This window comes from Paenibacillus sp. GSMTC-2017 (assembly GCF_016019935.1).
Lineage (GTDB): Bacteria > Bacillota > Bacilli > Paenibacillales > Paenibacillaceae > Pristimantibacillus.
Genome location: NZ_JAECMT010000001.1, coordinates 1,095,757 through 1,326,442, shown reverse-complemented (window position 1 = coordinate 1,326,442; position 230,686 = coordinate 1,095,757). Strand labels below are relative to the sequence as shown.

The 230,686-nt window shown below is 40.3% G+C and carries 199 protein-coding genes, 5 pseudogenes, 2 riboswitches and 1 other annotated feature (2 of these 207 running past the window's edge); of the genes and pseudogenes, 154 read left to right on the top strand and 50 right to left on the bottom strand.

Features of this window, described 5'->3' with window-relative positions:
* Positions 1-196: the 5' portion of a LytTR family transcriptional regulator DNA-binding domain-containing protein gene (locus tag I6N90_RS06165; RefSeq protein ID WP_197934580.1), read on the bottom strand. Its footprint begins 167 nt before the window's first position; only the first 196 of its 363 coding nucleotides appear in the window; it begins with the start codon at positions 194-196; the stop codon falls past the left edge of the window.
* Between the two features lie 162 nt (positions 197-358).
* Between I6N90_RS06165 and I6N90_RS06160 the strand changes: the two genes are divergently transcribed.
* The 10 genes and pseudogenes from I6N90_RS06160 to I6N90_RS06115 all read left to right on the top strand — a co-directional run bounded on the left by I6N90_RS06160 (position 359) and on the right by I6N90_RS06115 (position 12,286).
* Positions 359-1,462: a lactonase family protein gene (locus I6N90_RS06160; protein WP_197934579.1), complete on the top strand. Its 1,104-nt coding sequence runs from the start codon at positions 359-361 to the stop codon at positions 1,460-1,462.
* 50 nt (positions 1,463-1,512) lie between these two features.
* Positions 1,513-2,737, top strand: a pseudogene (locus tag I6N90_RS06155) (MFS transporter).
* Positions 2,738-2,908: 171 nt separating this feature from the next.
* Entirely contained in the window at positions 2,909-4,204 is a 1,296-nt protein-coding gene (locus I6N90_RS06150; protein ID WP_197934578.1) for a DUF2087 domain-containing protein, read from the top strand.
* 73 nt (positions 4,205-4,277) lie between these two features.
* A complete protein-coding gene (locus I6N90_RS06145) occupies positions 4,278-5,552 on the top strand; it encodes an MFS transporter (protein WP_197934577.1) in 1,275 nt (424 codons plus the stop codon).
* Between the two features lie 670 nt (positions 5,553-6,222).
* The gene (locus I6N90_RS06140; protein WP_197934576.1) at positions 6,223-6,444 is read left to right on the top strand and encodes a DUF1450 domain-containing protein; all 222 of its coding nucleotides are present in this window, start codon (positions 6,223-6,225) and stop codon (positions 6,442-6,444) included.
* Positions 6,445-6,538: 94 nt separating this feature from the next.
* The gene (locus I6N90_RS06135) at positions 6,539-7,042 is read left to right on the top strand and encodes a ferritin (protein ID WP_197934575.1); all 504 of its coding nucleotides are present in this window, start codon (positions 6,539-6,541) and stop codon (positions 7,040-7,042) included.
* A 144-nt stretch (positions 7,043-7,186) separates the two neighbouring features.
* Positions 7,187-7,741 carry a GNAT family N-acetyltransferase gene (locus tag I6N90_RS06130; protein ID WP_197934574.1) on the top strand — a complete coding sequence of 185 codons (555 nt, stop codon included), beginning with the start codon at positions 7,187-7,189 and terminating at the stop codon, positions 7,739-7,741.
* Positions 7,742-7,968: 227 nt separating this feature from the next.
* The gene (locus tag I6N90_RS06125; protein ID WP_197934573.1) at positions 7,969-9,510 is read left to right on the top strand and encodes a trypsin-like peptidase domain-containing protein; all 1,542 of its coding nucleotides are present in this window, start codon (positions 7,969-7,971) and stop codon (positions 9,508-9,510) included.
* 157 nt (positions 9,511-9,667) lie between these two features.
* Positions 9,668-11,467, top strand: coding sequence for a B12-binding domain-containing radical SAM protein (locus I6N90_RS06120; protein WP_197934572.1), 1,800 nt, complete (start codon positions 9,668-9,670; stop codon positions 11,465-11,467).
* Between the two features lie 204 nt (positions 11,468-11,671).
* Entirely contained in the window at positions 11,672-12,286 is a 615-nt protein-coding gene (locus tag I6N90_RS06115; protein ID WP_197934571.1) for a hypothetical protein, read from the top strand.
* A 290-nt stretch (positions 12,287-12,576) separates the two neighbouring features.
* On the opposite strand, the gene I6N90_RS06110 is transcribed toward I6N90_RS06115, so the two are convergent.
* Genes I6N90_RS06110 through I6N90_RS06100 form a run of 3 tightly spaced genes read right to left on the bottom strand, consistent with a single transcriptional unit; the run spans position 12,577 to position 14,551 of the window.
* Positions 12,577-12,972: a VOC family protein gene (locus I6N90_RS06110; protein WP_197934570.1), complete on the bottom strand. Its 396-nt coding sequence runs from the start codon at positions 12,970-12,972 to the stop codon at positions 12,577-12,579.
* A gap of 29 nt (positions 12,973-13,001) precedes the next feature.
* The gene (locus I6N90_RS06105; RefSeq protein ID WP_197934569.1) at positions 13,002-13,583 is read right to left on the bottom strand and encodes a class I SAM-dependent methyltransferase; all 582 of its coding nucleotides are present in this window, start codon (positions 13,581-13,583) and stop codon (positions 13,002-13,004) included.
* A gap of 5 nt (positions 13,584-13,588) precedes the next feature.
* Positions 13,589-14,551: a TIGR01212 family radical SAM protein gene (locus I6N90_RS06100; RefSeq protein WP_197934568.1), complete on the bottom strand. Its 963-nt coding sequence runs from the start codon at positions 14,549-14,551 to the stop codon at positions 13,589-13,591.
* 281 nt (positions 14,552-14,832) lie between these two features.
* On the opposite strand from I6N90_RS06100, the gene I6N90_RS06095 reads away from it, so the two are divergent.
* The 7 genes from I6N90_RS06095 (at position 14,833) to I6N90_RS06065 (ending at position 19,648) form a co-directional block, all read left to right on the top strand.
* Positions 14,833-15,039 carry a hypothetical protein gene (locus tag I6N90_RS06095; RefSeq protein ID WP_197934567.1) on the top strand — a complete coding sequence of 69 codons (207 nt, stop codon included), beginning with the start codon at positions 14,833-14,835 and terminating at the stop codon, positions 15,037-15,039.
* 163 nt (positions 15,040-15,202) lie between these two features.
* A complete protein-coding gene (trmB, locus tag I6N90_RS06090) occupies positions 15,203-15,964 on the top strand; it encodes a tRNA (guanosine(46)-N7)-methyltransferase TrmB (RefSeq protein WP_197934566.1) in 762 nt (253 codons plus the stop codon).
* A 569-nt stretch (positions 15,965-16,533) separates the two neighbouring features.
* Positions 16,534-17,766 (top strand): glycosyltransferase family 2 protein, encoded by a 1,233-nt coding sequence (locus I6N90_RS06085; protein WP_197934833.1) that lies wholly within the window; start codon positions 16,534-16,536, stop codon positions 17,764-17,766.
* Positions 17,767-17,981: 215 nt separating this feature from the next.
* A complete protein-coding gene (infC, locus tag I6N90_RS06080) occupies positions 17,982-18,539 on the top strand; it encodes a translation initiation factor IF-3 (RefSeq protein WP_197934565.1) in 558 nt (185 codons plus the stop codon).
* 34 nt (positions 18,540-18,573) lie between these two features.
* Positions 18,574-18,771, top strand: coding sequence for a 50S ribosomal protein L35 (rpmI, locus tag I6N90_RS06075; protein WP_197934564.1), 198 nt, complete (start codon positions 18,574-18,576; stop codon positions 18,769-18,771).
* A gap of 40 nt (positions 18,772-18,811) precedes the next feature.
* Complete coding sequence (rplT, locus tag I6N90_RS06070) at positions 18,812-19,171, top strand: 50S ribosomal protein L20 (protein WP_197934563.1); 360 nt, start codon at positions 18,812-18,814, stop codon at positions 19,169-19,171.
* A 138-nt stretch (positions 19,172-19,309) separates the two neighbouring features.
* Positions 19,310-19,648, top strand: coding sequence for a hypothetical protein (locus I6N90_RS06065; protein ID WP_197934562.1), 339 nt, complete (start codon positions 19,310-19,312; stop codon positions 19,646-19,648).
* Between the two features lie 150 nt (positions 19,649-19,798).
* Here I6N90_RS06065 and I6N90_RS25410 read toward each other — a convergent pair.
* Positions 19,799-20,053 (bottom strand): annotated as a pseudogene (locus I6N90_RS25410) (GNAT family N-acetyltransferase); the annotation flags it as partial.
* A 596-nt stretch (positions 20,054-20,649) separates the two neighbouring features.
* Between I6N90_RS25410 and ilvB the strand changes: the two are divergent.
* The 15 genes from ilvB (at position 20,650) to I6N90_RS05990 (ending at position 41,248) form a co-directional block, all read left to right on the top strand.
* On the top strand, positions 20,650-22,395 hold the full coding sequence (gene ilvB, locus I6N90_RS06060; RefSeq protein ID WP_197934561.1) for a biosynthetic-type acetolactate synthase large subunit: 1,746 nt from the start codon (positions 20,650-20,652) through the stop codon (positions 22,393-22,395).
* A complete protein-coding gene (gene ilvN / locus I6N90_RS06055; RefSeq protein WP_197934560.1) occupies positions 22,392-22,880 on the top strand; it encodes an acetolactate synthase small subunit in 489 nt (162 codons plus the stop codon). The genes ilvB and ilvN overlap by 4 nt, the downstream gene beginning before the upstream one ends.
* A gap of 152 nt (positions 22,881-23,032) precedes the next feature.
* Positions 23,033-24,025, top strand: coding sequence for a ketol-acid reductoisomerase (gene ilvC, locus I6N90_RS06050; protein ID WP_197934559.1), 993 nt, complete (start codon positions 23,033-23,035; stop codon positions 24,023-24,025).
* A gap of 142 nt (positions 24,026-24,167) precedes the next feature.
* A complete protein-coding gene (locus I6N90_RS06045) occupies positions 24,168-25,712 on the top strand; it encodes a 2-isopropylmalate synthase (RefSeq protein ID WP_197934558.1) in 1,545 nt (514 codons plus the stop codon).
* A gap of 187 nt (positions 25,713-25,899) precedes the next feature.
* Complete coding sequence (gene leuB, locus I6N90_RS06040) at positions 25,900-26,979, top strand: 3-isopropylmalate dehydrogenase (protein WP_197934557.1); 1,080 nt, start codon at positions 25,900-25,902, stop codon at positions 26,977-26,979.
* A gap of 177 nt (positions 26,980-27,156) precedes the next feature.
* The gene (locus I6N90_RS06035) at positions 27,157-27,705 is read left to right on the top strand and encodes a peroxiredoxin (RefSeq protein WP_197934556.1); all 549 of its coding nucleotides are present in this window, start codon (positions 27,157-27,159) and stop codon (positions 27,703-27,705) included.
* Between the two features lie 243 nt (positions 27,706-27,948).
* Positions 27,949-28,365: a hypothetical protein gene (locus I6N90_RS06030; RefSeq protein ID WP_197934555.1), complete on the top strand. Its 417-nt coding sequence runs from the start codon at positions 27,949-27,951 to the stop codon at positions 28,363-28,365.
* A 47-nt stretch (positions 28,366-28,412) separates the two neighbouring features.
* Positions 28,413-29,318 carry an RNA polymerase sigma factor SigI gene (gene sigI, locus I6N90_RS06025; RefSeq protein WP_232242553.1) on the top strand — a complete coding sequence of 302 codons (906 nt, stop codon included), beginning with the start codon at positions 28,413-28,415 and terminating at the stop codon, positions 29,316-29,318.
* A complete protein-coding gene (locus I6N90_RS06020) occupies positions 29,315-30,826 on the top strand; it encodes an anti-sigma-I factor RsgI family protein (RefSeq protein ID WP_197934554.1) in 1,512 nt (503 codons plus the stop codon). The genes sigI and I6N90_RS06020 overlap by 4 nt, the downstream gene beginning before the upstream one ends.
* 221 nt (positions 30,827-31,047) lie before the next feature.
* Positions 31,048-32,442: an ATP-binding protein gene (locus I6N90_RS06015; RefSeq protein ID WP_197934553.1), complete on the top strand. Its 1,395-nt coding sequence runs from the start codon at positions 31,048-31,050 to the stop codon at positions 32,440-32,442.
* A 68-nt stretch (positions 32,443-32,510) separates the two neighbouring features.
* A complete protein-coding gene (locus I6N90_RS06010) occupies positions 32,511-34,037 on the top strand; it encodes a leucyl aminopeptidase (protein ID WP_197934552.1) in 1,527 nt (508 codons plus the stop codon).
* 35 nt (positions 34,038-34,072) lie between these two features.
* The gene (locus I6N90_RS06005) at positions 34,073-34,780 is read left to right on the top strand and encodes a DNA alkylation repair protein (protein ID WP_197934551.1); all 708 of its coding nucleotides are present in this window, start codon (positions 34,073-34,075) and stop codon (positions 34,778-34,780) included.
* A 246-nt stretch (positions 34,781-35,026) separates the two neighbouring features.
* Positions 35,027-37,942, top strand: a complete 2,916-nt coding sequence (locus I6N90_RS06000; RefSeq protein ID WP_197934550.1) for a 2-oxoglutarate dehydrogenase E1 component — start codon at positions 35,027-35,029, stop codon at positions 37,940-37,942.
* A gap of 5 nt (positions 37,943-37,947) precedes the next feature.
* Complete coding sequence (gene odhB, locus I6N90_RS05995) at positions 37,948-39,216, top strand: 2-oxoglutarate dehydrogenase complex dihydrolipoyllysine-residue succinyltransferase (protein ID WP_197934549.1); 1,269 nt, start codon at positions 37,948-37,950, stop codon at positions 39,214-39,216.
* A 208-nt stretch (positions 39,217-39,424) separates the two neighbouring features.
* Complete coding sequence (locus I6N90_RS05990; RefSeq protein WP_197934548.1) at positions 39,425-41,248, top strand: PAS domain S-box protein; 1,824 nt, start codon at positions 39,425-39,427, stop codon at positions 41,246-41,248.
* Here the strand turns inward: I6N90_RS05990 and I6N90_RS05985 are convergent.
* The 7 genes from I6N90_RS05985 to I6N90_RS05955 all read right to left on the bottom strand — a co-directional run bounded on the left by I6N90_RS05985 (position 41,200) and on the right by I6N90_RS05955 (position 48,785).
* Positions 41,200-42,030: a hypothetical protein gene (locus tag I6N90_RS05985; RefSeq protein WP_197934547.1), complete on the bottom strand. Its 831-nt coding sequence runs from the start codon at positions 42,028-42,030 to the stop codon at positions 41,200-41,202. The genes I6N90_RS05990 and I6N90_RS05985 overlap by 49 nt on opposite strands.
* Before the next feature lie 175 nt (positions 42,031-42,205).
* Entirely contained in the window at positions 42,206-42,421 is a 216-nt protein-coding gene (locus tag I6N90_RS05980; protein WP_197934546.1) for a hypothetical protein, read from the bottom strand.
* Between the two features lie 57 nt (positions 42,422-42,478).
* Positions 42,479-43,720, bottom strand: a complete 1,242-nt coding sequence (locus I6N90_RS05975; protein ID WP_197934545.1) for an aspartate aminotransferase family protein — start codon at positions 43,718-43,720, stop codon at positions 42,479-42,481.
* A gap of 172 nt (positions 43,721-43,892) precedes the next feature.
* Positions 43,893-45,386: an S-layer homology domain-containing protein gene (locus I6N90_RS05970; protein WP_197934544.1), complete on the bottom strand. Its 1,494-nt coding sequence runs from the start codon at positions 45,384-45,386 to the stop codon at positions 43,893-43,895.
* Between the two features lie 133 nt (positions 45,387-45,519).
* Positions 45,520-46,209 (bottom strand): response regulator transcription factor, encoded by a 690-nt coding sequence (locus tag I6N90_RS05965; RefSeq protein ID WP_197934543.1) that lies wholly within the window; start codon positions 46,207-46,209, stop codon positions 45,520-45,522.
* Positions 46,210-46,216: 7 nt separating this feature from the next.
* Complete coding sequence (locus tag I6N90_RS05960) at positions 46,217-47,689, bottom strand: sensor histidine kinase (protein WP_197934542.1); 1,473 nt, start codon at positions 47,687-47,689, stop codon at positions 46,217-46,219.
* Positions 47,690-47,987: 298 nt separating this feature from the next.
* Positions 47,988-48,785, bottom strand: coding sequence for a DUF2935 domain-containing protein (locus tag I6N90_RS05955; RefSeq protein WP_197934541.1), 798 nt, complete (start codon positions 48,783-48,785; stop codon positions 47,988-47,990).
* 263 nt (positions 48,786-49,048) lie between these two features.
* On the opposite strand from I6N90_RS05955, the gene I6N90_RS05950 reads away from it, so the two are divergent.
* The 5 genes from I6N90_RS05950 (at position 49,049) to I6N90_RS05930 (ending at position 53,510) form a co-directional block, all read left to right on the top strand.
* Positions 49,049-50,206, top strand: coding sequence for a hypothetical protein (locus I6N90_RS05950; RefSeq protein ID WP_197934540.1), 1,158 nt, complete (start codon positions 49,049-49,051; stop codon positions 50,204-50,206).
* A 181-nt stretch (positions 50,207-50,387) separates the two neighbouring features.
* A complete protein-coding gene (locus I6N90_RS05945; RefSeq protein ID WP_232242552.1) occupies positions 50,388-50,753 on the top strand; it encodes a hypothetical protein in 366 nt (121 codons plus the stop codon).
* Between the two features lie 172 nt (positions 50,754-50,925).
* Positions 50,926-51,921 (top strand): ABC transporter ATP-binding protein, encoded by a 996-nt coding sequence (locus I6N90_RS05940; protein WP_197934538.1) that lies wholly within the window; start codon positions 50,926-50,928, stop codon positions 51,919-51,921.
* Positions 51,918-52,721, top strand: coding sequence for an ABC transporter permease (locus I6N90_RS05935; RefSeq protein WP_197934537.1), 804 nt, complete (start codon positions 51,918-51,920; stop codon positions 52,719-52,721). The genes I6N90_RS05940 and I6N90_RS05935 overlap by 4 nt, the downstream gene beginning before the upstream one ends.
* Before the next feature lie 6 nt (positions 52,722-52,727).
* Positions 52,728-53,510: an ABC transporter permease gene (locus I6N90_RS05930; protein ID WP_197934536.1), complete on the top strand. Its 783-nt coding sequence runs from the start codon at positions 52,728-52,730 to the stop codon at positions 53,508-53,510.
* A 106-nt stretch (positions 53,511-53,616) separates the two neighbouring features.
* Here I6N90_RS05930 and I6N90_RS05925 read toward each other — a convergent pair whose 3' ends face one another.
* The gene (locus I6N90_RS05925; RefSeq protein ID WP_197934535.1) at positions 53,617-54,063 is read right to left on the bottom strand and encodes a hypothetical protein; all 447 of its coding nucleotides are present in this window, start codon (positions 54,061-54,063) and stop codon (positions 53,617-53,619) included.
* A gap of 4 nt (positions 54,064-54,067) precedes the next feature.
* A riboswitch (cyclic di-AMP (ydaO/yuaA leader) is annotated at positions 54,068-54,246 on the bottom strand.
* 167 nt (positions 54,247-54,413) lie between these two features.
* Here I6N90_RS05925 and I6N90_RS05920 point away from each other — a divergent pair.
* Positions 54,414-55,370: an aldolase catalytic domain-containing protein gene (locus I6N90_RS05920; protein WP_197934534.1), complete on the top strand. Its 957-nt coding sequence runs from the start codon at positions 54,414-54,416 to the stop codon at positions 55,368-55,370.
* Positions 55,371-55,635: 265 nt separating this feature from the next.
* Here the strand turns inward: I6N90_RS05920 and I6N90_RS05915 are convergent, their stop codons facing one another.
* Positions 55,636-55,950: a hypothetical protein gene (locus I6N90_RS05915; RefSeq protein ID WP_232242551.1), complete on the bottom strand. Its 315-nt coding sequence runs from the start codon at positions 55,948-55,950 to the stop codon at positions 55,636-55,638.
* A gap of 67 nt (positions 55,951-56,017) precedes the next feature.
* Complete coding sequence (locus I6N90_RS05910; RefSeq protein WP_197934533.1) at positions 56,018-57,397, bottom strand: Glu/Leu/Phe/Val family dehydrogenase; 1,380 nt, start codon at positions 57,395-57,397, stop codon at positions 56,018-56,020.
* 207 nt (positions 57,398-57,604) lie between these two features.
* On the opposite strand from I6N90_RS05910, the gene I6N90_RS25235 reads away from it, so the two are divergent.
* From I6N90_RS25235 to I6N90_RS05880, 6 genes are all read left to right on the top strand, one after another.
* Positions 57,605-58,915, top strand: coding sequence for a copper resistance D family protein (locus I6N90_RS25235; protein WP_332262402.1), 1,311 nt, complete (start codon positions 57,605-57,607; stop codon positions 58,913-58,915).
* Between the two features lie 32 nt (positions 58,916-58,947).
* Positions 58,948-59,793 (top strand): sensor histidine kinase, encoded by an 846-nt coding sequence (locus tag I6N90_RS05900; RefSeq protein WP_197934531.1) that lies wholly within the window; start codon positions 58,948-58,950, stop codon positions 59,791-59,793.
* Between the two features lie 8 nt (positions 59,794-59,801).
* Positions 59,802-60,515 (top strand): response regulator, encoded by a 714-nt coding sequence (locus I6N90_RS05895; RefSeq protein ID WP_197934830.1) that lies wholly within the window; start codon positions 59,802-59,804, stop codon positions 60,513-60,515.
* 83 nt (positions 60,516-60,598) lie between these two features.
* Positions 60,599-60,851, top strand: a binding site (T-box leader).
* Positions 60,852-60,923: 72 nt separating this feature from the next.
* Positions 60,924-61,958: a phenylalanine--tRNA ligase subunit alpha gene (gene pheS, locus I6N90_RS05890; protein WP_197934530.1), complete on the top strand. Its 1,035-nt coding sequence runs from the start codon at positions 60,924-60,926 to the stop codon at positions 61,956-61,958.
* Between the two features lie 24 nt (positions 61,959-61,982).
* Entirely contained in the window at positions 61,983-64,424 is a 2,442-nt protein-coding gene (pheT, locus tag I6N90_RS05885; RefSeq protein ID WP_197934529.1) for a phenylalanine--tRNA ligase subunit beta, read from the top strand.
* Positions 64,425-64,570: 146 nt separating this feature from the next.
* On the top strand, positions 64,571-67,918 hold the full coding sequence (locus I6N90_RS05880) for a cell division protein ZapA (RefSeq protein ID WP_197934528.1): 3,348 nt from the start codon (positions 64,571-64,573) through the stop codon (positions 67,916-67,918).
* Between the two features lie 149 nt (positions 67,919-68,067).
* Here I6N90_RS05880 and I6N90_RS05875 read toward each other — a convergent pair whose 3' ends face one another.
* The 4 genes from I6N90_RS05875 to I6N90_RS05860 all read right to left on the bottom strand — a co-directional run bounded on the left by I6N90_RS05875 (position 68,068) and on the right by I6N90_RS05860 (position 71,181).
* Positions 68,068-68,748 (bottom strand): SDR family NAD(P)-dependent oxidoreductase, encoded by a 681-nt coding sequence (locus tag I6N90_RS05875; protein ID WP_197934527.1) that lies wholly within the window; start codon positions 68,746-68,748, stop codon positions 68,068-68,070.
* Between the two features lie 444 nt (positions 68,749-69,192).
* Entirely contained in the window at positions 69,193-69,591 is a 399-nt protein-coding gene (locus tag I6N90_RS05870) for a cupredoxin domain-containing protein (protein ID WP_197934526.1), read from the bottom strand.
* 377 nt (positions 69,592-69,968) lie between these two features.
* Positions 69,969-70,367, bottom strand: a complete 399-nt coding sequence (locus I6N90_RS05865; protein ID WP_197934525.1) for a hypothetical protein — start codon at positions 70,365-70,367, stop codon at positions 69,969-69,971.
* Positions 70,368-70,821: 454 nt separating this feature from the next.
* On the bottom strand, positions 70,822-71,181 hold the full coding sequence (locus I6N90_RS05860) for a phage holin family protein (protein ID WP_197934524.1): 360 nt from the start codon (positions 71,179-71,181) through the stop codon (positions 70,822-70,824).
* Between the two features lie 191 nt (positions 71,182-71,372).
* Between I6N90_RS05860 and I6N90_RS05855 the strand changes: the two genes are divergently transcribed.
* From I6N90_RS05855 to I6N90_RS05675, 37 genes are all read left to right on the top strand, one after another.
* The gene (locus I6N90_RS05855; protein WP_197934523.1) at positions 71,373-73,739 is read left to right on the top strand and encodes an endonuclease MutS2; all 2,367 of its coding nucleotides are present in this window, start codon (positions 71,373-71,375) and stop codon (positions 73,737-73,739) included.
* A 61-nt stretch (positions 73,740-73,800) separates the two neighbouring features.
* The gene (locus tag I6N90_RS05850; protein ID WP_197934522.1) at positions 73,801-74,223 is read left to right on the top strand and encodes a DUF350 domain-containing protein; all 423 of its coding nucleotides are present in this window, start codon (positions 73,801-73,803) and stop codon (positions 74,221-74,223) included.
* 112 nt (positions 74,224-74,335) lie between these two features.
* Positions 74,336-74,881, top strand: coding sequence for a hypothetical protein (locus I6N90_RS05845; RefSeq protein ID WP_197934521.1), 546 nt, complete (start codon positions 74,336-74,338; stop codon positions 74,879-74,881).
* A 100-nt stretch (positions 74,882-74,981) separates the two neighbouring features.
* Positions 74,982-76,199, top strand: coding sequence for an MFS transporter (locus I6N90_RS05840; protein ID WP_232242549.1), 1,218 nt, complete (start codon positions 74,982-74,984; stop codon positions 76,197-76,199).
* Between the two features lie 27 nt (positions 76,200-76,226).
* Complete coding sequence (gene cysK / locus I6N90_RS05835; protein WP_197934519.1) at positions 76,227-77,144, top strand: cysteine synthase A; 918 nt, start codon at positions 76,227-76,229, stop codon at positions 77,142-77,144.
* Positions 77,145-77,247: 103 nt separating this feature from the next.
* Complete coding sequence (locus I6N90_RS05830; protein WP_197934518.1) at positions 77,248-78,333, top strand: endospore germination permease; 1,086 nt, start codon at positions 77,248-77,250, stop codon at positions 78,331-78,333.
* Between the two features lie 4 nt (positions 78,334-78,337).
* A complete protein-coding gene (locus I6N90_RS05825; RefSeq protein WP_197934517.1) occupies positions 78,338-79,813 on the top strand; it encodes a spore germination protein in 1,476 nt (491 codons plus the stop codon).
* On the top strand, positions 79,810-80,982 hold the full coding sequence (locus I6N90_RS05820; RefSeq protein ID WP_197934516.1) for a Ger(x)C family spore germination protein: 1,173 nt from the start codon (positions 79,810-79,812) through the stop codon (positions 80,980-80,982). Before I6N90_RS05825 ends, I6N90_RS05820 begins: the two co-directional genes overlap by 4 nt.
* Before the next feature lie 62 nt (positions 80,983-81,044).
* A complete protein-coding gene (locus I6N90_RS05815) occupies positions 81,045-81,269 on the top strand; it encodes a hypothetical protein (protein WP_197934515.1) in 225 nt (74 codons plus the stop codon).
* A gap of 45 nt (positions 81,270-81,314) precedes the next feature.
* On the top strand, positions 81,315-81,707 hold the full coding sequence (locus tag I6N90_RS05810; protein WP_197934514.1) for a spore coat protein: 393 nt from the start codon (positions 81,315-81,317) through the stop codon (positions 81,705-81,707).
* Between the two features lie 162 nt (positions 81,708-81,869).
* Positions 81,870-82,361 (top strand): Lrp/AsnC family transcriptional regulator, encoded by a 492-nt coding sequence (locus I6N90_RS05805; RefSeq protein ID WP_197934513.1) that lies wholly within the window; start codon positions 81,870-81,872, stop codon positions 82,359-82,361.
* Positions 82,362-82,378: 17 nt separating this feature from the next.
* A complete protein-coding gene (locus I6N90_RS05800) occupies positions 82,379-83,593 on the top strand; it encodes an aminotransferase class I/II-fold pyridoxal phosphate-dependent enzyme (protein ID WP_197934512.1) in 1,215 nt (404 codons plus the stop codon).
* A gap of 96 nt (positions 83,594-83,689) precedes the next feature.
* On the top strand, positions 83,690-84,262 hold the full coding sequence (locus tag I6N90_RS05795; RefSeq protein ID WP_197934511.1) for a cob(I)yrinic acid a,c-diamide adenosyltransferase: 573 nt from the start codon (positions 83,690-83,692) through the stop codon (positions 84,260-84,262).
* Between the two features lie 21 nt (positions 84,263-84,283).
* Complete coding sequence (locus I6N90_RS05790; RefSeq protein WP_197934510.1) at positions 84,284-85,267, top strand: RluA family pseudouridine synthase; 984 nt, start codon at positions 84,284-84,286, stop codon at positions 85,265-85,267.
* A gap of 326 nt (positions 85,268-85,593) precedes the next feature.
* A complete protein-coding gene (locus I6N90_RS05785; protein WP_197934509.1) occupies positions 85,594-85,971 on the top strand; it encodes an arsenate reductase family protein in 378 nt (125 codons plus the stop codon).
* The gene (locus I6N90_RS05780) at positions 85,964-87,196 is read left to right on the top strand and encodes an aminotransferase class I/II-fold pyridoxal phosphate-dependent enzyme (RefSeq protein WP_197934508.1); all 1,233 of its coding nucleotides are present in this window, start codon (positions 85,964-85,966) and stop codon (positions 87,194-87,196) included. Before I6N90_RS05785 ends, I6N90_RS05780 begins: the two co-directional genes overlap by 8 nt.
* Before the next feature lie 30 nt (positions 87,197-87,226).
* Positions 87,227-88,093 carry a 5'-3' exonuclease gene (locus tag I6N90_RS05775; protein ID WP_197934507.1) on the top strand — a complete coding sequence of 289 codons (867 nt, stop codon included), beginning with the start codon at positions 87,227-87,229 and terminating at the stop codon, positions 88,091-88,093.
* 189 nt (positions 88,094-88,282) lie between these two features.
* Positions 88,283-89,035, top strand: coding sequence for an ABC transporter ATP-binding protein (locus I6N90_RS05770; protein ID WP_197934506.1), 753 nt, complete (start codon positions 88,283-88,285; stop codon positions 89,033-89,035).
* Positions 89,032-89,793 carry an ABC transporter permease gene (locus tag I6N90_RS05765; RefSeq protein WP_197934505.1) on the top strand — a complete coding sequence of 254 codons (762 nt, stop codon included), beginning with the start codon at positions 89,032-89,034 and terminating at the stop codon, positions 89,791-89,793. Before I6N90_RS05770 ends, I6N90_RS05765 begins: the two co-directional genes overlap by 4 nt.
* Positions 89,794-89,847: 54 nt before the next feature.
* Complete coding sequence (locus tag I6N90_RS05760; protein ID WP_197934829.1) at positions 89,848-90,033, top strand: RHS repeat-associated core domain-containing protein; 186 nt, start codon at positions 89,848-89,850, stop codon at positions 90,031-90,033.
* Positions 90,034-90,853: 820 nt separating this feature from the next.
* Positions 90,854-91,129, top strand: a complete 276-nt coding sequence (locus I6N90_RS05755; RefSeq protein ID WP_197934504.1) for a hypothetical protein — start codon at positions 90,854-90,856, stop codon at positions 91,127-91,129.
* A 239-nt stretch (positions 91,130-91,368) separates the two neighbouring features.
* The gene (locus tag I6N90_RS05750) at positions 91,369-91,854 is read left to right on the top strand and encodes a hypothetical protein (RefSeq protein ID WP_197934503.1); all 486 of its coding nucleotides are present in this window, start codon (positions 91,369-91,371) and stop codon (positions 91,852-91,854) included.
* Between the two features lie 152 nt (positions 91,855-92,006).
* Entirely contained in the window at positions 92,007-92,450 is a 444-nt protein-coding gene (locus I6N90_RS05745) for a DUF4304 domain-containing protein (RefSeq protein ID WP_197934502.1), read from the top strand.
* Positions 92,451-93,030: 580 nt separating this feature from the next.
* On the top strand, positions 93,031-93,426 hold the full coding sequence (locus I6N90_RS05740; protein ID WP_197934501.1) for a histidine kinase: 396 nt from the start codon (positions 93,031-93,033) through the stop codon (positions 93,424-93,426).
* A gap of 285 nt (positions 93,427-93,711) precedes the next feature.
* Positions 93,712-94,161 carry a DUF4304 domain-containing protein gene (locus tag I6N90_RS05735; protein ID WP_197934500.1) on the top strand — a complete coding sequence of 150 codons (450 nt, stop codon included), beginning with the start codon at positions 93,712-93,714 and terminating at the stop codon, positions 94,159-94,161.
* 603 nt (positions 94,162-94,764) lie between these two features.
* Positions 94,765-95,178: a helix-turn-helix transcriptional regulator gene (locus I6N90_RS05730; RefSeq protein WP_197934499.1), complete on the top strand. Its 414-nt coding sequence runs from the start codon at positions 94,765-94,767 to the stop codon at positions 95,176-95,178.
* Positions 95,179-95,281: 103 nt separating this feature from the next.
* Positions 95,282-96,013, top strand: a complete 732-nt coding sequence (locus I6N90_RS05725; RefSeq protein WP_197934498.1) for a YveK family protein — start codon at positions 95,282-95,284, stop codon at positions 96,011-96,013.
* On the top strand, positions 96,003-96,668 hold the full coding sequence (locus tag I6N90_RS05720) for a CpsD/CapB family tyrosine-protein kinase (RefSeq protein WP_197934497.1): 666 nt from the start codon (positions 96,003-96,005) through the stop codon (positions 96,666-96,668). Before I6N90_RS05725 ends, I6N90_RS05720 begins: the two co-directional genes overlap by 11 nt.
* 100 nt (positions 96,669-96,768) lie before the next feature.
* Positions 96,769-98,598 (top strand): polysaccharide biosynthesis protein, encoded by a 1,830-nt coding sequence (locus tag I6N90_RS05715; protein ID WP_197934496.1) that lies wholly within the window; start codon positions 96,769-96,771, stop codon positions 98,596-98,598.
* Positions 98,599-98,623: 25 nt separating this feature from the next.
* Positions 98,624-99,511, top strand: a complete 888-nt coding sequence (gene galU, locus I6N90_RS05710) for a UTP--glucose-1-phosphate uridylyltransferase GalU (RefSeq protein ID WP_197934495.1) — start codon at positions 98,624-98,626, stop codon at positions 99,509-99,511.
* The gene (locus I6N90_RS05705) at positions 99,501-100,667 is read left to right on the top strand and encodes a glycosyltransferase family 4 protein (protein ID WP_197934494.1); all 1,167 of its coding nucleotides are present in this window, start codon (positions 99,501-99,503) and stop codon (positions 100,665-100,667) included. Before galU ends, I6N90_RS05705 begins: the two co-directional genes overlap by 11 nt.
* Positions 100,652-101,797: a glycosyltransferase family 1 protein gene (locus tag I6N90_RS05700; protein ID WP_197934493.1), complete on the top strand. Its 1,146-nt coding sequence runs from the start codon at positions 100,652-100,654 to the stop codon at positions 101,795-101,797. The genes I6N90_RS05705 and I6N90_RS05700 overlap by 16 nt, the downstream gene beginning before the upstream one ends.
* Positions 101,763-102,662, top strand: coding sequence for a glycosyltransferase family 2 protein (locus tag I6N90_RS05695; protein WP_197934492.1), 900 nt, complete (start codon positions 101,763-101,765; stop codon positions 102,660-102,662). The genes I6N90_RS05700 and I6N90_RS05695 overlap by 35 nt, the downstream gene beginning before the upstream one ends.
* A gap of 4 nt (positions 102,663-102,666) precedes the next feature.
* Positions 102,667-103,740: an EpsG family protein gene (locus tag I6N90_RS05690; RefSeq protein WP_197934491.1), complete on the top strand. Its 1,074-nt coding sequence runs from the start codon at positions 102,667-102,669 to the stop codon at positions 103,738-103,740.
* 15 nt (positions 103,741-103,755) lie between these two features.
* On the top strand, positions 103,756-104,496 hold the full coding sequence (locus tag I6N90_RS05685; protein ID WP_197934490.1) for a glycosyltransferase family 32 protein: 741 nt from the start codon (positions 103,756-103,758) through the stop codon (positions 104,494-104,496).
* Between the two features lie 39 nt (positions 104,497-104,535).
* Entirely contained in the window at positions 104,536-105,141 is a 606-nt protein-coding gene (locus tag I6N90_RS05680; protein WP_332262420.1) for a sugar transferase, read from the top strand.
* Positions 105,142-105,194: 53 nt separating this feature from the next.
* Positions 105,195-106,334 carry an aminotransferase class I/II-fold pyridoxal phosphate-dependent enzyme gene (locus tag I6N90_RS05675; RefSeq protein WP_197934488.1) on the top strand — a complete coding sequence of 380 codons (1,140 nt, stop codon included), beginning with the start codon at positions 105,195-105,197 and terminating at the stop codon, positions 106,332-106,334.
* On the opposite strand, the gene I6N90_RS05670 is transcribed toward I6N90_RS05675, so the two are convergent.
* Positions 106,325-107,032 carry an acetyltransferase gene (locus I6N90_RS05670; RefSeq protein ID WP_232242546.1) on the bottom strand — a complete coding sequence of 236 codons (708 nt, stop codon included), beginning with the start codon at positions 107,030-107,032 and terminating at the stop codon, positions 106,325-106,327. The two genes, I6N90_RS05675 and I6N90_RS05670, sit on opposite strands and share 10 nt — an antisense overlap.
* Positions 107,033-107,184: 152 nt before the next feature.
* Between I6N90_RS05670 and I6N90_RS05665 the strand changes: the two genes are divergently transcribed.
* The 12 genes from I6N90_RS05665 (at position 107,185) to I6N90_RS05610 (ending at position 122,147) form a co-directional block, all read left to right on the top strand.
* Positions 107,185-108,369, top strand: a complete 1,185-nt coding sequence (locus tag I6N90_RS05665; protein WP_197934487.1) for a nucleotidyltransferase domain-containing protein — start codon at positions 107,185-107,187, stop codon at positions 108,367-108,369.
* 27 nt (positions 108,370-108,396) lie between these two features.
* Positions 108,397-109,620 carry a glycosyltransferase gene (locus tag I6N90_RS05660; protein WP_197934486.1) on the top strand — a complete coding sequence of 408 codons (1,224 nt, stop codon included), beginning with the start codon at positions 108,397-108,399 and terminating at the stop codon, positions 109,618-109,620.
* Complete coding sequence (locus tag I6N90_RS05655; RefSeq protein ID WP_197934485.1) at positions 109,617-110,660, top strand: glycosyltransferase family 2 protein; 1,044 nt, start codon at positions 109,617-109,619, stop codon at positions 110,658-110,660. Before I6N90_RS05660 ends, I6N90_RS05655 begins: the two co-directional genes overlap by 4 nt.
* 3 nt (positions 110,661-110,663) lie before the next feature.
* On the top strand, positions 110,664-111,821 hold the full coding sequence (locus I6N90_RS05650; RefSeq protein WP_197934484.1) for a polysaccharide pyruvyl transferase family protein: 1,158 nt from the start codon (positions 110,664-110,666) through the stop codon (positions 111,819-111,821).
* Positions 111,822-111,827: 6 nt separating this feature from the next.
* Positions 111,828-113,021 (top strand): glycosyltransferase, encoded by a 1,194-nt coding sequence (locus I6N90_RS05645; protein WP_197934483.1) that lies wholly within the window; start codon positions 111,828-111,830, stop codon positions 113,019-113,021.
* Positions 113,022-113,033: 12 nt separating this feature from the next.
* Positions 113,034-114,215, top strand: a complete 1,182-nt coding sequence (locus I6N90_RS05640) for a glycosyltransferase (protein ID WP_197934482.1) — start codon at positions 113,034-113,036, stop codon at positions 114,213-114,215.
* A gap of 37 nt (positions 114,216-114,252) precedes the next feature.
* A complete protein-coding gene (locus I6N90_RS05635; protein WP_197934481.1) occupies positions 114,253-115,488 on the top strand; it encodes a glycoside hydrolase family 88 protein in 1,236 nt (411 codons plus the stop codon).
* Positions 115,485-117,047, top strand: a complete 1,563-nt coding sequence (locus I6N90_RS05630) for a lipopolysaccharide biosynthesis protein (RefSeq protein WP_197934480.1) — start codon at positions 115,485-115,487, stop codon at positions 117,045-117,047. The genes I6N90_RS05635 and I6N90_RS05630 overlap by 4 nt, the downstream gene beginning before the upstream one ends.
* A gap of 98 nt (positions 117,048-117,145) precedes the next feature.
* On the top strand, positions 117,146-119,461 hold the full coding sequence (locus I6N90_RS05625) for a right-handed parallel beta-helix repeat-containing protein (RefSeq protein ID WP_197934479.1): 2,316 nt from the start codon (positions 117,146-117,148) through the stop codon (positions 119,459-119,461).
* Between the two features lie 160 nt (positions 119,462-119,621).
* Complete coding sequence (gene galE / locus I6N90_RS05620; RefSeq protein WP_197934478.1) at positions 119,622-120,659, top strand: UDP-glucose 4-epimerase GalE; 1,038 nt, start codon at positions 119,622-119,624, stop codon at positions 120,657-120,659.
* Positions 120,660-120,728: 69 nt separating this feature from the next.
* The gene (locus tag I6N90_RS05615) at positions 120,729-121,790 is read left to right on the top strand and encodes a glycosyltransferase family 2 protein (protein WP_197934477.1); all 1,062 of its coding nucleotides are present in this window, start codon (positions 120,729-120,731) and stop codon (positions 121,788-121,790) included.
* Positions 121,791-121,887: 97 nt separating this feature from the next.
* Positions 121,888-121,971: riboswitch (cyclic di-GMP riboswitch) on the top strand.
* A 14-nt stretch (positions 121,972-121,985) separates the two neighbouring features.
* Positions 121,986-122,147 carry an anti-repressor SinI family protein gene (locus tag I6N90_RS05610; RefSeq protein WP_197934476.1) on the top strand — a complete coding sequence of 54 codons (162 nt, stop codon included), beginning with the start codon at positions 121,986-121,988 and terminating at the stop codon, positions 122,145-122,147.
* Positions 122,148-122,158: 11 nt separating this feature from the next.
* Here I6N90_RS05610 and I6N90_RS05605 read toward each other — a convergent pair whose 3' ends face one another.
* The 7 genes from I6N90_RS05605 to I6N90_RS05575 form a co-directional block, all read right to left on the bottom strand.
* Positions 122,159-122,488, bottom strand: a complete 330-nt coding sequence (locus tag I6N90_RS05605) for a helix-turn-helix domain-containing protein (protein ID WP_197934475.1) — start codon at positions 122,486-122,488, stop codon at positions 122,159-122,161.
* Between the two features lie 97 nt (positions 122,489-122,585).
* Positions 122,586-124,394 carry an ABC transporter ATP-binding protein gene (locus tag I6N90_RS05600; RefSeq protein WP_197934474.1) on the bottom strand — a complete coding sequence of 603 codons (1,809 nt, stop codon included), beginning with the start codon at positions 124,392-124,394 and terminating at the stop codon, positions 122,586-122,588.
* 35 nt (positions 124,395-124,429) lie between these two features.
* Complete coding sequence (locus I6N90_RS05595) at positions 124,430-124,888, bottom strand: lasso peptide biosynthesis B2 protein (RefSeq protein ID WP_197934473.1); 459 nt, start codon at positions 124,886-124,888, stop codon at positions 124,430-124,432.
* Entirely contained in the window at positions 124,857-125,171 is a 315-nt protein-coding gene (locus I6N90_RS05590) for a lasso peptide biosynthesis PqqD family chaperone (RefSeq protein ID WP_197934472.1), read from the bottom strand. Before I6N90_RS05590 ends, I6N90_RS05595 begins: the two co-directional genes overlap by 32 nt.
* On the bottom strand, positions 125,149-126,027 hold the full coding sequence (locus tag I6N90_RS05585) for an aldolase (protein WP_232242544.1): 879 nt from the start codon (positions 126,025-126,027) through the stop codon (positions 125,149-125,151). The genes I6N90_RS05590 and I6N90_RS05585 overlap by 23 nt, the downstream gene beginning before the upstream one ends.
* 184 nt (positions 126,028-126,211) lie before the next feature.
* Entirely contained in the window at positions 126,212-126,337 is a 126-nt protein-coding gene (locus I6N90_RS05580) for a paeninodin family lasso peptide (RefSeq protein WP_197934470.1), read from the bottom strand.
* A gap of 14 nt (positions 126,338-126,351) precedes the next feature.
* A complete protein-coding gene (locus I6N90_RS05575) occupies positions 126,352-128,295 on the bottom strand; it encodes an asparagine synthase (RefSeq protein ID WP_197934469.1) in 1,944 nt (647 codons plus the stop codon).
* 507 nt (positions 128,296-128,802) lie between these two features.
* Between I6N90_RS05575 and I6N90_RS05570 the strand changes: the two genes are divergently transcribed.
* From I6N90_RS05570 to I6N90_RS05560, 3 genes are all read left to right on the top strand, one after another.
* Entirely contained in the window at positions 128,803-129,129 is a 327-nt protein-coding gene (locus tag I6N90_RS05570) for a lasso peptide biosynthesis PqqD family chaperone (protein ID WP_197934468.1), read from the top strand.
* A gap of 97 nt (positions 129,130-129,226) precedes the next feature.
* A complete protein-coding gene (locus I6N90_RS05565) occupies positions 129,227-130,003 on the top strand; it encodes a metallophosphoesterase (protein ID WP_197934467.1) in 777 nt (258 codons plus the stop codon).
* A gap of 265 nt (positions 130,004-130,268) precedes the next feature.
* Positions 130,269-131,624 (top strand): dicarboxylate/amino acid:cation symporter, encoded by a 1,356-nt coding sequence (locus I6N90_RS05560; protein ID WP_197934466.1) that lies wholly within the window; start codon positions 130,269-130,271, stop codon positions 131,622-131,624.
* 82 nt (positions 131,625-131,706) lie between these two features.
* Here the strand turns inward: I6N90_RS05560 and I6N90_RS05555 are convergent, their stop codons facing one another.
* Positions 131,707-131,985, bottom strand: coding sequence for a hypothetical protein (locus tag I6N90_RS05555; protein ID WP_197934465.1), 279 nt, complete (start codon positions 131,983-131,985; stop codon positions 131,707-131,709).
* Positions 131,986-132,037: 52 nt separating this feature from the next.
* On the bottom strand, positions 132,038-132,334 hold the full coding sequence (locus I6N90_RS05550; protein WP_197934827.1) for a DUF3055 domain-containing protein: 297 nt from the start codon (positions 132,332-132,334) through the stop codon (positions 132,038-132,040).
* A gap of 238 nt (positions 132,335-132,572) precedes the next feature.
* Here I6N90_RS05550 and I6N90_RS05545 point away from each other — a divergent pair, with 238 nt between their 5' ends.
* The 6 genes from I6N90_RS05545 (at position 132,573) to I6N90_RS05520 (ending at position 140,194) form a co-directional block, all read left to right on the top strand.
* Complete coding sequence (locus I6N90_RS05545) at positions 132,573-133,580, top strand: HRDC domain-containing protein (RefSeq protein ID WP_197934464.1); 1,008 nt, start codon at positions 132,573-132,575, stop codon at positions 133,578-133,580.
* Between the two features lie 142 nt (positions 133,581-133,722).
* Positions 133,723-134,184, top strand: a complete 462-nt coding sequence (locus tag I6N90_RS05540) for a chemotaxis protein CheX (protein ID WP_197934463.1) — start codon at positions 133,723-133,725, stop codon at positions 134,182-134,184.
* 78 nt (positions 134,185-134,262) lie between these two features.
* Positions 134,263-135,036 (top strand): SDR family NAD(P)-dependent oxidoreductase, encoded by a 774-nt coding sequence (locus tag I6N90_RS05535; protein ID WP_197934462.1) that lies wholly within the window; start codon positions 134,263-134,265, stop codon positions 135,034-135,036.
* A gap of 27 nt (positions 135,037-135,063) precedes the next feature.
* Positions 135,064-136,623, top strand: coding sequence for a DEAD/DEAH box helicase (locus tag I6N90_RS05530; RefSeq protein ID WP_197934461.1), 1,560 nt, complete (start codon positions 135,064-135,066; stop codon positions 136,621-136,623).
* Between the two features lie 111 nt (positions 136,624-136,734).
* The gene (locus tag I6N90_RS05525) at positions 136,735-137,946 is read left to right on the top strand and encodes an S-layer homology domain-containing protein (protein WP_197934460.1); all 1,212 of its coding nucleotides are present in this window, start codon (positions 136,735-136,737) and stop codon (positions 137,944-137,946) included.
* Between the two features lie 187 nt (positions 137,947-138,133).
* Entirely contained in the window at positions 138,134-140,194 is a 2,061-nt protein-coding gene (locus I6N90_RS05520; protein WP_232242543.1) for a methyl-accepting chemotaxis protein, read from the top strand.
* A gap of 160 nt (positions 140,195-140,354) precedes the next feature.
* On the opposite strand, the gene I6N90_RS05515 is transcribed toward I6N90_RS05520, so the two are convergent.
* Positions 140,355-141,962: a response regulator transcription factor gene (locus I6N90_RS05515; RefSeq protein WP_197934459.1), complete on the bottom strand. Its 1,608-nt coding sequence runs from the start codon at positions 141,960-141,962 to the stop codon at positions 140,355-140,357.
* A complete protein-coding gene (locus tag I6N90_RS05510) occupies positions 141,959-143,677 on the bottom strand; it encodes a cache domain-containing sensor histidine kinase (protein ID WP_332262419.1) in 1,719 nt (572 codons plus the stop codon). Before I6N90_RS05510 ends, I6N90_RS05515 begins: the two co-directional genes overlap by 4 nt.
* A 215-nt stretch (positions 143,678-143,892) precedes the next feature.
* On the opposite strand from I6N90_RS05510, the gene I6N90_RS05505 reads away from it, so the two are divergent.
* From I6N90_RS05505 to I6N90_RS05475, 7 genes are all read left to right on the top strand, one after another.
* Positions 143,893-144,774, top strand: coding sequence for a carbohydrate ABC transporter permease (locus tag I6N90_RS05505; protein WP_197934457.1), 882 nt, complete (start codon positions 143,893-143,895; stop codon positions 144,772-144,774).
* Positions 144,774-145,610 carry a carbohydrate ABC transporter permease gene (locus I6N90_RS05500; protein WP_197934456.1) on the top strand — a complete coding sequence of 279 codons (837 nt, stop codon included), beginning with the start codon at positions 144,774-144,776 and terminating at the stop codon, positions 145,608-145,610. Before I6N90_RS05505 ends, I6N90_RS05500 begins: the two co-directional genes overlap by 1 nt.
* A 125-nt stretch (positions 145,611-145,735) precedes the next feature.
* Positions 145,736-147,022: an ABC transporter substrate-binding protein gene (locus I6N90_RS05495; RefSeq protein ID WP_197934455.1), complete on the top strand. Its 1,287-nt coding sequence runs from the start codon at positions 145,736-145,738 to the stop codon at positions 147,020-147,022.
* A gap of 99 nt (positions 147,023-147,121) precedes the next feature.
* On the top strand, positions 147,122-149,560 hold the full coding sequence (locus tag I6N90_RS05490) for a glycoside hydrolase family 31 protein (protein WP_197934454.1): 2,439 nt from the start codon (positions 147,122-147,124) through the stop codon (positions 149,558-149,560).
* 161 nt (positions 149,561-149,721) lie between these two features.
* Positions 149,722-150,471 carry an ABC transporter ATP-binding protein gene (locus tag I6N90_RS05485; RefSeq protein ID WP_197934453.1) on the top strand — a complete coding sequence of 250 codons (750 nt, stop codon included), beginning with the start codon at positions 149,722-149,724 and terminating at the stop codon, positions 150,469-150,471.
* On the top strand, positions 150,471-151,718 hold the full coding sequence (locus I6N90_RS05480; RefSeq protein WP_197934452.1) for an ABC transporter permease: 1,248 nt from the start codon (positions 150,471-150,473) through the stop codon (positions 151,716-151,718). Before I6N90_RS05485 ends, I6N90_RS05480 begins: the two co-directional genes overlap by 1 nt.
* A 35-nt stretch (positions 151,719-151,753) precedes the next feature.
* Entirely contained in the window at positions 151,754-152,299 is a 546-nt protein-coding gene (locus tag I6N90_RS05475; RefSeq protein ID WP_197934451.1) for a GNAT family N-acetyltransferase, read from the top strand.
* Positions 152,300-152,380: 81 nt separating this feature from the next.
* On the opposite strand, the gene I6N90_RS05470 is transcribed toward I6N90_RS05475, so the two are convergent.
* Positions 152,381-153,679, bottom strand: a complete 1,299-nt coding sequence (locus tag I6N90_RS05470; RefSeq protein ID WP_197934825.1) for an aminotransferase class I/II-fold pyridoxal phosphate-dependent enzyme — start codon at positions 153,677-153,679, stop codon at positions 152,381-152,383.
* A 242-nt stretch (positions 153,680-153,921) separates the two neighbouring features.
* Here I6N90_RS05470 and I6N90_RS05465 point away from each other — a divergent pair, with 242 nt between their 5' ends.
* A complete protein-coding gene (locus I6N90_RS05465; RefSeq protein ID WP_197934450.1) occupies positions 153,922-154,707 on the top strand; it encodes a helix-turn-helix domain-containing protein in 786 nt (261 codons plus the stop codon).
* Between the two features lie 127 nt (positions 154,708-154,834).
* Positions 154,835-155,326 (top strand): annotated as a pseudogene (locus I6N90_RS05460) (TatD family hydrolase); the annotation flags it as partial.
* A gap of 116 nt (positions 155,327-155,442) precedes the next feature.
* Here I6N90_RS05460 and asd read toward each other — a convergent pair.
* The gene (asd, locus tag I6N90_RS05455; protein WP_197934449.1) at positions 155,443-156,237 is read right to left on the bottom strand and encodes an archaetidylserine decarboxylase; all 795 of its coding nucleotides are present in this window, start codon (positions 156,235-156,237) and stop codon (positions 155,443-155,445) included.
* A gap of 214 nt (positions 156,238-156,451) precedes the next feature.
* Between asd and I6N90_RS05450 the strand changes: the two genes are divergently transcribed.
* The 3 genes from I6N90_RS05450 (at position 156,452) to I6N90_RS05440 (ending at position 159,085) form a co-directional block, all read left to right on the top strand.
* Complete coding sequence (locus tag I6N90_RS05450) at positions 156,452-156,742, top strand: transposase (protein ID WP_197934448.1); 291 nt, start codon at positions 156,452-156,454, stop codon at positions 156,740-156,742.
* Between the two features lie 49 nt (positions 156,743-156,791).
* Positions 156,792-157,502 (top strand): HAD family hydrolase, encoded by a 711-nt coding sequence (locus I6N90_RS05445; RefSeq protein WP_232242541.1) that lies wholly within the window; start codon positions 156,792-156,794, stop codon positions 157,500-157,502.
* A gap of 332 nt (positions 157,503-157,834) precedes the next feature.
* Positions 157,835-159,085 (top strand): chitinase, encoded by a 1,251-nt coding sequence (locus I6N90_RS05440; protein WP_197934446.1) that lies wholly within the window; start codon positions 157,835-157,837, stop codon positions 159,083-159,085.
* A gap of 152 nt (positions 159,086-159,237) precedes the next feature.
* Here I6N90_RS05440 and I6N90_RS05435 read toward each other — a convergent pair whose 3' ends face one another.
* The 6 genes from I6N90_RS05435 to I6N90_RS05410 all read right to left on the bottom strand — a co-directional run bounded on the left by I6N90_RS05435 (position 159,238) and on the right by I6N90_RS05410 (position 166,000).
* Positions 159,238-160,386, bottom strand: coding sequence for a YheC/YheD family endospore coat-associated protein (locus I6N90_RS05435; RefSeq protein ID WP_197934445.1), 1,149 nt, complete (start codon positions 160,384-160,386; stop codon positions 159,238-159,240).
* On the bottom strand, positions 160,343-160,840 hold the full coding sequence (locus I6N90_RS05430; RefSeq protein ID WP_197934444.1) for a GNAT family N-acetyltransferase: 498 nt from the start codon (positions 160,838-160,840) through the stop codon (positions 160,343-160,345). Before I6N90_RS05430 ends, I6N90_RS05435 begins: the two co-directional genes overlap by 44 nt.
* Before the next feature lies 1 nt (position 160,841).
* Positions 160,842-161,999: a YheC/YheD family endospore coat-associated protein gene (locus tag I6N90_RS05425; protein ID WP_197934443.1), complete on the bottom strand. Its 1,158-nt coding sequence runs from the start codon at positions 161,997-161,999 to the stop codon at positions 160,842-160,844.
* Positions 161,996-163,372 carry a YheC/YheD family endospore coat-associated protein gene (locus tag I6N90_RS05420; RefSeq protein ID WP_197934442.1) on the bottom strand — a complete coding sequence of 459 codons (1,377 nt, stop codon included), beginning with the start codon at positions 163,370-163,372 and terminating at the stop codon, positions 161,996-161,998. The genes I6N90_RS05425 and I6N90_RS05420 overlap by 4 nt, the downstream gene beginning before the upstream one ends.
* Before the next feature lie 72 nt (positions 163,373-163,444).
* Positions 163,445-164,605: a YheC/YheD family endospore coat-associated protein gene (locus I6N90_RS05415; RefSeq protein WP_197934441.1), complete on the bottom strand. Its 1,161-nt coding sequence runs from the start codon at positions 164,603-164,605 to the stop codon at positions 163,445-163,447.
* A 12-nt stretch (positions 164,606-164,617) separates the two neighbouring features.
* Entirely contained in the window at positions 164,618-166,000 is a 1,383-nt protein-coding gene (locus I6N90_RS05410) for a YheC/YheD family endospore coat-associated protein (protein WP_197934440.1), read from the bottom strand.
* A 220-nt stretch (positions 166,001-166,220) separates the two neighbouring features.
* On the opposite strand from I6N90_RS05410, the gene I6N90_RS05405 reads away from it, so the two are divergent.
* Positions 166,221-166,541 carry a hypothetical protein gene (locus I6N90_RS05405; protein WP_197934439.1) on the top strand — a complete coding sequence of 107 codons (321 nt, stop codon included), beginning with the start codon at positions 166,221-166,223 and terminating at the stop codon, positions 166,539-166,541.
* Positions 166,542-166,617: 76 nt separating this feature from the next.
* Here the strand turns inward: I6N90_RS05405 and I6N90_RS05400 are convergent, their stop codons facing one another.
* On the bottom strand, positions 166,618-166,965 hold the full coding sequence (locus I6N90_RS05400) for a helix-turn-helix domain-containing protein (protein WP_197934438.1): 348 nt from the start codon (positions 166,963-166,965) through the stop codon (positions 166,618-166,620).
* Positions 166,966-167,124: 159 nt separating this feature from the next.
* Here I6N90_RS05400 and I6N90_RS05395 point away from each other — a divergent pair, with 159 nt between their 5' ends.
* Both I6N90_RS05395 and I6N90_RS05390 read left to right on the top strand, forming a co-directional pair.
* Positions 167,125-167,616, top strand: coding sequence for a hypothetical protein (locus I6N90_RS05395; protein WP_197934437.1), 492 nt, complete (start codon positions 167,125-167,127; stop codon positions 167,614-167,616).
* Positions 167,617-167,671: 55 nt separating this feature from the next.
* Entirely contained in the window at positions 167,672-169,027 is a 1,356-nt protein-coding gene (locus tag I6N90_RS05390; protein ID WP_197934436.1) for a DRTGG domain-containing protein, read from the top strand.
* A 15-nt stretch (positions 169,028-169,042) separates the two neighbouring features.
* Here I6N90_RS05390 and I6N90_RS05385 read toward each other — a convergent pair whose 3' ends face one another.
* The 3 genes from I6N90_RS05385 to I6N90_RS05375 all read right to left on the bottom strand — a co-directional run bounded on the left by I6N90_RS05385 (position 169,043) and on the right by I6N90_RS05375 (position 170,281).
* Positions 169,043-169,357: a YtpI family protein gene (locus tag I6N90_RS05385; RefSeq protein ID WP_197934435.1), complete on the bottom strand. Its 315-nt coding sequence runs from the start codon at positions 169,355-169,357 to the stop codon at positions 169,043-169,045.
* A 75-nt stretch (positions 169,358-169,432) separates the two neighbouring features.
* Entirely contained in the window at positions 169,433-169,951 is a 519-nt protein-coding gene (locus I6N90_RS05380; RefSeq protein WP_197934434.1) for a hypothetical protein, read from the bottom strand.
* Between the two features lie 3 nt (positions 169,952-169,954).
* The gene (locus I6N90_RS05375; protein ID WP_197934433.1) at positions 169,955-170,281 is read right to left on the bottom strand and encodes a YtrH family sporulation protein; all 327 of its coding nucleotides are present in this window, start codon (positions 170,279-170,281) and stop codon (positions 169,955-169,957) included.
* 112 nt (positions 170,282-170,393) lie between these two features.
* Here I6N90_RS05375 and I6N90_RS05370 point away from each other — a divergent pair, with 112 nt between their 5' ends.
* From I6N90_RS05370 to I6N90_RS05330, 9 genes are all read left to right on the top strand, one after another.
* Complete coding sequence (locus I6N90_RS05370) at positions 170,394-174,047, top strand: DNA polymerase III subunit alpha (RefSeq protein WP_232242540.1); 3,654 nt, start codon at positions 170,394-170,396, stop codon at positions 174,045-174,047.
* Positions 174,048-174,129: 82 nt separating this feature from the next.
* Positions 174,130-174,630: a phosphatidylglycerophosphatase A family protein gene (locus tag I6N90_RS05365; protein WP_197934432.1), complete on the top strand. Its 501-nt coding sequence runs from the start codon at positions 174,130-174,132 to the stop codon at positions 174,628-174,630.
* Between the two features lie 97 nt (positions 174,631-174,727).
* Positions 174,728-174,916 (top strand): glutamate decarboxylase, encoded by a 189-nt coding sequence (locus I6N90_RS05360; RefSeq protein WP_197934431.1) that lies wholly within the window; start codon positions 174,728-174,730, stop codon positions 174,914-174,916.
* Positions 174,917-174,958: 42 nt separating this feature from the next.
* Entirely contained in the window at positions 174,959-175,828 is an 870-nt protein-coding gene (gene accD / locus I6N90_RS05355) for an acetyl-CoA carboxylase, carboxyltransferase subunit beta (RefSeq protein ID WP_197934430.1), read from the top strand.
* Positions 175,818-176,897 carry an acetyl-CoA carboxylase carboxyltransferase subunit alpha gene (locus I6N90_RS05350; RefSeq protein ID WP_197934429.1) on the top strand — a complete coding sequence of 360 codons (1,080 nt, stop codon included), beginning with the start codon at positions 175,818-175,820 and terminating at the stop codon, positions 176,895-176,897. Before accD ends, I6N90_RS05350 begins: the two co-directional genes overlap by 11 nt.
* Before the next feature lie 101 nt (positions 176,898-176,998).
* Positions 176,999-178,753, top strand: a complete 1,755-nt coding sequence (pyk, locus tag I6N90_RS05345) for a pyruvate kinase (RefSeq protein WP_197934428.1) — start codon at positions 176,999-177,001, stop codon at positions 178,751-178,753.
* 123 nt (positions 178,754-178,876) lie between these two features.
* A complete protein-coding gene (locus I6N90_RS05340) occupies positions 178,877-179,341 on the top strand; it encodes an acyl-CoA thioesterase (protein WP_197934427.1) in 465 nt (154 codons plus the stop codon).
* A 47-nt stretch (positions 179,342-179,388) separates the two neighbouring features.
* Positions 179,389-179,781, top strand: a complete 393-nt coding sequence (locus I6N90_RS05335; RefSeq protein ID WP_197934426.1) for an FxsA family protein — start codon at positions 179,389-179,391, stop codon at positions 179,779-179,781.
* A 202-nt stretch (positions 179,782-179,983) separates the two neighbouring features.
* Positions 179,984-182,050, top strand: coding sequence for an RNA degradosome polyphosphate kinase (locus tag I6N90_RS05330; protein WP_197934425.1), 2,067 nt, complete (start codon positions 179,984-179,986; stop codon positions 182,048-182,050).
* Here I6N90_RS05330 and I6N90_RS05325 read toward each other — a convergent pair.
* Positions 182,047-183,579, bottom strand: coding sequence for a Ppx/GppA phosphatase family protein (locus tag I6N90_RS05325; protein WP_197934424.1), 1,533 nt, complete (start codon positions 183,577-183,579; stop codon positions 182,047-182,049). The two genes, I6N90_RS05330 and I6N90_RS05325, sit on opposite strands and share 4 nt — an antisense overlap.
* 311 nt (positions 183,580-183,890) lie before the next feature.
* On the opposite strand from I6N90_RS05325, the gene citZ reads away from it, so the two are divergent.
* The 7 genes from citZ (at position 183,891) to I6N90_RS05290 (ending at position 192,481) form a co-directional block, all read left to right on the top strand.
* Positions 183,891-185,003: a citrate synthase gene (gene citZ / locus I6N90_RS05320; RefSeq protein WP_197934423.1), complete on the top strand. Its 1,113-nt coding sequence runs from the start codon at positions 183,891-183,893 to the stop codon at positions 185,001-185,003.
* A gap of 229 nt (positions 185,004-185,232) precedes the next feature.
* Positions 185,233-186,528 carry an NADP-dependent isocitrate dehydrogenase gene (gene icd / locus I6N90_RS05315; protein ID WP_197934422.1) on the top strand — a complete coding sequence of 432 codons (1,296 nt, stop codon included), beginning with the start codon at positions 185,233-185,235 and terminating at the stop codon, positions 186,526-186,528.
* Between the two features lie 351 nt (positions 186,529-186,879).
* Entirely contained in the window at positions 186,880-187,824 is a 945-nt protein-coding gene (gene mdh / locus I6N90_RS05310; RefSeq protein ID WP_197934421.1) for a malate dehydrogenase, read from the top strand.
* Between the two features lie 144 nt (positions 187,825-187,968).
* The gene (gene recQ / locus I6N90_RS05305; protein ID WP_197934420.1) at positions 187,969-190,125 is read left to right on the top strand and encodes a DNA helicase RecQ; all 2,157 of its coding nucleotides are present in this window, start codon (positions 187,969-187,971) and stop codon (positions 190,123-190,125) included.
* A gap of 113 nt (positions 190,126-190,238) precedes the next feature.
* A complete protein-coding gene (locus I6N90_RS05300; protein ID WP_197934419.1) occupies positions 190,239-190,658 on the top strand; it encodes a hypothetical protein in 420 nt (139 codons plus the stop codon).
* A gap of 81 nt (positions 190,659-190,739) precedes the next feature.
* The gene (locus tag I6N90_RS05295; protein WP_197934418.1) at positions 190,740-191,696 is read left to right on the top strand and encodes a sugar kinase; all 957 of its coding nucleotides are present in this window, start codon (positions 190,740-190,742) and stop codon (positions 191,694-191,696) included.
* A complete protein-coding gene (locus I6N90_RS05290; RefSeq protein WP_442950932.1) occupies positions 191,681-192,481 on the top strand; it encodes a DeoR/GlpR family DNA-binding transcription regulator in 801 nt (266 codons plus the stop codon). The genes I6N90_RS05295 and I6N90_RS05290 overlap by 16 nt, the downstream gene beginning before the upstream one ends.
* 538 nt (positions 192,482-193,019) lie before the next feature.
* On the opposite strand, the gene nagA is transcribed toward I6N90_RS05290, so the two are convergent.
* Positions 193,020-194,201, bottom strand: a complete 1,182-nt coding sequence (gene nagA / locus I6N90_RS05285) for an N-acetylglucosamine-6-phosphate deacetylase (protein WP_197934416.1) — start codon at positions 194,199-194,201, stop codon at positions 193,020-193,022.
* Positions 194,202-194,927 (bottom strand): glucosamine-6-phosphate deaminase, encoded by a 726-nt coding sequence (gene nagB / locus I6N90_RS05280; protein WP_197934415.1) that lies wholly within the window; start codon positions 194,925-194,927, stop codon positions 194,202-194,204.
* 302 nt (positions 194,928-195,229) lie between these two features.
* On the opposite strand from nagB, the gene fni reads away from it, so the two are divergent.
* The gene (gene fni, locus I6N90_RS05275) at positions 195,230-196,291 is read left to right on the top strand and encodes a type 2 isopentenyl-diphosphate Delta-isomerase (protein WP_197934414.1); all 1,062 of its coding nucleotides are present in this window, start codon (positions 195,230-195,232) and stop codon (positions 196,289-196,291) included.
* Positions 196,292-196,351: 60 nt separating this feature from the next.
* On the opposite strand, the gene I6N90_RS05270 is transcribed toward fni, so the two are convergent.
* From I6N90_RS05270 to I6N90_RS05260, 3 genes are read right to left on the bottom strand one after another with little or no spacing between them, the layout of a single operon-like run.
* Positions 196,352-197,443, bottom strand: coding sequence for a Ger(x)C family spore germination protein (locus tag I6N90_RS05270; RefSeq protein ID WP_197934413.1), 1,092 nt, complete (start codon positions 197,441-197,443; stop codon positions 196,352-196,354).
* Positions 197,443-198,540 carry a hypothetical protein gene (locus I6N90_RS05265; protein ID WP_197934412.1) on the bottom strand — a complete coding sequence of 366 codons (1,098 nt, stop codon included), beginning with the start codon at positions 198,538-198,540 and terminating at the stop codon, positions 197,443-197,445. Before I6N90_RS05265 ends, I6N90_RS05270 begins: the two co-directional genes overlap by 1 nt.
* Positions 198,537-199,868, bottom strand: a complete 1,332-nt coding sequence (locus tag I6N90_RS05260) for a spore germination protein (protein WP_197934411.1) — start codon at positions 199,866-199,868, stop codon at positions 198,537-198,539. The genes I6N90_RS05265 and I6N90_RS05260 overlap by 4 nt, the downstream gene beginning before the upstream one ends.
* A gap of 150 nt (positions 199,869-200,018) precedes the next feature.
* On the opposite strand from I6N90_RS05260, the gene I6N90_RS05255 reads away from it, so the two are divergent.
* From I6N90_RS05255 to I6N90_RS05240, 4 genes are all read left to right on the top strand, one after another.
* Positions 200,019-200,765 carry a class I SAM-dependent methyltransferase gene (locus I6N90_RS05255; protein ID WP_197934410.1) on the top strand — a complete coding sequence of 249 codons (747 nt, stop codon included), beginning with the start codon at positions 200,019-200,021 and terminating at the stop codon, positions 200,763-200,765.
* Positions 200,762-201,745 (top strand): MBL fold metallo-hydrolase, encoded by a 984-nt coding sequence (locus tag I6N90_RS05250; RefSeq protein WP_197934409.1) that lies wholly within the window; start codon positions 200,762-200,764, stop codon positions 201,743-201,745. The genes I6N90_RS05255 and I6N90_RS05250 overlap by 4 nt, the downstream gene beginning before the upstream one ends.
* 29 nt (positions 201,746-201,774) lie before the next feature.
* The gene (locus tag I6N90_RS05245; protein ID WP_197934408.1) at positions 201,775-202,038 is read left to right on the top strand and encodes a hypothetical protein; all 264 of its coding nucleotides are present in this window, start codon (positions 201,775-201,777) and stop codon (positions 202,036-202,038) included.
* A 750-nt stretch (positions 202,039-202,788) separates the two neighbouring features.
* On the top strand, positions 202,789-203,277 hold the full coding sequence (locus I6N90_RS05240; RefSeq protein WP_197934407.1) for a hypothetical protein: 489 nt from the start codon (positions 202,789-202,791) through the stop codon (positions 203,275-203,277).
* Between the two features lie 438 nt (positions 203,278-203,715).
* On the opposite strand, the gene I6N90_RS05235 is transcribed toward I6N90_RS05240, so the two are convergent.
* On the bottom strand, positions 203,716-203,895 hold the full coding sequence (locus I6N90_RS05235) for a hypothetical protein (RefSeq protein ID WP_197934406.1): 180 nt from the start codon (positions 203,893-203,895) through the stop codon (positions 203,716-203,718).
* 97 nt (positions 203,896-203,992) lie between these two features.
* Between I6N90_RS05235 and I6N90_RS05230 the strand changes: the two genes are divergently transcribed.
* The 16 genes and pseudogenes from I6N90_RS05230 to glpX all read left to right on the top strand — a co-directional run.
* On the top strand, positions 203,993-207,580 hold the full coding sequence (locus tag I6N90_RS05230) for a polymorphic toxin type 17 domain-containing protein (protein WP_197934405.1): 3,588 nt from the start codon (positions 203,993-203,995) through the stop codon (positions 207,578-207,580).
* A gap of 15 nt (positions 207,581-207,595) precedes the next feature.
* A complete protein-coding gene (locus I6N90_RS05225; protein ID WP_232242539.1) occupies positions 207,596-207,937 on the top strand; it encodes a hypothetical protein in 342 nt (113 codons plus the stop codon).
* 325 nt (positions 207,938-208,262) lie between these two features.
* Positions 208,263-208,391 (top strand): hypothetical protein, encoded by a 129-nt coding sequence (locus tag I6N90_RS25040; protein ID WP_269669425.1) that lies wholly within the window; start codon positions 208,263-208,265, stop codon positions 208,389-208,391.
* Between the two features lie 32 nt (positions 208,392-208,423).
* Positions 208,424-208,591 (top strand): annotated as a pseudogene (locus I6N90_RS25405) (hypothetical protein); the annotation flags it as partial.
* Between the two features lie 179 nt (positions 208,592-208,770).
* A pseudogene (locus I6N90_RS25400) lies at positions 208,771-209,019 on the top strand (RHS repeat-associated core domain-containing protein); the annotation flags it as partial.
* A gap of 593 nt (positions 209,020-209,612) precedes the next feature.
* Positions 209,613-209,987, top strand: a complete 375-nt coding sequence (locus I6N90_RS05215) for a hypothetical protein (RefSeq protein WP_197934403.1) — start codon at positions 209,613-209,615, stop codon at positions 209,985-209,987.
* Positions 209,988-210,227: 240 nt separating this feature from the next.
* Positions 210,228-210,506 (top strand): hypothetical protein, encoded by a 279-nt coding sequence (locus I6N90_RS05210; RefSeq protein WP_232242538.1) that lies wholly within the window; start codon positions 210,228-210,230, stop codon positions 210,504-210,506.
* Positions 210,507-210,667: 161 nt separating this feature from the next.
* Positions 210,668-210,916, top strand: a complete 249-nt coding sequence (locus I6N90_RS05205; RefSeq protein WP_197934401.1) for a DUF1871 family protein — start codon at positions 210,668-210,670, stop codon at positions 210,914-210,916.
* A gap of 1,352 nt (positions 210,917-212,268) precedes the next feature.
* Entirely contained in the window at positions 212,269-213,888 is a 1,620-nt protein-coding gene (locus I6N90_RS05200; protein ID WP_197934400.1) for a hypothetical protein, read from the top strand.
* Between the two features lie 76 nt (positions 213,889-213,964).
* Positions 213,965-219,202, top strand: coding sequence for an RHS repeat domain-containing protein (locus tag I6N90_RS05195; protein ID WP_197934399.1), 5,238 nt, complete (start codon positions 213,965-213,967; stop codon positions 219,200-219,202).
* Positions 219,203-219,224: 22 nt separating this feature from the next.
* Positions 219,225-219,629: a hypothetical protein gene (locus I6N90_RS05190; protein ID WP_197934398.1), complete on the top strand. Its 405-nt coding sequence runs from the start codon at positions 219,225-219,227 to the stop codon at positions 219,627-219,629.
* Between the two features lie 956 nt (positions 219,630-220,585).
* On the top strand, positions 220,586-223,588 hold the full coding sequence (locus I6N90_RS05185; protein WP_232242537.1) for a hypothetical protein: 3,003 nt from the start codon (positions 220,586-220,588) through the stop codon (positions 223,586-223,588).
* Positions 223,589-223,619: 31 nt separating this feature from the next.
* On the top strand, positions 223,620-225,302 hold the full coding sequence (locus I6N90_RS05180; protein ID WP_197934396.1) for a family 16 glycoside hydrolase: 1,683 nt from the start codon (positions 223,620-223,622) through the stop codon (positions 225,300-225,302).
* Positions 225,303-225,334: 32 nt separating this feature from the next.
* Positions 225,335-229,048 carry a hypothetical protein gene (locus I6N90_RS05175; RefSeq protein ID WP_197934395.1) on the top strand — a complete coding sequence of 1,238 codons (3,714 nt, stop codon included), beginning with the start codon at positions 225,335-225,337 and terminating at the stop codon, positions 229,046-229,048.
* Positions 229,049-229,148: 100 nt separating this feature from the next.
* On the top strand, positions 229,149-229,565 hold the full coding sequence (locus I6N90_RS05170) for a hypothetical protein (RefSeq protein WP_197934394.1): 417 nt from the start codon (positions 229,149-229,151) through the stop codon (positions 229,563-229,565).
* A 259-nt stretch (positions 229,566-229,824) separates the two neighbouring features.
* Positions 229,825-230,686 carry the 5' portion of a class II fructose-bisphosphatase gene (glpX, locus tag I6N90_RS05165; protein ID WP_197934393.1) on the top strand. 110 nt of this gene lie beyond the right edge of the window, so the window shows 862 of its 972 coding nt (coding positions 1-862); it begins with the start codon at positions 229,825-229,827; its stop codon lies off the right edge, out of view.

The following is a 230,686-nucleotide window of genomic DNA, read 5'->3' as shown; positions in this document are numbered from 1 at the left end:
AGTTCGAGCTAATCTGAAAGTATGTATTCTTCTTCTTAAGTTGCTGAATTTCACCAGCACTTAACTTCTTCTTCCGATTATAATTTCTACCATGAAAGCTGACGAGCCCTTGTCCCCCGATTCGGAAATACAATACGTCTGACTCCAAATCAAAGTTAGTATAAACATCTCTTTCGTGTTGTGCTACATTCATCATCCCGTGTCCTCCTCAGAAAAGTGAAAATCTGAATTGTTAGCGCTTACATTGTATCACATTAGGTTTCCAGTGTGAAGTCTTTTATTAAAAATTCGTTGTATGACTTGCAGGCTTATGCTATGTTCAATTTACTAATAGTACTAGTAGAAAGGTTGGGATTATTTGAGCGGAATAGCAAATGGCTGGGACGACGGGATTTTTTACATAGGTTCTTATGGAGAGAAGCAAGAGGCAACTATTCATACATGTAGGATGAACAAAACAACAGGAGAGCTACATATTATTCAACGTTTCTCTGGTGCGGAGAATGCATCTTTCCTTGCCCTACATCCGAAAGGTACACATCTGTATGCTGCAAAAGAAATAGGGGAGTCAGGCGGTGAGCCAGGGGGAGAAATTGCTGCTTTATCAATCGATGGTGAAACGGGTCTCCTGAAGGAGATTACAAATGTCGTTACAACTATTGGGCAACATCCTTGCTACGTTAGCGTGAATGAAGCCGGAACTGCCGTTTATGCTGCGAACTATACAGGTGGAAATATTACGTTACTTCCATTAACGGATGACGGAGAGCTTAAACAAGCTGCATCATTGATGCAACATGAAAGCGAACCTGGGCCAGTTGCTGACAGGCAGGGATCTCCGCATGCGCATTGTGTTGTACCGATACCTGGAACACCATTTATATCTGCTGTGGATCTTGGCATGGATGCCGTTGTTACTTATCGTCATGATACGGAAGCTGGTATTCTGGTCAACCACCACATAACGAAACTACAAGGTGGAACAGGGCCAAGGCATATTGCTTTCCATGGCACTATTCCTGTTGCTTATGTGACAAATGAATTAGCATCTAGTGTGACTTTGCTTCATCTAGATAGAGATGCGGGCCTACTAACTGAAGGGGCTACATATTCTACAATACCTTCTAAATATACCGGTTACAATGACTCTGCTGATATCCATATTTCAGCGGATGGTAGATTCCTTTATAGCTCAAACCGAGGGCATAACAGCATTGCCGTATTTGCGATAGATGAGCAAACTGGTGAGTTGACATCGATTCAGCACATCGAATGTGGTGGAGAGCAACCTCGCAATTTTGGACTTACTCCTGACGGTAACTATTTACTTGTTGCTAATCAGAAGACAGGTAACGTCGTTGTATTTAACCGGGATATAGAGCTCGGAACGATTACACAAACAAGCTTCAAGCTGGAACTTAACGCTCCAGTGACCATCTGCTTCGCAAGTAATAGCAACTAATTGAATTGATTATGACTAGCTGTTAGTAGAAGAAAGGCAGGTCCTGATACGTGTCATCAAAAGCTTCTGAGATCAGTCAACCAAATAACGCACTAAGAACGGCGACGGTTTATACTATTTTATTTGCTGTAAGCTTTGTGCATCTTCTTAATGATTCCATGCAGTCGGTCGTAGCAGCGTTATTGCCGGTGTTTCATGATTCCCTTAATCTTACCTATGCGCAAGTAGGATGGATCACTTTTACTTTATATATGACCTCATCTGTTATCCAGCCAGTAATAGGAATGTTCTCGGATAAACGTCCTACACCGTGGATGCTTCCTATCGGAATGCTGTGCAGTATGGTCGGAATGGCAGGACTTGCATTTGCACCAAATTATATATTTCTTTTAATAGCTGTTATGTTTGTAGGATTTGGTTCCGCGGTTTTTCATCCGGAAGGTTCACGTGTCGTTTATATGGCAGCAGGGAATCGGCGTGGTTTTGCACAATCTATTTATCAAGTTGGTGGGAATTTCGGGCAGGCACTGGCACCACTAATGACGATTTTTATTTTCATCCCGTTAGGTCAAAGGGGTGCAGTGTGGGGAATGTTACTTGCTGCACTTGCAATAGCAGTATTGTTCAAAGTAGTTCCATGGTATTCCTCGCAGTTAGTTGCACGAGGGGAAATTGCTGCTATCAAGAAAAAATCAGGAGTGGTTGCAAACGTTGCAAATCCACTGGGGCGAAAGGTTATAGCGCTAGCATTAACTATTTTGTTACTTGTTGTATTTGCACGTTCTTGGTACGGTGCAGCTATTTCAAGTTTTTATCAGTTAATCGTATCACCTTAGTATGGAGCAAGCGCAAGTTCCTTTGTTCTTGTTCATGTTCGCAGGAGTACTTGGCATATTTACAGGCGGCATATTAGCGGATCGTATCGGTAGGAAAAATATGATGTTAATTTCTTTACTTGGTGCGGCCCCTTTTGCATTTATATTGCCTCATCTTCCTTTAGGCTGGATTTATCCAGTGATTGCTGTAATGGGATTCATTTTGCAATCAGGCTTTTCGGTCAGCGTCGTTTATGCGCAGGAGTTAATGCCAGGCAAAGTTGGAACGGCTTCAGGACTCATTACAGGATTGTCATTTGGAATGGGTGCACTGGGCGCAGTAGTATTCGGTAATATTGCAGATGCCGAAGGGATGAGTTATGTAATGACTCTTGCGAGTTACTTACCTTTGATTAGCATTCTCGCAGTATTTTTACCTAAGGATCGAAGAGAGAAGTAGACGATAAGCGTAGGGCCAAATGGTCTTGCGCTTATTTTTATGTATTATTTGACAAATTAACAAACTAAATTATATAATGTCTATAAATTAAGCAAACAAAAATGAATTACGTTTATTTTTTATAAGATGATCTATGATAGCTATTCGTTTGGTGAAAGAGGAGTGGATGTTATGGGAAATGGATTGGATGAACGTTTCTGGAGTGCTGCTTTAACGGAGATGAAGCAAGGATATGTATATGACGTTAAGGATGATCATTATTACTGTCTCATTTGTGGAGAACCATTCGAAAACGGTGAAATATTTAGGTCGACAGAATCAGGACGTTTCTTCGAAGCTAAAAAGTATGTGCACCATCACATCATAGAGAAACATGGTTCTGTTCTTGATTATTTGCTAGGACTAGATAAAAAGGCTACCGGCCTTACTGAGTTGCAAAAAGAAATGATTCGTGATTTTGCCGCAGGCTTTTCCGATAACGAAATTGTAAAACGCACAGGTAGTGGTAGTGCATCTACGATTCGTAATCATCGTTTCGTACTTAAGGAGAAGGGAAAACAGGCAAAGCTACTTTTAGCGATTATGGAGTTGATGGAGCAAGGTGTTACTGATGCACCTCAATTTGTAACGATACACAGGACAGCGGTACAGGTAGATGAACGTTTCGCAATAACGACAGATGAGTATGGAGAAATGATCAAAAAATATTTTCCCGATGGCCCGAAAGGCCCGTTAGTGTCATTCCCTCGTAAAGAGAAAAAGAAAATAGCCATTCTCCGTCATATTGCAACTTTTTTTCATGCCGATACGATTTATCGCGAAGCTGAAGTGAACGAGATTTTGATAAGTTTTTCGAATAAAGAATACGTAACGTTAAGGCGCTATTTAATCGAATATGGATACTTGGATCGCAAAGAAGACGGATCGGAATATTGGGTTCGGATGAAAGGAAAGGAAGAGGGAATTATGGTAGGAAAAGAGCAGAAGCAAGATTCTAAAAAAGAACAGAAAAAAGAATCTCAAGGAGAACAGACGGCTACTGTAACAAAATCTACTAAAGGACCTGACAAAGCGAAACGTAAGCAATTGACCGCAGATTATCAGGATCGTGAGCGTAAGATGGGCGTATATCAAATCACCAATAATACAAACGGTCGAATGTTTATTGGAGGATCAACTAATCTCGACGGTCTTTGGAATAAAGAAAAGTTTATGTTGGATCTAGGGTCACATAGTAACAAGGAAATGCAGAAAGAATGGAAGCAGTTTGGGGGAGAAAATTTCACTTTCGAAATACTGGAAACAGTTAACACGGATGGATTAATTCGTTATAATTATAAGGATGTGTTCGACGAAGAAGGGAAAGAGCTTGGCGATGTTGCTAAGCGTTATAGACGTGATGTTGAAAGTATGAGGGAACAGTGGATCAAGAAGCTACAACCTAACGGGGACAGTGGTTACAATTAACGACTTAATAGATAGATCCAGCAATTAGAGGCTGAGAGGGTTTGATAAATAATAGAGATCGGAGTGAGAGGAAATGTCGACGCAAGCCGTCTCCGCAACGCCTCGCGGAAGTTTATTTAGTAACAAATTTATGCAAACGATTCTGCTTTCTAATGTTCTATTGCAGATCGGGATATGGGTGAGAAACTTTGCTATCTTGATGTATGTAACAGAGCAAACAAATAATAATTCTTTCGCCGTTAGTTTAATTGTTTTTGTAGAGTTTTTACCTATTTTCGTATTTTCATTTATAGGTGGAACATTCGCGGATCGATGGAAGCCAAGGCTGACGATGATATGGTGTGATATTTTGTCAGCAATATCGGTCGTTGTTGTTCTCTTTACGTTACTTTATGGATCATGGTATATGATTTATATGGCTACATTTATTTCTGCGATCCTTTCTCAGTTTTCTCAACCTTCATCGATGAAATTGTTCAAACAACATGTACCTCCAGAACAATTGCAAGCAGCAATGGGCTTGTTCCAATCATTGGTTGCAATATTTATGGTAGCTGGTCCTGCATTAGGTGTTTATTGCTATCAAAGATTTGGAATCGAATTTTCTATCGGTATTATGGGCGTGGCATTTCTATTGTCTGCTATCGTATTGTTCCGTATTCCTAAGGATAAAGAAGTGGAGCAAACGGGCGATGCTGAAAGCAAAGATTTTAAGGCTGAACTTCGAGCAGGTTTGCAGTATGTATGGAGGAGTCCTGTATTGAAGGCACTTGGAGGTACTTTTGCACTAGCAGGAGTATCAGTTGGAGTGGCTCATACACTGGGGATATTTATCGTTATTGAGCGCCTTGGGCAAGAAAAGGAATTTTTACAGTATATGTTGATGATTAATGGTGCTGCTATGTTAATCGGTGGTGGATTGGCAATGGCAATCACGAAAAAGTTGTCGCCGCAGAAGATGCTGGCTATTGGAATGTGTGTAAGCTCATTAGCAATGGTAGGGATTGCATGGTCAACAAGTGTTCCGTTAACACTTGGGCTACAGTTTTTCAGCGGACTCGGATTCCCATTAATTCAAATTGGTATAAGTACGTTGATTCTGCAATGGACTGATGAGAAGTTTATCGGACGTGTGAATGGTGTTCTTACTCCATTGTTTACAGGAATGATGGTTATAATGACGCTTGTTGCAGGTCGACTAAAACTCGACTTCTCGTTAGTTGCTATCTATAGCGCTGCCGGAGTTGCTATGTTCCTAGGGATGTTATTAATGATCCCTATATTTAAGTACAAAGCTCCAACACATGCTTCGGCAGTGGATGGAGAGGTTCAGAAGGCGACAGTTTGATATGTTATAGAAGGCAGTTGTGCTGTGCATTTTTCCTCACACTGTGGATGAGTGTAGTTGGTATATTGTAATGGCTTTGTGGAAGAAGAGTGCTAGAGAATGATTATGTTGGAGCTTTAGATGAAGAGTGTGAATGATAGAGTATGTAAGACACTCAGAGGAAGAGCATGAGAGCATGTCTATGCAACTCTACACAAAGTGAATCTAGAAGATAGAGCATATTGGCTCTACAATAGTTGTATTTGTATTTTTAAAAATAGAGAAACAAATCTAAAAAAGATAAAATGTTTAAAGTGGAGCACACTTTCACCCTATCTAACTAGGGGCGGAGTGTGCTTTTTGTTATTTTAACGCCTTTTTGGCTAGGTTAGATTGAATTAGCTAATTATTTTTAATCAAACTGAAATGGAGGAAAGAGTATGGTATTCGAAACGGAATTTCAGCTGTTTCTTCAATCACAACAGAAAGAAGCAAAAGGGATGCGTTACGAAATGCTGCAACGAGAATTGGTTGGCGAGAAAAAATGTTTCAAGAAGTACTTTATTCTGCTGCTCTTTAAGACTCACGTCCAAAGGACGACCACAAAAAGTTTCATCTTGACAAAAGGAATGATAATGAATATCATCTTAATGAGATTGATTATCAGATTCATACGGCGCGGGGTGGCACAATGAAAAAAATTAAGTATTGCAAGCGTAACTTAAAGAACGGTTCTAAGCCACTCTACAAGGCGATGAAGGAAAAATTCCCTGAAATTAAACGTAAAAAAAGTGACTGTCTAGGCAGCTGCAAAATGTGTAAATCGGAATGTTTCGTAGTCGTCAAGTCGAAAGTTATTAGTGCGTCATCCCCTGAATTACTATATAAACGTTTGAAAAAAATGATTGGTTAATGATCATATTGGGAAATATAGGAGGGGCGGCTATTTGCCGCTTCTTATTTTTATGTTAGAATAACTATAAATAAGAGGAGTGAGGTGCACGTTTATGAATGATGCATTGGCCAAAGCGTTAAACGATCAAATGAATTTCGAGTTTTATTCCGCACATGTGTATCTTGCGATGGCTGCTTATTGCTCAGATGACAGCTTAGACGGTTTTGCAAACTTCTTTATTGTACAAGCTGAAGAAGAACGTTTCCATGCAATGAAAATTTATAAATTTTTGAATGATCGTGGACGTCGTGCTACACTTGCTGCGTTAGGCGAACCTAATAATGATTATAGCTCGGTGTTACATGCTTTCGAACAAGGCTACAAACACGAAATGCAAAATACGGAACGCTTCTATCATTTATCTGACTTAGCTATGAATGATCGTGAACATGCGACGATTAACTTTTTGAAATGGTTTATTGACGAGCAAGTGGAAGAAGAAGCTCTCTTCGATAGCGTAATTAATAAACTTAAACGTATCGACAAGGACAGTAATGCATTCTACATGTTGGATACAGAATTTGCAGGACGTTCATTTACTCCTCCGGCTGAATAGTCAGTCGAAGAAATAAAATAGGTATAGAGCTTTTTTGGCTGCATAAACTGCGTGCTAAGAAGGCTCTATTTTTCTAATGTCGGAGAAGGAGAATACAACACAGTAATAACGATGCCATATAACAACTTAGAATGAGGTGCTTGGATGATTGAAATGGCGAGAAAAGATGATGTTAATGAAGTTATGCCATTAATTTTATCGGCTATTGGGGATATTGCTTATTCCTTGTCGGGAACGAATGATGACGATGAAACATGGCAGGTGCTTTCAGAGTATTACAATCAAGAAATTAATCGTATCAGCTATCGAAATGTGATCGTCGACCGAAGGGACGGCCAAATTGCAGGGATGCTAATTAGCTATTTAGGTGATAAGGCCGAGGAGCTCGATAATCCAATCAAAAATAGATTAATGCAATTACACGGTGAAGACGCTGCAAACGAAGTCGTTATGGAATGTCTTCAAGGAGATTATTATCTTGATTCGGTTGCAGTGGACGAAAGATTTCGTGGACAAGGGATTGCAAGCGAACTAATTACTGCGTTTGAGCAGAGAGGCAGATCCTTAGGTTGCACGCAGCTATCGCTAATTGTTGAAGGTGATAATAATCGGGCCTTTTCACTTTATGAGCGGCTAGGGTATAAAGAAGATGGTACTATAATGGTTAGTGGTAGTGAGTACACACGTATGGTTAAGTGATTGCAGCAGTCTAACTTTTAATTATGCAGAAACGAAAACTAATCAATATTGAATTTAGAAATAACAGCCCCTGAAGCTTTAGCTCAGGGGTTTCTTGTGCAATTCTAGCTATATTTAAAAAAGTTCTATTATTATGCTCGATTTAATAGACATGGTAGAGTAGGAATGATAGGATAATTTGGTACGGCCTTCTTTGGAGAATGTGGTAGAATATGGAGGATTTGATTATGAAACGTAGATGGTACAAAGTTGTGGTCGTTCCAATGCTTGCTGTAGGGTTACTGCTTTCTCCCCTATCAAGTTTGGGTAGTGTTAGCGTATTTGCAGCTTCAGGTGCAGTAGCAAAACAGTCAGATACGATTAATTTGTTGGTCGACGGTCAAAAGGTTAAACTATCAGCACCGATTTACAAAGTAAATGGTGTGGCATTGGCACCAATGAAAGATTTGCTAGATGGGCTAGATGTATCATCCGTTTTCGAGAAGAAAACAGGGACGATAATAATTAGAGATAGCGATATTACGATTACAATGGCAGTAGGTAAACAAGAAGCAATCGTTAACGGCAAAACTATAAAATTAGATACTGCCGCTGCATTAAAAAATGATATTCCATTTGTACCTATTAGATACATAGTCGAAAAACTAGAAGGAACGGTAGAATGGAATAAAGCTAGCAATTCAATCGTAGTAAAAAGTTGGTACTATACGGAGTATGAAGAAGAACGTGAATCAGAAGAAGAAGTGATAAATTTAGAAAAGCTTTCATCAACGGATATTGTAGATCTTTACGATGAAAGTGTTGTTATGATTATGACGAATCGTGCATCTGGAAGTGGTGTCGTTATAGGAGAAGATTTAATCTTAACGAATCATCACGTCATCGAAGATGGCACTTCTGCAACAATTAGTTCCATCTATGGTGACGAGATTAAAGTCAAAGGTGTAGTTGTAACAGATGAAGAAGCTGATCTTGCAATTATTCGTACTGAGGAAGTACTAGATTTGTTGCCAGTTGAAGTTGGATATAAATATGAAGCGCGTAAAGGCGATCGCGTTTATGCAATTGGAAGTCCGCTAGGGCTACAAAATACAGTTTCTACGGGCCTAATTAGTAATTTAACGTATGAAGCAGGTGTTAGTTACATTCAAACGAATGCTCAAATCGATCATGGTAGTTCTGGTGGAGCTTTGTTTAATGAGTATGGTCAGTTAGTTGGAATTACAACAGCTGGTTATGATAACTCAATAGCAGATTTAAACTTTGCAGTTTCTGCTGGTCATGCAGCAGATCTAATTGAAAGTATGACTGAAGAGCAATTAAAAGATCCTAAGTTCCTAACGCCAAGTTTGCCGGCTACTCTTGTAGGAGTACCTCACGAAGATGTTCAGAAGCTTATGACAGAAGAATTTTCTTCTATTCCTACAACCGAGGGCGAAGCTACTTTAACAGATTGGGAAGTTAAACGTGATTCGGAGGGTTGGCTCGTTTTCACTGCTAACATTGATCCCGTTTTCTACTTGTATTACGGTTCATCATCCGCAGCTGAGATGAGACTTTGGTCTGTTAATTTAAGCCATGAACTTCACGCAATGTTGCCTGATGATAAAGTTCAAGTTGTCATTTCATTCCAAAGAGATTATGATTTCCAACCTCGTAATTTGAAGCAAGAAGAGGTTAAAGCTATTGGAAACAACAAATGGCGTGTTCGCTACGATGTTATCAATTTACAGTTTAAGGATCAGTTATATATCCAAACTAGAGTATAAGGCTCAAGTGAGGTGTTGCCAGTTGCATCATGCAGCTGGCAACACCTCTTCTTTTTTACTTCGAATTTCTGTACAATAGAAGGCAACTTGTCGTAACTGCGACATTGAATCGAAATCGATTTGGCTAATCGCCAAAGTTAGAGAGGTATTCTGAACCATGAAAGTCGTGTTATCTACCTTAAACGCCAAATATATTCATACCTCACTTGCACTTCGCTGCCTAAAGGCATACAGCGGAGAGCATTTTGACATTGATATAGCGGAATATACGATCAAAGACCCGGCAATGAACATTGTGTCAGATATTTTTTCGCGCAAACCTGATGTTGTAGGTTTTTCGTGTTATATCTGGAACATAGAGGAAACGATTACTGTCATCAACATGCTTCGTAAAATAATGCCGGAAGTACGCATCATTCTAGGTGGTCCTGAAGTCAGCTATGATACGAACTACTGGATGGAACGTGTTCAAGAAGTTGACTTCATCGTTATTGGAGAAGGTGAAGAAACGTTCCATCATCTACTCAATGAAATTGAAGGCGACGGCAAATACCATATGGTATTTGGAATTTCGTATCGGAAAGTACGTGAGGATAATGTTGAAGTTCTCGTTAACCCGCCACGCCCGAAACTTAATTTAAACGAGCTTCCAAGTCCTTATCGATTCAAAGAGGATATCCCTCAACTTGCAAGTAGGGTTGTTTATTTTGAGACGAGCAGAGGATGTCCATTCAGTTGCCAATTCTGTTTATCTAGCATCGAAGTTGGTGTACGATACTTTGATATTCAAAGAACGAAATCGGACATTTTATATTTGATTGATAATGGTGCTAAGTTGATTAAGTTTGTAGATCGGACATTTAATATTAAAAGGGATTATGCACTAGATATGTTTCAGTTTCTCATTGAAAATCATCAGGGTTGTGTGTTCCAATTTGAAATTACGGCGGATATTATGCGACCGGAAGTGCTAGATTATTTGGCCGAGCATGCTCCACCAGGCGTATTCCGCTTTGAAATTGGCGTGCAATCGACTAATGATGTGACTAACCTTGCCGTGCAGCGACGTCAAAACTGGTCTAAGCTAGTTCGTACTGTAACGAAAGTTAGGGATTCGAAAAAAATCGACCAGCATCTTGACCTTATTGCAGGATTACCACTTGAAAATTACGATACTTTTAGAGGTACGTTTAACGATGTATTCGAATTGCGTCCGGAGGAGTTACAGCTTGGTTTCCTTAAAATGCTACGTGGAACCGGTCTTAGATTAGATGCAGAGAAGTGGGGCTACATCTATATGGATCGAGCACCGTATGAGATGCTCGGCAACGATTTGATGCCTTTTGCCGATATCGTACGCATTAAGCGAGTAGAGGACGTACTTGAGAAATATTGGAACGATCATCGTATGGACCATACACTGCTTTATTTGGTTGATCGAGTATTCACATCACCTTTTGATTTCTTCCAACTGTTCGGTGATTATTGGGAAGGACGAGGCTGGCAGAAGATCGGTCATCAATTAGAGGATTTGTTTTCAAGATTATGGTCATATTTGGAGACGCTCCAGCCTGGCGAGCAACAGCTTGATCATGATATAGCGTTAGGATTAATGAAATACGATTATTATCTTAACCATAACTACAAGCCACGGAAAACATGGTGGGAATATACGATGGATAAAGCGGAGTGGAATGATTGGTATCGAGAGCTCGCTGCTAATCCTGCTTCCGTTTCAGACGAGTTTGTAGCGCTAGCGCTTGGAGAGCGGGAGCTTCATAAACATGCTGTTCTCGAAAAGATACCTTTTGATCTTGCACACTATTTAGCGACTGGTGAAATGAATAAGGACAAGCATACGATGCTTATTATGTTATATGCTCTTGATCCAACGAACAACAAACCTAAACCGCGACCATTTATGCGAGTATTAGATCCAGTTGGTGCGAAGGTATAGATTGAATCCTTTTGTAAAATAAAGCAGCAGCACGTCCGCTATTAGGATAGTGCTGCTTTTTTTAACCAAAAAGCAAATTCTCAACAACATGATTGGTTGTTCCTGCATTAAAATTTCATTACAGTTAGAAAGTTTGTTATTTTCTTGCAACCCATCCTTTTGTTGTACGTATTTCATCCAATAAAGATGGGAGGAATATACAAAATGTGGTCACCGATTGATACGAAGTTTCTTGCACCAAAGTTGCCAGTAGCAATTGCTGCAGTCGCAGATAGCTCGGAAGCTGGATTTATGAGAAATTTACTAGAACAGCTAAATATGTCGGTCCTGTTGCATAAAGTAGGTACGCCAGACGATTTTCTTAAAGTAATTGGACAGACAGAAACTGCTCCTCCTTTCCTTATTATTAGTGCTCATGGAGATGAAGGCGGAATTATATTTGGCGAATATATGGAAGGAATTGATGTATCAAGCTTAGAAGACGGCGTAATGATGCCTTTAACAATCGCTAATGCAATTGCACTACCGGGTACAGTTATTTTTAGTGCAGCATGTTCGAGTGGAGTAGAGGAAGCAGGACAGGCTTTCCTAAAAGGTGGAGCACTTGCCTACATTGCTGCAGACGACGACGTTTCAGGCGAAGCGATCACATTGTTTATGATGCACTTTTTTTACAAACTTACGAAGGAAGAGCCAGATACATTAGAGGAAGCATGGGAACATGCAGCTTCTTATGATGAGGAAAGCAGATTGTTCCGCTTATATAAACAAGATGGTACATTTAAGATCGACAATAACGGAATTAAAGTTAAACTCTAACAATTAGGGGAAATTGAAATACAACAATATCATCAAAAAGCAACCTTAGACTAACAGAACCAGTGTCCAACATCTAGATGATGTCAACTCTTCTAAATGTAAATATTCGCTTATATTCAATGAGTAGAATGATAATGTAAAGTTTTAAGCGCATAAATACAGTTATTTTTCATTATTGGCCATAAGTTAGCATTAATAAATGTAAAAGTGCGCTTAATTGTCTGAAGCATATCAAAAGTAGAAGGTGCCTCTGAAAAGTGAGAGACACCTTCTATTTGATTTATACTATTTTAAGCAGATTTCTCAGGTTGAAACAGCTCAAGATGCTCACCATCTGGTCCATGGAAAAAGAAATAACGGGAACCATTAGGCAAAGTAGTTATTTCGGTATCGTGAAGTGAAACCTGCAATTCTCTAATTCGGGTCAATTCACTTTCAATATCATCGACAGTGAAAGCGAGATGATGAACTTTGCCCTCAGCAGGCAAATTGTCATTGTACCCTTGAATTAATTCAATCTCTGTTTCCTCATGACCTGGGAACGATAAAAAAGCAAGTTTAATGATGCCATTTGTATGTACGGTTGTTGTCTTATGCGTGAGCCCTAGTACAGATGTGTAAAATGTGATTGAAGCCTCGATATCTTTAACCATGATGCCAATATGTTCGATCTTTCGAATTGCCATTTGAAATCATTCTCCCCTCAACCTATTAACTATCGTTTTCGTTCAATAGCAATTACGTAAGGAGCAGCGGTTCGTTGCAGTTGGCGATAAATAACTGCTTGACCAACTGATTGAGGAAGGCTAGCAGCCCAATCTTCAACAGCCGCCGCTTCTTGTTCCCCTCCTGGATGACCAGGGTAGAGGACACAAGTTACGATGCCACCAGCACGAAGTAGCGTTAAACTTGCTTGTAGTGCCTCGATAGTCGTTTCGGGTTGCGTAATGACGCTTTGATCGCCTCCGGGCAAATAACCCAAATTAAACATTATTGCTGCGACCTTTCCTACATCATCCGGGTCCACAGCATCAACCATTCCAGCATGATCTTGCAACAGCAGACGAAGATCAGGCATTCGGCCGCTTTCGGATAACGGAACTAGTCGCTCGCGTGTTCGTTCTAGTGCTGACGGCTGAATATCAAAGGCGTATACGCGCCCCTTTGGTCCAACGAGTTCGGCAAGCGCGAGTGTATCGACTCCTCCACCTGCAGTTGCGTCAATAACAGTATCACCAGAAAGTGCGCGTTCCGCAATCCACTTATGAGCCATACTAAGTACAGATAAAAACCCCATTTTGTCTATCCCTCCGACTGCCAGAGCCTACCTTGCCAAGTATTGCGGCGACGGAGCTCCTCATCAATAGCGTTTAGTACTACCCATTTCTTTGCGCTCCACATTGGACCGATAAGCAAATCACGTGGGGCATCGCCCGTTAGTCGGTGAACGATCATCTCAGGCGGCAAAAATTCAAGTGAATCTGCAATAAGCTTAATATATTCATCCTGTTCTAGAAATTGTAGCAGTCCAGCTTCATATTGCTTCACCATTGGTGTCTTGCGCATGAGATGGAGTAAGTGAATCTTAATGCCTTGTACGTCCATGCGGGCGACAGCACGACCAGTATCAAGCATCATTTCATGTGTTTCTTGCGGTAAGCCATAAATAATATGAGCACATACTCGAATATTTCGTTCGCGTAATCTGCGTACAGCGTCGAGATAACATGTAGTATCATGCGCACGATTAATAAGTTCTGAGGTTGATTCGTGGACGGTTTGTAGCCCCATCTCGACCCACAAGTAAGTACGCTCGTTTAGCTCAGCTAAATAGTCAATAACATCGTCAGGTAAACAGTCAGGGCGGGTTGCGATCGATAGACCGACAACGCCTGGCTGCTTTAATATTTCCTCGTAGTATTCACGTAGCTCCTCGACAGGTGCATACGTATTCGTATAAGCCTGGAAGTATCCGATGTAACTAGCATCGGGCCACTTTTGATGTTGACGGTCTCGAATCGTATTGAACTGAGTGACGAGATCATCACGCCGACTTCCTGCAAAGTCGCCTGAACCTCTTGCGCTGCAAAAAGTGCAGCCTCCCTTAGCGATAGAACCGTCACGATTTGGGCAAGTGAAACCTGCATCCAATGTAACTTTAAACACTTTACAACCGAATTGCTCTCGCATTTCGTAATTCCATGTATGAAATCTTTTATCTCCCCAAAGCATTGGCTCAGATGGCGACGAGTGTAATTGAATCATGTTATTTCCCTTCTTTCAAAACATTCAACCTTCATTTTAGCGAAAAGAAGAGCGAAAAGCCATCGTTTATCTTATTGCTACAGCATCATATTCGGATATTTACATAATTGGAAATGTACAAGTGTCCAGAAGGATTTAGGCTTGCAAAACCTAACATGATATGTTAAATTAAAAGTGCGACAAATCAACAAAAAAACCTTACATGTATAAAATGAAAACGCACACATGAAAAGTCGATTAAATGGAAATAATGAGAAAATAAATCGATGGGGTGATGTGAAATGAATATGACAAAAATTCCAAATGGTGATGAGAAAGTAACTGTTGAATTAACCGTCAAGGAGCTTATGGCACTTGCAGGTGTTCAATTTATTGCAAACCATGAAGTGAAAATATCTGCCCGAAAAAAACTGAACGAAGTGCTCTCGGATACTTGGGAGAAGGAAATGCGAGATAACGCGCCTATTCCGTATCAATTGCTAAGTTAATCTATCGGATATACATCTCAATACAGTCGTAAGCCGCGTGCCAAGAGGCAGTGGCTTTTCTTTTGCGCGAAAAACGCTTTACAATCCTGTCAATGTTGGGCACAATAAGGACTGATTCATTAACTCGCTAGCTTACTAGTTCACATTGAAGGAGATATATCATATGCGTTTAAGAGGAAGAAAAGGGATTAGGGAAAGTTTGGAGAGCCAGCCAGAATTGGTCATTCTAGATGCTACTCCTCATAAGGGGAAATGGCGTGAGTTCTTTGGGAACGACAACCCAATTTATGTAGAGCTAGGTATGGGAAAAGGCAGATTTATTAGTCAAATGAGCGTTCGTAACCCACATATTAACTTCGTAGGGGTGGACATGTACGATGAGCTACTTCGTCGTGGTAGTGAAAAAGCTCGTATTGCTTGGGAAGAAAAAGGAGTAGATAATCCTCCAAATTTAGCGCTATTGCGCGCAAATATTGAAGGAATTGAGACAATGTTTGCACCTGGTGAACTTGAACGAGTTTATTTGAATTTCAGTGATCCTTGGCCAAAGGGTAAGCATGCACGTCGTAGACTGACACACGAGCGATTCGTGTCGAAATATATTGAAATATTGAACGAACGTGGAGAAATTCATTTTAAGACTGACTCGCAATCGTTGTTCGAGTTCTCACTCAACAGCTTTGCTGATATGGAACTTATTATGAGAAACATTTCACTTCACCTGCACAAAGACGGGCCTCGCGAAGACTTAGTATTTACGGAATATGAGATGAAGTTTATGCAGAAGGGTCAGCCTATTCATCGCGTAGAAGTTGTAATCGGTGAAGAAGCACTTCGGAATCATCGTGCTCGCAAACTTGAAACAGCGCGTTTGGAATCAGCCCAAGCGGAACAAGATTCAGGTTCAGAGGAAGAAGAAGCTTAACAAACAGATTTTGTGGTAAGGCGGTGTCTAACATGATCGTTAGGCCGCCTTATTTTATTATTTCGTTCTAAACATTTCCCTAAGGTGATTATTCCAAATTACCCAACATCGTTGCATTTGTCACTTCATTTCCAAGGCTCAGATGACATCTAAATGAATTTTTCCATTAACTGTTCGATTTCTCGTGTTACAAATTGCAAAGGATGGAAAAGCTGATAACGAGCATATAAACAATATGAAACGACAAATTTCGACACAAACATTAATAAATATTAATAGTTGTGAAACAAATGAGGACATTCGTGCTAAAAATGAAGGAAATGGTTGAGAATAAGACGGAAGCGAAGCAAACAGAGGGGAAGTGAACTTTGTGTATGGATGCAAGCGTTTTTCTGGCTGAATTAAGCCTAATTACGCCGTATTCTCATTTTGACAAAGTGATCATTTCAGAGGAAAATCAGTAAATCAAACATCGTAACTTAGGTCTGTAAAAGAAAGCTTGGTCAAACAAACATAGAGAATAGACGCAAGCTACAAAAAAAGGGGTTTCAAGGGGGCAGTACCGTATGATCTTAAGTGTTGTATTTATTGTGCTTCAAGTAATGCTCGCTTCTGTCGCAGTGTATCAATTTACACTCTCGCTATTCGGTTTTATGAAAAACAAAAGCAGAAAAAGGCATGCGCCTAGAAAATCGTTTGCAGTGCTCGTAGCTGCACACAATGAGGAGCAAGTCGTCGGTGCTCTTTTAGAAAACTTAAAAAAATTAGATTATCCAAAAGAATTATATGACGTATTTGTAATTTGCGATAATTGTACAGACAAAACTGCTGATATTGCTCGCAGCATGGACGTTACTGCTTGTGAGCGCTCGAATCAAAATCTTCGAGGTAAAGGCTATGCGATTGAGTGGATGCTCAAGAAACTATGGGGTATGCCTCGCCAATACGACGCTGTCGTAATGTTCGATGCTGATAACCTGGTTAACCCTGATTTCTTGCAACTTATGAACGATGACCTTTGTGAAGGACATCAAGTTATTCAAGGCTACTTAGATACAAAAAATCCAGATGATTCATGGATTACGGCAGCATATGCAATTACTTATTGGTATTGTAACCGACTATGGCAGTTATCCAGAACGAATTTGAAGATGAGTAACTTCCTAGGTGGAACAGGTATGTGCTTTGAGTCCAACTTGCTTAAAGACATGGGCTGGGGTGCGACAAGTCTGGTTGAGGATTTGGAGTTTTCGATGCGTTGTGTTCAAAGAGGCGTATATCCAATTCTAAACTATGATGCAAAAGTATTCGATGAGAAGCCGGTATCATTCCGGGCATCTGCAAAACAACGTTTGCGCTGGATGCAAGGTCACTTCAATGTAGCGCGTAACTATTTCTTCCCGTTGTTATGGGCTAGTATTAAAGAACGTAACATGGTCAAATTTGATGCAGCAATTTATACGGTTTCGGTTTATAACACACTGCTTGGATTTGTTTTGACAGTGGGGCTGTGGATCGACGTGGCATTGCCATCAAAAGATGTGATTCATTCCATCTATAGCTATTTGCCTTGGTGGTTAATGCTAGTTGCTATTCTTGCTACAGTGTTGCAATTCCCTGCAGCTCTTATGCTGGAGAAAGTTAAATCGCGCAAGATGTACGCACACTTGCTTACACTTCCGTTTTTCCTTATCTCCTGGTGGCCAATTACTTTCTATGCATTCTTCACTCAGAATAACAAAACGTGGAGCCATACACAGCATACACGTGTCGTTCGAATTGAAGAAGTTCAAGGGAAATAGGCTGTTGACACTTATAAAACTTTTATGATATAGTGTATCAGTATTGCAATTGAAAATGTTCGCACAAGAAGAGGCACCCGCTTCTCACCTTTCGGCTTGGCTGACTGGTTTGCGATAATCGAATGAGTATGCTGTCAATTCCATATTGAATTGACTTTAGCAGAATCAATGAACGGTTATGAGATGCGGGTTCGAGCGAACCCGCATTTTTTTGTATGAAATTAAACATTAGCATTCCACTATGGAGGTGGCACGTTATTAGCAGAGAACATCAAATCAACGATGAGATCCGGGCCAGAGAAGTGCGCTTGGTTGGCGCGGACGGAGAGCAAATCGGCATTAAATCGATTCGCGACGCGATCCAACTTGCAACTGAACTTAATTTGGACTTGGTGAACGTCGCACCGACGGCTAAGCCGCCGGTATGCCGCATCATGGATTATGGCAAGTTCCGTTATGAGCAACAAAAGAAAGAAAAAGAAGCTCGCAAAAACCAGAAGATCGTTGATCTTAAGGAAGTATGGTTCCGCGCTAACATCGAGGAAAATGACTACCAGACGAAATTCCGTAATGTTGTGAAGTTTCTTAACGAAGGCGACAAAGTTAAAGCTTCTGTTCGCTTCCGTGGACGTGAAATCACGCATGCTTCGATCGGACAACGGATTCTTGATCGTTTATCCAAAGAGGTTGCCGAAATATGCAATGTCGAGCGCGCTCCTAAGCTGGAAGGCCGGAGCATGATTATGATTTTGGCACCAAAAAACAACAGCTAACCACTGATCAACAACCTTAAGGAGGATAACTGACATGCCTAAGATGAAAACTCACAGCAGCTTGAAAGACCGTTTCAAAATTACCGGTACTGGTAAAGTGAAACGTTACAAAGCATACAAAAACCATTTGCTTTCCCACAAATCGGGACGTCAAAAACGCGTTCTTGCAACTCAACCGCTTATGGCAGCAGGCGACGTTCGTCGTTTGAAGCAAGGTCTATCTAACATCTAATTTAAACTAAATAAATACAACCTACAGGAGGTTTCCACCCATGGCAAGAGTCAAAGGCGGTTTTGTCCGCACTCGTCGTCGTAAACGAATTCTAAAGCTAGCTAAAGGTTATTTCGGTTCGAAACATCGTCTGTTTAAAACAGCGAAGGAGCAAGTTGGTAAGTCCCTAATGTACGCTTACCGCGACCGTCGCAACAAAAAACGTGACATCCGCAGATTGTGGATCGTTCGTATCAACGCGGCAGCTCGTATTAACGGCTTGTCCTACAGCAAGTTCATGCACGGCTTGAAACTTGCTGGCGTTGAAGTTAACCGTAAGATGCTTGCTGATCTTGCAGTTAACGATATCAGCTCGTTCAACTCACTTGCTGGTGTAGCTAAGCAAAAAATCAACGCGTAGTCGTTGTTTTCTATAAGGGCCCTGCCTTTGGTCATTTGTGACCAGAGGCAGGGTCTTTTTTGTTTGGCGTGGACAAACAAACAGGCAGTAGCTTCCTTCCCCGAATACAGTAAAGAATAACGGGAAAGGAGGGATTGCATGCGTAACGTAACAAGAGCACAGGCGAAGAAGCTGGTCGGCAAATCGATCTTCGCAATGCGCAAAGACGGCACCGTTGTAAAAGGCAAACTTCTTCGAATTCAAGGGAATAAATTAATAATGGCTCCTATCCGAGGTGCAAAAGGTAAAAAAGTGCATACAAAATGGTTTTTGATACCACTTTTATTATTTGATTTGTTGGCTATCGGCACATTAGGATTCTGGGGTGGCGGCTTTGGCGGCGGTTTTAATGGTGGCTTTGGCGGAGGATTCAATGGAGGTTGTGGCTGCGGCTGCGGCGGGAATGGCTTTGGACATGGAAATGGCGGATTCTTTTAATAACAACTGAGAATAGTTAGACGCTAATGACGGGGTCAACGGTTTTTGCAACTCATAACATTGAAGCTCCGGGAAGAAGCGAACGATTAAATATCCGAGCTTATGGTAGAAATGCTGAGCTCTGGTATTGATTCGATCGATGAACAATCGGACAACATGGCAATGATGAGCTCTACCGTAGACCTCGGCATGAGCCATTAAGGTTGTACCGAAGTGGTAACCCCGATACTCTGGATGAGTAACGAGCATATTTATAATAAGATCGGTTTCCATTACCTCGAAGTTAACAAAAGCAACCGGTGGCCCGAGTTTGGTTCTAGTTGCTACATAAGTGACTCCACGGCGGAAACGATTAGGGATTTCTCTTATTGTGTGAGCGTCATGAGGGCGAGTTGTATAGGACATTGGAATAAGTTCAGTTCTGATGAGGCGGACGAGCTCAGCGTCGTCAGTTCTCGATTTCCGAGCACGAATCATAGTATCATTCCAATCTTGAGCGATGTTCATTGAACGACGCTGCATGATATTGCCTTCTTAGGCTACACTAGTATATGTGCTGGGAGTAAGATATGCGACGAGAAGTTGTTGGGAAGAATCGGTTTTTATGGTTCTTGACGAATAAACTGAATACGCATATAATAATGAAAAGTCATATAAATCGGCATTGATGAGGACGAAGTGTTAAGGGCCCTTTTGCTCAGAGAGCGTACGGATTAGCTGCAACCGACGCCAAAATCCCTTTTCTACGAGCTCACCTCGGAGCTATCCTCCTGAAAAGCAACTTGTTGCGTATTAGGGAGCATCGCAGGGCAAGCGTTACAGTGCCAACGGTAGAACGTCGATATGTGCACAGCGTTCTTACCTATGGAGGTTATATATCGGGAGATATATAACGAAATTGGGTGGTACCACGGAAGCTAAACCTTTCGTCCCTTTCAGCTTATTCATTTAAGCTGAGGGATTGAAAGGTTTTTTTGTTTTTCTTGAGAGGAGGACGACTGATGGCAACGCAAGGTGCAACACTTAAGTCGAAAGAGGAATTATTCGAGAGGCTCTCGAAGCCAGAGGTAATCTCGGGATCAGAAATTTTGCTACGTAGTTTGTTGCTTGAAGGTGTCGATTGCGTATTTGGATATCCGGGCGGAGCAGTATTGTATATCTATGATGCAATGCATGGCAACCCTGATTTCAACCACTTATTGACAAGACATGAGCAAGGGGCAATTCATGCAGCTGATGGCTACGCTCGTGCAAGTGGTAAAGTAGGAGTTTGTATCGCTACTTCGGGACCTGGAGCAACTAATCTTGTAACTGGTATAGCGACAGCGTTTATGGATTCGGTACCGCTCGTTGTCATTACTGGAAATGTAATGTCGACGCTAATTGGTACAGATGCTTTCCAAGAAGCCGATATTACAGGTATTACAATGCCGATTACGAAGCATAGCTACTTGGTTCGCGACGTTAACGATCTATCTCGTGTCATCCATGAAGCGTTCCATATTGCGAATACAGGTCGTAAAGGTCCAGTTTTGATCGATATTCCAAAAGATATATCAGCGGCGAAGACACTCTTTAAGCCAGTAACAGAAGTGAGTATCCGTGGATACAATCCAACGATTAACCCGAACAAGTTGCAACTGGATAAAATGGTTAAAGCGATTTCTGAAGCGAAAAAACCGATTATTCTGGCAGGTGGCGGTGTTGTCTACTCCGGTGCACATGAACAATTGTTGGAATTCGTAACGAAGACGCAAATTCCGGTAACGACAACGCTTCTCGGGCTTGGTGGATTCCCAAGCGGTAACGATCTTTGGCTTGGTATGCCGGGTATGCACGGGACGTTCACTGCGAACACTTCCTTGCAAACAGCTGATCTCCTTATCAACATCGGAGCACGCTTTGATGACCGGGTAACTGGTAAGCTCTCAGGTTTCGCTCCAATGGCGAAGATCGTACACATCGATATCGACCCGGCTGAAATCGGCAAAAACGTTCCGACAGATATTCCAATCGTAGGCGATGTAAAAACGGTACTTGAACTTGCGAATAAAATCGCGGTTCGTGCAGATAACGCGGACGAGTGGAGAGCACATATTCAAGAATCTAAAGCAAAATATCCATTCCGCTATATTGATTCCGAAGTTGAGCTAAAACCTCAATGGGTTGTGGAGATGATCCATGAAACAACTAACGGTGATGCAATCGTAACGACTGACGTTGGCCAACATCAGATGTGGGCTGCGCAATACTATAAATTTAATAAACCTCGTTCATGGGTAACATCAGGTGGTCTTGGTACGATGGGCTTTGGATTCCCATCAGCGATTGGCGCTCAGATGGCTAATCCAGATCGAGTAGTAGTATCAATAAATGGTGATGGCGGCATGCAAATGTGCGCACAAGAACTTGCTATTTGTGCCATTAACAACATTCCGGTAAAAGTTGTTATATTGAACAACCAAGTACTTGGTATGGTTAGACAATGGCAGGAGCTCATTCATGAGAACAGATTCAGCCATATTGATCTAGCAGGCAGCCCAGATTTCGTGAAGTTGTCAGAAGCCTACGGGGTAAAAGGCTTCCGTGCATCGAACAAAGAAGAAGCACGTGCGGCATGGGAAGAAGCGCTTAACCATCCTGGTCCGGCTGTTGTAGAATTCGTCGTTCGTAGGGACGAAAACGTTTATCCGATGGTCGCACAAGGTAGCACAATCGATCAAATGATCATGGGGGATGCAGAATGAAGAAGCACACGATCGCAGTTATTGTAAACGATCAGCCCGGCGTTCTGCAGCGTGTATCCGGATTGTTCGGACGCCGTGGCTTCAATATTGAAAGTATCACTGTAGGTACGAGTGAAGAGCAAGGTTTGTCACGTATGGTCATCGTCACTGCTGGCGATGATCATACATTAGAGCAAATTACAAAGCAACTTTATAAACTTATCGATGTCATTAAAGTCATCAATCTGAGTGCGAATGCTATTGTTGCACGTGAACTAGCGCTCATCAAGGTACATGCAGAGCCGACGTCAAGGCCTGAGATTCTTGGTGTCGTTGAGACATTCAGAGCTGCTGTAGTCGACATTGGCACTCATTCTCTTATGGTTCAGGTTGTAGGCGATACAGAGAAAATTGACGCAATGGTAGAGCTACTTAAGCCTTATGGCATCCGTGAACTTTCACGCACTGGCGTAACTGCGCTTAACCGTGGTAACGTAAAGCAATAAAGAGATGTGTAAAAGTCTATTTAAATCGTAAAGTTAATCATTATCGTCCACCCCGCTTTGAGCGGGAGTTTAAGAGGGGAACTTTAGTAGATTCCGTTTCTCCACTTAAACACCCGCTCAAAAGGGTTAAATCAAAGGAGGCAATTATTATTATGGCAGTTACAATGTACTATGAAAAAGACGCAGATCAAGGCGTACTTCAAGGTAAAACGATCGCAGTAATCGGTTACGGCAGCCAAGGCCACGCACAAGCGCAAAATCTTCGCGACAGTGGTCTGAAAGTAGTTATTGGTCTTCGCCCTGGTAAATCAGCAGATGTTGCTAAAAAAGACGGCTTCGAAGTATTGACAGTTGCAGAAGCAACTAAAGTGGCTGACGTTGTACAAATCTTGCTTCCTGATGAGACGCAAGCGAAAGTATACAATGAAGAAATCGAACCTAACCTTAAGCAAGGTGCAGCTTTGATGTTCTCTCACGGCTTCAACATTCACTACGGCCAAATCGTTCCTAGCGCAGACAAAGATGTATTCCTAGTTGCTCCTAAATCACCTGGCCACATGGTTCGTCGTACATACCAAGAAGGCTTCGGCGTTCCTGGCTTGATCGCAATTCACCAAGATGCTACTGGCAATGCAAAGGCTATCGGCCTTGCTTATGCTAAAGGTATTGGCTGTACACGTGCAGGCGTAATCGAAACTTCATTCAAAGAAGAAACAGAAACAGATCTATTCGGAGAGCAAGCTGTACTTTGTGGCGGAGCTACTGCACTAGTTAAAGCAGGTTTCGAAACACTTGTTGAAGCTGGTTACGCTCCAGAAATGGCATACTTCGAATGTCTACATGAGCTTAAGCTTATCGTTGACCTTATGTATGAAGGCGGAATGGCGAAAATGCGTGATTCCATCTCCAACACAGCTGAATACGGCGACTATGTAACTGGTCCTCGTATCGTTACTGAAGAAACGAAAAAAGAAATGAAACGTGTATTGGAAGATATCCAATCCGGTCGTTTCGCACGTGACTTTATTCTTGAGAACCAATCCGGCCGTGCTATGCTTACAGCAACTCGTCGTAACGAAGCTGCTCATCCAATCGAGCAAACGGGAGCACAACTTCGCGAGCTAATGCACTGGATTAAGAAATAATAACGATTATTCGCATATAATAGTTTTCAGAAGATCAACTAAGTCCCGGTCCAACGGAGCGTATGTCGATGTTTTCTAACATCGGCACACGCGAGCTCCGCGTGTATCGGGATCATTCTGTTCACGGAGGTGCAGTGCTGACATGCGGAAAATTTATATTTTCGATACAACGCTTCGTGATGGTGAGCAATCGCCAGGAGTAAACTTGAACACGAAGGAAAAGGTTGAAATTGCACTTCAATTGGAGAAATTGGGTGTTGATCGTATTGAGGCGGGTTTTCCTGCCGCATCACCAGGCGATCTTGCCGCAGTTAATGCAGTAGCACGTGCAGTGAAGAACGCATCGGTTATCGGTTTGTCTCGTTCACGTGAGGGAGACATTGATGCTGTGCGAGAGGCACTGAAGGGTGCACAAGATCCATGCATTCATCTATTTCTAGCGACTAGTCCGATTCATCGTAAACATAAGCTTCGTATGGAGAAGGAACAAGTATTAGAAGCTGCTGAACGTGCGATTCGTTATGCAAAGCAGTATTTTGACAAAATTGAATTTTCTCCAGAAGATGCAGGACGTACCGAACTTGATTTTCTTTGCCAAGTAACAGATATGGCAATTCGCGCTGGTGCAACAGTAGTCAACATTCCTGATACTGTTGGTTATATGAACCCGCAAGAGTTCGGCAACATTTTCAAAACGTTAAAAGAAAACGTACCTAATATCGAGAAAATCCAGCTAAGCGCACACTGTCATGACGATCTTGGTATGGCAACGGCCAATGCACTAGCAGCTATCTTGAATGGTGCTGATCAAGTAGAGGGAACGATTAATGGAATTGGGGAGCGTGCGGGCAATACAGCAATTGAAGAAATTGCTATGGCATTAGCTACTCGTCCAGATTATTTCGGTGCTCAAACTACGTTGAACTTGAAAGAAATTGCGAAAACAAGTCGTCTAGTAAGCAAACTAACAGGTATGGTAATTCCGGGGAATAAAGCAATTGTTGGCGCAAACGCTTTTGCACATGAATCGGGTATACATCAGGATGGTATGCTGAAAGAGAAGACGACTTACGAAATTATTTCTCCCGATACGATCGGTTTGAAAGAATCGAAACTAGTATTAGGCAAACATTCTGGCCGTCATGCGTTTAGAGAGAAGCTAATTGATCTCGGCTACGAACTTGATGATGAGGCAGTTAATACAGCATTTGCAAAGTTTAAAGACTTAGCTGATCGTAAAAAGTCGGTTGTTGATAGTGATATTCGCGCAATGCTCGAAGAAAAGCTTATCGACACTCCTGAAATATTTACGCTTGAGACGATTCAAGTGAGCTATGGCAATCAATCAACTCCAAGCGCGTCGGTTCGTATTCGTACAGTTGATGGCGAGATTCGTGAGGAAACGGCTGAAGGAAATGGTTCAGTCGATGCAATCTATAACGCGATTGATCAAGCGACGAAAGAAACGGTTGAGCTTGAAGACTATTCGATTAAGTCGGTATCCCAAGGTAAAGATGCACTCGGTGAAGTTCATGTCATTTTGAAACAAGATGATATTTCTGCACAGGGACGCGGACTAAGTACAGATATTTTGGAAGCAAGTGCACGAGCTTATCTTGATGCGGTTAATCGATTAATCGATAAAAGTAAAACGCCTAGTAAACGGGATAAAATGAGCCTAATCTAGTATATAGGCAAAAGAGTGACGTAAGGAAGACAGCAGGGTAGGACTAAGTCCAATGCCATGCTGTTTTTTTATAAGCTTTATAGGTGTTGTCTATAAAGTAAATAGAATTTATATCTTGGTGTTAGGATAGCTTTTATGGTACAAATGATAATAGACTGAGAATGATATAGAGGAGTGTTAAAATAATATGACAGACGTAAAAAAAATCGCCGTTCTTGGCGGCGACGGAATCGGACCTGAGGTTGTCGGAGAAGCACTAAAAGTATTAAAAAGAACGGAAGAATTGTTCGGATATCAATTCGAAACGGCAGATGGACTGTTCGGCGGTATCGCAATTGACGAGAAAGGAACGCCACTTCCGCAAGAAACACTTGAGCTTTGTCAAGGTGCTGATGCTGTATTGTTAGGAGCTGTTGGTGGACCGAAATGGGACAACAACTCCAAAGAGCTTCGCCCTGAAACAGGTCTATTAGGCATTCGGAAGGCACTTGGCTTGTTCTCAAATATTCGTCCTGCAACGGTGTTCGATTGCTTGAAAGAAGCGTCAACGCTTAAGCCTGAAGTACTCGAAGGAACGGATCTTATCGTAGTGCGCGAGCTTACTGGCGGCATTTACTTCGGGGAGAAATTCCGTCGCGAAGGTGCAAATGGCGAAGAAGCAGTTGATACATGTGTTTACAATGTAAATGAAGTTGAGCGTATTGCACGTCAAGCATTTGATATTGCAATGACACGTGATAAACGTCTAGCATCCGTTGACAAAGCAAACGTACTTGAAACTTCTCGTCTATGGCGCGAAGTAGTAAATCGGATTGCTGTGGAATATCCAGAAGTAGAGCTAGAGCATATTTTGGTAGACAACTGTGCGATGCAATTGCTTCGTCGTCCATCTAGCTTTGATGTTATCGTCACAGAAAACATGTTTGGTGACATCCTAAGTGACGAAGCGGCAATGTTAACAGGTTCCATTGGTATGTTGTCTTCAGCATCGCTTGGTGAAGGAAGTTTCGGATTGTACGAGCCGGTACATGGTTCCGCTCCAGACATCGCTGGCCAAGGTATCTCGAATCCAATCGCTACAATCTTGTCAGTCGCACTTATGTTCCGTCTAACTTTCGGATACCATGATGCGGCAAAATCGATTGAAGATGCGGTTAAAGAAACGCTTGATGCAGGTCACCGTACAGGCGATATCGCAGTCGATAAGAGTAAGGCGATTGGAACAACTGCAATGGGCGATCTCATCGTAGCTGCAATGAAAAAATAGTAGTAATCTGTAAAAAAGAAGATCACTATCTACCATTTTAATTGAAATCATTATAATTTGATAAAAGCTACAACATTGACTTTATTTTACAGGAATGATAATATTCTTTAGTAGAGTCGCACCTATGATTTGAATTTCACTATACATTTTTTGGATAGAAAAAGGAGGATTTTGAACATGGCAGAACGTTTAGTAGGTCGTCCGGCACCAGATTTTACTATGGAAACAGCAACGGGAAATGGACAAGATTTTGGATCAGCTTCTCTTGCAGATTACAAAGGGAAATGGTTGGTATTGTTTTTCTACCCACTAGATTTCACATTTGTTTGCCCAACTGAAATAACAGCACTTAGTGCAGCTGCAGAAGAGTTCAAAGGCCTCAATACTGAAATTCTAGGTGTAAGTGTTGACAGTAAACATAGTCATCGTGCTTGGATCAATACTCCAGTTAACGATAATGGACTTGGTCAGTTGAACTTCCCACTTGCTGCTGATCTCACGAAGAGTGTTGCTCGTGACTACGGCGTTTTAATCGAAGAAGAAGGTATCGCGCTTCGCGGCCTATTCATCATCGATCCAGAAGGCGAAGTGAAATACCAAGTAGTTAACCATAACAATGTTGGCCGCAGTGTTGAAGAAACACATCGTGTATTGCAAGCATTGCAATCCGGTGGACTTTGCCCAATTAACTGGAAGCCAGGTCAAGGTCACTTAGTTGCAAAATAATTAACGACAAACTAACATAATTTTCAATAATAAAGAGGGACATGCTAGTCATTTTCGAATGACAGAGCACGTCCTTTTTTGCATTTTCACCAAAAAACGACAATTAATAAATCTTAATAAATGGAAGTGATGCAGGAATTTCCTGTTATAATAGCGAATACATAATAAATTAAGACTATACTTACGGATCGTTTGTTTCGAGCAAACTTAAGCGAATGCTTATAAAGTAAGGAGAGTGTCTACATGAGCTTTTGTTGTGGAGCCAGTATGATTGGAACAAGAGGGACGCTAAAACATTTCCGCACACATATTCATAATGTGCCTATCCTGTTTTGTCCGGTCTGTCATCGTGTAGATGTTCATTATTTGGCTCAACATGAGTATGATATTTTAGCTGAATATGCTCATGGAGACGGTGCGGCTGAAGTGGATTTTGTAGATTATGTGGAGCAAGAAGAGCAGGTGCTTCTAGAGAACTGCGTTAATCATGAAAATGAAGAGCCTATTGAAGTCGTGCGAAGTCAGATTGATATGGGGCTTGACCTATTGGGTTTTGCTAAACAAATTGACGATAAGGATTGGCAACTTGTTCTTAAAAAGCGGCTAGGTATTCTCAATAGTAGGCGAAACAAGCTTATGCGTGGTCGTTCTTCAGTATAACAATATGGGAATTTATTTTGCCTCCCTCGTGGAGGCTTTTCTGTTTTTTGTTTGAAAATAATTATGAACATATTTTAATATATACCCCCGGAAATGGGGATGTAGTATACGAAATTATTAGTAGCGAGGTGGAGCAGTTGTTGCTTATGCTATTTAAGCGGTTTCTGAAGAGATCGGTTCCGAGTGGGACTGAGTCTTCCGAGCTTAAGTTAGAGCCAGAGCAGTATATTCTTAAGATTAGGCAAGGCGAAGAGCATTTGCGTGAGCAATTTATCGCTGAGTATTATCCATACATTGCAAAAGTTACAAGCGGATTTAGTAAGAGGTATATCGAGCCAGGACGTGACGATGAGTTTAGTATAGCTTTGCTTGCTTTTAATGAAGCCATTAATCACTTTGACAGTGATGCAGGAAAGTCATTCCTTGGATTTGCGAAAACCGTCATACAACGTCGGCTTATTGACTATGTCCGAAAAGAAGAAAGGCATTTGAAGGCTGTCCCTTACAGTATGTTTGATTCAGAGGCTGAGGATCAGTCTATTTACAATGAGCTTGATACTAAACAAGCGATGGCTATACATGAAACAAACCAAACGGATAACGACAGAAGGCTGGAAATTGGTGAACTTAGTCAGGAGCTCGAGCAATATGGAATAACTTTTGCTGAGCTAGTTGAACTTTCTCCCAAACATTCTGATTCCCGCATTATGCTCATTGGGATTGCTAAGAAGTTAGCAGATGATGTTGAACTTATGGAAGTACTTAGACAATCGAACAGAATGCCAATAAAGGAGCTTATTCTTGCGTGTGCAGTTTCTAGAAAAACGATTGAACGTAATCGGAAATATATTATTGCAATTGCTATTATTTTGTCGGGTACATATCCCTTTATGAACGACTATTTACGAATTAGAAGTGATGAAACGATAAGCAGCAGGGAGGTGAGCAAATGAAGCGTGGAGTTATAGTCAGTATCGATACTAAACATGCAGTTGTAATGACGCAAGACGGTCAATTTGTTCGTGCTCCCCTTCAAGGCTCACCTCAAATCGGCGAAGAAATTACCTTTGAAGAAGAACATCTTAGACCAAGGCGTATAAATCGTACGATTTACCGTTACGCTGGAGCTGCAGCTATGTTCTGCCTTTTGCTTTTTGCTGGACTCGCTTATTCTCTACAAGGTACAAATCCTGTCGTTGCTTATCTCACTATGGATATTAATCCAAGCATAGAAATTGGTGTGGACAAAAGGGAAAAGGTTCGGGAACTTCGTGCTTTAAATAAAGACGGTGAAAAAATTATTGAAGGCCTCTCTTACAAGGGAAAGAAAGTAGATAAGGTCGCTGCGTCTATTTTAGAGGAGGCCAGTAAAGCCCATTATTTAGATTCCTCTCATAAAGATATTTTTATAACGAGCATGTTGTTAGATGGGCAAAAGAAGCTGGACTTAGATTTTGAGTCTGTGATGACAAAGAAACTAGATCGTAAACTTCAAAATTGGCTGACAGAACATGCCTCAACAACAAAAAATGTATCGATTACGACATTGTCCATTCCTGCGGAAATGCGAGCAGAAGCGGACGCTAATGGAATATCAGCAGGCAAATTGGCCGCTTATTTAGTTGCGAAAAGTGAAGGATATGATCTAACGCTGGATAAAGTAAAAGATCAATCTATTGATTCCATTATGAAGCCCGTTGGTGGCGTTGAAAAAATTGTCGAAAGCAAAGATGGTTCTTCAACTAAGCAAAAGTTACAGCAATTACTTGCAAAAGAGATGGAAGAGAGAGGGGAAGAAAAGCCGAAGCCAACGAGTTCAGTTGGGGATGGGAGTACAGAGCAACCGACTAAAAATCCAACCTTACCTCCAACTATGAATCCGACTTTGAAGCCAAAACCGACTCAGAAGCCAACATCAAAACCGAGCAAACATCAAGGTAAAGATGATCGAAACGACGACGATGACGACGAGAATGACAATGATGATAACGACGATGATGATCGAGATGACAATGATGATAACGACGAAGATGATCATAACAACGATAGAGATAGGGATTGGCACAAAGAAATAGATGGAGGCAAAGGCAAGGACAGAGATAAAGATAAGGAGAAACAAAATAAGCCGGTTATGCCTACTGCGAAACCGAAAGATTGGTCGAAAGAGACTAAAGATGACGATGACCGAGATGAAGATCGAGACAATGAACGTGACGATGACCGAGATGATGATCATGATGACGATGATCGTGAAAATGAAACAAAAAATGATAATGATCGCGGTGGTAATCGTGGCGATAGTGAACGTAATGATGATCAAGACGATGATGATAATCATGAACGCGATGAAGAACACAAGGATCGAGAATCTGATGGCGATGATGAACGAGAACATAGCCGAAACGACGAACGAGAACATGATCAAAAAGGTAACGATAACGAGGATGATGACGATAATTAACGTGAGCGAGATTAAGATTAACATCTTGAGACAGTCTCTAAGTCCTATAAAATGACGACAATTAGCGTCAAAATATGTTCTTAAAAACGAATCTTTTCGACTATGAAGATCGTATATTTCGACAGGATTTCCGATTGACAGCCTTTGTAAACTAAACCTATGATTAGTGAAGAGTGAAATTTATTTCATTATCTATAGTGTTTGCCGGGGAGGAATAGTAGATGCAAGCCATTCGAAAGCGTTATTTCCCGGCGCTTGCCGAATATATACGGGGCGGTAAGGAAGCATCGCTTATTCATGCAAATGAACTGGGGAAACAACTATACGGGCTTAATTACGAAGAGATTATCGCCATTCATGAAGAATGCATACAAGCATTAGCTGCCAATGTTGAAACAAAAGATGCCATTCAACTATACCATCGCTCATTTGTATTTTTGATGGAGTTGATGGTCGCTACTCGTTTCAAGTTAGAAGTTGATTCTGCTGGAGATATTGTAGAGTTACCGGTTGATCAGAAGATCTCGGAAATTCGTGAGAAGTTAGTACGTTCCAATCGGTCTTTTGAAGAAGAAAAAAATAAATATGAAAATGTATTACAACATTTGGATAGTGGAATTGCATTATTTGATAGTGACGGAATTTTAGTATTTATTAATTTGCAAATGGCTAAGTTTTTTGATATTCCAAGAAAGACACTTGCAGGGCGCAATATTAGACAAATCTTGCGTCATAGTAAGTTGAATATTCAGACGAGGCGTACGATCTTAAGACTGTATCGCGAAATTTTTATGAAGAGAAACCGTTACTATGAGTTTCAGCATAAAGACGGGAAACATCTATTAGCAACGGTCACCTATGGAGATCAGTTAAATGGTGATTTTCTGTTCAGCATAAAAGATGTTTCAGAGTATAAGCAAATCGAACAAAGTGCGATGCAAAATGATAAACTCGCTATGCTTGGGAAGATCGCGGCAGCGATCGCTCATGAAATTCGTAATCCGCTCACTAGCATTCGAGGTTTTATTCAATTATTACAGCCTTATTTGCTCGAAGTTGGCAAAGAAGAATATGCACGTATTATTTTGACGGAAATAGATAGGGCTAACGACATTATTTATGAGTTTCTTAATTCGTCGAAACCATCTGCTCCAATGAAACAATCCACATCAATTGAGCTTCTTATTCGGGAAGTTGTTATGCTGACAGAAAGTGAGGCACTACTACGGAATTGCGAGATTTCAATGGAATCGTATCATTCCGAAGCTACTGTCTCTATCGATATTAAACAAGTGAAGCAAGTTATTCTTAACATAGTAAAAAACTCTCTGGATGCGGTCGAAGAGGTTCAGACTGAGCGTAGAGGTCGAATTGATATTATTTTGACGATCAATGGACAATATGCTGAAATAACCATTGCAGATAATGGCAAAGGTATGGACAAAACGACAAAAGGTAAACTGTTTGATCCTTTTTTTACAACAAAGCAAGAAGGTACTGGACTTGGATTGTCAGTTAGTTACCGTATTATTCGAAATCATGGTGGGACGATTAGTGTGAACAGTGATGTAGGAAGCGGTACTAAATTTATCATCTATTTGCCATTAGCAGAATAAAGGTTTAGAATCGAATCGGGGTCTATTTCCCCGATTTTTTTTCATATGCAGAAAGCGAGGGATGAAGGATGGCAACATCATTTACATACGGGGCGAGAAGTGGCGGGCAACTACCAGAAGCGCTTGTGAGATTCATTACGGAGGAACAATTAAAGGGATTTGGCGATCCAGCAAACGTCATTATACATCCTGAAATTGATGCAAGACTTAAAAAAGGGTATGACAAAGAAGTGTTTCAAGCAAAACCGAAGCAAACAGAAATAGTGTCTACGCTGGGACTATTTGAACTTCCATACATTGTGTTTGTTGGTTATGAAGATGGTTCGGGATTAGATGGGATTAGAAGGGCGGCTGCAGCTGCAGCTAAAGCTCTAAAAAGCATTCGTGTAAAACATGCAGAAGTACTTCTGCAATCTACGATCCTAAATGTTGCTATTACAGAAAAAGGTGCAGATGCAGTAGCACAAGCGTTGACAGAAGGGTTAGTACTTGCACTTCATGATAGAAAACCTCTTAAGAAGGATCAAACGGATCGTTTTGCGCTTGAGGAAATCACTTTCAAACCAGAAGCAGGATTCGACGAGAAGCACGGTAATAAACAAGTTTGGGAACTGGGAATTAATCGTGGCAAGATCATAACAGATGGAGTAGGATATGCACGTGATTTGACGAACTTACCGGGTAATGATCTTACGCCAGAGCGTCTAGCTTTTCATGCAGAAGAACTTGCAAATTCACTTGATTTGGAAATAGAAGTTATTGATGAGTGGACTGCAACTGAGCAAAGAATGGGTGGTTTACTTAGTGTCGGTCAAGGTAGTATTAATCCACCAAGAATGATTGTTATCCATTATAAAGGTGCTTCTGATTCGTCAGAAACGTTAGGTTTAATCGGTAAAGGAATTACGTTTGATACAGGTGGTATTTCGCTTAAAAAAGCTCCAGGAATGGAAGAAATGATATCCGATATGGGTGGTGCTGCTGCAGTACTTGGTGCTGTAAAAGCACTTGCTGAGCTTAAAGCAGAGGTTAATATTGTTGCGGTTATACCTACTGCGGAAAACATGCCTTCTGATCGAGCATTTAAGCCGGGTGATGTTATTCGTACGATGAGCGGCTATACGGTAGAAATCGTTAATACAGATGCTGAGGGCAGACTTGTTCTGGCTGACGGGTTAACTACTGCTATTCGCAGAGGTGCAACGAAGTTAATCGATGTAGCTACATTGACTGGTGCAGTAATGGTGGCGCTTGGTTATGAGGCGACTGGTGCAGTTACAAATAATGATTCGCTTATGGAAGAAGTGAAACGTGCTTCTGAGCAAACAGGGGAGCGCGTGTGGCAGTTGCCAGCGTATGCAGAATTTAAAAATAATCTTAAAAGTGATGCTGCTGATTTGAAAAATAGCGGCAGTAGATACGGCGGAGCAAGTGCAGGGGGCTTATTTATCGGCCATTTCGCAGAGGGTCTGCCTTGGGTACATTTAGATATTGGCGGTACTGCATGGCTCGAAGCTTCGCGAGGCTGGGAGCCAAAAGGTGCAACGGGTGTTATGGTAAGAACGTTGGTTGAACTAGCTAGTACAAAAAAGTAAGAAATATAACCAGTTTGGCTAGTGGAGGAATTGTTGTGACATACGATGAAATCATGCATGAGCTAGAGCGACTGGGTACGGAGCAGACGAAAGGTACTTTTTTGAGGCACGGTGCAATGGAGCCTTTATTTGGAGTCAAAATTGGGGATCTTAAAAAACTAGTGAAATACGTAAAAAAGGATCAGGAACTTGCAGAACGTCTCTATGCCTCTGGTAACTCTGATGCGATGTATTTAGCTGGTATTAGTATTAATCCAAAGTTGACTTCAAAAGAACTTCTACAGCAATGGGTAGAGGAGGCCTATTGGTATTCACTCGCTGAATACACAGTGTCAGGCGTAGCTGCTGAAAGTCCATTTGCTAGGGAGCTGGCACTTGAATGGATCGATTGTCCAAAAGAGATGGTTGCTACTTGTGGATGGAGTACTTACACGGGTTATATATCTATTACAGCAGATGATAGGCTGGAGATGGCAGAAATCCGGAGCTTACTTGAGCGCATCAAAAGAGATATTCATCGCGAGCAGAATCGTGTTAGATACACGATGAATAGTTTTGTTATGACAGTTGGCATCTATGTTTTAGAACTGCAAGAGGAAGCAAAAGCAGTTGCAGAGCATATTGGCAAAGTGAACGTTGATGTCGGAAACACAGCATGCAAAGTACCGCTAGCACTGGATTATATTAATAAAGCAGAAGCTATGGGGAAAACGGGTACAAAGAAAAAAACATGTATCTGTTAACACTTTTCATAACAACTATATCATTTTTGCTATTGATGCTATAAATCGATGAAACCGATGCCAATATGATTATGGTTGGCAAGCGGTTAATGTAATAAAATATGAAGAAGCTACGCAACTGCATTAATCGTAGTTGATGAGCTTCTTCTTTTTCTACGGAAAGAGAAGGCTAGGCGGATATGTATGGAAATAGCCGCCATAGAAAATAATAGGATGGTTATGAATAGAGAGGGTGGAATTTCTGCAATGAGCATCCATGATGAGCGCAACTCTTCGCCTTGGAAAAGCTACTATGGTCCCAATCTTGGTTATGTCCAGGAGCAATACGAACTGTTCCTGAATGATCCGAATGCTGTTGAAGCTTCGGTTCGCGAAATGTTTGTCCAATGGGGGGCACCACCTTCCACGGCTGTTCAAGCAACAGTGGCAACTGCGCCGGTAACAAATGCCGGAACTGTACAATCGGGTACTGCAGCTACTAATGGTCCAATTGACAGCAATATGTTGAAGAAGGTCGTTGCCGCACATCAGCTCATGCTGAATATCCGCAGGTACGGCCATTTAGGTGCGGATATTAATCCGCTTGGAATTAGTCAGGTTGCGGATACGAAGTTGCTTGAACCAGAAACCTTCGGACTTACGAAGGAGGATCTTGCATCGATTCCAGCTTCTTTGATCTGGGATAACGCTCCTGAGACGCTTGCGAATGGATGGGAAGCAATTGTGCGACTCAGAGAAATTTATACCCGTTCGGCAGCATACGAATTTACACATATACATGATGAAAATGAACGTAATTGGCTTAATAAGCAAGCTGAATCGGGATCATTCCCGGCTCCATTATCCGCAAGAGAAAGAGAAGCTTTACTTGAGCGCTTAATGCAAGTTGAGCAATTCGAAAATTTCATTCACAAAACATTTGTTGGTCAGAAACGATTCTCCATTGAAGGCGTTGACATGTTGGTACCGGTACTGGACGAGATCGTTCGCGCGGTAGCGCATGACGGAGCTCATCACATTTTGATGGGTATGGCGCATCGTGGACGATTGAATGTACTTACTCACGTACTTGGGAAACCATACGAGAAAATTTTCTCTGAATTCCACCATTCCCCTAACAAGGAACTTATTCCTTCTGAAGGATCGATGGGAATTAACTATGGTTGGACAGGTGACGTAAAGTACCACTTAGGTGCTGATCGCGCAGTAATTGAAGGGGAAACAGTTCGTGCAAAATTGACTTTAGCGAACAACCCAAGCCATCTAGAATTTGTTAATCCAGTAGTTGAAGGCTTCACTCGTGCAGCACAAGAAGATCGCAGCAAACCAGGCTTCCCTGTACAGGATCAGCATGGTGCAGTAACGATCTGTGTTCATGGTGATGCAGCATTTATTGGTGAAGGCATTGTTGCAGAAACATTAAACTTTAACAACTTACAGGGCTACCGTAACGGTGGAACTATTCATATTATTGCAAACAACCGTCTTGGTTTCACAACAAACAGCGTTGACTCTCGTTCGACTCACTATGCCAGCGACTTGGCAAAAGGATTCGATATTCCGATTGTTCACGTTAATGCAGATGAACCAGAAGCTTGTCTTGCAGCAGTACGTTTGGCGTGCGAGTATCGTCTGCGTTTCAACAAAGGTTTCGTTATCGATCTAATTGGCTACCGTCGTTACGGTCACAACGAAATGGATGATCCAGAAGTAACTCAACCGCTAATCTACTCAAAAGTACGTAATCATCCTACAGTAAGCGTGCTTTATAGCAATCATTTAAAAGCTGAGCAAGCAGTAACGGAAGCGCAAGTTGAAGAGCTTCGTGCTAAGACTGCGGCAACACTACAAGCTGCTTATGACTCTATGAAAGCTAATGAAGGAAAACCGAAAGCAAAAGTAGTACAAGAGACAGGTGTAATCGTACCTGAAGATGTGCGCACTGCGGTTCCTTTAGAAGAACTGAAAGAGATCAATCTTGAGTTACTTAATCGTCCTGAAAGTTTCACAGAATATACGAAGCTACAACGTATTCTTCAACGTCGTGCTACAGGATTAAACGATGGAGAAAAACTTGATTGGGCACATGCTGAGGCATTGGCATTCGCAACGATACTTGCTGACGGAACGCCGATTCGTTTGAGTGGTCAAGACTCTGAGCGTGGAACGTTCGCTCACCGTCATATTATGCTTAACGATAACGCTTCTGCGGAGAAGTTCTCTCCATTGCATATGCTTCCACAAGCGAAGGCATCATTTGCGGTTCATAACAGCCCGTTGTCAGAAACAGCTGTTTTAGGATTCGAATATGGTTACAACGTATTTGCACCTGAAACGTTTGTTATCTGGGAAGCACAGTATGGCGATTTCGCAAACGTAGCTCAAGTTATTTTTGACCAATTTATTTCCGCAGGCCGTGCAAAATGGTCTCAGAAATCTGGTATCGCAATCTTGCTTCCGCATGGTTACGAAGGTCAAGGTCCAGAGCATTCCAGCGCTCGTCTAGAACGTTTCTTGCAACTTTCTGCTGATAACAACTGGACAGTTGCTAACTTAACGACATCTGCACAATACTTCCACTTGCTTCGTAAGCAAGCGGCAATGCTTGGTGCTGAAAATGTTCGTCCACTCGTATTGATGGCACCTAAAAGTTTGATTCGTAACCCTCGTGTTGCGTCGCACGGCGTTGAGCTTAGCGAAGGTTCCTTCAAGCCAGTACTTCCTCAGTTTAATTTGTCGGAAGCAAAAGCGGCTAAAGATAAGGTGAAACGCCTTGTTCTTGGTACTGGTAAAGTGATGGTTGATTTGGAAGAAGCAATGTCTTCCGCAAGTGTTGATGAATATGCATGGTTACGCGTTGCTCGTGTAGAGCAGCTTTACCCGTTGCCACAAGCTGAGCTTGAGCGCATTATAAGCCAATTCAATAAGCTAGAAGAAATAGTTTGGGTACAAGAAGAACCGAAAAACATGGGCTCCTGGTCTTATATGGAACCGCGCCTTCGCGCTCTAGCGCCAGGTAAAGTACAAGTTCGCTACATCGGCCGTCAAGATCGTTCCAGCACGGCAAGCGGACATCAGGAAGTTCACGCAGCAGAACAACAATCTATTATTTCTTCCGCTTTGAATGGTCAACCATTCGAATCGAGTTTGGTAAGGGGGTAACTACAATGGCAGAAATTATTGTACCAGAACTGGGAGAATCTATATCCGAGGGAACAATTACAAAGTGGTTCGTAAAGGAAGGCGACACTGTTAATCAAGGTGATGTACTTCTTGAACTTGAAACGGATAAAGTAAATATCGAGATTAGTGCTGATAACAGCGGTGTTGTTTCCAGCATTGCTAAAAAAGACGGTGAGGTAGTACTAGTTGGCGAGGCGATCGGTTCGATCGGCGCGTCAACTGGTGCCCCTGCCGCTCCAGTAGCTCCAGTAGCTGCACCAGTAGTAGCTGAGCAACCAAAAGCAGCTACAGCTCCTGTTACAGCGGTAACAGCACCTACAGGAGTGGCAGTTTCTACAGCAGCTTCTGTGAATGCAACGCCTGCTGCTCGTAAGCTAGCTCGCGAGCAAGGCATTGACCTAACACAAGTACAAGGCAAAGATGGAATCGGCCGTATTTATCCGGATGATATTCGTTCGCATGGACAAGCTCCAGTTACTTCTGCAGCACCTGCGCCAACTGCACCGGCAGTATCAGCTGCACCAGCTGTTGCAAGTGCTGGTGGCAACGTTAAACCGACAGAGCGTAAACGTATGTCTCGCCGCCGGGTAACGATTGCTAATCGCCTTGTTGAAGCGCAACGTACTGCTGCTATGTTGACTACATTTAATGAAGTTGATATGACTGCAATTCTTGACCTTCGCAAACGTCGCAAACAAGCTTTCTTCGATAAAAACGAAGTGAACTTGGGCTTCATGTCCTTCTTCACAAAAGCTGTTGTAGGCGCATTGAAAGCATATCCGCTTCTGAATGCAGAAATTGACGGAGAAGACATCGTCGTTAAGAAATTCTACGATATCGGTATCGCTGTATCTGCTAAAGAAGGTCTAGTTGTACCAGTTGTTCGCGATGCAGATCGTCTAAGCTTCGGTGAGATCGAAAAAAATATTGGTGAATTGGCTAAAAAAGCTCGTAACAATACACTTGCACTAAGTGATCTACAAGGCGGAAGCTTCACGATCACAAATGGCGGCGTATTCGGATCCTTGTTGTCCACTCCAATACTTAACACACCACAGGTCGGCATACTGGGCATGCACAAAATTCAAATTCGCCCTGTTGCAATCGATGATGTGAATATGGAAAACCGTCCGATGATGTACATTGCATTGTCATACGACCACCGTATCGTTGATGGTAGTGAAGCTGTACGTTTCCTTGTAACAGTGAAGGAACTTTTGGAAGATCCAGAGCAACTACTACTACAAGGTTAATTTTATATGTTTTAGAATATGGCTATCATCGCAGATAAAACGATGATAGCTTCTTCTTTTTAAGCTACTGATTATTACTAGTTAATAATCAGTAGCTTTTTTTGGCATTTTTTTAAAAATTGTGCAGGAAGGGGGGTTACATCTGTGGAAAATTAATGAATATAAACGGCTCTATATGGAGACATAACGAAAGTGGTGGTTGCGACTTATGGATACTAATAAAGTATGGGAAGAGAACTATAGTAGACAAGAAAGTCCTGTTCAGTTTTTTCCAGATGCAGTACTTGTCCTATCTGAAAATAAGATCGTATTCGCCAATAGAGCAGCAATGAAAATGGTAGAGTCTGAAGACATAGGAGAGATTGTAGGGCAACCTATATCTCGTTTATTTCACTTCGATGTCATGCAGCAGTTTTCAGAAATGATTGATGTTTTCCTCGAAGATGAGAAGTTTTCAGATTATCTTTGTTGTAAGCTTCCCAAAAAAGATGGTCATGTGATCGATGTTGAAGTTCGTATTATTCGGATTTTATATCGAGGTAATCCGACGATTCAACTCGTAATACGTGAGATTTCTAATTGGAGCCGAATGAGAGATACGATAAACGAAAAAGATAGTTTATACAAAACATTAGTTGAAAGTGTCGTCGCTGGTGTTTTTGTGGAACAAGAAAAATATATTATTTATGCCAATCCTTTTTTGGAAAATATGTTTGGTTATCTACCTAATGAAATGATAGGACTTCATTTATACGACCTAGTAGACAAGGAAATGATTGAAGAAATAGAGAAGAATAATAATTTCTCAAGTGATGCTGTAGGGGGACAATATCCGTTTCAAATTAGGGGTTGGAAAAAGGATGGAAGTACAATTTATCTCGAAGGTAATAGTTCCTTAATTATTTTTAATGGTGCGTCTGCACTTCTTGGCACTGTGCAAAATGTTACGTTCAAATATGAACAGGAGCAGTTGCTCCGTAGCAATGCAAAACTATATCAGCGTATGATCATGTGTATACCAGAACCTATTATTATTAGTCATCATGAGGAAATCTTGTATCTGAATCAATATGCAATGGACATGTTCGAAGTAACGGATGCCAACTGTTTGATTGGAAAACCTTTTTTTGAATGTATCGTGGAGAGTGATCGTGAAATTATTGCAGCAGATATGTATCGAACGATTAGTGAAGATGAGCCATCGGCATTTCGCGAAGCGAACATAAATCTGCATTGTGGGAAACGGATTTCTGTAGAGATTTCGAATATTCGAATTGACAATTACATGGGGAAAAGTGTTGTTCTTAGTGTTATCAGAGATCTAACTGAAAGGAAACGTACGGAAGAGAGAGTTATCCGTTCCGAGAAGTTGTCTGTTATTGGGCAATTGGCCGCTGGTGTTGCACATGAAATTAGAAATCCGTTAACTTCGTTAAAAGGATTTACACAGCTCCTTAGGTCTAAGTATAGCGACCACATACACTATTTTAATATTATGGAAACTGAACTTGATCGCATTAACTTAATCGTAAATGAATTTATGACATTAGCGAAGCCGCATCTGGCGCCCTTCCAAGAAGGAAGTTTGGAGTCCATTTTGCAAAGTGTAATTTCGATATTAGATACGCAAGCGATTTTGTTGAATGTGGAAATTGAATATGAACAAGATGAGCTATTGCCTCCGATTTATTGCAACGAAAACCAATTGAAGCAGGTGTTTTTAAATATCATCAAAAATGCACTTGAAGCAATGCCGGATGGTGGGAAAGTTACAATCACAACAAGGCTACAAAAAACGAATCATGGCAATGTCATTCATATCAACATACAGGATCAAGGTCAAGGTATTCCAGAGGAGCTAATACATCGGATAGGTGAGCCGTTCGTTACGACGAAAGAAAAGGGAACTGGATTAGGTTTAATGATCAGTAACCAGATTATAGAGGCACACAACGGCTCCTTATATATTGATAGCAAAAGAAATCAAGGGACTTCTGTCGAAATATCACTTCCACTAATCGCTTTATATTGAGCTGTCATCACAGCATCTTTTATGACAAAGGAGTAGAACAATAACTCTAAGGTACGATATTCTGCATCGTAATGATTTCGATATGCGTTCATTTTAGATTCATATATAGCATGTAAATAATGATCTTGCTCTATAAGCATCTTCATTCTAGTCGCGGAGAACAAAATAAATAGCTCGAGTTGACCTATGTAATGGTATTTATCTGCGTTTTTTATATCTTGTCTTAATATAGATCCGATTTCACAAATCTTTACGATAAAATGATTTTTTGATGATTCTGAACAACGGAAATAATAATAGTTGTGATCTAGATCAATAAAGCGAACTTCTATATGTTCAAAAAAGACCTTAAGTAACCTAGTAGCGTAACGAATATGAGGTATCGTACCTTCAATATGGCAAACTAAACGGTAATGGATACTTTCTTTCATTATTGACCAGGGCTGTAAGTTTTGAGTGCCTAAAATGGCTGTGGAGAGGGAACATTTTTCTTGTTTTCCTTTTATCCAGTAGCTTTCTTTAAGCAGGCCGTTATTCATTTCATAAAAGAGACCATATTCAAATGCAAACTGACTATTAACGAATAAGGTGCATTTCCAGCTTGTATTCAATTGTTGTATATATTCCGTTAATGTAAGAGAGATATTTGGCAAAGTACTCGTTTCAAAATGAATATCTGTATATCCGAGGTTATCTAATACATCTAATACGAATGGCATCATAACATCTTGAATATGAGTAGATAGCGCTACTTGAAGCGAAGCGCTTGATAAAGGGGACATGGTTGATCCTCCTAAAATAGTGTAAGAAGTGAGTGTGTTTACTTCGACTCAATGTATGTAATGTTTAAAAGAGCTACTTTGTTGCACATGTGCTTGCTGTTCAAAGAAAATAGAGAACAAAAAAACGATCTTCCAAGTGGTTGTTATGATCTTGGAAGATCGTTTTTTTTGATTATTAAGTACGGAAAGCGCTGAACGTATATTTCAGCATTTGTGGACCTGCTATATTAGCAGCAATACAAAACCATTCAGAATGAATAATGATTTTACTAATGAGTAAAAAGGCAGTCCCACCAATCAACTCGAAAGCAATAAATTGTTTCCATTTCCAAGCGGGAATAACATAGACAGTGAAGCTTTCGCCTCCGCTATTCGATTGTAGTCGTTTCAACCTTAAGCCCTCCTGCCACATACACTTTACAATTGTAACTAGCGTATGCAGAGTGGCTTATCCAACATTCATAGTTAATTGCTGAAGTGATTCCTTTAATAGGTTAAGCATTTGATGAATATGAGACTGCTCTACGATAAGGGGTGGCATTAAACGAATGGTTGAAGAGCTGGATGCATTAATGAGTAGTCCCTTGCTCATACATAGAGCAGCAAGTGAAGGAGCCATCGCTTCTGGAAGATCAAAGGCGATAAGAAGTCCTTTACCGCGCACTTTTGTTATTGGAAACGTATGTGATAACTCATTAAGTGTCTCGATCAAGTAACTACCTTGACGATCAGCGTTAGCTGCAAGATCACGCTCAACTAATTCCTGCACGACAGCAAGGCCAGCTGCCATTGCAAGCGGTTGCCCCGTATATGTTCCGCCTTGGTCACCTGGTTGAAATAAGTCGTATTTGTTCGTTGTTAGCATCGCGGACAGCGGGAAGCCGCCGCCAATTCCTTTGCCAAGTGTCATAATATCAGGTTTTATTCCGTAATGCTGGTAGGCGAATAGTTTGCCGGTTCTGCCAAGTCCAGTTTGAACTTCGTCAATAATAAGAACAATGCCGTACATATCACATATTTTGCGAATGCCATAAAGATAAGCTTCACTCACTTCATGTACTCCGCCTTCACCTTGTACGAGCTCTAGCATAATGGCGCAAGTATTGTTCGTAACAGCAGCGAAACAAGCGTCGATATCGTTAATAGGAACATGGATAAAGCCATCTACTTTAGGAGCAAATAATTCCTTCCAATGTGGCTTTCCCGTTGCTGACATCATCGCTAAGCTGCGACCGTGGAAGCTGTTCGTAAGTGTAATAATTTCGTAGGCTCCATTCAGATGAAGAGCTCCATGTTTTCTAGCGAGCTTAATCGCACTTTCGTTCGCTTCAGCTCCAGTACTAGTAAAAAATACTTTATCCATATCACTGATCGAAGTCAGCAGTTCTGAAAATTCAATTTGTGGTTTGTTGTAAAAACCCGGACTAGCATGAACTAGTGTAGCTGCTTGCTTAGCAAGAGCTTGCTGAAGAACGGCTGGAGAATGACCAAGTGCAGTAACTGCCCATCCACCGATAAAGTCCAAATAGGTTTTACCTTCTGTATCGTGAAGCCACATACCTTCGCCGCTAGCCATTACAACATCCGGACGATTCGCAGTAAAAAGGACATGTTTTTCGGCTGCTTTTAGCAAGTGGGTAGTTTGGGTTTTTGTATTTAAATCGTGTTCCAACGAAGAGATGTTCAACATAGGTTAACCTCCGATCAATTTCTTACTACTGAATAAATATACAACAATAAGAATAAATATTCAATGTGCGTCTGTATTATTTTTTGCTTCTCATCAATATCGTGTTTCCATGGTGATAGAAATAAAAGAAGCGATGCAGTAATTCTGCATCGCTTCTGAACGTAGTTGATTATTATTTTGTTGTTAAACTAACTTTGTCTGCTACCGCCCAAGTGCCAACTGGTGTGATCTCATAAGTGACACCAGGTACTAGTTTTCCACTATTTTGTACTTCGAAGACGCCAACTGCACCTTTACGTGTTTGAACTTTGTATTGAGCAGTTAAGCTGGAACCATCGGAACCCTTTAATTGAATCGAACGATAAGCAAACAGTTCATCTCCAGGATCTTGGCTAAGTGTAACGTTTAGCGTTGTTTCGTTAACTGCGTCAGTAGAAGCAATCGTAAGTGGTGCGATTGTCTCAGCAATGAAGCTAGCTTCTTTTACATTGAACCAAGGTGAGGAGACCGTATACTTCTTACCGGCTTGCAAAGTAGTTCCTTGCGGTAAGCGGAACTTCGGCTCTTGTTTGCCATCAGTTGATTGAGTGAAACCGACATAGGACACAGTAATAGGTTCGCCGCCCTCTGGTATCAATGTCGCTTGGCGAGAAGCAAGGGAAGGGATAACTTGCATAGCCTTTCCATCAAGCTTATTGTTTTCGTCCAATACGGCAGCGTTAGCTCCACGACCACCTGCATATGCAGAGATTAAGTAACCATAATCGATTACACCATCTGAACGAAGTGAATCGATCTCGAACGTATCGGCAGTGACTTGACGAATCGCATTTAATTGAATAATTTCATTGCTTGCTGCCACTGTAATCGGTTGTTTGCTTTTGTATTTAAGCGTATAAGTCGTATTTTCTTTCATTGTTTGCACAGGTACGATATAAGTAGCAATGGAGCCTGTTTTCAATCTCGGTTGATTAACAAGCTTCAAATCTCCGTCAAATACGAAGTTGGCTGACGCTGTAGCCATAGCTTCATCAGCTTGTGTTAGCGGAGCGTTAAATGTTACTTCGAATGCAAGTTTATTAAGTGCTTTAATTGAAGTGATTTCAGCGTTTTCGGAACGAATAGCTTTCTCCGATTGAACAAGTAACATTGCTGTTTCACCACGTGTGATAGACTCCGTTCCAATCGATAAACCGTTCATCCAATGTTGAACCGATTTTACATCGCGCTGAAGTGCTTTCGCAATCAAAGATGCCATATCTGATCCAACTGTAGTGCTACTAGGTGAAAGTGTATCTACATTCTCGATAAGGCCTTTTGTAGCGGCGGAGTTTAGATATGCATCGTACCATTTTGCACCTGTTGCAACTGCCTTAGAATCGATCTCATCGACTTCTAGAGCCAGTAGAACCATTTTAATAAACTCCGCGTTTGTAATAATCCGCTCTGATCGCATTTTACCATCGGAATAACCTTGCAATACACCTTTATCAATTAGATGCTGGATAGCTTTATCTTGCTCAGCTTGGAAATTAGTTAACGCTGCCTTCTGTATTTGTGCAACTGGTGCTAGGGATGCCGCATAAGTCTGAAATGGAAGAAGTGCTCCACCGCCGATTAATGCTGATAATGCAACAATTGCAGCTTTTTGATTGAACTTTTTCATATGTGATTCCTCCTAATAGTGTGCTTGTCATCTGTTATATCTGTATGATAGACGACAACTCTAAAGGGGGAGATAAGAGAATATAAACTTTTTATAAACAGATTGATAAAGAAGTTCAAAGTAAGGTATGGGATTACACTGTGAACCGATAACCAGCACCCCAAACGGTCTCAATAAATTGTGGATTAGAAGGATCAGCTTCGATTTTTTCCCTTATGCGAGATATGTGTACAGTAACAGTTGCGATCTCACCATTAGAATCAAGTCCCCAGATTCTCTCGAACAGCGCATCTTTATTGAACACCCGGTTCGGATTTTCTGCCAAAAAGACAAGAACTTCAAATTCTTTTGCAGTTAGCAAAACTTCTTTACCGTGCAGGAAGACACGTCTAGCTGATTTTTGAATAGAAAGTTCTCTTATGTTGATTGTATCCGTATCTACCAGTTTAACGCCCTTGTAACGTTCGTAACGTGCCAAATGTGCTTTCGCTCTTGCTACAAGTTCGTTTGGACTAAAAGGTTTTGTGACGAAATCATCTGCTCCTAACCCAAATCCACGTATTTTATCGATTTCTTCCTTTTTGGCTGAGACGATTAGAATAGGTAAATCCATCTTCTCACGAATTTGTTTGCAAATCTCAAACCCGTCCATGCCAGGTAACTGAAGATCGACAATAACGAGATCGTAATCCCCGCTCAGTGCTTCCCTAAGTCCTTCTTGCCCCTCATGGCATAGCTTCACTTGGTAGTCATGTAATAGAAAATAATCTCGTTCGAGCTCTGCAATATAGTGGTCATCTTCAATAATTAATAGTTGCTTCATAGGAACCTCACCGATGATCTACAAATTTTTTGAGTACAAAAAAGATTGTTGTTCCATGTCCATGTGAACTTTCAGCCCATATTTGTCCGCCATGGCCTTCGATAATATGTTTGGCAATCGCAAGCCCAAGTCCACTTCCACCAGCATCTCTGCTACGTGATGGCTCCTCACGGTAAAAACGTTCGAATATATGCGGCAAAGAGTCTGGGTGAATGCCAGGACCGTTATCCGTAATCCAGACTAGGCAATCTTCTGATCGGCTACTAAATCCGATTTCGATTTTTTTAGGTTGCCCAGTCATGTACTTCAGACAATTATCTACGAGATTGACGATTACTCGTTTAAGCTTTTCCGTATCGGCCATAACGTAAGCAAGTTCATCGGTTTCATTTCTCCAAGTTACTTGAATTTTATTCTGATCTAGCTCGATAGACATTTCCTTTAAGCTGTATCTCAGAAACGCATGTAGTTCAATCTCCTGGAAGGAATAAGGCTCTTTATTCATATCCAACTTGGAGTAATAAAGCAGTTCATCAACTAACCGTTCTAAATCAGTAGATCTAACATGAATGGCGTTAACATATCTGTCTAGTTTTTCTTTTGTGTTTGTAACTCCGTCTCTAATCCCTTCAGCATACCCTTTAATCGTCGTAATCGGAGTTCTCAGGTCATGCGAAATATTAGACAATAATTGCTTGCGATTATCCTCGTAATGTAGCTGGAGCTGAACGGATTCGAGTAGCTTCTGCCGCATATTCTCGAAGCTCATAACGAGCTGTCCAACTTCATCTTTTGATTTGGATTGGAGCTGAAAGGTCAGATCGCCATCTTTAATATGTTCAGCCGATCTTCGCAGCTCATCAAGTGGCTTTACAATTTTCCGAGTGACATAACGGTACAGCAACAGACTAGTTAAAAGTAGAATGGCAAGAAATACACCGATAAGACTAGGAAGTAGTTTACGAACGATTTCAGCAAATGGGCTTCTTTCTTTCGTAACATAGATGCTACCTTTGTCCGTTGTATATTCTGAATAGTAGAAGTCGAACTTCGCATAAGAATAAAAACGGCTACCAAGATTCATTGTGTTACGAATAGATATATTGTTCATATCATATTTCGGAAGAAGTTTTGAAAGATCGGTTTGCAGTAATGAAGGTGATGCATATATGATTTCGTTCTCCTCGCGGACGATGAGATTAGCTTGTACCATTTTTAATTGGTTGTCGTATTTTTCGAGCAGTGAGACATCCTTTAACTTAGCAGGGTCATGTTTGGCCAAATATTTCAGATCAAGAAAGATACTTTCTTCCTCTTCAGAAAGGGGATTTAAAGAATAATGAATACGGTAGAAGCTACTAATGCTACGGAAATCTCCAGTAACAGCAACAGACAATAAATAAGCCGTTGCCATAAAGAGGATTACAGAAACGATAACAACAGATGTGAAAGATAATAATAGTCTGAAACGGATGGACATCGATGTTGCTCTCCCTTCCTTACCTAGTCGAAGTTGATGAGTAGTTTACACGTTTCCTCTATATTACATGTGTTGAATGAAAAAGGACGTATTAATTCGACATTTTAGTATAGGAAGGGGGATAAGGCAAGTAAAGGAAATGGAAGATGACTAAATGACAACTAATTAACAAACCGATTATGTACAATGATCATAATGTCTACTATACAATAGCTACGCTCAATCTCCATTACAGCAGGGGGAGAGAAGCATCTAACATGATAGAATGCCCCTCCTAAGAAAAGTGCTCTCCCCACATTCAGACAGGTCTAGTAGTCAGACTGCTTTCAAACATATCGATGATAACTAAAAAATGTTCTGCTTCACGAAAAACGTGATCAGCTAATAATGGGTGAATAATGCTCTTAATACGACATGCTTCAATTAAATCTCGTGCTGTTTTCTTGAAATCACGAAGTGATTTAACGGATACTTTATTCTGATCTAGAAATTGATCAAGGAGCGGAACGGTTTGTGATTGGGGACGCATAGACTCCAAGTCTTTCGCTTGAAATAGCAATTGGTCGAATTCTTGACTGAAGTTATTCGCCTGCTCTACAAGCTTTCGCTCTGATGGATCAAGCAAGTGACTAATAAATTTGGCGTGATCAGCCATAATTTTTAGGAAAAATACGTTTTCGTCAATTATGGCATCAGGCAATGGCTCTAATTTTCCTTGATTTAATTCTGATAATCGATTTCTAAAATAATTAGCTTCCCTGCTCACATGATCAACTAAAAGTGGAAAGTTATTAGCACCAGGAAGCTGGCATGTGAGTATTAAGCCTAATATTCTTCTTTTGAAAGCCCATATATAAGAAACAGCAGTGTGTACTTCTTCATTGAATCTCCTAATGACGGAGGGATCTGTCCCTGTTGTGAACGTATTTGCTTTATTTTCGATTGCATGAAAAATAGAATAGAAATGGTTGGCTTCATTAATCAATTGAGTGTCTTCACACCGGAATCCAAGTTTCAAAAATAGGGAATGTTCTTTCATTATCCTCGACCAAAATCTTACCTCTTCCAATGAACGCACTACAAACGGATCCGACATTAGCATGACCTCCCCTGAAATATCATACTTCAAGTACAGTATGTGAGGAGTCCTTGTCAATATTCCTCTGGTAAGAGAGTACCATAAATGTAATTACAAGTATTAACAAATAATATATATTAATCACTGTGAGCGTAAGAGTTAATATTTGATTATTATTTATTTTTTATGAGATGGGAGTCAAAATGAGAATTATTTATTGTAGGTTTACCTGACCACGCAGATTTGAATAGCTTATATAGTATAGGAGTTGCGAAAGAGTATTGAACAAACTAACAGATGAAGCACGTATTCAACATTATAGAGCTAGAATAGCTCCTTTCTATCAGCGTGATTATTTAACAGCATTTCCAGTCGTGATGCTTATTTTAAATCTGCTCGTAGTAGGAATATGTACAGCTGTAGTCTTTTACAATGAAGATGATTTAGAGCCGCTTACTATTAATATGTATTATATATCAGCTTTTAATTTGTTTTTTCATATCCTATTTTCAGTGTTGTTTCTCATACCAAGTTTTATGATGAAGTTCAGAAAATTTCAATATCTTTTTGTTTGCGCGGTTACATTTATAACTGCAAATATTTTTTACTTATTTATTTTAACTGTAATCGACGGTAATGATGATCCTGTTTATTTAAAGCAAGCATGCATTAGTTTATTTATTGGCGGTATTGTAAGCTGTATTTTTTATACGATTCGAGCATTAAAGAGTATCGACAAAGGGCTAGATTCAAGAGAACAACTACGAGTGTATAACTTTCCCAAAAGCGCTCTCAGCCTAATCATTCCAATTTTTTTTATAGTCGCTGTTTATTATTTAACCTATTTAAATGCAGAACCAATGTATAGCTTTGAGACTAAAAAATTTGTTTTTACTTCCATACACGGCATACTAATTGTTATTTTTATTCTCCAATATATCATTTCCATTGTTTTTGCAGAATTTACAGTCTACACCCGTTTGTTATTGAAATATCCAAAGATAACAGTAGAATCGGACAAACATGGCGAGAAGGAAGCAAAAAAGCTAGTAAAGTCGATGCCTACATTTTTTTGGGTTTTATTCATCAAAATTATTCAATATGTTCTATTGTTTTTTGTTACATTGGCATTCCCTTTCGCTATTACTGAGTTTGTCATTGTTGGAACGATTATTAATTTTGTGCTTCTGTATTTAATGTTGAAGTGGATAAGTATCTATAATGTAAGCAATGCAGGAAAGGGTTACATTAATTTCTTTCTGTCCTTAATGTCGAGTGCCCTCGTTGGGGTTTATATAGCAGCAGCGAAGAGGCAACATATTGACTCATTAGGTTTGGACTGGGAATTGTTTGTGTCTTTCGTTTTATCAATGGTTTTATGGAATAGAATCGATATTATAAATATCGTTAGAGGAAAAGCGAAGCAGAAACAAGTGTAAGAAGTTGGTTAATAAATAAACAACAATTAAGTAGATTCGTATATTAATAGTATTTTTGCATATATCGTATCAACAAAATGAGTAGCTTAATACCACAATAATTTCATCCAAATTTTAGAAACAAATGATATAATTAAATAGGCATCGCTTAAGTCACCCCGTTATAGAAGGGAGGTGAATAATGATGAAAAAGATGTTATTCCTTTTGTTGATTATGTTGTTTTCTTTTTCTGCAAGTGCTTCTGCAAATCCCCCGATCTCATCTGAAACGTGGTATGTAGCTTCTAGCACGGCTGGTCAACGTCATTTAACGGTAGATGTTTATAATGTTGGCACCAGTAACATCTCTATAACGTTGTACAAAGAAGGTCCTTCAGGTCAATGGACGGAGGTCTTTAAAGATTACGAGAATTTGTGGAGTTCGCAATTGTATACACTAAATTATAGCTTAGGCTACTTAGCTTCAGGGAGCTATAAAGTTGTACTAGATGTTTATAGCCAAAGTGTCTCAATAGGCCATCGTCTTGATTATGTTAACTTTTATTAGATTTAATATGTAACAGAGTAAATGCCCTTTTCTTAGCCTTTTGGCTTGGTGAAGGGCTTTTTTATACAACGGAAAGGATTTGGAAAATAAAACTATACTTTATTTGGAATATAAGGTATATTATTTTCCCTGCTATTTTTGCAGTGGAAATTCAATAGGAGGATTAACTAGTATGGATCGGAACAAGGATTTGATTCAGCTTATGGGCATTGGAAAAAGCTTTAAGGTTGCGCAAAGAACAGCGGGGCTGAAGCAAGCGACCAAAGCCTTGTTTGTGCGGAAGCACACGGTCGTGGAGGCGCTTAAAGATATTTCTTTCTCGATAGGGAAAGGAGAAATTGTCGGATATATCGGGCCAAATGGAGCCGGGAAATCGACGACGATTAAAGTGATGAGTGGCATCTTGGTACCAGATGAAGGTCAATGTACTGTTATGGGTTATATTCCATGGAAGGACAGAACCGAATATGTGAAGCATATTGGCGTTGTGTTCGGACAACGATCGCAGCTTTGGTGGGATGTACCTGTTATTGACTCGTTTGAGCTATTAAGAGATATTTACAAGATTCCAGATACAATGTATAAGGAAAATCTAGAAATGCTCACTGAAATGTTAGATCTGGAATCTATCGTGCAGACACCGGTTAGACAGCTTAGTTTGGGCCAGAGGATGCGGTGTGAAATTGCAGCTTCGCTACTGCATAGCCCAAAGTTATTATTTCTTGATGAACCAACAATCGGCTTAGATGCAGTGAGCAAGCTGGCAGTAAGGAATTTTATTAAAAGGTTGAATCAAGAAAAAGGCGTAACCGTCATTTTAACAACTCATGATATGAGTGATATTGAAGCATTAGCAGATCGTATCTTAATGATCGGAAAAGGGACGTTGCTTTATGATGGGTCACTAACAGAGCTGCGAACAAGGTTTGGTACAGGAAGAACACTTACTGTAGATTACAGAGAACACTCCGAACCAATAGATATTCCTAATGCAGCTAGGCTTGAGTGGACGCAAGTCCGAGCCGTGTATAGCTTTGATACAGAACGTGTTGTACTCGCTGAACTTATCTCTCATCTCTCACAGTTTGTTGAAATTGTTGATGTTACTGTTGAGGCAAAAGCGATTGATGAAATTATCGTTCAACTATACGAGGAGCATCAAATATGAAAGCGTACACTTCAATCTGGCGTCTTCGCTTCATAAATGGGATGCAATATCGTGCAGCAGCTTTAGCCGGAATGGCAACCCAATTATTTTTTGGCTTCGTGTTTATTATGATCTTCGCAGCATTCTACAGTAATAGTTCAGTGGCTATGCCTATTACATTAGACAAACTAATTACATATGTATGGCTCCAACAAATTTTCTTATCCTTCATTATGCTTTGGTTTAGAGACAATGAAATATTTGCAATGATAACAAGCGGAAATATTGCTTATGAGCTTTGTAGACCTATGGAGCTTTACCCCTTATGGTATGCTAAGTTGCTTGCTCAAAGAGCAGCAAGTGCAACCCTTCGAAGTTTTCCCTTATTAATTATTGTATTTCTACTACCCGAACCGTATCGGATGAGTCTACCACCTTCATTTACGGCTTTTACTTTATTCATCTTTGCGTTGTTGCTAGGCTTAATGCTCGTTATAGCGATATCGATGTTTATTTACATTTCCGTATTTTGGACGATGTCACCTGTCGGCTCTACCTTGATGATAGCGGTCGTAGGTGAATTTCTAGCAGGAATGATAGTTCCTATTCCACTTATGCCATCATGGCTCCAGATTGTAACGTATTTCCTTCCATTTCGCTGGACGACGGACTTTCCATTTCGAGTGTATTCAGGACATATTCCTCAAGAAGAAGCGCTGTGGGGAATAGGTATTCAGCTTTTATGGCTTGTCATTTTAGTTTTAGTAGGCCGCCTGCTTATGAAGAGAGCGCTTAGGGCTGTCGTCGTACAAGGGGGTTGATCAAAAATGCGCCTTTATTTCAAATATTTAAACATTCAGCTTAAGTCGCAATTACAGTATCGAGCATCATTTATACTACTAAGTGTTGGTCAATTTTTTATTCCTTTTACAGTATTTAGTGGACTGTATTTTATGTTTGAACGATTTGGTGATCTTAAAGGGTGGAGTTTTTTTGAGGTTGCGCTCTGCTTCTCCGTTATCCATTTAGCTTTTTCAATTAGTGAATGTTTTGGGCGAGGTTTTGATGATTTTTCAGGTTTGGTAGCTTCAGGTGACTTCGATCGGCTGCTAGTCAGACCAAGAAGTACGATCATTCAAGTGTTTGGTTCAAAGTTTGAATTTTCGAGAGTTGGACGATTAGTTCAAGGTATGATCGTGTTAGTGTGGTCAGTATCAAACTTGCCCGTTTTATGGAGTCTGCCCAAACTCGTGATCCTATTTTTAATGATTCTAAATGGTGTGTTCATATTCACAGGAGTCTTTATATTAGCAGCAACTTTTTGTTTTTGGACTATTCAAGCTATCGAGGTAGCAAATGTTTTTACAGACGGTGGGCGTGAGATGGCACAATATCCTCTTAATATTTATGAGAAGTGGGTAACGAGATTTTTTACGTTTATTATCCCATTTGGCTGTGTAACTTACTTACCGCTCCTTTATATTCTTGATAAAAAAGATGGGAACTTATTAACCTATTTGTTAGTACCGTTTGGTGGACTAGTCTTTTTATTACCTTGTTTGCTAGTATGGCAAATTGGTGTGAGACATTATCGTTCAACGGGATCGTAACGCAAAATAGAGTAAGCCTGTATCTACGCTGCAGAAGAATACAGGCTTACTGTTTAAATGAAAATAAGTAAGTCATGATGCGCCTAACACGATTACACGATAAAGGTTAATCTAATGACAAATAAAACACAGCACGTTGTTGGAGAACGGATTCCTCTGCAGAATTTGAATCACTTGTCACTGTTGTCGATTGACCAATTTGTTGCAAAAGCCCATGAACAGCAACTGAGAATAAATTATATGCACGATGTTCGGGATTGACCGTTGCGGCGATTCGTTCGGCGAGGCGCTCGATAAGCGAGCTGAGTGAGAAGCTTCCTATAAAGGTGCGAAGCAATTGGTTCCAGCGATTGAGATGAAAGCTGGTATCACTTTCGTACACGAATTGCTCACTCCAGCCGTAACCAAGGTTACTTGTGAGTCGCAAGCATACACGATATCCAGCTGAGTCAACAGCTAGAGCTGGTATGACAAATACTTCGATACGGGTGATGTTTAGCTGTTTCGATTGATCACCAGGGTACGAGGAATCATTAACAGAGAATGATAGCACATGACAACTCTCCTTTGACCGCTTACGAGGTTAGCTGTCGGATTCGGGCTAGAGAGTAGACCCTACCGGGGGCACAAATCCCCGGATTCACCCCTTGTGAACATCACATTCAGTTCCATAGAATGATTGTTCGCGTTGGTTCCCCCGCTTTCTCAAAATTGAAAAATTCAGCGTTATTGTTTACATAATATTTTACCGCTAAACTTTTTATTTGTAAATCTATTATTAGATGTACAAGTTTAAGGGTAATTTATCCAAAATGCGACAAGATTACTTTGCGTTCCTGCTTCTTTTCAAGTATGATGGTATTTAAAAAATGAACTCTTGTTCAATTCAAAGGAGCATCAATCATGCAATCGAAAACAAGCCATTGTAAAATTGTCGACTGTACAATCCGTGACGGCGGTCTAGTAAATAACTGGGACTTCAGCACCGAGTTTGTTCAGCACCTATATAATAGCTTAAACGAGGCTGGCGTCGATTATATGGAAATCGGCTACAAAAACTCTCCTAAGCTACTAAAAGGCGCAGAGAGCGCGGGCCCTTGGCGTTTTCTGAACGATGACTTCCTAAAGCAAGTAATTCCTAATAAAGGTAGAACAAAACTTTCTGCTCTTGTAGATATTGGTCGTGTCGATGAAAATGATATTTTGCCACGCAATGAAAGCTTGCTGGATCTTATTCGTGTCGCTTGCTACATTCAAGATGTGGACAAAGCGCTTGAGCTTGTTCAAGTATTCCATGATCGTGGATATGAAACGACGATTAACATTATGGCTCTTTCGAACGTAATGGAAAACCAGCTGATTGAAGCTTTCAAACTTATTAATGACAGTGTTGTTGACTTTGTATATATCGTTGACTCCTACGGCAGCCTGAAGCCGGATGATGTTAGCTATCTTGTAGACAAGTTCCAACAACATTTGCCGAACAAGCGTCTTGGCGTACATGCGCATAACAATATGCAACTTGCATTTGCTAACACATTAATTGCTGCTGGCAAAGGCGTTGAACTTCTTGATGCTTCTGTATACGGTATGGGTCGTGCGGCAGGTAACTGTAACACTGAACTTCTTGTATGTGAATTACAAAATACGAAATACAACGTACGTCCAGTTTTAGACATGATCGAAAAGTATATGATTCCGCTTCGTGAAAAAGAAGAGTGGGGCTACATTATCCCTTACATGATTACTGGTATTTTGGATGAGCATCCACGTTCAGCTATGGCTCTTCGCGCTTCGGAAGATAAAGATAAAGCTGTTGATTTCTACGATCGTCTAACGACTCCAGAAATTTCGAAATAATACATTTTGGCAACCAGTTCGCTGGTTGCCTTTTCTTTTTTTGGTGGAAGGCAGACGGACCTCTATCAAAAAAGTAGTCACTTCTTTAAGCAAAAGCAGTAGTTCTAGCCCGACAAAATCGGGTTAGAACTCAAGAAAAGAAACAGCAACAGCTCTAACCCGAAAAAGTCGGGTTGCGTGCACCTAAAAATAAACACAGCCCGTAAATAGAGAAATCTATTTACGGGCTGTGTTAATATAAAGCCATCCAAATAACAGTTAATCATTAAAGCTTAAAAAGCTCTCCTGCACCACGAATAGCTGCCGCAAGATTAGGTTCATTAGGGTGGAAATAACCTGATCCCCTCCAAATGTCTCCATCAGTTGACGTTGCCTGAATCTCAACGCCGATATCTTCGCTCTGACCAAACCAAGCTAACAAGTGAATATCACTTACTCCTTCAATGTCGATATACCATAACCTATCGCCATATTGTGTGACGAAAACGAGTTCCGCCTTTTGAAAGACTACGGGTTGCGACACTTTCTCTTGATAACTAATCTGTATATCCCTCAAAATAATCGTTTCCATATCCAACATGACTCTCCACCTCCCAATGGCAACAGATCGGTATTGACCGCTGCTTACGTTCAGCGGAATTAGTTAATTAATATAGTTTCCCTTGTCGGTACAATACGGTAGATAGTTTCGTTACAGCATGGACAAAACAATTTTGCCGAAGTGGGAGAGGATCTCCGAAGTAAGCGGGCAGTATGCTGTTCATCGTTTTTTGCATTTTGGCATAGAGCTGCTTGTAAACTTCTTCTTCGGTATAAAACTGTGTTTCTCGTCCTTGTAGCCATTCAAAATAGGATACGATTACACCGCCTGCATTGGCTAGTATATCCGGAATAATAATCGTTCCAGAAGCCGCAAGCGCTTCATCTGCTTCACCTGTAATAGGAGCATTCGCACCTTCAACGATAATGCGGGCTTGAATTTTCCCTACATTATCGCCTCTAATTTGATCTTCGAGTGCTGCTAGGAACAGAACATCAGTGTTCAAGTAGAGCACATCTTCACGTTCCAACACATTTGCAGTTATACCAGATGTATTCAATTCTTCATTACTCGTTGGCAGATCACCACGATGAGCGGCTGCATACTCCACTAATGCAGGGACATCTAAACCGTCCTCATTGTACAACGTCACATTGCGATCACTGACTGCAACAACTCTATTACGAAGTGCAGTACAGTTATAGGCTTCCATCGCTGTTACAGAACCGACGTTGCCGAATCCTTGAATCGCTATGGAGAAAGGCTTGTCCTTATAAGCTAGTGCTGTTTGGGCGAAAATGTTTGTACTGCCTGACAACCACTCACTATTTTTTTGCAGAAAGTCATGCAGCATATAACGGAATGTAAAATAGACACCTTTGCCGGTTGCTTCTCTACGGCCAAGTGAGCCACCGTTTATGATACTTTTTCCCGTAAAGCTGCCTAGATAAGGTGAACCTGGGTTGATGCTCTTATATTCAGCCATCATCCAGTCCATCTCGCGTTCACCCGTACCCATATCGGGTGCAGGAATGTCTTTATCTGGTCCAAGTACGTCACTAAAGTATTGGACATATTTTTTGCAAATGGAATAAAGCTCTTTCTCGGAGAAGTTACGTGGATTAATGGCAACGCCACCTTTCCCACCACCGAATGGTACTTCATGTAGTGCCGTTTTTAACGTCATTAGAGCAGCTAAATTAGTTACTTCTTCTTCATTAACGGACTCATGGAACCGAATGCCGCCTTTGTACGGGCCTAAAGCGTCGTTGTGTTGAATACGGAAGGCAGGAATTCGTTCGACGTTTCCGTTATCTAATGCAATTCGAAGGAACGCTTTGTGCACTTTATTAGGGGTAGAAAGTATTGCTGCCAGCGATTGGAATGCTTGTTCTCTGCGCTGATCCTGGATTAAAGGTAGGAATGAAGAATCTCCCATTAACGCATTCAGGGATTGTTGTACGATGGCTCCGGTTTGACTTGCCATGTGATGACGACCTCCTAGTTGGTAAAATGTTGATGATTCTTGCTTCATTTGATTGTATCATAGTTTGCTTCCCTGAAAAAAATATAGGAAATACAGCGTTCCCTTCAATTGTTCTTTTGAACTTGGTCTAGTAAACTGAAGCAGAATAGGAAAGAAGGAAGTGGCATCTTGAACATGCGATTAATACTAGTAGCTATGACAACCCTGGTGCTAATAGGGGTGATTGGCATAGTAGTTGTGCCTACCGAAATAAGCGCATCCGGGTCATTGCTCTCGTCCCATAATCATGATAGCGGCTGGGTTCAGGATGGAGATAGTTTCAGCTTTAAAAATGTATTTTCCAGCATTCTATTTTACGCCTTAAGAGGGGCGTATTACATCATGTTACTACTGACGTCAGGTATGATGTTGTTAAGGTTATCCATACCAACTTCCAGTCAAGGTGATCATCAAAGGGAATTGTTGAATCGTTGGAGTTCGGTAGCGGTAAAAGGGTTGCTTGTGGTCGTACTTATTTTCGTATTTACTAACTCCAATAGAATGATTAGTGAGCTTGATGGAGGTGGTACGGATTGGTTACAACTATTCACTGAAACGTCGTCTGGCCAGTTATGGATGTTACTGTTAATTCTATCTCTGCTAGCATTCGTAGTTATTAAGCTAAAAGATATTTATAAAGCGATATGGGCACTTCTTTTGTTAGCTGTAGAAAGCTTTAACGGACATGCCGCATCCTCCGAGTACGAAATGGTAGCCATATTATCTGACTTTATCCATCTTGCGTGTTCTGCTTTATGGGCGGGTGGCGTTATGTTGTTACTGTTGTTTTGGCATTATGAAAGGAAAGAAGCGGGCAGATTTATAGAACGGTTTGTCTCTATAGCTTGGGTAACGATTGTCGCACTAGCAATTAGTGGTGCTATGATGACGGCGGTACTTCTGCCTTCGTGGCTCTACTTGATTTATACGAGCTGGGGTAATTGGTTATTAGCAAAAATAGTGTTTGTTCTACTTGTGATCGTACTTGGTGCTGCACTTCGAAAGAGAGCTAAACGTAGAGAGATGCCGAATGGTGTTCTTCTGAAGCTGGATGGCCTGCTAATGACTGCAATTATCATAATCGTGAGCATCTTTACAGCGATTAGTCCCCTGCCGGATAGTGAGCCTTTGAAGATGCATGAGATGGGAGAAAGGCTACATTTTACGATAGAGATAAGTCCTAATGCACCTGGTCCTAATGAGGCGTCGCTTATCGTCTGGTTACCAGAGGAAAGTGGTGCTCCAAAAGAAGTGCGATTGCAACTTCGCAGTGGAGATCCTTCCAAGCAGAGGACAATTGATGTCCCACTAACAACGGTAGACTCTAGTGCTGGTATCGCATTCCCTGGATTTACTGAATTTAAGTTTGTAGGAGAAGGCGTAAAGCTTCCCTATTCGGGAAAATGGAGTGCAGAAATAAGCATTACCGATGGAGCGGGTATCGGTATCACCAAAACAGTTCCTTTTCGTAATGATTAATGGTTGTTTGGATGCTAAGGGGGGCGATAACATTGTCTTACAAATGGCTGAAATGGTTAATTTTGTGGATACCTACGATCGTAATTGGGTTATGGGAGTATGCTAGGCATGCCTTTCTTCTTCCGTATGTATCTATGGAATTAGGAAATTTATTAGCACCTATTTTTGTTTTTTTAATTACGTTAACGCTCGTTCGATCCTTGTTTGCTAAGCTTGAAGTGATGCAGGAATCTTTGAAACGTCAACAGGTCGTAAAGGCAGCGTTTGAGGAGAGGGAGCAGCTTGCAAGAGAATTGCATGATGGGATCTCGCAATCTCTTTTTATGTTGTCAGTTAAGCTTGATAAGCTCGATCGATCTGAGCTGGACGAAGATGCTAGCCGTACAATGGAAGGGATTAGGCATACAGTAAGACATGTATATGACGATGTACGTCAGTCACTGGCTAATTTGCAAAGCTCGCCTCTGCCTTCAGATTCAACATGGCTGCAAAGTATTCATAAATTTATTTCAGACATGGAGCAAGGTAGCGACATTCAGGCAACGGTCGATTCAAGACTGCATGAAGGATTATTGACTCATAAACAGAAAATAGAGCTGTTAGCAATTATTCGTGAAGCATTGATGAATGTACAGAAACATGCGGATGCGAGTCGTGTCCTTATTCATGCTGAGCATGTTGGAAGCTTAAATGTTCCTTCACCCTCTTTTGTCTGTACAATCGTGGACGATGGCAAAGGAATTGAATTAGAAAAGCTACAAGCGCAAGGTAAATACGGTGTAAAAATGATGAGTGAACGTGCGAAAGCTATGGGTTGGCATTTGTTGCTGTTACCTGGTGATCAGGGCGGGGTTAAAGTCGAAATCAAAGGAGGGTGATTGGAATGATGAACCGAGGTGAACAGCCTGTTCGAGTTATGATTGTTGATGATCATCCCCATGGCAGAGAAGGTATTCGTGAGATTTTGGCGGGTGATGCATTATTTCAAGTAGTTGGAGAAGCAGCAAGTGGAGAAGAGGCAATTGCCAAAGCTGCGGAACTGCGACCAGAACTTGTTCTAATGGATATTAGGATGCCGGGAATGGGCGGACTGGAAGCGACATATCGGTTAAAGCTACTTCTTCCTTCACTCAAGATTATTATGGTAACTGTCTCCGATGATATTACTCATTTATTCGAAGCAATTAAACGTGGTGCTCAAGGCTATTTGCTTAAAAATTTAGACCCCTCAGCATGGTTACAGTATTTAAGAGAAGTCGTTGTAGACGAAGCGCCGATGTCAAAGGAAATGGCTTTTAGGCTTCTACAAGAGTTCTCCAGTGGCTCTGAAAAAGGGAATGAGAAAGCTATAGCTTCTCAGAAACAAAAAGCTCATACAGAATCTTTTCCAGCGTCACCGTTGACAGAGCGCGAGAAAGAAGTGTTGCAACGAGTGGCAACGGGTGCATCTAATCGTGAAATCGCTGGACTATTAAACTTATCTGAACATACAGTAAAAAATCATTTGAAAAATATACTGCAAAAACTCCACTTAGATAACCGTGTTCAGTTAACTAGATATGCAATGGAGAAAGGGCTTGTGAAGCGGGAATTTAACTGAGATTAATAAACGACTAGTAGCTTTTACTGGTTGCATCAAATCCTTCAATTGCATATAATAAAGATTAATATTTATTTATAACAGTAATTGCAATGATGGAGAAAAGTAAGCAGTGCCTTCGCACAGGGAGAGGACGCCGAAGATTGAGAGCGTTCTTGTGAAATCAGACTGCCCAAGTTCACTCCGGAGCATGCTCCTGAACAGTGATGACGTCATGTCATGACATAAGTAGGACAGCACGGTTCCCGCCGTTAACGGGGTTTGAGGAATTGTCAGTTGCTTTTTTGGTAGCTGCAATTCAAATTAGGGTGGTACCACGGTTCTTCCGTCCCTTAGGGGAGGAGGGGCCTTTTTATTTTGTCCGGATACCCATAAGGGCTGGGGTTAATACAATTGGAGGCGATGAGGATGAAGGCAAGGCTGGAGCAGCTTCGAATTGAAGCACTAGCGGAACTGCAAGGAGTAGAATCGCAAGGAACGCTTAACGACCTGCGGGTAAAATATTTAGGCAAAAAGGGAGCACTCACGGAAATTTTGCGTGGTATGGGTTCACTTAGCGCTGAGGAACGTCCAGTTATCGGACAAGTGGGCAACGATGTTCGTGCCGCTATTGAGTCCGTTATTGAAGAGAAACAAGCTGCTTTCCAACAAGCAGAAACGAATAATCGTTTGCTTGCAGAGACGATTGATGTAACATTGCCTGGCAAGAAGTTGCCTACAGGTGCGGTACATCCGCTTAATAAAGTAGCTCAGGAGATCGAAGATATTTTCATCGGGCTTGGTTATTCCATTGCCGAAGGTCCTGAAGTAGAGACGGATTATTACAATTTCGAGGCACTTAATTTGCCCAAAAATCACCCAGCTCGCGACATGCAGGATTCGTTCTACATTACGGATGATATATTGATGCGTACACAAACATCTCCGGTACAAGTTAGAACGATGCAAGCGAGCAATGGCGAGACGCCAATTCGAGTTATTTGTCCGGGTAAAGTGTATCGCCGCGATGACGATGATGCAACACATTCATTCCAGTTCAATCAGATCGAAGGTCTAGTTATTGGCAAAGGTATTCGTATGAGTGACTTGAAAGGAACTCTTCTGCAGTTCGCACAACAAATGTTCGGATCGCAGACGCAAATTCGTCTTCGCCCAAGCTTCTTCCCATTCACAGAGCCAAGTGCAGAGGTAGATGTTAGCTGTGCACAATGCGGCGGCAACGGTTGCCGTATGTGTAAACATACAGGTTGGCTTGAAATTTTGGGTTGCGGCATGATCCATCCGAAAGTACTTGAGATGGGCGGATTTAACCCAGAAGAAGTGACTGGATTTGCATTTGGTATGGGCGTTGAACGTATCGCGCTTCTGAAATACGGCATTGACGACATTCGTCATTTCTATACGAATGATCTAAGGTTCTTGAGCCAATTCGCTAGAATGTGACGAAGAGAGAAGGGGAGATGAACAATGAAAGTATCCTATAAATGGTTAAATGAATATATCGATTTGGACGGATTGTCCGCAGAAGAGCTTGCTGAAAAAATGACTCGCGGCGGAATCGAGATTGACGTCGTTGAGAAACTAAACAAAGGCGTAACAGGCGTAGTAGTCGGTTATGTAAAATCGAAAGAAAAACATCCCGATGCAGACAAACTAAATGTGTGTAAAGTGGATGTTGGTACTGACGAGGAGCTTCAAATCGTATGCGGTGCCAAAAACGTAGATGCAGGTCAACTAGTACCTGTTGCCGTAATTGGAGCTGTGTTGCCAGGTGACTTTAAGATCAAACGTGCAAAATTACGCGGTGTAGAATCTCAAGGCATGATCTGTTCCGCTAAGGAACTTGGCATAAATGACAAGTTGCTTCCGAAGGAGCAACAAGAAGGTATTCTAGTATTGCCTGCATCAACGCTAATCGGTGCATCAATCGGTGATGTGCTTGGTATCGACGATGAAGTATTGGAACTTGACTTGACGCCGAACCGTTCCGATTGCCTTAGCATGGTTGGTGTAGCTTATGAAGTGGCCGCTTTGACTGGCCGTGAAGTGAAGCTACCAAGCAACAATGTACATGATGCAGTTGAGAAGACGGAAGGACTTGTTTCTGTCGATGTGATCGCCACAGAGCAATGTTCACATTATTCTGCTCGTTATATTAAAAATGTAAAAGTTGGTGGGTCACCGCAATGGTTGCAAAATAGACTTATTGCTGCTGGTATTCGTCCGATCAACAATGTCGTTGACGTAACCAATTTTGTTATGCTTGAATACGGCCAGCCGCTTCATGCTTTTGATGCTGATCGTGTACCGGCTGGACGCATCGTCGTTCGTATGGCGAAAGAAGGCGAAAAGTTAGTTACGTTAGACGATCAAGAACGTTCACTTGAGCCACATATGCTCGTTATTACAGATGGCAATGAGCCAATTGCTTTAGCTGGTGTAATGGGTGGAGCAAGTACTGAGGTGACTGGTGAAACGATTAACATTTTGCTAGAATCAGCAAGATTTGATGGTGGAACTGTTCGCAAGACGTCCCGTCAGTTAGGACTTCGTTCTGAGTCCAGTATCCGTTTCGAGAAGGAAGTTGACCCTTCGAATGTTATTCCTGCACTTGATCGTGCTGCGTCATTAATTGCTGATCTTGCTAATGGACTCGTGACGGATGGAATCGCCCAGGTTAAAGGTCGTTCTTCTGAGACTAAAATCGTTTCCCTTGCACTCTCCAAAATAAATGGATACCTAGGCACAGAGCTTTCCGCGCTACAAGTTCGCTCTATCTTTGGTCGCCTTCATTTCCAATATGAGTTGTCAGGCGAAGATGTCTTTAAGGTAGAAGTACCAGCACGCCGTGGTGATATTACTCGCGATGTTGATTTGATCGAAGAAGTAGCTCGTTTGTACGGCTACGATAACATCCCGACGACATTGATCCATGGTGATGTCATTCAAGGTGCATTAACTAAACCGCAATCGATTCGTCGTGAGCTTCGCAAACGTCTATCGGATTCTGGCATGCATGAGGTGATCAGCTATTCCTTCACGAGCCCTGCAAGAACTGTTTTGTTCCCAGCGTTAGCGGAGGATGTAAAAGCCGTTCGTCTTGCAATGCCGATGAGTGAAGAGCGCAGCGTTCTAAGAACGACGCTTATTGCACAATTGATTGAGACGGCTGTTTACAACCGTAATCGTAGAAATGAATCTGCTGCATTGTTCGAAATCGGCAGCGTATTCCATACGGATGAAGAACAGCTTACACGTTTGCCGCAAGAAAAACATCGTTTTGCAGCATTGCTTACTGGCAACAAAGGGGAAGCGCAATGGAACAGCAAAGCAATTGGCTTTGACTTCTATGATGCAAAAGGAATTGTGGAAACTGTCGTTGACGTATTAGGACTATCATCAAAAGTATCCTATGTACCAGCTCAGCCAGAACATTTCCACCCAGGAAGAACGGCAGCTGTTGTTGTTGAAACGCCAGCAGGTCCAGCAGTGATCGGTTACGTTGGTCAATTGCATCCAGCTCTTCAAGTAGAGTGGGATATGGCAGATACGTATTTGATTGAAATCGGTCTAGAAGCACTTTACGAGCAATCGAGCTCAGAGATCGAATATAAAGTGTTGCCTAAGTATCCAGCAATCGAGCGAGACATCGCTGTTTTGGTCGATACTGAGGTAGCTGCAGGCAGTTTGACAGAAACAGCTTGGAGCACAGCAGGTGAGCTACTTGAGTCTGTTCGTGTATTTGATGTTTATACGGGCGAGCGACTAGGAGCAGGTAAGAAGAGCATTGCATTGTCTCTTGTTTACCGTCACGGGGACCGGACATTGACCGATGAAGAAGTTACAGCTCTACATGCACAGGTTGTTCAAAAATTAGAACATTCTTTTGGAGCAGAATTACGTAAGTAGGCAGGAAACATCGCAAGCCGCATCGAATTAGTTCCTAGTGAACGCCGATGCGGCTTTTTTTGATGGCATTTTACCATTTGAAGAGGCTTCTCGAGTTAATAACTACAATTAAAATGTGTCATGGAATGATAGGGGGATACGACTACATGGATGTGGATCAAACCGTAGTAACCGTTGATATATATGGAATTCAATATAAAGTAAAAGGTCATACCAATATCGAGTATATGAAAAAGGTCGCAGCCTCCATCGATGAGAATATGAAGAAGCTCGCCAAAACGAACCCAAGATTAGATAATCAAAGACTAGCCGTTCTTTGTGCGATGCAAACGACAGAGGACGTATTCCGTCTTAGACGTGATAATACGAGGTTGCTTGAGGAAGAAGCAAAATCGCTTGAAATTCGTCAATTGCTGGAATCTGAAAAAGTTAGAAACTCGGAATTGCTCACAAGTATTGAGGAAGCTAAAGAAATTGCGGAATCGCAATTGCTTGAAGTACAGGCTGAAGCAGAGAAGCAATTAGCAGATTTTCTAGTACTTGTAGAAGAACAGAAGCGGGCAGAGCAAGTGGCAGCAGATGAAGCCATTAAAGCTGGCGAGGAGCGTATTGCCGGGTTACAGCGCGAACATGAAGAAATGATTACACGAATTCGTGAAGAGTTATCGCAAGAAAAGAAGTTGGAACTCATTCAACTCAAGAGTAGGTTGGAAACGGAGTTAGCTAAGCTTGAATCGGAGAAAGATAAGAAGATAGCTGAACTAATCAGTGATAGAGATACGAAAATTTCGGAACTTACGAATGATAGTATACAGAAATTAGAAGCGATAAGTAGCGAAAGCGCACAGCGAATTGCAGAGCTTGAAACTGAGCGTGATAGGCTTATTGCTGAATTAACAAGCGAAAATAGTAAGCGAATCGAGGAACTCACTAGTGAACGGGAGGTTGCTTTTACTGCACTAATCGAGGAAAAAGAAGCGGCTTTATTAGCTCTTTCGGATCAGAAGGATCAGGAACGTAATGCTCTTCTTACTGACTGGGAATCTCGGTGGGAGACACGTGAGCAACAATGGTCGACATCCAAAGTAGCCGAGGCGGCAGAACGTGATCGTGTAGCGCTGGACCGTGAGGCACACTGGAAGAGTGAGTTTGCGAAAATTGAAACAGCTAATCGTGCTGATCTCGAGCGTAGGCGGAACGGCTGGTTAGAAGAACGAACGAAACTTCTTGCGCAAATAACGGAACTTCAAAAAACGATGACTTCCGAGAAAGAAGCTCTGGAAGGTCGCATATCAATTGCCGATGAACAGCTACTAAAAGCATTGGAACAAGAAGAAGCACTTAAGTCTTCTATTTCCTTGCTACAAATAGAACATCAATCAAGTTTAGAGCAAATTAGCGAAGCAGAGTCACTTGTGGCAGCGTTTGCGGATGAGCGTAAGCAATGGATTGCAGACCAAGAGGAACAGCGTCTTCAGCTCGTACATGAACACAAGAAACGGATAGATGAATTGCATGCACAAATAAAAGGACTTCAAGAGCGGATATCAGCAGCAGATAAAGCAGAACAAAGTTATGCTGGCCAACTTGAGCTACTTGCATTCAAGGAGCTAGAGCTTGGAGAGCAATTGGAACAAGCACAGAAGATCGAGAGTGAGCTTAAGGAGCAGTTGGAGCGAGCACAGAAGATTGAAAGCGAACTCAAGGATCAGTTGGAGCGTCAATTGAATGTCGAGCGTAGTCTCAAAGAGAAGCTGGAGCAACAGCAAGCTGGAGAGCTAGCTTTGAATGTGAAGTTGGATCAGCAAATGACAGCAGAAAAAGAGTTGCATGAGTTATTAGAGCAACAGCAAGCTGAAGAGAAAGCTTTGAGAGAGCAATTGGATCAGCAACTAGTTGCAGAAAAAGAGTTGCATGAGTTATTAGAGCAACAGCAAGCTGAAGAGAAAGCTTTGAAAGCACAATTGGAGCAGAAGCAAGCTGTAGAAAAAGAGTTGAATGAGTTGCTAGAGCAACAGCAAGCTGAAGAAAAAGCGTTGAAAGCACAATTGGAGCAGAAGCAAGCTGTAGAAAAAGAGTTGAATGAGTTGCTAGAGCAACAACAAGCTGAAGAGAAAGCACTTAAAGCGCAATTGGAGCAAAAGCAGGTTGCAGAAAAAGAGTTGCATGAATTATTAGAGCAACAACAAGCTGAAGAAAAAGCTTTGAAGGAGCAGCTAGAGCAGAAGCAAGCTGTTGAACTAGAACTAAAGGAACAATTAATGATTCAAAAAGCAGGTGAAAGAGATCTACACGAGCTATTGGATCTACAACAATTAGAAGATAAAGAGCTTCGTGAACAATTGTTGCGAAAGCAAGCATCAGAACTAGCCCTTAAAGAACAGTTAGAAGAGCAACAATCTATCGAACGTGAACTTAAAGAGCAGTTAGAACAACAAAAAGCTAATGAGCATGCTCTTAAAGAAAAAATAGAGCAACAGCAAGCGCTAGAAAATGATCTTCAAAAATTGTTAGAGCTACAACATGAAGAAGAATTAGTGTTGCAAACTCAGCTTGAACGTCGACTTGAAACAGAGCGTAGTCTTAAGGAACAACTTGAAAGTCAATTAGCGGTGGAGCGTGAGCTTCAGGAACAACTAGATCGTCAACAAGAAGCTGAGCAAAGTCTCATGAAACAATTAGAGCAACAAAAAGCAGTAGAAAAAGAACTTCAACAACTATTAGAGATTCAACAAGAAGAAGATAAAGAAGTTCAAGAGCGATTGGAACGTGAACTGAAGGAGCAGTCAGAGCGCCGATTAGTTGCAGAAAACGAACTTAAGATGCAGTTGGAGCGCCAACTAGCAGTGGAACGTGAGCTTAAAGAGCAGTTGGAGCGCCAACTAGCAGTGGAACATGAGCTTAAAGAGCAGATGGAGTATCAACTAGCAGTTGAGCTTGAGCTTCAAGAGCAATTGAACAATCGACATCATTCTAATGATGAGCTGTTGGAACAGTTTGAATCGCAGCAAGAAGTTGAGAAAAACCTTAGGGATCAACTTGAGCAACAGAAACTGAAGGAACAGACGCTAATGGAACAACTTGAATTTACTTCTGCTCGTGAGCGGATTGCAACAGGACAATTAGAGGCCGCTACAGAACGTGGAGAAGAGCTTAGCCGACAATTGGAAGCGCGGGAGCAAGTGATCGCTGAGTTGGAGCAAGAAACAAAACGTTTGGAAAAAATGAAGGAAACTCTTGCTGCAGAAGAAGCGAGCTTACGTGAGCGTATGGAGTTTGTGTTGCAGGAAGCAGCTGCCTCATCAGAGGATCAAGGACAATGGTCTGAACAAATTACTGAGCTGCAGCATGAGAAGGAAGAGGCAATTAGACATTCTGCACGGCTTTCTGAAGAACATTCGGAGTTACTCGTTCAACATAATAAGTTGAAGACGGAGTATACGAAGCTACAAACAGAATATAACGAATGGATTGAATTGATCGAGCAAAGCTAACTGCTTTAAATAAGTGAAATAAAATAGTAAAGAACCAGCTAAGAAATTGAGCGATAACGAATAAGATTTCACTTTAACATAAGTGTCTATCTAACTTGTTATTGTTCATAATCGACTTAGTCTGGTTCTTTTTTTGTTAACCATATGTGTTATCCATAAGAATGAATTGTCCCCGTAGGTCCTCCAAAAGAAAGACTTGCAAGACGAACAAGATCAGGTGTTACGATCGCAGGATCTTTACCAGTCGAATGCATTTCTGTACGCAGCGTACCAGGGTTGTAAAGATTAACGAGAATACCGTACTCATGCTCCTCGTCAGCAACAGCACGTGTCAATGACTCAAGTCCAGCTTTGGCTGCGCTATAGGCAGCAAAGCCACCTGCACCATTTTGAGAAAGGCTTGATGTTATATTAATGATTCTACCGTACCTTTTTGACCTCATTGAAGGCAAGACAGCTTTAGTCAAAAGAAAGGGTCCAGTCAGATTTGTGGAAATTTGATTTTGCCAATCCACCGATGAAAGTTCGAGTACAGTGCCTTGCTCCAGCACAGCTGCATTGTTTAACAATACGTCAATTCGTCCCCAGTGGCTTAATACCGCTTCAACCGAATCTTTAACTTGTTTTTCGTCAGTTACGTCTGCTTGCAGAATGAGAGCATTTCTACCCGTTTTACTTAGAACTGTGGCTGCAGTTTGCTCAAGCTTATCTAGTCTTCTTCCTAGTAAAACGACATCAGCACCTTCATCAGCGAAAGCAATTGCAGTGGCGCGTCCTAATCCGCTTCCAGCTCCGCTGATCACAGCAACCCGATTTTTCAATGCTTCCATTCGAATTCCTCCATTCACGAGGTGTAGTGATCATATCTTATCAAAGGTAGCTTGGCATTGGAAGGGATTTGATTATCAGACTTTTTTGTACATAGGGTAAGAAGGACTAATAATGTAACTGGCTGGAAAACAAATTTATCAAATCCAGAAAGGAGATATGGGGTATTGATATTGAGGATTAATGAGAACGAGAGAGAACAATGATTGTTAAAGTAATGGATAAAAAGAATAAAGAATAGGAACTTTCGCAGTGCGCATTTGAGTGATATAGGAAGCTGTAATAGTAAAAATTACTCTTGGAGCATGCGAATGAGCGACTTTTGAGGCTGAAAGGAATCTTTAATGAGCATAAAAAATCAAAATGAAAAAGATAGGGCAACAGAAAATGCTGTTAACCCTATCCGTTTTTTTTTTTTTTGACAATTCATCTTATTATCTACTGAACTATTCAACAATAAGCTTCGCTTTCATCAAACGATGACCAGCGCCGCATGGAATGCTGCAAATCATATCGTAAGTACCTGGTTCATCGAATTTAACTGATATCGTTTTATTATTTTTGATCGAATAGTCACTTTTTAGAATGGAAACGCCGTGTATGCTGCCAACAGACTTCAAGGTTAAGTCAACATTTTCGCCAGCTTTGATTTTGTACTCCTGTTGGTCAAATTCCCAATCGGACGCAGTGATAACGACTTCCGATGTACTTTCTGATCCCGTTTCAACAGCCTCTTTGTTTCCAGCGCCGTTTCCTGCTGTATTGCTCTCCTTACCATTCGCTCCACATGCAGCAATGACAAGTGCTAGTCCAAGAATGGATGCAAATGCTAGCCATTTTTTCACAAATAATTCCCCTTCCAATGTTAACAATGAATAACAATATTCTCTTATTATTTTAACCTAAAAATGGATAAGTTAAATCACACATCGTGACAACACTTTGACAAACTGATGAAGAAGTGATGAAGAAGTGATGAACTTAAAGATCTAAATCGACTCAGTAATGATGTTAATACTGTGGCTTTATAATAAAGTTTGATAGACAAGAACGTATAGCCTTTCCCTATGACTGATGATGACAAATCAAAAAACCCCGGAATGATTGGATTCCGGGGTTTACATTTCAAAGTTTTACATATTGATTGACATATTACTTCAGTTGGTTGCTCATGCATGATCATACTCACTCGTAATACGATTTCATCATATCTACTTACTCTTTAATCCAAGAAAGCTATGCTTCGTGCAGAAGCAGTTCTCGTAGTAACATAAAATTCTGCTTTCCTATTGTCACCATCTACAAACCTACCTATGTCTCTAAATGTATAGCACTCTCTCGGTTCAAGAGTTACTCTACCTACATGATCATCATTATCTTCACCAGGGTCGTTCTCCCACAAAACATATTCTTTAGCAGAACTTGCACCAGATGGACAAATCCTAAAATCACCTCCACCAGAATAAGCGACTGAAGTTGACCATTTCCATACTTGAGCATCTGGTTTGTAATGCATCGGATAATGCCCTATATAATCCAAACCAGGTGCCGCTAAAGCAGTTGAATAAAGAACACTAATTGAAACTAAGAATACACTCAGAACTGCAGTAACTTTTTTCATAATAAACCCTCCTTAGATTAATTTTACCGAAATGAAATCATCATCTAATCATTCAAGTCGCGTTCATACCTCCTTTGTTTATCATCTATTTTTCGAGCACTTTTCACCAGAGAAGAGCTTGTTGCTCCCTTATTCCATAACACTTCATATTTTGCCATAAAAAGATAAATTTGCATATCCCTTAACATATGTATTTATTATAATTCAGTATGTTATCTCATACGTACAACATTTCATTACTGCTGATAAGCAACTCCGTGATAGCTAGTTCCTCTGCCTTACCTACAGTTGATTCGTCTGTATTATCTGTTTCTAATACTGCAACTGGATTTGTAGAATTATCAATCTTTAATATAAATTAACTTTGTTTTAAATCTACAAATACAACGAAAATACCCCTTACTTGTCATTGAAGACAAGAAGGGGCTTAAAAATCATTTGCTTGGTAATAACTTTAATCGGCATTACGTCTGCCAGCTTCATAAGGTGTGCTGACTGGTATAAACAAGTCGATGATCCCGATCGCTAATGCTGCCAGAATTGCACCGAACATCGTTACAGTTACACCACCAACAATGAACTGAGCTATCCATATAACCGCTGCGCTTGCGATGAAACCTACAATACCTCGGCCAAAGGGGGATACCCGTTTGCCAAAGATACCTTCAATAACCCAACCAAGTGCGGCAATAACGAGTGCCAGAAATAGTGCACTCCAGAAACCACCAACGCTGAATTGGGGAACGATAAACCCAACAATCATAAGGACAAACGCAGCAACGATAAAACGTACAACATGTCCTAAAAAGCTCATATCGAAATCCTCCTTCTAAACGTAATGGAACCATCTTTTGCTGGAAACGATGAAATGGAGTTGCTGATTCACCAATAGTGTTACCAAGGTTGTATGATTTATGTGCGGTACGAAATTGATTAAACTAACTTCGACAGATGCATGAAGCGCGAGGTTCGGCTATAATATAAGGGCGAGAGGAGTGTTAATCGTTGGACAACAAAATATTGACAACACTTGAATATCCAAAAATTATACATAAATTAACGAAACACGCGAGTACTTCCTTAGGTAAGTCACTAACGGAACTGCTTAATCCGGTCACTGACTTGGATGATGTTAAGCTTCTTTTGCAAGCAACGGATGAAGCTTATGGTGCTGATCGACTCAAAGGCAGCGCTCCATTTGGAGGAATCGTTGACATTGCAGCACCACTTCACAGATCAAGAATTGGGGGAACGTTAAACCCTGCTGAACTTCTTGATATTGCGTCTTCATCAAGAGGCGGTCGCCGTGTCAAAAAGCATATCGAAGCTATTCATGATGGTTACCCAATTCCAATGCTGCAATCATTGGCTGAAGGCATCAGTGAGCATAGATCGCTAGAAGAAGCAATATTCGCCTGTATTGATGACCAAGCTGAAGTGCTCGACAGTGCTAGTCCGGAACTTGCATCTATTCGTCGTGAACTGAGAACGGGTGAATCACGCATTCGCGAGAAGCTGGAGGCAATGATTCGTTCGTCATCCGTTCAAAAGATGTTGCAGGATGCTATTATTACAATACGTAACGATCGCTACGTTATACCTGTAAAGCAAGAATATCGCTCTAGCTTTGGCGGTCTCGTACACGATCAGTCTGGATCAGGAGCAACGTTGTTTATCGAACCGGAAGCTATCGTTACAATGAACAATAGATTGAAGGAATTAAAGGCCGGAGAGCTACGTGAAATTGAGAAGATTTTGCAAAAGCTTACCGCACTTGCTTCCGATTATGTAGAAGATCTGCTCTTGAATCAGGATTTGCTTGGTCAAATTGATTTTGCATTTGCAAAAGCAAGACTAGCACATGAGATGAAGGCAATCCAACCTAAGATGAACGATAGAGGTTTCCTCAAGTTAAAACGTGGCAGACACCCGTTAATTGATCGGAATAAAGTTGTACCTCTTGATATTGAGCTGGGCAACAACTATTCGGCCATTATTGTGACTGGGCCTAATACAGGGGGCAAGACAGTCTCACTGAAAACAATTGGACTGCTGAGTCTGATGGCAATGTCAGGGTTATTTGTCCCTGCCGAAGAAGGAAGTCAATTATGTGTATTTGATGCTATCTATGCAGATATTGGTGATGAGCAAAGTATTGAGCAAAGTCTTAGTACGTTCTCAAGCCATTTAACGAATATCATTCGTATTCTTAATGTGATGACATCAAAAAGTTTAGTTCTTCTGGACGAGCTAGGTGCAGGGACTGACCCCGCGGAAGGTTCGGCGCTCGCAATTGCTATCTTGGAACATATTCATGCTAAGGGAAGCCGCATTATTGGAACAACTCATTATAGCGAGCTAAAGGCTTATGCATATAATCGTAAAGGTGTCATTAATGCGAGTATGGAGTTTGATGTTGCTACGTTAAGCCCAACATACCGATTACTTGTTGGAGTTCCTGGACGCAGTAATGCCTTTGCTATTGCAGAACGATTGGGGTTACAACGTTCCATTATCGATCATGCACGCGGGGAAGTAAGTGAAGAGGACCTCCGCGTTGAAAACATGATTGCTTCATTAGAGGAAAATCGTTTGAGCGCTGAGAATGACCGACAATCAGCGGAAGCGCTCCGTTTGCAGATGGAGAAGCTTAAGGAGAAACATGAAGCGGAAAGAGAGCGTTTCGAGGAGCAGAAGGAGAAGCTTCTCAAGAAGGCTCAAGAAGAAGCGCGTGAAGCAGTTGCGAAAGCGAAACGAGAAGCAGAACAAATTATATCCGATCTGCGAAAGCTTGCCCTTGAGGAAGGTGTCTCTGTTAAAGAGCATAAGCTCATAGAAGCGCGTCGCAAGCTAGAGGATGCTTCACCGGAACCTCAGAAGCAAAAGCGCAGTAAGACAGGGCCTGACGGTAAACCTCAAAAGATCGAAGCTGGTGATGAGGTTGTTGTTTATAGTCTGAATCAAAAAGGTTTAGTTGTAGAAATACATGGATCTGATGCAACGGTTCAGCTTGGTATCATGAAGATGAAAGTTGCTCTTGGAGATATGGAGTTAGTAAAAGCTAAAACCACTGAAAAGGTGCAACAGCCAAAGCAGGCGGCGAGCTTAAAGCGGACAAGAGATGAGAATGTCCGTATGGAACTGGATCTACGTGGAGAAAGTTTGGAAGAAGCGATAATGGAAGTTGATCGTTTCTTAGATGAATCGTTCCTTTCTGGCTTTGGTCAAGTCTATATTATCCATGGCAAAGGCACTGGTGTACTTCGAACAGGAATCCAACAATATTTGCGTAGACATTCGCATGTGAAAAGCTATCGCAATGGTAACTATGGAGAAGGCGGCATTGGGGTAACTGTAGCTGAGCTGAATTAACGTTATGCTGCGTTGGAATAGCTGTTCCATCGCAGCTTCGGATAAGATGGGGGATACAACTATGGAAACGGAAATCGATAGAATATTGAGCAATCCATATGCCTCTTCGTTAGTGTTCGTATCTGTAACGGTTTTATCGCTTATCGTATTCCTTTCATGTTTTGAGCTTGTAGCTAGATATAAATGTTGGGATGAGATTAAGCGAGGCAATATGGCGGTTGCTATGGCGACGGGTGGCAAAATATTTGGGATATGCAATATATTCAGATTTTCTATTGAGGCAAATGACTCTATCTATCAAAGTTTGATATGGGGAGCGTTCGGTTTTATTATTCTGCTGATAGCCTATTTCTTATTTGAATTTCTTACACCTGTGTTCCGTATCGATGAGGAAATCGCTAATGATAACCGTGCGGTAGGATTTATCGCTATGACGATTTCTGTATCTTTATCCTATGTAATTGGAGCTACCGTCATTATTTAGCACTGGGGGCTTTTTGATGAAATATTTATGGATAACATTATTGATCGTCGCTATTTTATTTTTTATTGTCGGTATTATTTATGTTATGAACACTTAAAGGGGATGTTGAGCAATGGAAGAACGTCAAGTTTGTCAATGGTGTGTTACGGAAATTATTTGGGATGAAGAGATCGGTCCAGAATCGCATTGTCCACATTGCGAAAACGAGCTTGGTGGTTATCGATCATTAAACGTTGGATTAGAAAACGACAATGATAATGATGATGTAGATGTTCCTGATACCACTGCAGATAATGAAGAGTGGTCTGAAGAAGAGGAAGAACGTAAAAATGATGCAGGCTGGATGAAGGACAACGAAGGGTTCCGCAGTTCGACTATAAACACATTAGCAACTGAAGGTGTAGTTCAACGCATTATAAATGAGCAATTAGAACTTCCAGAATGCCCGTCTTGCAGAGAGTATATGCTTGAAGCAGGTGTTCAAACGATTGGTGGAGATAATTTTAAACCAACGATCGCGCCAGCAATCGGTCATTCTGTTGTTCCAAATCCATTTAATGTTGTTATGTATGTTTGTCCATCTTGTTATCTTACAACTTCAATTCTAAGCCCAGCAGACCGTGAAGCTATGGTCGAGAGACTTTCACAAGGGGATTAAATTAGAATTAGCCGCTGTAGAAGGGCATTGGATCTATAAATAAAGGGTATGTTACAAAACGATATTCTACGCGTGTTTCTAATTGGCGGGAGGAATCGTTTTGGCAAAGGCATTAGGGAAACAAGCTGTCTTACTCTTAATTGTACAAACCTTGTATGGAGTAGGACATGCTTTATCTGGTCTGTTCGTACCTGTTTATTTATGGAAATCAAGTCAATCTTATATGATTATTGGATGGTTTACTTTTGCTCAGTATGCACTAGGAGGTTTGACCTTTTGGCTCGCAGGTAAATGGGTGAAGGAACATAACAAAATGAACAGTTTGCGATTAGGGATCGCTTTATCTGGTCTATTTTATTGTGTTGTGTTGCTCCTTGGAGAAAATGCAATCCGTTATTCCATACTGTTAGGGATGCTCAGCGGCATTGCGATGGGATTTTTCTGGATTGCGTTTAATGTTGTTTACTTTGAAGTAACCGATCCAGATACAAGGGATCGCTTCAACGGCACTGCGGGTTTGCTTGGCTCAGCAGCAGGGATGTTTGCACCATGGATATCAGGCATGCTCATTACGTCTATGCAGGGTGAAAAGGGGTATCGGCTCATTTTCACCTTATCACTCATTATATTTTCTTTAAGTGTCGTTCTTAGTTTTTGGCTGAAGAAACGGCACGGTGAAGGAAAATATAACTGGATGCATGGTGTACAACAGTTGCTTCAGAAGGGGAGTCCATGGCGCCGAATGTTTCCTGCGATTGTTGCGCAAGGTGTTCGAGAAGGTGTCTTTATGTTTTTGGTCGGATTAACGGTTTATACAGCAACAAAGGATGAAAGCAAGCTTGGTATGTTTTCACTCATTACCTCGCTTATTGCTCTCATTAGTTTCTGGATTGCTGGAAAGTGGATAAAAAAAGATCAAAGTAAATGGGCGATGCTGGTAGGCGTAATCATGATCGCTATCGTTATCCTCCCGCTATTTTGGAAAGTATCATTTGTTACTTTGCTGTGTCTTGGAATAGGCACGTCACTGTTTATACCGCTTTACAATATACCTATGACTTCAAGAGTATTTGATCTTATTGGTCAATCCGAACAAAGCGCGAGGGAACGAGAAGAGTTTATTGTGCTTCGTGAAGCAGGTTTAACGACTGGCCGGTTGCTCGGAATGGCTTCTTATTTGATATTGTTACCGCTGAATGATTCTCCCCTTGCTATCACTTGGCTGCTCTTTGCGGTCGGTATTGTACCCATTGCAGGTTGGTGGTTCATGAAGCCGTTTCTAAGTGTGCAAGTAGATAGACATAAAGGAAAGAGCTGACTAGACAATAAGGGAGTTCGAATAATAATGGCTAGAGTTGTGTCAGATATTACGAAGCTAATCGGTAATACTCCAGTAATAAGTTTACAGCGTATTGCTGAGGAAGGAAGCGCAGAAGTTTGTATTAAGCTGGAGCGCTTTAATCCTAGCGGTAGCGTTAAAGATCGGGCGGCTTTCGCTCTAATTGAAGCTGCTGAGCAGGCTGGGCTTATAAAGCTAGGCGATACAATCATTGAACCTACCAGTGGTAACACGGGCATAGGTTTAGCAATGAGTGCAGCAGCTAAAGGATATAAGCTTATTCTAATTATGCCAGACAATATGTCCCCTGAACGTATTATGCTACTGAAAGCCTATGGTGCAGAAGTTGTATTAACGCCTGCATCGGAACGTATGCCAGGAGCTATTCGTAAAGCCGAAGAGATTCAAGCAAGTTTACCGGGTAGCTTCATTCCGAACCAATTTGAAAATGCTGCAAATCCAGATATCCATCGCAAAACAACTGCACTAGAAATAATGGATCAGACGGATGGTCGCTTGGATGCATTCGTTGCTTCAGCGGGGACAGGTGGAACGATAACTGGTACAGGAGAGAAGCTTAAGGAATTGCTACCTAACTTATATGTTGCCGTTGTAGAACCACAAGGTTCACCCGTACTATCGGGGGGGCAACCGGGTCCTCACAAGCTAGTTGGAACTAGCCCTGGATTCATTCCTGCTATTCTTAATGTTTCTGTCTATGATGAGATCATTCAAGTATCAGATGATAATGCTCTTAATACGATGAGAGCTTTAGCACGGCAAGAGGGGCTTCTACTAGGACCATCCTCTGGTGCTACAGTGTGGGCTGCTATGCAAGTAGCTAAGCGATTAGGAAGCGGGAAAAGGGTGCTCTGCATTGCACCAGACACAGGCGAACGCTACTTAAGTATGGGTATTTTCTAAAAATTAGCTACGTATTTCCTCTGTTAATCTTCTGCACTTATTTTCCTCTATAGTATGAATGTTGGCATTCTCTTTTGGGCAACCTTTGGTTGTGAGGAAGTGAATGCCAATTATGAAAGTAAAACCATTCGGTATAACAGCCACTTTTGCAATCATTATATTATCAGTTGGACTCGTTAACCATGTTCTCATTGTGCCGCTCCTATTAGGGGAAGCAGGTCGTGATGCATGGATGTCAGTTTTACTATCACTAACGGTTATTTTACCGTGGAGTCTAATTCCGTTGTGCGCCATTTTGAAAAAAATGAATAAAACAAGAATTGATATATGGCTAAAAGAAAGATTGCATCCCTTAATCGCAGGGGCATTAATTACATATTTTTTGATTCTTATTATGATCACGGGACTTGAAACACTTATTGTTACCTCTTCATGGACAGGTACGTCCTACCTTCCTAGAACACCATTTCTGGCTATTATCATTATCCTTTTGTGTCTTTGCCATTATGCGGCGAGTATGGGCCTCAGAACGATTGCTTATATAAGTTGTCTCCTAATTCCGATAGTCGTTTTTTTTGGTGATTTTGTTATGTCTGCAAATATGCCAAATAAAGATTATCGTTATGTCCTTCCAATGCTTGAACACGGAGCAATCCCAGTTATAACTGCATCAATGAATTGTTTAACAGCTTTTAGCGAGCTGTTTTCGTTGTTATTTATTCAACATCACATGAGCAAAAGGATGAGTCGATGGCATATGATCATCCTCGTTTTATTTTTGGCTTTATTAGCGATTGGTCCGATTTTAGGCGCAATTTCTGAATTTGGTCCTGTAGAAGCCACGAAATTAAAGTACCCCGCATATTCACAATGGAGATTGGTAACGGTTGGCAAATACTTTGAACATGTTGATTTTTTGGCGATATTTCAATGGCTGGCAGGTGCATTAGTAAGGATTTCATTGGCTATCTACATACTAATCGAATTTAGTCCAATCAACCGGATGAAGAGGAAGTGGGCAGGTTATTTGATTATATCTGTAGTGTTCGTTATTTTTGCTACCTATTGGACGAATCATATGAGTTTATATCAAGAGATCATTAAATGGCGCTTTAAAAATATTGGATTGATTACGTTAATGGTAGTGCTGTTCATTTATGCAATTAGTTTTATGAAGAAGAGGCGGTAATCAAATGGCAGACAAAATGGATTATGGATATCAGATGAAAGGCAATGATGAAGCGGGTATCACAATAGAACAATTTAGCACAAAGTTAAAAAATTGCGCAGATGTATTGATTCATCATGTTGAACTGCCTGATTACATCGATTTGACGGCCACACTTTATTATTGCGAAGGAATGGTTGATGCCGGAATGTTTCATTTAGGGCTTCTTCCGATCCTTCAAAAAACGGAAAACAGTAGGGAAACGATACCGTCCAGTCAAACTACAGAAGAAGTAGAACGTCATTCGCCTAATAAAAAGTTTATGAAGGTTGACTCCGCAGATGTAAATCATCTATTTTGCAGATTATTTTCCGGTAGCGTAATTATTACGTTCTCAGATGATTCATCTTTTTATGAATATAATATATCTAATCAGCCTTCGAGAAGCCCAGAGGAATCAGCGATGGAACTTTCACTCAAAGGGCCACGAGATGGCTTTATTGAGCAGTTATCGATCAATATAGCTTTAGTGCGGAAACGATTGCTTACACCCAAATTGCATGTTGAATATTTCAAGATAGGCTCCGAAACACAAACAGGGGTTGCGTTGATGCATATGTCTGATGAAGCTCCTTCTGAAGTGGTTGAGGAGGCGAAAAGAAGGCTGAAAGCCATTCATATTACATCTTTGAATGGAGCAGGGGAACTGGAGGAGTTGTTATCTGATCAACCGTATGCCCTCTTCCCCTTGCTTGAGTATATAGGCAGACCTGATTATGTCGTTCAATCTTTGATGAAGGGGCGTTTCGCAGTTCTTGTAGATGGATCACCTGCTGCTTTAATAGGCCCAGGAAATCTTCTTCTGCTCATTAAATCGCCGGAGGATGCACATCTTCCGTTTTATTATGTATCGTTAGAACGCTTGCTTCGTCTACTTGGTTTATTATTAGCCTTGTTTCTCCCAGGTTTCTGGATAGCGCTTTCGTCATTTAACCAGGATCAAATTCCATATTCTTTGTTAGCGACAGTATCTATCTCTCGTATTGGCTTGCCTTTGTCTGCAACGATGGAAATGTTTCTGATGCTCACATTATTTGAAGTATTTCGAGAGGCTGGTGTTAGGTTACCAAGACCTGTAGGACAGACCGTGTCTGTTGTAGGCGGATTAATTATCGGTGATGCAGCGATTCGAGCAGGACTAACATCTCCTACAATGCTAGTAGTAGCCGCAGTAGCTGCAGTATCTACTTTCACTTTAGTTAATCAATCATTAGCGGGATCTGTAAGTATATTTCGCTTTGCTATTTTACTTTGTGCTTCATTTTTTGGTATGTATGGTTTTATAATCGGGATGTTTGCATTAATGATATATCTATGTTCGTTGGAGTCATTTGGGCAATCTTATATGCAGCCGTTAGCTCCGCTACATTTCAAGGATCTAGCAAATGCTCTACTCCAGAAGCCGTGGAAGCTTGAAGCTAACCGCAGGAAAAAGCAATGAACAACTTACTTGGAGTTAAAAAGGTTGGAGGAATTAGAAGAGGAGTTGCTGTAAGTGTAGTAATTATGATGTGCTTTTTACTTTCGGGCTGTTGGGATGAAGTAGATCTTCAAGATAATAGCTACATGACTGCATTAGGTATTGATTTTATAGAAGGAAAATATGTGGTTTACGGTCAAATGATCAGTTTTGTTGCAATAGCGAAAACAGAAGGTCCCAAATCAGAGCCCAAGCAAGTATGGATTGGTAAAAGTACTGGTGATTCTGTGTTGCTCGCATTGTTTCATTTAAGCCGAACTGCTCAAAATATTCTCAATTTGGAACATTTAGAAACGATTGTTCTTCATGAACGAGCTATGAACAAGGTAGACGAAGTACTTGATGGGCTAAATAGGCAGCGAGCTTCACGCTATACTTCAATGATCTTTGGTACCAATATGCCATTGGATGAGCTTTTTACAACCGATGCATTTTTTAATGAATCTGCCCTCAGTACCATTCTTTACAATCCAAAGCTACAAGACCAACAATTTACGTTTGTTCATCCATTTAATATGCAGACTGCCGTACAAAAACTAAAGGAACCTGCAATGACGACGTTAATACCAGCACTCAACTTTACAGAAAAGTATTGGAAGTTTAAGGATCAGCCGCTGAAGACTCAAATGATTAATGGTTTGTTTGTATTCAAAAACTTCAAATGCCAAGGATATTTTAAAAGCGATAGTGTGATCGGAATACGGTGGTTGAATGAACATTTTAGTCGGGTTCTATTAAAGGTTTCTGATCAAAGTGGTGATGCTTCGACTGCAATTACGAATTCAAAAATAAAGTTCAAAACTACACTTGAAAACGGAGAAAGCAGCTTTGATTTAGATTTGAAGTTAGTGGGGCATATTCTGGAACATAATGGAGGTATGGATGAAAAGAAGATAGCTAAACTTGTTGAAAATAAGGTGAAGGAAGAGATCGAGGCTGTTTATAAACTGGGAATTGCAAACCAAATGGATCTGCTTGGTTTAGAGCATCGATTATATCGTCACCATAACAGTTATTGGAAAGAGCATGCAGCAAAAAAAGGCTGGATGCCGCGAATAGACCAACTGAAGCTGAATGTGAAATTTTTAATAACGGACACAGGGAAATTTGATCTAGTTGATGACACATAAATATAGCGAAATAGCCCATAATACGGAAGTCATCACATTTCAAACGTAAAAGGAGGGGTAAAATGGTTCAGCCTATGACAGCTAAGGAACTGGAGTATATAGCGGACTCAATGTCGAATGAGGATCTGCTTATTAAACAAGCAGCAGCAACCCTTGCCGTATCAACAACACCAGCAATCCGAAATTACTTTTCCCAAGTAATCCAGACACATCAACAACATTATGATTCACTTTTGCACGCCATTTCGCATCATCAACAAATAGCTCCAACACAGCCGCAGCAATAAGTGGCTATGGTAGGGTTAATATCGATTTAAAATGGAGGTACATCGATGTATAATCAGCAATCGCAATCAATCCTCACTGAGGAGGATTTGGCTTCAACTGTATTGTCTGACCTCAAACGGGTTGTGCGTGAATACGCGACGGGTGCGACGGAGTCTACTTGTCCAGATATTCGCCAACTCTTTACTAAATTGCTGGACAGTACGCTCAGCTTACAAGGACAGTTGTTTCAAGCGATGCAACAGGCTAACATGTATAATACGTCCTCACCTGCACTGCGCCAAGAGCTCGACAAACAAGCTCAGCAGTATAAACAGACTGCACAGAAGACAAAACAAATGCTTCAGCAGAAGCTGAACAATGTAGGGCAACAATCGATATACACGCCTGTAGGCGGTCAGCAATATGGAAGCCAATCACAACAGTCGTATTTCAACTAAAGACCCTTAGGGGTCTTTTTTGCTTGTATATGTCATTTGTTTGAATAATCTGTTTGTGATAGAACTTCATAATTCATGTATTATCAATTTTTCTTTGCAGGAAGCCGGAATTCGTTGTAAAATATTCTTTATTATCGCAGGCGCGCTGGAAGGAGTTTATAAATGAACGAGTTACAGTTAAAGGTGTTGGAATTACTAAAAGAAGACGCCCGCAGAGACGCGGAATTAATCGCGACTATGCTTGATGTTCCGGTGACGGATGTCAAAGAAGCAATCGCTGCGATGGAGCAAGACCATATCATCGTTAAATATGCGACAGTTGTCAATTGGAGTAAAGTGGATGACGAGAAGGTAACCGCCTTAATCGAAGTTCAAATCACTCCAGAGCGCGGTCGTGGTTTCGAAGGTATCGCGGAAAGAATTTATTTGTACCCAGAAGTGAAATCGGTTTATTTGATGTCGGGCGCCTATGATTTACTTGTCGAGGTTGAAGGGAAAAACTTGAAAGAAGTGGCCTCCTTCGTATCAAACAAGCTGTCCCCTATTGATGCGGTACTTTCTACAAAAACATTTTTTATATTGAAAAAATACAAACAAGACGGCATTATCTTCGAAGAAAATGAAGATGACCATCGTTTGATGGTTTCGCCGTAATATAAAGGGTGATGGTGATGATAAAAGAGGAATCGGAACAAACAGCCATCCCTATGACGCGTCAATCGATGGCTGGTTACTTGTCTCCCCTCGCAAGAGACATGAAACCGTCGGGCATCCGCCGGTTTTTTGATTTAGTTAGTTCTCGCAAAGATATTATAACGCTTGGTGTTGGGGAACCAGACTTTACAACGCCTTGGCATGTAAGGGAAGCAGCAGTGTATGCTTTAGAAACGGGCAAGACACAATATACTTCTAATGCTGGTATGCCCGAACTAAGGGAAGCAATTGGACAATACTTAAATGATTCCTTTTCAGTGGAATATAATCCAGCGAATGAGATTATCGTAACAGTCGGTGGTAGTGAAGCTATCGATTTAGCTCTTCGTGCATTAATTGTACCTGGCGATGAGATATTAATTCCTGAACCTTGTTATATCTCTTATTCACCTATTACCGCACTCAGTGGTGGTGTTGCAGTCGGAATCGAAACGTTCGCAGAAGATAACTTCAAACTGCGGGAAGAAGCGCTTCGTGCCGTAATAACACCGAAATCTAAAGTACTTATATTATGTTATCCAAGCAACCCAACTGGCGGTATTATGACGTATGAGGATTGGCTTCCAATAGCTAAAGTAGTGGAGGAAGAGGATCTAATCGTTATTTCTGATGAGATCTATGCTGAACTCACATATGGTTCTAAACATGTTAGCTTCGCGGCTATGCCGGGCATGAAGGATCGCACTATTTTGGTCAGTGGCTTTTCGAAAGCTTTCGCAATGACAGGCTGGCGTATGGGCTATGCTTGTGCTCATTCGGATATTTTGTCAGCGATGCTTAAAATTCATCAATATACGGTTATGTGTGCCCCTGTTATGGGACAATATGCAGCACTTGAAGCGCTTAGACATGGACAGGAAGAAATGAGTCGCATGATTGAGTCGTACAATCAACGACGCCGGCTTGTTGTAAAAGGCTTCCGTGATATCGGTCTGGAATGCCATGAGCCTCAAGGTGCGTTCTATGCTTTCCCATCAGTTGCATCTACTGGTCTAAGTAGTGAGCAATTCGCTCAGCGGCTTTTAGAGGAAGCGGGAGTGGCAGCAGTGCCGGGCGATGTATTTGGTCTTGGAGGGGAAGGTCACCTTCGGTGTTCCTATGCTACATCCGTTTCTCAACTAACAGAAGCGTTAGATCGAATTGGACAATTTGTATATAAGCTTAAACAATAATTAGTGTACAGCAGGTCAGGAGTTTCTCCGGCCTGCTGTTTGCTGTCGATCTGTTTTTTTTAGGCCATAAAAATGTATGGAGAGGAAGTGTCATATATGCGTTTATACACGAAAACAGGGGATATGGGTGAAACGTCTTTAATCGGCGGCAGAGTGCGCAAAGATGATGCGCGCGTGGAAGCTTATGGAACGATTGATGAATTGAATAGTTTTGTTGGTGTTGCTGTGGCAGAGACGGGGAAACATGCGTGTCTTCATGAACTTACGGACATATTGATTGATATTCAACAAGAGTTGTTTGATTGTGGATCTGACTTGGCTTATGCACAGGAAGGTGCTCCGCTTAAAGTAAATGCAGAGCCATCTGAACGATTGGAGGCTTTGATCGATCAATATATTGTGGAAGCTCCAGAGCTAACAAGGTTTATTTTGCCGGGAGGAAGTAGCGCATCTTCTATGTTGCATGTTTGTCGTACTGTTTGTCGTAGAGCAGAGCGCCGAGTGGTTACGTTGTCTGGAGAGCATGCTATTAATGGGGACGTTCTTGTTTACTTAAACAGACTATCAGATTTCTTCTTTGCTGCTGCACGAGTAGCAAATGCGAAGTTAGCTGTTCCTGATACTGAATATGTGAGAAGTGCCAACGTATTTGGTAAACGTAAGAAATGATTGGACGTGACGTTGACTACCATGAATAAGGATAACCTTGAAGATTTGGTTGCCCGTTACTATAGACCACTCGAAGTTGTAGTAAGTCAAGAAGATGATGGGAAAGTTGTAAGAAACATTTTGGACCGACGACTCGGTGTATCACGCAAATTGCTGTCACAAGTAAAGCTGACTGAACATGGTTTGACTGTTAATGAAGAACGAGTGTATACGACTGCAAAAGTGTCAGCCGGAGACGTCATTCGAGTGCGTATGGAGAGAGAAGAATCGGAAGACATATTGCCGCAGCCAATTCCAATCGAAATTGTATTTGAAGATGATGATTTGCTCATCGTGCATAAACCTGCTGGCATGATCGTTCATCCGACACATGGTCATTATACAGGTACTTTAGCAAACGGTGTTGTTTATCATTGGCGTGAGCGTGGGGAACGTGTTCGATTCCGTCCTATTCATAGACTAGATGAGGAAACTTCGGGATTAGTCGCTATCGCTAAAACGAGCTATGTTCACCAACAAATATCTGAGCAATTACAAGCAGGAACAGTTACAAAGCTTTATCGCGCTTATGTGTATGGCGTACCTGAGCCGATAACTGGAACGATTGATGAACCGATTGATCGTGACATAGAACGCCCACATATACGGGTTGTTACGCCTACGGGCTACCCGTCAGTGACTCATTATGAGATTATTAAAAGCTTTAGTGGAAGTAATGTGGGGACAGGGGCAGCTTCCGTTAAGCTAAAGCTTGAGACAGGAAGAACGCACCAAATCCGTGTGCATATGCGATTTATCGGTTGCCCGCTTATCGGTGATAAGATGTATGGTTCGGAAGAACTTGTTCGGGCGGATTGGGAAGAGATCGTTGGACGGCAAGCTCTCCATGCTGAGACACTTGGATTCGTTCATCCGATTACAAAAGAGCAAATGGTATGGCATGCACCACTTCCTGCTGAAATGCAGAGGCTGGAGCAATTACTTGCTCAGAATAAAGAGAAGTAAGGAAGTGCCTAACGAACTGTACGATGCTTATTCTACAAAAAAAACTATTTTTTCTAACGAATCTAAATAGCGTTATTACTGTGAATTTCGCAGAAATAGGGCTTCTTTTGTCGGAATAACGATCTTGTAGTTCGTTAAAGCTCAAAATCGCTACTTATTGTTAATATAAGGTGTATTCGGTTCGTTAGCTTTAAGATGCTAAGGCAGGTTCGAATGAAAACTCCGACAAAGGATGTAATCATAGTCGATTTATCAAAATAGTTGCGAGCGAACATCAGACGAGAAAATTCTAATCTTCTATCATCAATCGAAAGGAGGTAGTCATTGTGACTACTGGAAATCAATTAACGATTTTTGAATATCCGAAATGCAGTACATGTAAAGCGGCAATTAAGTCTCTAAAGGCAAAAGGGAATGATGTTGTATCGCGACATATCGTTGAGCAGACGCCTACCGCTGAAGAGCTGAAACAATTATTAAACATAAGCGGCATGGATATTAAAAAGCTGTTTAATACTTCTGGCGACGTATATCGCGAGCTTGGTCTGAAGGACAAGCTGGCATCTATGTCAGAAGAGGAGAAGCTAAACCTTCTTGCATCTAATGGAATGTTGATTAAACGTCCAATTGTAACGAATGGTAAAGAAGTAACGGTTGGTTATAAGGAAGACTCCTACGAGCAAACATGGGGCAACCATGAATAGCGCAACTGGCAGTGCAAAAAGCTGGAGATCCGAAAGGTTATCAAAGCTTGGTTCTTCCATATTTGTAGAAGTGACAGATTGGAAAAGAGCCGCTATTGCAAGCGGGATGGACATCATCGATCTTGGAATCGGAAGTCCAGATCAGCCGCCAACTGAGAATGTACGTCAAGCTTTAAGCGACGCGGCTCTTCGTACAGATATGTATGCATATCCGGCTATAAAGGGTGGTTTGCCATATAAGGAACAAGCGGCTGCTTGGATGCTTCATCGCTTTGGCGTCACAGTTGATCCAGCAAGCGAAGTCGTAACTTTGCTTGGTTCACAAGATGGTCTGGCAAACCTTGCGATGGCTACTTGTAATCCGGGAGATGTGGTCTTGCTTCCGAATCCAGGGTATCCGATCTATATGGCATCATTAGTGCTCGCTGGTGTTCAAGCAGAATTAATGCCACTTCGTCCTGAAAATAATTACTTGCCAGACTTAGAAGCAATAAGTGAAGAAGTGTGGCAGAAGGCGAAATTTATATTGCTTAACTATCCCAACAATCCGTTATCAGCTGTTGCTGACCTTTCATTTTTTGAGAAACTACTCGATAAAGCAAAAAAATATGGTGTCTTAGTCGTTCACGACATAGCTTATTCAGAAATGGGTTATGATGGTTATAAGCCTCCAAGCATTCTCCAAGTTGCAGGTGCTTCCAAACAAGCGGTTGAGTTTCATTCCATGTCAAAAAGTTTTAATATGGCGGGCTGCCGTATCGGATTTATGGTAGGCAATCGTGAGGCGGTTAGCGCACTACGCGAATTGAAAGCTAATGTTGATTACGGCGTATTCGAACCCGTTCAAGAAGCAAGTATTGTTGCCTTAAGAGAAGCAATTAATGAGCCTGACAAACATAATGTTGGTGAGCTGTACGAGCGAAGACGAGATGCTTTTATAACAGCGTTACATAAGGAAGGCTGGTATGTGGAATCGCCGAAAGCGACAATGTTCGTATGGGCGAAGCTGCCGGATATGACTTGGAGCAAAGGGAGCGACTGGTCCTCAAGAACCATTTCCCAGGAAATGTTGAAAGCTACCGGGGTTGTCGTTATTCCGGGTGAAGCTTTCGGCTCAGAAGGTGAAGGATATGTTCGTATTGCACTTGTCGAGGAAGAAAATAGATTGTTGGAAGCTGCGGAACGAATTGGACGATTCATTCGTGGCGAGCATGTGATAGAATAATATTAATAAAAATACTAGGAGCTGTTGTTAATGAGTAAGCAAAGATTGCTTCTTGTAGATGGAATGGCCATTTTATTCCGCGCCTATTTTGCAACCTCGTTTACCGGAAGTATTCGCCGGACAAGCACAGGGGTTCCAGTAAACGCGGTACATGGTTTCGTTCGTTACTTTATGGATGCAGTAAATAAATTTGATCCAACACATGTCATCTGCTGCTGGGATATGGGTGGCAAGACGTTCAGAATGGATCAATATGACGGTTATAAATCGAATCGCCCAAGTGCACCAGATGATTTGGTTCCGCAATTTGATTTGGTAAAAGAGGTTGTGGCCAGCTTCAATGTGCCGAATATCGGCATAGAAGGATACGAAGCAGATGATTGCATCGGGACACTTGCGTCTATGTATAAAGATCAAGCGGACATTTTTATCGTAACAGGAGATCATGATCTGCTCCAATTGGTAGATGATACTGTTTCGGTTGCGATTATGAAAAAGGGTATCGGCAATTATATGGTTTACACGCCGCAGCTTTTACTTGAGGAGCGTCAATTGACGCCTGTGCAGGTCATTGACATTAAAGGTCTGATGGGTGACACAAGCGATAACTATCCTGGAGTAAAAGGTATCGGTGAGAAAACAGCTCATAAGCTCATTCAAGAATACGGATCTATTGATGCATTGTTAGCGAATTTAGACGGAGTATCAAAGACGGTTCGTACGAAGATTGAAGCGGATATGGACATGCTCCATCTTTCAAGACAACTGGCGACTATATGCTGTGACGCACCACTTGATACAGATATTAATGTATGTGGTTGGAGTTATGACCGTGAGATCGTGCTCAACAAGTTTGATGAGTTGGAGTTTAAGAGCTTAGTAGCTCTAATTAGTTAATCGATTTAGTGAAGTACACCTTTTAGAATTGTCATTGGAAAAACCACTCGGTTTTCGATGAAATTTTAAGAGGTGTATTTTTTATGTCGACGACAAGACCAAAAGGAACGAGATGAACAGAGTTGAATGACTTTGAAGTAGGTTATAAACTATTATAGAAGTAATAGATTTGAAAGGAGCTGCCTAATCTTGGCTGCTATTTTAGACATCGCGCAACTAGCGAAAAAGAGTTGGAAGAAAGATAATAAACAATCGCCGTATTTGTTTGATGAGGTGACTGCCGTAATCAAGCAACCGGAATTTATATCTGTTATTGGTTCTTCAGGGCAAGGAAAAAGTACATTACTTCGAACTTTAGCGATGCTCGAAACGCCTGACAAAGGCGATATGTTGTTTAAAGGAACATCATACCGAATGAAGGATGCTAGAGCTTGGAGGAAACAAATATGTTACGTTCCTCAACAAGCGGTTATGTTGAATGGCAGTGTAGAGGATAATCTGCGAACCGCAAGTCGTCTCCACGGTAATACATATGACGATCAACTTGCTTCCCATTTACTTGCGGAAGCAATGCTGGATGGACTGGATCGAAATAAAAAGGCTAGTGAACTGTCTGGTGGAGAAAAGCAACGTGTTGCGCTTATTCGTTCTCTTTTATTACGTCCTTCTATATTGTTGTTAGACGAGATTACAGCATCGCTCGACAGCATCAGTGGTAGAGCAGTGGAGCAACTTTTGCAACGTTGGCATGTTAGTGAAGGTGTAACGATCATTTGGGTCACTCATGATTTGGAGCAGGTAAGGCGCACAAGCAGCAGAACTTGGTTTATGTCCGAAGGCACTTTATTAGAGGATAGAGGGACGCTTGATTTCTTCCGTCAGCCAGCAACAGAATCAGGAAATCACTTTCTCCGTTATTTAGTTAGCGAGGTGACAACATGACGTTACTTGCGCTTAGCTTTACTTTGTTGTTTGTATTAGCAACTATGTTTATTTCAGTGTGGCAGAAGCTAGGATTAGAAAAAGATATAGCTATCGGCACAATACGATCAGCGATACAATTGCTCGTTATTGGATATGTGCTACATTATATTTTCCAAACGGAAAAAGCGATATTTTTGCTAATGATAGTATCATTGATGATTATAGTAGCGTCATGGAATGCAGCTAAGCGCGGACCGGGTATGAAGGGTATCATATGGCGGATTGCTTTATCGATTCTGACGACTGAGCTTCTAATGATGGGAATATTGCTAGGTCTTAACATTATAGAACCTACTCCACAGTACATTATACCCCTCAGTGGAATGACAATAGGGAATGCGATGGTTGTTGCTGGACTTTTTGTTAACCAGTTAAGAAGAGAAGTTCAAGCTTCAAAAGGCGAGATTGAAGTGTTGCTAACACTTGGAGCTACGGCGGCTCAAGCACTTCAAGACGTTAGGAAAAGAGTCGTTAAGTTCAGTATGATCCCGACGATTGATAGTATGAAGACGGTTGGTCTCGTTCAACTGCCGGGAATGATGACGGGCATGATTATAGCCGGGGCAGATCCAATAGAAGCTGTACGCTATCAAATATTAATCGTTTTTGCCTTTACAGGTTCTGCAGCAATTACGAGTATGCTCCTGAGCGTATTGAGCTATAGACTGCTGTTTACGAAAGAGTTGCAGCTTAAGCCGATTCAAGATAGTAAATGAGGCAGGATGTAGGCAACTGTCCTCCTCTTTAATCTCTCATTTAGGAACTCCTAGATAAGCCAATATTATTTAAATGCACGTTATTATGATCCGCAGATCGGACGGTTTTTGTCGAAGGATCGTATTGGATTTATCTTAAATGAACCAGTTGGTCTCAATCCGTTTACTTATTTGATGGATAATCCCGTTATGACGGCTGATCCATCGGGCGAATTAGCTGGACCTATAATACATGGTTAGACTCAGTGGTGCACAAATGATAAAGTTCGGATTAAAGTGAGGAGCAATTATGCATATAGGTCATGGAGAGTATTTAATAATTAGTTCTTGTATTAAAAGTCCTTATGATGCCAATAAAATTAAAATGTAAATTGAAAAATTTATAGCTATTGATGCATCTTTTGGAGATATGAGTATGTTTAAAATAACTCCGAATAAGGTGGATTTTAATTTAGTTTGGGAAGGAATTGAGGAATTTTCTACAACTCTCTCAATGGAAACGATAAATCAATTTGCTCTATCTACTCTTGAATTAAGTTTTAGTAATGGTTCTCCAGCTAGATTACAGGTTATGTTTTTTCACACAATGGGAAGACATGTTTTCATATAAAGTAGAAAATTATAAGGAAAATGAGGTCAAAGTAGAAGAACCAACGATTGATGAAATTATGGAAAAGAGATGGGAGTCACTTATTACTCAAGATGGTTAATTGTTTATAAACAACTATAGATGTTTCGTATAGGTAACTAAAAAATAAGATGGCTATTGGTTTAGTAGTCATCTTATTTTTTAGTTTAAATGCAAGAGGTAAAAGAGGCATTTTATTGTTTGCAATCCGATCATTTAGTTTTTTGGGTCTTTATTAATAGTATTTAAAAGAGATACTAAAGTATATGTGCAACCAATTAGACCTAAGTACTCTAATGCTGTAGATCATTACAATGTAGAAATTCAGACTAAAACATTTGCTGGCACATGGAAATCTAGAGAGTCGTATCCTATTGTGATGGATAAGAAGGGGAATATAATCGATTGATTTTAGGAAGGAGTAAGAATGTTGTGAAATATGTAATTGATATAGCAAATGAAGAATGTGACGATTTTGAAAAACAAGCAAATAATGTGGGCGTATTACAAGTATTCGATAATAATGGAGATGAAATAACAAGATCTTCATACGTATCATTATTTTTGAGTAAAAATGCTCTTTTAGGTTTAGGAACAGAGTTGATAAGATTGGCACATAATTATAAGGAGGGCAAACATTATCATATAGAACCAGTTAATAATGAAATGATGACTCAAACTTTTAGGGATATTTTTGACACCAGATAGTAGTAGATTAATTGTGGGGTGTAGTGATGAAGATGCTATTGATGAATATTTTAAAGAAAGCAATATTTAAAAAATATTCTATATCAATGTAATTCGTCTTAGTGAGGCAAGTCAACGGGTTTGTCCGAAAAGTCCAATTGCACATACCCCATATAAAAAGTGAGGTATAGGGTTAGCCTCACCGTCGGATTATCCAATCTTCCAGCAATGAACTAAATAAACAACCAGAAGGTGAAGATGTGGAATTTCTTGAAGTAGTATTTAACTTAAGAACTGTATATTTAGATAAACTGCTTTTTGATGAGTTTAAACTTACAGCTGATAACATTAAGTCCTCTCACTTCTATGACAACGATGAGGAAAGGGATAAGGAGTTTCATGAAATAGCTAGCTTTTCTGATTTTTTCACAAAACCTGCTACGGGTACAATTACCGTAAAGGAACTACAGTTGGGTACGGTGTTGGAAGAGTTTTTGATCGTATTTTCATTTAATGAAGAGTTCTGTACGATTGACATTAACTTTTCTGAGTCAGATTGGATTGTGGACAATATTCTAGACAAAAAAAAGTGCTTGGAACTAATGGAATATTTCTTATCATTAATGGAGCGTTATCATATTGAATCTGTAAGATTTGGTTATGAGCCTGCGACTGATGATGATACTTGCTTAATCGAACTTAAAGCAGGTGTAACTCAAATGAAAGACATTGTTAATCGGTTGTAATATTTCTTTTACCCCAAGGAAATTTATCTTTGGGGTATCTTTTTTGCTTGAGTTTTCCGGCTCCGAATAAATACATTATTTAATTAACAGCACGCTTTTAGTTAAAGATAAGACTCAGAGTAAACTAGACGCGTACAGAGGTGGGGAATATTTTGGATAATAAGGAATTTAGACAGACTATAGATAAATGTTTACTACAAAATGAATTTAAAAAATCGGGTAAGTACTATTATAAAGGAACTGATGAGGTTATTTGCTCACTGGGGCTTCAAAGGTCAAGTTATTCGGATTGTTATTATATTAATGTGGGGTTAATAATAAGAGCGTTAAATCCTGACCTAGGTTATCCACGGGATGTTGATGGAGATATAAGGGGTAGATTTAGTATTGAAGCTAATGGTAAAAAGGTTGATTGTTTTGTTGTAGATGAAATTCATGATACAGAAGTGTTAATTAACTCAATAGAGAAAAATATTTCATATTGGACAAGTTCAACTTTAACTATTAAGGCACTTAAAAAATTATTGGATGATGAACCCATTAGGTTATTTCAAACAAGACTTTTAGCTAAAAAATATTTAGGAATTGAAGAATGATTGTATTGCACATTGGCAGTTTTTCTAAAGTGAAAACTTAAATGAAGAACAGTTAAGAGATTTATTTTAATAAATATGGAATCTCAGAGAGATATAGATGTATGGATAGGTTTTCGTGGAGAAATGCTTTCAAGTGAGAGCGATCCAATGAAGAAGCTAAATTAAAAGAAAAATGGAAAAGAATATGTAGACAAAAAATTCAGGAAGTTTGTGACGAGTATATGAAACAAGTACTTTAGTTCGTATTTATTAGTAGGGGGAACCGTTTTGGAACAGTGGGCACGCTGGTAACCTTTCAATGGATTCCCATAAAAGATAATAAATGAGATATTTATCGATAGTAACGCTGGAGTGATTTTAGAATTTTATGATGAAAGTAATAAAAACAAAATTATTTTTAAGTTTGAAGAGGGAGTATTGTCTTATAGAAATACGGATGAAGGCTCATTATTTTTACAGCGAATGGTCATTGTTTACTGTTAAGAACTCGGAATATCTATTACCGAACCGAACCTTGAATATATAAACGTATAAAAAACAAAGTACGAAGTGAATAGGTACAAATCTGGAGGTAATGAGATTGGATAAACATACATTACTTTTTCAAAATCTTAAATGGATTAAAGATTATTGGGCACGAGAAGCGACTGATAGTCTTAAACCTACATCTGATCTCATTTGGTCCGAATATGCGGATAGCTACAAGTTATTACAACAGAAATTAATTACACGTGAAGATCAAGAAGCCTTTCAGCGAATACAAAATGAAATTATTAAAGGTGTAGTACACTCCTTTCTTGTGATGATTGATGGTGGCGATCAATTGGCAGATGATATGCGGATTGACCTGATAGATGTGGAAACTAAGCAGTCACTAAAGGAACACGGTGCTTTATACGAAGGGTTTTATGCCTATCTTTTTGATGTTGAAGGGATAAATAATCGTTTTGATCATAGGAGAAAAAATGATAACTAACATAAATGTAATAACTAAATACGATCTTCATTGTAGTTGGGCGACAATATTAGAGGGTCTTAGGATGAAGATTTTTAGTATAAGTGAAGCTCAAATATATGCTATGGAAAGATTCTTAGAAAATCAAGCACATGAATTGGATTTGATGGCTATGACCCAACATTATATTCTAAGGAGAAAAATATTCAGCGATTAATCTCTAATGCGGAGAAGTTTATGAATGGTGAAAAGCTATATTTAGATCAATGTAAGTTGAAATAAATTCAGTTATGAAGGAGGGGAAATGTGAATAAAACGGAGTTTGTTGAATTTTTAAATAGTCTATTTACCCCATATTTATTCACTAGAAAAGGGCATAGATGGAGATATACTAACAATGGATTAACTAAAACTATTAAGCTTACAAAATCATATTACAGTAATAGCTACTATGTTAATTATGGGTATATTATTCAGAAGCTAGAGCTTGGTGGTTTTGAGATGCATATTTTCAATGGACTTAGTTCAATGGAAAATGAAGAAAATGCAACAATTATGGAGATATTAGATTTAGATACTCCTATTGCGGACATTGTAAGAAAAGAGAAGTTGGCGCGTTTTATTAACAAAGAAATCCTAGATGAGTTCAACAACATTAACAATGAAAATGATTTGCTAGTAAGCTTGATGGAACGACCCAACTTGAATGATGTTCCATTGTGCGTGAAACAATATTTTCAAATACCTATAGAATGAAATGGTATCTAAAAAAAATTGAATTATTCGAGCTAATAAGAACAGAGTATACGCTCAGCTTTGGTTGAATAACCTCCAAGTATTAATAAGTTGGACGCTTAGACGATACAAGTACTAATTCACAATAAGGCTTACATAGCCCCTGTGCAGACATACGCTTTAATAATTCTATCGTATCGATTTTATTGGGAATATTAAGTTGGACAGCATCAGTTACTGTCAAAACATTCATATAAATGCTCTCTCTTCTTCATTTATTTAATCGTATCAATAAAGGTTACATTACAAGCATTCGGACAGGCAACTACTATTAAGATTGATTTTGAAAATGTACCAAAGTATTAACGTTAGAAATAGTGATTTACAGAAGTAAAGGACTAGGCCACTGCAGTAACGGGTCTAGCTTTTTTTGTATTTACGAATAAATGAGTTCTTTATAAAGAACAAGCTAACATGAGCAATGGATAGAAATAAGAGAGGTCCAGCTATTGACCTGTTCTCTTTAAAGAACTAAAATATAGTTATTGTCCGTTATAAAGACTCCCGATACACGTTTGCGCTTGTAGTAATAGTACGGATCTAATCTGACTGAAGGAGAATATTATGATTGGGGAACGGATTAAATCGCTTAGAGAAAAAAAGGGTTATTCCATCACGAAGCTTGCCGATTTAGCAGGTGTTTCGAAATCTTATTTAAGTTATATCGAACGAAATGTTCAGAACAACCCTTCACTACAAGTATTGGCCAAAATTGCATTCCACCTCGATACTAACATTGAATTTTTGCTTGGTGAAGATCTTTCACCAAAAGTATGGGTCGATGAGGTGCTCGATGAAGAATGGCATTCAATCATTAGAGATGCAGTGGATGAAGGAATGAGTAAAGGGGATTTCCGTGCATTAAAAGATCTCGTTCGATCGAACAAGTGGAAAGAAGAACAAGGAAAGAGCAGGGAATACGCTGGCATTGATTCTAGAAAGAAGTCGAACATTATCATACTCCACATCGATCATTAAATGAATGGGGTAGAAGAGGGCATATTAATGTTGACTTGTTCTATATAAAGAACTATAATTGCGTTAGTGTTCTTTATAACTAACAATATAAGCGGGTGTATACATGGAAACGAAACGAGTCAGTGATAGAAATAATGTACCGGTAGAAAAAGAGATCGATTTACGGAAATTATTTAATACAATAAAACGAAGACTTTGGCTCATTATTTTGATAACAGGATTACTTACGACATTTGGATTTCTGTACAACTCTCAATCTGAACCTAATATTTATAATTCTTCTTCAAGGCTTATCATCGCTGCATCCAACGACATGATGACAACAGTTAGGGCATTAGTTCGTGAGCCAATTGTGTTAAATGAAGTTATAAAACAATTAGAACTCGATAGATCCGTTAGCGAATTACGAAGTCAAATTCGTGTGAACAGTGTAGATTCTTCACTGATCACTGTAATATCGGTAGTAGATTCGAATCCTGAAAGAGCAGCGGATATTGCTAATTCGGTTGTGGAACATTTTAAAGTTGTTGCAGCGGATACACTGGATGTTCGCAGCATTCAACTTTTGACAGCGGCTGAGGTAGAGCCATTTCCGATTAATGAAAAAAGTAACACGATCGTTTATATTGCCTTTATCGTCGGCCTTATTCTAAGTGTTAGCTTAGCTTTCCTACTGGAATCGCTTGATGATTCAATCCGTACAGAACAAGATGTTGAAAGTTTATTAGGAATTACAGTACTTGGTCAAGTATCAAAGATTAGAAGGAGACATACTTCTTCTGTAGATAAGAAACAAAAACCTGCAATGGTTAGGAGTGAGACAATTGGTTCGTGAACGATCAAAGATCGCCAAAAGAGTAGCTAATCGAAGTTTGGTGGCGTATCTGAATCCCACACATAAAATTTCTGAACAATATAGAACAATTCGTAACAATATTCAATATGCTTCTGATGGTCGTTCTATCCGATCGATTCTTGTTACGTCCCCATCAGATGGAGATGGAAAATCAACAGCAGCGATTAATTTAGCAATAAGTATGGCACAAAGAGGGGACCAAGTGCTCCTAATCGATGCAAATTTTCGTAATCCTGTGCTTCATAAAATTTTTAACGCACAAATTTCACCAGGATTGTCCAATGTACTAACGCAACAGTTAACTTTCGCAGAGGCAACACATGCTACTGAGGTTGAAGGTCTCGAGTTGTTAACAAGTGGACTTAGCTATACGAATTCTGCGGATATGTTAGATTCTCAATCGATGAAAGAAATTATTGAGATGGCTACCAAACGATATGATCGAATCGTCATTGATTGTCCTCCGGTTCTTAATGTCCCTGACACAAATGCGCTAGTGAACAAATGTGATGGAGTTGTACTGCTATTGAACTGTGGTAAGACTACACACAGTAAAGCGCTAGAGGCAAAACAATCTTTAACTTTTGCTGGAGCGCACATCATTGGTGCTATATTGAATAAAAAGAACGTTTGAGGATCATATGTCGGATAACGTATTTTTTTTGGAGGTGTTGTTCTTTATTAAGCACAATAGCGGAAAAGTTGTGTGTTAGAAAAGAAAGGATGAACATGAAATGACGTATCGAAGTAGACGGTCACTTTTACTTTTGCTCGACTCATTAATTGTTATATTGGCACTTTACATTAGTAGCTGGCTTTTAGACTTTGCTCAAACAAGCAGCAATACATTTTACATTCAAGCAGGGGCACTCCTCTTATTTCATCATTGCTTTTTTCTTTATTTCAAGCTGTATAAGAAAGCATGGGAATATGCCAGTGTAGGAGAACTTGTCATTATCGTTAAGGCGATAGGATTAACTTTTTTGTCTACGGGGCTCGTTCAACTGCTCGTTATGGGAGATCTTCAATTAAAACTGCTTTCAGTGACATGGATGATTCATGTTCTGTTAATTGGTGGCTCTAGATTAGTTTGGCGAGTTGTGAGAGGGAACTTGAATAGGAGCAACGGTAAACAGAAGCGAACACTTATCGTTGGGGCAGGTGCCGCTGGTACGATGCTAGCGAGGCAACTAATGAACAATTCAGATACTGAGTTGTTCCCCGTATCGTTTATTGATGATGATGCTCACAAGAAAATGCTCGATATTATGGGATTACCCGTCTGTGGTGGAGTTTCGGACATTGTCGCCAGAACGAAGGAATTGAACATCGACAATATTGTTATCGCCATTCCGTCATTAAGCAAAAAACAGCTTTACGACATTTATACAGAATGTGCGAAGACGAGTGCAAAGACGCAGATCATCCCCATGCTTGAAGATTTAGCTACAGGACGAATATCGGTTACAGAATTTCGTGATGTGCAAGTGGAAGATTTGCTTGGTCGTGAGCCCGTCGAGTTAGATATTGAGAGTATCTCAGGATACGTTACGCAAAAGGTTGTACTCGTCACAGGGGCGGGCGGATCAATTGGTTCGGAAGTATGTAGACAAATTGCACGTTTTCTACCAGAAAAGCTTATTTTATTAGGTCATGGAGAAAACAGCATTTACGCGATTGAGCATGAATTGAAGGAAACATACAAGGATTCGAACATCAAGTTTTATACGGAAATCGCCGATCTACAAGATGCAGATAAGATGATGTCGGTAATGATGGCACTTCGTCCTCATGTCGTCTATCATGCAGCAGCTCATAAACATGTTCCACTTATGGAACGTAATCCAGAAGAAGCTTTCAAAAATAATGTGTTAGGTACGCTTAATGCTGCAAGAGCCGCAAACAAGAGCAAAGTTGAAACTTTTGTTATGATTTCAACGGACAAAGCTGTAAATCCGACTAGCGTTATGGGAGCAACGAAGCGGATTGCAGAAATGATTATTCAACATAAAGGAAGAGTTAGTCAGACGAAGTTCGTGGCTGTTCGCTTTGGCAATGTGCTTGGAAGTAGAGGAAGTGTTATACCTTTGTTTAAAAAGCAGATTGCAAATGGAGGTCCAGTTACTGTAACACATCCTGACATGGTTCGTTATTTTATGACGATCCCCGAGGCATCAAGACTAGTTATTCAAGCTGGGGCTTTAGCAAGGGGCGGAGAAGTTTTTGTTCTGGACATGGGAGATCCAGTAAAAATTACGGAGCTCGCACAAAATGTTATACGAATGTCTGGTTATTCGGTTGATGAGATTGGCATTGAATATACAGGTATTAGACCGGGTGAGAAGTTATTCGAAGAGATGCTGAAAGATGATGAGGTTATGGATAAGCAAGTGTATCCGAAAATTTATATCGGAAAAGCATCCGACATCTATTTTGATGAAATAGAAGCATTGATTGAGGAATTTCCAAAGATGAATCAAGCAGAACTTAGAGTTCGTCTACTTGATTTGGCTAATCATGTATTGCCGGAATCAAGACAAAAGCTTGCAACAGTAACTGGATAATGAAAAAAAGGAGTTGACCATCGAGATGAAAGTTAGGAAAGCGATTATTCCTGCGGCGGGTTTAGGTACACGGTTTTTGCCTGCTACCAAAGCGATGCCTAAGGAAATGTTGCCGATTGTAGATAAACCAACTATCCAATATATCGTGGAGGAAGCGATTGAATCAGGGATCGAAGACATTATTATAGTGACTGGTAAAGGTAAGCGGGCAATTGAGGATCACTTTGATAATTCAATGGAACTTGAGCATATGTTGGCTGCGAAAAGCAAATTCGAGCTGTTGCAAGAGGTTCGAAAGTCTTCAGATATGGTCGATATTCACTACATACGCCAGAAGGAAGCAAAAGGACTAGGACATGCGATATGGTGTGCTAGAAAGTTTATTGGAGATGAGCCGTTTGCTGTTCTTCTTGGAGATGATATCATCTCAGCCAAGAAGCCTTGCCTTAGACAGATGATCGAAAAGTATGAACAATACGGTTCTTCGGTTATTGGTGTTCAAAGGGTGCATGAAGATGCTGTATCACGTTATGGCATTGTAGACGGCATGGAGATGGAGTCTAACTTCCACCGTATTAATCACCTGGTGGAGAAACCATCCAAAGAAGCAGCACCTTCCAACATGGCCATAATGGGACGATATATTTTGACACCTGAGATCTTCGATATATTAGGAAATCAGGAGCCTGGTTCAGGTGGGGAAATTCAACTTACAGATGCGATAGCTGAGTTAAATAAATGTAAAGCTGTGTTCGCGTATGAGTTTGAAGGTAAACGATATGATGTAGGCGAAAAAATGGGCTTCATCCAGACGACCATTGAATTTGCTCTTCAAAGAGAAGATCTACGTTATGAGTTGCTTGATTATTTAACTCGAACAATGGAGAGGGAAGCTGCACGCCATGAAGCCTAAAGTATTGTTTTGTGCAACTGTGGATTATCACTTTAAGGCATTTCATCTTCCTGTAATGGAATGGTTTCAGAAGCAGGGGTGGGAGGTTCATGTTGTTGCTCAGGGTGATTTAGTGCTACCGCACGTTGATCACAAATACAATATTCCAATCCAGCGATCGCCGTTCAAAGTGGTGAATGTAAAAGCTTATCGACAATTAAAATCCATTATAGATAAAGAGGACTATAGCATTATTCATTGCCATACGCCAATGGGTGGCGCGCTGGCTCGAATGGCGGCGAGGGGCGCCAGAAAAAGGGGCACGAAAGTCATTTATACTGCTCATGGCTTTCATTTTTATAAAGGTGCACCTCAGATGAATTGGCTCTTTTATTATCCAATCGAAAAAATGCTTGCTTCTGTTACGGATTGTCTCATCACCATTAATGGTGAGGATTTCCGTAGAGCGCTAGCAAGTCGATTTCGAGCGCGCGAAATTCATCATGTACATGGAGTTGGTGTACATACAAATATGTACTCACCGATTACGGAAGAGAGAAAAAGAGAGCTCCGTAGTAGTCTTGGCTATAGTTCGGATCACTTCTTAATGATTTATGGAGCTGAATTTAACACGAACAAAAATCACGAGTTGCTCATTCATGCACTTGCAAAACTGAAAGAGAAGGTGCCAGAAGCAAGACTACTTTTGGCAGGCGAGGGATCAACGCAAGAGAGTTGCCGTGAATTAACCCAGCAACTTGGTGTATCTCATATGGTTAACTTCTTAGGATTTAGGAATGATATGCGCAAGCTTATTCCAATGTGTGATGTTGCTGTTGCCTCAAGCCTAAGGGAAGGGCTCCCTCTTAATATTATGGAAGCTATGGCAAGCGGATTGCCAATAGTGGCTACGAATAATAGAGGGCATATAGAACTCGTGGAGGAAGGGCAAAACGGTTTTCTAATTGATCCTAGTGATGTCGATGCATTTGCTAGTCGCTTGCAACTCCTCTATACCTTTCATGAGTCAAGGCTAGAGATGGGGAGAAGAAGTTTGGAACGTGTAAAAGTTTATTCGTTAGATTCTGTTAAGGATGAACTGAAAGGGATATATAACACGTTTATGACGGAGCAAGAGAGAGACGGAAAGGAGAGGTTGGAGTGGAACGTCCAATAAGAGTTCTCCATGCCATAGTTAATATGAACAGAGGCGGCGCCGAAACATTATTGATGAATTTGTACCGGCATATTGATCGAAGCAAATTACAATTTGACTTTCTTACGAGTAAAGAAGGCGTATTTGATGAAGAAATTATTTCACTTGGCGGACAAATCCATAGAGTTCCTTACATCGATAAAGTAGGTCACTTCGGATATCAAAGAGTACTTCGAGAGTTTTTTGATTCCAATAATAAGTACGATGTCATACATGTACATATGGATCGAATGAGCGGATTAATGTTACGAGCTTCAAAAAATGCTGGTGTGCCCGTTCGTATCGCTCATAGTCACAATACAAGAAGTGAAGGCGGATGGATGGCTAGACTGTACAAACGTTACGCTAGTTTGTACATTGATCATTCTGCAACACATCGATTTGCTTGCTCCGAAGATGCTGGTAAATGGCTGTTTAAGGGACGTAACAAGAGAGTAGAACTATTAAAAAATGGTGTAGATCCTATTCGGTTTACTTATTCAGACTTTGCGCGGAATGCTATTAGATCAGAGTTATCGATTAAAGATGATACTCTTGTCGTCGGGCATGTTGGCCGTTTCAATCACCAGAAAAATCATACACAATTGCTTGATATATTTAGTCGCTTGTTACAAGTTCATAACAATAGTTTGTTGATTCTAATAGGTGATGGACCTCTCCGAATTGAGATGGAAAAAAAAGCTATTGAATTAAACATAGCGGATAAAGTCAAGTTTCTAGGTGTGAGAGCAGATGTAGACCGCTTATTACTGGCATTTGATAAGTTTGTATTTCCATCACATCATGAAGGGCTACCAGTAACGCTTATAGAGGCACAAGCGATGGGTATTCCTTGTATCGTTTCTGATGCTATATCTAAAGAAGCTGATTTGGGCTTAAGTCTTATGAAATTTGTCTCCAATCGCTCAATAGAAGGATATGTAATTGCCATTACGTCTGAGCAGCAGAAGAACAAGCGAATGATAACTAGCTCACAGTTAGAGAGTGTAGGTTATGACATAAGGGCTACTGCCCGTTGGATTCAGGAATACTATTTTCAATTACTAGAGGTGGACAATGAAAACCGTAACCGTCTTTACGCCAACGTATAATCGAGCATATTGCCTAGGTCGTTTGTATGAGAGTATGAAACGTCAAACATGCGACGACTTTGAATGGTTAATTATCGATGATGGGTCAACTGACAATACGGAGTCTCTCGTGCAGGTATGGCAGTTAGAAGACGCTGTAAGTATCCGATATGTTAAACAGGAGAATCAAGGTATGCATGGTGCGCATAACACCGCTTATGAGCAGATCACGACTGAACTTAATGTATGTATAGATTCAGATGATTATTTATCTGATCGGGCAATTGAAATGATTACTAGCTTTTGGGATAAGAATGGTAGCAATGAAGTTAGTGGGTTTGTAGCATTAGACGCTTATAGTGATGATACCATCATCGGAACGAAACTTCCGACTGAACTTAGCCGTTCAAACCTATTTGATCTTTACAATAAACATGGTGTACGTGGAGATAAAAAACTAGTTTATCGTTCTATTTTAACGACGCAATTTCCATATCCCATCTTTCCAGATGAACGATATGTTGGGCTTGCCTATAAATATTACAAACTAGATGAGCAATACCCTCTGCTTCTGCTCAATGAAGTATTATGCATTGTGGAATATATGGAGGATGGTTCATCTCGAAATATGTTAAAACAATATGTTCGTAATCCTAAAGGGTTTACCTTTTATCGGAAAGCGTTGATGGAATCTCCACTATGTGGTCTGTCATATAAGTTTCGTCAAGCGATCCATTATGTCTCCAGCAGTATCCTTTCTAGAAACAAGCAATGGTTAAAAGATTCACCGATGAAGTGGATGACTCTACTAGCAGTGCCACCGGGGGTTCTCTTATACTGTTTTATTGCTTTCAAAACGAGAAAGGAAGAAACATTATGGGGATAAATAAATGGCTATAATGTGGGCTAGTTTAGTAATCGTATTTTTTTTCGCTTTGATGTCTAGATATTTCTCTACTTCAGGAGGAATGGGCCCTACTACCATTCAACCCAATAAAGTGTTAGCTGGCGTCGTTGCATTATCACTTGTTGTAGTCTCAGGTCTACGTAACTCAATTGGTGATACCTATCTCTACATGCACGGCTATGAAGTAAATGACTTTAGTTTGGAAGCAGTTTTGAAAGGGAAAGATATTGGTTTTAATCTTTTACAAATGGTACTGAAACAAATAACAGATGACCCGCAACTTTTATTGTTTATAACAGCGTTTGTTACTAACGTTTTAATAGTCGCTGTGCTTTACAAATATGCACGTCTCTTCGAAATTAGTATGTTCGTCTATATTACTTCAGGAGCATTTATCGTTTCTATGAATGGCTTGAGGCAATATATGGCAGCCGCTATTATATTTGCAGCAACTAAGTATTTGTTAGAGGGACGCTGGAAGGCATACTTGATAGTCGTATTGTTTGCATCGGTATTCCATCAAAGTGCATTAATTATGATTCCGATCTATTTTATTGTAAGGCGAAAAGCTTGGACGAGTACTACGATCGGACTTCTGTTAGGCGCAGTACTATTTGTTATGGGTTATAACTTTTTATGGGATGTGCTCTTCGATGTAATAGCCGATACGCAATATGGATATTACGAAGACTTTCAAGAAGGGGGAGCAAACGTTATTCGTTTACTCGTAACGATCGCTCCGATATTTATCGCATTTATGGGGAGAGAGAAGTTGCGTGCCATATTCCCAGGTGGAGATATAGTCGTTAATTTATCTCTAATAGGTGCGGTATTGATGATTATTGCTACACAGAACTGGATTTTTGCGCGATTAGCGATCTATTTCAATGTATATCAACTGCTATTAATCGGATGGATTATTAAACTTTTTAGAGAAAAGGATCAAAAGTTTGTCTACATCGTTATGATTTCACTTTATTTGTTCTATTACTTCTATGAAAATGTCATCATCTTGGATCTTAAGTATGACAGTGACTATATTAGTTGGCCATTCTAGTAAGGAGGAGCTTATATGGAAAATAATGAGCGTATTCCCCGAATCATTCATTACTGTTGGTTTGGGCGTGGGGAAAAGTCGAAGAAGATTATGAAGTGTATGAAGAGCTGGACAAAAAATCTAAACGGATATCAATTGATGGAGTGGAATGAAGACAACTTTGATATCGAATCAAGTCCATATGTTAAGGAGGCTTATGCTGCTCGAAAGTTTGCTTTTGTAAGTGACTATGTAAGGTTATATGCGTTGCACAAATACGGCGGTATTTACTTAGATACTGATGTAGAAGTTATTAAGTCGCTTGATCCGCTGCTAAAGCATGAAGCATTCACCGGATTTGAGGATGAGCATTATTTACAATCTGGAACGATGGGTGCTGTTAGTGGTCACCCATGGATCGAAGAGTTACTTGAAGATTACAAGCAAAGAACTTTTTTGCTACCAGATGGTAGTTACGACATGATGACAAATACAGCAGTTATATCAAAACTATGCAAAAAAGATGGATTGCTTCTAAATGGTCAGTATCAAACGTTCAAAAATGGTGTGGTCTGTTATCCTCGAACTTATTTCAGTCCATACGATTACATCAACGGTGGAAACTATATTACAGATGAAAGTTATTCCATTCATCACTTTGCACAGTCGTGGCTTCCTGCTCATGTTCGATTAAGAAGCAATGTAAAACGAATTGTTAGCCGAGTAGTAGGACCTAAAGTGATCTCCAGAATGAGACAACTGTTTGTTTCTCGTTAATTGGAGCATTAAATAGATTATCAGGAGAAATTTAATATGATCAAACGAGTATTCGATTTCATTACTGCTAGTGCATTACTTCTTGTATTATCTCCATTCATTGCTATTATTGCGATACTAGTTAGAACTAAGCTCGGAACTCCGATTTTATTCAAGCAGCAAAGACCAGGCTTACATGGCAAACCATTTTATGTGTATAAGTTTAGGACAATGACAGACGAAAGAGGAGCAGAGGGAGAACTTCTTTCAGATTTTTTGAGGCTTACTGACTTTGGTAAATGGCTTAGAAAGTTTAGTTTGGATGAACTTCCGCAACTGATCAATATTATTAAAGGTGACATAAGTTTAGTAGGTCCTAGACCGCTTCTCATGGAATATTTGCCGCTATATACGGATGAGCAAGCTAAGCGTCACCTTGTAAGGCCAGGTTTAACGGGCTGGGCACAGGTGAACGGAAGAAACAACGTATCATGGGAAGATCGTTTCTCTTACGATGTTTGGTACGTAGAACATCACAATTTATGGATCGATCTAAAAATAGTGATGATGACTATAAAAAAAGTCGTACATTCTGAAGGAATTAGTAATGGAAAACATGTTACGATGCCGCTTTTCGAAGGCAAAGCAACTAATAAGGAAGGATGAGATAACTGTTGTTAGCGAAGGAGAAGTCTAAAATTTATTTGTCCCCCCCACATATGAGTGGGAATGAACGAAAGTATATTGATGAGGCGTTCGAAAGTAACTGGATTGCTCCTCTTGGCCCTAATATTGATGCATTCGAGAGTGAACTTGCGAGTTATGTAAGTATTAAAGGAGCAGCAGCTGTTAGTTCCGGGACAGCGGCTATTCATTTAGCGTTGGAACTTCTTGGCGTTGGAAAAGGCGATCTCGTATGTTGCCCAAGTTTTACTTTCATCGCTAGTGCTAACCCAATAAGTTATCTTGGTGCAGAGCCAATCTTTATTGATTCTGAGCCAGATACATGGAATATGTCACCAGAAGCATTAGAACAAGCAATGATGGAATGTGCTGCCGAAGGGAAATTGCCTAAGGCAGTTATTGTCGTTCATTTATACGGTTGTATTGCCAAAATGACTGAGATTATGTCTGTATGTAATCGCTATGATGTACCTGTTATCGAGGATGCCGCTGAATCGTTAGGTTCAACTTACAATGGCATACAAAGTGGTACATTTGGGCATTTTGGTATCTTTTCGTTTAATGGGAACAAAATTATTACAACTTCTGGCGGAGGCATGTTAGTATCTAATGATTTAGAAGCCATTAATAAAGCACGATTCCTCGCCACACAAGCAAGAGATGCTGCCCAACATTATCAACATAGTGTTATGGGGTACAACTATAGGCTCAGTAATATACTTGCTGGGATAGGTAGAGCTCAATTAGAGGTATTGGATGAAAGAGTTGAAGCAAGAAGAAATGTGTTTTTGCGGTATGTAAATGCGTTTCGTCATTATGACAATGTACAGTTTATGCCGGAACAAATAGGCTCACGTTCTAATCGATGGTTGACCACATTTACGATCACTGAGGAAGACTCCGCTTGGAAAATACAGGAGCTTTTAAATGAGTTGTCAGCGAATAATATTGAGGCGCGCCCGCTCTGGAAACCATTACATCAACAACCTTTGTTTGAAGGAACACGATTTTACCCTCATCCAACGTTAGAAGCGGCATCAATTTGTGAAAAGTTATTCCAATCGGGTATATGTCTTCCTTCGGGCTCAAATTTGGGAATAGAAGATCAAATGAGAGTGATTGAAGTTGTTGAAAGGGTAATTGCTGAAACTGTGCAAGTTACTATTCAAAGATAACGTTCTCCGATCCCTCTAGGTCGTATGACTCGAGCTGGAGTACCATAGGCAATCGTGTGCGACGGAATATTAGTTAAGACAGTTGCACCAGCACCAATAACACTATGTTCGCCAATGGTTATCCCGTGAGCAATCGTAGCACCTATCGCGATTGCAGTATAATCGTTGATAGAAACATTACCACCAGTAACTGATTGTGGAGCAAAGCTAACAAAACTTCCAACTCTACTATCATGATCAATTGAAGTGTGAGGGTATAAAATACAGTGTTCATCAACAGTAGCATCACTATTAATCACTGCTCCAGCCATTACGACTGATCCAACACCTACACGGCTTCCTCTTGCTAGCTCTGCAGATGGATGAATTGCAGTAATGAACGAAAGTGTTGGTACAAATGCCTTTAGTTTGGAAACGATGCAGCTACGTGTCCAGTTGTCTCCAATGGCAACAATTGCTCCGTCAATGGCATCAGAATGAAGCGAAAGCCAGCTTTCATCACCTAATATGTTGTAGTCATAAACGACATCATGAGCAGACCTATTGGAGTCTAGTAGTCCAATGATACGATATAGCCCTTGTTTTTCTATAACATCAATGACCGTTTTTGCATGACCACCTGCTCCAAATACGACAATAGATTGCAACACTAACAACTCCTTCTTTGCGAGAAATACTAAACATTTCCATTCTAGCATAATGGATAGAATTTGTAGATGGAAATGGGAAAAGAACAGTAAAGCAATTGACAGATCAAAAATAGGATGATATTCTGAGCATGTGTTCGTTTTATAGAACAAAAATTATTCAGTTTGTTCGTTATTAGCTAATTGTTGTGAGGGAGATTGTGATGAATAACGAAGTTGGATATGCTACGGACCTTTTTTCTCAAGAATTGAGATTATTGCTAGCTTTACTTGAAGTGGATGATCAATCAGAGCCGACCTTTGAGCAATGGGAGCTATTGCAAGAAGTGGATTGGTCTCTTTTTATTGAACTAGCGAGGCATCATCGTGTATTTCCTTCTATCAACCTTAAGCTGAAAGAATTAAAATCAGCGCACATTCCTTCTTTTGTCCTCCAATTATTCCATAGGGATTATTATCGAAATACGTTGCAAATGCTAAATTTATGCGGAGAGATGGAGCAACTTGCTACGTTGTTTTCCGGCAGTGACATCCAGGTTTTGTTTTTGAAGGGGCCAGTTATTGCAGCAGACCTATATGGTGATGTATCTCTAAGGACCTCATGTGATCTGGATTTTCTCGTACCTATGAACAAACTGGAGCAAGTGGAACGAATGTTATTGTTGCAAGGTTACGAAAAAAATGATTATATCACTTCCGTTCTCAACGATTGGAAATGGAGACATCATCATATAACGTTTAACCATCCAACTAAGGGTATCAAGGTTGAAGTACATTGGAGACTTAATCCGTCACCTTCCATAGAACCAAGTTTCGAAGAATTATGGGATCGAAAGCGTCAAAGCTCCTTAATTAGCAGGCCTATCTATTATTTAGGTAGAGAAGACCTCTTTTTATTTTTAGTCTCACATGGAGCGCGACATGGTTGGTCGCGATTACGTTGGCTTTTGGATATTAAGCAGTTAATGAAACAAAAAATAGACTGGACGAAGCTTGCAGTGTTGCTACGTAAGCATCATCTTCTACATATTGGCGGCCAGGCTATTTCTTTGGCAGCTAAGTTACTCGCGGTACCACTAAAAGAGGAAGTTCGGCCGATTTTGACTACTCGTAAAGCAGAGTGGCTGGCGGAGGACACCATGTTTTATGTAAAAAGAATGGTGAATTTGCATAGTCCACCGGTGCCAAAAGATGTCGAACGGTATCACAAACGGTATTTACTTGCATTAATGACAAGTCGTCAAAAGATCGTATTTTTCGCCAGTATGTTACATCCTTTTTCAGAAGATGCTGAGACTCTTCCATTGCCGAAAAATCTACACTTTTTATATTTTCCTTTGCGGCCGCTCTTATGGGTTTGGCGAAAGACGAGAAAAATAGCTACGTAGATAATAACCTATACTATCGGAGGAAATATGAAAAATATTTTAATAGCTTCCTACGATATGGAAGTAGGAGGAGTAGAAAGAAGTTTAGCGAGCATGTTGCAAGAATATGACTATTCCGGGCAACAAGTTGACCTCATGTTATTTAGGCATAGTGGGGACTTTATGCATCTACTATCAGACAAGGCAACGCTGCTAGAAGAGATTCCGACATATGCAAGTTTCCGTTACTCTATTTTAGAAACAATCAAGAAAGGGCTTTTTTTTCTTGGTGTGACGAGAATTTTGTCAAAATTGCAGGCAAGTTATGTAGGTAGCAAAAAGGGGTTTTCGGAAAATGGGTACTATCAACTACAGCTGATGTGGAAATATGCTTTACCTTTTCTTCCACGCAGAGATCGACATTACGATGTAGCTATCAGCTATTTATGGCCACATTATTATGTAGCGAATAAAGTGAATGCTACCCAAAAAATAGGATGGATTCATACGGATTATTCAACGTTAGAAGTTGATGTCGAGTTGGACTTGCGAATGTGGCGGCAATTTAATTATATTATTGCCGTTTCTGAAGCTTGCAAAGAATCATTTTTAACTAGATATGGTGAGCTTCGAGATCGTGTATTTGTGATAGAAAATGTAATGTCACCAGAGTCCATTCGATTACTTTCCAGAGATAAGTCGCATTCTCTTATGATGAAGGAAGACAATCGATTTAAGCTGCTTACAGTTGCTAGATTGTCACATGCAAAAGGAATTGACCAAGCTGTAAAAGCACTAAAGCTGTTGGAGCAACGTGGAATAAAGGACATAACGTGGTACGTAGTTGGTTATGGCGGTGATGAGCCTCACATTAAGGAACTCATCAAACAATATGGATTAGAAGACCGATTTATTCTGCTTGGCAAACAAATTAATCCATATCCATTCATGGCAGAATGTGATATGTACGTGCAGCCATCACGTTATGAAGGAAAAGCGATTACGGTGACGGAAGCACAAATTATTGGGAAACCTGTTATGATCACTCGTTATCCGACTGCATCAAGCCAAGTCACTCATAATGTAGATGGTTATATAGCAGAACTAACTGAAGAGGGTATCGCTGATGGTATTGCGTATCTGTATTCACATCCAGAAGTGCGGGAACGATTGTCTAATCACTGCTTAGAGAGAGACTTCACCAATAAAGATGAGCTCGCGAAACTGTATCAGTTAATGGGTACTGAATCTAGCAGGAGGGGGTATTCTTGAACGTTAAAGTAAGTGTCATTATCCCGGTTTATAATGCTGAAACTTATTTGCCTGCATGTGTGGAATCTCTTCTGGCACAGACACTTCAAGAATGTGAGTTCCTTTTTGTTAACGACGGCTCCATAGACAGTAGCGCTGCTATTCTTAAAGGCTATCAGAGCAGAGACGATAGAATTATCCTCATCAATCAAATGAATGCAGGCGTTAGTACGGCACGCAACGAGGGCATTAGAAGAGCAAGAGGTGAATATATCGGTTTTGTTGATGCAGACGATTGGGTTGAACCTGATATGTATGAAAGGATGTATCAAGCTGCTAGCCGGAATGAATGCGATGTTGTCATATCCAATTTCGAAAGTCAGATGAACGGGAAAACCGTTCTAACTCGTTATGATTTTCCATCGGATACTAGCTTGAACAAATCGTATATTCAAAAAAATATACTTCCCATTTTCATGAGGACCGCAGCCTTAAACGCTGTTTGGAACAAAATTTTTCGTAAAGATTTGATTGAGCAGCATGTAGTGGCATTTAAGCATGGGATGGCTTTAGGTGAAGACAAGGACTTTAATATGAACATTTTTAGTTATGCGAACACAATTGTCTATTTGGATTATAGAGGTTATCACTACCGAGAAGTAGAGGGTAGTGCTACACATAACATAGCGAAGATGGACTACTTCGGAAATGCAATAGAAGTGTTTAGAAAGGATTATCCTATCGTATACGCTAGTCAGTTTGACCCATCCGAAATTAAGGTTCTGAAATCAATCGAGTTAATGAAAGCGATCATTTCATATATTCATATTTATTTTAATGCGACTAAAGAGCTTGGTTTCTGGAGACGATACAGTGCCGTAAACAGAGCTCTAGAACAGAAGGAAGTAAGGGAAGCCTTTCACATTTATGTGGAGCATAGAAAGGATGCAAGTAGATACGAAAAGTGTATGACTTTTTTTATTAAAATCAAATCAACATTAGGGCTATATTGCCTAACAGCTTACAGCAGGTATAGAAATGAAATGAGTAATGGAGGGTAAACGATGAAAATTATGATGTTTGCACATGGTGGAAGTTTAAATAGAGGTTGCGAAGCTATCGTCCGTTCTTCAACAAATTTAATCAAGGATCAAATAAACGGATCAGAAGTATATTTGGCATCGCATAAACCAGAAACGGACAAATTGTTAACACGATTAGATGGCATTTATGACGGGTCGGCAGTAGGGATTCGAAAGTTTTCTAAGGAGTGGCTAGTAGCTACGATTCAGAATAAGCTGTTCCGATCAGAAAGATATGCACTTGGTGTTATTGAGAAAAACACGATTCGTCATATTAAGGACATGGATATCGTTATGTCTATCGGTGGAGATAACTATTGTTACGGAGAGCAACCGAACTGGTATGAAATTGATCGCAGAGTAAAGCAACAAGGAAAAAAACTCGTATTATGGGGCTGTTCTATTGGAGAAGAAGATATGTCTGATGAGAAATTAGAGGATCTAAAACGCTTTGATCTGATCATCGCACGTGAAACATTAACTTACAACATGTTGATTTCTAAAGGTTTAAAGAAAGTTAAACTTTCGGCTGACCCCGCCTTCACAATGGAACAGGAAGAGCTTTCACTGCCAGAAGGCTGGCAGGAGGGCAACACGGTTGGCATTAACTTTAGCCCGTTAGTGTCTAAGTTGAACGAAAAGTCTCGCGAAGCAGTTAATCAATTAATTAAACACATTTTGAAGGAAACGACGATGACGATTGCTTTAACACCACACGTCATTTACGAAGGCAATAATGATTATGTTGTACTACAGCAAATTTACGAGCAGTTTAAATCTACGAATCGGGTTATTTTGTTGCCGGATCATTTATCAGCTATTCAATATAAAGGTTACATTGCGAGAATGAGATTTTTTATTGGCGCAAGAACACACGCAACGATCGCTGCCTACTCCAATTATGTACCAACGATGGTGTTAGGATATAGCGTGAAGTCCAAAGGAATTGCCAAAGATATATTCGGAGAAGAGAAGCTGGTACTTGATCTGAAGCAATTATCGCATGCTAATATTCTTAAAGATTCGTTTGATGAAATGGTGCGAGAAGAGGAAGTCATCAAAGCTAAGTTAAAAGAGTCTATGCCAAAGATCAAAAAAATGTCTCACAAAGCTGTAGATTACTTGAAAGAGCTGGCTTGATAGCATATGAAAAAGAATCTATTGTTTGTCATTCCGAGTTTGGCAGCAGGTGGTGGCGAGCGAAGTCTAGTAAATTTACTTACACAGATTGATTATGACCGCTTTAATGTGGATTTATTTCTTTTACATCCCGAAGGAATGTTTATGGAACTAGTCCCTAAGCAAGTTCGGATATTGCCATTGCCGACGAATTATCAATCATTTGTATTGCCACTAGGAACATCTATTAAACAGTTTCTTGCAAAAGGAAACGTCCGCCTAGCCTATATTAGATTATTATATGCACTGTTTAATCGTACCTCCCATTCCATCGGGAAAAGAGAACAAGATACATGGAAGTATTTGTCCGCAAGTATCAATGAAGTGGGTAAGACGTATGATACTGCGATAGGATTTCTAGAGAAGACGTCCATATACTTTTGTGTAGACCAAGTACAAGCAGGGTCCAAAATTGGATGGGTACATAACGATTATTTCAAACTAGAAATAGATCCAAACTTTGACCAGCCGTATTTCCACAAGTTGGATCATATCGTTACCGTATCGGATGAATGTGCAGTCTCGCTTAAAGAGGCTTTTCAAGAGCAAGAGAATAAAGTTAGTGTTATCCAAAATATTGTATCGCCAACCGTTATCGCTAAACTAGCCAATCAAACCTCTTCTGATGTCTTTAGTCGGCTTAATGATGAACTGGTAATCTTAACGATTGGCCGCCTTCATCCACAGAAAGGATTTGAGCTAGCGATCGAAGCATGCCGATTGTTAGTAGATAAAGGATGCAAAGTACAATGGAATGTTATAGGGGAAGGTGAAGAACGGAAACGACTAACTAAATTAATTGAAGATTATGAACTAGGTTCACATTTTAGATTGTTAGGGCTTCAAACTAACCCGTATCCGTTTATTAAGCAAACTGATATCTATGTGCAGACGTCCAGATACGAAGGAAAGTCTATCGCTATTGATGAAGCGAAAATCTTAAACAAACCAATTATCGTAACAAATTTCAGTACGGCTAAAGATCAAATTTGCCATGGCGTAGATGGTCTTATCGTTGATATGACGGCAGAAGCGGTAGCTGAGCAGATTATGGAACTGGCTTATGATCGAGAATTACGCAATACGTTGCAACAAAATCTTTCCTTATTGCAGCTTGGTACTGAAGGGGAAATCGAAAAACTTTACAAGTTGTTAGGGTAAGGGGATGCAGATATGCGTAAAAAGCTGTTATTCGTAATGAATAATATGACTTGTGGTGGCGCTGAGAAGTCATTACTCTCACTGTTACAAAGTATTGATTACGACAAATTTGAAGTAGATTTGTTTCTTTTTAAGCACGAAGGATTATTTTTAAATAAAATTCCGCCTAAGGTGAATTTACTGGAGGAACCGCAATATTATACTGTTTTTGATATGCCAATTAAGAAAGCATTAGTACTCTCATTACGGAACATGAAACTGCAATTATTTGCATCTAGGGTACTATCAGCCATTCTAATGCGTACAGAGAAAAACAGGGCAAGATGCGAGCAACGAATGTGGCGTTATGTTTCTAAGGCATTCCCTTTACTAGAAAAAGAATATGATGCTGCTATCGGCTATTTGGAGAAGTCACCAATCTATTATGTAATAGACAAAGTGAATGCCAAAAGTAAACTGGGGTTTATACATAGTGAATATGAAGCATACGGAATGGACGCAGTCATCGACAAGCCTTACTTTAAACAACTTGATCATCTTGTAACCGTATCAGAGGAATGTGTTCGTTCCTTAAGGGAAATGTTTCCTGATATTCATTCCAAAATAAAGTTGATGCACAATATCGTTACACCGAGAACGATTTATACAATGGCAGATGAGACAACTCCTTTGCCGTTTGACAATATTAATATTGTTTCTGTGGGGAGATTAAACAGAGTTAAAGGGTTTGATTTAGCTATTGAAGCTTGTCGATTTCTCCAGAAGGAAGGTATACCAATCAAATGGTATATCGTTGGAGAAGGAGAGGATCGGCAACGTTTAGAGCATCTAATTGATGAAAAAGGATTGCAGGATACTGTAATACTAACAGGGGTTCAATCTAATCCATACCCATATATTAAACACTGTCATATTTATGTTCAAACATCTTTGAACGAAGGACGCTGTTTAACCATTACAGAAGCAAAAATATTGCAAAAGCCGATCGTGTCAACAAATTTTAGAGCAATCTATGATCAAATTACTCATAAAGAAAATGGGTTGATTGTTGAACAAGATGCAGAATCGATTAGCAATGGGATCAAGGAACTGATCACTAATAATGAATTAAGACAGAAGTTGATTAACAATCTTAAAGATGAGTCGTTAGATAATGAAAGTGAAGTGAATAAGTTTTATCAGTGGGTAGGTTGAATCGATTTTGTTAATAAGATTGGAGGTGGGTTCTTGTATGGGATTAAGTTTAGTAACAGGAGCTATAGCAACTGTAGTATTTATCGCTGTAATCGTCATCGTTTCTTTGGATATTTATCCTATTTTCAGAACATGGCTAGGACGAATTCACATCGGAAGGCATTCTGATCTTTCAGAATGGAATAAACTTATTTCGCAAGTAGGAGTCAAATGGCTTAACGATACGCCCAAGGTTAAAGTGACCGACCATACTCGATTCACTATTTTAGAGAGAGTGAAAGGTCAATATTCTGCTGCAACGTTACAGGATTGGCAACAAGCTCTATTGCTGCTCGGATTGACTGAGCAAGTGCTAGATAATAAGGACAAAAAAGCAATAGATACATTTTTAGCATCCAAGTTTAATGAGAAGGGCGAGTGGAAAGTAGCACCTCGTCATGTGGATTCGGCGATATTGGCATATTCTGTTATGAAGGTTCCTGGCATTAACCTTGAACAGTACCGACCAGCTCTTGACGCCACTTTGCAACTAATTAAAGAGCATATGGGGACAGAAGAGACTGTTCTTTATAGAAAATCGATGAATGATTATCGCTATGTGGACACAATTGGTTTTATTTGCCCATTTCTGACTGCTTACGGAATGAAGTTTGGGGAACAATCCTGTATAGATCTTGCTATGAAACAAATTCGCGCCTATGTTCAGCATGGTTTTCAAAAGCAAGAAGGATTACCTTACCATGCCTACGATGTCAAAACTGCTGCACCACTAGGATTATTAGGATGGGGCAGAGGGTTAGGCTGGTTTGCGCTTGGGTTAATCGATATGTGGACTGAATTGCCTAGTAACCATGTTTATAAATCGGAACTTAATGCAATTGTTACCTCTTTCGCAAATGCTGCAATGAAATGGCAACAGCCAAGTGGCAGTTGGAACTGGACTGTTACGAGAAAGGAAAGCCGCTCGGATTCATCCACAACCGTTATGTTAAGTTGGTTTCTATTGAGAGCTTCTGCTTTGGATGAGTTGAAAGAGAATAGTTTGAACAGTGTTACAAAGGCAATAAACTATCTTAAAGGTGTCACTAGACGAGACGGTACAGTGGACTTTTCTCAAGGGGATACAAAGGATATTGGTGTATATTCTACACTCTTTGACAGTTTACCGTTTACTCAAGGTTTTGTGATTAGATTAGGACGTTTGTATAGTAAAGTTAACGAATCAGAGGTTAATGTTTCTACGCAAGGACAACGTGAATGGAGTAAGGTATGAGGGTAAAGCATTCATTGCTTAATATGTCTGCAGGTTTAATTAATCAACTTATCATTACGATTTTAAGTTTTGTTTCGAGAACGGTGTTTATTCATAGCCTTGGCATTGAATATCTTGGGGTAAATGCACTATTTACAAGTGTTCTTGCGATGCTCTCGCTTGCCGAAGCGGGTATCGGATCGAGTATTGTCTATAATCTCTATAAGCCAGTTGCTGAAGGTAATCGGCTCAAAGTATTAGCACTAATGAAAATGTACAGAAATACGTACCGGGTAATTGCAATGATTGTAGTCGCATTAGGCGTTATGATTTTACCTTTTCTGGATCAAATCGTTGGTGACACTCATGTACAGCATTTAGAGTGGGTGTACGTCATTTTTTTGCTGAACACAGCTTTACCATATCTCTTTGTCTACAAACATTCTTTTTTAAATGTTAACCAAAAAAATTATATAGTGACGGCTGTGTTCTCGATCTCATCCATCGTCTCAACGAGTATTAGAATTGCTATTCTCGTCTATACCGAAAACTTTATCTTATATTTGGTAGCAGATAGCGTAATCACGATTGCAACTTCTATCATACTTGCACGGATAGTGGATCGTAAATATCCGTATCTTCGTTTTGGTAAGGCAGATGTACTGGATCCCGAAACAAAGGCTAGTTTTCTTAAAAATATGAAAGCTATTTTTATCCAAAATGTCGGTACGTATTTTATATTCGGCGTTGAAAGCATTTTTATTGCGAAATTTGTTAGCATTGAGGCGGTTGGCATTTACTCCAACTACAGAATGTTAATTGATATATGTCGAACTTTTATTAATCAAATATTTAGTAACTTATACCATAGTGTTGGCAATTTAGTAGCCAAAGAGAGTGCGGATAAAGTGTTTAGCATTTATAAGGTAATGTTACTTATGAGTTTCTGGTTATACTCTATGCTCGCAATTGGAATGTATTTGCTCATTCAACCTTTAATTAAAATTTGGCTTGGAACAGAATTTCTGATGAGTAATATTATTCTTATCGTTTTAATCGTTATGTTTTATGAAAGAGGGATGCGCAATACGATTACAACAGTAAAAACAACAGCGGGAATTTTCCATGAGGATCGGTATGCGCCACTTATACAAGCTTTCATTAATTTAGTTCTATCTTATATCCTGGTTAAAGAACTAGGTCTCGTTGGCGTATTTATTGGAGGATTTATTAGTGCTATAGTTGTTCCTTTCTGGACAACACCTTATCTTGTATATAAGAAAGTGTTCCTCAAGTCTCTTAGTCATTTCTATATAACCTATTTTTTGTATTCTGTAATAGGCTTCGCAGCATTTTCAGCATCATTTGCAATCATAAGCCTGCTTCCTACGAGTAGTCTAGTAGCCTTAATTGTGAAAGGGATAGTTGTTGTTATTGTAATAAACGTCATCTATGTTCTTGTATTTTTTAAGACGGCAGAATTTAAGTATTTGACTGCAATAGCCTTACCGCTAATGGTGAAGTTTGTCCCAATCCGAATGTTACTACCTACAAAACAAGTAGAGATAGGCAAAAAATAGTGCTTTAAATAACTTTTAAATGGACGTATTAACATAATTTGTAACGTTTCGCAGACAGGCTACATAAATTGATAGTAAAACTCGGAGGTGATGTAATTATGCCACCGCAATCTATCAATGGAGGAGCTTCCTACTTTATCGACTTATCTGAATTCGGTATTAGCAACGATGGTACGGATGCTGACAATACGCGGAAAGGAATTAATGATGCGATCATTTGGGCAAAAGATGAAGGTTATAGTCATATTGTCCTTCCTGGTGGTATCTATCAAGTCAGTTTAGATCCTTCTACTTTGACTGCGATAAATATGGTTAGTGACATGCATCTAGAAATGTCTCACGATTGTGAAATTCGCCTGGAAGGAAATTCTTCGCCGAGCTATGCCATATTCAATATGACAGGTATTCGGCATGCTAAGCTATCAGGCGGGAAAATAGTAGGGGATAAAAAAGTTCATAGATACGAAATGTACGTAAAGTTCGTTAGAGGTGGAATAAACGCTGATGGATCTTTAAATAACAACGCTAGCTGGATCAGAAGTGAAGTGATAGATCGTTATGACAACCCCGGACTATTATCCTCATTCCGAGTATGGGGAATTAATGGAGTGACAGCTCCAGGGTATCAGTTCTATCAATACAAGGATGTTGTTATGGCTTCTACTTTAGTAGGTTTTCGTACAAACGGAATATTTGCACCAAGCGGATCGAATGGAAGAGGTTGGATTTTGGATGAAGAAGGTATTGATCGCAATAATAAAATGGTTATCGCGATAAAGCCCACTTCACCACTCACGAATGCGCAAATCGCAGCTTTACAAGCGAAAATTGATCATTTTTCTACGACACATGAAAGCGGGCACGGAATTTCGATTCGTGGTTCAAATCACGTTGACATTACAGGGATAGATATTTCAAATTGTACAGGTGACGGCATATTCTCAAGTTGGGAAAAATATCATATCGATCCAACACAATATACGCAAGAACAGATGGGCCAGCATGTAAATATAAAAAATTGCGACATTCACCATTGTCGGAGACAAGGTATATCTATTTGTTCAACGAATGACACTCATATCTATCGAAACAGAATCCATCATATTGGCTTTGATGATGACGATATAACAACAAATTTTCGAAATGGTACATTACCTATGTATGGCATTGACATAGAATCGATGCTTAGTGAAATGAATATCCCAGTTAAATCGGAAGATCGTCCTGATGGGTTAGAACTAAACAATCGAATCTTTATTAAAGATAATTATATTTATAGCAATGCAAGAGGACATTTTGTTAATACAGATGGAACAGATGTATTACTAGAAGGCAATAATTTCGAAGGCTACAATGTTGGGGGAATCAATTCGAATGCGAACTATGCAAATATTAGGTTCGTCAACAACATATTTGATAAATGCGAGTTATGGGTGCAAGGTGATAATTTTGTAGATGGAGCCGTCTTCCGGGGTGGGAATTTGAGATTTCTCAATGTATTAGGGGCGACGGTAAATAACTGTAGAATTAAAGATGGACTTATATATGGTTCTAGTCTGTATGGTTACTTTGGATCACCCCTTTCAATAACTGACAATAAAACATTTACGTACGCTACTCCTCATGGAATGGGGAATGGTGCAAAGGTAGTATTCGAGCAGTGGGTTGGTAAAGTACCAATTGGAATAAGTATAGATAAAATTTATTTTATAGTAAATAAAAGCGCAAACGCTTTCCAAGTATCTGAGACGCTTGATGGTCCTGCAGTTGTTGTATCTGATCAGGGGGTAATTGGTTATAATATCAGCCGTTACAATTACGGTAGATGTTATTTATCCAATATCGTATTGGAGAGAGATTGGCGTCCTGATAATAATCTTACTCCGAACTTGAACTTATTATTGGCGGGAGCAGTTATAAATAACGTTACAGTAAAAAATTATGATGTAGCGTTGTTAGTGCCTGCAAACTACGTTGGCCGTCCGAATGTAATCAAAGGAATAACACTTATAGAAGGTTATGCACGTTTTGAAGGATGTCACATTGAAAGTGGGGAGTTTATTAGAAATAAGACGACCCGGCTTGGTGGGGATATTCAATTTGGATCAAATAGTTCATCTTATGTAAGAGAGAATTCAGTTCGATCAGCTCTATTTCAAGGAGTTTCTGTCGTACTCGAAGGACCAACAACAATTACAAATAGTATTTTTTTTAGTACGGCAATCGGAAAGTCAGATGGAAACACAAAAGCGAAGATAGTAAACTCTTATTTAGAGAACACTAAAGTGAACATGAATTGGCTCAGAAAAAATAACTCATTTACGTTAGCTGCATCTGTATTGAAGGGAGTTACAATTACAGGTTCATCACCATATGTAGTCGCCGTCAATAATACAGAAATAGCGGATGTTTAGTCATAAAATAGGATCAACCCCCCTTCCACGATAAATGATTGTGTAAGGGGGTTTTTGTTATAAATTTCTATTAATTAAAGACATTCACAATTTGTTCTGTTATAATGTTCTTTATAAAGAACAATTGTATTCTTGAAAAAGAACTTTGGAGGAGATAGAATTGGCTATTCTCGTTACTGGCGGAGCAGGTTATATCGGTAGTCACACTTGTGTAGAATTACTTAATGCTGGCTTTAATATAGTAGTCGTTGACAATCTTTCAAACAGTCATCCCGAGGCGTTAAAGCGTGTAACAGAACTAACGAACAAGTCGTTCCCATCTTATTTTATTGATTTAATGGATCGTGATTCATTGGATCATGTATTTAAAGAGCATCATATTGATGCGGTTATTCATTTTGCAGGTCTGAAGGCAGTAGGTGAATCGGTACAATTTCCACTTAAATATTATCACGATAATTTAATGAGTACGACAACACTTTGTGAAGTAATGGAAGAGAACAATGTCAGACAACTAATCTTTAGTTCGTCTGCAACCGTTTATGGTGTTCCTCAGCATGTACCTATTGATGAGAACGCACCGATCGGTGCAATTAATCCATACGGACGTACAAAACAAGTTATTGAGCAGATTTTGCATGATCTTGTTCAGTCTAACCCAAATTGGAGTGTTGCAATATTACGATATTTCAATCCAGTTGGAGCTCACAAAAGTGGGAGGATAGGAGAAGATCCAAGTGGAGTGCCTAATAACTTAGTACCATACATCGCGCAAGTTGCTGTAGGTAAGTTAACAGAAGTTTCAGTGTATGGAAAAGATTACGATACGTTAGATGGAACGGGAGTGAGGGATTATATCCATGTTGTCGATCTTGCGTTAGGGCATTTGAAAGCTCTTCTCAAAATTAGAGCGACTCAAGGTGTTTGTACGTACAATTTAGGTACAGGTCAAGGGTTTAGTGTGCTGGAGATGATCCAAGCATTCCAAGAAGCATCGGGGCGTACTATTCCTTATCGTATATCAAATAGACGGCAAGGAGACATCGCTACTTGTTATGCTGAAACAACAAAGGCAAATACAGAATTAAATTGGATTGCCGAAAGAGGAATAGAAGAAATGTGCAGAGACACATGGCGATGGCAGTCGATGAATCCTAATGGTTACAGGGAATTGGCTACTCTTGCACAGAAGGGATAAAGCTACCTGTAACACAACTTGCACCGATCACACGACTACGAAGGTTACATAAATTGCGAGGTGCTAACCGTGAGTAAAGTCAGCATCATAGTTCCTGTCTATAATGCGGGAGATAAGCTGCATCGCTGTTTACAATCTATCATGAGTCAGACTTTCAAAGATTGGAATCTGTTGATCATTGATGATGGGTGTAGTGACAACAGTATAGCAATAGCCAGACAATACGAAATTAGAGATGATCGCATTCAAATTTATCATCAACCTAACTCTGGTAGCATAGCTGCTAGATGCAAAGGTGTAGAATTATCCAGCTCCTCGTACGTCATGTTTGTTGATGCTGATGATTGGATTGACAATTTAATGCTGAAGAGAATGATTAGTATTGCAGAAGCTGTAGATGCAGATATTACGGTTTGTAATTTAGTTAAAGTACTCGGGAAATCGAAGTGGATAAGGAAAACGAATAGAAGTGAATATTTTGTTAATGAAAAGTTGTATACCGGAGATGAAATCTTTAGCGGGTTAATTCCAGCTTTTCTTCACGGACATTCTTTCCCAGCTCAGATGCATGGTAAGTTATATAAAAGAGAGTTGCTGCAGACAGATGGTCATTTCTTATCCCGTATCCACTTCTTTGGTGATGATCTTTATTACAATCTTGAGATGTTCATTAAGGCTAAGACAGTTAAAGTAATTCCTGACGGACTTTATTATTATCGTGCTGGAGGATCAACGAGCAAATACATGTCCTATCTATTTAAGGATGCAGTTAGTGGTTATCGTATTCAGAAGGAAGTAGTGGAAACTTACTATATCCAAAATCAAGATTATCATTTGTTAGGTATTAGATTAATGCTGCTGAATACATTCCCTACATGCTTAAGAAACATGTTCCTTGGTAGCTTATCTAAGCAGGAGCAGTTCACGCTAATAAACGAATATTGCTCTCACCCAGCTGTCCAGGAGAGTGTGAACTTTGAAGCTGCTGCAAGTCGATGCTCACCAGAGTTCATTAAAGCAATTCGTGAAAAGAACGTTAGCTATCTATATAAAATGGGACGGAAGAACTATGTTAAGAGTTTATTTAAAAAAACGCTGATGAATACGGTTTCAAAAATATCATTTTTATAAATTCGACAAATTAAGAAGTAATCTATCAAAATTTGGGGACATGAACCGACAGTATATGCAAGCGTAGTAGGCTATTATTAGTGATGTAGTCAAAATTATGGAATTGGGAGACGAGGAAATGCGTTTATTATATGGGCACCTTAAGCGCATGGAGTCAGTGGTGCAACCGGCCCCAATTAATTGGGGGATATGAGGATGACACTATTAGTATCGGACAACCAACTTGAATTGGATAAAGAATGGGTAGAGCTTATATTACAAGCACGTGATAAGGGATTAAGTATCGATGATGTAAGAAAATTGCTTAGTACACTTCGTGAAGAAGGGTTTGCAAAATTACAAGAAAGCGCTGTATAAAGAATACGGCGCTATTCGCGATTTGATTTCCATTTGTTGAATTCTAGAAATTCTTTGAACTGTTCCTTGCTGACTCCAGAAGCCATCGCTTCTCGGACCAATTCGCCCCACTCCATGTCAAGACCGTCGGCTGCTCGTTCAGTTTGCTCACTATTAACAAATTCCTCAACGGGAACGTTTAATACCTCGCCTATTTTCTCTAGAAATTGTATAGAAGGGTTTTGCTGGAGTCCTCTTTCGATTGAGCTCAAATAAGATTTTGCGACTCCAGCTCGTTGTGACAACTCAGTTAACGATAGACCCTTTCGCTTGCGAAGCATCTGAATACGTTGTCCAATCATGGTAGACTCCCCCGATAATGCTAAGGTGCATTGTTTTTTTCTATTATAACGAATTTATTGTAAATACGAAAGTAATAGTAGAGGAATCATTCTTTATTTAGAACGAAGCTGCGGTGGAACCCGTTTGGAGGTGAAGTGAACGACCGAAGTAACCTTCGTGATCTCCGGCTAGTTGTGCGAATTTCCCCTGTTCTACGATTTCTCCATTTTGTATGACGTATACCTGATCAGCCCCGCGTAAAGTAGATAAGCGATGAGCGACTATAATAATGGTCATCGTACCTTTTAATCGATCAATAGCTTCTTGAATGTTGCGTTCATTTTCCGCATCCAGCGCACTGGTTGCCTCATCAAGTACAAGAATGGAAGGTTTACGAATAATAGCTCTTGCAAGTACCAGTCTCTGGCGTTCCCCTCCGGACAATCGCACTCCCCTATCTCCAATCGTAGTATCTAGCCCTTGAGGCAGCCCTTTTACAAATGTATCACATGAAGCAAACGTTAATGCTTGCCATATTTCTTCCTCAGTGACATTTGGCATAATAAGCTCCATATTTTCTCTAATGGTAGTGTTGAACAGAAAAGGGTCTTGTGACACATAACTAATGGACTTACGGTAAGCAAATAAATTATGTTCTGTGATAGGATACCCATCAACGAGAATATGCCCTTTGTCCGGATTAATAATGCCCATGATCAAATCGATTAACGTGCTTTTTCCAGCTCCAGATGCACCAGCAATAGCGGTTGTAGAGTGAGCTTTGATACGGAGGTTAATTCCCTTTAAATTGTACTCATGGTCGTTTTTATTATATTTATAGCTTAGCTCTCGACATTCAATATGCTGTGCAATGTCAAGTCGGCTTCCCGCACGGTCGATGCCAGCACCTTTTTCTGCTGATTGTGTACATTCTTCCTTCAATTCTAGTACAGTTTTACAGGCTGGTATTAAGGATGATAATGTTTCCATATTAGATTGTATAGAAGTAAACCTTGGCCATAGCCGTGCAAAAATTAACGTTATCGTTAGAAGCTGTAAGCCTTGCGTTTTGAACAACGTAAAGCACGCCAAAATGAAGCTAGCAATGAGAAAAGTAGAGACTGTTTTGTAGAGTAGTTGGGAATTCATTCTTAATTTAATATAGGCCATCTGTTCTTGGAACATACTTTGTGTTAGGTTATCCATCCATTCCATTCTCGTATGTTCCATCGTATTGCTCTTAATGTCTTTCATCCCATTTATTTGATCTGTAATTCCACCAAGGTAGTTCTGAGAATTTTGTGTGGTTTGAGTTCCGATCTGCTTCGAGCTTTTGATGAAACGTCTTGATGCTACAGCAAGCAACAAACCGCAAACTAACACAAATAAAGTGAGTAGTGGGGATAGCCAAAGAGCAATACCGATTTGGATGATTGTAAAGATGACAGAAGCAAGGAGTTGAAGAGAAGTGTTCATCGCACTAACTACTCTTGCTAGTTCTTGTGTCATTAAATTGACGAGATCTGATCCTCTCTTACGCAGAAAGAAGGGCCAATTCGCTTGCAGCAGCTCGCGATAGGTATCGAGACGAAGCTGCCTACCGAATTGACCCTGCAGTTCAACGTTCCGGATCATGATATGACGATGAATTAAGTTTTGAAGGGTAGTTGCTAAAGCATACACTCCGAGGACAATACATAATGAGGTTAACGTATCAAAAGAATTTAACCGCTCGGATATCCAAGTGAAATATCCTCCTGGATTAACACCCATACCGATGAGTCCGATTAGACTAAGAAGTGGAACAAGTAATAAAACACCAACACTTTCTAGGAAGCTGCTAGTCACAGTGCCAAATAAGTTGCGATATAGAGCAAAACCAGCGTGGGCATGCAATTTTTTAAGGAAATGTAGGATATATTTCATGGAGATCTCCCTCATTATAAGGCAATTATAAATCGTTATAGGGCAGTAAAATTTGCTTTGTTTGCGAAAGTTTCAACCACGATAAACTCCTTCATCACTTCAGCACCGCTCATATAAATAGAGCCGCTGCGAAGCCAAGCGTGAGCAATAAGTTTTCCATGCTCATCTTTTCCAGTACCCAGATAAAGTGTACTCGCGATACCACGACGCTCAAGCATCTTCATACACGCAATAGCTCTAACAAAACATTTGCTTTCCCAAAATGTATTACGGCTCATTACATCTACTGCAGATGCTATTTTTTTCGATTGAATCCGAACCTGTTTATTCTCGCAGTCTTCTGGTGTTATCTCAGTACGTGTGCCTAAGGTTGGAGCTACTTTCATGAACGGACGATAGAGGAGAAGCCGAGCTACTGCTAAAAAAATTAAAGCTTCAACAAATAAGAGGAAAGTTTGACGATCAAGCTTTAATAGTACCCGTAACTTGTTCATGGACAACGATTAACCCTTCCTTTCGAAGATGATCGAGAAACGATTCCACATGGCTTTCGCATTCCTCACGATCTACATCGAATTGTTCCAATAGCGTATTGATTAGATCTTGAATGGAAATAGGTTCTGTGATTGCATCCCAAATATGGCCGCCTATATGGCCTAAGTTATAATAGTTCCCGCTTGAAACACTTAGCATAACTTTTTCGCCACCCATATCGCTAACAATGTTTTCTTTACAGGATGACACAACTGTTGATTTAGACAATAGCTCTGTTTTCATTTTTATTACTCTCCTTATTAATCGATTGAAGCAATAACTCACCAAGAGCATTAAGGCTATCACCAGATTGTGGCCTATAAAGTCTATTCATCTCGATATGGTTGGCGAATCGTGCTAACGTTCCAAAATGCCAGTCGAGAAGTCCTAACCGTTTGATGAGAAATCCTCGAAATGTATGTTGAAGCAGCGTATGGAATCTTTCCAACCCTTGAATTGGAGAAATACTCGGCGCGTCATTATCTGTTTTTACTAGTTCAAAAATACCAGCGAGCGGTAGAGGTTTATTACAGAAGCTCCCGGGGACTGGTACAGCAAATTTTGTTTCCCTATCGAATAGTGGTTTAAGTCCCGCAGCATCCATACCGAGCATATCAATCGTTTGTTGCCAAATTTTTTGCTGCGGATATGCAGGCATAATGAGAGGAGTATTATTCTCATCGAATGTAACAGCGATCAAATCGTCGCTTAATAATTGATAACCTTGTTCAATTAAGTAAGATGAAGTCGTCGTTTTGCCGGCCCCAGAATGACCGACTACTGCGTACGCATTTCCATTAATAGAAATGGCGCTACCATGAAGCGGTAAAATATGTTTTTGCATTAAGATGATACCCATGCAAGTGCCAAGAACGTAAAGTCTAATTTTATCGATACTAGCATTCGGAAAGGCAGAGATAAAGATGTTTTCCCCTTTATACATAGCGAAAATAGCAGTGTCGGGTACTCGAATATAGACAGTATCACTATCTATAGCTACATATTCACTAATAGGTTCTAGTTCTTGCCATTTTGTCGAAAGATCTCTTATCGTAACTGTCAGTTCTGGAGTGGCTCCATGCCCACCTTGATCTGACATTGGTAACTCCGGTAATTGTAGTTCACTTGCGATTCGAAGCCCAAAGGAGTAGTAGTTATACATGTAATCCAAAGTTAACAGGTTGATCACCTCATCATGAACCTATTTTGTGGTGGGAGATGCCCCTATTAGAAATAACATAAGGGCATCAGATTAATAAGTAAACGAGGACTCTAAACGATTTCTAGCTGTGGTTCACGTGCTCGTCTGGATCGTTTTGTGCGGAGTCTGGAACTGCGATACCTGGGCCCGCCATAGTAAGATTGACGTTTAGTACCTCTAGAGTTGGTTGTTGCCATGTTTTTTTCATGAGATCACCTCCTTTCAAGCATGTTTTTGGATAAAACGTCGGAAAATTAAACTTCGCATTAATATTCTGAAATTGGCATCATAAATAAGATCAGGACGCGGTGAATGTTCGATTACTGCAAGTGCTTTTGTGAGCTCATCTATATTTAGATATTCAGAAATTGCAGGATCTTTAATGACTTGATGGAGTTCGCTCAATAGCTCATTCCAAGCAGGCAACATTCTATGGATGCCGTCTGCACCTTGTATACCTCGTAATTTCTGATTTAGACGAATGCTATCAGGTAGATAACCTTTCGTTGATCGTCGAATTAAAGACCGACCGAAGCCATTCTGTACAAATTGGTCTTTGGGTAGCGACAAGCAGAATCGAATTACACGTAGATCATTAGTAGCGTCGCGTTCCCAAAGGGAATGGCGTAATGATTGTTTGCTGCTGACCGTTCCAGTTATCGTCCAATAATAAAGTTTTTCAAATTGAGCTTTTCTTAACTGTTCCATATCTTGTACGGTCTGTCCCCAGATCTCATAGCCATAGGTATCGAGTTTTTCATATACCTTCATCTTTTCAGCGAAATGCGGGTTTATTAACCCTAATGGTTCGTAACTCTTTTCCGGATTTTTGGCAATCATGCCTACAAGAGTAGGGAATGCTTTTCTTCCGATTTGTTTATATAATCGAGATTTGTTTATACCAACATTGTTGCAATAAAGCGTTAGTTCATTATAAAATTTGTGCAATTTCATCTGTCGCAGCAAAGTAGCTTGATATTCGATTACTGGGCCCCAGGACACCGACCAATTGCCACGAGCACCAGTTAAGATAACACCAGCATCCAATTGTTGTGCCTGCTCATAGATGCCTTTCATCCAAAAAGAATTTTCGTAAAATTTGTACGGAGTTTCCATTAAATCGAGCCAATCATCTATTTCAGATAAAGGGTTCTTTGTTGGAAAATCGAAATATTGATCATTAATATTACCTACGTACTTTACAGTTTCTTTTATATGTACTTTTTCATTAGCAACACGGCTTTTTGGCGTCCAATCTTGAAAATCATCTTGAGGAACATAACTGAACGTGTGTAACTTTTTGTTTTCTCGCATCAATTCTCTAGCAGCGATGCTGACTACAGAACCGGAGTCTAAACCACCACTCAAATTAGCTCCTACTTCGCGGTAGGTACGAAGTCTGGACGTTATAGCTTTTGTATACACATCGCGAAATGCTTCTTCATACTCACCATCAGAACGTAGCTTAAGTGTGTTTTCAGATGCGATTGTGCTATAACGCTCGAAGGACAATTTACCATTCCGTAGCGTAAAGCTATGTGATGGTGGCACTTGACCTACTTGCTTGTAAACAGTTGAGTACAAATCTACGGCTTCTATTGTGATTGGGATGGCAAGAAATTCTGAAATCCATTGATCGCTTAGCTCCTTAACCATTCCAGGTAATGTAAGAAGGGGGCGGATGACTGTACAGAATCCAATTAGCCCATCAGTTTGTGCGAAGTAAAGTGTGCGGGCTCCAGAGAAGTCCCTTGCACCAAACAATGTAGACTTACTTCGATCCCATATAATAAAGGCAAAGTCGCCAATTAGATGTTTCGGAGCGTGTTGTCCCCACTTTTTGTATGCAAGCATAATTAACAGACTATCTGTCATTTCTTTACGATCTGCAGGACGAATCTGTAGTTTCTCAAACAGCTCATCACGATTATCAATAATGGCATCTGACGTTATTGCTAGGTCCATACCAGCATCATAGTAAGGGAGCGGTTCATGTCTAGATTCCGGGGTGATCCATTGACTGTGACAGCCGAGGAAGATTCCATCTTGTTGCCAAGCATCGATTGCATGTGCTGGATATCTTAATAGTTCTTTCATAAGAGTAGGTCCTAGCTCATGCGAAAATGACTGATTATGAATATGACAGATGCTACTTATGGCGCTCATGATTTCCTCCCGCTGACGTGTCCATTCTTATAGTGGATATCGTTTCGTTTCTTTATTAGTAGGGAATATATTGTTCTTGGTATAGAACACTTCTTTTAAATGTCGATTGTGCCTATATAGTTACTTTATCGCAGACATCAGTCTGTCGAAAACCGTAGTAAAGAACTATTTCAACTTCGGTGTTCTTTATTGAGAACTAGGTATAAGGTTACCATCTACTTTCAGCCTTGTCAACAAAATAATCATGAATAAATTGTTGAATTTCATTTCTTAAAACTGGAATTTTTAGGATGTCGAAAAGGATGTTACACGCTACATTGACAGCCCTTTAAAAGTAGTGATAGAATCCGAATATGTTCTTTATAAAGAACATATTCTTGCATATAAAAAACTGCTTTATATTAAATAAAGTGTCATTCAGAGATGTAACTTTATATGTATAAACTATCGTTTAAAAGTGATGTAATAGGGAAAAAATACCTATTAAATGGAGGAGAGATTGTTAACATGGAAAATAATCAAGATGTGTTATTAAAGAGTGAAGAATCGTTATCTTTATCGACGCATCTTCTTATTATTAGAAATAAAAATCTCCTATTTAGTGTGAATCGTGATGAATCAAAGGTTATTCTTATCCCATCAACAGGTAAGTATTATGAGCTTGGAGATATGGGGAGTCGCATTTGGGAGCTGGCGTATGAGCCTATTACGGTAGGCCGTGTTGTCAATGTTTTGCTCGGCGAATATGATATTGATCGAATGACCTGTGAAGCGGAAGTGTTTTCATTTGTTGCACACTTGTCTGAGGAAAGGCTTATATACTTTGGAATATAAACATTTGAATTGATGTAATTCGCGTTCATTCATGATCTACTCTATACTTAACTTAGTTTTGTGATAGCTGAGATACGGTGAGAGGGGGAGTAATTGAATGATAGAATGGTATGTTATCTTACTTATAGTAGTCATTTGTTCCATTTTGTGGTACTTCTTATTTATTTTCCCTACGCAATGGCTAAAAGTTGAAACGGTCCATTATCCTCTCGGAATTGGCGCACGCGTTTTGCAAATTAGCGATCTACATGTCGACATGCTTCGAATTTCTTCCCACCGACTTGCGAAAACGATTGATACAATTAAACCAGACTATATTTTCCTCACTGGAGATTATACATATAAAAGCAGCTATTTACCGAAGCTTGAACGATATTTGAAAGCAATTGCATCGTGTGGCATCCCTACCTACGCGGTACTTGGCAATCATGATCATCAAGTACATTCATTGCAACGTCTTATCCGACTATTCAATATCTACAATATTTCTGTTCTTCGCAATTCTTCATTAGTATTTCCTACATTTGAGCTCGTTGGAATCGATGATTATTGTACTGGACATAGCCGAGTTCAAAAAGCGTTCCGTAATGTGACAGGGAGTAAGCCTGTCATCGTTATTACTCATGATCCCGAAGTAGTTTTGTCGATAAATAAACAGTACAATTACTTGCTAGCAGGTCATTTGCACGGGAAGCAGATGAATGTCCCGCTATTTTTTTCGATTTATCCTAAGGGACAACTTGCGGCTAGTGGTATTTATAAAGGACTTCATGTACAACCGAATAATGCCTTTTACATTTCAAAGGGAATAGGTCAAGCAGGGGTAAATGCTAGATTTATGGTTAGAAGTGAAGTTACGGTTCATGAGCTTTAAGTAGAAGGGAATAAATTGTTCTCCTAGTATGTGGGAAATCAGTTATAGATGGTGATTTCTTTACTTTATACTGGTGATAAATGTAATTGACAAACAATTAGAGCGCTGATATCATCAGTTGATATCCGAGTAAACTCATATGATATTGCGGCATAATCGACATCCAGATAAGACACATTCTCGAGTATATTTTTGACATCAGGATAATAATAGAAGAGAGTGGAGACTTTCGTCGCTAAAACAGTAGAAGGAGTGTTCCATCATCATGGAAAACAATTTATTAACAGCATTTGAGACCAATGGCATTTCGCTTCTTGTGTCTGCGGTTTTTCTAGGTATTCTTTATTTTCTTGCTAAGAAGCGGGTTGGATTTGGGACTCGTGTCCTTCTTGCATTAGGATTTGGACTTGGAGCGGGTCTAGTTTTCAATCATTTTCAATTGGAGACAGAAGGCGTAGGGACAATCGGTTCTATTTATATTAACTTTATACGGATGATTGTAATACCCCTCGTATTCGTACTAGTTATTAATAGTATCATTTCAATTACGAATTTGAACTATTTAAAGAAGCTCAGCATTAAAACAATTGGTTGGTTTCTAGGAACAACTGGTATTGCAGCAATTATAGGTTTACTTGTAGCAACGGCTATGAATCCAGGGGCTGGCTTTTCAGCTGCACCACCTGCGGATTTTGAAGCGCGTGAGATTCCGAGTTTCTTCCAAGTTATTTTGGATCAAATGCCCTCAAATCCAATTAATGATGCAGCCCAAGGGAAAGTTGTACCAATATTAATTTTTGCATTATTTATTGCAATTGCAATTGTTAAGATCGGAACGAAAAAACCTGAAGCCGTTCAACCTGTTAGAGCTTTTATTGGCTCAGCGACAGAAATTATGCATCAAGTCGTTAAGTTTGTTCTTCGTTTTACACCATATGGTGTATTTGCACTTATTGCAGTTATGGCTGCAAAATACGGCTGGGAAACGTTAGAACCGCTAGCCATGTTAATTTTAGTTAGTTACGTTGCCTTAACCATTCATTTCGTGTTTGTATTCGGGGGACTTGTATCCCTTGTTGCAAAGGTAAACCCGCTTAAATTTTTCAAAAAAGCTTATCCAACAGTGGCTGTAGCCTTCACAACTCGCAGCAGCTTTGCAACTTTACCTATCAACCTTGAAGTGATTACGAAGCGATTACGCGTCTCTCCCAAGATTGCAAGCTTTGTAGCTCCACTTGGCGCATCAATGAACTTTAATGGTTGCGGAGGTATTTGGCCTGCAGTAGTGTCGGTATTTATCGCTGAAGTATATGGAGTAACACTTACGCTTACTGATTACGTTCTAATCGTTATTGTTAGTGTAATCTCTTCAATTGGTGTTGCCGGTGTGCCTGGTCCAGCTTCGATCTCGACAACAGTTGTACTAACTGCAATTGGTCTTCCATTAGAAGGAATTGCTCTTGTTGTCGCTGTTGAAGCGTTGATTGACATGGGACGTACAGCAGTGAACGCAACAGGAACTACAGTTACTGCTTTGTTAGTAGCTAATTCTGAAGGTGAATTCGACCGTGAATCGTTTAATCGTGGCGATGAGGATGAACTGGAACTTAATCCAGCATAATCGTACCAATATGAATCAATAAAAATGAAAACGCCCTTGGTCGTTGCAATTTACTTTGCAACGACCAAGGGCGTTTTACGTGCTATGGTTCGTCTTGAATTTCTGGAATGGTAGCTTTAAAGTTGTCTTCTCCAGGATAATCACGACCCTGTCCTTCATGGAGCGAACGATTTTCATAACTGAAGCGGTTCGAAGAACGTTGATCAATACGCCATGGTGAACTTTTACCGAGTGACTCACTTATTAAATCAGAGCCATATGGACCATCAGGAAACTCTTCCGCATTGAGGTCGTTCCGCTGTGATTCAACTGTTGTTACATCGGTGTACGGCTGACGATTTTCTTTAAGGAATGAATCCATTGGCAAGCTCCTCTTACGTTAGTCACTGACTACCCTATTAGCTTTACCCACATTATTCTGTAAAATTCACCGTTCCGATTACGAAGTATAGAAACTGAGCAAGCTCAAGAGCTTCTTCTTCTGTTATTTTGAACGTATATTCCAAATATCCTTCTTCTTCTAGATCATCTGCCCCGATGATTGCAGTTTTTCCGGATTGAAGATCGGTAACAAGCTTTTTTCCGTAAAATCGACTCGTAGCTGTGACCGCAAGGTCAAATCGTGTTAGACTTGGTGTAATAAAGGTAACGAATCTGGTAGTTGTCTCCTCGGTTGTATCCGACATAAAATCGTAATCAGGTAGCTGCATTGGATATCCCTCCGAAGTAAATGTGTTAGTTTTATTATACCGTATTCTTAATCCAGCGGCTAACAAAAACTGCTTGTCAATCGTTTTTTTATATGATAGCATGTAAGCAATCGAATCAACGAACGTATGAGGAAGCACCTCTTCTGCTCTAGCAGAAGAGGTGCTTTTTTGCGTGTTCTTACGCATTTACGTTTAATTGGCTCGCTATTCTAATCCAATGAAGGGTGAGTGTGAAAGTATGCAAATTGTATTTCTGAACACATTTGAGAAACCGTCTGAAGGAAATGGAGTCATAAGTGCGCAGCTATCCATATGTGAAGAACAAGGGCTTTGGTCCGTCAATTGGCTGGAGGAAAGCGAGCTCGGTCAAGGAGAGGATTCAGCTAATAGCTGGTTTGAAGGTACGTCATGGGAAGAGATGATAACCGCTTTTCGACATGGCGTTGCGAAAGTAATGGGACAAGGCTACACACCTATTATTGAAAGTTTACTTGAGAATGGTCGATCTTCGGGTGGAAGTCTTGTCACAATGCTTCAATGTTATGGGGAGCTAAACTCTGATCCGGAGTTATTTGAATTGCTAAGAGAGTGGCGCCGGAAGACAGCATCCGCAGAGAAGAAGTCTGCTTATTTAGTAACTACGAATAGAATGTTATGGATGATTAGTGCGTTTGTTCCACAAACAGAAGGAGAATTGAAATTGCTTCCTGGCTGGGGACAAACGAAACATGATACGTACGGTTCTTCGATATTAGAAATTACGAGCCAAAAGGAAAGAGACACAGTATTTCCTCTAGATTGGGTTTCGGATAAACTAGATACAGAAGTATATACGGCATGGCTCTATAAGCAAAAAGAAAATAAATATAAAGACTTGATGGATAAGCAGCAAGAAAAGAAACGAATTTTGACACTACTTCAGCAGTCAAGCACATTAGACCAAATACAATCAGAACTTTCTATACCTAGACGTGAGTTGTTGCTAAGAATTGAGCAATTAGAGCAGGAAGGTTATAATATTGAGCCATTGATTGAACAGGAATTGATAACTGTTCCTGAATCTGAGCAACAACTGATCTGGGATGCGCTGACAAAGGTAGGAGACCGGTACTTAAAGCCTGTTCTTCTTCAGGTTTATGGGGAAAATGTCGATAATAGCAGGGAACGTCCAGTAGAACTTTTGTATGAAAAACTTCGATTAATGAGAATGCGATACCGTAGAAATGGACAAGGAAAAGCCGTTTAAACTAGGTATGGATGTCATATTGCACTAGGTCTAAAGTTCGATATACTCCTTTTCTAGTATACTTGTCCTATTATTTCAAGTATAATAATTGCAAATTAGACAAATTGCGAATTTTGTCGAAAAAAAGGAGCGTAACCTCTTTATGAAGGCAGAATATATAAATCCGTTTCTTGAATCAGCAAAAATCGTAATTGAGCAAGTCGTACAAATTAAACCTGCGACAGGTCAGTTAGGGCTCAAGGACGTAACGATTGTTGAGAATTATATTTGGATCCAGATAGGGCTTAATGGACAAATGAACGGTGATATTGTATTCGGACTAAGTGAACAGGTTGCCCTTAAGATGGTATCGGCAATGATGGGCGGATATGCACTTTCTGAAATTGATGAAATAGTCAAAAGTGGCATCTCAGAGCTTGGGAACATGATAAGCGGAAATGCTAGCACGATATTATTCAATCAGGGTGTTAGGGTAGATATTACACCGCCAAAACTAGTTCAATCCGATTATTTAGCAGGATTTAATGCTACTCAAGCTTTAACGATTCCTCTCATTATGGAAGGGATCGGGGAACTGGACATTCAAGTGTTAATCGCTTCCTAAAGCGCATGAAGCTCCTTTTGGGAGCTTTTTTTGCTTCGTGGGCTATGTTGGAGTAAAATTATGAATGGGTGATGTTGGATGCTGAGCGGGAAAGTTATACTCATTTCAGGTGCATCAAGTGGGATCGGTGCGTTAACCGCATCAATGCTGGCAAGTCGTGGTGCGATTCCTATTTTGACAGGTCGCAGCGAACAAAAGTTGAAGCGGCAAGTTGCTGAGATTAAGGGACAATGTGCCTATTACGTGATGGATGTAACAGATATGAATCAAGTCCAATCAACGGTAGAAGATATTATTGCAAAGTATGGGAAAATTGATATTTTGCTTAACAATGCTGGATATGGACAATTTGAGTCCTTTTCTGATATGCCTATTGAGAGCTTTCAAGCGATGATGGACACCAATTATTTGGGTATTGTTCGCTGTACGAAAGCTGTTTTGCCATATATGTTGAAGCAAAAGAGTGGTCATATTATTAATATTGCATCGATGGCTGGTAAGATTGGGTCAGCGAAGTCCACAAGTTATACGGCGACGAAACATGCTGTACTTGGATTTACGAACGCATTGCGAATGGAGCTTAGGCCGCAAGGAATCTTTGTATCTTCCATTAATCCGGGGCCGATTGATACGGAGTTTTTTGCAATTGCTGATCCTTCAGGATCTTATGTAAAAAATGTTAGTTGGTTTATGATGAAACCAAACTATGTGTCAAAAGTGATCATTCGTGTAATGGAGCGGAAAACGGCTGAAGTTGATTTACCTCGTTCAGCAGGTATTGGTATAAAGCTTTATGGTCTTTTTCCTCGGCTTGCTGATCGGTTGTTCGGTGGATTGTTTAATAGAAAATAGTGTTAAAGATAAGTGAGGTAATGATTAATGAGTGGCAAAACGTGGAGTGAAATAGGAATTAATGATGTGCTGCGAGAGGCATTAGAGAAAAATGACATTGTACAACCGACGGAGGTGCAGGCTGAAACGATTCCAGTATTGCTTTCTGGTGCGGATGTTTCGGCTAGATCACAAACGGGAACAGGCAAGACGCTTGCTTTTTTATTGCCGATGTTACAACGAATTGATGCTAATTCGGGTGCAATACAAGCGCTCATTCTTTCTCCGACACAGGAACTGGCTATGCAAATTTATAGAGTAGCTCAAGTATATGCAGAGCCGCTAGGCATTCGTGTGCAGCAGTTAATCGGCGGAGCGGCAATGAAACGACAAGTGGAAAAACTTAAACTAAAACCACAGCTTGTTATTGGTACGCCAGGCCGTATCCATGAGTTGTACAAAAATCGTAAACTTAAACTTCATGATGTTAAAAATGTTGTTATCGATGAAGCGGATCAAGTGTTTCAGTTAGGCTCAACGAAGGAAGTAGAGGTACTTCTTTTCGGAACGGGCAACGATCGTCAAATGGCGTTTTTCTCCGCAACTTATCCAGAGCAAATGGCAAGATTTGAAGGGCGCTGGATGAAAGGACCTTCCCGTGTTCAATTGACGCCGGAACATACCGTGTCTCAAACGATAAGCAACTATTATATATTAAGTGATAAACGAGATAAGACAGATACAGCGAGACGGATCATCAGATTGCTGAACCCGAAGTCAGCTCTGCTATTCCTTAATGATACCGATAATATTTCCAACTGGGAATCGAAACTTGGTTACGAAGGATTTACGGTAGAAGCATTGTATGGTGATTCCGACAAACAAAGAAGAGCTGCGACGCTGACACGTTTCCGTGACGGACGTTGTCAATTGTTGCTTGCTACAGATGTTGCAGCAAGAGGTTTAGATATTGAAGGTTTGCCACTAGTATTGCAACTAGATCCAGCTGTTGACGCAGATCATTATGTTCACCGTGCTGGTAGGACGGGGCGAATGGGTAAAAGTGGTACCGTTATTACGATTGTAACGCCACAGGAACTTTTCATTATGGAGAAATTCCGTAAGCAACTTGGTATCGACCTTAGCGAACGAGCAATGTACCGTGGTAAGTTGTTGTCGGAAGAGGAACTGAGAGAAGCTACGAAACCTGGTGCAGCTAGAGCGTCAAGGGAGCAGAGTCAAATCGGTAGAAATACAAGTTCTGTTTCCAGCAGTTCTTATAGTGGTGCAGGTGGAAGAATGAATAATCGGAATGATACAGATTCAGCAAAGCGTGCATCGGCATCGGTGTCAACAACTAATCAATCTGTATCTGGTCAGGACAAGCCTGCTTTCAATCAGTCAGCAAAAGCTGGATCAATCTCGCAATCGCGGGGCAATAAGCCTATTATTAACACTTCTAATCCTTCAGCAGCAACATCGCCTTCCAAGCCAGCACCTAAACAGGTAGCTAAAGCGAAATCGAGTGCGCAGAAGAAACGTGAAGGTAAAAATAAAGGTGCTCCAAAGTGGTTAAAAGAAAAACAATTAAACCCAAAATCAGAATAAAATAATTATTTTTGAAAGCCACCCCCTTTAATCGATCATTACCTCCCGAATGTTATTGGCGAAGGTAAATTGCGGAAATTCCGCTATCGAAATCAAAGGAGAGTGGCTTTCTTGACGAAAAATACGTTGTGGAAAAAAACAGCTATCACATCTATGGCATTGATTATGTTAGTTACAGGAGCAACTTCCGCATTTGCGGATGGTAAAGGTAATCAATATGGTCACGATAAAGGCAAAGGGAACAGTTGGTATGACAAAAAACATGACCGTGATGACGACGATGATGATGATGACGACGATGATGACGATGACCGTGATGATGATCGCGACGATGATGACGATGACCGCTATGATGACATTTTTGATGAAATCAAAAATAAAGATAAAGTAACACGTATCGATACGATTATTGCAGCAGTTAGATTAATGGGTCTACGCACGCAAGCAGAATCTTCTGCAGAGATGAACACGGCTCTAAACTTTAAAGATGCTGCAAATCTTAAGAAAAAGTATCCTAAAGCAGTTGGGTACGTAGCTGTAGCTGTCGAAAACGATCTCTTTTTGGAGTCGGATTTCGAAGTTAAGGCTGACCAGCACGCATCAAGATTGTGGGCAACTATTTTAGCGATCAAAGCATTAAAACTAGAAGATGAAGCAAAAGCTTTAAATAATACAAAGCTTGATATAAAAGATGCTAAAGACATTCCTGCTGGTTCTGTTGGTTATGTTGCACTAGCTCTGCAAAAAGGCATCATCAAAGTAACAACAGATAAGTATGGAAATAAATATTTTAATCCAAATCATACCGTTAGCCGCAATGATTTAACCGTATTATTGGATCATACCGATATTGAAACTCCTGATGTAGACTTGCATGCTGTAAGTGGCCAATTAAAAGCGCTGCCGAAAGATGGTAAACTAACGATTACAAAATCGGACAAAACAGAAGTAACATTAGACATTGATCCTAATGTATTCATCTTCAGAGATGACAAACGTTCACCAGTTAGTGCACTTCAAGCGGGAGATAAATTGTTTATCCGTACTTTCCAGAAAAAAGTAATCTTTATCGAAGTAACGGAAAAAGCACCTGTAACAACTACGTTTACAGAGGTTGGCATTGTTAGCTCGCTTGTGTTCAATTCCAATGCTAGACTGACGTCCATTTCAGTAACTCGTTCCGAAAATGGTCAAAATCTTACATTTAGTTATTCAGTAGACCCTAATGTAACGATTATCGGTGATGCTACTAAACTTAAACATAACCAATTTGTAGTGATCAAAGGTGATGGAGGAATCGCTAAATCAATCGAAATCAGATAAGATTAAAAGATAAGCACTTCCATTTAAGCATTCGCTTTTTTGGGGGTGCTTTTTTTATTGGGCAGAATAATTCTACAAGTATTGTTTAAATGTTAGTAGAGTTTCGGATAGTTCTATTCATTAATGACTATGTCATTCCGATATTATTGAATGGTTAAATTTTTGCACATCATGGGAGGACATACGTTTGAATAATTGGATGAATAAAGTAAAGGGGCTAAGAGATATGTCGCTGAAGAAAACTCTTCCGACATTAATTAGCTTATTAGTCGTTGTTGTGTTGTTAGGATCAAGCGTAATGATGTACAAGTTTGGGTCAAAGCTGCTATTAGATAAAAGCATCGAGGAAATTGAAGTGAGCTCTGATCTTATCGGAGAAGGACTGGGGTCTACTGTTCAAGCAAAGCAGGAGTCTACCTATTTAGTTTCGATACATCCTACTGTTAAAGATTTATTGAAACTACGAGCTAGTGGGACACTCAATGAGAAACAATTCTTTTCTAAAGATAATGAGTTGTTTGTAAAATCGAATGATATTTTAAATGATAGCCTTAAAGGACTTAGTGGAAATGACTCTATCTTAGTTATTGATCGGAACGGTACGATTATCGCTGGTACTAATCCAGATACGTTAAGCGATTCTCGTTCAGATCGTGAATACTTTGTAGAAGCAGTGAAGGGGAAACGGTTCATTAGCGATGCGATTTTGTCCAAATCAAAAGGGATCTGGCTTATTTCATTCGCTGAACCTATTCTGGGCGATGATGGTACAGTATTAGGAGTATACGCCACAACAGTGGATACTGCTTCCTTTTTTGATAAACTGTTGGGAGCCAAAAGTCATAGTAAGGGAAGTATTATCGTAACGAGTCGAAGTGGCACGATGATATATAACTCTAAGAATAAGGAATCAATTGGAAAGAAATATGAAGTTAAAGGTGTCTCAGAGAAGCTTCAGGAAAATGCGACAGATAAACTGGTACAGGGAAGTATAGAAACGGATGAAAATTATATTCGTTATACGAAAATTCCTGTTGCGGATTGGAGCATCGTGGTCCAAGATTCCTACAAAAATATTAAGGAACCACTCAATGTTCTTTTGAATCAGATGGCTCTGGTGACGATATGTGCGCTTATACTTGCGATTGGACTAGGAATTTTATTATCGCGCTACATTTCAAGACCGGTAATTGACTTAACGCGTTTGTTTAGCAAGCTTGCAGATGGCGATCTAACGGTTGTTTCTGATAAAAAATATGATAGTGAGTTTAAAGATTTATCGAATAATTTCAATATAATGGTAGCGCAAAACAAAGCTCTTGTTGTTAATATGAACACTTCGATTCAAGTGTTAAATACAAGTACAGGCCAGTTAGATCAATCGTCTAAAACGACGGCACATTCGGTAAGCGAAACATCAACAACAACGTTAGAAATTGCAAAGGCAATGGAAAATCAAGCAAATGAGACGGAGTTGATTGTAGGGAAGTTTTATGAAATTGGGAACAAAATCGACCGGATAAACGCGCAGTCAACTTCTATTGGGGAGCGTTCCGACGAAATTATAAAAGTGTTCCATCAAAGTAATGATGTAGTAGCAGCTTTAATTCAAAACAATGAAAGAAATGAACAAGAAGTTATTAAAATCTCATCGATTACAGGCAGATTAGAAGATAGCTCTAATCAAATTCGTCAAATAACAGGGGCGATTCAAGAAATCGCAAGTCAAACTAATTTGTTAGCTTTGAATGCTTCAATCGAAGCTGCGCGAGCAGGGGAACATGGCAGAGGTTTTGCTGTTGTAGCCAGTGAAATTCGTAAATTAGCAGAACAAAGCTCCAAACAGTCACATGATATTCGCTCTATTATTGAACAGAATTTATCCTATGTTGAAGAAAATAATAATAGTGTAAATCAAATACGCGAAATATCAACGATGCAAGACGATTTCGTAGGTCAGACTAAAGAAGCATTCCATACGATATTCCGTCATGTACAAGAAATTACGGAGCAAATAAAAGGGATGTCGAGCGAGGTCTCATCTATGGAGAAAGAAAAGGATGATGTATTGTCATCTGTTGAAAGTTTGTCTGCTTCTGGAGAAGAAGTGTCTGCTTCTGTTGAGGAAGTGACCGCGACGATGCACGAACAATCTGCAATGGTGCAGGAGCTTGCAGATATGGTGAAGTCTATTGATGATTTATCGCAAGAGTTAAAAAGAGCATCATCAGCTTTTAAACTAGAATAGTGATATCCCAAAAAAGTCCCTCATTAAGTTAAACTGATTGATTTATAAGTAGAGCGCGCTTCGGTGTGTCTAACCCGATTATTTCGGGTTAACGCATGCATCAAGCGCGCTTCGGTGTATCTAACCCGATTTTTTCGGGTTAGTGCATGGATCAAGTCGACTATGCTTGATCTTTACGATATTCACCGGGATTTATTCCTTCGAGCTTCTTAAAAACTTTGCTAAAATATTTCTCGTCCTGATAACCGACCATCTCTGCAACTTGTGCGATACGGAGATGGGGATTATGTAGCAGTATCTTTGATTTGTCTATTCGGATACGACTCAGATAATCAAGCAGGGTGACCCCGTATTCTTGCTTGAATTTGCGTGCAATATATTCTCGACTTAGGAAGAAGCGACTAGCAACATCTTGAAGCGATATATCTTCCTGAAAATGATTTTCCACATATTTAGCGATATCATGAATAAATAAATGGTCCTTCTTATGGAGCTGAGTTAATATCTTTGAAGCAGCTCCTAATCGATTTTTCATTTGATCGCTCAATTGCTCAAATTGCAGCAATCCATCCTCATTCAAATGCAAGGGGTGGGAAAAATCATTTCTTGATGTTTCGCGTTCGATGGTATGGGTTTCCTTACTTTCGCTCTCAAACCATTTAATCTGCATCCAATCCCATTCATTATCCCATTCAATAAGCTGCTCAGGAGTAACGATTCCTAGCTTTCTGATGTGATCTAACCATTTCTCTGTGATCAGCTCGAATTGTTCCTGCTTGCCGCTTAGTGCAGTAAGCCTGAGCTGTTCTTCAAAGGTAGTTAATCGAAGTGGTCGAGTCAATTGAATACTAGTATCTCCGAGCACATGCACCCGAGAAGAATAATCAAGTAAATTTCTACTCCATAAAGCTTTGGAAGCCTCTATATATGCTTGTGACAATTGTTCAGCAAGTATCCGCTTGGTTGCAACTCCGAAATGAACACGACAGTTTAATGTAGCATAAATCCCATCATCTATCCCTTTTAATAGGTTTGTAAAAGAACCTCGATCATCCCAATAGAAAATGACAATTTCGCTGGAACTATTCAAGTGGCGGAAAGCGATGCCCTTAGACTTTAATAACTCATTGCAAATATTGCTAATAATGAAGAAGAGCAACATGGTTTGTCCTTGGAATTTCTCAAGCAGTTTCTGATCCAACTGTGAAATAGATAAAACAGCAACTGAGCAGGATGATAATGGCATCGGCATATGAATATCTTCATGAAGCTGATTTAGAAGGTCTCTACGCGTTTGACCAGTAACGAGATCTGTTAACAATTTATCAACGTAATGAGGTTTCATCTCATTTACTTCAATACTTTGCTGTGTTAAGCGTTGTCTAGCCTCCTCTTCCTTTAGCCAGCAATTCGTCGCATTGTTTAACGCTTCATTGAGAATATCTGCTTTGACTGGTTTAAGAAGATAATCCATTCCACCCGTACGAATTGTATGACGCACATACTCAAATTCATCGTGACCGCTAATGACAATTACTTTAATATGCGGTCTATTTGTATGCAGCCAAGTTAATAGCTCTGCCCCATCTTTACGAGGCATTTTCATATCCGTCAATACGATTTGCGGGCTGAGCGTCTCAATTAAGGATACGGCTTGCTCACCGTCTGATGCCTCGGCGACCTCCGTAATCCCGTATGTCTTCCAATCTGCTAGTAAATTGATCGCATTCCGTACATGCTTTTCATCGTCTACAATTAGTACTTTCATGAAATTACACTCTCCCACACATACTCTAAGGTGATCTTAACGCCATGAGGCTCAATATTCTCAATACGGAGGGCAGCTGTGTCAGCATAATATAGTTGCAAGCGCATAAGCACATTGTACAAGCCGATGGACGTATATTCAGTCTCATCATGATCGTCGTTTACAAGGTTTATTAGTAAGTTCTCTTGAAGCTGTTTTAGCTCAAGTTCTGGGATAGAAACGCCATTATTTTCAATTTCAATGACAAGTCGTTTTCCAGATGATATACTGCTGCGCACAACTAGCTGTCCGTTTCCTAGATGTGGGTCCATTCCATGCTTGAAATAGTTCTCAACTAATGGCTGAAGTGTCATCTTAGGGATAGGTGCGGTTAAGCTGTCAGCATCTAAATCAAACCTATAATCAAACTGTTCATCGAATCGTTCTTTTTGCAGGCCCAAATAAAGCTTCAAATGGTCGACTTCCTCTAGTAAAGCTACAAGTACCTCTCCGCTTCGCATTTTGTAACGCATGATATCTGCTAAGGAAGAAAGATGATTATACACACGAGGCACGTTGTGTTCAAGCGCTACTGTACCGATCGATTGCAGACTGTTGTACAAGAAGTGAGGATCAATCTGTGATTGCAACGCTTTGAGCTGATTCGTTTTGTTGGCTAGTTCAAGCTTGTATTTCCGTAAAATAAGGTTGTTAATGGTATCCATCATTTGTCTGAATTGTCTAGATAAATAACCGATTTCATCACGGCTGTTCAGCTCAATCTCAACGTTTAAGCGGCCTGTCTGAATCTGATTCATATAACTTGCAAGCTGTTTGATAGGTTTTGTAATACGGAAAGAAATAAACAGTGTGCCAACAATAACGGCAAGCAAGGCGATTATGGCAACTATAACGTTAATGGTCGTCAATTGTGTTGACTTATGGTAAAGACCAGCATGAGGAATCTGCTTCACTAACGTCCACTTCGCAAAAGGAAGCTCCAGATTCTCATAAACTTGGATGGAGTCGTCCCCATCAATAACGCCGGACTCATTATTTTTTACTTGTGTTGCCAAATCAACGTTAGCAAGCGGTTTACCGATGTCCTCAGAATTACCGCTGTAAATAACGACATTGTTTTCATCAAGCAGGTAAAGATGTTCATCCTCCGCATTATATAGCTGGTTGCAGATTGCAGCAATACTATCTAGCTTCACATCAATAGCCAAAATGGCTAACTGCTCGGTAGATGGAATCCGAGTGATCGGACGATGGAAGGTGAGCACCGGGGTGCTAGAATTTCCACCAAGCGAAGAGAGAAAGCCATAGCTATGAAGAGGATGAGGCGGTTCTATATTCGTTTTGTTCGTATCATATTTCTCAATACTTATGTATGGCGAGTCACGGTGCTCTCGACTTGGGACACTATTGGTTATGAGCGTAGATTGACTGGTTAGATGGCTGTGCATGTATACCTGTTGAATGTCTGGTAATGAGCCTTGCAAATTTTGAAGCGTGCTGTATATTTCTGCAATCGCTTTATAGTCATTAATGTCTTTAGATAAATTATTTAAGAAATGCGGATCTGAGTATACGACGATAGAAGCACGATTAATGCTGGTCAAATAATTACTCAGATTTGTTTTCCCTTGAAATATTAACTTCGTATTTTCACTTATTGACTGCTCCTTAATAGATTCACGCGTGTGAATGAGTGTAATGACCAAAKAAAGCACCAATGGAACGATGGTAACCAGTAACATAAACTTTATTAGTTTTGTCCGTATACTATGTGAGTTCATCTGCGATCAGCTCGTTTCCGTAATGGATATAAGAGTAATGAGATCAATATTGTACTCCAAATGGTTCACGATCGTCAGTTTTTTTTGCTTCCTTATTCTCGCATACTAAATTATAAGCCATAAATGAAATGTGCAAAGGGGAGAATGGGATGAATCGCAAAAAAACTTCTCAGCTGACGCAGCAGGTTGTATTCACCGGTCCTGCTATTCTATTTTTCAGCGTTATTATTGTTATTCCTTTCTTACTTGGGTTGTATTATTCTTTCACGGATTGGAACGGTGTATCGGGAGAAGTTACATGGGTTGGTTTAGAAAATTACAAACAAATTTTTATGCATGACAGTAGTTTCCGCGATTCTTTCTGGTTTACGACTAAATTTACAATCCTTGGTGTCGTGCTTACGAATGTATTAGGTTTTTTCCTAGCCTATTTCCTAATAAAACCGCTTAAATCCCGTAATTTTCTTCGGACAGTTTTCTTTATGCCGAATGTTATTGGCGGACTTTTATTAGGTTTTATATGGCAGTTTATTTTTGTAAAAGGGTTTTCAGCTATCGGCACCGCTACAGGTCTTTCATTCTTTAACTTACCTTGGCTAGGTACAGAAAGTACAGCTTTCTGGGCAATTGTTATCGTGTTCGTCTGGCAAACGGCCGGATATTTGATGGTTATCTACATTTCATCACTTAACAATGTACCTAAAGATATTTTGGAAGCGGCTGAAATCGATGGTGCAAATCGTTTTCAAGTGCTACGCTCCATTATTGTCCCACTTATTATGCCAGCAGCGACCGTTTGTTTATTTCTAGCTATTTCTTGGTCGTTCAAAATGTTTGATCTTAACTTATCACTAACAAAAGGTGGCCCATTCGGCTCAACCGAATCGGTAGCCATGAATATTTACAATGAAGCTTTCGCACGTAATAGATATGGTCTTGGTACAGCAAAAGCAATTATATTCTTCGTTATTGTAGCTGTTATTACAAGCCTTCAAGTGAAGCTAACAAAAAGCAAGGAGGTTAAAGCGTAATGGACATGACAAAAAACAATCGTACAGCAAAAATTGTGACGGAAGTCATCATGATTTTAATCGCTTTGCTTTTTCTTGTACCGTTTTACTTTTTGTTCGTAAATTCAGTTAAAACAATTAGTGAGTTATATACAAATGCAGCTAGTCTGCCGAAAGTATTAGAGTGGAGCAACTATACACGCGCCTTCGAAATTACAAAGTTTCCAAGTGCATTCGTTAACTCACTTATCATTACTATTGTAAGTAATGTAGTTATCGTTATTTTAAGTTCGATGGCAGCTTATCGGATGGTACGCGCAGATAGCAGGTTTAATCGTGTTCTCTTCCTTTTGTTTGTAGCTGCAATGGTTGTGCCATTCCAATCCATTATGATACCGCTTGTGAAGGTGACAAGTACGTTAGGTCTCATGAACAGCATTCCAGGATTAATCATTTGTTATCTTGGCTTCGGCGTTCCGATATCGGTATTTTTGTTCCATGGCTTTGTGAAGTCCATCCCTCTAGAAATTGAAGAGGCTGCGACTGTAGACGGATCGAATGCATATGGCGTCTTTTACCGGGTCGTATTGCCACTTCTTAAACCGATGCTTGTAACTGTATTTATTTTGAACACGCTTTGGATCTGGAATGATTACTTGCTTCCGTCGCTTATTTTACAATCACCGGAGCTTCGGACGATTCCAATTGCGACATTTAATTTTTTTGGACAGTATACGAAGCAATGGGATTTGGCATTGCCTGCTCTAGTTATGGGTATTCTCCCTGTTATCATCTTTTTCTTGTCGATGCAGAAGTACATTATTGAAGGTATTACGCAAGGTGCTGTTAAAGGATAAGGGGATGTCACAGATGTCTACCTCTTTGGTCAATATCCTCCCTACAACATAAGCATGCAACACTCTACAATGAAGAAGTAAACGTTTTCAAACATACCAGTTAAAACCTACAAGGAGGCTTTATTATGAAAAAGTATACAAAGTTCACACTCGTTATGCTTCTTGCTTTCTCCATGGTATTATCCGCTTGCGGCTCAAAGGCAAACGAAAACAAAGGTGAAACAGGGGAAGTAAAAGAAACAAAAACAATTAAAATCTTTCAATTTAAAGTTGAGATTGCTGAAGCTCTGAATAAGCTAAAAGCAGAATATGAAAGCGCACATCCAGGTGTTAAGCTGGACATTCAAACGGTTGGCGGTGGCTCCGATTATGGTGCTGCGCTAAAAGCGAAGTTCGCATCAGGCGATGAGCCGGATATTTTCAACAACGGTGGATACAGTGAAATGGAAACATGGATAGGCAGCTTGGAAGATTTGTCCGATCAGCCTTGGGTTGCTGATACAATCGATGTTGCGAAAGAGCCAATGACGAAGGACGGTAAAATTTATGGTCAGCCGATGAACTTGGAAGGCTATGGATTTGTATATAACAAAGATTTGTTCGCAAAAGCAGGCATTACAGAATTGCCAAAAACGATTACACAGCTCGAAGAAGTTGCGAAGAAACTACAAGCAAGTGGAATTACACCATTCGCTAACGGCTATCAAGAGCTTTGGATTCTAGGTGATCACTCTTTGAACCTAGCGTTTGCTAATCAGAAGGACCCGGATGCATTCATTAAAAGTCTAAATGATGGAACAGCAAAAATTCCTGGCAACCCAGTATTCCAAGAGTGGACTAATCTTCTTGACCTAACGATGAAATACGGCAACAAAAACCCACTAACAACGGACTACAACACAGAAATGACGATGTTTGCGAGTGGCGAAGCGGCAATGACACAACAAGGCAACTGGACTCAAGTACAAATTGACAGCATTAACCCGAACTTAAACGCTGGTATTTTGCCAATGCCAATAAACGATAATGCGGCTGAAAATGATAAATTGCTAGTTGGCGTACCTAACAACTGGGTTGTTAACAAAAATTCGCCTGTAAAAGAAGAAGCAAAACAATTTTTGAACTGGTTGGTAACAACGGATGCCGGTAAAAAATATATCACGAAAGAATTTAAGTTTATTCCTGCTTTCAAGAGCATCAAAGCAATGAATGAAGATCTAGGACAATTGGGAACGGAAGTTATGACTTATAGCCAAGCTGATAAAGTATTAAGCTGGAACTTCAAAAAATTCCCAGATGGCAGCGCAAATGAATTCGGTAATAACATTCAATCGTACATTGCAGGTAAATCGGATAAAGAGGGTTTATACGAAGACTTGCAAAAAACTTGGGATAATCTAAAAGCGAAATAAGAACAGAAATTAAAGGAACAACAACTATAAGAGGAAAAAGAAGCGATCTCCGGTTAACGGCGGACGCTTCTTTTCATAACAGCATGGGAGGTAACAGATATGGAAGGAAGCGCAGCGATACATCCAGATAAGGTTGCTCTGTTAGAGGGACAAGCAACGAGGAAGCAATTGGGGGCTGTAAAGTCGTTAGAACACCAGGATGGCGTACACATTTGTCGTGGGGAGAAGGGTAATGCGGCGGTTTTATTTCTTTCAGATAACATCTGCCGAATTAAGATTTTCCATGAAGAAAATGTAGATTTGTCGACCACACCAGGCGTACTGCCTCAAGAGCAATTAGTAGATGTAGAGATAGAAGAGAACGACGAACATATTATTTTCAAAACGTTTTCTATGCAACTAGTTGTTAACAAAGCTGATTTCAGTTTTTCTTATGAGGATCTTGCGGGAAATAAAATGGCTTACCAGCAACCGATCAGCTGGAATGCACGAGGTGAGATGAAAGCAACTTACGATAGTACACTAGAATCTCATTTCTACGGATTAGGTGAGAAGACTGGTTTCCTCGACAAGCGCGGTGAACGCTATACGAACTGGAATACCGATGTTTATGCACCGCATGTGCCAGAGATCGAGGCGCTGTACGAGTCCATTCCATTACTCATTCATATGAATGGTGAACGCAGTTATGGACTCTTTTTAGATAATGCTGGTCGGACCGATTTCGATATGCGTTCAGAACAAACTGCATTTACAATTAGTTGTACTACAGGTGCTTATGATATTTATTTCATTAATGGACCTCAGCTGAAGGACGTAGTCTCACGTTACACGACGCTGACCGGACGGATGGATCTTCCTCCTAAATGGGCAATCGGATATCATCAATCTCGCTATAGCTATATGAATCAGCAGGAAGTGCTGGAGCTGGCTAGAACGTTCCGTGCGAAACAAATTCCATGTGATGTTATTTATTTGGATATTCATTATATGGACGAGTATCGTGTGTTCACCTTTGATAAAGATCGTTTCCCAGATCCGGAAGGAATGATGGCAGAACTTAAGTCGCTTGGTATTCGAATTGTTCCTATTGTAGATCCAGGCGTGAAGAAGGATGCAAAATATAAGATTTATCAAGAAGGCGTACGTCAGAACCATTTTGTCAAAAAGCTTGAAGGGGATATTTTCTTCGGTGAAGTATGGCCTGGCATTAGCGCTTTCCCTGATTTCACAGAGGACCGTACTTCAAAATGGTGGGGAGAGCAACATAAGTTCTATACAGATCTTGGCATTCAAGGCATTTGGAACGATATGAATGAGCCAGCCTTGTTTAATGAGAGCAAGACGATGGACCTTGACGCCATGCATGGCAACAATGGGAATCCGCTAACGCATGAAGAACTTCATAATCTATACGGCATGTTGATGTCGAAAGCAACGTATGAAGGCTTGTGTGGTTTGCTTGAAGGACAACGTCCGTTCATTCTTACACGTGCTGGTTATGCGGGTATTCAGCGTTATGCTGCTGTATGGACTGGCGACAATCGCAGCTTCTGGGAGCATATGGCGATGGCAATGCCGATGGTTATGAATATGGGATTATCTGGCATACCGTTTGCTGGTCCCGACATTGGTGGCTTCGCGCATCATACATCGGATGAACTGCTTATTCGTTGGACACAGATGGGAGCATTTTTCCCGTATTGTCGGAATCACTCCGCTATTGGTACGGTGCGTCAAGAGCCGTGGTCATTTGGAACGAAGTCGGAAGAGATTGTACGGACTTATATTGGTCTCCGCTATCGTCTCATGCCGCATCTCTATAATTTATTCCAAGAGTCAGCAACGAGCGGTTTGCCGATTCTTCGCCCGCTTCTGCTTGAATATCCGTCTGATCCGAATGTAACGAACCTTTGTGATCAGTTCCTTATCGGGGAAAATCTATTGATTGCACCAGTTTATCGTCCAGATACTGCACACCGCTCTGTTTATTTGCCAGCTGGAGACTGGATCGATTATTGGACGGGAGAGCGTTTGGCTGGAGGTCGTCACATTCTCGCACATGCGCCAATTGAGATCATGCCAATCTACGTGAAGGCAAGTTCAATCATTGCAGAAGGACCATTAAAGCAAAGTGCAGATGATATTGTCGATGAGTTCGTTACTTTCAATATTTATAGTGCAGGAGCAGATTCTACAGCTTCGTATACGTTGTATGAAGATGATGGGGTGAGCTTCGACTATCGTAATGGCGCTTATTCCCAGTTATCTGTAAACGTAGCCGGACAAGGGAATATGGTAGAGCTCAACTGGGCATATAACGCTTTGAAAGGATTTAAGCCTGAGCGTAAGTTCATTCGGTTCTCGTTCCGTAATGCGAACTTCATGACAAAGGATGTTGATGGGCTACAAAACATAACGCATGAGCAGCTCGCTGCGGGAGCCGTAGGCTGGGTGTTGGATGCATCTACGGGAGAGTTTCTGATTCAGGTTGCAGATGATGCTAACGGTGGTAAGCTTATTATTTCTATTGCGTAAAAATAAAAGATATTAGATCAGAGAAGGTGAGTGGCGAAAGCTGCTCCCCTTTTTTAGTTCTAGTTATTTTATAATGCAGATACCGTTTCTTTGATATTATTGAGTAAATTCGTTATGCTTGTAGTTGGAAGTATACTACTTGCAGGTTGAAGGTGAATTCATTGGAAACGATATTGAGTGTTAATCAATTAACGGGAGGATACAGTGCCCGTAGACCTGTATTGCATGATTTAAATTTCCAGCTTAAGGCTGGAGAGATGGTCGGTTTGATCGGTCTTAATGGTGCAGGTAAAAGTACGACGATTAAACATATTCTTGGATTAATGTCACCACATCAAGGTGAAGTGAAGGTGGCTGGCGTAACGCTTAATGAAGCTCCTGAACGTTATCGAGAAGCATTTGCTTATGTGCCAGAAACGCCTGTTTTATTCGATGAACTTACCGTTGAAGAACATCTTCGTTTAAGTGGGATGGCTTATAATGTTAACGAAGCCGATTATGATCGTAGAGTGAATGAACTTCTTGCGCAATATCAAATGATTCCGAAACGAAAAGCGTTTGCCTCTCATCTATCAAAGGGGATGCGACAGAAAGTAATGATTATGAGTGCATTGCTCGCATCTCCACCACTATTCGTAATAGATGAGCCGTTTCTGGGGCTTGACCCGCTCGGTATTCGTTCATTGTTAAATCAGCTCGTAGAGGTTAAAGAGCAAGGCGCAGCGATACTAATGAGCTCTCATATTTTATCGACGGTTGAAGCCTATTGCGATCGATTTATTGTCATGCATCAGGGACGAATTGTTGCGCAAGGAAATTTAGATGCAATACGTGAGTCAGCAGGGCAAGGTATAGGGAACGGTTCACTCGAGGATGCTTTTTATTCTCTTGTTGCTGGGGGAGAGGTCTAATGAATGCGAAGATTAGGCCTGAGCAAATTTGGCAGGAGCGAGCACGAGCGTTTCGAGTAGAAACGATGCCTTATTTTCGCTACATGGCGCAAAGTGGATTTCCGTCCTTTTTGTCGTTAATTTTAATTGCGTCAACGATAAGCTATATTACACTTATTAAAAATTTTCCTTCAGACTTCCCAGTTACATGGGTAGGTATTATCGCGTTAACACCCGTTATTTGTTGGAGTCCTCTCCGAACATTTTTTGCACATGCTGATATTGTGTATTTGATGCCAAGAGAACATGAGATTGGCTCTTATATTGGGAAGTCTTATCGTCACTCTATTCGAATAAGCGTACTAATCGCAACTGCGGTATTTCTGCTCTATTTGCCAATCTATCTAAACGGTGAGGCCACTAGCGGTCCATGGATATTAGCGTTAGCCCTTGTTTTATTAAAAGCTGCTAATGCTGTTGGGGGTTGGCAAGAACGCAAAATGTCGTGGACAAGCATTAGAAATGGGTTCCGTTTGTTACGTTGGATATTAACAGCGCTTACGATAGCGGTTTGGCTAATTGCTGATCCTTGGAAATCGGCTGGGTTTACGATTCTATGTATCCTATTAGTAGGATTAAGCTATCGCATTCCTCTTTCGCAACGTATTCCTTGGGAGCGATTGATCGCAGAGGAAATAACGACGCACAGACGATTTTACGTATTTTTCGGTATGTTTATTGATGTACCGACGATGTCGTCAACCATTTCGAGAAGACCATATTTGGCGTGGATGCTTCCGAGAATCTCTTTTTCGCAAAAAAATACGTTTGTATATTTATATGGTGCATCACTGTTTCGAACTGAAATAGGAGGTATATTGACCCGTATTCTTCTGCTCGGATTACTTGTCATTTATTGGAGTGCTGATGCAGCGAGCTTGGAAGGATGGGGAGCAGTTTTTGTTTATGCGATATTCGCAGTGGTGTTTTGTTTGCAAGCAGGAGGATTAAGAGTCGTTCATCAATATTCCGTTTGGAAAAATATTTACCCACTGCCAACTAGTCAACGTGTCGAGCAATTACTTCGAATTGACCGTGCAACGCTAATTACAGGGCTGTTACTATTGTGGATTCCAATGGCGATTCCATTGTTATGGAAAGGTATTGTTGTGCCACCAATTACTGCTCTTGTAGTTATGATGATCTATATTGGCATAAGACCGACCAGGTATCGCAAGAAATTGCAAACCGAGGCTGAGGAAGAATAAAATATGTCGAATGTATTTCATATTGGGGGAGAGTAATGTTTATACATAAAATTGATGAGGATTTATCTTTAAAACTCATAGGTTTAAGGGATGGAGAAAAAGTTTTTGAATTAATAAATAAGTCAAGAAACTATCTAAGAGAATGGCTATCTTGGCTAGATACTACAACAAAACTAGAAGATACAGCAGCGTATATCAAACTATGTTTAAAAGGTTTCGCTGAAAATAATAGCCTGCATACAGTTATATTATTTAGAGGCGAAATAGTTGGAGTTGCAGGATTTAATAGTATAAATTGGTCAAACAAAACAGCATATATAGGTTACTGGCTTGGAGAAGAATTTCAAGGAAATGGAATTATGACCAAGGTGGCTAAGGCGCTGAGCGAATATGCTTTTAGTGAGTTAAACTTAAATAAAGTTGAAATTAGGGTTGCGGTAGGGAATAAAAAAAGCAGTAGTATTCCCGAAAGATTGAACTTTGTTAATGAAGGACGTATTAGACAAGCAGAATGGTTGTATGACCATTATGTTGACCACATTGTATATGGAATTCTGGTAGAAGAATGGAATGGAAAATAGCCAAACATCGAATTAATCAGAAAAGCCGCCTACCCCAACAATCTAGTTGAAGTAGGCGGCTTTTGATTGATTAATGGCTAATTAGGCTTTAATAAGATCCGTTACTGCTTTATAAATCGTGTCGTATAACTCCTCTAGATCTTCTTCTTCGATACAAGAGAAAGCAACGCGAAGATCAGTTTCTCCAAGGGCAATCGTTCCAATACCATATTCATTTAGCAGATGAGTACGAACTTCCTCGGCCGTTACTTTATTCAACTTAAGACACATGAAGTAACCGGAATTGAATGGGTAGTAACCCCACACATCGCCATATCGTCCACTGTCTAGCAGTGATTTAACACGATTGGCACGACCTTTCATAATCTCGAATTTCTCAGCTTTCTGTCCTTCAAATTCCGGAGATTGCAACGCATGCAATACGAAAGTTTGAGAAGGGTGAGGACCGCTGGAAATCGTTGAACGGATAATACCAAGTGTTTTTTGTTCCAACGCTGCTAATGTCGATGCAGATTGGGAGGCATACGTAATGAAGCCGACACGGAATCCCCATACATATTCTTCTTTTGTTGCGCCATCTACTTTGACAGCAAGTACACGTGGGTGAAGTTCAGCTAATCTAGAGAACAACGATTCTTGAAGTGAGTTTTCAAAGAACAAACCGAAGTATGCATCGTCAGTCACCGCTACAACGTTAACGCCAGCTTCAGCAGCATCACGGATAGCGGCAATAATTTCGTCGCCTTCTTGCTGATCAGGTGTATAACCAGTTGGATTGTTCGGGAAATTGAGGATAACAATCGCTTTACCTTTATCCTTCTGGGCAAGAAGTGCTTCACGCAAACCTTCACTATTGAATCGTACATCTTCATTATAGAGCGGGTATTCAACAATGTTAGCTCCGCGGCGAACGCCGAAAGTTAGCTCGTAGTTTTCCCAGTTTTTGTTTGGAATGACAACAGCGTCACCTTGATCTGCGAACAAGTCAGCAACGATGCTTAAGCCGTGGGTCAGAGCATTCGTCACGATCGGATTTCCGAATCCGCCAGATTCTAACGACGGGTTGTCCTTAATCATCTTGGAACGCCATGCGCTCCGAAGCTCCGGCTTGCCGCCTGGTGGTGCATATTCATATAAATCTTTAGGATTATAAGCGCTAAGTGTATCTTGAATGAGCTTAAGATGCATTGGCTGTCCGCCTTCGGTAGCGATTCCGATTGTTGCGTTAAACTTGGTTGCTTTCGATTTCGCCTCAGCGGACTGACTAAGAATGCCCTCCTTCGGGAAATAGATTGCTTTGCCTAAGTTTGACAACATGGCAAAGATGTTGGGACTATCCTTCTGCAACGTCTCATTTAATTGCTGAGCAAGTAGGGTCATGGACTTCATTCCATCCTTCCGAAATCATTCATTATAGTATCATTAAGGTTCGTGATATTATACCATTTTTGCAGGAAGCAAGCCATTCTCAATTGCATATTTTTTCTGAATATTGCTACTCTTCATATCTTACGATTTCTGTTGAATGATTGTGATGATGTTTTATAATAGGAGGACAAGAGTTTCGAGAGGCCTGTTTAGAACAGGGCTCAGTCGTATTTGTTATGGAGGGAGATTTAACAATGCTCGAGCTATCACCAGAAAGATTGGGACTGTTGCCCGCATTCGCCAAAATTGTATGTGAGCCAAGCTGGAGATGGGCAAGACGAGAAAAACCGATGGCAAACTTCGATCTATTTTACGTGTGGAGTGGTGAAGGGGAAGTCGAGGTTAATGGGGTTCACTATAAGGTTAGTGCAGGAAGTTGCTTTTTATTTCGGCCAGGCGACTACACGAGTGCGACACATCATCCTCAGAGGCCATTCGTTTTAACTTATATCCACTTTGCAGTCAATGAGCCTGTAGAGCTTATACCAGAGCGATATCGCATGTTAACTGACACGGTAGATTTTGAATATATGCTTTCGAGATATGTAAGACTGTTTCTTGTCCAAACCTATGCAGCCGAGGAAGAGGCAAAGCTTGTATTGAAAGCGCTGCTCATCCAGCTTCTGCGTGCTGACAACGCAGCACCAATAGAGAAAAAGGGGAGCAACCAGCTAACGGAAGCTATCCATGAGATAGCGAATTACATAAGGCAGAACCCAAGTATTGCTCATCGCGTGGAAGATCTGTCTACAAGAGCACAATTGTCGCCGAGATATTTCTCAATGAAGTTTAAGGAAATGATCGGTATGTCTGTGCAGACGTATATGATTCGCACTCGAATTGAGCGAGCACAACATTTGCTTATGCATGCAGGAATGAACGTAACGGAAGTCGCAGATGCACTCGGATATCGTGATATCTTCTTCTTCAGTCGTCAGTTTAAACAATATACTGGGCGAAGTCCATCGGAAATAAGGTAATGTTTTGAATTAACTCCCTATGTACAGGAAAGACTGTTGCATCATTTCAAACATGTGGAGTGTTGTGTACTATTGGTCAGTAGAGAGAAATAGTTGAGGCATACAAAGATAAAGAGGGGCTATTTGTGATTTCTCACCGCGGGACGTACAGAGAAAATGGTTTACCGAGCAGATTCGTTTGGCTATTGAACTAAATATGCCGCTGTTTCTACATGAGCGGGAGGCGTTTTCAGATTTTATAGCGATTGTTAAGAAGTATGAAGTCCCAAAAGCGGTGGTTCATTGCTTCACTGGCACTCCGTCAGAGCTAAAAGCGTATCTTGATATGGGATTCTATATCGGGATCACCGGCTGGATTTGTGATGAGCGGAGAGGCAAACATTTGAGGGATCTTGTTCGAACGATTCCGCTCAATCGACTTATGATTGAGACGGATGCACCGTTTTTGACTCCACGAGACTTAAAGGAAAAGCCAGTGGATGGAAGGAACGAACCTGCATTCCTACCGCATATTCTGCAAACCGTAGCACGATGTATCGGTAGACCAGCAGAAGAGGTTGCTAAGGCAACAGCGGATACAGCGGCGGAGTTTTTCGGAATTCGATTCGAAGAGTTATAGTTCGGTTAACTGCAATAATTACTTATAACAACTCAAGCACCGGGCTTCCCTGACCGATGCTTGAGTTTATTTTCTTAGATAGAACTTTTCCTAATCGTTAATGACTGCTGCCTGAGTCATTTCTCGGTCTCACATAGTTCCCCTAAATATTCGCCCATCTTAACTTTCATTCCCGTTTGCAAACCTTCGCGTGGGGAGAAAGTATTGTCTTCAAGCACTAAAACAATCGTTGAACCAAATTCGAAAAAGGCAAGTTCATCACCTTTTTCAACAGATTCATGCATCGGCTGTACATACTTGATACTACTGACATTCATTGCGCCTACTTTTACAACAGCAGCTTCGCCGCAACTATGTTTAATATACGTAATCAGTCGTTCATTACGACTAAGCACTCGCTTCATATGCCGCAGTCCGAAGTCGTTAACCGGATATACCTTACCTTTAATATGCTCGCGTTCTACAACTTCTCCGGTTACAGGAACATGAATACGATGGTAGTCTGTCGGGCTTAAGTAGAGGACCATATAATAACCATTCCGATAACTTGCTGTGCGTGGTGATCCGTTCAGTAGCTCTTCGATGGTGTAATCCTGACCTTTAACATTGACAATTGTGCCTGCTTTAATTTCCCCTGCACCTGTTATAAGTGCATCAACGGGACTAACAAGCGCATTCGTACCATTATGTATAGTTCTCATCCCCGGCTTCAGCCTGCGAGTGAAAAATTCATTTAATGATCTGTACTGAGCAAGTTCCTTCTCTGCTTCCTCGATCGAAATGCCGTACAGCTTGGCGAAACGGGGAATAAAGTGGCGGCTCGCAGATGATTGTGCAAACGTTCCAGTTATTCTAGAGATCCATTTACGTGAACTTAGCTCTGTCATAGAGCGTAGTAGCCATTTAGTCATAGCTATACTGTCACATCCTTTCTATACGAGGATTATTGTTACCTTATTGTCCACAAATCAGTGTGACATATTAACATCATTTAATCAATAGTTTACACCCTGCTCATAAGTAGTATCTATTCAATGGCATCCATTTTAATACAAACCTTTTGTAGAGATATTAGGTTTATATTGTTGCAATATTAGCCAAGCTAACACGAAGAGGTGAGTAAAGATGATTGTTGTCGTTAGTGTTGTACTTGTGCTTTTATCAACAGTAATTGCTGTACTAAGCAGTAAAATGGAAAGAGCAAGACAATTGTTCGACTGGGTAGCTTGTTTAGCTATATTTATTTTTTCAATCAATGCAGCAACCGCCGTTTTACGTACCAATTTAGACGGGACAGTGTTTATGACGGAAGTACATAGTGTGCTTATGAATCCAGCCTTTTTGATTAGCGGTGCATACTTGGGTATTTATGGGCTTGCAAGAGTAGCGCTTATTGCTTGGCGTAGAGGGGATTAACGTATAGATTTATAATCAGTTAAAGTTGCGGTGCTAGTATCCGTCCAGTATGATTAGAGCATTAGAGAGAAAGGACGGTAACTGGATGAGTAAAGAGAAGTTTATACAACCTAAAGCTGTCATTTTTGATATGGATGGTACGTTGTTTGAGACGGATACCCTTTTAATTGGAGTACATGAACGCGTATTTCGGACACTGCGTGAAGAAGAGTTGTACATGGAGGAAACACCCCCAGTAGACCAACTTCTAGCTTGTCTTGGCATGATTCTTGAAGATATATGGAAGCAACTGATGCCCAATAGTACTGAAGCAGCACGTGCAAGGGCAGATGTTCTTCTTTTGCAATATGAACTAGAGGGGCTTGCAGCTGGTGAAGGTGAGCTGTACCCATATGTAGAGGAAACGTTACATAAATTGAATGATCGTGGTATACAACTGTTTGTTGCAAGTAATGGGTTAGAAGACTATGTAAAAGGAGTGGCTCAGTACAAAGGGATATCCCATTTGTTCACAGGCATCTATAGTGCAGGGGAATATGAAACAGCGAGCAAGGTTGACTTAGTCGCATTATTGCTGAAGGATCATAACTTAACATCTGAAGAGGTTTGGATGGTAGGTGATCGTTCATCGGATGTTGAGGCGGGTAAAGCTAACGGACTTAAGACAATTGGCTGCGCATATGCACGATATGGACGAGAGTCAGAACTTGCGGATGCAGATGTGCAAATGGTAGATTTTAGAGAACTTTTGAAGGGGTAACTGCTTTAAGCGAACCTATTATTTGATGTATATAAAATATTGCACTATAACTGTCGAGAACTAATCGACAGTTATTTTTTTTGCTTCTATCGACCTGCTTGGGCAGGTAGCATAACTAGTTCTGTTGATCGAGAGTATGGCAGGCACATCCGGTCGTTTCGACAAAAGGTATGTAAATAGCATCCTCAGTAAGTCACATGCAGGGCCCGAGAAATTAATCGGATTAAGGCAAACATGTCTTTGTGAGCATGTGTTTGGCTCTATGTACAACTGAAACGGCAATGTTTAAATTGGAAAAGCAATGAATTTTTTTATTAAAAGGAGACCTGTTCATGCCACAATGGAGCAAGCTGTTATCCGGTAGGTTTATTCATCGCACAATCTGCTTTTCAGTTGGAGTCGCCCTTCTCGTAACGCCGATTACAGCATCGGCGGCATCATCCTCGAATGGCAAGTATCAAAACGTGCAATTTGCAGCAGAGCAATCGGGTAAAGCTAATTTCCAAGGAAGCCTACTTACCGTAGGTGAAAATCGATTTCTAACGCGAAGCAACATTGAGAAAGAGTGGGACGGAATCGACCCGGATTATAAGCCAGATCAAGCGGTCAAAGCGGTTAAGGAATTACTCTCTTTAGAGGACTACGAGGCGTTATTCCCGAATCGGTTGGGCTCCCCAGCATGGTATGAGATTGCTAAAGGTAAAGAATATTTCAAAGCTGATCAAAAAGATTATTTCTCTTACAGTAATCTGATTGATGCTGTTACCGAAGTTGCGAACATCAAACTGAAAATCAGTCACCGCAAAGGTAGCCCTGGTGTACAGGAGATCAATAGATTAGACAAAGATGCCAGAATTGAAACATTAGTAAGTCGTTCTAGTGATTTTAATTCAGCGAAAAATAAGAAACAAGAAATTGTAACCGTTATCATTGATTTTGGAACGTTCCTGAAGGAAGGATTTAAGAAAGATCGTAAGCGTGAGCTTGCAGCATTCCTTGCTAACCTTGCACATGAAACGGGTGGCGGCTGGTCAACCGCACCTGGCGGAGAACTCAAATGGGGTCTGTTCTGGAATGAAAACATTGCAGGTAGAACGGGCGTTAACACGTCAGCTTTCGTTGATGAGGCAAGTGCTGCATTGTATCCAGGTGTGAAAGACAAACGGTATTATGGTCGTGGTCCAATTATGCTTAGCTGGAATTTCAACTACGGATTATTTAGCTCAATCATCTATGGCGACAAAAATGTGCTGCTCAAAAACCCTGAAATTGTTTCTGCGGATGGAAAAGTTGGATTCATGACAGCAATTCTATTTTGGATGACACCACAAGATCCGAAGCCATCTGCTCATGATGTCATTATCAATAAGTGGAAACCTTCAAAAGCGGACATTGCTAAGGGGTTAAGTCAACCAGGATTCGGTATTACGATTATGGTGCTTAACGGATTAGAGGCAAACTTAGGTGAGGTTGAAGGCAGTTCAGTAAAAAGACGCGCTGGACATTACCGCGATATTACGAAGACGATGGGTGTAGATATTACAGGTGAAAAAGTAGATACGCTTGGCATGAAGCCGTTTTGATTTTAGGTACTATTCATATGAATTGTATTGTCTAAAGAGTTTAATATAAAAAAGGCAGGCGGCTCGGTCTCATTAGCAGAGTAATTTGCTTTTGAGACCGAGCTAATTTTTCATTTTGTCATTTACTCAGAAAAAAAATTTGACGAAGCATTTCAATCATCTTTTTTTGTAGCGATTTTGTTGGAAACGAATGTTTTGTCGCTTTTCCCACTTTGTTTATATTTCCAAAGAGCATACTCAAGTGGTCTTGCTATTGCAGTTCTATAAACGTCGTTTTCCCCAGCACGTTTAAACACTTCACGCGCAGGTTTTGGATTCACTTCTATCATCCATATTCGACCATTGCGATCAATGGCGATATCGATAGCAAGCTCACACAGGGCGTCATAACATAGCTCCAGATAAGTCGCCACGTTTACACCGAAACTATCCACATCCGCTTTAATGCTACTAATTTTTTGTTCATCATTGATCCATTCCCGAAGCAATTGATCCATTTTAACGGCTCTACCGCCACCATGCAAATTTGCTGTAATACTTTCGGGGGCTCCGACGCGACCAGCACAGCCAGTAACACGCCACTTGCCACTACCATCCTTTTGTACTAATAATCGAAAATCGTGGACACGTCCATTCGGCAGTTTTAGTTGAATGCCTTGCTGCGCGATATAACGATTTTCCTTCAAATCCCATCCGTTTAGATAATCGTTTAGTCGATTACTGCTCATTCGTTGTGGCTTAATAATGTGACGGGATTGATCTCTTCCTTGGATAAGAAGCGTTCCGTCACGTACTCTTTCTATTCGAAATATACCGCGTCCACCAGTTCCGTTTACTGGCTTTAAATAAAGTAGCGAGTGGACGCGTAGCATATCATGTACGTCTTGTACCTTTTCAATGTAACGTGTTTTTGGCAGAAAGGATGCTAGTTTGGCATCTTTGGACAATATCGAATGAATCGCCCACTTATTACGAAGCGGGCGATTAAGGAAGTTTAGATGGTTATATTTGGCGCGAAACTTAAGCAATTGATCGTAACGGTGAGATTTCTGAATTCTGCATCGGTCGAATATGAGCTCTGGGAGAGGAGTCCACTTTTTTTTCCATGTTCCCGCTTCTGGGTTATAGAATAAGGCAAGTATTCGGTTATTGTTGTAATTAACGTCTTGGGGAGTGAATACGAGTACTTGTATGCCCAATCTTTTTCCTTCTATAGTCATACGCTCATATATATCTTTTTCTTCCAACAAACCAGCATCATTGAGATATAACGTCAATATGCCCAGAATGGGCTGAGTCATGATGGATTCCCCTTTCAAACCGGAGAGTCGATTTGCCAGTTGGACCTTTATGAATGGATACAGCTCTCATGCCAAGTCCAAAACAGAGAGCCATACTTGGTATGTTGTCTGCTGCGACGTGACAAGCCAGCCTTCCAAGCGTATTCATCATCGACGTCATTATTGCGCTTCCTGTGCCCGTTCTTCGTGCGCTTGGATGAACAACAATTAAACAACCTCCGTCACCGCCATCTGAGGCAAACCCTAGACCTGTTAGATGTCCGCTACGTTTTGCGATGACGATAGTTGCCCGTGTGTATCCGCTCTCGTCTGCCTGAAGCCAAGATTCATCTAAGCTGCGTATCGCATGGAGAGCAGCTACTGTAATTCGCTTCTCCCCGAATCGAACGATAAAGCTGAGTAGTCTTCTCCGTTCCTTTATCCAATCTTCAGGTGTTAGCGAATACAGCTCCATGTTATGCGCCTCCTGCTTGCTTCAATTTTTTTCTGCCTACTAAATAAGCGCCATACTGAAATATCCGCTCTAACGACTTCTGACGGATATGAGGTTCATCGAATTTCATCGGCTTGGAGTTAGCTTCGAAAAACCATAAATTTCCGCTGCTGTCTACGCCTAGGTCCATCGACATCTCACCAAGCCGTTGCCCTGAGGCACGTTCAATTTGTTTTGCGATTAAAAGGGTTACACGTTTCGTCTGTTGAATCAGCATATGAGCTTTCTCAGAGTTGAATGAATGGGTTAACAATTTCTCTGGATCTTCTATCTTTCCACCTCGTGGTACATGAGTGGTAATACTGGAAGTAGCAGCGACACGTGCACCAAGACCAGTCAGCTCCCATATACCACGCTTATTTTTTTGCACAAGTGCCCTCAAGTCGAATCGGTTATCGTTTATAGCAGCCAGTTGTATACCCTGTTGTGCAATATAGGCTTCGCCACCACTTTGCTTCTGGATGCGACTCCATAGTTTTTGTATAGATGAACAGTTGTAAGTTGAACTTTTTTTATCTTCTTGCACTTTGAGTCGATAGGGGAGTGTTTTCTCTCTTTGTAACTTGACAGTCATTATGCCATTTCCTGCTTTCCCACTCTCAGGTTTCAAGTAGAGATAGGTGTGCATGCTCATCATATGTCCGAGTCCACTGACATTGACTAATCGGCGGGTAGTCGGGATAAATGGCTTCGTACTTTTTGATTCTTTTAGCCACTTGAACAGATCCCATTTATTGAAGAAGGAAGGGTTGAACAAGATAACGCGTGAGTGCTTTCTGCAAGCGTTAATTTTTTGTTTAACGGCAGGCAACATTTCATCTTCGCGTTGTGGAATTCGATTATAAATAATATCTGGAAAAGGCAAGAGTTGCATATTCCAGCTGCTGGTTTCTTTGAGATAAATGAAACCGCGTAGCATCCTCTTGCTTAATAGTAAATTTTTTATCGTCAGTACATAAACGAGAAAACCCATTGATTGTCCCGTGCGGATGAGGTCGGCGAAGTTGCTCCGATTACCACGAAAATCTCCGTCATTATCATCCGTTGTAAGAATAGCTAAAACAGGTGGGCCAGGTAGTGGTGCAATCTGAGGTTGCTTCTCCTGAAGAAGGTTACTCATAACCCTTTTCCTCCTTGGAAGCGGCTTAAATAGAGACAATGTTCGAAAATATAGGAAACAGATGCTTTTCCTTCAGAACGAAGCGCAGGGTGTTTGAATATAGAACGGCCAGGTTTAGCGTTTGCCTCAAACATCCAAATATTCCCTTGCATATCGATTCCAATATCGAGCCCGAGTTCACCTAATCTGTGTGGGTAATTTCTTTCGATTGCTTCTGAAAGCTTTATAGCAACTCGTTTAGCTTTCTCCAATATTACATTCGCTTCGCTACCGAAAGCTCTGCTTAGAGCATGTTCTGGAGTCATGAGCGTTCCGCCGCTTTTGACATGGGTTGTAACACTTCCACGTCCTGCTTTTTTGGCTCCGATTCCGGCAGGAATCCATTGGTTATTACCGTTTTTATGCATATGAAAACGGAAGTCTAACTGGCACCTATCTATTTCGAGCAATCTAATTCCTTGCTGCACGACATATTGGTTTACTCTACTTCCGAGCCTGTTTTGCAACATTTTCATCATACTCTGAAAATTGTTATATCGAAGCAAAACATTTTCACTGCCGCTGCGGTAACGTACGAAATAGCCGCGTGTCGGATGATAGGTTAACCGATAAATACCAATGCCAAGACTTCCGCCACCTGGTTTGTAATATAAGAAATGATACTTTTCAAGCATCTCCTTGATTTTGTTCGAAGAAGGGTTAGGGACTGATTCCGGCAAATGTGCAAGCGCCTCAGGATCTTTGTCTAGTAAGGTATAGACATCTGCTTTGTTTAGAAAGCTCCAGTTGAATAATGGGATTTTCCGTTTAACAAACCGTTCCCTAATCGAACTTATAAAAGGTGAAGTTTCTGCTTTGCGATTTGGAAGCCGATTGTATACAACGTCGGGGAGCGGAACTATTTTGCGGAACCAATCTCCTTGCGCATTTAGAAAATAGCCATTTACCGTCTCCTGTTGCCAGTTAATATCGTTTGGAGTGAATCCAAACATATAGGCTTTTCGGTCGCCTGTTCGGATAACTTGTTTAATAAATCCCGATAGTGAACCAAATGGATAACTATCCCCTTGGTTAATCGTATCTGTTAAAATGCCAACAAGTGGCCCTAACTGAAGTTCATCATCTGCGGTACTCAATACATAGACATTGCCAGACTTCGGCACGCGGAAAGAACTACGAACACCTGCGGAGAGATACAGATGATTGCCAGAACGGCTTAGTTGCCTTACTGTCGCTGTAATGATTTCATTGCCCAGCTTAAGTTGGATCGACCGTTTACCAGACAGCTTGAGCTGCTTGTAGAGCGATCTGGACAAATAGACAATTTTATCGGACTGCTGTGAGAAATGTACGTTACAAGTTGTCAAACTCATCGATGAACCTCCTGAACGTTTAAAGACTTCATCCTATTGTGGAACGCTATCTAGCTCAGTGGCCTGAATAGGTCATAAGAAGGAATGATTCGTAATAAGAGTAGGTGATACGCGATTGGTCAAATATCGTGCGTAACGCAGGGGTCGTTCAATGGACAACTGCTGTGCTTTTTTGTCATTGATCAGTCGAAAGGAATCTCTTCCGGGCTTCGCGTTAACTTCAATCAGCCAAATGTTACCGTTTGATTCGATGCCGAGGTCGAATGCGAGTTCACCAAATCTGCCAAAGTTTTTTTCGATACATTTTGCTGTATGCCCGCTTATTGTATGGATATTGCGGAGTAAACGTTCTGCAAGATTCGTACCAAAGTAATTAGAGAGAAAGGAGTGTGCAGCCTCTGCATGACCGCCACCATGAAGATTTGACGTTAAACACATTTTTTGTCCGAGCCGTGCGGCAGAGCCGGTACGTTTCCATTTTCCATCAGCATCTTTCTGGAGTAAAACTCGAATGTCGAACGGTCTGTTAGTAGAATCGGACAGAGGTAGATAAGGTTGGAAGAGAAAAGAAGACCCTCCAATAAAACGGTCCAACCATTTCTCAAGAAAGGTTATGTTCTGAAATGAAATAGAAAAGTGTCTATTGTTTCTTGTTCGTCCACTTACGAGAAATTGGTTCTTGAATCTCTCACTGCTGATGTGAACAATACCTCTACCTTGCATCCCAGCTGCAGGTTTTAAAATAATACCTTTCGAATAACGATTTATTGCATCTAGAAGTTGATTGAACGTTTGGTATCGGTTAGTTGGAGGTAAATGTGAATGCAGGACGATATCGTCACATAATGCCTCATAGACTCGAAATTTAGAAGGCAACCTGCTATTGAGTAGCTTATGGTTCTTTCGTGCGTTCATATCCGTTAAAGCAGTAGCGCTCTCCCTACGGTCCTCAGCGCTACGGTAGAAACAACGATCATATACGATATCGGGCAGAGGCACCTGTTGTCTCTTCCAACTCTTATCTATTAAGCGATACCCGTGCAATAATCCTGTTTTTTGGTTATAATCCTTCGCTGAGAAAACATACACATCTATGTCGAGAGATTTAGCGGCAATACTTAATTCTTTGCATAGTCGCGGCTCAGAGAGTATACATTCATACTCAATCGCTGAATGAGTATCATCGCTAGTAGATGCATTCATTATGCCAAAATAAATTATTTTCAGCGACATGGCAACCTCCATTTAAAATCCCGACAGAAAACGGGCGTATTGGATCATCATACGTACCGATGGACGAATTTTCCCTTCGTTTAAAGGGGTATTATCATTTTTAGAAGGCTTCGAATTCACTTCCAGCAGCCACACTTTCCCGTTTGTATCAATTGCTAAATCGATGCCAAGTTCTCCAAATTGGGCTGGAATATTCGTATCGATTCCATTTGCAATCGTAAGTGCAGCTTGTCGCAATTGACCAGAAGCGCTTAATCGATTGATGCTTGCGCCCAAATTACTTTTGGCGACAGCCGCACTTACTGTACTAAGTGAGCCGCCACGCGCTAAATTTGACACAAAGTGCTGACTTCCTGCAGTCCGAGCAACGATGGAAGTTATGACCCATTTACCAAGCGAGTTCTTTTGGACAAGTGCTCTGAAGTCAACGGGGCGTTTTTGAATTTCAATCAATTGCAGTCCTTGCTGAATTTGAAACTTGGCCGTTTTCATTTTGACAGCTAGTGAGGAGTATAGCTTTGCAAGGCTGGGATGGATTTGTCTTCTCGATCCTGTAGGGGTTGTATGAAGCGCTAGATAACTTTCACCTTCTAGATGAGAGAGACGGATTATTCCCTTTCCTAGGCTGCCTCGAACTGGCTTAAGGAAAACGTTGTTATACTTGGTGCACATCGACTTAAAAGTAGCGAAGTTGTTCAAGTAATGGGATTCAGGTAAATAACGATCTAGAGTTGGATCCTTTTTTAGTGCATCGAATACTTCGGTTTTGTCTAAAAACTTTTCATTGAATACAGCAGTTGAATACAGTCGTTTTGTTTCTTTAATAAAATGCTGTACGTCAGGATCATTTTCCAGCTTCCGTGTAGTTAAGCGATTATTAATGATATCAGGAGCAGGTACTATCATTTGCCGCCATCCCCCGGAATAGATCCAACCCTGCACCGTATGGACATTTTCCCCAATATGGTTTGGTGTGAAGAAAAAAACGTGAGCTCCATGTGACTTGCAAGCGTCTACGAGTTCTTTGCAAAACATTGTGATCGTACCAAATGGCTTCTCCGGTATGTGTTCAAAGTCACGGCTAATGAGTACACCGATCAAAGGACCAAGCGCTAATGTTCCTGTAACCGCAGAAAAGTGTATCCGAAGATGTAATGGTGATTGACTTTCCAATAGTAGCCCCATTTTTTGTGCTATGGATGGGCTTATACGAATACCATTGAGCTTGGCTACCGGAATGATTTTCACATGCTGTCTAAAGGCTCCGAACTTTAGCCCAACATGCTGGCCTTTTGGGATTTTCCACTGTTTCACATAAAATTCGCCAACCATAATCGTATCATCTGGCAATGTACCAGTATTGATCGCCTGTATGGCAACTTTCGATTTGAGCATTCCTATTCTCCTTCCAAATCAGGAGGTATGGCGAATAGAGGCATGAGGCCTATAGGTGTATTACACGAATTAATTCATCATATGAATATGCCTATTGGATGGTGATTAGGATGAAGCAGTATGGGCGTTTAGGTTATGACACAACTGACATATGTCATTCGATATATTCATAGAATATCAATAAGTGTGGGACGAGTACTTAAGAAGAGGAGTTGAATGAATGATGGTAAAAAAAGATAAGGGTGCTGGCAGAGGGAAACATCTTTTTTACGTTGTCATCGCTTCAGGTATACTATTTTACGCATTGTCACAGTTTGAACGGAGTAACTTACAGGAGGGAGCAAATCTTTTTTGGTTTGTATGGATGGCCTTTTCCGCTATTATTATTGCTGCCAATATCAATATGCTACTGTTTATGAATGAAAAAAAGCGTAAACAGTTAGCCCGGATAAAGCGAGCAAAGTCAGTGCAAATGGAGCAAGCGATAGAGAAAGGTATTACGAAATATATGGGTAGTAAACGAAGAGCGAACGGGGAATAGGAAATTAAAAATCTATGTTGGATGAATAAGCCATTTAACTGCGGGCTGGCGGTTAAATGGCTTATTTTAGTTCCGATTAGTCCATTTCCTTGAATTGAACGAGCTGTTTGACGAATTTATAAACAGCCTCTTGTTCTCTCAATGTTAGCCCGGTCAATTGATTGGCGATTTTGTCGGCATATCGTGTTGAGTCTTCAGTAGTCTCTTGGTTGTTCTCAACATTTACGATTTTCTCTAATGGCGTTTGCAGCGCAATAGCGATCTTGCTGAGCACGTCGATGGTAGGATTTTTTTCTCCACGCTCTACTTGACCCATATAAGAAGCATTAATATCGGCACGAAGTGCGAGTTGCTCTTGGCTGAAGCCTTTAGATTTGCGACAAACTCGAATGTTATCGCCAATTAGTCGCCCAATATCACTCATTTTGTCACCTCAGCCTAACGATAGGGTTTTGTGAGAAGAGCAACAACATTATATAGAATGTATCTATTTTAGTTACTATAGTCATTGACTTAGATGTGGATTATTTATTATAATTAACATAAATATTACAATTGTGTTAGAATGGTGGAATAATGAAAAATGGAGAAGAGCGAGGAAGGATTGATGGTAGAAGAGTTCGAATTTTACCGTAAAGTAAGAGCGTATTATTGTAATGTTTCATTTAGGCTGACTTTTACATACTGCTTCTCCCACCGTCACGTTAAGAAGGCTACAGCCCAAGGATCATTCAGTTGCGGAGTTAATGCACATTCACAGACGGTTGAATATATTATGCAGCTGAAATCAGATATTATCGAAAGACCACACACAGAGAGCGGCTCATTTCTATTCTCCAGCATATATGATGCAATTCCGCAGCAACGAATCGAATTCGTTAATTATCCAATTCTTAAACTCCGTTATCGAGTGCCTATTTCTTATGATTGGCAGCAGTTTGTTGTTCAGGGAGCAGAAAGTGCGATCAACGTTAGCACGATGCAAGGACTTTTCAAAAAATGGCGATTGAACGGTAAAGATAATCAACCTGTCGATGCTAAATTCAAAGTAACTAATGTTGAGTTCGACTGGTAGTCGTTATTTTCGGTATGATCTCCTATAATGTAAGGATACAAGGAGTGATACGAAAGTGACCACGAACCATAATTCAAGGAACGAAACGAGCACAAAGCATGAACAAATTCTTCATCATATACAGAGTCTTAAGATAGGGACCAAAATTTCAGTACGAGCTATTGCTAAATCACTGAGCGTTAGTGAAGGTACAGTATACAAAGCATTCAAGGAAGCGGAAGCCTCCGGTCTAGTTAGTACAAAGGAAAGAATAGGTACTGTTCGCATTGATCGAAAGCGAAGAGATGCTCTTGATCAACTTACCTTCGGAGAGGTTGCTCAGATCGTGGATGGACGGTTATTCGGTGGTGAGGAAGGTTTGGACAAGTCCTTGCATAAATTTGTTATCGGAGCGATGGAGCTCGATGCGATGCTTCGTTATATCGATCAAGGAAGCCTGCTAATTGTTGGTAACCGAGTAAGCGCTCATCGATGTGGCCTAGAACAAGGAGCTGGCGTACTTATAACAGGCGGTTTTGAGCCGAGTGCAGAAATTATTAAATTGGCAGATGAGATGTCTCTTCCGATATTATCTTCCAGACATGATACGTTTACAGTAGCCTCGCTCATTAATAGAGCTATGTATGATCGACTTATTAAACGCAAAATTATGTTGATCGAAGACATCGTAACCTTTAGTCGTCCTGCTGATGTGCTGCGAATCGGTTCAACTGTAGCGAATTACAACAAATTAACGAAAGAAACAGGTTACTCCAGATTTCCAGTTGTAGATGATCGAGGCAAAGTAATTGGCATGATGACAGCAAAGGATGCAGTAGGTTCAATTGATGAAATACCAGTAGATAAAATTATGTCTAGACAGCCTATTACAGCAGCGCCCAATATTACAGTTACTTCTGCTGCCCATACTATGGCTGCAGAAGGTATCGACCTACTCCCAATTGTTGATCGTCATCGCAAGTTGCTTGGAGTCGTTACACGTCAGGAAGTTCTTGATGCTATGCGATTTGCTGGAAAGCAGCCTGAATCTGGTCAAACGTTTGAAGATTTAATGTGGGCAGGTTTTATGCAATCGGAAGAAAATGGAACCGAAGAAGTCGGCATTAGTTACAAGGGGGCGATAACTCCACAGATGTCAGGAGCACTTGGAATGGCTTCAGAAGGCTTGTTATCCACTTTAATGACACAAGCGTCAAGACGAATGATCAGAGAGACGGGGAAACGAGACTTTCTTCTTGAAAGCATGACCTCATATTATGTACGACCCGTACAGATTGATAGTGTTATTACGATAAAACCGAAAGCTTTGGAGATGAGCAGGAAATTTTCGAAGCTCGAAATAGAGGTATTGGATAGTCAAGGTCTGGCCGCCAAAGCAATGTTGACGGCACAGATGATTGATCCTTATTAATGATGGAATGAAAGGTTATGGGCGACGTGCTTCATGTTGACCCTTATCTCGGTAAGCGGATAGATTTCGAAGTCCAGCAAAGAGATTAAATAATCCAATCACCATAAAGATAGCACCAATTACGATGCGAAGGGTAGACTCTTCAGATAAAAAAAGTTGAACGGCAGCAATGAACAAGAGCAAGAAGCCCATACTAATATTCATGCGAGCAGTATTCATGCCTCTAGTTCTTGCTTCGTTGGAACGCCGGGATTTGAAGCTGAAAAAGGACGAAAGCGCCAGCGTAATGACGATGCAAGGAAATAGAACCCATTGCAGTAGTTGATCCATAATAGATGTTTCTCCTTTGAATTGTTAATTGGCTTAATCTGTGTCCTATTGTAACAGATTCCTTGATAGAATGCTTTATGTTGCAGGGGGTCTTACATGCACTCGTGCATCAAACCAAATCTGCAATACATTATCAGCAAGCAGCACAGTGCGTAGATCGATAAGATAGTCTTTTCCGTTGACATCCATATAAACTTTGCGCTGGAGTAAAGTTCTTGCGAACTTGGCATCAGAATTGATCTCGTAGATACTTTGACCAAGGAAAATAGACAGATCTTCTTTCACTAGTTTAATTAATAATCCTTCAGTTACTTTATCGATTTGTGGACGAGCGGGATTTCCGCTGTTGTCCTCAGCAACTCGAAGCTTGATACTTTTGATAACTGTATGCTGATTTTTGTATTGATTTAAATTTTTAATGTCCTGTTCATATTGCTCCAGCTTCACTTCAAGCTCATTTCTTGTATGATACAACGCTTCAAACTCCTCAATAAACAACAAATTTAGCGTAATAGCTCCCACCAACATTCCAAGCAGAAACACTCCTAAAAACTGCATTCCTCTGACGTATCGCTCGAATGTAGGCAGACGCATACGTTACACGGCTCCCTTGTAAACTAATTTCACCAACTCAGTGGCAACATGGGCACCGAGAAACGCAAACATTATAAAACAAATCTGTTGCGCAACGGGTGATAATTGTCCTGCTACAAAATTACTTTCGATGACTCTTACAGGGTCGACAGAACCGCCAATCGCAGCGACGATGGCCCATATTTTTAATCTCATGGCAGTATCAAGCATTACAGTCGCTGGTGGCAGTAACATAAATACCGAACCCAGTCCTGCAAGCATCGAACCACCTATAACGACTCCGAATGCAATGAAAAAGTCCAATCCTGCTTTTGACAAAAAATAAGTCATATCGTAATCCTCCTTCTAACGCCATTGCTTTCTACCATTCTATGGGCGTGTCCAACCCAATTATGATAAAATAGCAGTAACTTAACATTTATGAGTCAAGAGCAAGAAGGGAATGAAGGACACGATGGATGGCAGGAGTGGAACGGCATTTGTGCATTTGCATGCACACAGCGAATTTAGTCTGCTCGACGGCGCTGCCCGTATAAAGGATCTGACTGCTAGAGCGGCGGAACTTGGGATGAAGGCGCTAGCTCTAACAGATCATGGTGTGATGTATGGCGCTATTCCCTTCTATCGCGCTTGCCGCGCAAATGGAATAAAGCCGATCATCGGCTGTGAGCTTTATTTGACTGCTGGCTCCCGTTTTGAAGGTGGCTCGCGTAAAGATAACCCAACGTATCACCTCATTGTGCTAGCCAAAAATGAAACCGGCTATCGTAATTTGATGAAGTTATGTTCAGTAGGACATTTGGAAGGTTTTCATTACAAACCTAGAGTGGATATGGAGGCGCTAGCCCAGTATGCTGAAGGACTAATCTGTCTGAGTTCATGTTTGCAGGGAGAAGTATCGCAACATCTGCTGCATGACCGAAAGGAAGCTGCGAGGGAAGCGGCATTACGTTATCAAACAATTTTCGGTGACGATTTTTATTTAGAGATACAGGATCATGGCATTCTGGATCAAAAGAAAGTAGCAACAGCTATGATCGAATTATCGAGAGAGACGAACATTAAGCTTGTTGCAACTAATGACGTTCATTATTTACAACCGGAGGATGCTGCTGTTCAGGATGTCCTTATTTGCATCGGCACAGGAAAGTCTGTTGATGATACGGACAGAATGCGCATTATGACGGATCAATTGTATATGAAGTCCGGTGATGAGATGGCCTCGTTATTCCGGCATGTACCAGAAGCTATCGCTCATACGATTGAAATTGCAAATAAGTGTGATTTGGAGCTCACATTAGGACGGGCTGCACTTCCAGTCTTCAGGCCAGTACCAGCAGGTACTAGCTCAGCTCGATATTTGGCTGAATTGTGCTTGGATGGACTTAATTCAAGGTATGCAGGTTTGGACGATTGGGTAGAAGGTGCGGGGTTTCGGAAAACGGCGGAAGCTAGACTTGCCTTTGAGCTATCCGTTATAGAAAGTATGGGCTTCAGTGATTACTTTCTAATTGTGTGGGACTTTGTACGATTTGCACATGAAAGAGGAATTAGAACTGGACCTGGACGGGGCTCCTCAGCAGGGAGTCTTGTTGCTTATACGCTACGAATTACGGATGTAGATCCGCTCAAGTATAAATTGCTCTTTGAGAGATTCCTAAATCCAGAACGGATATCTATGCCGGATATAGATATTGATTTTAACGACGAGCGAAGAGACGAAGTTATTGCTTATGTTGCAGCTAAGTATGGTGAAGCACATGTCGCACAAATCATCACATTTGGAACAATGGCAGCAAAGGCAGCGGTGAGAGATGTTGGAAGGGCGTTAAATGTACCTTTCCAAGAGGTAGATAAAGCTGCGAAGCTGATTCCTAATCAGCTAGGCATAACGCTAGCGGAAGCTTTGAAGAGCGGCAGTGGGTTAAAAGAGATGTCCGATAACCAACCCAAAACAGATACAATGCTAAAAATGGCGATGAAGGTAGAAGGGATGCCAAGGCATGCTTCAACGCATGCTGCAGGTGTCGTCATCTCACAAGAACCGCTTACTCATTACGTCCCGCTTCAGGCAGGTAGCGAACAAATCCCGTTAACGCAATATTCTATGGAACATCTGGAAGCGGTTGGATTGCTTAAGATGGACTTCCTTGGTTTGCGAACTTTATCTATTCTTGAACGTACTCTCGATTGGGTTAAGGAATTGTTTGGGAAAGAAATCGATTTCAGAAACGTGAGTGATTCTGATCCTAAGACATATACGATGCTTGGGAAAGGGGATACTACAGGCATTTTTCAGCTAGAGTCTGCAGGTGTGCGGAGAGTGCTGAAAGATATGAAGCCATCTACCTTTGAAGATATCGTATCGGTACTTGCGCTTTATCGTCCGGGCCCGATGGAGTTTATCCCCAAATATATTGGCGGCAAACATGGAACGTTTGTTGTAGAATATCCGCATCCTTCGCTCGAACCGGTTCTAGCTGATACGTACGGTATTATCGTCTATCAAGAACAAATTATGCAGATTGCTTCGCTTATGGCGGGCTTCTCACTCGGAGAAGCAGATCTACTGCGAAGAGCTGTTTCGAAGAAAAAACGGGAAGTGCTAGACGAAGAACGTGCTCACTTTGTAAAGGGTAGCTTAACGCAAGGATATAGTACAGAAGAAGCTAATCGTGTTTACGATATGATTGTTCGATTCGCAGACTATGGTTTCCCACGTGCACATGCGGCTGCCTACGGAGTATTGGCGTTTCAGACAGCTTGGCTTAAAGCTCATTACCCTGTTCCTTTTATGGCGTCCATGCTCGCTTCCGTCACAGGAAATATGCGTAAAACGGCGGAATATGCGGATGAGTGCCGTAGAATGGGCATTCCGGTATTACCTCCAGATGTTAATGAAAGCAGTACATCGTTTACGCCTGTTGGTCAAGCCATTCGATTTGGACTTGCCTCCATCAAAAACGTAGGTTCTCAAGCCATTGACGCGATACTCAAAGAAAGACAAGAGAAACCTTTTGAGAGTTTACTTGATTTCTCTAAACGTGTAGATTTACGGGTCGTGAACAAACGTGTCATGGAGTCACTCATTCAAGCGGGAGCTTGTGATTCGTTGCCAGGACATCGAGCACAATTACTCGGAGCGCTCGATGAAACGGTAGAAGTTGCACAAAAGTGGAGAAAAGAGCGCGAAGAGCTGCAAATTGAGATGTTCGGTTTTGAAGAGGTACAGAACTGGGATGTTGAGTTGCCGGATATACGTCCATTCACTACAGCGCAGAAGCTGGATTTCGAGAAGGACTTGTTAGGGATGTACTTGTCGGGACATCCACTTGATGCTGTAGAGACACAGCTTGAAGGACTTGATCTTGATCGATTAGTAGAGCTTACGGATGTGGAAGACGGTACAATAGCTATCGTTGGAGTGATGATTGCAGGGCTTAAACCTTTTACGAACAAAAAGGGCAATGCGATGGGGTTTTTGGAACTAGAGGATCGTATCATGCGCGTCGAAGCAGTTGTTTTCCCAACCGTTTGGAAACGATGTGGTCATAAGCTTGAAAAAGACGGTTTAATGATTGTTCAAGCAACCGTTCAGCAACAAGATGATGATTATAAGTTACTGGTTGAAGATGTAGTTCCATTTACTGGTCCTTTGGAAAATATGGCTGCCCAAGTACGTCGTCTTCGTCAAAGTGCGAAAGCAAGATCTGCACGGATGAACGTTCCAAAAACGCAACAGCCAACTGGCGAGACGCAGGCAAGCCCCGAAAACGTTGCAAGTGCAGGAACTGGAAATCGTTTGACGAGATCCAACGATGCATTAGTAAAAGAAGCTGGCAAAACGGGATTATCGCCAGGTCTGAAGCGTCAACGAATCTATATTAAGATTACAGCTGATAAAGAACATGCAGCTGTGCTTAATCGTTTGAAGAAACTGCTTCTAACCTACCCGGGAACACTAGATTCAGCTTTATTTTATGAGAATGGCAACAAACTAATTGCGCTAAGTGACAGTCATCGCGTAACACCTGCTCCTCAATTGCTAAAAGCGATAGAGGAATTGCTAGGTGATGGGACGGTTGTAATCAAATAAAGCTTTCGTTACTGATTGAATTTCTATGCACATTATAGCTTGTTCAAGCATATGCATAGAGGTACAGACAGGCACGAGAGGAATGATACCCGTGAACGGAATAGAGAAATGGCTCGAAAGACGTGGTGTAACTATTGATGAAATTGCAGAGATTGTTTTTACACTACAGCATCCTTATAACGCGGATTTAACAATAGAGGAATGTGGGTTAAGCGTTAGAGCCGTTCTTGAGAAGCGCGAGGTTCAATATGCCCTTTATACGGGAATAGCATTAGATGAATTAGCGGAACAAAAATTGCTTCCGGAGCCGCTTCAATCCATAATGGAGAGTGATGAATCTCTTTACGGAGTAGATGAAACGCTAGCTCTTGGCATTACAAATGTTTATGGTACGATTGGACTGACAAGCTTCGGTTATTTAGACAAAATGAAGCCGGGCATCATTCGACGTTTAAATGTAAAAGGCGAGAAAATACATGTGTTTCTTGATGATTTGGTGGCAGGATTGGCAGCTGCGGCATCTGCTCGGATCGCTCATGGCGATCCCAAAGCTATCCAATATCATTTGCCGGAATCGCCATAACTATGTTATGATTGTGAGATCATATGGCCTTTGGCGGGACTTCAGTAGAGTTTAACAGGTGAACTTTGCGAATGCAAAGTTTTCAGGAGGTACCATGATGTGGACGGTAATATATATCGCACCAACAGCAAAGATAGCTGAAAATATCAAGAAACGGCTTACGGATGAAGGTTTTTTAGTAAAGATCAGACCCGTTAATCTGTCTAAACAGCAATTTGAGATCTTAGTTCCATCAGGCGAGCTTGAGGAAGTGCAAGAAGTCTTTAACGCCATCATTCGCCCTTGATGACAAGATCTTTATTATTGCGCCTTGAGAGGTGTCACGAACGTGCAAATTAAGGACTTATTTTCGAAGAAAAAATATGCAACAATTCCTTCGGAGCGCACTAAGCGCGATATTCCGGAAGGCTTAATGAATAAGTGCTCCAAATGCGGCACAATTCAGTATAGCAAAGAATTGGAAAAAAACTTAAAGGTGTGCTCGTCTTGCGGGCATCACTTCAGGCTGAATGCTTGGGAGCGTATCGGACTGACGCTTGATGACGGTCAGCTAACGGAATACGATGCAGAGATGGAATCTATCGATCCTCTTTCATTCCCGGGCTATGCGAATAAGCTGGAACAACAAAAGGCTAAGTCAAACTTAAAAGACTCCGTTATTACTGGAGAAGGTAAGATTGGCGGATTCCCAGTTGTAGTAGCAGCAATGAGCTTTGATTTCTTTACAGGTAGTATGGGTTCCGTTGCTGGGGAGAAAATAACAAGAGCGATTGAAGCAGCTCATGAGAAGAAGCTTCCGATCATTATCTTCTCAACCTCCAGCGGGGCACGTATGCAAGAAAGTATTTTAAGCTTAATGCAGATGGCTAAGACAAGTGCTGCATTAGCGAAATTCCAAGGTGCAGGCGGTCTTTACATTTCTGTATTCACAGACCCGACGACAGGTGGCGTATCTGCCAGCTTCGCGAGTCTTGGTGATTATAATTTGGCCGAGCCTGGTGCATTGATTGGCTTTGCAGGTCGTATCGTTATCGAACAGACGATTCGTCAGAAGCTTCCAGACAACTTCCAAACGGCGGAGTTTAATCTTCAGCATGGTCAGCTTGATAAGGTTGTTCATCGGAAGGATATGAAAGCTACACTAACGAAACTGCTTGACATGCATTGTGTGAAGGAGGAATCGTTCCATGGCGAATGAGTTGCCTTTTGAGAAGCCAATCACTGAATTGCGTCAGAAAATTACGGAACTTAAAAGCTTGAGTGTTGATAAAGGCATCGATTTCTCAGAAGAGATCTTGCGTCTGGAAGAGCGCTGTAAACAGCTCGAAGAAGAGCTTTATAGCGACTTGACCCCTGCGCAGAAGATGCATCTTGCCCGTCATCATCAACGTCCAACCTCTTTAGACTTCATTAATGCTATATTTACTGATTTTATGGAGTTACATGGGGATCGATTGTTTGCGGATGATCTTGCGATCGTAGGTGGACTTGCAAAGCTGAATGGTGTTCCGGTAACGGTTATCGGCCATCAGCGGGGTAAGGATACTCGCGAAAATATTGCAAGATTTTTCGGCAGTCCACATCCAGAGGGCTTCCGTAAAGCATTGCGTATGATGCAACAAGCACATAAGTTCAATCGACCAATTATTACATTTATTGATACGAAGGGCGCTTACCCGGGCAATACGGCAGAGGAGCGAGGACAATCGGAAGCGATTGCTCGTAATTTGCGGGAGATGGCTGGTTTCGGTGTGCCTATCATTTGTGTAGTTATTGGTGAAGGTGGAAGCGGGGGCGCACTTGCGCTTGGTGTAGGAAATCGAGTGCTTATGCTTGAAAATGCGATTTATTCTGCCATCTCTCCAAATGGAGCAGCTTCTATTTTGTGGAAGGATGCATCCAGAGCGGATCAAGCTGCTGAAGCGATGAAAATTACAGCGAAGGACTTGCTGGAATTTGGCATTATTGAGGGAATTATTAAAGAACCTCAAGGCGGAGCACATCGCGATCTTGAATTCCAAGCTGAACAAATTAAAATAGGGCTTTGGAGTCATCTACAAGAACTGCTTGTGATGAACGCAGAGCAATTGATTGAAGACCGTTACAACAAATTCCGTAAGGTTGGCTATTTCAAAATAGCTGAACCAGCAGTAGCGGCTAATGTAATTGAGAAAGTAGATAATGGTAATTTAAGTGCAGATAATGCTACTGTTTTACCAGCAGATGCAACGGTTGAAGGACAGGAAGCTGCCTCAACTTTGAAGTAATAATGTTTACAAATGTGTTTCCACTGGACAAGCTAATGGAAACCGTGTATTAATAGATATTTAAAAATGACATTTAGAGCACTAATCGGAGGAAATTAAAAATGCGCAAAACTAAGATCGTCTGTACAATCGGACCTTCCAGTGAATCTCTGGAAAACACAAAAAAATTGATCCAAGCTGGTATGAACGTTGGTCGTCTTAACTTCTCACATGGCGACTTCGAAGAACACGGCAACCGGATCAAAAACATTAGACAAGCTAATGCAGAACTTGGTACTTCAGTAGCTATCCTTTTGGATACGAAGGGACCAGAGATTCGCTTAGGTAAATTGAAAGAAGAGCCGATTGAGCTTCTACAGGGCGACGCAATCACTTTGACAACTGAAGAAATTTTGGGTGATCGCACTCGTATCCCAGTTACTTACAGCAATCTTCCAAACGATATTTCTCCTGGATCAACTGTTCTTATTGACGACGGCTTGATTGGACTTACAGTAGAATCGATTGAAGGAACTGAAATTCATTGCCGTATCGTAAACAGTGGACCGATCAAGAGCAAAAAAGGTGTTAACGTACCAGGCGTAAAAATTTCATTGCCAGGTATTACTGAAAAAGATGCAAACGACATCGTTTTCGGTATTGAACAAGGCGTTGACTTTATCGCTGCTTCATTCGTACGTAAAGCAAGCGACGTATTGGAAATTCGTGAGCTATTGGAGAAACATGGCTCCAGCCACATTCAAATTATTTCCAAAATCGAGAACCAAGAGGGTGTAGACAATCTAGACGAAATTCTTGAAGTTTCCGACGGATTGATGGTTGCACGTGGAGATCTAGGTGTTGAGATCCCAGCTGAAGAAGTTCCTCTTGTTCAAAAAATGATGATCAAAAAATGTAACCGCGCTGGTAAACCGGTTATTACAGCTACACAAATGCTTGATTCCATGCAACGTAACCCACGTCCAACTCGCGCAGAAGCAAGTGACGTTTACAATGCAATTATAGATGGAACGGATGCAATTATGCTTTCCGGCGAAACAGCTGCTGGTAAATATCCAGTAGAATCTGTACAAACGATGTCTCGTATCGCTGAGCGTGCTGAAGATGCACTTGAGTACCGTGAAATTTTCACGAAACAAGCAAATGCACAACAAACTTCAGTTACAGAAGCAATCAGCCAAGCTGTTGCTAACTCCGCTCTTGATTTGAATGCAAAAGCGATTATTACGTCTACACAAAGCGGCTTCACAGCTCGCATGGTAGCTAAATATCGTCCAAAAGCGCCAATCATCGCTGTTACAACAGACGAAAAAGTTATGCGTCGTCTAGCTTTAGGCTGGGGCGTTATCCCGGTTAAAGGTGCAGAAGCTGAAACAACTGATGAAATGTTCAAAAACGCGGTTAAAGGCGCTATGGGCACTGGACTTTTGAGTCTTGGTGATACTGTTGTTATTACAGCAGGTGTTCCAGTTGGTCACTCTGGTACAACAAACTTGATGAAAATTCATCACATTGGTGAATTGTTAGCTAAAGGTCAAGGTATCGGAAGCCAAACGGCTACGGGCAAACTAGTTGTTGCTCGTACACCACAAGAAGCAATTGAAAAGATGGAAAAAGGCGACATTCTTGTTGCAATCTCCACTGATAAAGAATATATGCCTGCATTCGAGAAAGCTGGAGCAGTTATTACTGAGCAAGGCGGCATTACTAGCCACGCGGCTGTATGCGGACTTAATCTAAGCATCCCAGTTATTCTTGGAGTAGAAAAAGCTACAGATGTTCTGAAAGACGGAATGGAAGTTACCGTTTATGCAGAAACTGGTGTCATTTACTCTGGTCAATCCAAAGTTATCTAACAATCAGTAAACAACTATATATGTACAAACAAAAAGCGATGGTGATCTCACCGTCGCTTTTTGTTAAATTATAATGGTTAATGAATTCGTATTTAATTAATTGTAAAGTAAGGAGGTTTGATTATGTCGGCTAGTCAATGGTATTTGCATCCTATTAGGGTACGCTATCAAGAGACGGATCAAATGGGTGTCGTATTTCATGGTAATTATGTAACCTGGTTTGAAATTGGACGTACGGAATGGATTAGACATAAAGGTTTTGATTATAAAACGATAGAGAATAAAGGATTACTCCTTCCTGTCATCGATTTACAATGCCGTTATACAGTACCTGCGAGGTATGATGATAGGGTGGTTGTTTGTACTCGAATTGCAGAGAGTACACCTCTACGTATAACCTTTGAGTCACAAATAAGACGAGTAGAAGAACAAGATTTTGTTTCTTCAGAAATAAGTTATGATGAGCAGCTACCAGGTGAGTTATTGGTCCAGGGTGGAACGAAGCATGTATGGGTTAATTCAGAATGGCAGCCTACACGCTTAAGCAAAGTTATGCCGGAGTTGTATTCACTAATTTGCGAAAAGTAATAGGTTGAAATGTATATTTTGCATTCATTTATTGAGGAGGGAATACGATGTATAAGTGGTTACTTGCAGCATTCCTGATCATACCCGTTATTGAGTTATGGGGGATATTACAAGTTGGTGATTGGATAGGCGGTTGGAATACTTTCTTAATCATTATCGTTATGAGTGCTCTTGGAGCTTATTTGGCCCGTTCAGAAGGACGTAAAGTATGGATGGAAGCACAATTGCAAATGCAAGCTGGACAAATGCCAGGCCGTGCACTGATCGATGGAATTTGTGTGTTATTAGGTGGCCTTTTGTTATTAACGCCGGGGTTCTTCAGTGATCTAATTGGGATAGTAATGTTATTGCCTATCACAAGACCATTTATCCGACATATGGTATTACAGTGGCTTGAGAAAAGGATGCGAAACGGAAATTTTACAATTAAAAGATTTTAAAGATTAAAATTAGATAATAAGGCGATAAAAGAGAAATAGTCTAATAGATCTACTAGCGTTCATTTCAATGATATTGAATCGCTTACGAAGTGTGTTTGCTCCGCAAACACTAAGATTATGCTTTCGATGCAAGGTTTACTTCGTAAACCTAAGCTAATGCTTACGAAGTGTGTTTGCTTCGCAAACACTTTAGGAGGAACATATGACCAAGCAAATATCTCAATACGTTAACCGGGATTTGAGCTGGATAGAGTTTAACCGAAGAGTGCTCGAAGAAGCGCAGGATGAGCGTAATCCACTACTTGAGCGCGCAAAGTTTCTTTCAATTGTTTCTAGCAATTTAGACGAATTTATGAGCGTACGAGTAGCTGGCATTCAGGATCAGAAGAGAGCGGGGCTTACGAAGACTGATTTTACTGGCTATACACCTGCTGGCTTATGGAAGAGAATTATTAAACGTGCGACTAGTATGGTCTCGGATCAGTACAGTACATTTCGTGATGTAGTCCGTTCACTTGAGAAAGAAAACGTCGTCATTAATAAAATAAAGGACCTTAATGAGACGCAGAAAAAAGCTGTTTCGGATTATTTTCATGAAATCGTCTATCCTGTGCTTACTCCAATGGCAGTTGACCGAAGCAGGCCATTTCCTCTCGTTCATACGAAAGAGCTCTATTTAGCCGTATTGCTAAAGCGCGATCTTAAAGCGGAGGAAGAAGAAACGTTGTTTGCGATCGTTCAAGTGCCTTCGATTTTAACGAGATACGTCCCTGTGCCTGGTCGACTTAATAACAAAAAACAAGAATTTGTTTTGCTTGAGGATGTAATCGAGCAATTTATTGATACGTTATTTAATGGTTATGCTCCTTTTTCTGTACATCCTTTCCGTTTGACTCGCAATGCAGATTTAACAATCAATGAAGAAGGTGCAGAAGATCTACTGGAGCAGATCGAGAAGGAGCTACGAAGACGACGCTGGGGTAATCCAGTTAGACTGGAAGTAGCTAAAGGCATGCATCCGATAGCGCTTGAGACACTTCGCGAAGAGTTAGAAATTGAAGATAATTTGTTCGAGATTAATGGACCGCTTGATCTAAGCTTTTTGCTTCGATTTGTGAATAGTTTGCCCGGACATGACAATTTACGTTATGAGAAGTTAGAGCCCGCTTATCCAAGAGAGTTCGATGAATCGGATGATATGTTTGAGGTTATTCGTAATCGAGATGTTTTAATGTACCATCCGTATGAGTCTTTTGAAGCGGTCAATGACTTTGTGTTGCAATCTGCATACGATCCTGAAGTGTTAGCGATCAAAATGACATTATACCGCGTAAGTGGTCAATCAGCACTTGTGCAAGCTTTGGCGAAAGCAGCGGAAGCTGGCAAACAAGTTACAGTAGTCGTTGAACTGCGTGCGAGATTTGATGAAGAACGAAATATCGCATGGGCTAGGCAGCTAGAGAAGGCTGGCTGCCATGTCGTTTACGGATTGGTTGGATTAAAGACGCATGCGAAAATATTGTTAGTCGTACGCCGAGAACAAGGTACGCTTAGACGATATGTCCATGTAGGTACTGGGAATTATAATGATAACACGGCTACATTGTATACAGATATTGGGTTATTCACATCCCATCCGACTATTGGGGGGGACGCATCAGCACTTTTTAACGAAGTAACAGGTTATTCGTCACCATATGAGTGGAAAGCTTTTGGAGTAGCACCTACTGATTTGAAAGATAAATTGTATCGTCTAATTGATCGTGAACGAATAAATGCAAAAGCCGGGCGGAAGGCACATATTATTGCCAAAATGAATTCGTTATCTAATCAAGAGATGATAGATAAGCTTTATGAGGCATCTGCTGCGGGTGTGAAAATTGAATTGATCGTGAGAGGTGTGTGCTGCTTACGTCCGGGACTAGCGGGGCGAAGCGATAACATTAAAGTAATCAGCATCGTCGATCGTTACTTGGAACATGCCAGAGTTATGTATTTTCACAATAATGGTGAAGAAGAGGTGTATCTATCGAGTGCAGACTGGATGACTCGCAATCTGTTGAAGCGTATTGAGCTCATTTGTCCTGTATTTGATCCAGATCTGAGGAATATGCTCATCAAGATGTTAAAGTTGAATTTGAACGATAATGTAAAAGCGAGGGAGCTAAAACCTAGTGGACTTTATGAGCATGTTAGAAAAGAATCAGATAAACCATTCCGAAGTCAATTTGAAGCGGGACATATTCCATATTGGAAGGGCCATGTTTAGGTATGGCCCTCGTATTGTTTCAGTATAGGAGAGAGGCCCCATTGTTTTTTGAAATCAGAAGCAAGTTCCTCCACCTCGTGGATCTCGACTGCGAGAGATCCTCTAGGATGTAGAGGTAGAAGAATTAAGTGATTACCTGTTATTCTGATGGCAAGTTGTCTAATTGATTGAGATTCACTTCGATCTAATGCTGCTGAAAGTTGAAGCAATACCCCTAGTTTGCAAATAAGATCAAGATCAGCAATCGTTATAAGTGATCGATATGGCGCTAATAACTCTTTCGCACGCCCTTTACTTTTAAAAGATGCAATTGCAGCAGTCATGACGATTTCTCGATGAGACAGTCCATTCAGATGGGAATGGATGATCAAATAAAAGGAATGTTTTGCGTAGTCATAATAATCGATTGATGCACCGATTCGATAAAGTTGAGATGCAGCATCCAATAGAACACGTATTGCAGGATCAATCTGCTCATGAACATAAAGTTCATTAAAAAGCTGTTTAGCTAGTCGATTCACTTGTTTGACATGTTGCCTTGGTGCTTCTGTATGCAGAGCGCTTAAATTAGACAGGCTGAACGTTAATGGGTTGTCTTGTTTAGAATGGTTAGGAAACCTGGTAGCATGAAACAGACCGTCACGCAAACCTGCCCCGCAAATTTTATAATGAGAAGCTCGTGTTGCTCGGAAAATAGCACGAAGTACTGCTACACCAGGAACGATAACATCTGCACGGTCTTTGGACAAGCCAGGTAATTTTCGTCGTTGGTCGAGTGGCAATGCTAGCATTAATTGAAATAAATTCTCTACCTGTGAACCTTCAATATTATAATTATGGGTTTGAGCTAACGGATAACTGTTCAAAGCTTGATGTACTTTTCCTAATGCACGAACTGTACCTCCAACACCAATAAGAGGCAAATTGGGCGCATGAAAAATCCATTTATGTTGCTTTAACGCTCCTAAAACAAGCTTTTCAATAGACTCTAAGTTTTTAGTGTCTATTTGCTCTTTGGCATCATTCTTTTGATTCAAACTTACGCAACCAAATGGGAGTGAAATGGTCTGTAACAATATCCGATTACGAAACAAGGACACCTCCGTACTCCCGCCGCCGATATCGATGAGATACCCCTCCGACACCTGTAAAGAATTAATCATGCCGAGAAAACCATATTCAGCTTCCTCTTTACCTGATAGCAGTTCAATTGATAGTCCCGTTTCTTTATTAATTTTTTTTAAAATATAGGGTTGATTAGTTGCATTTCGAATGGCTGCTGTAGCAACTGCTCTTATACGATCTATTGCATGAAGAGAACATATCCGAATAAAGTGTTTGAGCGTATCAATGAGTTCATTAATAGCGTCCCCTGGAAGAGCACCATTATCATCTATCTTGCTACTTAATCTTGCTGAACGCTTACTGCCGTCTACAACTCGATGAGCACCATTTTCGGTTCTCTCATACACGACGAGTCGAATAGAATTGGAACCAATATCGATAATTCCTATGCGTTGACTTGTCATCGTTAACCTCCGGTGCGGCATCCAGTTGATGCCAGTAGTCTTCTGGTCATTCTAACATATACAATGCGGTTACACGAAGTATATTGTCCCCTATTTTGTGGAATAATTACCTGTCGAGATAACTGGTGAATACAAGTGAAAATAAAGTCTATTTACATAAGCGATTTAAAATATCAATGATGCCGATAAAGCAATTTTATGTCCGTTTTTGTTGGCTTAACTGGCAAAATCATTTATGATTGAAAAGTGACAATATAATTCCGCTACTATACATTGATATTAATTATTTCGAGTATAAAGGAGAGAGAACGATGACAGCAACAAAGGGTCTTGAAGGAATTGTCGCAGCAGCGTCGTCCATAAGTTCGATAATTGACGGAGTGCTGACATACCGCGGCATTGATATTGATGATCTTGCAGAGAATGCTTCTTTTGAAGAAGTTGCTTACCTACTTTGGTATGGTAAACTACCAAATCGTTCCGAGCTAGATGAGCTGCAAACGAAACTTGATCAATATGCAGAGGTTCCTAGTGCAGTATTTGAACAAATGAAGTTGTATCCAAAAGATACGAATTCAATGGCTGCTCTTCGTACAGCCGTGTCCAGCCTTGCATTATACGACGGTGCAGCAAACGACATGTCCCCAGAAGCGAATCAATTGAAAGCGATTAAATTACAGGCGCAAATCCCAACTGTAATTGCTGCTTTTGCTCGTATTCGTGAAGGAAAAGAGCCCGTTGCTCCCAAAAAGGGCGTCTCAATCTCTCATAACTTCTTATATATGTTAACTGGCAACGAGCCAGCAGAAGTAGCAGTTAAAGCATTGGATCAAGCACTAGTATTGCATGCGGATCACGAGCTTAACGCTTCAACTTTTGCAGCGCGTGTAACAGTTGCTACGCTATCAGATATTTATTCCGGCGTTACATCTGCTATCGGCGCTTTGAAGGGGCCACTTCATGGCGGAGCTAATGAAGCGGTTATGGTTATGCTTGAGGAGATCGGTTCCTTTGCAAACGTAGAATCTTTCATTAACGATGCACTTGCTAACAAAGTGAAAATTATGGGCTTCGGACATCGCGTTTACAAAAACGGCGATCCACGTGCGAAACATTTGCAAAAGATGTCCCATGAACTTGGTAAGCTAACTGGCAACATGGAACTTTATGAAATGTCCGTGAAAATTGAAGAGCTTGTAACTGGCCAAAAGGGTCTGAAGCCAAATGTTGACTTCTACTCTGCATCCGTTTACACAGCACTAGAAATTCCACGTGATCTATTCACACCAATCTTTGCAATTAGCCGTTTGTCCGGCTGGAGTGCACATATTCTTGAGCAATATCAAGATAACCGATTAATTCGTCCACGTGCAGACTATGTTGGACCAGTTAATGCGAAGTACATTCCAATTGAACAACGTTAATAGTAAAACGTAATTTATATTCTTATAATGAGAGCAGGCAATATGCTTGTTCTCCTTTCTGAGGAATAGTTGATGCTTACGAAGCAAGTTTTGTTTTATAATCGCTAAGTAATCGCTTATTATCAAAAACCACAAAACTAAGTTGATGCTTACGAAGTAAGTTTTGTTTTATAATCGCTAAGTAATCGCTTATTATCAAAAACCACAAAACTTTTAGGAGGAATTATTCATGGCTACTTTCGAAAAATTCGCATTACCAACTGAAGGCGAGCAAATTACGATTGACAATGGTGTTCTTCAAGTTCCTAACAACCCAATTATCCCTTTCATCGAGGGTGACGGCACTGGCCGTGATATCTGGCGCGCTGCAAAACGTGTTCTTGATTCAGCTGTTGAGAAAGCATACAGCGGTTCCAAATCAATCGCTTGGTACGAAGTATTTGCCGGCGAAAAAGCTTTCAATAACTACGGTGAGTGGTTGCCAGCTGACACACTAACTGCAATTCGTGAATACATCGTTGCTATTAAAGGACCTTTGACTACGCCAATCGGTGGCGGCATTCGCTCCCTTAACGTAGCACTTCGTCAAGAACTTGACCTATACACTTGCCTTCGTCCAGTTCGTTACTTCGACGGTGTACCTTCTCCAGTTAAACGTCCTGAGCTTGTTAACATGGTTATTTTCCGTGAGAACACTGAGGATATCTACGCTGGTATCGAGTACCAAGAAGGTTCTGCTGAAGTGAAGAAAGTAATTGAGTTCTTGCAAAAAGAAATGAACGTTAAAAACATCCGTTTCCCTGAAACTTCTGGTATCGGTATCAAGCCAGTATCCGCTGAAGGTTCGAAACGTCTCGTACGCGCTGCGATTGAATATGCAATCAAGCACGAGAGAAAATCGGTTACTTTGGTACACAAAGGTAACATCATGAAGTACACTGAAGGAGCTTTCAAAAACTGGGGCTATGAAGTGGCTGAACAAGAATTTGCTGAGCAAACATTTACATGGGGTCAATACGACCGCATTAAAGATGCTGAAGGCGTAGACGCTGCTAACAAAGCACAAGCTGATGCAGAAGCTGCTGGCAAAATCATCGTTAAAGATGCTATCGCTGACATCGCTCTACAACAAGTTCTTACACGTCCAACTGATTTCGACGTAATTGCTACACTTAACTTGAACGGTGACTACTTGTCAGATGCACTTGCTGCACAAGTTGGCGGAATTGGTATCGCTCCAGGCGCTAACATCAACTACTTGACTGGACATGCTATCTTCGAAGCTACTCACGGCACAGCTCCAAAATACGCGGACAAAGATCTTGTGAACCCAGGTTCCGTTATCCTTTCCGGCGTTATGATGCTTGAGCACCTTGGCTGGCAAGAAGCGGCTGACCTTATCTACAAAGGTATGGAAACTTCCATTAACAATAAAACAGTTACTTATGACTTCGCACGCCTAATGGATGGCGCTACTGAAGTTAAATGTTCTGAGTTTGCTAACGAGATTATTAAAAACATGTAGTTAAAAGCTTAAAAGCTTTTTCGAACCCACCCAAACCCTCCCTTCCAAGGGAGGGCCCCAAGGCGCTGCGCCCTCTGGACACCCGCCCTGAGTAACGTTGGAGGGACAGAGGCGCGTGAATGTGGCTGTGGTGGGCGGATGCCCCTGTCGGGACATCCATGCGAGGTACTGCGAGGGGCTATTGTCCCTTATGGGACGCGATAGCCCAAGAGCAGGCTATTGTCCCTGCGGGACAGGATAGCTAAGAGCATGGGGATTGACCCTTCGGGACAATCTAACAACATATGGATAAAAAGCGTAGGAGAGCCTTTGGCTCTCCTTGTATGCTTATACACTAGGAGGTTTAACTTAATGGCTATCACACGTAAAAAGATTACTGTTGTTGGAGCTGGTTTTACAGGTGCTACTACTGCGCTAATGCTAGCGCAAAAAGAGCTTGGTGATATTGTGTTGGTTGATATCGCACCACTTGAGAACCCAACTAAGGGTAAGGCGCTTGATATGCTTGAAGCGACTCCAGTTATGGGCGTAGATGCAAATATTGTTGGTACGTCGAATTATGACGATACTAAGGATTCGGATGTTGTTATTATTACGGCGGGTGTTGCGCGTAAGCCTGGTATGAGCCGTGATGATCTTGTTAACACGAATGCTGGGATCGTGAAATCGGTTTGTGAACAGGTGAAAGCGACGAGCCCGAACGCTTATGTTATTATTTTGAGCAACCCGGTTGATGCTATGACTTATGTAGCTTTCCAAGCGCTTGGTTTCCCTAAAAACCGCGTAATCGGTCAATCTGGTGTTCTTGATACTGCTCGTTACTGCACGTTTATTGCGCAAGAGCTTAATGTTTCCGTTGAAGATGTTCGTGGCTTTGTACTTGGCGGTCACGGAGATGATATGGTTCCTCTTGTTCGTTATTCCAACGTTGCAGGAATTCCTATTGAAAAGCTTATTCCGGCTGAACGTATTGAAGCAATTGTACAACGCGCTCGCGTTGGCGGTGGCGAAATCGTTAACCTACTTGGTAACGGTAGCGCATACTACGCACCTGCTGCGTCTCTTGTACAAATGACTGAAGCGGTTCTTAAGGATAAGAAACGTATTATTCCAGTTATCGCTTACCTTGAAGGCGAATACGGCTATGACAACTTGTTTATGGGCGTACCAGCTATTATTGGTGGCGACGGAATCGAGAAAGTTATTGAGCTTGAATTGACTGCTGAAGAGAAAACAGCGCTTGATAAATCTGCTGATTCTGTTCGTAACGTTATCAAGGTTGTAACTGCTGGTTAATCAACGAGATAATTGACGAGTTATCGTCTATAATAGGTATGGGAGGACCCTGACACAATGCTGCCGGGGTTCTTTCTATTTACATGATTCAAGTGCTTATGAAGTGAAGTTTGCTTCGCAAACTTTTGAGGGGGGATACAATCATTGATCGAACAAGCAAAGCAATTACTGAAGCGAATATACGGTTATGACACGTTTCGTAAAGGGCAGGAAGATATCATTTCGTCTATTGTAGGAGGAAGGGATACGCTTGCTATTTTGCCAACGGGTGGAGGAAAGTCGGTCTGTTATCAGATTCCTGCAATGCTCCTTCCAGGAACAACATTAGTTATATCTCCTCTTATTTCATTAATGAAAGATCAAGTAGACAGTTTGCAAAGACTGGGTGTTTCTGCTGCTTTTCTTAATAGTTCATTAGGAGCACAGGAGTACCGAGATGTATTGCGTAATGCAATGCGAGGAGAATATAAGCTACTTTACGTCGCTCCGGAGAGATTGGATGCTCCTATGTTCCAATCTCTGTCTGAACAACTGCACATTCCACTAATCGCAATCGATGAAGCACACTGTGTATCACAATGGGGACATGATTTCCGTCCAAGTTACAGACAGTTAGCTGGTCATCTTAGCAGAATGCCTAATCGTCCGATTGTTGCAGCATTTACTGCTACAGCTACAACAGAAGTCGCCGATGATATTGTTGAAATGTTAAGACTAAGAGAACCGAGCAGGTATGTTACTGGCTTCGCTAGACCGAACTTGTCGTTGTCTGTAGTAACAGGAGTTCAGAAGAAAAGTTTCCTTAAGCAGTTCGTGAGCGAAAGGAAGGAGCAGTCTGGCATTATATATACAGCTACGCGGAAGGAAGCGGAGGAAGTTTGCTCTTTGCTTCAGCAGGGTGGTGTAGAAGCTGGGAAATATCATGGTGGTTTAACAGATACAGAACGTGCAGATACACAAGAGAAATTCCGATTTGATCATATTCGAGTGATGGTTGCGACTAATGCATTCGGTATGGGGATAGACAAGCCTAACGTTCGTTACGTTCTACATTGGCAAATGCCCGGCGACCTTGAATCTTATTATCAAGAAGCAGGCAGAGCTGGAAGGGACGGAGAAGAAAGTGATTGTATTCTGCTTTTTGAACCTGCGGATATGCAAGTACAACGCTTTTTGATTGAACAAGGGACAGGTGATTTAGATCGTAAGTCTGTGCAAATGTCTAAACTTAATTTAATGATGAATTATAGCCGGACGCAGCGTTGTCTACAACAATTTATCGTTGATTATTTTGGAGAAAGCAATGTCCCGACTTGTGGTAAGTGTAGTAGTTGTCTCGATAAGAGTGAACCCGTTAATCGTACGGAAGATGCTAAGATGGCACTTTCATGTGTGGGGCGGATGAAGGGGAGATTCGGCGTTATGATGGCGGCGAAGGTGCTCAAAGGTTCGCGTGACAAGCGATTACTTGAGTTTGGACTTGATCGATTGTCTACGTATGGATTGATGCGCCATTTGCCTGAGAAGGAAGTAGCGGACTGGCTCTATTGGCTCGTTGCAGAAGGTTATATGCGTTTAAGTGAAGGTCAATATCCGATGGTTTCACTTACTGCGAACGCATTGCCAGTTCTTGAGGGAAGAGAAGCGATAACGCAAAGAGTAAGAGCAAGCGTGAAGCAAGCAACGACGAGCGATGACTTTACTGCTTCACCGTTGTTCGATGCTTTGAAGCAATGGCGTAGAGAAGCTGCTGCGCTGGAAGGAGTACCTCCATTCATGGTGTTCTTTGATGCTACTTTAAGAGATATCGCTAATGCTAGACCTTCATCAATAAATGAGCTTCTGAACATTAAAGGTATCGGTACTGCGAAAGCGGATAAATACGGAGAAGATCTCATTTCTGTAGTCATTAGTCAAGGTGGAGGATCAGAAACAACTGGCAATAGAACTGATTCAATACGGCCCCGTAAAACACCTGTTGCCTATCGAGCGGGAGATGAGCGTCCCAGCCATATGTTATCTTTTGAATTGTTTATGGAAGGCAAGTCAACAAAAGATATTGCTAAAGAGAGAGGATTCAGCCAAGTAACGGTGGAAGGTCATATTATTCGCTGTACAGATGAAGGGCATGAGGTGGATTGGGAGCGAATTATACCTCCTGATCAAGAAGAAGTGATTTTGTCAGCTATTGAGAAGGTCGGTATAGAGAAGTTAAAGCCAATTAAAGACGAGCTCCCTTCAGAAGTTACTTATTTCGCCATTCATGGAGTCATTAGCAAATATAAGATGAATGGTAGCTAGAAGCTATAGTGAATTGACTACAAATCTACAAGATATTGAAGTACTGCGCATTTGAAAATAGTTAGGTTTCTGATAAACTACTAGGTATATGTACATAAACAGGAGGAATTACAATGTATGAAATTATGTTAATGCTGCATGTGCTAGGTGCAGTTGGGATGGGATTTTATGTTGTCCTGCCCATTATGATTGGAAAAGCTTCGAATCTTGCAGGAGTAGGTCAACAAGGACTTGCTGAAGGACTATTGTCTGCGAATAGAATCGCTCAATATTTCCTCATCTTACAGTTCATCACTGGTGGATATTTAATGTCTCAAGGTGACTATGCGGTTGCATGGATGATTATCGTAACGGTATTGTTCCTTGGTATTGCTGCAGTTGGCGGTATTATTACAAAACCACTTAAGCTTGTTGTATCGTCTATTTCTGCGGGACAAAGCACTACAGCTCATATTAAAAAAGCTAGAGTACTTAGCTTTATTGTTCTGCTTCTGTATATTGTGAATATTTATTTTATGTTATTCCACTTCTAAGTAATGGAATAAATAAAGAACGGATTGCAGGTTAACAGGTTTTCAACCAGACTGTTAGCAAGCGAATAGGGGGATTATGTTGTGCGTGAAAGTTCACCTGAAATCGTAACATTTGGCGAATCTATGGCATTGTTTATGCCACAAGAACATAAATCAATTGAACGTGCAGCCACACTTGAGCAAAGTTTCGGAGGAGCAGAAAGCAATGTCGCAATTGGACTTGCAAGACTTGGTTCTTCGGTGGGATGGTTCGGAGCGCTTGGGAACGATCCTTTCGGCAAAATTATTTTGAAAGCGCTGCGAGGAGAAGGTGTTGACGTCTCTCGAGCACGACTAAACAATGAGGCACCAACCGGCATGATGTTTCGCGAGCATATTGCAGGCAAGCTAGCTGTACATTATTACCGTAAACATTCAGCAGCAAGCCAAATGCGTCCCGAGGATTTAGATGAAAACTATATCCGTGGGGCTAAGCTGCTTCATGTGACGGGAATTACAGCAGCATTAAGCGACAACTGTCGTAAAACGATTCGTCGTGCAATAGATATTGCTAAAGATGCTGGTGTGCTTGTCAGTTTTGATCCGAACTTGCGCCTTAAGCTTTGGACTATTGAAGAAGCTAGAGAATCGCTTCTTCCTTTCGCAGAAGACGCTGATTTTTTCCTGCCAGGATGGGACGAACTAAAGTTGCTTTATAATACGGATGATTACGAGCAGATTAAGAAAAAATTGCTTGATCTAAAAGGGGTCACTGTTATTAAAGGGCTTGGCGACTCTACTGTTGTCTTGGACAAAGAAAATGAGATTTCCATTCCGTTCTATCCTGCTGAAACAGTTGTAGATACAGTAGGTGCAGGTGATGGTTTCTGTGCTGGTTTCTTAGCAGGAATTATGAAAGGTATGGAGCCTGCTGAAGCAGTGCGACTAGCAAGTATTAATGGATCACTTGTTGTTCAGATGCGTGGCGATTGGGAAGCGTTGCCTGAGTGGGAAGTTGTAGAGCAACGTATGTCAGCTAAAGCATGGGTGGAACGTTAAATATGGCCGAAGGGAACGGATCTAAAGGACAACGCAGGCGTGAAGCAATTTTGCAGCTACTTAAGGGTCAAGGGCGAGTTACGATAGCTGAAATGGTGGAACGTTTTGGTTGTTCGGAAGCTACTGCTCGTAGAGATTTAGAGCAGATGGAAGAGGTATACCCTGTCATTCGAACGATAGGCGGGGCGATGTACGATGGAATGGGTACGATGAGAGAGCTCCACTTCGCAGAGAAGGAAGGTCTGTCCATTCTGGAAAAAGAAAAGATCGCACAGCTCGCCGCATCTCATATTGTTGAAGGTGACATCATTGGAATGTCTGGTGGGTCAACGAATTTTCTACTTGCGAAACTACTTAAATCCCGTAAGGGAATTACGGTAGTAACGAATGCAGTTAACATCGCGATGGAACTCGCAGGAAGCCAGATACAAGTTGTTGTAACGGGTGGCATCATGCGACATAATAGCTTTGAGCTCTGCGGACCGCTTGGAGAAGGGATGATTTCGCAACTTCACATTGGCAAGATGTTTATTGGTGTTGATGGCATTTCTGCGATAGGCGGAATATCCAGCTATTCAGAACAAGAAGCACAAATCGCCAAAGCGCTCATTAAGCGATCACAAGCAACGTATGCAGTGTTCGACCATACGAAGACGAATAGAACTTCATTGTTTTCGATTGCGGCTCTATCAGAGCTACGTGCTGTAATAACAGACTCGCCGCTAACAGGTGATGTTGCTGAAGAACTAAATCGTCAAAACGTTTCTATTTACGTAACAGATTAATATTACGGGGCTACTCAGAAATAAACAGTCCCCTACAGATAGACTTTTTTCAAAGTGTCTATTCGATAGGGTACTGTTTAGAATGGGCTAGCCCTTTTTATTCGTATTGTGGTTATATCCGAGATTGGCTAGTTGTGAGGCATAGATCGAGAGAAAGTGTGAGCTTATTATTACATTCTGTGAGAGCATCGGACCACACGGGTGAATGAAGTGTATTTTTACTCTTAAAATTAGTCAAATCATTTCAAACCCCGAGAATAAATGTATAATTGCGCTTAATACTCGAAATCATCAGCATAATGATGAAAATAAAAGTATATATGCGTTTAGAATATGCCCATAGCGGTGAGTGATAGAAAAACTCGCTTGTTAAACAAGACGTTCTTGAAATATTGATATCGTAGTGAAGGAATCTTATCTCGCTGGAGAGGGTCACACTATCCACTTCTTTAGCTACATTGAAAAAAGCGCTATTTCATCGGTAGAATCATCTACTTCTGAAATAGCGCCTTTTCATTTTTCTAGCAGATGTTATCTCTTACTTACTAAACACCGTACGTCCCTGTACCCAAGTTTGAGCAACGTTAAACTCAGAATCGGTTAATACAAGGTCAGCATGTTTTCCTGTAGCTATTGAACCTTTTTGTTCGTATAGACCAAGTTCTCTAGCGGGGTTAGCGCTAGCAAGTTGACTAACTTCATTAACTGTAAGCTTCGTGTTTGCCAGCATATATCGAAATGCATCAATCATGGATAAGCTGCTGCCTGCTAATGTGTTAGTACCAGAAAGACGCGCTGTTCCATTTTTGACAGTTACAGCTTGACCACCTAGATCGTATTCACCATCAGGCATGCCTGATGCTTCAATAGCGTCTGTGATGAGTATGACCTTTTCAAGCGGTTTGGCAGCTAAGAAAAGAGCAATTGCAGCAGGATGGACATGTTCGCCATCTGCTATTACTTCTGCATAGATGCGATCATCGGTTAATACTGCGCCAAGTGTGCCAGGTTCGCGATGATGAAGACCACGCATTGCATTATACGTATGAACAGCATGCGTTAATCCAACATCAGCAGCTGATATGATTTCCGAATATACCGCATCAGTATGACCAGCCGCAGCAATAATACCCGCCTCAGCCATCCAAGCAATCGTTTCTTTGGCACCTGCTCTCTCAGGAGCAAGCGTAAGTAAACGAATTAACCCGGGATATTGTTCGTTCCAAGCTTTAAGCCAATTTAGCTCTGGATCACGAATATAGGCAGGGTTTTGTGCACCAGGCCACTTCTCACTAATAAAAGGTCCTTCTAGATGAACACCGAGTAGTGAAGCACCTGGCATCGTATCCTTTTGATAATTAGCAACAGCGCTCAGAACCGCTTCAATTGCTTCTTTAGAAGCAGTCATTGTTGTTGCGAGCATACCTGTTGTTCCGTTAGATGCATGGAACTTCGTAATGCGATCATATTTCTCACGATCTGCATTCATGAAGTCGCCACCAAATCCACCGTGAACATGAACGTCGATGAAGCCTGGCAGAAGCCAGCCGCCTTTGCCATCAATAGTGAGGACATCTAGTTGCTCCGTGTTATCAACAGATCCTCCAGCAATAACTTCTTGTATGATTCCGTCCTTAACAAATACAGTTCCTCTAATAACCTCATTCTCAAGAACGACATTGACATTGCTAATGTTCCAAGAAGAAGCATTCCCTGTCATTTAGCTCAGCATCCTTCCAGCTTCGCGATCTAGCAATACGATTACTCGTGGATGTGTCTGCAATAGGGAAGCAGGCACTTGAGTTGTAATTGGTCCAGTCAAAGCTTCTTTAACAATTCTAGCTTTGTCGGAACCGCGTACAACTAACAAAATCGTATCAGCCTTCAATATGGAACCAACACCCATCGTGAATGCCTCCGTAGGAACTTCATCCATCGATGCGAAGAAGCGTGCGTTTGCTTCGCGAGTCTCTTCTTTTAGCTTAACGACATGTGTTCCGCCAGAGAGATTCTCGTCAGGCTCATTAAATCCGATGTGACCGTTATGACCAAGACCAAGTAGCTGAATATCAGCTGGACGCGAATTAATCAATTGCTCGTAGCGTACACACTCTGCTTGCGGGTCTTCAGCCATGCCATCAGGAAGATGAGTCTGAATCGCAGGAATATCGATATGTGAGAATAGGTGCTTGTTCATATAATAGGCGTAGCTTTGATCATTGTCCGGTGTTAGTCCTACGTATTCATCAAGGTTATAAGTTGTAACACCGCTGAAGCTCACTTTATTATTTTTGTGGTTCTCTACTATTTTGGCATAAATGCTAATAGGTGTCGATCCAGTTGCAAGACCCAATACCGCATTAGGTTTTTTAGTAATAAGTTCAGAGAATAGTTCAGCAGCGAATTGATCAAGTTGTTCTGTAGTTTCAAAAATTTTAATGTCCATGGTCGTACCTCCTGATTGATTATAATGTGGTATTTCCGATCAATAAAGACATGATGATATGATTTAAGTGTATATGAAAATCAATGATTACACAATAAAAATGATTGGCATTTTCAATTAAATGATTGAAATGATCATAAATGAGTGAGAGAAAGATGCATGACGGCGAAATGATAAAAAATATGCTATGCTGTAAAAGGTGAGTTTTGGATACTGTAGCTTCATTGAAATATAATCAATCAATTAACGTTTCTATATATAAACGGCTCTCATAATCGAGTACAAGTTTAGGAGGTAGCACCTTGAGTCAGCTTGATCAGCACGAAGGAGATACAGCAAAACGAAAAGGCGAACATATTCAGATATGCTTGCAAGAAGAGGTAAATGGAACGGGTATAGTAACAGGATTTGAACGATATCGCTTTAAACATAATGCGTTGCCAGAACTGGCGCATGAGGATGTGTCGCTAAATACGGAATGGTTTGGTCGAACAGCGCATACACCATTGCTAGTTAGTTCAATGACTGGTGGTACGGATGAAGCAGGTGCAATAAACCGCAGATTAGCAGTTGCAGCGGAGGAACGAGGTTGGGCCATTGGACTTGGCTCTATGCGTGCGGCAATTGAGAAAGAAGAGTTAGCTGCTTCGTTCCTCATTCGTAAAGAAGCACCAACGATTCCTGTCATAGCGAATATTGGAGCTGTACAGCTCAATTATGGCTTTGGGGTGGAATCTTGCCAGCGGGCAGTTGACCTATCGGGAGCGAATGCACTAGTCCTTCATCTAAATGCATTGCAGGAAGTATTTCAGCCAGAAGGAGATACAAACTTCAAGGGACTTCTCAAAAAGATTGGAGAGGTATGTAGGAATGTGTCTGTCCCAGTCGGTGTTAAAGAAGTAGGATGGGGGATAGACGGTGAAACTGCTCGTCGCTTGAGCGAGTCAGGTGTTGCATTTATAGATGTTGCAGGAGCAGGCGGAACGTCCTGGAGTCAAGTAGAGAAGTTCCGTGTTCATGATCCTGTACGAAGAGAAGCTGCGGAAGCTTTTGCAGATTGGGGTATCCCGACAGCAGAAAGTTTGATTGAAATAAAAGAGTGTGCTCCTCATACGATGGTCATTGCAAGTGGCGGTTTACGTAATGGGGTAGAGGCAGCAAAAGCAATTGCCTTGGGCGCGAATTACGCAGGCTTTGGTAGAGTATTACTGCCGCAAGCGGCTGGTGTTAACAGGGAAGTATCTCTTCAGAAATTGCTTCTCCAATTTGAGCGAATTGAATTTGAACTTAGAACCGCTATGTTTGGTATTGGAGTAGGTACAATCGAACAACTCCGTCGTACAAATAGGTTAGCACTTAAATAAATGTAATAGTGAGATTCAAAAATAATCGGCATTCCATCCTATTCGAGGAAGGTATGCCGATTATTTAATTAATCCCGTTCCTTTGATCTCCATATCAACTTTAATATCGAATTGAGACTGGGCAAAAACACTCTTCCACTCATTTCCGTTTCTCTGCTTTGGATGGTCTGCTCGATACCTTAGACCGAATCCAAAGGGGTCGACATCGGTCTGTTGAATTTTTTTCAGTAATTTTGTACTTGCTTTGACATATTCCTCAGAAAGCTGCTTTTCAATTGGTTTCCAGTCCACGTCATATATTCCTGTCGGTGCTTCCTCAAATACAACTTCCATACTTACTTTCATGGTTACCAAAGGAGTATCTTTCCCATTCTTTACTTGAAAGCTGGAGTGCAGTTTATTAATAGCAACGACAAGTTTTGCTCCTCCGAACATGCCGTGCATAGAAGCTTTGGTGAAATGATTGGTTAGTTGATTGAATAACTGTGTTTCAGGTGGTGTTAGAACGGCTTTTATTTTTGTCTTATCGAATATTGCAACTTGATTAATGATATAGCTTTTATCACCATGATTGGTAACGATGGAGAGGATCGGATCTATTCCTTTTTCAGAAATTCTCCTTGCTAGTCCTGATAAAGATTCTGCATAACTGTAGGATGATTCTGTTCCGTCAGCACCGAATGAAAGCAGCAAAGCATTCCCAGGATATCGTTCAGATTTAGGTTGAATGTGAAGGATGGATGCAGCATTTGGTCGTCCAACAGCTATATTAGCAACGTTTTGAATATCCCGCCTGCGCAGCATCCAATCTACTAATAAAGTTATATCTTTGCGTGCAAGCGATTCGCCTATAATAAACATTTTGCAATGTCCGAAATCTAGTTCTTTGTCTACATACGATTTCAACATGCGAATACCTTCCGCAATACTTGGTGCATCAATGGTTTCATATTGCGTTTTAGAAGACCCCGGTTCAACTTGCGGTGATGGAATAGCCAGTTGAAGCGTGATGCGATAAGGTTTGTTTTCATTACCAGACAAATCGAACCCAGTTGCGACAACGAAAAAGCGTTTATCAATATCTTTGAAACCACAGCCTCCTAATACATTGAATAGAAGAAGCAGAGGAAGTATTCGCAGCAATCGACTCATTACAATTGTCGTCTCCTTCGACTAATAATGAAAATCCCAACAACAGTGACCGCTTCAGTAATGAAACGTACGATCATCCAATTGCTTGTAATAATAAAGTTAAGTTTTTCGTCCGATAGATACCAATAAACTAATGTACCTAAAGTGAATATAGCAAGTAATACATAATTCATGATCGGTGTCTGTGGAGAGTCTATTTCAGGTTTATATTTAGGCCAAGCACACTTAACAAGATCAAGAGCCACATGAAATCCAACCATCATATATAGCAATGTTAAATTTAAGAAAACGATTAGGAACAAAAACAATACTCTTTCAATAAATCCATATTGCATAGCAATCGAGTCAGCTGTAGTCGTCCATAAATAAATGTAGTTATCTACACCTTCGGTCCCATGGAAACCGATCGGAATAAAAAATGTCATAAGCAGTACTGAAAAACCAAGAAACGGATAGATCCATCGATGTTTGATTCGAAAGTTTGGAGGGAACAACCGATTAAACAACGATAAATTGATGTACCCAGTAAAAATGAAGGAAGCAGCTGCAAGCGTTGAAAGAGTAGGCATTTCGGTTACGTAACTGGCAATAATGCGAATCGCATCCATGCTCAATAAGGGGTCTCGAATCATTTTAAAAAGAATAAACAAAACGATCGGCGCATTTACAATGATGCCAATTTCTAAAATCAACATAACGGTTAATGTGGAGCGAGAAGCTGCATACGCTGCTGCCAAAATGAGCCCGAGCAAGATGTACATGATATTGGAGTCAGGGTTGAAGAATCGGTTAATTAATACAGCATAAGCGACCGCAACTGAAGTCGTGGAAAACCACCACATGACGGCGTAGAACATCATCATTGGTGATACGACCCAATTTGGTAAAAACATCTTTAAAATTTCCGGCAACCCAATACCCGGGAACCGCGCCATTGCATTTGTGAACATGTAAATGAAAATCGCTCCAAGTATCGGGCTGATGAGAAGTGATGCTACAGCTCCTGTTGTCCGATTTTGGATTAGAATTTGGGGAACGAATAGAAGTAAGTTCATTAGACTTACCATCAAAAAATGATAGAAAAAATAACGGTTCATTTCGCTCGCACCTGCCCAATATCACCTTCGGCAGGATTAATTTCACCATGAAGGCGAAAGTAAGGTTTGCCAAAGCTGCGTAGATTACAAAGATAGGCAAGATAAATAAACAGACCAATAGCCACCCCTGTAATGCCGAAAAATATAGAAACCGCTATAAGAGGATACTTTAAAAACCTAACAGCAAAAGAAAGTGAGTTTATTGGGATAACAAAGTTGGAAATAGCAACAACAGATGTCACAATAATCATGATCGTACTGACAAGACCCGCTTGTTGAGCAGCTTGTCCTAGAATAAGACCGCCAACTGTAGTGGCAGTTGATCCTATATATCTTGGAAGGCGAGTACTTGCTTCGATCAATGTTTCAATCATAAATAACATAATAAACACCTCAATGAAAGATGGGTACGGTACAGCAGAACGACTTGCACCAATTGAAAAGGCTAACTGGATTCTAAATAATTCAGGATTATATGAAACGACGGCGATGTAAAGTGCTGGAAGTGTAACTGTCAGAATGAGTGCGGAATAGCGTATAAAGATCAAAAATCGGGTCATCCAATAGGCTTCGTAGTTATCTTCAACCGCATGCATGAAATCGAAGAATACGGCAGGCATAATGAGTGCAAACATGCTGCCCTTAATGAGAACGACAACCTTACCTTTAGCGATTGCTCTCGTTATCCGATCAGGTCGTTCAGTAATGAGGACAGTAGGGAACAGATGACGTTTCTTGCCGATGATCAGCTTTTCTAACTCTCCTGCCGCTTGAACCATATCAACGCTAATTTCAGATAGTTTTGAACGCACATTGTCAAGTACGGACGGATCAACAAGTCTTTGATCAAATACGACAAGCAGAGGTGTTTTGGAGACGTATCCAACTGTATGTTCCTCGATCGCAAGCTCAGCCGCAGGATACATGCTGCGAATGAGATTAATCGATTTATTAAGATCCTCACTAAGTGCAAGTTGAGGGCCTTGAATGGCACTTTCTACTTGCGTTTGTGGGCTCTGATTGCATATCACATCTCCTGTATAAAGCGAATAAATGACACCATCATTTTCGATAAGAACATTTCCGCGCAAAATAAGATCTTGCCATCTCGCAGGGTCCTCTACTGTTACGTATTGGGGGTTCGTATTTAAGTGGGTCCGAAATGAAACTTCTTCTTTTATAAATGGGACAGTAATAAAATCACTGATCATTTTCTCATCACAAAGAGGAGCTATGTAGGCCATTTCTATCGTCATTTCACTGTTTTTGAGTGTGTATGTTTTTAAGTCAGTTGCGTCAGCAAACAACAATTGAATACGCTCATTCATAAGTAGTGCCTCCTTAAGTAAGGGGATATGTCGGCTAGCCGTTGGGACATGCTTCCTTAGTTTGTACCAACACCCAAGTAATATGCTAAGATAAGGTATCTTTACTCGTGCAACTTGAAATTAAAGGATTAAGAAGGATGGCGAAATGATATGAAACCATGGTATGAACAAAGCTTTGGCAGCGATTATATGATCGTTTATAAACATAGAGATTGGGAAAATGCGAGTCGTGAAGTTCGCAAAATGGCGGAGTGGCTAGGTCTACCGCAGGGAGCTACAATTTTGGATGTTGGTTGCGGGATGGGCAGACATGCGCTCGCGCTTTCTGAAGCTGGGTACGGTGTAACTGGTTTGGATTTGTCGGAGATTTTATTGGAAGAGGCAATTAAACATGATCCGGACGGGACTGTAAAATGGGTGCAAGGCGATATGCGGGAGTTTCCGTTTCCCCAGCATTCTTTTGATGCGACGGTGAACTTGTTCACATCATTTGGTTATTTTTCAGTAGAAGATGACAATGTACAAGTTTTGCGTAATATCCGTAAAGTGTTAAAGGATGGGGGATCATTCCTTATTGATTTCCTAAATCCCGTTTATGTAGAAAAGAACCTTGTACCAAGATCCCAGCGGCAGGATGCGGAAAGTGGTCTTACAATAGTAGAAGTTCGATCTATCGTTGATGGATGGGTGCAAAAAGAAATTACTGTTTCTGAGCCAGATTATCCAGAGCGGACAAGACAATATTTGGAGCGGGTAAGACTGTTTTCATTGGATTGGTTCGATCAGCATCTTGCTGAGGTTGGTCTGAAATTGGAGCAGGTGTATGGCAATTATGATGGAGCTACATATGATGAGGCACATTCGCCTAGATTGATTATGGTAGGGACGGCGCAATGATGAATGAAGTGACAGTGCTCGAAAACGGTTGGATACAGGTGAAGATCCCGCTTCCTTTTTCGTTAAGATGGGTAAATAGTTACATCATCCCTGAGGATAATGGGTTTACCGTTATTGATCCGGGACTGAGAACCGATGAGGCGATTCAACTATGGGACGATGTTTTGGAGCATTTTAAAATAGAGTGGGGACAAATTACCCGAATTGTGCTTACGCATCAGCATCCTGATCATTACGGACTAGCGGGATATATACAACAGAAGAGTGGTTGTCCTGTTTATATGTCACAGAGATCACATCACTATGCGCTTCGGCTTTGGGGAACAAAAAGTGACTATCCAGCAGCTTTACGAGAGTTATATTTGGAGCATGGCATGCCTTCGGAATTGATGAACGCGATAGAGGATAATTTACTGAGCTTTATTGAAAAAGTATCACCTCAGCCGATTGTTAGTTATATAGAAGCGGGAAGTACCCTGGTGCTGGGCGGAGTGTCTTGGGAATTGATTGATGCACCCGGTCATGCCTATGGTGCTTTGTGCTTCTATCAGAGAGAGTGGGGCTGGATGATATGCGGTGATCAAGTATTGCCACATATTACGCCGAATGTAAGTGTCGTTCCAGGGGAAGAAAGAGATCCGCTTGCAGCATTTTTGAATAGTTTGGAAGAGTTGAAAACATATGAAGTGAAGTTTGCACTTCCTGGACATCGTGACCCATTCACTGATTTCCAAGGGAGAATTGCTGAGTTGCAGGGGCATCATGAAAGAAGATTAAAAGGAATGGTGGAGCAGTTAAGCGAACAGCCTCGGAGCGCATTCCAGCTTTGTGAGTCATTGTTTGGAATCAGATTGCGGGATAATCCGCATAATTTGCGTTTTGCAATGTCTGAGACGTTAGCGCATTTGTTCTATTTGGAAGAGCGGGGTTTGGTGAGGGTAGAGGTTAGGGATGGTGAGGTTGTATTTTTTGCAAGTTGATTAAGAGTGTAAGGAGTTGTTGTACTTCTATGTTTGATGATATTGACTTTTCACCTGGGATTGTTACTTATAATGGTACAGATGATTTGGATCAAGAAGATATTTTTCAAGTCATATATATTGACGGCAACAATTATACTCTCGACGTAGGCTGGTATCCTACTCTGTTTAAGGTTGTTGCAATTAAAGACTATGATTGGGACAATCCGGTATTAATGAGGCGTTGTACGGATTCGGATTTGTTACATGCGTTTGTTCAAGAATGCGCTGAGTATGTAAGTTCAATGATATAGTAGTTCTACAAACTGTATTTTCTTTTTAGTAGATTACAGGTAAGTCTACTTAGGAGGAATTTGTCTCGTATGTATATGGGGTTTGATGATTATCTATCAGAGCACATTTGTCAAAAAATATTCTTTCTTAGCCTGTGGACTGGTAGATTAGATTTGATTATTGTGCGGATAACGACCTTAATGATGAAGTCATCATAGAAAGCTTAGTTTTATTAGCTAGTTTAGATCATGACGAGTTAAAAGGAGGTATTTCGTTCGATTCCGAACAAAATACCTCCTTTCTAAATAAATCGATAGTATAGTAGATTTGTTATTATTAAAATTACTTATTCATACTTGAAATGAAGAGCATCAACGTACATTGTTCCTGCGGCGTCGTCCGCTGTTGCAATGTATTGCTGTCCTTTCGCTTTATTTAATAGCTCTACTTGCATAATAAATTTTCATATGAATCATTCATTTAGCAATTAATCTTAGGAAACTAATATTGTTTGAAAGTAGAAATAGTTTCATTGGAACTCATATAACGGAACAAGCTACTGTAAACGGAAGTGCTATTAGTCTGCCTAACTAAGTCTTCTTTCCAGTTAATCCGACATTATGAAATTCTTATTTTCTTAATACCATGTCAATCAACAATGCGAGGAGCTTGCTAATAATAAACCTAATATAATGTCAACTTAATTTATGTAATTATAGGAGTAATTCTTTTAAAGTCTGTGTTATTTAAATTAACGAGGTGATTAATTAATGAAAAATAAAGTTCTAATTTTAATGTTGATATTTTTAGTTTTTATTAGCGGTTGTATGGGGCAAGGGAATATGAGCAATAAACGACTTGTAGAGTCCACTTCTATTGTGACTGAGAAGTATATAAATGAGGCTGGTGAGTATGTTATTAAAACATTCAATAATGCAGGTGGCAAGAAGAATGAAGTATTAAAAGTGAATAACAAAAATTTATGGGAAAGTATGGATATTAATGATTATGTTACGTTTCGCTATGGAGATGGTAAACAAACATATATTAAATCGGTAAATAAAAAGTTAACATATGATAAATTAACCGGAAATGTAAAGGATACTTTTGAGAGTGATGGTAATTATTTTGTTGTTTTTCACTTCGATCAAATTGGAGAGGAACTTACGCAGCTTAATCAAAGTGCTTGGGAGGGCTTTGTAGTGGGGCAGAAAGTGGAATTCAAAATTGACGATCTTGGTTACCCTGTAATTAAATAAGAGAAGGTTAAATAACAACAGAAAATGCTTTATTCCAAATGTCCATTCAAATGGTAAAATCTAATAACTTATGTTATATGAAACGAATTAAACTTATTAAGGCCCCAAGCAACCACATTAGGGCGGGAAAAATCATCAAGGATTACTATACTCTTATTAATATTGAATGAAGTCTATCATTTAAAAGTTAAAACGAATACGTATAATGATAAGGCTATTTTCATATATATAAACGTTATAGATTAAATCAGTTTTTATAACTGCAAACTGTGAAAGGAGGTACTACGTTTGATATCGAACGTAGTACCTCCTTTCTAATTTTTAGCAGTTAAAATTATTAAATGTGCGAGCTTTTGTATTGATGGAGCAAAAAATTAAAATAAAAGCTAGTGTTGACTAAAATCGGTAGGGTAGGTAGTTTTATTGTTCATGGAATACTTATTCATACTTAAAATTAAGAGCATCAACATACATCGTCCCTGCTGCGTCCCCAGCTGTTGCAATGTATTGCAAAGATATTTTTGCGTATGAAGAGCCGGCAGGAGTTAGCCCATTGTTTTTCAAAGTGACATATTGTCCTGCAGTTAGTATAGATTCGGTCGTTCTTTTGTCTAACAATTGATTTGATGAGTTATAAAATTCGATAACTAGTTGTGCTTTCGCTTTATGTAAGAGTTCTACGAATCCGTATCCGTCGAATCATACTTTAAAATACTTGCAGTCTGTTACCGATGTAGCAGGTAGAAAAACGCACTATATCCATGATTTTGCAGAGTCAAAATTTACGGTTACAGGTAGAAGCGCACCCTACGCTCGTAACGACTTTGCACTAATTAAAGAGATTCATCATCCAACAGGTGCGAAGACTGCGTTTAAGTATGATTCTATACTACGAAACCCAAGCAGTGGGACAAAGCAAACACAATTTCGTGTGGTTGAACGTAAAGATGTGACAGAGTATACAGGTAGACCAAAAGTAGAAAGCAACATAAGTATGTTTGAATATCCAGGAGATCCGTATTCATCACCAAGCGAATACAGCTATCAAACGATTGTTTCTAACGGAGATGTAACTACAAGAGATTTAACGACAACGTTTACTTACAACAAAGTAAAGAGAGATAGCCAAGATAAGTTTTATAACGTAGAAACCGTGCAGAAGGGTGGTTCTACTGAACAAATCACCCAGCAAACGTATGACGAATACTACCGCCATCCCTATCCAATTAAAATAGTTTCGAAGAAGAGAAGTGGTGGTGCAGAGAGTTCAGCAGTTATTGTCAATCGTCAGTATGATCAATATGGGAATATAACAAGCGAAACGAACAATATGGGTGGAAGCACCATAACAACTTATGACCCAACCTTTGCCGCTCCTTTAACGGTGACAAGTAAAGTAGATGCAACTCAGCAATCGTTCACACGGATTTTACGTAACGAACAAGGATCTGTTGTCGATTCCAAGACTTACGCAAATACAGAAGGCGGTCCATTGCTACGCCATACCAACTTTGAGTATGATAGTTTTGGTAATTTTATGAAAGTAATCATTCACAACACGAATGGAAAGTCAGCGGTGTACAATTATTTGTACGGTCCGGAATATCAACATGCTTTTATGACCCAACAAGAAGTGGAAGTTACAAACGTTGATGGTGTAAGGACAAATATTGTAGAGAAGGCAACGTATGACAGGCTTACAGGAGAATTGCTTTCATACACGGATGGACTAGACCAAACAACATCATATACGTATGACAGTCTTGGTCGCACGACTTCGGTTAAGATGTCGAACCAATCGCAGGTAAGCTATATTTATAACGACAATACAAATCATATTGTGATTAAAAATACACACGGTGAAGAACAACAAGTATGGTTTGATCCACTTGGTCAAATCATACGAGAAACGCAAGGCCTTGGTGAAGTGAAGTATGGCTACGACGAACGGACGAGTAATTTAATATGGCAAGATGATGCTTACGACAATCGTACGATATTTAGTTATGATGCGTTTGGACGTCCAACGAAAACTACTTATGCCGATCAAACTTCTTCTAGTGTGGAATATGATGACTCTAGGCTTACAGTAACGGCAATAGATGCAGAACAGAATCGTTCACGCATTACGAAAGATGCCCTTGGCCGTGTAGTAATGGTTGAATCGTCGCAGAACAAACAAAACTATGTGCCGATTATAAAGAAGGAATACAATGAGTCAAATGCTGTTGTTGCATCAACAGACGGTAATGGTAATCGAACGACTTACAGTTATGATGCCCTGGGACAAATAAGTGCCGTAATCGATGCAGAGAAACAGATGACAAGTTATGAGTATGATAGACTAGGAAACTTAGTAACTACCATATATGGGAATGGGCAGTCTACTAAGAAAGAGTATAACGAAGTTGGACAGGTCATAAAGAACATCAATGGTACTGGTCAAATTCAGAAGATTTATTACGATAAGAATGGTAATGTAATCAAATCCGTTGATCGGAGTGGCGTTGCAACTGATAATATCTTCGACAACATGAACCAATTGATCTCGACGAAGACAGGTACTGATCAGGTGCAATATACGTACGACACGGAAGGCAAACGATTGACGATGACCGATCACCGTGGCATGACAAGATATGTGTATCAGCCTGTATCCGGATTCTTAACAGAGGTTCAGTACCCAGACAATATAATTGTGACCAACAGCTATGATCTTAACAAGAAGACAGGTTACAGGGTACCACAAGCCAATGTAGAAGTAACAGCTAATTACGATACAATGAACCGAATGAAGACGTTAGATGTATCAAATTATAGTGGAAGTACGAAKAAGATTAGCTATGGCTATAAGAAGAATGGACAGTTAGAATCACAGATTTACGATCAGTCTTTCACATCTAAACGTATGTATACGGATATGAAGATGACAGAATTAAGTTACACAAAGAATAAKACCGCTATGAATTCGTTCGAATATAGCTATGATCTTGCTAATAACATTACAAGTCGGAATGAAAACAATTATGCAACAAACTTTACGTATACACCATTAAATCAATTGAAGACATCAAGTGAGTTTGATGAAACATACACGTACGATTCACGTTATAACCGCGCCACAGTAGCAAGTACTAGAGAATTGCCTGTGCAAGAAGCACAGTACGAGTACGATAAGAAAAATCAACTAACAAGGGTATCTGGTACTCATAATCCAATAACGTATTCATACACAGGTGAAGGATTGTTGTATGAGCGAACAGAAAATGGAGTAACAAATCGATATTACTATGATGAAAACCAGTTGCTTCTAGCAGAAGCTACCGTCTCATCACATGGTGAGTCGCAGATGAACTATATGTACATCCACGATCTAAACGGACAGCTGATCGGCAGACATGATGTTGCAGCAGGAAAGATGCAATACTACCAGCTAAATGGTCATGGGGATGTTGTTGCTGTGGTCGATGAGCTAGGAAATAAGCTGAACGAGTATCGTTATGATGTTTGGGGCTTGCCACTAGAAGAGAGAGAAACGGTACCCAATATTCTCAAGTATTCAGGTGAATACTGGGATAAGACAACTAAGCTACAATATTTGAGAGCAAGATGGTATGATCCGAGCATGGGGCGCTTTATTAATGAGGATACGTATGAGGGTGAGTTGAATGATCCACTTACCTTGAACTTGTACACTTATGTGATAAATAATCCACTTAAATATATTGATCCATCAGGAAATAAACATCTCCTTCATGGTAGCGGTGGCGGTGGTGGCGGTAGAGCGATATATATACCAGCAAAGACGAAAACAACAAGTTCAAGTAAACCTGTCTCAGTACCAGCAAAAAAACCTGCTCAGACAACAGCAGAAGCTAATGCGAAAGCCCATAACGATGGTGAATCTTTAAGCAATGAAAATCTTGCAGTTAAGCAGAGTAATGCTAAGGGGAAGAGTGATACTGCGGATGCTTATGGTGGTTACTACCAGCGAAAAGAACAAAGGACAGTTGATTATCAAAATAGTGTGACAAATCCAATGACTAAGGCCCAATTACCAAACCAAGGAAGCTTTAGGTTTATTCCAGGCAATGAAGTCAAATTTGATAAAAGTCTAGGAGGCTATGTAGATAAGTTTGGGAACGTATGGAAGAAGGGGCAATATCATGGCAACCCTAATAAGAACTTTGATTTCGAATGGGATGTACAGTTGTCCGAAAAAGGGAAAAAGGAATGGGGCAGTTATTCGAAAAATGGAAAAAATTATATTAATGTAGCTCCAGATGGAACTATTTCGCATTAAAGTAGGGAGGTTCACATGTTTCAACTTAGCTTGTTTATAGAAACTAATTCTGATGATGAAGCATTAAAAGTTCTAAATGATGTAATACATGTATTGAATGGTGAAATAACATCGTATGTTTTGATTGAAAATGATCCTTATTGGAAAGTAGATGGTTGGTTTAAAACCACGTGTAACTTTGAATCTACACACTCGTTGGATTATCAACAGGCTGAGAAGATTTTGAGGAAAATATCTGATAAGTGGTCGTGGGATAAGGGGAAAACATCCGCCCATTCAAGTGTTAAAGAAATGGTAGCTGTTTTTTGTAATCTCAAGATACAATTTTCAACTTGTTGGTTTGAAGATTTCGAGTAACCTTTTACATTGATTGGCTTAGTACATTCAAGGCTTTTTCTATGGTGTGGTGGGCTACCCAGTGCCAAAGGAACCCATCATTCAACCAATAACACATTTAACCAATCTAATAGACGTATCAAGATTTCGTAATTTTGTTTGTACTCACATCAATTGCTTTAATTTTTATAAACTGAATAACACTATTGCGTTGCATTAAGCAGGTCGATTATGGTCAGATACCACCATGATTGATCTGTTTTTTGTTTTCTTCGTTTTATTACGTTTCTTTTAAATATACTCGCAAATGTCAACTACGTCGCCTCGATAGAAGAACGATAGTCTGGTGACGACCAGTTTACATAGAACAGGCAAGGTAACGCTTAGGCTAGCTGACTTCCTGACTTCAAATCCGCCGGGCGGTGGTACACCAATCGAAAAGGAAGGTACATCAATTGAAGACAAGAACAACTGATTTCTGATTAATTAAAAGTGCTAAAGCTGCCAATGCGTACATGGACGAGGTTTCCAAGGAGAGTAACTTTACTGAGAAGTATAAGAGATTTACCATTTTGCCGCAAAAGCTTAATCGGTTTTACACTCTTAGTGTATGAGAAGCTGATTTGGGTGGATATTATCACCTATAAGAGCGACAAGAATCAGTATTACCCCACCATTGACAAGATTGCTAGAAATATCGGGTGCAGTTCAAAGTCGGTGGAACGCCATATCGGGGGAATTAGAGGATAAGAGCATGATTCTAGCAAGTTAGTTCCTCAAGAACAATACATATTACCTACCGAATTATATACATTGCCATCCATACTTGCTGATATCTGAAAAACACATGAGTTTATCGTTATGATGTTTGGGGCTTGCCACTAGAAGAGAGAGAAACGGTACCCAATATTCTCAAATATTCAGGTGAATACTGGGATAAGACTACTAAGCTACAATATTTGAGAGCAAGATGGTAGGATCCGAGCATGGGGCGCTTTATTAATGAGGATACGTACGAGGGTGAGTTGAATGATCCACTTACCTTGAACTTGTACACTTATGTAATAAATAATCCGCTTAAATATATTGATCCATCAGGAAATAAACATCTCATTCATGGTAGCGGTGGCGGTGGCGGTAGGGCAATAACTATACCAGCAAAGACGAAAACAACAAGTTCAAGTAAACTTGTCTCAGTACCGGCAAAAAAACCTGCTCAGACGCAAGCGGAAGCTAATGCGAAAGCCCATAACGATGGTGAGTCACTAAGCAATGAAAATCTTGCAGCTAAGCAGAGTAATGCTAAGGGGATGAGTAAACCTTCATCAAATTTTGCTGATCGAACACTTCTTGAAGGGCATTATGACAAACATAAAGGAGAATTTAAAGGTTCGTATAAAGATGCTGATGAGTACCTCCGTGGGGCAAATGATGTAATAAACGATGGTACTAAAGTTCAATACGAATATAAATTAAAGAATGGAACGGTCGAAACAAGGACGGGGTATGTTAAATTTATGGGTAACACCCAAAAAGGTGAAGCGAAATTTGAGTTTGTTGGTACAAATAATAATGGAAATATAACAACCTATCATGTAAAACGCGGAGAAGATGTATGGAAATTGTTGAATGGAAACAAGCATGATAAAACTATTAACCCGTTAGAGTAGAAAAGGAGGTATTCCCCATTCAGTATTTGGCAAAAGTTGTTGAAATGAGTCCAATAATTGAAGAAGAGGTTACGCTTGAAATTGATGGAATTGAGATAGTTACATTTGCAAATTTATGTCCGTTTGAACTCATTGTAGGGGAAGTTTACCAGATTGAACTTGATTTGACCATACTTGATGAATTTATTATCAAGAAAGTGGACTGGGAAGAGTATAAGATACATCAGGAGGGCAATGGTTTATCTTACACCCTACAAGGAAAGCTAGATATTGATAATAGAGCCTTAGATGCAGGTGGTATTACTTTTGAAATTGATAGTGAGTTTCTAATGGATTATGGTTATCTGCATGAACAATATGTTCAAATTAGAGTAAATCGTATAACCGTCGATTTTTTGTAAGATCAAAAGCTGGAACTTTGATTGACTTTGTGTCTTCAAGGTTTCTTTTTTTTTGGAGGAGATAGGTGACGAATGAATCCAACATTCAACCAATAATACATATTAGTGGATGTAAGAGGCAAGGGAATATGAGTAATAAACGACTTGTAGAGTCCACTTCTATTGTGACTGAGAAATAAATAAATGATGTTGGTGAGTATGTTATTAAAACACTTAATAATGCAGGTGAAAGTAATAAAAGTGAGTAACAAAGAATTATGGGAAAAGGTGGAGATCAATGATTTTGTTACGTTTCGCTATGGAGATGGTAAACAAACATATATTAAAACGATAAATAAAAAGTTAACATATGAGAAATTAACCGGAAAAGTAAAGGATACTTTTGAGAGTGATGGTAATTATTTTGTAGTTTTTCACTTCGATCAAATTGGAGAGGAACTTAAGCAGCTTAAAAAAAGTACTTGGGAGGGATTTGTAGTAGGGCAGAAAGTGGAATTCAAAATTGATGATCTTGGTTAACTTGTAATTAAATAATGAGAAGGTCAAATAACAACAGAAAATTATTTATTTCAAATATTCATTAAAATGGTAAAAACCAATGACCTATGTTAAATGAGATGAAGGGATGCAGTCAATAGTAGATACATTATACGCTGAATAACTTAATGAGGAGACTATATATGAATATTTCATATGATAAAGTCGAAGATGTTATAAACAAATGGGATCCGATAAATTTGTTTCCTTTATTTCCTCCTGATGAATATAAGAAAGAAATTGATTTTATTGCAAATTTCACGAAAAAATCTAATGACACAAAAGAAATTGCTAATTATATTTATGTGATATTCACTGAACATTTTGGTGAAACCGTATTTGATAAGGACAGAGATGAATGTCTTACGATAGCTAACTCATTATTAGAGTAATGGAAGTGACCTTGGAGATTATCTTCAAGGTCTTCTTTCTTACATTTCGTACATTTCAGTGTAAGTATATTATTTAGTCACAAACTAAATAATCAAATTATTACTACATTTCCAAAGTAATTAGGAGAATTGTACTTTAATGTGTTAGGAAATATGAACGAAAAATATGTACACAAAGTTGATTGTTGCGATGCGTGAGAGCAAGGATGGATAAAAAGAGGAATAGTGTTAGTGATAAAATAATATTAAAATGTTCGTAGTGTTTTGCCGAACTTGAAAGTTACTACAATATTAATAAAAAGCAATTAAGGGTGACATTCATTTTTCACCACTATCATTAACTTAAAAGAAAAAAGTTTACAATAATCTATGAGGTATAGTTATTAAGGAGTCGGAAGATTATCAATTGGTTAGAAATAATGGCGTAGTTATTAAAATATGGTCTTGAGTAAAAAGGATATTTATTTAATGTTTTTGCTAATGATCTTAAGTGATTTATTACTTAAGGTCTTTTTTTATATGACTTAGTACCTGATTAATCGAGCGGATACGAAAAAGTTTTGTTCTCATTATCTTTGTATATAATTTTATCCCCGAAGTTTACATTCATGCATTGGTAAATGCTATACAGACGATACACCTATTATTTTAATTGCATCTATAACCGCACTTCTAGAAATCTCCCCGCCTAGTACTGAGAAAAATAGAGAACCCACACAATTAATAGAAGATAGATTTAATGAACTTTCTGAAATCATAAGTTCTTCTCCTGAAATTACAAGAATAAGTTCCAGATTCATTTATTCCTATTAGATTATATGGTCATCCAAGTATGAAGTATGTTTGTATATGGTGTTGTGAAATTATTGAAATATAAATGTTATAAGATTCTAAATTTGAATTATGGTTAGTATTGAATATCATTTTGTATTAATTTTTTATTTGCAAAAAGGCAACATTTTATTCATAAAAAATCCAACTATTATCAATTTTATAATATTTGTTACAGTTAATTTGTTATGTAGTATGATAGATTCGCTTAATTCGACATAATTTGACACAGTTCGTCAAAATCTCTTACTGATTTTGTGTCTTAACATGCTATATAGTAATAAAGCTGTTTGTTAGTTTACTCCTTCTTTGAAGTAATCACGTTGATATGTGATACAGAATTAAACAAGCTTTTAGGATGAGAAATAAATGATATCATCAAAAAAATGATCATTATTTCAGCATTTATCAAACGTTGCTAAAGCAATGACTGCAATCATTCACTTTATTATCAGCGCAACAAATAATGATGCTGTTGGATATAGCTATAAGTAAGCATTGGAGATAGAAAGGGAGATATTATGCAAAAATCATTTAGATTACATATTGTACTTATGATTTGTTTAGTGTCAATCGTGTTGTTGCCACACAGTGCGTTTGGATGGAATGATGTCCATTATCATTATGATGCGAGTGGGAAATTAATAAGAGTGGTGAAACAGTCAGGTCAAGTCATGTTTATGAACTATGATAACAATGGCAATTTACTTTCCAAAGCTGATAAACTACGGCTCTCTTTAAGAGATTCAGATTTCGAAAATAGTGTTGGAAGCTGGATGATAAACAATGGTGTTAATGGTAAGTCTGAGCTGGATTTTCAAAAAAGTGTTGCGGGAAAAGGATCGCTTAAGGTAAAAGTAGCTACTGGAGGCGATCAATATCAGTATTTTGGTCATTCCTATCAATCAGATATTGCAGGAAAACGATTTACTGTAAATCTGTCTATACGAACAGAAGCGCTAATCAATAACGAAGTTAGATTACGCTTGTACTGGTCTAAAGGTTCTGAATGGATATGGTCAAATGTCGTTGATTCAACTCGAATCAGCGGAACTACTGAGTGGACCAAGTTATCCGTTACGGGCGTTGCTCCATATGGAGCAGATGGCTTAGCCGCTTTGGTAGTTCCAGAGAACAAAAATGGGCAAGGTCATTATTGGATTGATGGGTTAGAAATGTTTGAAGTGTATGAAAACGCTAAGGAAATAGCTAACCCTAGCTTCGAATCAGGAGTGAATAACTGGGTAATTTCTAATGCCACGAACGGTAACGTCGAAATAGATAGCAGTACCAAAACGACTGGTGAAAACTCCTTAAAAGTTACAATTGCAAATGATGGAGATCAATATCAATACAACAAAATTACATTCCCACAGAGCATTGAGGGCAGAAAATTTGAGGGTAGAGCCTACATACGCACAAAGGATTTAAGTGACAACGATGTCCGATTAATGATGTATTGGTCAGATGATAAGGACTGGATTTGGGTAAATGTAGTTGATTCTCAAAGAGTTAAAGATAATTCGGAATGGACTCAAGTTACAGTAACTGGGACAGCCCCACATGGAGCCAAAGCGGTTTCGTTAATGGTAGCTCCAGAGCACAAAAACGGGAAGGGAACGTATTGGATCGATAGTTTTGAATTATTTGAGAGACATTCTAATCCAGTCCCTCTCTATAACTCTAGTTTTGAGGATGACACTAACCATTGGCAAATTAGTAATGCAATCGGAGGAAATAGCGCTATCGATCAAAGCACTTCTCATACCGGTAGCCATTCTCTGCGAGTAAATGTAGCAACTGGGGGAGATCAATATCAATTTGCAACTCACCCTGGTGCTTCTAAACTGCACAATCGAAAGTTTATAGCGTCTTCCTATATTAAATCCGAAAATATTAGCGGGCAAGGAATAGAGTTAAGACTGTACTGGATTGATAAAAATGACCAAATCATGACGGAGTTCAATGTCTCTTCAAGTGAGAGGGTAACTGGAACGAGTGATTGGAAGAAGCTTGAGGCAATTGGTACTGCGCCCGAAGGAGCGATGAAGATGTGGGCGCTTCTAGTTCCATTAGAGAAAAATGGACAGGGGTCGTATTGGGTCGATAGTGTAAGTATTGATGAGGTTTTGTCTAAGTAGTTGATTAATGTTTCTAAATTTAACAGTAACAAATTAATGAACATTATAAATTTTACATGTGAGGGAGTATTGCAAGATGAAAAAGATAGTTTGGACTCTTATTATCGTCATGTGCTTGGAGCTAGTGCTGCCTAGTCTATCAGGATTGCAACAAACAGCAACAGCACAGGGGGCACAGCAGGCAGCGAAGCAGGTAAGCGAGCAAGGAGAACTTCTAACAATTGATAGTTTATCTACGAAGTATAACGTATCTACTTCTGTTATTATCGAGTTGCTGAACCAAGATTATACGCTACAAGAACTTTTGGCAGCACTAGAAGTAAATGCGGATACTGCTGCGTTATCGGAAACACTAAAGCAATTATACCCTGAAAAGTGGGAACTAAATCAGAAAGCTACAGTTACTGATGTAACGTACACTATTAATCATGGAATTTCAATAACGTTAAGTAACTTTGAGGAAGAGATTAATTCAGAGCACGGTGAGAAGTCAGTGACTGAATCTGTTTACAGATTTTCGATGAGAAGTATACCCGGGGACGGTACTTCATATGATTATTTGGGAGTCAATAATCAACACGCTAAACTGGACCAAGCCCCATATAGTGTAAGTGCAGGTGTAGAAAATATATCAACGCTAGATGGATCGCTGAATCTGAAGGAAACGGATATCGGGATTCCCGGTCGTAACGGTCTTTCGTTCAACTTAACACGTTCTTATAACAGCAATGCATCAGAATATTATGATAAGTACGCGGCAGAGGTAGCAAGGTGTTTAATAGATTTTAGTCCTAATTACAAAATAAAATCTAAGGAGCACATTTCTGGAGATATTTACGTGGACCTTCCGGAAACTACCACCACATATGTGGGTGATGGTAAATTTTTTTTTATGGGAGAGAAAGTAATAGCGCCTCACAGATTTGTTTTGTATGATGTAGCTGGTTATGATATTAGTGAAACACTGAATAGTCTTAACTTAGATGAAAATATAATGGTAAAAGATTATTATGTCCCTGCACCAAAACTTGGCAAGAATTTTTATTTAGCATTATATCCTAAAAAAAATTCAGTTTCGTATAATACTACACCCGATTGTAGTTCTCGTGGTTATGATTCAAGAACTAAAGTTGATGTTATGGATAGTCGAACACAATTAGGCAAAGGTTGGTCTTGGGACATTCCATATATGATAATAGAAGATCCATTTAGACCGTATGTATCGATGCCTAATGGTGGTGGCGTCTACAAAGTTGGTAGTGATAAAAAATTAGAAAATTATCCATGGAACGACGTTACATTTGGCATAAATAACCAGAAGGTATTTAACGGTGTGCGTACCTACTATGAGTTAACCTTTAAGCAAGGCATGAAGTATTATTTTACTAATAAAGGTAATTTGATACGCCAAGAAGATGCGTATGGCAACTACTTAGATTATAAGTATCACTATTGGGGAGATACAGAATACAGTTTAGAGAGGGTAACAGATCCACTTGGTAATTCGATTACGTTAACGTATTCGGGAGATCAGATTATAGCTTCGAACGGGACGGATAAGGTTGTCTATCAGACTGGCACAATCCCGATTCCGAATCCGAATCCGTATCCGTCGTATCATAGTTTAAAATACTTGCAGTCTGTTGATGTAGCAGGTAGAAAAACGCACTATATCCATGATTTCGCGGAATCAAAGTTTACTGTAACAGGTAGAAATGAACCTTATGCTCGCAACGACTTTGCACTAATTAAAGAGATTCATCATCCAACAGGTGCGAAGACTGAGTTTAAGTATGATTCTATACTACGAAACCCAAGCAGTGGGACAAAGCAAACACAATTTCGTGTAATTGAACGTAAAGATGTGACAGAGTATACAGGTAGACCAAAAGTAGAAAGCAACATAAGTATGTTTGAATATCCAGGAGATCCGTATTCATCACCAAGCGAATATAGCTATCAAACGATTGTTTCTAACGGAGATGTAACTACAAGAGATTTAACGACAACGTTTACTTACAACAAAGTAAAGAGAGATAGCCAAGATAAGTTTTATAACGTAGAAACCGTGCAGAAGGGTGGTTCTACTGAACAAATCACCCAGCAATCGTATGATGAATACTACCGCCATCCCTATCCAATTAAAATAGTTTCGAAGAAGAGAAGCGGTGGTGCAGAGAGTCCAGCAGTTATTGTCAATCGTCAGTATGACTATTATGGTAATATAACAAGCGAAACGAACAATATGGGGGGAAGCACTCTAACAACCTATGATTCAACCTTTGCCCTACCACAAACGGTGACAAGTAAAACAGATGCAACCCAGCAGTCGTTCACACGTTTTGTGCGTAACCCTTATGGATCCGTTGTAGAATCTAAGACTTACGCAAATTCTGAAAATGGTCAACTATTACGTCATACCAACTTTGAGCACGACGGATTTGGTAATGTTACGAAAGTAATTGCTAACAACAATAATGGAAAATCAGCGGTGTACAAATATTTTTACGGTCCTGAATACCAGTACGCTTTTATGACACAACAAGAAATAGAAGTTACAAATGTAGATGGACATAAGACAAATATCGTAGAGTCAGCTAAGTACGATCAGTTAACAGGTCGGTTGCTTTCATATACGAATGGTCCTGATCAGACAACATCTTATACCTATGATCGTCTTGGACGTACAATCTCTGTTACTTTACCGAACAAAAAAGAGCAAACTTTTGTGTATAACGATAGTACAAACCACATTATAGCTACAAATACACTTGGTGAAGAGAAAGAGATTTGGTTTGATCCACTTGGTCGGAAGGTTAGAGCAACAGAAGGCAAAGGTGTCGTGAAATATGGGTATGACGAACGGACTAGCCGTTTATTATGGCAAGACGACGCATATGACAATCGTACAGATTTTCAATACGATGCATTTGGGCGCGTAACAAAGACCACATTCGAAGATGACACCACTTCTTTTGTGAAATATGATGATGTAGGTCTAACTGTAACCACAGAGGATGCAGAAAAGAACAGTATGCGTATAACATCAGATGCCCTTGGCCGTGAAGTGATGATAGAATCGCTACAGAACAAACAGACATATGTTCCTATTCAGAAGAAAAGATACAATGAATCAGGGGCAGTTATTGCTTCAATTGACGGAAATGAGAATGAAAGTATCTACAGTTATGATGCTGTAGGTCAATTGATTGCTGTGACTGATGCGGAGAAACAGACGACCAACTACAAGTATGATATGCTAGGAAACCTTGTAAATACGACAATTGGCAACCAACAATCAACAGAGAAAGTATACAATGAAATTGGACAAGTCATTAACAGCATCAATGGTACTGGACAAGTCCAAAAGGTTTATTATGATATTTATGGTAATGTGTTAAAATCAATTGATCGAAGTGGTGTAGCAACTGAAAATGTCTACAACAACATGCACGAATTAATTAAAACAACGACGGGTACTGAAAAGGTAGAGTACACATATGATACAGAAGGCAAGCGCTTGACGATGACGGACCATCGTGGAACGACAACCTTTACGTATCAGCCTACATCAGGATTCTTAACCGAGGTCAAGTATCCTGATGGAGTAAGTCTGGTTAATAGCTTTGACGACAATAAAAAAACAGGTTATGAGCTAATCTCACCTCAGGCTAATGTAAAAGTGACAGGCGATTATGATAAGATGAATCGCTTGATAGCGCTAGGTGTGTCAAAAAGTGGCGAGGCTGCTAAAACGATTAGTTATGGTTATTTGAAGAATGGACAGTTAAAAACGCAAGTTTACGGGGAGTCATTCACTTCGGATCGTCAATTTACAGATGTGAAGCTGAAACAATTAAAATATGTAAAAAACAATGCAGCAATGAATACATTCGAATATACCTATGACAATGCAAGCAACATAACACGTCGGAATGAAAACAATTACGAAACGAACTTTACGTATACGCGATTAAATCAACTAAAGACCTCCAGTGAGTTCGATGAGAAGTTTACGTACGATGAGCGTTATAATCGCTCAACCTTAGAAAGTACAAGAGAAGTACCGATGCAAGATGTGCAGTATGAGTACGACAAGAAAAATCAATTAACGAAGGTATCAGGCAGTCATAATCCAGTAACCTATTCGTACACGGGTGAAGGATTATTATATGAACGAACGGAAGACCAGGTAAAGAGTCGTTACTATTATGATGCAAACCGTTTATTGCTTGGAGAAGCTAATGTCACTGCAGATGGCAAATCGCAGATGAAGTATGTTTATATCCACGATCTAAACGGGCAACTGATAGGCAGACATGATGTTATGGCTGGCAAGATGCAATATTATCAGTTAAATGGACACGGTGACGTTGTTGCATTGGTAGATGAACAAGGTCAGAAGTTGAATGAGTATCGCTATGACATCTGGGGATTGCCTCTTGAAGAGAAGGAAACTGTGCCGAATATCCTCAAGTATTCGGGCGAATATTGGGACAAGACAACGAAGTTACAGTATTTGAGAGCAAGATGGTATGATCCGAGTATGGCGCGGTTTATTAATGAGGATACGTATGAAGGGGATATAGGTAATCCATTAAGTCAGAATTTATACACATATGTGCATAATAATCCTCTTCTTTGGCTGGACCCTACAGGTCATTGGATTGAAGGTTTTGATAATCAATTATCAGATGGAGATCAAGCTAAAATCAAGCAACTTACAATAGACTATGATAATGCTAAGGGGAATAAAGCACTTCAAAATAATATTCACGGAGCAGCTCAAAAAATTCGAAAGGATCATTTTATTGCTGTAGCCAACCAAGTTAGGAATGGGTTAAATGACGATTTTGTTGAAGCAATTGCTGACGCTGTGCCTAATCCAAGAAGTGCTATAAAAAAAGCGTCGAAGTCGCTCATGAAAATGTTTGTTAAAGGAGCTGATGATGACGTAAGGTTTCTTTACAGGAGATCAGATGAAACTGATGCCCAAAGTATGACAGCAGAACATAAAAATGTACTTAAGAAGAGGAATGGAACAATGCAACCGAAAGGTAGAGATGATAAGGCATTATCGTGGTCGACCAATATGATGATTCCTGGATGGGTCTCTACCGCTGAAGCTATCAAAGCTACAGGTTTATTCAATGTTGTGTTTGATGGCAATGGGCATGTTTCAGTTGTTCCGACTGAGGGAGCTCAAATTGCATTTGGAAATATGGGAGATTGGAGAAATAGTTATGATAACGCGAACAGCAATCGTCATTTTTATACTGCGATTCTGATGACAGTTAGCATTAAAGTAAATTAAATTGTAGAAGAGGTAGAAGAGTATGGATTTAAGTTTAGTTGATGCCATAATAGCAGGAGAGCGTGTTGGAAAGTATGTATTAGGAATTACATTGGAAGAGTTACTTCAAATAATAGATGCTCCTTATAAATTAACAGAAACTATAGATATAATAAATATTGATTGCGAGGACATAAATTTTTTTATTTGGAAAAAAACAAATAGACTTACAACAATTACTGTATTTGATAATTTTAAAGGGAAATATCTAAATGAAATATGTATTGGCTCAAGTTTAGAGGAATTAGAAGGTAAGGTTATTGAAGGTTTAGAATTTGATTCAATGGAGAACGAATATACTTTGGATGGCATTACATTTTCATTTATAAATGAGAAAGGTACTAAGCAATTGGAATATATGGTGATATGGACTGGAATAGAGAATTGAATAGTACATGAAATGTCCAAAATTATTTGGATACTCTATTAATTTTAATCCGACGAGCAGGATGCTATATACATGACTCATGCGTTGAATGATTATAATAGTGATATCAATCTAAACAAGTCGATAACCTTGTCAAATATATTATGATATGCTGAATAATATATTTGACATATTTCGTGGGTGACATAGTTTTAGTTGGAATCATTATGTGATAATTAAACTACTTATTAGTATATATAACGAACTGCACTCCAATTGTTTAACACGAGCATACAATAGGAGTGCAGTTTTTCTATAATTAGAATGAGAAAATAAAATTTCTTGTGTAGTTCGTAACGAATCAAATGAGAAATAGAAAATATGAGGTCGAAATTTACTAGAAGAATCACTCCAAGGATGGACCAGTTGACACATTGGGTGATAAAGCAATCAAATTCATCGCTGGGCAACCAACAAACTACAAAATTAGTATGGAGAATGCATGATGGTGGTTTAATGCCAATAGATAATGAGGACTAATAGAAAGAAAAATTAAATTCTTTAAAACTGGAATGGTAATAAAAATATTTTGATTTAAGTGTCGAAGTATTCTAGTCTAAATCTGAAGAATACATTTAATTGATTGTGTGCCAAGAACACAGCAATTTATCATAGAATTGTCTGCAAGATCTAACTATTTCAGATTAAGTATTGAAGGGACCATAGATAAAATGGCTAAGAGATTTAATAAATTAATATCAATAATATTAACTAGTGTTATTTTGTTATCATCCATCCCAATCAAAACCACAAATGCATCCCCTTCACAAAACTCAATTACAACCGCAAAAACTTTATCAACAAACTCTATCACCAGCACAGAAACCAACAACCTCTTAACCAACCCTCATTTTACTGATTTCAACGGCACAAAAGGTGCAGCGATTGGTTGGACACAAGAAAACATAGGTGGAACGTTGGCTGAATTCGAACCTCGAACGCAATCAAATGGCATTCGGGAACAAAAAGTTTTAAGTGCGGGAATCACTAATAATGGAATAGTTGGGATAAGCCAGACCGTAAGGGTAGAACCTAGTAAACCATTTTCAATCAATGCAAGAATTGATGTTGAGAGTCTAGTAAATGCAAAAATACAATTGTACGTTGATTTCTATCGGGATAACAACCATATAACAGGAATAAATGTTACAGACAATACGGCAATCAGCGGAGGAACGATTACGCTATCGAATTATGGCATCATACCTGCAGAAACAACTTTTGCAAAGGTGTACATTCTTGTTAGAGCAACAAACAATGGGGGAGCGGGTACTTTTTACGCGGATTCGATAGAATTTTCATATTCTTCAAACACGCAATTAATAGATAACTCAGGATTTGATGCCTACACTGGTACAAATGGAATAGCAAATGAATGGGCTCCTGAGAACATAGGAACGAAAACAGCATCTTATGCTATCGATAAGTCCATTACAGGTACACGCGTTCAAAAAGTTGTCGGTTCAGAGATGAGTAATAATGGCTTACTTGGGGTGAGCCAAGTTGTTAAGGTAGAACCTAACAAACCGTTTACGATTAATAGTAGACTAAATATCGAGGGATTAACGAATGCAAAGGTACAGTTATATGTAGATTTTTTTCGAGGTGCAAATTATATAACTGGAAGTCATGTGACTGAGCAAACAATCAGTTTGGGTCGCCCATTTACACTTTCTAATCAAGGAGTAATACCAGCTGAGACAACTCATGCAAAGGTATATGCTTTAGTTAGAGCAACAAGTGACGGGGGAGCGGGAACATTGTATGTTGATTCATTAGAATTTTCATATGGTTCTGAATCTCAATTGTTCGTTAACCCGAGTTTTGACTCCTATACAGGAACAATGGGTGTTGCAGATGGATGGGGACCAGACAACTCTGGAGCAAAGGTAGCAACATTTGAAGTTCAGGCATCATCAACAGGCAAAAAAGTTCAAAAAGTGGCAGGCTCGCAAATCCCCAATAATGGCGCTGTTGGGGTTAGTCAGATTATAAAAGTAGAACCTAACAAACCTTTTACGGTTAGTGGGAGAATTCATGTCGAAGGGCTATCGAATGCAAAAATACAAATGTTTGTAGAGTTTTTCCGTGATATAAATAACCGTACAGGACATAATGTCACCGAACAATTACATACTAGCGGAGCAAACATTACACTTTCTAATGAAGGAGTGGTTCCAGCAGGAACAGCCTTTGCAAAGGTATATGTTCTTGTTCGGGCAACAAGTGACGGAGGATCAGGAACGTTTACTGTGGATGCGATGAACTTTTCATATGATGAGAATCGTTCATTATTAGTTAACCCGAATTTTTACACATATACGGGTACAAATGGGGCAGCAGATAGCTGGGATCAGGTGAATATTGGAGGAACATCATCATTATTTGAAGTTCAACCAACATCGATAGGCAAAAGAGCTCAAAAAATAGTAGGATCTGGGATTAGCAACGGTGGTGTCGTTGGCGTTAGTCAGATAATAAAAGTAGAGCCTAACAAACCGTTTAAGATCAGTGGAAAAACAAAGATTGAGAAGCTATCACAAGCAAAAATACAATTTTATGTTGAATTCCTTGATCGTACAAATCGTATTATTGGAAATCATGTAACGGAGTACGCAACTGTAAGTGGAGGTACGATTACTCTTTCTAACCAAGGCGTTACTCCTGCAGGTACAACCTACGCAAAAGTGTATGTTCTTATTAGAGCAACAGGTGAAGGCGGGTCAGGAGCTTTTTATGTAGAGGAGATAAACTATTTATATCGTTCTTACTCTCAATTGATTGTTAATCCGACATTTGATACCTACTCGGGGACCAATGGGGTAGCGGATGGTTGGGGACAGTCGAACATAGGAGGTACACTCTCAACTTATGATGTTCAAACGCTGGCATCAGGCAAACGAGTTCAAAAAGTTGTAGGATCGGGAATCGCCAGCAATGGTGTTGTTGGCGTGAATCAAGTCATTAAGGTAGAGGAGAATAAACCTTATACCTTTAGCGGAAATATTAACGTTGAATCCTTATCAAAAGCAAAAGTACAACTGTATGTTGAGTTTTTTAAAGGTGATGGACAATTAGTTGGGATAAATGCTGCCGAGCAGAGGGCTACTAGTAACGGGAATATCACGTTATCAGAGCAAGGAGTAACACCAGCAGGTGCAGCATTTGCGAAGGTATTCGCGCTTATTAGAGCAACGGGTGATGCTGGAGCAGGAACTTTTTATATTGATTCGTTGAATTTTTCAAATGGAACTAGGTCCAATTTATTATTCGATCCTGATTTCGAGAATTCAACAGGCAGCAGTTCGCTTGCTGAAGGATGGGATATGACGCTAAATACCGATAGTGGTGATCAAATAAAGCTCATTTCAAAGCAAGAGGACGTTACTCCCAATCGTACATCGTATACGTATGATAGTGCAGGCAAAATTGTGACTTCCAGCTTCTATTCGAAAGGGAATAAAACACAAATCGGTCATAAGTTTGATCTGAACGGTAATCTATTGAAAAAGATGAGTTTGGTTGGGCCTATCGTTTCTAAACCAGTGAATCAAGGTACACACGCTCAACAAGTAACGGCATGGTGGTTAAAGAAAGATGATTATAGAGGAATAAGTCAGACGGTACAAGTTGATTCTGAAAAAGCATTTACTTTAAATGCTGCCGTCAATGTCCAAAGTTTACGCCATGCGAAAGTTCAACTCTATGTAGATTTTTTCAACTCATCTCATGAGATTGTTGGTGCTAGCATCGTGGATGCTGCAACAACTACTAATGGAGAGTATAAAACTCTCACTATTGATGGTAAAACACCAGCACATGCAACATATGCTCGAGTAAGTGTCATTCTTCGAGCAACGAATAATGACGGTGCAGGGGTGTTTTATGTTGATTCGGTGAATTTCAATTATGTTAAGTAATCCAATAGAATTCAAAAAGAGGAGAGTCTACATGTGGAGATTAAATAAAATAAGGCTACTGCTTTGGTGTATGTGCATCATTATTTCAATTGCACCAGCAGGTATAGCGTTTGGTAATAACGGAGCTACGAGCGATGGCTACACATATACATATGACCCTTCTGGTAAATTAATAGAGCTTGGTCACCCGAATGGTGATATTTATGAATACGTATATGATAATAACGGGAATTTAGTTAATAAAATAAAGAATACATACACTAATTTATCAACTTCATGGAAATCGTTAAGCGGCTCATGGAGTAGCATTAGTAATGGAAAAAAAGGCGAGGCTGAGCAATACTACAATGGTTTTTATATCAATGGCCGATCAGGCAGTGATTTCCACTATGAAGCTTCGATAAAATTACTTACTCCGTCTGCCGGTGCCCTTGTATTTCGAGCAAACGATAGTGCCACAACAGGGTATGTAGTTAATATTGACTCGGTTGGATTCGTTCGATTATGGGACATTGGGGCGGGAAAGGTCATTAAGGATTACTATACTCCTATTAAATTGAATGAAGTCTACCATTTAAAAGTTATAACGAATGGAAGTAATATTAAGGTCTATCTGAACAACAGTACTGCACCTGTAATTGATATTGAAGATTCTAATTATACAAGCGGGTATTTCGGACTCAATGTGTACAATGGCAAGGTTACATTTCACAACGTATATACACGAGAATCTTATTCTAATCTACTTGGCAAATGGAATGTGGTAAGCGGAAATTGGGCAACTGTGTTAGATGAAAAGCAGGGTGAAGCTAGTAAGCATACCGATACGTTTTACCTCAACAGTCAATTAGGGAAGGACTTCGTGTATGAGGGTTCGGTAAAACTACTTACTCCATCTGCCGGTGCGCTCGTATTTCGTGCAAACGCTAATGCCACAGCAGGGTATGCAGTGAATATTGACTCACTCGGACAAGTCGTGCGGTTATGGGACATTGGGACGGGGAAAATCATCAAGGATTACTATACGCCTATTAATTTAAATGAAAGTCATCACTTAAAAGTTGTAACTAACGGAAATAATATAAAGGTTTATTTGAACAACAGCACATCACCTGTAATAGATGTTCAAGATTCCACTTATGCAAGCGGGCGGTTTGGACTTAATGTGCACTATGGTAAGGCAGCATTTAAAAATATTAATGTAAGTGAATCCTTTTCTAATCTACTTGGTAAATGGACTGCAGTAAGAGGGGGTTGGTCAATTTTACCAGAGGGAAAACAAGGTGAAGCTATTAAACTAACGAATTCATATTATCTTAATAGCCACTTAGGGAAGGACTTCGTATACGAAGGTTCGATAAAATTAGTGACTCCTTCTGCCGGAGCTCTCGTATTCCGAGCAAATGCTAGTGCTACAGCGGGTTATGTAGTGAACATTGACTCACTTGGACAAGTCGTGCGTTTATGGGACATTGGTACGGGAAAAGGCATTGTGAATTACTACACACCTATCAAATTGGATGAAACTTATCAACTAAAAGTTATAACGAATGGAAGTAATATTAAGGTCCATTTGAACGGCAGTGCTTCTCCGATAATCGATGTTGACGATTCATCATATGCTAGCGGGCAGTTCGGAGTTAATACGTACAACGGAAAGGCTATTTTTAATGATGTAATTGTTAAAAAATTGATCTCAAAGACTATCCATTAATGATGAGATATGAAGAGGAGCTAGATTGTAATATGATAAAACTTTTTAAGAGATGTGCATCTTTGATGTTGATTACTGCTGTTTTAGTAACACTTTTACCAATCAATCATGTAACTGCATCATCTGTGCAACCTAAATTCAGCACGGAGGCTAATAATCGCTTAGCCAATTCTAATTTTGATATCTATGACAGCTCAAATGCGTTAGCAACTGGATGGGTACAGGAGAGTTGGGGAGGAAAGAGAGTATCATTTGAAAAACATTTGTCTGGAACAGGTACGCTAGCTCAAAAGATTGTTGGAAATGGAATAAATAAAAATGGCTACGTTGGAGTTAGTCAGGGAATTCAAGTACAACCTAATAAAGCGTTTTTTGTTAGCGGAAGATTTAATGTTGAGGAACTCACAAATGCAAAAGTTGAATTGTACGTAGACTTTTATGGTCAAGGAGGCGCACATTTAGGAGTCAATATAACAGAACAAACAGTAATAAGTGGTGCTAATATTACACTTTCGAATCAGGGAGTCATTCCACTAGGAACTACTATCGCTAAGGTGCATGCCATTGTCAGGTCAATTGGTGATAATGGGTCAGGAACTTTTTACGTTGATGCAATGAATTTTTCTTATTCTTCCACGGCGCAATTGCTCAGTAATGATAGTTTTGATATTAATACAGGTACTAATGGAACCTCAGATGGATGGGTACAAGAAAAATGGGGGGCAAATGGTGCCTCATTCGAAGTCATTCAATCAGCAACTGGTACGCGAGCTCAAAAGATCGTTGCTAGTGGTATAAGTAGCAATGGTATTGTTGGTGTTAGTCAGTTAATACAGGTACAACCAAATAAACCTTTTTTAGTTAGCGGGAGAATGAATGTTGAGTTTCTAACTAATGCTAAAGTACAACTCTATATTGATTTTTATTCGAAAGAAAATCGTATAACAGGAAGTAATGTAACAGAACAATTAGAAATAAGCGGAGGAAATATTACTTTATCTAATCAAGGCATCATTCCAGAAGAAACTACGCATGCAAGAATTCATGTTCTCGTCAGAGCAATAAGTGATGGAGGAACGGGGACAATATATGTAGATGAGATCAATCTCTTTTATGGTGAAAATAACCAATTACTTAGTAACAATGGTTTTGATACCTACACAGGAACAAATGGGATAGCAGATGGTTGGGTGCAAGAAAAATGGAGTGCGAAAGTTTCATCTTCCGAATTGGTACAGTTAGCAACAGGTTCGCGAGCTCAAAAGTTTGAAGGTCACGAAATAAGCAGTAATGGGACAATAGGAATGAGTCAAGTTATAAAAGTCGAACCCAATAAACCATTTTCGATTGATGGACGAATGAATGTGGAGAGTTTGAAAAACGCTAAGGTGCAGCTCTATGTTGATTTCTATAGGGGTGGAAATTATATAAAAGGAATTACTATCACGGAAAAGTCTGTCATAAGCCGAGGTTACATTTCATTTTCGAAACAAGGTGACATTCCAGCTGGAACAACAAGTGCTAAGGTTTATGTTCTTGTCAGAGCTACAAGTGACGGAGGATCGGGAACATTTTATTTAGAGGACATAAATTTCTCGTATGGTAAAGATAATCAACCGCAAGTCAAAAATATTCAATTGCTTGAGAACAACAATTTTGACATTTACACAGGAACAAACGGAATAGCAGATGGTTGGGTACAAGAGAAATGGGGGGCGAATGTTGCATCTTATCAAGTTGTACCGTCAGCGACAGGATCACTAGTTCAAAAGATTGTGGGTTCTGAAATAAGTAGTAATGGAATAGTCGGAGTAAGTCAATATATAAAAGTCGAGCCGAATAAACCATTTACGATTAATGGGACAATTAATATTGAGTCACTAACCAAAGCTAAAGTACAAATCTATGTTGCTTTCTTTAAGGAAGGTAATAAAAACACTGGGGGTAATCTTACCGAAGAAACGTGGATAAGCGGTGGTAATTACACGGTATCGAATCGAGGCATTGTTCCAGCAGAATCAACATATGCAGTTGTGTATGTGAATGTAAAGGCTACCAGCGATGGAGGATCGGGAACATTATATGTGGATGAATTGAGTTTCTCGTATGGTAAAAATAATCAACTGCTCAGTAACAGTAATTTTGATGCCTATACAGGAACAACTGGAGCTGCTGCGGATGGATGGTTTGGGGGCAAATGGGGTGCGAAAAATGCCGCATTTGAAATTGCACAGTCAGCGACAGGATCTCGAGTTCAGAAAATTGTGGGTTCCGAAATTAATAGTAATGGCATAGTTGGGGTGAGTCAGGCAATAAGAATAGAGCCGAATAAACCTTTTACGTTTAATGGGACGATTAATATTGAGTCACTAACTAATGCAAAAGTTCAACTTTATGTCGCTTTCTATAAGGATGGTAATCAATATACAGGTGGTAATCTTATCGAAGAAACGTGGATAAGTGGTGGTAATTATACGGTGTCGAATCAAGGTGTTGTTCCAGCAGATTCGACATACGCAGTTGTATATGCGAATGTTAAGGCAACCAGCGATGGAGGATCGGGGACATTTTATGTGGATGAGTTGAATCTTTCCTATAGTGAGAACAGTCAATTACTTGGTAATCATAGTTTTGATGGTTATACAGGTACAACTGGTTCTGCAGATTCGTGGCTAGGGAGCAAATGGGGTGCGAAAAACTCTTCTTTCAGTATAGTACATTTAGCATCAGGATCGCGAGTTCAAAAGGTTGTAGGTTCTGAGATTGGTAGTAATGGCATAGTTGGGATGAGTCAGGCAATAAGAGTAGAGCCGAATAAACCCTTTACGATTAGTGGGAGAATGAATGTAGAGTCACTGACTGATGCTAAAATACAACTCTATGTGGCTTTCTTTAAGGATGGTAATCAACAAACTGGAGGAAATCTTACCGAACAAGATTGGATAAGTGGTGGCTATATGACACTTTCGAATCAAGGCATCGTTCCAGTTGATTCGACATATGCCGTTGTGTATGCCAATCTTAAAGGGATCCGTGACGGTGCAGCAGGAACTTTTTATTTAGATGAGATCAATCTCTCATATGGCGACAGATCAAGTGAGTTGTACGATGCTGGATTTGAGAATTCTTTAGAAAATAGCGCTCTTGCTGGCGGATGGGAAGTTTCTAATAAGGGAGACGAAATTAGCCTGATTACATCGAAAGAGGATGCCGTACTAAATCGAACAGTTTATACCTATGATAGTGCAGGCAAAATCGTTAGTTCAAGCCTCTTTAATAAAGAGAGTAATACACATATTGGTTATAAGTACGATTTAAATGGTAATCTTTTGAAAAGAATGAAGTTGGTAGAGACTGTTGCTTCAAAACGTGTACACGAAGGAAGTAGAGCTCAAAAGATCGTTGGATGGTGGATAGAAAATGGTCATTATAGAGGAATAGCTCAAACGGTAAAAGTAGAACCAGGAAAAGCCTTTAACTTAAATGCGGCCGTCAACATTTTAAGTTTGCGCCATGCGAAAGTTCAAATGCAAGTAGATTACTACAACTCTTCTAATCAAATGGTTGGAACTAAAGTGGTAGATGCCGCTGCAACGACGAATGGAGAGTATAAGAACATTACTATTCAAGATAAAACTCCTTTGAGTGCAGTGTATGCAAGAGTGAGTGTTAATCTACGAGCTATCGCTAAAGACGGAGCTGGCATATTTTATGTTGACTCGGTGAATTTCAAATACGAACAGTAGACTAGTAGTTGTTACGTTATAGTAAATTAACCTCAATTGAAGAGATAATGGATGACAGCAATTGCTAGCGGGTAATCTAGTTATCCAGGAGGAATCTCTCATGTTCGAAAAATTCGACGAATATCTATTAGGTCACTTTTCAGTAGATTACTGGTACGATTCTGGTTTTGAATTCGCAAGGGAAATGCTTGCGAAATTCAATCACGACGACTGGACGAAGTTATCAGAAAACGTCCTATCTAAACCAACAGACTGGCAAATCAGATTTGCCTATTGTGCGGATAGTGATCTTAATGATGAAGTCATTATTGAAAGCTTAATTTTGCTTGCTAGTTTAGAAGATGAAGAGTTATTTATAACTTGTGTTGATTCCTTAAGAGTAATTGTTCCACCAAATCATTTAGAGACAGTCTTCAAAAAAACTCCGATAATGGAACGGATCGAGCAATTACTACCAACCTCGGGAGCAGCAACAAAGCGAGTTTTTGAGCATATTATTGCGATGGTACAAAAATAGCATTATCTATTAAATAGGTTTCTTATGGTGAGATAGTACCATAAGCGACCTATTTTTTATTACTACTAGTTCGCTCCTCCTAATCTAAATGTAAATTATATCGGTAACAACCCCCACATTCATGATGATTTAATGAAGATACCAAATCATATATTGCGTCACATTGAAATATATGATACATATTATATACAATATAGCACGCATTAATTATGATTTAATACACATAAGAAATGACTTAAGCCATGGGGGAGTGCTAGAGATGGAAAGAGAATTAGCATTGGAGATTGTTAGAGTAACGGAACTTGCCGCACTTGCATCAGCACCATGGATGGGTAGAGGTGACAAAAATAGTGCAGACGGAGCGGCGACAGCGGCTATGCGCGCCATGTTTGACTCTGTATCGATACGAGGGACTGTTGTAATCGGAGAAGGTGAAATGGACGAAGCTCCGATGTTATATATCGGAGAAGAAGTAGGTAGCTTAAATGGACCAGAGGTGGATGTTGCTGTAGATCCGCTAGAAGGAACAGAGATTGTAGCTAAGGGCTTGAACAATGCCCTCTCTGTTATTGCTGTCGCAGGCAAAGGTCAATTGCTTCACGCTCCTGACATGTACATGGAGAAGTTAGCTTATGGACCTGCTCTTGTTGGCAAATTAAGCATTTCGGACCCAATGGAGAAGACATTGCAGAAGGCTGCTGACGCCTTAAATAAAAAAGTATCTGATTTAACGGTTATGATTTTGGATCGTGCACGTCACGATTCCATTATTAAGGTGCTGAGAAAAGTAGGCGTACGTATTAAGTTTCTATCTGACGGCGACGTAGCCGGAGCGATGGCTCCCGCGTTCCCTGAAGCGGGTATCGATCTGTATGTTGGCTCAGGTGGCGCACCAGAAGGCGTTCTCGCTGCCGCAGCGCTGAAATGTCTTGGCGGTGAACTGCAAGCCCGTCTTATGCCAGCAGATGCTGCAGAATATGATCGTTGTATCCAAATGGGCATCGAGGAACCTTATCGTGTTTTAACGATGGACGACATGGTTGGTACGGAGGACGTTATCTTCGCCGCTACTGGAGTTACTCCTGGCGAGTTTCTTGGCGGTGTACGTTATTTCCCAGACG

Coding starts and splice junctions, on each gene's coding strand:
- I6N90_RS06150 (WP_197934578.1), top strand. CDS start 2,909: ATGGGAAATGGATTGGATGAACGTTTCTGGAGTGCTGCTTTAACGGAG.
- I6N90_RS06145 (WP_197934577.1), top strand. CDS start 4,278: ATGTCGACGCAAGCCGTCTCCGCAACGCCTCGCGGAAGTTTATTTAGT.
- I6N90_RS06140 (WP_197934576.1), top strand. CDS start 6,223: ATGAAAAAAATTAAGTATTGCAAGCGTAACTTAAAGAACGGTTCTAAG.
- I6N90_RS06135 (WP_197934575.1), top strand. CDS start 6,539: ATGAATGATGCATTGGCCAAAGCGTTAAACGATCAAATGAATTTCGAG.
- I6N90_RS06130 (WP_197934574.1), top strand. CDS start 7,187: ATGATTGAAATGGCGAGAAAAGATGATGTTAATGAAGTTATGCCATTA.
- I6N90_RS06125 (WP_197934573.1), top strand. CDS start 7,969: ATGAAACGTAGATGGTACAAAGTTGTGGTCGTTCCAATGCTTGCTGTA.
- I6N90_RS06120 (WP_197934572.1), top strand. CDS start 9,668: ATGAAAGTCGTGTTATCTACCTTAAACGCCAAATATATTCATACCTCA.
- I6N90_RS06115 (WP_197934571.1), top strand. CDS start 11,672: ATGTGGTCACCGATTGATACGAAGTTTCTTGCACCAAAGTTGCCAGTA.
- I6N90_RS06110 (WP_197934570.1), bottom strand. CDS start 12,972: ATGGCAATTCGAAAGATCGAACATATTGGCATCATGGTTAAAGATATC.
- I6N90_RS06105 (WP_197934569.1), bottom strand. CDS start 13,583: ATGGGGTTTTTATCTGTACTTAGTATGGCTCATAAGTGGATTGCGGAA.
- I6N90_RS06100 (WP_197934568.1), bottom strand. CDS start 14,551: ATGATTCAATTACACTCGTCGCCATCTGAGCCAATGCTTTGGGGAGAT.
- I6N90_RS06095 (WP_197934567.1), top strand. CDS start 14,833: ATGAATATGACAAAAATTCCAAATGGTGATGAGAAAGTAACTGTTGAA.
- trmB (WP_197934566.1), top strand. CDS start 15,203: ATGCGTTTAAGAGGAAGAAAAGGGATTAGGGAAAGTTTGGAGAGCCAG.
- infC (WP_197934565.1), top strand. CDS start 17,982: ATGAAATTAAACATTAGCATTCCACTATGGAGGTGGCACGTTATTAGC.
- rpmI (WP_197934564.1), top strand. CDS start 18,574: ATGCCTAAGATGAAAACTCACAGCAGCTTGAAAGACCGTTTCAAAATT.
- rplT (WP_197934563.1), top strand. CDS start 18,812: ATGGCAAGAGTCAAAGGCGGTTTTGTCCGCACTCGTCGTCGTAAACGA.
- I6N90_RS06065 (WP_197934562.1), top strand. CDS start 19,310: ATGCGTAACGTAACAAGAGCACAGGCGAAGAAGCTGGTCGGCAAATCG.
- ilvB (WP_197934561.1), top strand. CDS start 20,650: ATGGCAACGCAAGGTGCAACACTTAAGTCGAAAGAGGAATTATTCGAG.
- ilvN (WP_197934560.1), top strand. CDS start 22,392: ATGAAGAAGCACACGATCGCAGTTATTGTAAACGATCAGCCCGGCGTT.
- ilvC (WP_197934559.1), top strand. CDS start 23,033: ATGGCAGTTACAATGTACTATGAAAAAGACGCAGATCAAGGCGTACTT.
- I6N90_RS06045 (WP_197934558.1), top strand. CDS start 24,168: ATGCGGAAAATTTATATTTTCGATACAACGCTTCGTGATGGTGAGCAA.
- leuB (WP_197934557.1), top strand. CDS start 25,900: ATGACAGACGTAAAAAAAATCGCCGTTCTTGGCGGCGACGGAATCGGA.
- I6N90_RS06035 (WP_197934556.1), top strand. CDS start 27,157: ATGGCAGAACGTTTAGTAGGTCGTCCGGCACCAGATTTTACTATGGAA.
- I6N90_RS06030 (WP_197934555.1), top strand. CDS start 27,949: ATGAGCTTTTGTTGTGGAGCCAGTATGATTGGAACAAGAGGGACGCTA.
- I6N90_RS06020 (WP_197934554.1), top strand. CDS start 29,315: ATGAAGCGTGGAGTTATAGTCAGTATCGATACTAAACATGCAGTTGTA.
- I6N90_RS06015 (WP_197934553.1), top strand. CDS start 31,048: ATGCAAGCCATTCGAAAGCGTTATTTCCCGGCGCTTGCCGAATATATA.
- I6N90_RS06010 (WP_197934552.1), top strand. CDS start 32,511: ATGGCAACATCATTTACATACGGGGCGAGAAGTGGCGGGCAACTACCA.
- I6N90_RS06000 (WP_197934550.1), top strand. CDS start 35,027: ATGAGCATCCATGATGAGCGCAACTCTTCGCCTTGGAAAAGCTACTAT.
- odhB (WP_197934549.1), top strand. CDS start 37,948: ATGGCAGAAATTATTGTACCAGAACTGGGAGAATCTATATCCGAGGGA.
- I6N90_RS05990 (WP_197934548.1), top strand. CDS start 39,425: ATGGATACTAATAAAGTATGGGAAGAGAACTATAGTAGACAAGAAAGT.
- I6N90_RS05985 (WP_197934547.1), bottom strand. CDS start 42,030: ATGTCCCCTTTATCAAGCGCTTCGCTTCAAGTAGCGCTATCTACTCAT.
- I6N90_RS05975 (WP_197934545.1), bottom strand. CDS start 43,720: ATGTTGAACATCTCTTCGTTGGAACACGATTTAAATACAAAAACCCAA.
- I6N90_RS05970 (WP_197934544.1), bottom strand. CDS start 45,386: ATGAAAAAGTTCAATCAAAAAGCTGCAATTGTTGCATTATCAGCATTA.
- I6N90_RS05965 (WP_197934543.1), bottom strand. CDS start 46,209: ATGAAGCAACTATTAATTATTGAAGATGACCACTATATTGCAGAGCTC.
- I6N90_RS05960 (WP_197934542.1), bottom strand. CDS start 47,689: ATGTCCATCCGTTTCAGACTATTATTATCTTTCACATCTGTTGTTATC.
- I6N90_RS05955 (WP_197934541.1), bottom strand. CDS start 48,785: ATGTCGGATCCGTTTGTAGTGCGTTCATTGGAAGAGGTAAGATTTTGG.
- I6N90_RS05945 (WP_232242552.1), top strand. CDS start 50,388: ATGATGAAAAAGATGTTATTCCTTTTGTTGATTATGTTGTTTTCTTTT.
- I6N90_RS05940 (WP_197934538.1), top strand. CDS start 50,926: ATGGATCGGAACAAGGATTTGATTCAGCTTATGGGCATTGGAAAAAGC.
- I6N90_RS05935 (WP_197934537.1), top strand. CDS start 51,918: ATGAAAGCGTACACTTCAATCTGGCGTCTTCGCTTCATAAATGGGATG.
- I6N90_RS05930 (WP_197934536.1), top strand. CDS start 52,728: ATGCGCCTTTATTTCAAATATTTAAACATTCAGCTTAAGTCGCAATTA.
- I6N90_RS05920 (WP_197934534.1), top strand. CDS start 54,414: ATGCAATCGAAAACAAGCCATTGTAAAATTGTCGACTGTACAATCCGT.
- I6N90_RS05915 (WP_232242551.1), bottom strand. CDS start 55,950: ATGTTGGATATGGAAACGATTATTTTGAGGGATATACAGATTAGTTAT.
- I6N90_RS05910 (WP_197934533.1), bottom strand. CDS start 57,397: ATGGCAAGTCAAACCGGAGCCATCGTACAACAATCCCTGAATGCGTTA.
- I6N90_RS05895 (WP_197934830.1), top strand. CDS start 59,802: ATGAACCGAGGTGAACAGCCTGTTCGAGTTATGATTGTTGATGATCAT.
- pheS (WP_197934530.1), top strand. CDS start 60,924: ATGAAGGCAAGGCTGGAGCAGCTTCGAATTGAAGCACTAGCGGAACTG.
- pheT (WP_197934529.1), top strand. CDS start 61,983: ATGAAAGTATCCTATAAATGGTTAAATGAATATATCGATTTGGACGGA.
- I6N90_RS05880 (WP_197934528.1), top strand. CDS start 64,571: ATGGATGTGGATCAAACCGTAGTAACCGTTGATATATATGGAATTCAA.
- I6N90_RS05875 (WP_197934527.1), bottom strand. CDS start 68,748: ATGGAAGCATTGAAAAATCGGGTTGCTGTGATCAGCGGAGCTGGAAGC.
- I6N90_RS05865 (WP_197934525.1), bottom strand. CDS start 70,367: ATGAAAAAAGTTACTGCAGTTCTGAGTGTATTCTTAGTTTCAATTAGT.
- I6N90_RS05860 (WP_197934524.1), bottom strand. CDS start 71,181: ATGAGCTTTTTAGGACATGTTGTACGTTTTATCGTTGCTGCGTTTGTC.
- I6N90_RS05850 (WP_197934522.1), top strand. CDS start 73,801: ATGGAAACGGAAATCGATAGAATATTGAGCAATCCATATGCCTCTTCG.
- I6N90_RS05845 (WP_197934521.1), top strand. CDS start 74,336: ATGGAAGAACGTCAAGTTTGTCAATGGTGTGTTACGGAAATTATTTGG.
- cysK (WP_197934519.1), top strand. CDS start 76,227: ATGGCTAGAGTTGTGTCAGATATTACGAAGCTAATCGGTAATACTCCA.
- I6N90_RS05830 (WP_197934518.1), top strand. CDS start 77,248: ATGCCAATTATGAAAGTAAAACCATTCGGTATAACAGCCACTTTTGCA.
- I6N90_RS05825 (WP_197934517.1), top strand. CDS start 78,338: ATGGCAGACAAAATGGATTATGGATATCAGATGAAAGGCAATGATGAA.
- I6N90_RS05820 (WP_197934516.1), top strand. CDS start 79,810: ATGAACAACTTACTTGGAGTTAAAAAGGTTGGAGGAATTAGAAGAGGA.
- I6N90_RS05815 (WP_197934515.1), top strand. CDS start 81,045: ATGGTTCAGCCTATGACAGCTAAGGAACTGGAGTATATAGCGGACTCA.
- I6N90_RS05810 (WP_197934514.1), top strand. CDS start 81,315: ATGTATAATCAGCAATCGCAATCAATCCTCACTGAGGAGGATTTGGCT.
- I6N90_RS05805 (WP_197934513.1), top strand. CDS start 81,870: ATGAACGAGTTACAGTTAAAGGTGTTGGAATTACTAAAAGAAGACGCC.
- I6N90_RS05800 (WP_197934512.1), top strand. CDS start 82,379: ATGATAAAAGAGGAATCGGAACAAACAGCCATCCCTATGACGCGTCAA.
- I6N90_RS05795 (WP_197934511.1), top strand. CDS start 83,690: ATGCGTTTATACACGAAAACAGGGGATATGGGTGAAACGTCTTTAATC.
- I6N90_RS05790 (WP_197934510.1), top strand. CDS start 84,284: ATGAATAAGGATAACCTTGAAGATTTGGTTGCCCGTTACTATAGACCA.
- I6N90_RS05780 (WP_197934508.1), top strand. CDS start 85,964: ATGAATAGCGCAACTGGCAGTGCAAAAAGCTGGAGATCCGAAAGGTTA.
- I6N90_RS05775 (WP_197934507.1), top strand. CDS start 87,227: ATGAGTAAGCAAAGATTGCTTCTTGTAGATGGAATGGCCATTTTATTC.
- I6N90_RS05765 (WP_197934505.1), top strand. CDS start 89,032: ATGACGTTACTTGCGCTTAGCTTTACTTTGTTGTTTGTATTAGCAACT.
- I6N90_RS05730 (WP_197934499.1), top strand. CDS start 94,765: ATGATTGGGGAACGGATTAAATCGCTTAGAGAAAAAAAGGGTTATTCC.
- I6N90_RS05725 (WP_197934498.1), top strand. CDS start 95,282: ATGGAAACGAAACGAGTCAGTGATAGAAATAATGTACCGGTAGAAAAA.
- I6N90_RS05715 (WP_197934496.1), top strand. CDS start 96,769: ATGACGTATCGAAGTAGACGGTCACTTTTACTTTTGCTCGACTCATTA.
- galU (WP_197934495.1), top strand. CDS start 98,624: ATGAAAGTTAGGAAAGCGATTATTCCTGCGGCGGGTTTAGGTACACGG.
- I6N90_RS05705 (WP_197934494.1), top strand. CDS start 99,501: ATGAAGCCTAAAGTATTGTTTTGTGCAACTGTGGATTATCACTTTAAG.
- I6N90_RS05695 (WP_197934492.1), top strand. CDS start 101,763: ATGAAAACCGTAACCGTCTTTACGCCAACGTATAATCGAGCATATTGC.
- I6N90_RS05690 (WP_197934491.1), top strand. CDS start 102,667: ATGGCTATAATGTGGGCTAGTTTAGTAATCGTATTTTTTTTCGCTTTG.
- I6N90_RS05685 (WP_197934490.1), top strand. CDS start 103,756: ATGGAAAATAATGAGCGTATTCCCCGAATCATTCATTACTGTTGGTTT.
- I6N90_RS05675 (WP_197934488.1), top strand. CDS start 105,195: ATGAGTGGGAATGAACGAAAGTATATTGATGAGGCGTTCGAAAGTAAC.
- I6N90_RS05670 (WP_232242546.1), bottom strand. CDS start 107,032: ATGCTAGAATGGAAATGTTTAGTATTTCTCGCAAAGAAGGAGTTGTTA.
- I6N90_RS05665 (WP_197934487.1), top strand. CDS start 107,185: ATGAATAACGAAGTTGGATATGCTACGGACCTTTTTTCTCAAGAATTG.
- I6N90_RS05660 (WP_197934486.1), top strand. CDS start 108,397: ATGAAAAATATTTTAATAGCTTCCTACGATATGGAAGTAGGAGGAGTA.
- I6N90_RS05650 (WP_197934484.1), top strand. CDS start 110,664: ATGAAAATTATGATGTTTGCACATGGTGGAAGTTTAAATAGAGGTTGC.
- I6N90_RS05645 (WP_197934483.1), top strand. CDS start 111,828: ATGAAAAAGAATCTATTGTTTGTCATTCCGAGTTTGGCAGCAGGTGGT.
- I6N90_RS05640 (WP_197934482.1), top strand. CDS start 113,034: ATGCGTAAAAAGCTGTTATTCGTAATGAATAATATGACTTGTGGTGGC.
- I6N90_RS05635 (WP_197934481.1), top strand. CDS start 114,253: ATGGGATTAAGTTTAGTAACAGGAGCTATAGCAACTGTAGTATTTATC.
- I6N90_RS05630 (WP_197934480.1), top strand. CDS start 115,485: ATGAGGGTAAAGCATTCATTGCTTAATATGTCTGCAGGTTTAATTAAT.
- I6N90_RS05625 (WP_197934479.1), top strand. CDS start 117,146: ATGCCACCGCAATCTATCAATGGAGGAGCTTCCTACTTTATCGACTTA.
- I6N90_RS05610 (WP_197934476.1), top strand. CDS start 121,986: ATGACACTATTAGTATCGGACAACCAACTTGAATTGGATAAAGAATGG.
- I6N90_RS05605 (WP_197934475.1), bottom strand. CDS start 122,488: ATGATTGGACAACGTATTCAGATGCTTCGCAAGCGAAAGGGTCTATCG.
- I6N90_RS05600 (WP_197934474.1), bottom strand. CDS start 124,394: ATGAAATATATCCTACATTTCCTTAAAAAATTGCATGCCCACGCTGGT.
- I6N90_RS05595 (WP_197934473.1), bottom strand. CDS start 124,888: ATGAACAAGTTACGGGTACTATTAAAGCTTGATCGTCAAACTTTCCTC.
- I6N90_RS05590 (WP_197934472.1), bottom strand. CDS start 125,171: ATGAAAACAGAGCTATTGTCTAAATCAACAGTTGTGTCATCCTGTAAA.
- I6N90_RS05585 (WP_232242544.1), bottom strand. CDS start 126,027: ATGTCAGATCAAGGTGGGCATGGAGCCACTCCAGAACTGACAGTTACG.
- I6N90_RS05580 (WP_197934470.1), bottom strand. CDS start 126,337: ATGAAAAAAACATGGCAACAACCAACTCTAGAGGTACTAAACGTCAAT.
- I6N90_RS05575 (WP_197934469.1), bottom strand. CDS start 128,295: ATGAGCGCCATAAGTAGCATCTGTCATATTCATAATCAGTCATTTTCG.
- I6N90_RS05570 (WP_197934468.1), top strand. CDS start 128,803: ATGGAAAATAATCAAGATGTGTTATTAAAGAGTGAAGAATCGTTATCT.
- I6N90_RS05565 (WP_197934467.1), top strand. CDS start 129,227: ATGATAGAATGGTATGTTATCTTACTTATAGTAGTCATTTGTTCCATT.
- I6N90_RS05560 (WP_197934466.1), top strand. CDS start 130,269: ATGGAAAACAATTTATTAACAGCATTTGAGACCAATGGCATTTCGCTT.
- I6N90_RS05555 (WP_197934465.1), bottom strand. CDS start 131,985: ATGGATTCATTCCTTAAAGAAAATCGTCAGCCGTACACCGATGTAACA.
- I6N90_RS05550 (WP_197934827.1), bottom strand. CDS start 132,334: ATGCAGCTACCTGATTACGATTTTATGTCGGATACAACCGAGGAGACA.
- I6N90_RS05545 (WP_197934464.1), top strand. CDS start 132,573: ATGCAAATTGTATTTCTGAACACATTTGAGAAACCGTCTGAAGGAAAT.
- I6N90_RS05540 (WP_197934463.1), top strand. CDS start 133,723: ATGAAGGCAGAATATATAAATCCGTTTCTTGAATCAGCAAAAATCGTA.
- I6N90_RS05535 (WP_197934462.1), top strand. CDS start 134,263: ATGCTGAGCGGGAAAGTTATACTCATTTCAGGTGCATCAAGTGGGATC.
- I6N90_RS05530 (WP_197934461.1), top strand. CDS start 135,064: ATGAGTGGCAAAACGTGGAGTGAAATAGGAATTAATGATGTGCTGCGA.
- I6N90_RS05515 (WP_197934459.1), bottom strand. CDS start 141,962: ATGAAAGTACTAATTGTAGACGATGAAAAGCATGTACGGAATGCGATC.
- I6N90_RS05505 (WP_197934457.1), top strand. CDS start 143,893: ATGAATCGCAAAAAAACTTCTCAGCTGACGCAGCAGGTTGTATTCACC.
- I6N90_RS05500 (WP_197934456.1), top strand. CDS start 144,774: ATGGACATGACAAAAAACAATCGTACAGCAAAAATTGTGACGGAAGTC.
- I6N90_RS05495 (WP_197934455.1), top strand. CDS start 145,736: ATGAAAAAGTATACAAAGTTCACACTCGTTATGCTTCTTGCTTTCTCC.
- I6N90_RS05490 (WP_197934454.1), top strand. CDS start 147,122: ATGGAAGGAAGCGCAGCGATACATCCAGATAAGGTTGCTCTGTTAGAG.
- I6N90_RS05480 (WP_197934452.1), top strand. CDS start 150,471: ATGAATGCGAAGATTAGGCCTGAGCAAATTTGGCAGGAGCGAGCACGA.
- I6N90_RS05475 (WP_197934451.1), top strand. CDS start 151,754: ATGTTTATACATAAAATTGATGAGGATTTATCTTTAAAACTCATAGGT.
- I6N90_RS05470 (WP_197934825.1), bottom strand. CDS start 153,679: ATGACCCTACTTGCTCAGCAATTAAATGAGACGTTGCAGAAGGATAGT.
- I6N90_RS05465 (WP_197934450.1), top strand. CDS start 153,922: ATGCTCGAGCTATCACCAGAAAGATTGGGACTGTTGCCCGCATTCGCC.
- asd (WP_197934449.1), bottom strand. CDS start 156,237: ATGACTAAATGGCTACTACGCTCTATGACAGAGCTAAGTTCACGTAAA.
- I6N90_RS05450 (WP_197934448.1), top strand. CDS start 156,452: ATGATTGTTGTCGTTAGTGTTGTACTTGTGCTTTTATCAACAGTAATT.
- I6N90_RS05445 (WP_232242541.1), top strand. CDS start 156,792: ATGATTAGAGCATTAGAGAGAAAGGACGGTAACTGGATGAGTAAAGAG.
- I6N90_RS05440 (WP_197934446.1), top strand. CDS start 157,835: ATGCCACAATGGAGCAAGCTGTTATCCGGTAGGTTTATTCATCGCACA.
- I6N90_RS05435 (WP_197934445.1), bottom strand. CDS start 160,386: ATGACTCAGCCCATTCTGGGCATATTGACGTTATATCTCAATGATGCT.
- I6N90_RS05430 (WP_197934444.1), bottom strand. CDS start 160,840: ATGGAGCTGTATTCGCTAACACCTGAAGATTGGATAAAGGAACGGAGA.
- I6N90_RS05425 (WP_197934443.1), bottom strand. CDS start 161,999: ATGAGTAACCTTCTTCAGGAGAAGCAACCTCAGATTGCACCACTACCT.
- I6N90_RS05420 (WP_197934442.1), bottom strand. CDS start 163,372: ATGAGTTTGACAACTTGTAACGTACATTTCTCACAGCAGTCCGATAAA.
- I6N90_RS05415 (WP_197934441.1), bottom strand. CDS start 164,605: ATGTCGCTGAAAATAATTTATTTTGGCATAATGAATGCATCTACTAGC.
- I6N90_RS05410 (WP_197934440.1), bottom strand. CDS start 166,000: ATGCTCAAATCGAAAGTTGCCATACAGGCGATCAATACTGGTACATTG.
- I6N90_RS05405 (WP_197934439.1), top strand. CDS start 166,221: ATGATGGTAAAAAAAGATAAGGGTGCTGGCAGAGGGAAACATCTTTTT.
- I6N90_RS05400 (WP_197934438.1), bottom strand. CDS start 166,965: ATGAGTGATATTGGGCGACTAATTGGCGATAACATTCGAGTTTGTCGC.
- I6N90_RS05395 (WP_197934437.1), top strand. CDS start 167,125: ATGGAGAAGAGCGAGGAAGGATTGATGGTAGAAGAGTTCGAATTTTAC.
- I6N90_RS05385 (WP_197934435.1), bottom strand. CDS start 169,357: ATGGATCAACTACTGCAATGGGTTCTATTTCCTTGCATCGTCATTACG.
- I6N90_RS05380 (WP_197934434.1), bottom strand. CDS start 169,951: ATGCGTCTGCCTACATTCGAGCGATACGTCAGAGGAATGCAGTTTTTA.
- I6N90_RS05375 (WP_197934433.1), bottom strand. CDS start 170,281: ATGACTTATTTTTTGTCAAAAGCAGGATTGGACTTTTTCATTGCATTC.
- I6N90_RS05370 (WP_232242540.1), top strand. CDS start 170,394: ATGAAGGACACGATGGATGGCAGGAGTGGAACGGCATTTGTGCATTTG.
- I6N90_RS05365 (WP_197934432.1), top strand. CDS start 174,130: ATGATACCCGTGAACGGAATAGAGAAATGGCTCGAAAGACGTGGTGTA.
- I6N90_RS05360 (WP_197934431.1), top strand. CDS start 174,728: ATGTGGACGGTAATATATATCGCACCAACAGCAAAGATAGCTGAAAAT.
- I6N90_RS05350 (WP_197934429.1), top strand. CDS start 175,818: ATGGCGAATGAGTTGCCTTTTGAGAAGCCAATCACTGAATTGCGTCAG.
- pyk (WP_197934428.1), top strand. CDS start 176,999: ATGCGCAAAACTAAGATCGTCTGTACAATCGGACCTTCCAGTGAATCT.
- I6N90_RS05340 (WP_197934427.1), top strand. CDS start 178,877: ATGTCGGCTAGTCAATGGTATTTGCATCCTATTAGGGTACGCTATCAA.
- I6N90_RS05335 (WP_197934426.1), top strand. CDS start 179,389: ATGTATAAGTGGTTACTTGCAGCATTCCTGATCATACCCGTTATTGAG.
- I6N90_RS05330 (WP_197934425.1), top strand. CDS start 179,984: ATGACCAAGCAAATATCTCAATACGTTAACCGGGATTTGAGCTGGATA.
- I6N90_RS05325 (WP_197934424.1), bottom strand. CDS start 183,579: ATGACAAGTCAACGCATAGGAATTATCGATATTGGTTCCAATTCTATT.
- citZ (WP_197934423.1), top strand. CDS start 183,891: ATGACAGCAACAAAGGGTCTTGAAGGAATTGTCGCAGCAGCGTCGTCC.
- icd (WP_197934422.1), top strand. CDS start 185,233: ATGGCTACTTTCGAAAAATTCGCATTACCAACTGAAGGCGAGCAAATT.
- mdh (WP_197934421.1), top strand. CDS start 186,880: ATGGCTATCACACGTAAAAAGATTACTGTTGTTGGAGCTGGTTTTACA.
- I6N90_RS05300 (WP_197934419.1), top strand. CDS start 190,239: ATGTATGAAATTATGTTAATGCTGCATGTGCTAGGTGCAGTTGGGATG.
- I6N90_RS05290 (WP_442950932.1), top strand. CDS start 191,681: ATGGGTGGAACGTTAAATATGGCCGAAGGGAACGGATCTAAAGGACAA.
- nagA (WP_197934416.1), bottom strand. CDS start 194,201: ATGACAGGGAATGCTTCTTCTTGGAACATTAGCAATGTCAATGTCGTT.
- nagB (WP_197934415.1), bottom strand. CDS start 194,927: ATGGACATTAAAATTTTTGAAACTACAGAACAACTTGATCAATTCGCT.
- I6N90_RS05270 (WP_197934413.1), bottom strand. CDS start 197,443: ATGAGTCGATTGCTGCGAATACTTCCTCTGCTTCTTCTATTCAATGTA.
- I6N90_RS05265 (WP_197934412.1), bottom strand. CDS start 198,540: ATGAACCGTTATTTTTTCTATCATTTTTTGATGGTAAGTCTAATGAAC.
- I6N90_RS05260 (WP_197934411.1), bottom strand. CDS start 199,868: ATGAATGAGCGTATTCAATTGTTGTTTGCTGACGCAACTGACTTAAAA.
- I6N90_RS05255 (WP_197934410.1), top strand. CDS start 200,019: ATGAAACCATGGTATGAACAAAGCTTTGGCAGCGATTATATGATCGTT.
- I6N90_RS05250 (WP_197934409.1), top strand. CDS start 200,762: ATGATGAATGAAGTGACAGTGCTCGAAAACGGTTGGATACAGGTGAAG.
- I6N90_RS05245 (WP_197934408.1), top strand. CDS start 201,775: ATGTTTGATGATATTGACTTTTCACCTGGGATTGTTACTTATAATGGT.
- I6N90_RS05240 (WP_197934407.1), top strand. CDS start 202,789: ATGAAAAATAAAGTTCTAATTTTAATGTTGATATTTTTAGTTTTTATT.
- I6N90_RS05225 (WP_232242539.1), top strand. CDS start 207,596: ATGTTTCAACTTAGCTTGTTTATAGAAACTAATTCTGATGATGAAGCA.
- I6N90_RS05205 (WP_197934401.1), top strand. CDS start 210,668: ATGAATATTTCATATGATAAAGTCGAAGATGTTATAAACAAATGGGAT.
- I6N90_RS05200 (WP_197934400.1), top strand. CDS start 212,269: ATGCAAAAATCATTTAGATTACATATTGTACTTATGATTTGTTTAGTG.
- I6N90_RS05195 (WP_197934399.1), top strand. CDS start 213,965: ATGAAAAAGATAGTTTGGACTCTTATTATCGTCATGTGCTTGGAGCTA.
- I6N90_RS05190 (WP_197934398.1), top strand. CDS start 219,225: ATGGATTTAAGTTTAGTTGATGCCATAATAGCAGGAGAGCGTGTTGGA.
- I6N90_RS05180 (WP_197934396.1), top strand. CDS start 223,620: ATGTGGAGATTAAATAAAATAAGGCTACTGCTTTGGTGTATGTGCATC.
- I6N90_RS05175 (WP_197934395.1), top strand. CDS start 225,335: ATGATAAAACTTTTTAAGAGATGTGCATCTTTGATGTTGATTACTGCT.
- I6N90_RS05170 (WP_197934394.1), top strand. CDS start 229,149: ATGTTCGAAAAATTCGACGAATATCTATTAGGTCACTTTTCAGTAGAT.